The organism is Acidovorax sp. GW823-FHT02H02, assembly GCF_058797075.1.
The window spans coordinates 1-184,859 of record NZ_JBXAJH010000008.1 but is presented as its reverse complement, the minus strand read 5'-3'; the positions used below and the strand labels follow the sequence as shown (position 1 = coordinate 184,859).

At 63.1% G+C, this 184,859-nt stretch carries 159 protein-coding genes, 9 pseudogenes and 1 riboswitch; of the genes and pseudogenes, 66 read left to right on the top strand and 102 right to left on the bottom strand.

The genetic code is table 11. From position 1 onward, the window contains the following. Positions 1-340 precede the first annotated feature (340 nt). Together AC1RDS_RS11035 and AC1RDS_RS11030 are read left to right on the top strand one after the other, a co-directional pair. Positions 341-2,239 (top strand): ATP-binding cassette domain-containing protein, encoded by a 1,899-nt coding sequence (locus AC1RDS_RS11035; RefSeq protein WP_348683538.1) that lies wholly within the window; start codon positions 341-343, stop codon positions 2,237-2,239. Between the two features lie 92 nt (positions 2,240-2,331). Next, positions 2,332-2,739, top strand: a complete 408-nt coding sequence (locus AC1RDS_RS11030) for a hypothetical protein (RefSeq protein WP_092698058.1) — start codon at positions 2,332-2,334, stop codon at positions 2,737-2,739. Between the two features lie 30 nt (positions 2,740-2,769). On the opposite strand, the gene AC1RDS_RS11025 is transcribed toward AC1RDS_RS11030, so the two are convergent. Continuing rightward, a complete protein-coding gene (locus AC1RDS_RS11025; RefSeq protein WP_348683482.1) occupies positions 2,770-4,230 on the bottom strand; it encodes an aminotransferase-like domain-containing protein in 1,461 nt (486 codons plus the stop codon). A 133-nt stretch (positions 4,231-4,363) separates the two neighbouring features. Here AC1RDS_RS11025 and AC1RDS_RS11020 point away from each other — a divergent pair, with 133 nt between their 5' ends. The 7 genes from AC1RDS_RS11020 (at position 4,364) to AC1RDS_RS10990 (ending at position 11,985) form a co-directional block, all read left to right on the top strand. After that, positions 4,364-4,963 carry a LysE family translocator gene (locus AC1RDS_RS11020; RefSeq protein ID WP_287879742.1) on the top strand — a complete coding sequence of 200 codons (600 nt, stop codon included), beginning with the start codon at positions 4,364-4,366 and terminating at the stop codon, positions 4,961-4,963. A 41-nt stretch (positions 4,964-5,004) separates the two neighbouring features. Next, a complete protein-coding gene (locus AC1RDS_RS11015) occupies positions 5,005-5,940 on the top strand; it encodes a DMT family transporter (protein WP_287879751.1) in 936 nt (311 codons plus the stop codon). A 145-nt stretch (positions 5,941-6,085) separates the two neighbouring features. Further along, positions 6,086-7,273, top strand: coding sequence for an aminotransferase-like domain-containing protein (locus AC1RDS_RS11010; protein ID WP_287879739.1), 1,188 nt, complete (start codon positions 6,086-6,088; stop codon positions 7,271-7,273). A 4-nt stretch (positions 7,274-7,277) separates the two neighbouring features. After that, on the top strand, positions 7,278-8,153 hold the full coding sequence (locus AC1RDS_RS11005) for a PhzF family phenazine biosynthesis protein (RefSeq protein WP_287879736.1): 876 nt from the start codon (positions 7,278-7,280) through the stop codon (positions 8,151-8,153). A gap of 294 nt (positions 8,154-8,447) precedes the next feature. Next, positions 8,448-9,536: a cyclase family protein gene (locus AC1RDS_RS11000; protein WP_348683485.1), complete on the top strand. Its 1,089-nt coding sequence runs from the start codon at positions 8,448-8,450 to the stop codon at positions 9,534-9,536. 36 nt (positions 9,537-9,572) lie between these two features. Further along, entirely contained in the window at positions 9,573-10,841 is a 1,269-nt protein-coding gene (locus AC1RDS_RS10995) for an ABC transporter substrate-binding protein (RefSeq protein ID WP_287879732.1), read from the top strand. Positions 10,842-10,854: 13 nt separating this feature from the next. Continuing rightward, complete coding sequence (locus AC1RDS_RS10990) at positions 10,855-11,985, top strand: SDR family oxidoreductase (RefSeq protein WP_348683487.1); 1,131 nt, start codon at positions 10,855-10,857, stop codon at positions 11,983-11,985. A gap of 161 nt (positions 11,986-12,146) precedes the next feature. Here the strand turns inward: AC1RDS_RS10990 and AC1RDS_RS10985 are convergent, their stop codons facing one another. The 10 genes from AC1RDS_RS10985 to AC1RDS_RS10940 form a co-directional block, all read right to left on the bottom strand. Continuing rightward, positions 12,147-12,890, bottom strand: coding sequence for an ATPase (locus tag AC1RDS_RS10985; RefSeq protein WP_092698066.1), 744 nt, complete (start codon positions 12,888-12,890; stop codon positions 12,147-12,149). Then, a complete protein-coding gene (locus AC1RDS_RS10980) occupies positions 12,887-13,135 on the bottom strand; it encodes a hypothetical protein (RefSeq protein WP_092698067.1) in 249 nt (82 codons plus the stop codon). The genes AC1RDS_RS10985 and AC1RDS_RS10980 overlap by 4 nt, the downstream gene beginning before the upstream one ends. A 216-nt stretch (positions 13,136-13,351) precedes the next feature. Next, the gene (locus tag AC1RDS_RS10975; protein WP_092698068.1) at positions 13,352-14,365 is read right to left on the bottom strand and encodes a phosphotransferase family protein; all 1,014 of its coding nucleotides are present in this window, start codon (positions 14,363-14,365) and stop codon (positions 13,352-13,354) included. A 17-nt stretch (positions 14,366-14,382) separates the two neighbouring features. Further along, entirely contained in the window at positions 14,383-15,156 is a 774-nt protein-coding gene (locus tag AC1RDS_RS10970; RefSeq protein ID WP_026435249.1) for an SDR family NAD(P)-dependent oxidoreductase, read from the bottom strand. Beyond that, positions 15,153-16,340 (bottom strand): acyl-CoA dehydrogenase family protein, encoded by a 1,188-nt coding sequence (locus AC1RDS_RS10965; protein ID WP_026435250.1) that lies wholly within the window; start codon positions 16,338-16,340, stop codon positions 15,153-15,155. The genes AC1RDS_RS10970 and AC1RDS_RS10965 overlap by 4 nt, the downstream gene beginning before the upstream one ends. Before the next feature lie 25 nt (positions 16,341-16,365). Next, on the bottom strand, positions 16,366-18,465 hold the full coding sequence (locus tag AC1RDS_RS10960) for an acetate--CoA ligase family protein (RefSeq protein WP_492226995.1): 2,100 nt from the start codon (positions 18,463-18,465) through the stop codon (positions 16,366-16,368). Between the two features lie 143 nt (positions 18,466-18,608). Beyond that, positions 18,609-19,607 (bottom strand): tripartite tricarboxylate transporter substrate binding protein, encoded by a 999-nt coding sequence (locus AC1RDS_RS10955; RefSeq protein ID WP_202900023.1) that lies wholly within the window; start codon positions 19,605-19,607, stop codon positions 18,609-18,611. 64 nt (positions 19,608-19,671) lie between these two features. Further along, positions 19,672-20,064 carry a Zn-ribbon domain-containing OB-fold protein gene (locus AC1RDS_RS10950; protein WP_026435253.1) on the bottom strand — a complete coding sequence of 131 codons (393 nt, stop codon included), beginning with the start codon at positions 20,062-20,064 and terminating at the stop codon, positions 19,672-19,674. A gap of 170 nt (positions 20,065-20,234) precedes the next feature. Further along, positions 20,235-21,389: a thiolase family protein gene (locus AC1RDS_RS10945; protein WP_026435254.1), complete on the bottom strand. Its 1,155-nt coding sequence runs from the start codon at positions 21,387-21,389 to the stop codon at positions 20,235-20,237. Further along, positions 21,389-22,225 (bottom strand): IclR family transcriptional regulator, encoded by an 837-nt coding sequence (locus AC1RDS_RS10940; protein ID WP_026435255.1) that lies wholly within the window; start codon positions 22,223-22,225, stop codon positions 21,389-21,391. The genes AC1RDS_RS10945 and AC1RDS_RS10940 overlap by 1 nt, the downstream gene beginning before the upstream one ends. A gap of 216 nt (positions 22,226-22,441) precedes the next feature. Here AC1RDS_RS10940 and AC1RDS_RS10935 point away from each other — a divergent pair, with 216 nt between their 5' ends. Next, positions 22,442-23,113 (top strand): histidine phosphatase family protein, encoded by a 672-nt coding sequence (locus AC1RDS_RS10935; RefSeq protein ID WP_026435257.1) that lies wholly within the window; start codon positions 22,442-22,444, stop codon positions 23,111-23,113. A gap of 12 nt (positions 23,114-23,125) precedes the next feature. Here AC1RDS_RS10935 and AC1RDS_RS10930 read toward each other — a convergent pair whose 3' ends face one another. Next, complete coding sequence (locus tag AC1RDS_RS10930; RefSeq protein WP_026435258.1) at positions 23,126-23,968, bottom strand: NUDIX hydrolase; 843 nt, start codon at positions 23,966-23,968, stop codon at positions 23,126-23,128. Then, on the bottom strand, positions 23,965-24,948 hold the full coding sequence (locus AC1RDS_RS10925; RefSeq protein WP_026435259.1) for a quinone oxidoreductase family protein: 984 nt from the start codon (positions 24,946-24,948) through the stop codon (positions 23,965-23,967). The genes AC1RDS_RS10930 and AC1RDS_RS10925 overlap by 4 nt, the downstream gene beginning before the upstream one ends. 104 nt (positions 24,949-25,052) lie before the next feature. Here AC1RDS_RS10925 and AC1RDS_RS10920 point away from each other — a divergent pair, with 104 nt between their 5' ends. Further along, positions 25,053-25,952 carry a DMT family transporter gene (locus AC1RDS_RS10920; protein WP_026435260.1) on the top strand — a complete coding sequence of 300 codons (900 nt, stop codon included), beginning with the start codon at positions 25,053-25,055 and terminating at the stop codon, positions 25,950-25,952. A gap of 81 nt (positions 25,953-26,033) precedes the next feature. Here AC1RDS_RS10920 and ocd read toward each other — a convergent pair whose 3' ends face one another. The 10 genes from ocd to AC1RDS_RS10870 form a co-directional block, all read right to left on the bottom strand. After that, positions 26,034-27,116 (bottom strand): ornithine cyclodeaminase, encoded by a 1,083-nt coding sequence (gene ocd / locus AC1RDS_RS10915; protein WP_348683494.1) that lies wholly within the window; start codon positions 27,114-27,116, stop codon positions 26,034-26,036. Between the two features lie 147 nt (positions 27,117-27,263). Further along, positions 27,264-28,076 carry an SDR family oxidoreductase gene (locus AC1RDS_RS10910; RefSeq protein ID WP_348683495.1) on the bottom strand — a complete coding sequence of 271 codons (813 nt, stop codon included), beginning with the start codon at positions 28,074-28,076 and terminating at the stop codon, positions 27,264-27,266. A 105-nt stretch (positions 28,077-28,181) separates the two neighbouring features. Next, positions 28,182-29,096: a DMT family transporter gene (locus tag AC1RDS_RS10905; RefSeq protein ID WP_092698120.1), complete on the bottom strand. Its 915-nt coding sequence runs from the start codon at positions 29,094-29,096 to the stop codon at positions 28,182-28,184. A 35-nt stretch (positions 29,097-29,131) separates the two neighbouring features. Continuing rightward, positions 29,132-30,754 carry a gamma-glutamyltransferase family protein gene (locus AC1RDS_RS10900; protein WP_092698080.1) on the bottom strand — a complete coding sequence of 541 codons (1,623 nt, stop codon included), beginning with the start codon at positions 30,752-30,754 and terminating at the stop codon, positions 29,132-29,134. Positions 30,755-30,807: 53 nt separating this feature from the next. Continuing rightward, the gene (locus AC1RDS_RS10895) at positions 30,808-32,103 is read right to left on the bottom strand and encodes a DUF3422 family protein (RefSeq protein ID WP_492226994.1); all 1,296 of its coding nucleotides are present in this window, start codon (positions 32,101-32,103) and stop codon (positions 30,808-30,810) included. 132 nt (positions 32,104-32,235) lie between these two features. Continuing rightward, a complete protein-coding gene (locus tag AC1RDS_RS10890; RefSeq protein ID WP_026435266.1) occupies positions 32,236-33,747 on the bottom strand; it encodes a tripartite tricarboxylate transporter permease in 1,512 nt (503 codons plus the stop codon). 15 nt (positions 33,748-33,762) lie between these two features. Then, positions 33,763-34,251: a tripartite tricarboxylate transporter TctB family protein gene (locus AC1RDS_RS10885; protein WP_026435267.1), complete on the bottom strand. Its 489-nt coding sequence runs from the start codon at positions 34,249-34,251 to the stop codon at positions 33,763-33,765. A gap of 373 nt (positions 34,252-34,624) precedes the next feature. Next, the gene (locus AC1RDS_RS10880) at positions 34,625-35,389 is read right to left on the bottom strand and encodes a class I SAM-dependent methyltransferase (RefSeq protein ID WP_026435268.1); all 765 of its coding nucleotides are present in this window, start codon (positions 35,387-35,389) and stop codon (positions 34,625-34,627) included. Beyond that, on the bottom strand, positions 35,390-35,956 hold the full coding sequence (locus AC1RDS_RS10875) for a DNA-deoxyinosine glycosylase (protein ID WP_081679595.1): 567 nt from the start codon (positions 35,954-35,956) through the stop codon (positions 35,390-35,392). 94 nt (positions 35,957-36,050) lie between these two features. Then, a complete protein-coding gene (locus AC1RDS_RS10870) occupies positions 36,051-36,881 on the bottom strand; it encodes a TatD family hydrolase (RefSeq protein WP_026435270.1) in 831 nt (276 codons plus the stop codon). A 172-nt stretch (positions 36,882-37,053) separates the two neighbouring features. On the opposite strand from AC1RDS_RS10870, the gene AC1RDS_RS10865 reads away from it, so the two are divergent. From AC1RDS_RS10865 to AC1RDS_RS10850, 4 genes are all read left to right on the top strand, one after another. Then, positions 37,054-37,977: a S1C family serine protease gene (locus AC1RDS_RS10865; protein ID WP_026435271.1), complete on the top strand. Its 924-nt coding sequence runs from the start codon at positions 37,054-37,056 to the stop codon at positions 37,975-37,977. 161 nt (positions 37,978-38,138) lie between these two features. Next, a complete protein-coding gene (locus tag AC1RDS_RS10860) occupies positions 38,139-39,143 on the top strand; it encodes an AAA family ATPase (protein WP_026435272.1) in 1,005 nt (334 codons plus the stop codon). Next, positions 39,124-40,131, top strand: coding sequence for a DUF58 domain-containing protein (locus AC1RDS_RS10855; protein WP_026435273.1), 1,008 nt, complete (start codon positions 39,124-39,126; stop codon positions 40,129-40,131). Before AC1RDS_RS10860 ends, AC1RDS_RS10855 begins: the two co-directional genes overlap by 20 nt. A 24-nt stretch (positions 40,132-40,155) precedes the next feature. Continuing rightward, the gene (locus tag AC1RDS_RS10850) at positions 40,156-41,199 is read left to right on the top strand and encodes a VWA domain-containing protein (protein ID WP_092698084.1); all 1,044 of its coding nucleotides are present in this window, start codon (positions 40,156-40,158) and stop codon (positions 41,197-41,199) included. A 74-nt stretch (positions 41,200-41,273) separates the two neighbouring features. Here AC1RDS_RS10850 and AC1RDS_RS10845 read toward each other — a convergent pair whose 3' ends face one another. Beyond that, positions 41,274-42,131, bottom strand: a complete 858-nt coding sequence (locus AC1RDS_RS10845) for a creatininase family protein (RefSeq protein WP_492226993.1) — start codon at positions 42,129-42,131, stop codon at positions 41,274-41,276. A 119-nt stretch (positions 42,132-42,250) separates the two neighbouring features. On the opposite strand from AC1RDS_RS10845, the gene AC1RDS_RS10840 reads away from it, so the two are divergent. From AC1RDS_RS10840 to priA, 5 genes are all read left to right on the top strand, one after another. Beyond that, the gene (locus AC1RDS_RS10840; protein ID WP_492226992.1) at positions 42,251-45,964 is read left to right on the top strand and encodes a DUF748 domain-containing protein; all 3,714 of its coding nucleotides are present in this window, start codon (positions 42,251-42,253) and stop codon (positions 45,962-45,964) included. 59 nt (positions 45,965-46,023) lie between these two features. Beyond that, the gene (locus AC1RDS_RS10835; RefSeq protein WP_492226991.1) at positions 46,024-48,255 is read left to right on the top strand and encodes a protein-disulfide reductase DsbD family protein; all 2,232 of its coding nucleotides are present in this window, start codon (positions 46,024-46,026) and stop codon (positions 48,253-48,255) included. 273 nt (positions 48,256-48,528) lie between these two features. Next, positions 48,529-50,109, top strand: a complete 1,581-nt coding sequence (locus AC1RDS_RS10830) for an MFS transporter (protein WP_287877208.1) — start codon at positions 48,529-48,531, stop codon at positions 50,107-50,109. Positions 50,110-50,274: 165 nt separating this feature from the next. Then, positions 50,275-51,393: a uroporphyrinogen decarboxylase gene (hemE, locus tag AC1RDS_RS10825; protein ID WP_287877210.1), complete on the top strand. Its 1,119-nt coding sequence runs from the start codon at positions 50,275-50,277 to the stop codon at positions 51,391-51,393. A gap of 676 nt (positions 51,394-52,069) precedes the next feature. Then, positions 52,070-54,181 carry a replication restart helicase PriA gene (gene priA / locus AC1RDS_RS10820; RefSeq protein ID WP_492226990.1) on the top strand — a complete coding sequence of 704 codons (2,112 nt, stop codon included), beginning with the start codon at positions 52,070-52,072 and terminating at the stop codon, positions 54,179-54,181. Here priA and AC1RDS_RS10815 read toward each other — a convergent pair. Continuing rightward, positions 54,178-55,086 (bottom strand): LysR family transcriptional regulator, encoded by a 909-nt coding sequence (locus tag AC1RDS_RS10815; protein WP_092698090.1) that lies wholly within the window; start codon positions 55,084-55,086, stop codon positions 54,178-54,180. The genes priA and AC1RDS_RS10815 overlap by 4 nt on opposite strands. Before the next feature lie 104 nt (positions 55,087-55,190). On the opposite strand from AC1RDS_RS10815, the gene AC1RDS_RS10810 reads away from it, so the two are divergent. Together AC1RDS_RS10810 and AC1RDS_RS10805 are read left to right on the top strand one after the other, a co-directional pair. Further along, positions 55,191-56,189 (top strand): tripartite tricarboxylate transporter substrate binding protein, encoded by a 999-nt coding sequence (locus AC1RDS_RS10810; RefSeq protein ID WP_092698091.1) that lies wholly within the window; start codon positions 55,191-55,193, stop codon positions 56,187-56,189. A 4-nt stretch (positions 56,190-56,193) separates the two neighbouring features. Beyond that, positions 56,194-57,384 (top strand): M20 aminoacylase family protein, encoded by a 1,191-nt coding sequence (locus AC1RDS_RS10805; RefSeq protein WP_092698092.1) that lies wholly within the window; start codon positions 56,194-56,196, stop codon positions 57,382-57,384. 81 nt (positions 57,385-57,465) lie between these two features. Here AC1RDS_RS10805 and AC1RDS_RS10800 read toward each other — a convergent pair whose 3' ends face one another. Next, positions 57,466-58,419: an AEC family transporter gene (locus AC1RDS_RS10800; RefSeq protein WP_092698093.1), complete on the bottom strand. Its 954-nt coding sequence runs from the start codon at positions 58,417-58,419 to the stop codon at positions 57,466-57,468. Between the two features lie 181 nt (positions 58,420-58,600). Here AC1RDS_RS10800 and AC1RDS_RS10795 point away from each other — a divergent pair, with 181 nt between their 5' ends. From AC1RDS_RS10795 to AC1RDS_RS10785, 3 genes are read left to right on the top strand one after another with little or no spacing between them, the layout of a single operon-like run. After that, positions 58,601-60,673 carry an ATP-dependent helicase gene (locus AC1RDS_RS10795; protein WP_287877216.1) on the top strand — a complete coding sequence of 691 codons (2,073 nt, stop codon included), beginning with the start codon at positions 58,601-58,603 and terminating at the stop codon, positions 60,671-60,673. A gap of 44 nt (positions 60,674-60,717) precedes the next feature. Beyond that, on the top strand, positions 60,718-61,170 hold the full coding sequence (locus tag AC1RDS_RS10790) for a hypothetical protein (RefSeq protein WP_492226989.1): 453 nt from the start codon (positions 60,718-60,720) through the stop codon (positions 61,168-61,170). After that, on the top strand, positions 61,167-62,357 hold the full coding sequence (locus AC1RDS_RS10785; protein WP_287877219.1) for a phospholipase A: 1,191 nt from the start codon (positions 61,167-61,169) through the stop codon (positions 62,355-62,357). Before AC1RDS_RS10790 ends, AC1RDS_RS10785 begins: the two co-directional genes overlap by 4 nt. Positions 62,358-62,579: 222 nt before the next feature. Here the strand turns inward: AC1RDS_RS10785 and AC1RDS_RS10780 are convergent, their stop codons facing one another. After that, on the bottom strand, positions 62,580-63,062 hold the full coding sequence (locus AC1RDS_RS10780) for a universal stress protein (RefSeq protein ID WP_287877221.1): 483 nt from the start codon (positions 63,060-63,062) through the stop codon (positions 62,580-62,582). A 103-nt stretch (positions 63,063-63,165) separates the two neighbouring features. Between AC1RDS_RS10780 and tgt the strand changes: the two genes are divergently transcribed. Continuing rightward, positions 63,166-64,338 carry a tRNA guanosine(34) transglycosylase Tgt gene (gene tgt, locus AC1RDS_RS10775; RefSeq protein ID WP_348688385.1) on the top strand — a complete coding sequence of 391 codons (1,173 nt, stop codon included), beginning with the start codon at positions 63,166-63,168 and terminating at the stop codon, positions 64,336-64,338. Between the two features lie 200 nt (positions 64,339-64,538). Here the strand turns inward: tgt and AC1RDS_RS10770 are convergent, their stop codons facing one another. Then, on the bottom strand, positions 64,539-64,922 hold the full coding sequence (locus tag AC1RDS_RS10770) for a DUF3597 domain-containing protein (RefSeq protein ID WP_092698099.1): 384 nt from the start codon (positions 64,920-64,922) through the stop codon (positions 64,539-64,541). Between the two features lie 97 nt (positions 64,923-65,019). Next, positions 65,020-65,200, bottom strand: a pseudogene (locus tag AC1RDS_RS10765) (serine endopeptidase); the annotation flags it as partial. A 212-nt stretch (positions 65,201-65,412) separates the two neighbouring features. On the opposite strand from AC1RDS_RS10765, the gene AC1RDS_RS10760 reads away from it, so the two are divergent. Both AC1RDS_RS10760 and AC1RDS_RS10755 read left to right on the top strand, forming a co-directional pair. Continuing rightward, the gene (locus AC1RDS_RS10760) at positions 65,413-65,841 is read left to right on the top strand and encodes a hypothetical protein (RefSeq protein ID WP_092698100.1); all 429 of its coding nucleotides are present in this window, start codon (positions 65,413-65,415) and stop codon (positions 65,839-65,841) included. Between the two features lie 60 nt (positions 65,842-65,901). Then, entirely contained in the window at positions 65,902-66,408 is a 507-nt protein-coding gene (locus AC1RDS_RS10755; protein WP_492226988.1) for a glycine zipper family protein, read from the top strand. A 4-nt stretch (positions 66,409-66,412) separates the two neighbouring features. Here the strand turns inward: AC1RDS_RS10755 and AC1RDS_RS10750 are convergent, their stop codons facing one another. Next, positions 66,413-68,335, bottom strand: a complete 1,923-nt coding sequence (locus AC1RDS_RS10750; protein WP_492226987.1) for an MFS transporter — start codon at positions 68,333-68,335, stop codon at positions 66,413-66,415. Positions 68,336-68,547: 212 nt separating this feature from the next. On the opposite strand from AC1RDS_RS10750, the gene AC1RDS_RS10745 reads away from it, so the two are divergent. After that, positions 68,548-69,003, top strand: a complete 456-nt coding sequence (locus tag AC1RDS_RS10745) for a YXWGXW repeat-containing protein (RefSeq protein ID WP_092698102.1) — start codon at positions 68,548-68,550, stop codon at positions 69,001-69,003. Between the two features lie 240 nt (positions 69,004-69,243). Here the strand turns inward: AC1RDS_RS10745 and AC1RDS_RS10740 are convergent, their stop codons facing one another. Beyond that, a complete protein-coding gene (locus AC1RDS_RS10740) occupies positions 69,244-70,026 on the bottom strand; it encodes a 2-keto-4-pentenoate hydratase (protein WP_492226986.1) in 783 nt (260 codons plus the stop codon). Between the two features lie 218 nt (positions 70,027-70,244). Continuing rightward, a riboswitch (glycine riboswitch) is annotated at positions 70,245-70,361 on the top strand. Positions 70,362-70,453: 92 nt separating this feature from the next. Between AC1RDS_RS10740 and AC1RDS_RS10735 the strand changes: the two genes are divergently transcribed. Beyond that, entirely contained in the window at positions 70,454-71,791 is a 1,338-nt protein-coding gene (locus AC1RDS_RS10735; protein ID WP_348688412.1) for a D-amino acid dehydrogenase, read from the top strand. Between the two features lie 156 nt (positions 71,792-71,947). Here AC1RDS_RS10735 and AC1RDS_RS10730 read toward each other — a convergent pair whose 3' ends face one another. From AC1RDS_RS10730 to AC1RDS_RS10715, 4 genes are all read right to left on the bottom strand, one after another. Next, on the bottom strand, positions 71,948-72,670 hold the full coding sequence (locus tag AC1RDS_RS10730) for an ABC transporter ATP-binding protein (protein ID WP_026435298.1): 723 nt from the start codon (positions 72,668-72,670) through the stop codon (positions 71,948-71,950). 40 nt (positions 72,671-72,710) lie between these two features. Continuing rightward, positions 72,711-74,651, bottom strand: coding sequence for a branched-chain amino acid ABC transporter ATP-binding protein/permease (locus tag AC1RDS_RS10725; protein WP_492226998.1), 1,941 nt, complete (start codon positions 74,649-74,651; stop codon positions 72,711-72,713). A gap of 88 nt (positions 74,652-74,739) precedes the next feature. After that, the gene (locus tag AC1RDS_RS10720) at positions 74,740-75,615 is read right to left on the bottom strand and encodes a branched-chain amino acid ABC transporter permease (protein WP_026435300.1); all 876 of its coding nucleotides are present in this window, start codon (positions 75,613-75,615) and stop codon (positions 74,740-74,742) included. Positions 75,616-75,718: 103 nt separating this feature from the next. After that, a complete protein-coding gene (locus AC1RDS_RS10715; protein WP_092698104.1) occupies positions 75,719-76,918 on the bottom strand; it encodes an ABC transporter substrate-binding protein in 1,200 nt (399 codons plus the stop codon). Between the two features lie 234 nt (positions 76,919-77,152). On the opposite strand from AC1RDS_RS10715, the pseudogene AC1RDS_RS10710 reads away from it, so the two are divergent. Further along, positions 77,153-77,529 (top strand): annotated as a pseudogene (locus AC1RDS_RS10710) (hypothetical protein); the annotation flags it as partial. Positions 77,530-77,600: 71 nt separating this feature from the next. On the opposite strand, the gene AC1RDS_RS10705 reads toward AC1RDS_RS10710, so the two are convergent. The 6 genes from AC1RDS_RS10705 to AC1RDS_RS10680 form a co-directional block, all read right to left on the bottom strand. Continuing rightward, complete coding sequence (locus tag AC1RDS_RS10705; RefSeq protein ID WP_092698105.1) at positions 77,601-78,905, bottom strand: FIST signal transduction protein; 1,305 nt, start codon at positions 78,903-78,905, stop codon at positions 77,601-77,603. Between the two features lie 53 nt (positions 78,906-78,958). After that, positions 78,959-79,741, bottom strand: a complete 783-nt coding sequence (locus AC1RDS_RS10700; protein ID WP_492226985.1) for a PhaM family polyhydroxyalkanoate granule multifunctional regulatory protein — start codon at positions 79,739-79,741, stop codon at positions 78,959-78,961. 95 nt (positions 79,742-79,836) lie between these two features. Continuing rightward, complete coding sequence (locus AC1RDS_RS10695; RefSeq protein WP_092698107.1) at positions 79,837-80,340, bottom strand: copper chaperone PCu(A)C; 504 nt, start codon at positions 80,338-80,340, stop codon at positions 79,837-79,839. 44 nt (positions 80,341-80,384) lie between these two features. Beyond that, complete coding sequence (locus tag AC1RDS_RS10690) at positions 80,385-80,933, bottom strand: YcnI family copper-binding membrane protein (protein WP_348683512.1); 549 nt, start codon at positions 80,931-80,933, stop codon at positions 80,385-80,387. A 23-nt stretch (positions 80,934-80,956) separates the two neighbouring features. Further along, positions 80,957-83,275, bottom strand: coding sequence for a TonB-dependent receptor (locus AC1RDS_RS10685; RefSeq protein WP_492226984.1), 2,319 nt, complete (start codon positions 83,273-83,275; stop codon positions 80,957-80,959). A 79-nt stretch (positions 83,276-83,354) separates the two neighbouring features. After that, complete coding sequence (locus AC1RDS_RS10680) at positions 83,355-83,723, bottom strand: DUF2946 family protein (protein ID WP_287877242.1); 369 nt, start codon at positions 83,721-83,723, stop codon at positions 83,355-83,357. 122 nt (positions 83,724-83,845) lie between these two features. Between AC1RDS_RS10680 and AC1RDS_RS10675 the strand changes: the two genes are divergently transcribed. The 3 genes from AC1RDS_RS10675 to AC1RDS_RS10665 all read left to right on the top strand — a co-directional run bounded on the left by AC1RDS_RS10675 (position 83,846) and on the right by AC1RDS_RS10665 (position 85,566). After that, a complete protein-coding gene (locus AC1RDS_RS10675; protein ID WP_492226983.1) occupies positions 83,846-84,493 on the top strand; it encodes a glutathione S-transferase in 648 nt (215 codons plus the stop codon). Between the two features lie 69 nt (positions 84,494-84,562). Next, positions 84,563-84,976: a VOC family protein gene (locus AC1RDS_RS10670; protein ID WP_026435308.1), complete on the top strand. Its 414-nt coding sequence runs from the start codon at positions 84,563-84,565 to the stop codon at positions 84,974-84,976. Further along, positions 84,973-85,566 (top strand): MarC family protein, encoded by a 594-nt coding sequence (locus tag AC1RDS_RS10665; RefSeq protein ID WP_026435309.1) that lies wholly within the window; start codon positions 84,973-84,975, stop codon positions 85,564-85,566. The genes AC1RDS_RS10670 and AC1RDS_RS10665 overlap by 4 nt, the downstream gene beginning before the upstream one ends. Positions 85,567-85,650: 84 nt before the next feature. Here the strand turns inward: AC1RDS_RS10665 and AC1RDS_RS10660 are convergent, their stop codons facing one another. Further along, positions 85,651-86,187 carry an Rrf2 family transcriptional regulator gene (locus AC1RDS_RS10660; RefSeq protein ID WP_492226982.1) on the bottom strand — a complete coding sequence of 179 codons (537 nt, stop codon included), beginning with the start codon at positions 86,185-86,187 and terminating at the stop codon, positions 85,651-85,653. A 150-nt stretch (positions 86,188-86,337) separates the two neighbouring features. Here AC1RDS_RS10660 and nhaR point away from each other — a divergent pair, with 150 nt between their 5' ends. Further along, positions 86,338-87,234, top strand: coding sequence for a transcriptional activator NhaR (gene nhaR / locus AC1RDS_RS10655; protein ID WP_026435311.1), 897 nt, complete (start codon positions 86,338-86,340; stop codon positions 87,232-87,234). 102 nt (positions 87,235-87,336) lie between these two features. Here the strand turns inward: nhaR and AC1RDS_RS10650 are convergent, their stop codons facing one another. The 4 genes from AC1RDS_RS10650 to AC1RDS_RS10635 are packed head-to-tail and all read right to left on the bottom strand — an operon-like array spanning position 87,337 to position 91,794. Further along, positions 87,337-87,942, bottom strand: a complete 606-nt coding sequence (locus AC1RDS_RS10650; RefSeq protein WP_092698112.1) for a DUF2894 domain-containing protein — start codon at positions 87,940-87,942, stop codon at positions 87,337-87,339. Continuing rightward, positions 87,939-88,592 (bottom strand): OmpA family protein, encoded by a 654-nt coding sequence (locus AC1RDS_RS10645; RefSeq protein WP_092698113.1) that lies wholly within the window; start codon positions 88,590-88,592, stop codon positions 87,939-87,941. Before AC1RDS_RS10645 ends, AC1RDS_RS10650 begins: the two co-directional genes overlap by 4 nt. Next, positions 88,589-91,018 (bottom strand): DUF802 domain-containing protein, encoded by a 2,430-nt coding sequence (locus AC1RDS_RS10640; RefSeq protein WP_492226981.1) that lies wholly within the window; start codon positions 91,016-91,018, stop codon positions 88,589-88,591. The genes AC1RDS_RS10645 and AC1RDS_RS10640 overlap by 4 nt, the downstream gene beginning before the upstream one ends. Next, positions 91,015-91,794, bottom strand: a complete 780-nt coding sequence (locus AC1RDS_RS10635; RefSeq protein WP_244273664.1) for a DUF3348 family protein — start codon at positions 91,792-91,794, stop codon at positions 91,015-91,017. Before AC1RDS_RS10635 ends, AC1RDS_RS10640 begins: the two co-directional genes overlap by 4 nt. 585 nt (positions 91,795-92,379) lie before the next feature. Between AC1RDS_RS10635 and AC1RDS_RS10630 the strand changes: the two are divergent. Next, positions 92,380-92,577: pseudogene (locus AC1RDS_RS10630) on the top strand (transposase); the annotation flags it as partial. A gap of 298 nt (positions 92,578-92,875) precedes the next feature. On the opposite strand, the gene AC1RDS_RS10625 reads toward AC1RDS_RS10630, so the two are convergent. From AC1RDS_RS10625 to AC1RDS_RS10605, 5 genes are read right to left on the bottom strand one after another with little or no spacing between them, the layout of a single operon-like run. Next, complete coding sequence (locus AC1RDS_RS10625; protein WP_139285346.1) at positions 92,876-93,337, bottom strand: cytochrome b/b6 domain-containing protein; 462 nt, start codon at positions 93,335-93,337, stop codon at positions 92,876-92,878. Positions 93,338-93,374: 37 nt separating this feature from the next. Then, entirely contained in the window at positions 93,375-94,109 is a 735-nt protein-coding gene (locus tag AC1RDS_RS10620) for an FAD:protein FMN transferase (protein ID WP_492226980.1), read from the bottom strand. Further along, entirely contained in the window at positions 94,106-94,660 is a 555-nt protein-coding gene (locus tag AC1RDS_RS10615; RefSeq protein ID WP_244273665.1) for an FMN-binding protein, read from the bottom strand. Before AC1RDS_RS10615 ends, AC1RDS_RS10620 begins: the two co-directional genes overlap by 4 nt. Next, positions 94,660-96,027 (bottom strand): porin, encoded by a 1,368-nt coding sequence (locus AC1RDS_RS10610; RefSeq protein ID WP_139285347.1) that lies wholly within the window; start codon positions 96,025-96,027, stop codon positions 94,660-94,662. The genes AC1RDS_RS10615 and AC1RDS_RS10610 overlap by 1 nt, the downstream gene beginning before the upstream one ends. A 43-nt stretch (positions 96,028-96,070) precedes the next feature. Further along, a complete protein-coding gene (locus AC1RDS_RS10605; RefSeq protein WP_092698116.1) occupies positions 96,071-97,294 on the bottom strand; it encodes a cytochrome-c peroxidase in 1,224 nt (407 codons plus the stop codon). Positions 97,295-97,627: 333 nt separating this feature from the next. On the opposite strand from AC1RDS_RS10605, the gene AC1RDS_RS10600 reads away from it, so the two are divergent. From AC1RDS_RS10600 to AC1RDS_RS10580, 5 genes are all read left to right on the top strand, one after another. Continuing rightward, on the top strand, positions 97,628-98,329 hold the full coding sequence (locus tag AC1RDS_RS10600) for a hypothetical protein (RefSeq protein WP_492226979.1): 702 nt from the start codon (positions 97,628-97,630) through the stop codon (positions 98,327-98,329). Between the two features lie 10 nt (positions 98,330-98,339). After that, on the top strand, positions 98,340-98,720 hold the full coding sequence (locus AC1RDS_RS10595) for a hypothetical protein (protein ID WP_139285348.1): 381 nt from the start codon (positions 98,340-98,342) through the stop codon (positions 98,718-98,720). A 1,090-nt stretch (positions 98,721-99,810) separates the two neighbouring features. Further along, positions 99,811-101,907 carry a hypothetical protein gene (locus tag AC1RDS_RS10590; RefSeq protein WP_492226978.1) on the top strand — a complete coding sequence of 699 codons (2,097 nt, stop codon included), beginning with the start codon at positions 99,811-99,813 and terminating at the stop codon, positions 101,905-101,907. Between the two features lie 2 nt (positions 101,908-101,909). After that, positions 101,910-104,624 (top strand): site-specific integrase, encoded by a 2,715-nt coding sequence (locus tag AC1RDS_RS10585; protein ID WP_492226977.1) that lies wholly within the window; start codon positions 101,910-101,912, stop codon positions 104,622-104,624. Then, positions 104,621-105,433 carry a hypothetical protein gene (locus tag AC1RDS_RS10580; RefSeq protein WP_492226976.1) on the top strand — a complete coding sequence of 271 codons (813 nt, stop codon included), beginning with the start codon at positions 104,621-104,623 and terminating at the stop codon, positions 105,431-105,433. The genes AC1RDS_RS10585 and AC1RDS_RS10580 overlap by 4 nt, the downstream gene beginning before the upstream one ends. Positions 105,434-105,643: 210 nt before the next feature. Here the strand turns inward: AC1RDS_RS10580 and AC1RDS_RS10575 are convergent, their stop codons facing one another. The 15 genes from AC1RDS_RS10575 to AC1RDS_RS10505 all read right to left on the bottom strand — a co-directional run bounded on the left by AC1RDS_RS10575 (position 105,644) and on the right by AC1RDS_RS10505 (position 121,567). Then, the gene (locus tag AC1RDS_RS10575; protein ID WP_492226975.1) at positions 105,644-105,835 is read right to left on the bottom strand and encodes a hypothetical protein; all 192 of its coding nucleotides are present in this window, start codon (positions 105,833-105,835) and stop codon (positions 105,644-105,646) included. A 382-nt stretch (positions 105,836-106,217) separates the two neighbouring features. Continuing rightward, complete coding sequence (locus tag AC1RDS_RS10570; protein ID WP_198847124.1) at positions 106,218-107,828, bottom strand: AMP-binding protein; 1,611 nt, start codon at positions 107,826-107,828, stop codon at positions 106,218-106,220. A gap of 16 nt (positions 107,829-107,844) precedes the next feature. Then, on the bottom strand, positions 107,845-109,083 hold the full coding sequence (locus AC1RDS_RS10565; protein ID WP_492226974.1) for a thiolase family protein: 1,239 nt from the start codon (positions 109,081-109,083) through the stop codon (positions 107,845-107,847). A 74-nt stretch (positions 109,084-109,157) separates the two neighbouring features. Then, entirely contained in the window at positions 109,158-110,210 is a 1,053-nt protein-coding gene (locus AC1RDS_RS10560) for an MBL fold metallo-hydrolase (RefSeq protein WP_492226973.1), read from the bottom strand. A gap of 26 nt (positions 110,211-110,236) precedes the next feature. Next, complete coding sequence (locus AC1RDS_RS10555) at positions 110,237-111,070, bottom strand: SDR family NAD(P)-dependent oxidoreductase (protein WP_348707486.1); 834 nt, start codon at positions 111,068-111,070, stop codon at positions 110,237-110,239. 15 nt (positions 111,071-111,085) lie between these two features. Beyond that, positions 111,086-112,687: an AMP-binding protein gene (locus AC1RDS_RS10550; RefSeq protein ID WP_492226972.1), complete on the bottom strand. Its 1,602-nt coding sequence runs from the start codon at positions 112,685-112,687 to the stop codon at positions 111,086-111,088. A gap of 42 nt (positions 112,688-112,729) precedes the next feature. Beyond that, the gene (locus tag AC1RDS_RS10545; protein WP_492226971.1) at positions 112,730-113,320 is read right to left on the bottom strand and encodes a carboxymuconolactone decarboxylase family protein; all 591 of its coding nucleotides are present in this window, start codon (positions 113,318-113,320) and stop codon (positions 112,730-112,732) included. Positions 113,321-113,358: 38 nt separating this feature from the next. Next, positions 113,359-114,066, bottom strand: coding sequence for an ABC transporter ATP-binding protein (locus AC1RDS_RS10540; protein ID WP_348707492.1), 708 nt, complete (start codon positions 114,064-114,066; stop codon positions 113,359-113,361). Next, positions 114,063-114,815, bottom strand: a complete 753-nt coding sequence (locus AC1RDS_RS10535; RefSeq protein ID WP_348707494.1) for an ABC transporter ATP-binding protein — start codon at positions 114,813-114,815, stop codon at positions 114,063-114,065. The genes AC1RDS_RS10540 and AC1RDS_RS10535 overlap by 4 nt, the downstream gene beginning before the upstream one ends. After that, positions 114,812-115,780: a branched-chain amino acid ABC transporter permease gene (locus tag AC1RDS_RS10530; protein ID WP_492226970.1), complete on the bottom strand. Its 969-nt coding sequence runs from the start codon at positions 115,778-115,780 to the stop codon at positions 114,812-114,814. The genes AC1RDS_RS10535 and AC1RDS_RS10530 overlap by 4 nt, the downstream gene beginning before the upstream one ends. Continuing rightward, a complete protein-coding gene (locus tag AC1RDS_RS10525) occupies positions 115,777-116,634 on the bottom strand; it encodes a branched-chain amino acid ABC transporter permease (protein WP_492226969.1) in 858 nt (285 codons plus the stop codon). The genes AC1RDS_RS10530 and AC1RDS_RS10525 overlap by 4 nt, the downstream gene beginning before the upstream one ends. A gap of 71 nt (positions 116,635-116,705) precedes the next feature. Further along, positions 116,706-117,902, bottom strand: coding sequence for an ABC transporter substrate-binding protein (locus AC1RDS_RS10520; protein ID WP_492226968.1), 1,197 nt, complete (start codon positions 117,900-117,902; stop codon positions 116,706-116,708). Between the two features lie 36 nt (positions 117,903-117,938). After that, complete coding sequence (locus AC1RDS_RS10515; protein ID WP_492226967.1) at positions 117,939-118,748, bottom strand: SDR family NAD(P)-dependent oxidoreductase; 810 nt, start codon at positions 118,746-118,748, stop codon at positions 117,939-117,941. Positions 118,749-118,758: 10 nt separating this feature from the next. Further along, a complete protein-coding gene (locus AC1RDS_RS10510; protein WP_492226966.1) occupies positions 118,759-119,946 on the bottom strand; it encodes a lipid-transfer protein in 1,188 nt (395 codons plus the stop codon). Between the two features lie 55 nt (positions 119,947-120,001). Further along, entirely contained in the window at positions 120,002-121,567 is a 1,566-nt protein-coding gene (locus tag AC1RDS_RS10505; protein ID WP_492226965.1) for an AMP-binding protein, read from the bottom strand. A 216-nt stretch (positions 121,568-121,783) separates the two neighbouring features. On the opposite strand from AC1RDS_RS10505, the gene AC1RDS_RS10500 reads away from it, so the two are divergent. Next, positions 121,784-122,479, top strand: a complete 696-nt coding sequence (locus AC1RDS_RS10500; RefSeq protein WP_492226964.1) for a TetR/AcrR family transcriptional regulator — start codon at positions 121,784-121,786, stop codon at positions 122,477-122,479. A gap of 370 nt (positions 122,480-122,849) precedes the next feature. Here the strand turns inward: AC1RDS_RS10500 and AC1RDS_RS10495 are convergent, their stop codons facing one another. The 11 genes from AC1RDS_RS10495 to AC1RDS_RS10445 form a co-directional block, all read right to left on the bottom strand. After that, the gene (locus tag AC1RDS_RS10495; protein WP_492226963.1) at positions 122,850-125,957 is read right to left on the bottom strand and encodes a type I restriction endonuclease subunit R; all 3,108 of its coding nucleotides are present in this window, start codon (positions 125,955-125,957) and stop codon (positions 122,850-122,852) included. A 93-nt stretch (positions 125,958-126,050) separates the two neighbouring features. Next, complete coding sequence (locus tag AC1RDS_RS10490) at positions 126,051-128,066, bottom strand: RNA/DNA-binding domain-containing protein (RefSeq protein WP_492226962.1); 2,016 nt, start codon at positions 128,064-128,066, stop codon at positions 126,051-126,053. After that, a complete protein-coding gene (locus tag AC1RDS_RS10485; RefSeq protein ID WP_492226961.1) occupies positions 128,066-129,388 on the bottom strand; it encodes a restriction endonuclease subunit S in 1,323 nt (440 codons plus the stop codon). Before AC1RDS_RS10485 ends, AC1RDS_RS10490 begins: the two co-directional genes overlap by 1 nt. Continuing rightward, entirely contained in the window at positions 129,378-130,928 is a 1,551-nt protein-coding gene (locus AC1RDS_RS10480; RefSeq protein WP_492226960.1) for a class I SAM-dependent DNA methyltransferase, read from the bottom strand. Before AC1RDS_RS10480 ends, AC1RDS_RS10485 begins: the two co-directional genes overlap by 11 nt. 170 nt (positions 130,929-131,098) lie before the next feature. Further along, a complete protein-coding gene (locus AC1RDS_RS10475; RefSeq protein ID WP_492226959.1) occupies positions 131,099-133,054 on the bottom strand; it encodes a peptidase M41 in 1,956 nt (651 codons plus the stop codon). A 75-nt stretch (positions 133,055-133,129) separates the two neighbouring features. Further along, positions 133,130-133,384, bottom strand: coding sequence for a hypothetical protein (locus AC1RDS_RS10470; RefSeq protein ID WP_348707529.1), 255 nt, complete (start codon positions 133,382-133,384; stop codon positions 133,130-133,132). Between the two features lie 31 nt (positions 133,385-133,415). Further along, positions 133,416-133,976 (bottom strand): hypothetical protein, encoded by a 561-nt coding sequence (locus AC1RDS_RS10465; protein WP_348707532.1) that lies wholly within the window; start codon positions 133,974-133,976, stop codon positions 133,416-133,418. A gap of 28 nt (positions 133,977-134,004) precedes the next feature. Continuing rightward, positions 134,005-134,391 carry a hypothetical protein gene (locus tag AC1RDS_RS10460; RefSeq protein WP_348707534.1) on the bottom strand — a complete coding sequence of 129 codons (387 nt, stop codon included), beginning with the start codon at positions 134,389-134,391 and terminating at the stop codon, positions 134,005-134,007. Between the two features lie 40 nt (positions 134,392-134,431). Continuing rightward, complete coding sequence (locus AC1RDS_RS10455) at positions 134,432-134,968, bottom strand: hypothetical protein (RefSeq protein ID WP_492226958.1); 537 nt, start codon at positions 134,966-134,968, stop codon at positions 134,432-134,434. Between the two features lie 232 nt (positions 134,969-135,200). Beyond that, positions 135,201-136,703, bottom strand: coding sequence for an Arm DNA-binding domain-containing protein (locus tag AC1RDS_RS10450; RefSeq protein ID WP_492226957.1), 1,503 nt, complete (start codon positions 136,701-136,703; stop codon positions 135,201-135,203). Continuing rightward, a complete protein-coding gene (locus AC1RDS_RS10445) occupies positions 136,696-136,950 on the bottom strand; it encodes a hypothetical protein (protein ID WP_348707540.1) in 255 nt (84 codons plus the stop codon). Before AC1RDS_RS10445 ends, AC1RDS_RS10450 begins: the two co-directional genes overlap by 8 nt. A gap of 153 nt (positions 136,951-137,103) precedes the next feature. Between AC1RDS_RS10445 and AC1RDS_RS10440 the strand changes: the two genes are divergently transcribed. Further along, on the top strand, positions 137,104-137,310 hold the full coding sequence (locus AC1RDS_RS10440) for a helix-turn-helix domain-containing protein (RefSeq protein WP_348707542.1): 207 nt from the start codon (positions 137,104-137,106) through the stop codon (positions 137,308-137,310). Between the two features lie 50 nt (positions 137,311-137,360). Here AC1RDS_RS10440 and AC1RDS_RS10435 read toward each other — a convergent pair whose 3' ends face one another. From AC1RDS_RS10435 to AC1RDS_RS10425, 3 genes are all read right to left on the bottom strand, one after another. Then, positions 137,361-137,798 (bottom strand): HAD domain-containing protein, encoded by a 438-nt coding sequence (locus AC1RDS_RS10435; protein WP_348707544.1) that lies wholly within the window; start codon positions 137,796-137,798, stop codon positions 137,361-137,363. Positions 137,799-138,054: 256 nt separating this feature from the next. Continuing rightward, the gene (locus AC1RDS_RS10430; RefSeq protein WP_492226956.1) at positions 138,055-138,849 is read right to left on the bottom strand and encodes a DNA/RNA non-specific endonuclease; all 795 of its coding nucleotides are present in this window, start codon (positions 138,847-138,849) and stop codon (positions 138,055-138,057) included. A 75-nt stretch (positions 138,850-138,924) separates the two neighbouring features. Continuing rightward, positions 138,925-139,566, bottom strand: coding sequence for an SOS response-associated peptidase (locus AC1RDS_RS10425; protein WP_492226955.1), 642 nt, complete (start codon positions 139,564-139,566; stop codon positions 138,925-138,927). Between the two features lie 237 nt (positions 139,567-139,803). On the opposite strand from AC1RDS_RS10425, the gene AC1RDS_RS10420 reads away from it, so the two are divergent. The 9 genes from AC1RDS_RS10420 (at position 139,804) to AC1RDS_RS10380 (ending at position 147,767) form a co-directional block, all read left to right on the top strand. Then, positions 139,804-140,247 carry a LexA family protein gene (locus AC1RDS_RS10420; RefSeq protein WP_348703640.1) on the top strand — a complete coding sequence of 148 codons (444 nt, stop codon included), beginning with the start codon at positions 139,804-139,806 and terminating at the stop codon, positions 140,245-140,247. Positions 140,248-140,325: 78 nt separating this feature from the next. Then, positions 140,326-141,636 carry a Y-family DNA polymerase gene (locus AC1RDS_RS10415; RefSeq protein ID WP_492226954.1) on the top strand — a complete coding sequence of 437 codons (1,311 nt, stop codon included), beginning with the start codon at positions 140,326-140,328 and terminating at the stop codon, positions 141,634-141,636. Positions 141,637-141,980: 344 nt separating this feature from the next. Then, positions 141,981-142,130, top strand: a complete 150-nt coding sequence (locus AC1RDS_RS10410) for a DUF4113 domain-containing protein (protein WP_492226953.1) — start codon at positions 141,981-141,983, stop codon at positions 142,128-142,130. A gap of 436 nt (positions 142,131-142,566) precedes the next feature. After that, positions 142,567-143,655, top strand: a complete 1,089-nt coding sequence (locus AC1RDS_RS10405) for a hypothetical protein (protein ID WP_492226952.1) — start codon at positions 142,567-142,569, stop codon at positions 143,653-143,655. Positions 143,656-143,700: 45 nt separating this feature from the next. Then, positions 143,701-144,105, top strand: a complete 405-nt coding sequence (locus tag AC1RDS_RS10400; RefSeq protein WP_492226951.1) for a hypothetical protein — start codon at positions 143,701-143,703, stop codon at positions 144,103-144,105. Continuing rightward, on the top strand, positions 144,106-144,513 hold the full coding sequence (locus AC1RDS_RS10395; RefSeq protein WP_492226950.1) for a DUF4113 domain-containing protein: 408 nt from the start codon (positions 144,106-144,108) through the stop codon (positions 144,511-144,513). It begins immediately after the preceding gene. A gap of 116 nt (positions 144,514-144,629) precedes the next feature. After that, entirely contained in the window at positions 144,630-145,676 is a 1,047-nt protein-coding gene (locus tag AC1RDS_RS10390; RefSeq protein ID WP_492226949.1) for a hypothetical protein, read from the top strand. A 425-nt stretch (positions 145,677-146,101) separates the two neighbouring features. Then, complete coding sequence (locus AC1RDS_RS10385) at positions 146,102-146,440, top strand: hypothetical protein (protein ID WP_492226948.1); 339 nt, start codon at positions 146,102-146,104, stop codon at positions 146,438-146,440. Positions 146,441-146,888: 448 nt separating this feature from the next. Beyond that, entirely contained in the window at positions 146,889-147,767 is an 879-nt protein-coding gene (locus AC1RDS_RS10380) for a hypothetical protein (protein ID WP_492226947.1), read from the top strand. Positions 147,768-147,903: 136 nt separating this feature from the next. On the opposite strand, the pseudogene AC1RDS_RS10375 reads toward AC1RDS_RS10380, so the two are convergent. Then, positions 147,904-148,110 (bottom strand): annotated as a pseudogene (locus tag AC1RDS_RS10375) (hypothetical protein); the annotation flags it as partial. A 42-nt stretch (positions 148,111-148,152) separates the two neighbouring features. Here AC1RDS_RS10375 and AC1RDS_RS10370 point away from each other — a divergent pair. Next, a complete protein-coding gene (locus AC1RDS_RS10370) occupies positions 148,153-150,117 on the top strand; it encodes a nuclease-related domain-containing DEAD/DEAH box helicase (RefSeq protein ID WP_492226946.1) in 1,965 nt (654 codons plus the stop codon). Positions 150,118-150,301: 184 nt separating this feature from the next. On the opposite strand, the gene AC1RDS_RS10365 is transcribed toward AC1RDS_RS10370, so the two are convergent. The 4 genes from AC1RDS_RS10365 to AC1RDS_RS10350 are packed head-to-tail and all read right to left on the bottom strand — an operon-like array spanning position 150,302 to position 152,436. After that, the gene (locus tag AC1RDS_RS10365; protein ID WP_492226945.1) at positions 150,302-150,631 is read right to left on the bottom strand and encodes a hypothetical protein; all 330 of its coding nucleotides are present in this window, start codon (positions 150,629-150,631) and stop codon (positions 150,302-150,304) included. After that, entirely contained in the window at positions 150,628-151,401 is a 774-nt protein-coding gene (locus AC1RDS_RS10360) for an ImmA/IrrE family metallo-endopeptidase (RefSeq protein ID WP_492226944.1), read from the bottom strand. The genes AC1RDS_RS10365 and AC1RDS_RS10360 overlap by 4 nt, the downstream gene beginning before the upstream one ends. Then, positions 151,391-151,807 carry a hypothetical protein gene (locus AC1RDS_RS10355; protein ID WP_492226943.1) on the bottom strand — a complete coding sequence of 139 codons (417 nt, stop codon included), beginning with the start codon at positions 151,805-151,807 and terminating at the stop codon, positions 151,391-151,393. The genes AC1RDS_RS10360 and AC1RDS_RS10355 overlap by 11 nt, the downstream gene beginning before the upstream one ends. After that, a complete protein-coding gene (locus AC1RDS_RS10350) occupies positions 151,804-152,436 on the bottom strand; it encodes a hypothetical protein (protein WP_492226942.1) in 633 nt (210 codons plus the stop codon). The genes AC1RDS_RS10355 and AC1RDS_RS10350 overlap by 4 nt, the downstream gene beginning before the upstream one ends. A 136-nt stretch (positions 152,437-152,572) precedes the next feature. Between AC1RDS_RS10350 and AC1RDS_RS10345 the strand changes: the two genes are divergently transcribed. Further along, on the top strand, positions 152,573-152,797 hold the full coding sequence (locus tag AC1RDS_RS10345) for a DUF2188 domain-containing protein (RefSeq protein ID WP_492226997.1): 225 nt from the start codon (positions 152,573-152,575) through the stop codon (positions 152,795-152,797). 201 nt (positions 152,798-152,998) lie between these two features. Next, a complete protein-coding gene (locus AC1RDS_RS10340; RefSeq protein ID WP_492226941.1) occupies positions 152,999-153,481 on the top strand; it encodes a toll/interleukin-1 receptor domain-containing protein in 483 nt (160 codons plus the stop codon). A 662-nt stretch (positions 153,482-154,143) separates the two neighbouring features. On the opposite strand, the gene AC1RDS_RS10335 is transcribed toward AC1RDS_RS10340, so the two are convergent. The 9 genes and pseudogenes from AC1RDS_RS10335 to AC1RDS_RS10295 form a co-directional block, all read right to left on the bottom strand. Further along, the gene (locus AC1RDS_RS10335; protein ID WP_348703592.1) at positions 154,144-154,779 is read right to left on the bottom strand and encodes an HAD family hydrolase; all 636 of its coding nucleotides are present in this window, start codon (positions 154,777-154,779) and stop codon (positions 154,144-154,146) included. A gap of 866 nt (positions 154,780-155,645) precedes the next feature. Then, positions 155,646-156,177 (bottom strand): annotated as a pseudogene (locus AC1RDS_RS10330) (IS3 family transposase); the annotation flags it as partial. Positions 156,178-156,509: 332 nt separating this feature from the next. Continuing rightward, positions 156,510-156,938 carry a type II toxin-antitoxin system VapC family toxin gene (locus tag AC1RDS_RS10325; protein ID WP_492226940.1) on the bottom strand — a complete coding sequence of 143 codons (429 nt, stop codon included), beginning with the start codon at positions 156,936-156,938 and terminating at the stop codon, positions 156,510-156,512. Next, a complete protein-coding gene (locus AC1RDS_RS10320) occupies positions 156,935-157,189 on the bottom strand; it encodes a type II toxin-antitoxin system Phd/YefM family antitoxin (RefSeq protein ID WP_492226939.1) in 255 nt (84 codons plus the stop codon). Before AC1RDS_RS10320 ends, AC1RDS_RS10325 begins: the two co-directional genes overlap by 4 nt. Positions 157,190-158,196: 1,007 nt before the next feature. Further along, positions 158,197-158,490, bottom strand: a complete 294-nt coding sequence (locus tag AC1RDS_RS10315; protein WP_492226938.1) for a type II toxin-antitoxin system RelE/ParE family toxin — start codon at positions 158,488-158,490, stop codon at positions 158,197-158,199. Between the two features lie 3 nt (positions 158,491-158,493). Beyond that, complete coding sequence (locus tag AC1RDS_RS10310; RefSeq protein WP_492226937.1) at positions 158,494-158,712, bottom strand: TA system antitoxin ParD family protein; 219 nt, start codon at positions 158,710-158,712, stop codon at positions 158,494-158,496. Between the two features lie 97 nt (positions 158,713-158,809). After that, complete coding sequence (locus AC1RDS_RS10305) at positions 158,810-159,037, bottom strand: hypothetical protein (RefSeq protein ID WP_492226936.1); 228 nt, start codon at positions 159,035-159,037, stop codon at positions 158,810-158,812. Between the two features lie 299 nt (positions 159,038-159,336). Continuing rightward, positions 159,337-159,735 (bottom strand): type II toxin-antitoxin system VapC family toxin, encoded by a 399-nt coding sequence (locus tag AC1RDS_RS10300; RefSeq protein ID WP_492226935.1) that lies wholly within the window; start codon positions 159,733-159,735, stop codon positions 159,337-159,339. Positions 159,736-159,749: 14 nt separating this feature from the next. Continuing rightward, positions 159,750-160,007: an antitoxin gene (locus tag AC1RDS_RS10295; protein ID WP_492226934.1), complete on the bottom strand. Its 258-nt coding sequence runs from the start codon at positions 160,005-160,007 to the stop codon at positions 159,750-159,752. Positions 160,008-160,334: 327 nt separating this feature from the next. Between AC1RDS_RS10295 and AC1RDS_RS10290 the strand changes: the two genes are divergently transcribed. The 3 genes from AC1RDS_RS10290 (at position 160,335) to AC1RDS_RS10280 (ending at position 162,312) form a co-directional block, all read left to right on the top strand. Continuing rightward, a complete protein-coding gene (locus AC1RDS_RS10290) occupies positions 160,335-160,586 on the top strand; it encodes a hypothetical protein (RefSeq protein ID WP_492226933.1) in 252 nt (83 codons plus the stop codon). Positions 160,587-160,699: 113 nt separating this feature from the next. Then, on the top strand, positions 160,700-160,993 hold the full coding sequence (locus AC1RDS_RS10285) for a helix-turn-helix domain-containing protein (RefSeq protein WP_492226932.1): 294 nt from the start codon (positions 160,700-160,702) through the stop codon (positions 160,991-160,993). Between the two features lie 2 nt (positions 160,994-160,995). Then, positions 160,996-162,312 carry a type II toxin-antitoxin system HipA family toxin gene (locus AC1RDS_RS10280; protein ID WP_492226931.1) on the top strand — a complete coding sequence of 439 codons (1,317 nt, stop codon included), beginning with the start codon at positions 160,996-160,998 and terminating at the stop codon, positions 162,310-162,312. Positions 162,313-162,917: 605 nt separating this feature from the next. Here the strand turns inward: AC1RDS_RS10280 and cadR are convergent. Continuing rightward, positions 162,918-163,337, bottom strand: coding sequence for a Cd(II)/Pb(II)-responsive transcriptional regulator (gene cadR, locus AC1RDS_RS10275; RefSeq protein ID WP_005303894.1), 420 nt, complete (start codon positions 163,335-163,337; stop codon positions 162,918-162,920). A gap of 85 nt (positions 163,338-163,422) precedes the next feature. On the opposite strand from cadR, the gene AC1RDS_RS10270 reads away from it, so the two are divergent. Genes AC1RDS_RS10270 through AC1RDS_RS10260 form a run of 3 tightly spaced genes read left to right on the top strand, consistent with a single transcriptional unit; the run spans position 163,423 to position 168,881 of the window. After that, positions 163,423-165,828, top strand: coding sequence for a heavy metal translocating P-type ATPase (locus AC1RDS_RS10270; RefSeq protein WP_492226930.1), 2,406 nt, complete (start codon positions 163,423-163,425; stop codon positions 165,826-165,828). Then, entirely contained in the window at positions 165,825-166,916 is a 1,092-nt protein-coding gene (lspA, locus tag AC1RDS_RS10265; protein ID WP_096450781.1) for a signal peptidase II, read from the top strand. The genes AC1RDS_RS10270 and lspA overlap by 4 nt, the downstream gene beginning before the upstream one ends. A gap of 48 nt (positions 166,917-166,964) precedes the next feature. Further along, positions 166,965-168,881, top strand: a complete 1,917-nt coding sequence (locus AC1RDS_RS10260; protein WP_085944543.1) for a cytochrome c/FTR1 family iron permease — start codon at positions 166,965-166,967, stop codon at positions 168,879-168,881. A gap of 87 nt (positions 168,882-168,968) precedes the next feature. On the opposite strand, the gene AC1RDS_RS10255 is transcribed toward AC1RDS_RS10260, so the two are convergent. The 4 genes from AC1RDS_RS10255 to AC1RDS_RS10240 are packed head-to-tail and all read right to left on the bottom strand — an operon-like array spanning position 168,969 to position 173,487. Then, entirely contained in the window at positions 168,969-169,583 is a 615-nt protein-coding gene (locus AC1RDS_RS10255) for a recombinase family protein (RefSeq protein WP_005303904.1), read from the bottom strand. 60 nt (positions 169,584-169,643) lie between these two features. Next, positions 169,644-170,861 carry a TniQ family protein gene (locus AC1RDS_RS10250; RefSeq protein ID WP_421527300.1) on the bottom strand — a complete coding sequence of 406 codons (1,218 nt, stop codon included), beginning with the start codon at positions 170,859-170,861 and terminating at the stop codon, positions 169,644-169,646. After that, a complete protein-coding gene (locus AC1RDS_RS10245; RefSeq protein WP_027011230.1) occupies positions 170,858-171,766 on the bottom strand; it encodes a TniB family NTP-binding protein in 909 nt (302 codons plus the stop codon). The genes AC1RDS_RS10250 and AC1RDS_RS10245 overlap by 4 nt, the downstream gene beginning before the upstream one ends. A 2-nt stretch (positions 171,767-171,768) precedes the next feature. Beyond that, positions 171,769-173,487, bottom strand: coding sequence for a TnsB C-terminal domain-containing protein (locus AC1RDS_RS10240; protein ID WP_019576674.1), 1,719 nt, complete (start codon positions 173,485-173,487; stop codon positions 171,769-171,771). 107 nt (positions 173,488-173,594) lie between these two features. Between AC1RDS_RS10240 and AC1RDS_RS10235 the strand changes: the two genes are divergently transcribed. Continuing rightward, a complete protein-coding gene (locus AC1RDS_RS10235) occupies positions 173,595-174,680 on the top strand; it encodes an LPD1 domain-containing protein (RefSeq protein WP_492226929.1) in 1,086 nt (361 codons plus the stop codon). A gap of 564 nt (positions 174,681-175,244) precedes the next feature. Here the strand turns inward: AC1RDS_RS10235 and AC1RDS_RS10230 are convergent. Further along, a pseudogene (locus AC1RDS_RS10230) lies at positions 175,245-175,541 on the bottom strand (integrase core domain-containing protein); the annotation flags it as partial. A gap of 58 nt (positions 175,542-175,599) precedes the next feature. On the opposite strand from AC1RDS_RS10230, the gene AC1RDS_RS10225 reads away from it, so the two are divergent. Beyond that, positions 175,600-176,952 (top strand): IS30 family transposase, encoded by a 1,353-nt coding sequence (locus AC1RDS_RS10225; protein WP_492226996.1) that lies wholly within the window; start codon positions 175,600-175,602, stop codon positions 176,950-176,952. A 31-nt stretch (positions 176,953-176,983) separates the two neighbouring features. Here the strand turns inward: AC1RDS_RS10225 and AC1RDS_RS10220 are convergent. Next, a pseudogene (locus AC1RDS_RS10220) lies at positions 176,984-177,187 on the bottom strand (DDE-type integrase/transposase/recombinase); the annotation flags it as partial. Positions 177,188-177,757: 570 nt separating this feature from the next. On the opposite strand from AC1RDS_RS10220, the gene AC1RDS_RS10215 reads away from it, so the two are divergent. Both AC1RDS_RS10215 and AC1RDS_RS10210 read left to right on the top strand, forming a co-directional pair. Further along, complete coding sequence (locus AC1RDS_RS10215; RefSeq protein WP_492226928.1) at positions 177,758-182,743, top strand: hypothetical protein; 4,986 nt, start codon at positions 177,758-177,760, stop codon at positions 182,741-182,743. An 85-nt stretch (positions 182,744-182,828) separates the two neighbouring features. Next, the gene (locus AC1RDS_RS10210) at positions 182,829-183,647 is read left to right on the top strand and encodes a hypothetical protein (protein WP_492226927.1); all 819 of its coding nucleotides are present in this window, start codon (positions 182,829-182,831) and stop codon (positions 183,645-183,647) included. Between the two features lie 441 nt (positions 183,648-184,088). Here AC1RDS_RS10210 and AC1RDS_RS10205 read toward each other — a convergent pair. Continuing rightward, positions 184,089-184,387: pseudogene (locus AC1RDS_RS10205) on the bottom strand (hypothetical protein); the annotation flags it as partial. Positions 184,388-184,489: 102 nt separating this feature from the next. Between AC1RDS_RS10205 and AC1RDS_RS10200 the strand changes: the two are divergent. Continuing rightward, a pseudogene (locus AC1RDS_RS10200) lies at positions 184,490-184,859 on the top strand (IS21 family transposase); the annotation flags it as partial.

The following is a 184,859-nucleotide window of genomic DNA, read 5'->3' as shown; positions in this document are numbered from 1 at the left end:
GATCAGCAGAGCCTCAAATTCTAGCACGGTTTTTAAAGAACCGTCAAACTTTCGAAAACTTTCTCCCTCCAGATCCCGGCCGCTTGCAGCAACCAGATCCACCGAGCGAAGCCTTGAATTATATACCGGGTTTTTACCCAGTCCAACCCAAAACCATCTTCTTTTTTCCTCCGCATCCAGCACCCTCACGAAGAGGGCTCACGGCAGCGAAGCCGTAGACTATAGCACGGGAAAGCCACGTCCGGGGCAAGACTCCCACGATCTGCGCCATTTTGTCCTGAACCAGAGGAGGCCAATCGCCCCAGGACAGAAATGGATGCCCACGATAATCAGCGCCACTATGGCACTTATCACCCTTCTGGACGCCCAACTCGCATTTGGGCATGTTGCATTGCTGGACCACGCCGGCTTCTCCCTGGAAACCGCGGAGCGCATTGGTTTGATCGGGCGCAACGGAGCTGGCAAGTCGTCCCTGCTCAAGATTCTTGGCGGATTGGCCAAACCGGACGATGGCACTCTGCAGGTACAGCAAGGCGTGCGCATCGCCTACGTTGCACAAGAACCCGCACTGGACCCGGAAGCCACCATTTTTAAAGCGGCATCGGAAGGTTTGCAGCATGTCATTGCGATCCGGGACCAGTATCTTTCCGGAGCAGAAGGTCTCGACCTTGACGCACTGCAATCCGTGATTGAGGCTTACGATGCCTGGAACTGGGAACAGCGGGTTGAGGAGACGCTGCAGCGCCTGCACCTGGACCCGGATGCCAGAGTTGGCACGCTCTCGGGCGGGACCAAGAAGCGCGTCGCCTTGGCCCAGGCACTGGTGGCGCGGCCTGACGTGCTGCTGCTTGACGAGCCCACCAACCACCTTGATCTGGATTCCATCGAGTGGCTCGAAGATCTGTTGCTCGATTTCCCGGGCAGCGTTGTCACCATCACCCACGACCGGGCCTTTCTGGACAGGGTCGCCACGCGGATTGTGGAACTCGACCGGGGTCAGCTGCGCTCCTACCCGGGCAACTTCGCGCAATACCTCGTCCAGAAGGAAGAGCAACTGGCGCAGGAAGCGGTGATCGCCGCCAAGGCAGACAAGTTGCTGGCCCAGGAAGAAATATGGATCCGCAAGGGCGTGGAGGCACGGCGCACACGCAGCCAAAGCCGCATCACACGGCTGGAGCACCTGCGCGCGCGCCGCGAGGCGCGGCGGGATGTGGTGGGGAGCGTGAAGATGGATGTGGCCACCGGTTCGCAAAACGGCTACCAAGGCAAAATCGTGGCCGAGCTGAGCGGGGTCAGCAAGGCATTCGGCGACAAGACCATCGTGCGCAACTTCAGCGCCACCATTCTCCGCGGCGACAAGGTGGGCCTGATTGGCCCGAACGGCGCGGGCAAAACCACCCTGCTCAAGCTGATCCTGGGCGAGCTCCAGCCTGACGCAGGAACGATCCGCCAGGGAGCCAACCTGCAGGTCGCCTATTTCGACCAGATGCGCCATGCCATCAACCTCGATGCCACGCTGGAGGATTTCATCAGCCCAGGCAGCGAATGGATTGAAATCGGCGGGCAGCGCAAGCATGTCAAGAGCTACCTGAGCGATTTCCTGTTTTCACCCGCGCGCGCGCACTCCCCCGTGCGGTCCCTGTCCGGGGGCGAGCGCAACCGGCTTTTGCTGGCGCGCCTGTTCGCCCGCCCCGCCAATGTGCTGGTGCTGGACGAACCCACCAACGATCTGGACATCGACACCCTGGATTTGCTGGAGGAACTGCTGGAGTCCTACGATGGCACCGTGTTTCTGGTCAGCCACGATCGGACTTTCCTCGATAACGTGGTGACCAGCACCATTGCATTCGAAGGCGACGGACGGTGGCGGGAATACGAGGGCGGCGTGCAAGACTGGCTGGTCCAGTCCAAGCGCAGCCGGGCACTGGCCGCCGCTGCGCCTCAGGCACGTTCGGGGGCAACAGATATTTCAGAGAAAAATTCCCCCCAGCGCGCACCAGACAAGCCGGAACAGCTCCCAAAAAAGAAACTGAGCTACAAAGAGCAACGTGAGCTGGACCAGTTGCCTGAACGGATTGCCGAGCTGGAGACCGAGCAGAAAGCCCTGCAACAGGAGCTGTCCGACGGACAGCTCTACAGCCAGGACCCAGTCCGTGCGGCAACCCTGCATGTGCGCGAAGGCGAGATCGAAGAAGAATTGATGACCGCCCTGGAGCGCTGGTCGGCACTTTCTGCCTGACGAACGGCCGATCAACGCAAGGCGCCCTCCGAGCCTTGCTGCAACCGATCAGTTCCGATGGTGGGGGCGGTCAGCGGTTCCGCGCAATCGCGTTGGTTCCAGGACAGGACCTCGTCTGCTGCACCCTGGGCCAGGGCCTCTACAGCACCCACCTGAACCTGCGACCCGCGCGCGAAACCATGGTGACGCGGGCACAGCGCATGACGCATCTGCTCGATGAGGGCATGGAAAACAACCTGCGCCGTGAGATCTACCCGTACGGACTGCTGTCGCCACTGGACGATGCCATGCGAACCCCTGGCGCCATCCAGCGCCGCGTCCCGCTGTCCGAACGCATCGACGATGCCAACGCGCCGGACACCGGCCCCTATGGCCCAGGCCTGCAAGAGGCCCGTGCCATCCGCAAGCTGTGCAAAACCCACCCGACGGACATGGAAGAAGCCAATCGTGCGCTGCCGCGGGTGCTGGCCGACCTCGAAGTGGAACGCACAGCCGCCTGAACCTGCGCGGCCCGTTGCAGCGCAACGTGGCTACCGGCTCTGCGCCACCACCCGCTGGAACACGCGCCAGAAGGCGGCATCCTGCGTGGTGGTGAAGTTGATGCGCATCAGCGTACAGGGCTGCCGGCTGGCATGGAACAAGGCCCCGGGCGCCAGCAGGTAGCCCTCGTCCAGCATGCGCTGGGCCAGCACGTCGGTGTCCACGCCCGTCTCCACCCAGCCGAACAGCCCCGCCGGTTCGGCCGCAAAACCGCACCCGGCCTCCAGCGCCAGCTGCACGCTGCGCGTGCGCGCCTGGGCCAGGCGCAAGCGCATGCGCTCGGCGTGGCGGCGCAACTGGCCCTGGTCGATGCACAGGGCCAGCGCCTTCTCCAGGATGGACGGCGTGGTCAGGGTGGACAGCAGCTTGGTGTCGAGCAGCCGCTCCACCAGATCGGGCGGCGCCGCCAGGTAGCCCACGCGCCAGTTGGGGGCCAGGATCTTGGCGAAGCCGCTCACATAGATGGTGCGCCGCAGGCCGTCGAGCACCGTGAGCCGCGTGGCGTGCGCGGGCGCGATGTGGCTATAGGTGTCGTCCTCCACAATGTGGAAGTTGTGCCGCTGCGCCAGCTGCAGCACCTGGTGGGCACTGCCGGGCGCAAGGCAATAGCCCGTGGGGTTGTGGAACACGCTCACGCTCACGAACAGCTTGGGCGCATGGGCCTCGCAATAGCGCGCCATCACAGAGAGGTCGGGCCCGTCGGCGCGGCGCGGCACGGGCAGGATGCGCATGCCCAGGGCATCGAGCCGCGCAAACTCCACCGACCAGCCGGGCTCCTCCACCATGACCGGGTCGCCCGGGCGCAGCAGGGTGCGGCTGACAATGTCGAGCGCGTGCGTGGCCCCTACCGTGGTGATGATCTGCCCGGCCGGGGCGGGAATGTCCAGCCCGGCCAGCTTGCGCGCCAGCACCTGGCGCAGGCCGGGGTCGCCCATGGGGTCGCCATACTGGAGCGAGCCCTCCTGCAGCGCCCGGCTGGCCGTCACCTTGCGTACCGCCGCCGCCATGAAACCCGCCTCCAGCCATTCGGAAGGAAACACGCCGGAACCCGGCTGCGGATGGGTGGAGGCCTGGTGGAACATGCCCCGGATCAGCGCCGTGGCGTTGATGCGCGAACCCGAGGGCAAAGGCCCGGAGTCCCGGCGTCCATCCGGCATCGCGACTGCTGCATTTTGTATAGCTGAAAGCGCTTTTTTCTCCTGCGCTAGAGCCCCATTCTGTACAAAATCACGCACATAGAAACCGCGCTGGTTGCGAGCCTCCACCAGGCCCTGGGCCTGCAGCTGGTCGTAGGCGGCCACCACGGTGTAGGGGCTCACGCCCTGCTGGCGCGCGCATTCGCGCACCGAGGGCAGGCGCGTGCCTGCGGGCAGCAGCCGCGAGCGGATGCGCTCGGCAAAGCGCTCGGCCAGTTGCTCGGTCAGGGTGTGGTTGCTGGAACGGGTCAACATGCGGGGCCTCGTGCAGAAATGTCAACTGTGCTGACACAATCGCCATTACAGATCATGCCATTGTCGGTCAAACTGTATCGGCACTGTATTGCCATTGCTTCTACAGTAACAGCCAGCCCCCTCTTACAACGCCATGCCACCCGTTGAATTCACTGCCCTGCTGGCACTGGCCACCGCCATGAGCTTCAGCCCCGGCCCCAACACCACGCTGTCCACCGCGCTGGCGGCCAACCGGGGGCTGCCCCATGCCATGCGCTTTGTCTGCGCCGTTCCCGTGGGCTGGAGCGCCCTGCTGCTGCTGTGCGCGGGCGGCCTGGGGGCCGCGGTGGTAGCGGTGCCGGCGCTGCGCTGGGGCATCAAGGCCGTGGGCATTGCCTACCTGGTGTGGCTGGCCTGGAAGCTCAGCCAGAGCGGCCAGCTCGGCGAGGCCGATGCGGCCCGCATGGACGTGGGCTTCTGGCAGGGTGCGGCGCTGCAGTTCGTGAACATCAAGGCATGGCTGCTATCGCTGACCATCGTGGCGGGATGGATCGTCGGGCGCGGCGACAGCCTGCAACGCCTGGCCGTGGTGCTGCCGGTGATGGCGCTGTATGCGCTGTCCAGCAACCTGGTGTATGCCGCCGTGGGCGCACTGCTGCGCCACTGGCTGGCGCACGGCCGGCGCCTGCTGTGGTTCAACCGTGCCATGGCGCTGGTGCTGGTGGTGACGGCGGCCTGGATGGTGCGCGCATGAGCGGGCCCGTGTCCGCATCCGTTGCCAGCCCGGACGTTGCAATGCCGTCCACCGCGCCAGCGCCCCATCCGCACACCACCCCCGAGGCCCGTGGGTTGGCCCTGGGCCTGCTGGGCGTCATGATCTTTGCCCTGACCCTGCCCATGACGCGCCTGGCCGTGGGCACGCCAGAGGCTCCGCTGATGTCGGGCCTGTTCATCGCCATGGGGCGCGCGGCCGTGGCCGGGCTGCTGTCGGGCGCCCTGCTGCTGGCCCTGCGGGCACCCCTGCCGCAGCGCGCCGACCGGGGGCCGCTGGTGCTGACGGCGCTGGGCGTGGTGTTCGGGTTTCCGCTGCTCACCTCCATCGCCATGCGCCATGTCAGTGCCGTGCATGCCAGCGTGATCGTGGGGGTGCTGCCGCTGGCCACCGCCGCCGTGGGTGCACTGCTGCACCGCCAGCGCCCGTCGCCGGCGTTCTGGGCCTGCGCGCTGCTGGGCACCAGCCTGGTCGTGGCTTTTGCCGTGCTGCGTTCGGGCGGCGCCGGGCTTTCGCTGCACCCGGCCGACCTGCTGCTGCTGGGCGCCATGCTGTGCGCGGCCATGGGCTACGGCTTTGGCGCACGGCTGTCGCAGCACATGCGGGCCGAGTTCGTGATCTGCTGGGCGCTGGTGATCTCGCTGCCTGTCACGGTGCCGCTGGCGGCGCTGTCGCTGCCCGCAGCACCCATGCCGGCGCTGGCCTGGGGCGGTTTTGCCTATGTATCGGTGTTTTCGATGTGGCTGGGCTTTTTTGCCTGGTACCGGGGCCTGGCGCTGGGCGGCACGGTGCGCGTGAGCCAGGTGCAACTGGTGCAGCCTTTTCTGGGCATGCTGTTTGCCGTGCCCCTGCTGGGAGAGGGCCTCGATGCCGTGAGCGTGGGCTTTGGCCTGGCCGTGATGGCCACCGTGTTGCTGGGCCGGCGCATGCCGGTGCGGCCACGGCCCGCCTCGGCATGACGATGGCGACACCTCGGGGCATTGCGGCCGCGGGGCGGGTTACAGTGCGGACCCATCGGCCCACCCGCAGGCCGGTACCACGCCGCACAACGGCTTTTTTTATGGATGACAAGCGCCCCTGGCGGGCGCCACTGGAGATGACTGCATGACGAACTGGACCCTGGCCGCACGCGCCGCCAAGATGAACCCTTCCGCGATCCGCGAGATCCTCAAACTCACCGACAAGCCCGGCATCATCAGCCTGGCCGGCGGCCTGCCCTCGCCCAAGACCTTCCCCCTGCAGGAGTTCACCGCGGCCTGCAACACCGTGATGGCGCGCGACGGCGCCGCCGCCCTGCAATACGCCACCAGCGAGGGCTATGCCCCCCTGCGCCAGGCCGTGGCCGACATGCTGCCCTGGGCGGTGGACCCCGATCAGGTGCTCATCACCACCGGATCGCAGCAGGCGCTCGATCTGATCGGCAAGGTGTTCCTCGACAAGAACAGCCGCATGCTGGTGGAAACACCCACCTACCTGGGTGCGCTACAGGCCTTCGCGCCGCAGGAACCCATCGCCGTGAGCGTGGCCAGCGACGACGACGGCATCCTCGTGGAAGACTTTGCCGCCAAGGCCGGCACCGGCACCGACAAGGCCCGCCTGGCCTATGTGCTGCCTAACTTCCAGAACCCCACGGGCCGCACCATGACCGAGGCACGCCGTGCCGCGCTGGTGGCCAAGGCAGCCGAACTGGGCATTCCACTGATCGAGGACAACCCCTACGGCGACCTGTGGTTCGGCGAGGCCCCGCCCGCACCCCTGACCGCGCGCAACCCCGACGGCTGCATCTACATGGGCTCGTTCTCCAAGGTGCTGGCCCCGGGCCTGCGCCTGGGCTTTCTGGTGGCGCCCAAGGCCATCTACCCCAAGCTGCTGCAGGCCAAGCAGGCTGCCGACCTGCACACGCCCGGCTTCAACCAGCGTGTGGTGGCCGAAGTGATCAAGAACGGCTTCCTCGATCGCCATGTGCCCACCATCCGTGCGCTCTACCAGCAGCAGCGCGACACCATGCTGGCCGCACTGGAGCATGAGATGGCCGGCCTCGGCGTGCAATGGACGCGTCCGGCGGGCGGCATGTTCCTGTGGGTTCGCCTGCCCGAGGGCGTGGATGCGCAGGCGCTGCTGCCCACGGCGGTGGAGCGCAATGTGGCCTTTGTGCCCGGCGCACCGTTTTATGCCGAACACCCCGACACGCGCACGCTGCGCCTGTCGTACGTGACGGCCAGCAGCGACGAGATCCGCACCGCCATCGCGGCGCTGGCGGCAGCCATCCGCGCCCACCAGGCGAAGGACTGAAACCATGCGCCAGCGCCCCTTCCGGCAGGTGGATGTGTTCACCGCCCAGCCCTACCTGGGCAACCCGCTGGCCGTGGTGCTGGACGGCGAGGGCCTCACCACCGAGGCCATGCAGCAGTTCACCGACTGGACCCATTTGTCCGAGGCTACCTTCCTCCTGCCCCCTACGCCGGAAGGCCGCGCGGCCGGGGCGGATTACCGCGTGCGCATCTTCAGCCCCGGCCGCGAGCTGCCGTTTGCGGGCCACCCCACGCTGGGCAGCTGCCATGCCTGGCTCGAAGCCGGTGGCCAGCCCCACACGGCGGGCCGGGTGGTGCAGGAATGCGGCGTGGGCCTGGTGGCGCTGCGCCAGGACGGCGACCGCCTGGCCTTTGCCGCGCCGCCACTGATCCGCAGCGGCCCGCTCGACGAAGCCGATGTGGCCCGCATCGCCCAGGGCCTGGGCGTGGCGCGCAGCGACATCCTGCACCATGCCTGGTGCGACAACGGCCCGAACTGGCGCGGCGTGATGCTGCAGTCGGCTGCACAGGTGCTGGCGCTGAAGCCCGATGGCGCCATCCTTGACGGGCTGGATGTGGGCGTGGTCGGCCCGCGCGGCAAGGTCGGGGTGGTGGGCAGCAGCGATGAACACGGCATCGCCTTCGAAGTGCGCGCCTTCTTCCCTGGCAGCAACGGCCTGAGCGAAGACCCCGTCACCGGCAGCCTGAATGCCGCGCTGGCGCAATGGCTCATCGGCGCGGGCCTGGCGCCCACGCACTATGTGGCCAGCCAGGGCACCGCGCTGGGCCGCGCCGGGCGCGTGCATTTGGCACAGGAAGGCAGCGACATCTGGGTGGGCGGCAGCACGGTGACCTGCGTGCGTGGCGAGGTGCTGCTGTAAGGGCACCCTCCACCGCGGTCACTCCCGCGCCCCGCCTCCACCTCCTGAGCCATGCCCGCGCAGACGTTCACGGTGCGCTCAAACAGCATTCCATCGGTTTTGCCTACCGAAACCCGGCCTGCCTGAGATAGCGCTCTCCAACCCCAGTCGGTGCCAATTCCTATGTCAGACGGAAGGGTTTACCCCATCCTTGATTTCATTCTTTGAAATTTTCACTGATGGGTTTGACGTGCGCCGCCCCGCCCAACACCATAGTCTCCACATCCGCGGTCACCAGCGGCAGGAGACAACAGCATGCGATGGAAACAACGCCCGCCCGGTTCGAACTGGGGCGATTTCGGGCCCGATGACCAACTGGGGCGCGCCAACCTGATCGGGCCGGAGCAGGTGCGCAAGGGCGCCCAGGAAGTGCGCGAGGGGCTCAGCTATTGCCTCTCGCTGCCGCTGGACTACCCGGGCGGCAACGCGCTCAATGCACGGCGCCATCCTCCGCGCCTGTCGCCCACGCGCAATGGTGAGCGGCCGTACCTCAACTTCCCGCTGGGCCACGTGGTTGCAGGCGCCACCGATGTGATCAGCGACGACCAGGTGCTGCTGTCGCTGCAGTACTCCACGCAGTGGGACTCGCTGGCCCATGTGGGCTCGCTGTTCGACGCCGAGGGCGATGGCCAGCTGCGCACCACCTACTACAACGGCTACCGGGGCCACGAACATGTGCTGGGACCGGTGGACCATGGCCTGCCGCAACGCGACGCACAAGGCGCACCCGGCCCCTACCGCCCTGTGTGCTGCGCGGGCCGCCCCGCCGACGCCAGCGTGGCCCGTGCCCTGGGCGTGGAGAACCTGGCCAAAAAAGGCATGCAGGGCCGCGCAGTGCTGGTGGACCTGGCCCGGATCTGGGGCACCGACTTCCAGGACATCGGCTACGAGCAGCTCATGCACGCCATGGCGCAGTGCGGCGCCACGGTAGAGCCGGGTGACATGCTGCTGCTGCGCACCGGCTTTGCGGGGCTGGTGCTGTCCATGCAAGGCCAGCCCGACGCCGAGCGCCTGCACCACAGCTGCGCCGCACTCGACGGCGGCGACCAGCAGCTGCTGCAATGGATCACCGACAGCGGCATCGCCGCCCTGGTGGCCGACAACTACGCCGTGGAGCGCCACCCGCCCACACGCGTTCCCCAGGACGGCACACCCTACCCCGTGCTGCCGCTGCATGAGCACTGCCTGTTCAAGCTCGGGCTGCCGCTGGGTGAGCTGTGGTACCTCGACGAGCTCGCCGAAGCACTGCACGCCCGGGGGCGTACCCGCTTTTTGCTCACCGCGCCGCCCCTGCGCCTTCCCGGTGCCGTGGGCTCGCCAGTCACGCCCATCGCCACCCTCTGATTCCACCAACCATCCCTACACACACCAGGAGACAACATGAGCCACTTCACCCCCCTCAACTCCACTCCCCGCAGCGCCTTGCAGCGCGCCTGCCGCGCGGCATGTATCGGCTTGGCCATCGCCGCCGCGACCACGGCCGCCACGGCGCAGGATGTCAGGATTTCCGACGACGTCGTGCGCCTGGGCATCCTCACGGACCTGGGCGGCCCCTTTGCCGACATCACCGGCCCCGGCAGCGCGGCCGCGATCCAGATGGCCATCGACGACTTCGGCGGCCAGGTCTTGGGCAAGAAGATCGAACTGCTGGTGGTGGACCACCAGAACAAGGCCGACATCGCCGCCAGCAAGGCGCGCGAATGGTTCGACACCGGCAAGGTGGACGCCATCATGGACGTGGCCGTCTCCGCCCCGGCGCTGGCCGTGCTGGAAGTGGCCAAGCAAAAGCAGAAGGTCATCATCTTCAACGGCCCCGGCACCGACCGCCTCACCGGCGACCTGTGCATGCCCAGCACCGTGCACTACGTGTACGACACCTACGCATTGGCCAACGTCACGGCCAGCGCCATCACGCAGCGCGGCGGCAAGGACTGGTTTTTCATCACCGCCGACTACGCCTTCGGCCACAGCCTGCAGGACCAGGCCAGCGCCGTGGTCACGGCCCAGGGCGGCAAGGTGCTGGGATCGGCCAGGCACCCCATTGGCGCGACGGACTTCGCATCCTTCCTGATCAGCGCGCAGAACAGCAAGGCCCAGGTCATAGGCCTGGCCAACTCCGGCGGCGACACCGTGAACACCATCAAGGCTGCGCGCGAATTTGGCCTGACCCAGGGCAAGAACAAGCAGACCCTGGCCGGCCTGCTCATGTACATCAACGACATCCACGCCATCGGCCTGCGCACGGCGGGCGGCTTGATGCTCACCGAGGCCTTCTACTGGGACATGAACCCCGAAACACGCGCCTGGTCCAAACGCTATTTCGAGAAGATGAAGAAGATGCCCAACATGAGCCAGGCGGGCGCCTACTCATCCACCATGCACTACCTCAAGGCCGTGCAGGCCGCCAAGACCGACGACACGGCCAAGGTCATGGCGCAAATGAAGGCCACGCCGATCAACGACTTTTTTGCCAAGAACGGCCACATTCGCGAGGACGGCCGCATGGTGCATGACATGTACCTGTTCGAGGTCAAGTCGCAGGCCGAATCCAAGTACCCCTGGGATTACTACAAGCTCGTGGCCACGGTGCCGGGCGACAAAGCCTTCCTGCCGCTGTCGCAGTCCAAGTGCCCGATGCTCAAGAAGTGAGGACCGTGCGGCCATGACGACACCCCTGCAAACTGCACTGATCGTCGGCGCCACGGGCGTGGTGGGCCAGGCCTGCCTGCGCCATTTCGCCAGCCTGCCCGGCTGGCGTGCGATCGGCGTGGCACGCCGCCCTATCCTGCCGCCGCCCGGCGCTGAAGGCCTGCAGCTAGACCTGCAAGACGCAGGCGCCTGCGCGGCCGCACTGGCAGGCCGCGACGACATCACCCATGTGGTGTACGCCGCCGTCTATGAAAAGCCCGGCGGTCTTGTCGGAGGCTGGCAAGACCAGGACCAGATGCGCATCAACCTGCAGATGCTGCGCAATGTGGTCGAACCACTGGACCGCCCCGGTGGCCCGCTGAGCCACGTCACCATCATGCAGGGCGGCAAGGCCTATGGCGTGCACATCCACCCCCAGATAGCGGTGCCCGCACGCGAGCGCTGGCCGCGCGACGCGCACGAAAACTTCTACTGGCTGCAGGAAGATTTCCTGCGCGAGCGCCAGGCCAGGGCTGCCAGCCACACGGGGTGGCACTACACCATCATGCGACCGCGCATCGTGTTCGGCGACGCGATGGGCAGCCACATGAACCCCATTCCGGCCATTGGCGTGTACGCCTGGCTGCGCCATGAACAAGGCCTGCCGCTGGCCTACCCCGGCGGCCCCGCGCGCGTGAACCAGGCCATCGACGCCGACCTGATTGCCCAGGCCTGCGCCTGGGCCGCACAGTCGCCCAACGCGCGCAACGAAACCTTCAACGTGGAGAACGGCGACGTGTTCGTGTGGCAGAACGTCTGGCCCACCGTTGCCGATGCGCTGGGCATGGCGGTGGGGGAGCCCGAGCCGCAGTCGCTCGGTGCCACCCTGGCGGGGCAGCAACGGGCCTGGGAACGCATCGTGGACAAATACCGGCTGGCCGCGCCGCGCGAGCTGGCGGCCTTCATCGGCCAGGGCGCGACCTACGCGGACTTCCAGATGAACCACGGCAAGACAGGTCCTTTGCCGCCGGTGATCATGAGCTCGGTCAAGATTCGCCAGGCCGGATTTGCGGCATGCATCGATACCGAGGACATGTTCCGCAAATGGTTTGGCCAGCTGCAGCAGCGCCGGCTGCTGCCCAGCGCCGCGCAAGCGCGGACATGAAGATAGAGCGCATTACCAGCACCATCGTGGGCCTGCGGCTGCGCCGCGCGCACCGCCTGGCCATGACGACCATGGCCGGCCACACACCTTGGTGGTCGTGCAGATGCACACGTACGAGGGCGTGACCGGGCGGGTTGGCGCTGCCGCGCTCGTCGCTGCGCCTACTCGTCGCTGGCTAACTTGTCCAACAACGCGGTCTTGAACCAATACGGCATCAAGTCTGTTTTCATTTCCAGATCGGCGTCGTCCGTCACCTCTGCCACCCATACACGCTCGCTGCCCGAGTTGTCAAACAGGTAAGCCCGGTCTGCACAAGTGACAGCATCCGCCAGCAAAGCCAAAGACCGGTGGTAGCGTTCAACGATTTTGTCTCGCGGCACATCGTGCTTGCCCATGCGAACCCGGTGAGCCACCCGCGAAATGTTGATCTCGGGGTCCTCGGTCGCAACGTAGTACAGATAGGTTCTGAACCCTTGCTTGCGCGCACGGCAGAAAAAATCCACCTTGGCCCGTGCCGACATCACCGTCTCGAAGGTGAATGACTCCTTGCGGCGCAGCAGGTCATTCCGAATGAAATCCACCAGCACCGAGGCGAAGTACGAATTCACCGCCACGGCATAAAAAATGACACGGTCTTCTTCCAGCCGGATCTTTTGTGCACTGGCGTCCAGCCCCTGCTGGCGCAGGAAGTCAGAACCCGCGAAGAAAGCCAGCAGCTCCGCCTGTGTGGTGTTGACACCGTAGGGTTTCAGCGACGCGAAACCCTGCGCACGGATCTCGGCCTCGATGTCATCGGCGTTGACATAGACGCCCAGCCAGTTGGGTTCCAGCACGTCCTTGAGGGTGCTTTTTCCCGAGCCGTTCGGGCCTGCGAACATGCGCAGCCGGGGCTTTACGGCACTCATCCAGCAGCGGTCACACGGGGCTTGAGCTTGAACTTGGCGCCCATGGCAACCTTCACAGGGCTGTGGATGGTGCGCACCACCTTCTCGGTACCGTCGGCATGCGTCTCGACCAGCTGGCCGTTGACGGCGCGCATGACTTTCCCGCTGGTGGTCAATGCCTGGTAGTGCGCGCGCTGAAAAGCACCCTGAGCCAGTTTAGGGATGCCGGCCTCCAGGACCTTCATGGATTCTTCAGTCATCTTCATGGCGTTACCTCAGTGACTTTCACTCTAGCACCAACGCCGGGCGTTTGCCGGATGGCACACCGCATGCCAGCCGCGTCCTGCCCAGCCGCTGACCCGCTCACATCGCGGCACCACCGCTTCAAGCTCCACCCTTGGGCGTGCACGCACGGTGTTGCCAAACAGGAAAGCCCCAAGTGCCGGTTCAGTCGCTGCGCGCGCCGGCGGCTTGGCTGCTGGTCAACCCGCAGCGCCGTGGCGCTGCGCCCATTCCCAGCCCAGCCGTGCCAGTGGCCCGGCCTTTCGCCCGGTCTCCTCGGCGTCGGCCGAGGCCGCGCTGCCATCGGCCGCGCGCTGCGCAATGCCGTAGAGGATGGCGGTCATGCGAAACAGGTTGTAGGCCATGTAGAACGACCAGTGCCCCTGCGCATCGCGCCCGGTGGCGGCCTGGTAGTCCGCCAGGTACTGCGCCTCGCTCGGAATGCCCAGCGCCGCGAAGTCGAGCCCGCCCATGCCGCGCCACAGCGCGGGCGGCACGTTCCAGGCCATGCAGTGGTAGGCCAGGTCGGCCAGCGGATGGCCCAGCGTGGACAGCTCCCAGTCCAGCACGCCGATCACGCGCGGCTCGGTGGGGTGGAACACCAGATTGTCGATGCGGTAGTCGCCGTGCACCAGGGTGGTTTCGTCGCCCTCGGGCAGGTGCGCGGGCAGCCACGCCATCAGGTCGAGCATCGCCTGGTCCAGCGGCACCGGCAACGCACGGCACTGGCGCGACCAGCGGTCGATCTGGCGCTGCACGTACTGGCCCGTGCGGCCGTAGTCGGCCAGGCCTACGGCCGCAATGTCCACGCTGTGCAGGGCGGCGATGACGCGGCCCATCTCGCGGTAGACGGCGGCGCGTTCGGCCTTGTCCATGCCGGGCAGGGCCGGGTCCATGAAGACGCGGCCCTCCAGGAAATCCATCAGGTAGAACGGCGTACCGACGATGGACTCGTTCTCGCAGTAGGCCAGCATGCGTGGCACGGGCACATCGCTGCCCTGCAGCGCCCGCATGACGCGGTACTCGCGGTCAATGGCATGGGCCGACGGGGCGAGTTGGCCGGCTGGCTTCTTGCGCAGCACGTAGGCGTTGTCACCGGCCGTGATGCGGAATGTGGGGTTCGATTGCCCGCCGGACAGCGGTGACACCTCGATCGCTTCAGCCCCGACCAGACCCTGAGCGCGCAGGTAGTCGGTCAGCGGCCCGAGGGGCATGGATGCGGCGCCGGCGCTCACAGCGAGCTCACCAGATGTGCGCCATCCACCGCAACGGTCGCGCCCGACATCGCAGCACCGGCATCCGATGCCAGCAGCAGCAGCGGCCCATCGAGATCGCCCAGCTCGCCAAAGCGGCGGCTGGGAATGCGGCTGCGCAGCTTGTCGCCGGCTTCGCTGGTAAGGAAGTCGCGGTTGAGGTCGGTCACCACATAGCCCGGCAGCAGCGCATTCACCCGGATGCGGTGGCGCGCCAGCTCCAGCGCCATGGCCTTGGTGGCCTGCACCACGCCGGCCTTCGATATCGCGTAGGGAGCCACCCCGCCGGCCACCCGTTCACCCAGGATGGAAGCCACATTCACAATGCTGCCGCCCTGCCCGGCCGCCACCATGCGGCGCGCGGCCTCGGTGGCCACCAGCCAGCAACCCTTGAGGTTGGTGTCCAGCACCTGGTCGAAATCTTCCGGGGTCTGCTCCAGCAGCGGGCGGGTAACGGTGACACCGGCGTTGTTGATGACCACGTCGGGCGCGCCCCAGCTGGCCAGCGCATCGAAACAGGCACGCACGCTGGCTGGGTCGGTCACGTCGAGTGCCAGCGCCCGCGCCTGGCCGCCTGCCTGCACGATGGCGTCCACCACCGTCTGCAGCTTGTCCGCGCGGCGTGCGGCCACGGCCACGCGTGCGCCCACCGAGGCCAGCAGCTGCGCGAAATGCGTGCCCAGCCCGCTGGATGCACCCGTGACCAACACCACCCTGCCGTCAAGCCGGAAGCGATCGATGGCGCCGCTCATGCCTGCCCCCCGGCTTCGGCCTTTTCTGCTAGGTGCACGAGCTTGCGCGCCATGCTCCAGCGGTGCACTTCGCTCGGGCCGTCGTAGATGCGAAAGGCCCGCATGTCGGTGAAGATGCGCATCACCGGCGAATCGGACGTGACCCCCTGGCCGCCCAGCATCTGCACGCTGCGGTCCACCACGCGCCACTGCGCTTCGGAGCACACCACCTTGGCGCGGCTCGACTCGAAGTTGCATTTTTCGCCCTGGTCCAGCAGCCACGCGGTGTGCCAGATGTGCAGACGGGCCGTGTGCAGGTCCATGTCGTTGTCGGCCAGCATGAAGCCCACGCCTTCGTGCTCGACCAGCGGCTTGCCAAAGGCGTGGCGCTTGCGGGTGTAGGCCAGCGCTGCATCATGAGCGCGGCGTGCCTGGCCGAGCCAGCGCATGCAGTGCGTCAGGCGTGCGGGGGCCAGGCGCACCTGCGCGTAACGAAACCCTTTGCCCATCTCCCCGAGCACGTCGCTGGCGGGTATGCGCAGGTTGTCAAAGCGCAGCACGCCGTGGCCTCCGGTGAAACACGCGTCCATCGCATCCATGCTGCGCTCCAGCGTGATGCCGGGGCGGTCCATGTCGGTGAGGAACATGGTGGCCGAACCGTCTTCCATGCGCGCCATCACGATGGCGTAGTCAGCACCTTCGGCACCCGTGATGAACCATTTGAGGCCGTTGATAACATAGTCGTTGCCATCGCGTACCGCCGTGGTGGCCAGCATGGAGGGGTCAGCACCCGCGCCTGGCGAGGGCTCCGTCATGGCAAAGCAGGAGCGGATGTGGCCGGCCACCTGCGGGCGCAGCCAGCGCTCCTTGTGCGCGGCGGTGGCCACTTCTTCCATGAGGTGGATGTTGCCTTCGTCGGGTGCATGGATATTGAGTGCCGTGGGGCCCAGCCACGAATATCCCGCCTCCTCGAACACCGCAGCCTTGGCCACATGGCTCAGGCCCAGCCCACCCATCTCGCGCGAGGCATGGGGCGTGAGCAGGCCGGCGACGCGGGCGCGGGCTACCAGCTCGCGGCGCAACGCCTCGCTGGGGCCGTGCGACGACTGGCGTTCGTCGTTTTCGAGGGGAATGACCTGCTCGGCGATGAACTGGCGCGTCTTGTCGCGCAATGCGCGGATTTCCGGGGAAAGGGTGAAGTCCATGCGGCAAATTCCTTCACATTTTTTATCAGGGACGAGCGGCGGCCCCGGCGCACTCCACCAGGGCATCCACGACCACGGCGCCGTCACCGACAGCGCCCACCATGACGGGGTTGAGGTCAACCGATGCGATGGTGCCACGTGCGCCGGCAATCACGGTACCGACCGCCACAGCGATGTTCGCCAGCGCCTGCACGTCCAGCGGCGGTTCGCCGCGCACACCATCGAGCAGCGGCGCAATGCGCAGCGTGCGCAGCGTGCGCACCACCTCGTCCTGGCTGAAGGGCGGCAGCAGCACGGCGCAGTCCTTGAGCGCCTCCACGTACTTGCCGCCGTCGCCCACCACCACCACGGGGCCGAAGACGGGGTCGATGCGCGCGCCCACCATGAATTCGTGCTGGCCCTTGCGCGTGGCCGCCACGATCACGCCATCGCGCTGCACGCCCATGGCATCCATCTTGGACCAGAAGCGCTCGAACAGCTCGGCCGCCTGTTCGCGTGTCTGCACGTTGAGGGCCACCAGCCCGTGCTCGGACTTGTGCGGCACCTCGGCCGAGCAGGCCTTGACCACAGCGGGTGCGCCGATGGCGTCGAACGCCGCGCGGGCCTCGTCGGCGGTGCGGCACAGGTGCATAGGCACCGTGGGCACGCCGTGGAGCGCCAGCAGGGCGAGGCTGTCCACCTCGTTCAGAAAACCCTGCGCGCCGGCCGGCACCTGCACCGCGGGCAGCTGGGGCCAGGTTGTGCGGGGCTGGCGCATCAGTGCCGTGTGCCCGGCCACCTGGGCCAGCACGGCGATGGCCTCGCCTTCGTTGGGGAAGGTGGCGATCCCGTGCGCGCGGAAGGGCGCGGCCACGCTTTCTTGCCACGCCGCCACCGCCACGGGCTTGCCTGTGGCGGCCTCGAAGGCGGCAGCGTCGCGGGCAAAGCGGTCCAGGTCGTAGCCCGCACCGGCCACGGGAATGTTCAGGAAGAACAGGTCGGCCGCCGGGTCCTGCGCCACGGCGGGCAGCACGTCGCCGAACAGGCCGCTGTTGGACAGCAGTGCGGCGGTGACGTCGATGGGGTTGCTGGCGGTGGCAAAGCCCGGCAGCTTGGAGGCTACGTCGGCTTGGGTGGCGGTGCTCAGCTCCGCCAGGGGAAGGCCCAGGTCTTCGGCCGCGTCAGCGCCCATCACGCAGCTGGCGCCGGAGTTGCTGATGATGACCAGGCGGCGGCCCTCGGGGCGCCAGCCCTTCAGGTAGGCGTGTGCGGCGCGCGCCTGCTCATGCGGGTCGCGCACGCGCCAGATGCCGTGGTGCTTGAAAAAGGCATCCACCGTGCGGTCCTCGTTGGCCAGCGCGCCCGTGTGGGACGACGCTGCCTTCTGCCCGCTGGCCGATCGCCCCGCCTTCACCGCGACGATGGGAAGGTCGCGCTCACGCGCATAGGCGGCGGTGGCGGCCAGCATCTCGGGGTTGGCAATGCTCTCCAGGTACAGCAGCAGCAGCTTCACGTCGGGGTCATGGGCCACGGCCCAGGCCATCTCGGCGGCGGTCACGTCGGCCTCGTTGCCCGTGGCATGCACATGGCGCACGCCCAGGCCGCGCCCGCGCACCAGGCCGTAGATCATGGAGCTCATGCCGCCGCTCTGGCTCACCACGCCCACCGGGCCGTCCATGGGCGGCATCTCGATGAACATGGTGGAAAAGCCCGCGATGGCGCCCGTGCCGAAGTTGGCCAGGCCCTGCGTGTTGGGGCCATACAGGCGCATGCCGGCAGCGCGGGCCTTGGCCACCATGTGGTCCTGCAGTTCGCGCCCGGCGGGGCCGGTTTCGCCAAAGCCCGAGGCGATCACCGCGGCGGCCTTCACGCCGCGCGCGGCGCACTCCTCCACCGCCGCCACGGTTTTGTCGCCACCCACCACGACCAGGGCGAGATCCGGCACTTCGGGCAGGTCGGCGAGCGTGGCGTAGCTTTTGTGGCCCTGGATCTCCTCGCGCGCGGGGTTGATGGGATAGACCGCGCCCTGGTAGCCGTGGCGCTGCATGTAGTAGATGGGACGCCCGCCGATCTTGTGGATGTTGTCCGAAGCGCCAATGATGGCGACCGAACGCGGGTTGAGGGCGGAGGTAAGAAGATCAGTCATGGCTGTTGTGTGTTTCTCAGTGGTTCATAGCGTGCGACCGTTGCGCCTGGCGCGGCGCACGCCAGGGCCGCCGTGCAAGGGCCGCCCCGCCGCACGGGCGGCGTCCCCCTTGAGGTGGAAGGCGCCGAAGGCGACTCAGGGGGTTAGTCAATCTTTGCGCCGGAGGTCTTCACCACCCTGGCCCATTTGTCCACTTCAGCCTGCAGGAAGGCGCCATACGCCGCCGGCGCGCTCCAGGCCGCGCCAAAACCCTGGGCATCAAAACGCTGACGGATGTCGGGGCTTTCAAGCACGGCCTTGAGTTCGGTACTCAGCCGCGCAATCACCTCCCTGGGGGTACCAGCGGGGGCGAGCAGACCGTTCCAGGCGATGGCCTCGTAGCCCGGCAAGCCGGACTCGGCCACGGTGGGCAGATCCGGCGCCACGGGCGAACGCTGGGCACTCGTCACGGCCAGGGCCTTGAGCTTGCCCCCCTTCACGTGGGGCATGGACGACAGCATGGTGTCGAACATCAGATCGACCTGCCCGCCCATCACGTCGGTGAGCGCGGGCGCGCTGCCCTTGTAGGGGACATGGTTCATTTTGATCCCGGCCATGGCGCTGAACAGCTCGGCCGAGAGGTGGGTGGACTGGCCATTGCCTGAAGAGCCGTAGTTCAGCCCGCCACTTTTGCTCTTGGCCAGCGCGACGAGCTCGGCCACGTTGTTGGCCGGCAGGGCCGGGCTGGCAACAATCACCAGCGGACCGCCGGTGAGCTGCGAGATCGGCGCGAAATCCTTGGTCAGCGAGTAGTTGAGCTTGGCGAACAGCGCGGGATTGATGGCGTGCGCCGTGGTGGCCACCACCAGCGTGTACCCATCCGGTGCGCTGCGGGCCACGGCTTCAGCGCCCAGGTTGGCCCCTGCACCGGGCTTGTTGTCGATGACAAACGGCTGGCCCAGGCGCTCCTGCAGTTTTTGTGCGACGGCGCGCGCCACGATGTCCGTGGGCCCCCCCGGTGGGTAGGGCACGACCAGCTTCACAGGCTTGTTCGGATAGTCCTGCGCAAAGGCCAGTGGCGCCCCCGCCGCACACAGTGCGGCGCAGGCCAGGCCGATCCAGTGGCGACGGGACGTCAGGCGGGAAAGGGGGATGTTCATCATGGCTTGTCTCCTGGGGTGGTGTCGTTTGAATGCCGGTGAATGAAAGGAAATGACACAAAAAACGCTAGGGCGCGGGCGCAAAGCGCACCAGCGTGCGCCCCTCATGCGCGAAGAAGCCCGCCTGTACCTGGTCGCCGATGCGCACGCCGGGGCTCGCGTGGCCCATGAGGCGCGGCCCCTCGGCGAGCTGCACGACGACCAGCGTGTAGGGCGCGAGCACGCGGAAAGCGTCGGATGGCGCGCGCGCCACCACGGTGACGGCGCGCACGGTGGCGCTGCCTTGCGCGTCGCGCCAGTGCAGCGTGCCGCGCTCGCCGCAGTGCTGGCAGGCATAGCGCGCCAGCGTCTGCGCGCCGCCGCAGGCCGTGCACTGCTGGTAGCGCAGCACGCCGTCGCGCAGGCCGTCGGTAAAGGGGGCGGCCAGCGGGATCGTGTCGTTGGAGGCAGTGGTGGTCATCTCAGTTATCCATAGTGCTGCGCGCCACGCATGGCGCATGAAACCGGCGCGCCCCGAGCCAGGGCAGCCGAGCAAGGGCCGCCCCGCAGCGAGGGCTGCGTCCCTCTTCCCACGCGCAGCGTGAGAGAAGGGGGAAGACGCGAAGCGTCTCAGGGGGTTGTCGTTTCACTTCAGTCCTCGCGCGACAAGATCAGGCTGACATGGGACGACATCACGCCGCCGTCTGCATGGATGAATGCACGGCGGGGGGGCTTGAGCTGGCGGTCACCCGCCTGGCCCGTCATCTGGCGCCAGGCCTCGACGGTGTGCGCCATGCCGCCTGCCACTCCGCAGTGGCCAAACGACAGCAGGCCGCCATGGGTATTCAGGGGCAGCGGCCCGGTGGGCGCGAAGTCCCCCGCGCGCGCCCGCTGGGCAGCGCCGGCGCGTGGTGCGAAACCGATCTCTTCGAGCAGCATCACCAGCGTGATCGTGAACGAGTCGTAGATCCCCAGGTAGTCCACGTCGCCCAGGCCCAGCCGGGCTTCCCCAAAGGCCTGCTGCGCCGCCTCGCCCGCACCACACTGCATCACATCCTCCATGGCCGTGAGGTGCTGGTGCCGGTGGGCCTGGCCCGCGCCCGCCATGGCCACAGCGCCCTGCGCGGCAGGGTCGGCCGACACCACAAGCGCCATCGCGCCATCCGAGATCGGGCAGCAGTCCAGCAGCGACAGCGGCGAGGCAATCGGCTTGGAGGCCAGCACCTCCTGCAGCGTGACCGGGGTGCGCAGGTGGGCGTCGGGGTGGCCCACCGCGTTGGCGCGCATGAGCACGGCAAACTCGGCCAGATCGGCCGATGTGACGCCCGTGCGCTGCATGTACTCCGAGGCCATGAGCGCGTAGTACGCGGGAACGGAGGCTCCGTTGGGCACCTCGAAATCGGCGTCACCCACCTGGGCCAGCGTCTGGATGGAGCTGTCGCGCGACTGGCCGCTGAGCCGGTTCTCCCCACCCAGCACAAGCACGTTGCGGCATCGACCCGAACGCACCAGCTCGCGCGCTGCCATCAGCATGGCCGCGCCCGAAGCGCCACCGAGCTGCAAGCCGTGCGCGTAGCGCGGGCGCAGCGCCAGCCGCTCGCACACCAGCGTGGACAGCATCAGGTGCGGTAGCGTGGTGGCATAGCCGCAGAGCACGCCGTCGATCTCATGGCGCGCAAGGCCGGCGCTCTCGATGGCCTGCGCGGCCGCGGCATCCATCAGGTCGAGCGCACTGCGCCCCTCGTGTCGCCCGAACGATGTGCCACCGGCACCGCGCACATACGCCGGACGTAACGCTGCATTCATCAATGTGTCTCCTTGGGGGTGGTTGCGGGTCGTCGGTCGGCGCGCGTGGCCTCGGCCCAGCGCACCTGGCACACCGTGGCCTCGTGCAGCAACGCCTGCGCCAGCGCGGGCTCGCGGGTGAGGATGCGTTCGTTCAGCGCCGCAATGCTCAGCGCCGCCACCGGGCGGCCTTCGGTATCGAGGATGGCGACACCAATGCCGCCCATGCGCTCGACCACCACGTCGAGCAACACGGCGCAGCCCCGTTCGCGCGCCTGCGCTACCCGCTCGCGCAGCAGCGCCGGGGTGATGCGCGGGTAGCGCTCCAGCTGGCCACACAGGGTGTCCAGCGCGGCCTCGCGCTCGTCGTCGGGCAAAGCGGCCAGCAGCGCCAGGCTGCCGGCCCCTACGCCCAGCGGGCGGCGGCTGCCGACATTGAGGTAGTTGGCGCGGATGGGATAGGTGCCCTCTTCCACATCAATGCACAACGACTCCACACCGCTGCGCATCGAGAGCACCACGCTGTCCTGGAACACACCGGCCAGCCGCATCAGGCTGGGCCGTGCCAGCGGGCGCGGGTCGAAACGGCGCAGCGCCGCCGCACCCAGCACCGTCAGCTCAGGCCCCAGCGTGAACTGCTTGCTCTTCGCATCGCGCGCCACAAAGCCTTCGCGCGCCATCACCTCCAGCAGGCGCAGCGCCGTGGCCTTGTCCAGGTCGGCAGCCGCTGCGATGTCGGTCAGGCGCACGCCGCCGCCCTCGGACATGACGCGCAGCACGCGCATGGCGCGCTCTACCGACGAGGTGCTGCCGCGCTCATGGGTGATGACGGCCTTGGGGCGTGCGGGGGAAGGCATGGAGTTTCTTTCGGTGAAACTGTTGATATGGCGTCAATCTATGTCTTCATGCTCATCCCGTCAAAGCACTCAAATAAAGTTTCATTCATCAAAACTTGTGCGGCAGCAATGGGGGCGCCCATTGCCCAAAGCCGGTGCGTGAGGTCGCTCGCGGTTCCATAGCAGCGGTCGCGCCAGTGACAAAGGCGCAGCCCCCCGAAAGCCACAATCTGCGCCATGGGAACCCTTTACCTCGTGCGCCACGGCCAGGCCTCGTTTGGTGCCGACGATTACGACCAGCTCAGCCCACGGGGCCGCGAGCAGGCGGTACGGCTGGGCGAGCACTGGCGCGCGCAGGGCCAGGCGTTTGACGCCATCCTCACCGGTACGCTGCGGCGCCACACGCAAACCCTCGAAGGCATTGCCGAGGGCCTGCAGGTCCGCCCCGAGCCACTGCAGCTGCCCGGCCTGAACGAATACGACAGCCTGGCGCTCATCCGCGCCATCCACCCCCAGCCCTTGCCCAAACCCGACACGCCCGAGTTGTACCGCCAGCATTTCCGCCTGCTGTGCGACGCGCTGGCACAGTGGATGGCCGGCGTCATCAGCCCGCAGGGCATGCCCAGCTGGGACGCGTTTGCGGGCGGCGTGCGCGCCGCGCTCGACCATGTGCGCCACCAGCATGCTGGGCACAACGTGCTGCTGGTCAGCAGTGGCGGCCCCATTGCGGCCGCGGTGGGCGAGGTGCTGGGCACGGCACCCGAGGTGACCATTGCGCTGAACATGCGCATCCGCAACAGCGCCGTGACGGAGTTCAGCGTGTCGCCCAAGCGGCTGATGCTGCAGACCTTCAACACCCTGCCGCACCTGAACGGGCGCGAGCACGCCGACTGGGTGACGCACGCCTGATTCAGATTCGGCTCACCACCCGAAGCAGGCGCCCAGCACCAGCGCGGCCTCCAGCGTGAAATCGCCAGCCGCGATGCGCTCGCGCACCTGCTCGGGGCGCCACAGCTCGAACCGCTCCACCTCGCCATCCTGGTTGCGGGGTGCCAGGCCTTCGGGCACGGTGCAGCGAAACCAGTCGATGCGCTCGACCATGTAGCCCACGCCACCGCCCTCGCGGCTGGGCCGGCTGAAATCGACCTGCCCGCCCCACGTCACACCCTGCCCCACGGCCTGCAATGCGGGCAGCACAAGACCCGCTTCTTCCCAGGTCTCGCGCGCCAGCGCCTGGTCCAGCGTGTCGTCGGCAGAGACCATGCCGCCCATCAGCGTGTCCCACATGCCCGGGTTGTTGGGCTTGGTGCGCGCGCGCTGCTGCACCCACATGCGGCCATCGGGCGCCAGTCCCACCAGGTGCACGGCCCGCGTGGCGATGCCCAGCACGCGCACGGCGCCGCGCTCCACGGTGCCCAGCCGCTCGCCCCGGGCGTTGCACACGGCCAGCTGCTCGTTGCGCCAGGGGCCGCAGCGGCCCTGGGCGTGCAGGGCCTGCGCCAGCAGGTTGAGCGCGGACGTGGCCGCGTCGGGCGCCACGTCCAGGTGCCACACCGGCACCCCCGATTGCTCCTGAATCAGTATCTGATAGCGCTTATCCGACAAGCGCTGCATTTCGATTTCATCCAAGAAACCCGCCGCCACCGAGCCCACGGCCTGCCCCGCCACCCACAGCGGCAGGCGCTCCTGCGCGGGCGGCTGGCGGGCGGCCGTGCGGGCCTCGGCCAGCCAACCGGCGGCAGATGCTGCCGGGGCCCGCGTCACAGCGTGAGGATGGTCGAGCCGGTGGTCTTGCGTGCCTCCAGGTCGCGGTGCGCTTGCTGCACCTCGGCCAGCGGGTAACGCTGGTCGATGTGGATCTTCACCTGGCCGCTGGCCACCACGGCGAACAGGTCGTCGGCCATGGCCTGCGTGCTTTCGCGCGTGGCGATGTGGCTGAACAGCGTCTGGCGTGTGACGTAGAGCGAGCCCTTGGCGCCCAGCGCGCCCGGAGCAAACGGCGCCACGGGGCCCGAGGCGTTGCCGAAGCTGGCCATCAGGCCGAACGGGCGCAGGCAATCGAGGGATTTGTCCCAGGTGTCCTTGCCCACCGAGTCGTACACCACCTTCACGCCCTTGCCACCGGTGATCTCCTTCACGCGCGCGGCAAAGTCTTCGGTGGCGTAGTTGATGGCATGGGCCGCGCCGTTGGCCAGCGCCAGCTGGCACTTGGCATCGGTGCCGGCCGTGGCGATGAGCTGCAGGCCCAGGACCTTGGCCCACTGGCAGGCGATCAGGCCCACGCCGCCGGCGGCGGCATGGAACAGCACATGGTCGCCAGGCTGCAGGCCCTCCACGGGCCGCGTTTTCTTCAGCAGGTACTGGGCCGTGAGGCCCTTGAGCATCATGGCGGCGCCGGTCTCGAAACTGATGGCGTCGGGCAGCTTGCACACGCACTTGGCGGGCATCACGCGCACCTCGCAGTAGCTGCCGGGCGGCTGGCTGGCATAGGCGGCGCGGTCGCCCACCTGGAGGTGCATGACACCCTCACCCACGGCCTCGACCACACCGGCCGCCTCCATGCCGATGGTGGCGGGCATGCTGAGCGGATACAGCCCCGTGCGGTGGTACACGTCGATGAAGTTCAGGCCGATGGCGTGGTGGCGGATGCGGATCTCGCCCGGACCGGGCTCACCCACGGCCACGTCCACCAGGTGAAGTTCTTCGGGGCCACCATGCTGGCGGATCTGGACGGCAAGGCTCATGACAAAACGCTCCTGAATAACGGGTGTGACGGGTGGAACAAACGGTGGCCATCCTGCCATGAATCTGCAAGCCTTGCTGGCAATGCGCCGCTACAGTGCAGCCCATGACTCAAAGACTGACGCCCGGCACGGTGGCGCTGCTGGTGACGGCGCCGCTGCTGTGGGCCGGCAATGCCGTGGTGGGCCGCCTGGTGCATGACCTGGTGCCGCCCATCACCCTCAATTTTCTGCGCTGGGTGCTGGCCCTGGCGCTGCTGCTGCCGCTCACCCACCGCGTGCTGCGCAAGAGCAGCCCGCTGTGGCCGCACTGGCGACGCTTTGCCGTGCTGGGCCTGCTGGGCGTGGGCCTGTACAACGCACTGCAATACCTGGCGCTGCAGACCTCCACGCCCATCAACGTGACGCTGGTGGGCTCCAGCATGCCGGTGTGGATGCTGGCGGTGGGCGCGCTGTTTTTTGGCGCGGCCGTCACCCGCCGACAGCTGGCCGGCGCATCCCTGTCCATGGCGGGCGTGCTCACCGTGCTCAGCCGGGGCGAGTGGGGCCAGCTGCTGGCGCTGCGCCTGGTGCCGGGCGATCTGTTCATGCTGCTGGCCACCATTGCGTGGTCGTTCTACAGCTGGATGCTGGTGCGCACCCGCGAACCCGCCAGCCTGCGCGATGACTGGGCGGCCTTCCTGACCGGGCAGATGGTGTTTGGCCTGGCCTGGTCGGGCGCCTTGGCCAGCGCCGAGTGGGCCACGGGACGCACCCACATCGACTGGGGCTGGCCGCTGGCGGCGGCGCTGCTGTTCATCGCCCTGGGACCGGCCCTGCTGGCCTACCGCAGCTGGGGCATCGGGGTGCAGCGGGCGGGGCCTGCGGTGGCGGGCTTCTTTTCCAACCTGACGCCGCTGTTCGCTGCCCTGCTGTCGGCGGCCTTTCTGGGCGAGGCACCCAGCGCCTACCACGCTGCGGCGTTTGCGCTGATCGTGGGTGGCATCGTGGTCTCGTCGCGGCGCTGAAAACTGGCGCCAGCGCTTGCCAATCAAGCGCCAGAAGCTCTTAAAAAATAGAGCATTCCGGCACTTTCCCGGCATGCGCAATCAGGCCACCGCGCCCGGCCCGGTTACGCGCTGGCTGGCGGTGGCCGCAGGCTGGTGCAGCGCGCCAAACAGGTTCTTGGGGTCGGCCAGCGCGGGGATCAGCGCCATGCGCTCGCCCAGGCCCAGTTCGATGGCGGCATCGCGCATGTAGCGCAGGGCGGAAAAATCCTCCAGGGCAAAGCCGACCGAATCGAACACGGTGACCTGCGCGGCATGGGTGCGCCCGGGTTGGTGGCCGGCCAGCACCTGCCACAGCTCGGTCACGCCAAAGTCGGCCGGCAGTTGCTGGATATCGCCCTCCACGCGCGTTTGCGGGGCGTATTCGACAAACACGCTCGCCTGGCGCAACAGGTCGGCATGCAGCTCGGTCTTGCCAGGACTGTCGCCGCCCACGGCGTTGAGGTGCATGCCAGGCTCCACCATGGCGGGCGTGACGATGGTGGCGCGGGCCTTGTCGGCGGTGAGGGTGGTCACGATGTCGGCGCCGCGCACGGCCTCGGCCACGCTGGTGCAAGCCGTCCACTGCAGGCCCGTGCCGTCGAGGTTAGCCACCAGCTTGGCGGTGGCGGCCGGGTCGGTATCGAACAGACGCAGCGTGGTGATGCCCAGCAGGTGCTGGAACGCCAGGGCCTGGAACTCGCTCTGCGCCCCGTTGCCGACGATGGCCATCACCCGGCTGTCCGGCCGCGCCAGGGCGCGTGCGGCCACGGCCGACATGGCGGCGGTGCGCAGGGCCGTGGTGTAGGTAAGTTCACTGAGCAATTGCGGCACACCCGTGGCCACATCGGCCAGCACGCCAAAGGCCATCACGGTGGGCAGGCCCAGCCGCGTGTTGCGCGGGTGGCCGTTGACGTATTTGAAGGTGTAGGTGGTGGCGTCCGAAATGGGCATGAGCTCGATCACGCCGTCGGGCGAATGGTTGGCCACGCGCGCCGATTTCTCGAACTGCGGCCAGCGCAGGAAATCTTCGTGGATGCAGGCCGCGATCGCGGCAATGCAGTGGCCCACGCCCTTGCGGCCAATCAGCTCGGCCATCGCGGGGGCACTGAGGTACAGGGTGGAGATGGGGGCGGGGGCGTTCATGGCGGAAAAGTCTCCAGGGGTTGGAGACCAGTTTCCCTGAGCCGCTGGGCCATGGGAATGCACAGATTTGCAACAAGATGTTGCGGCATACAACCGAACACCAGCACCCACTGGCCGCGCGGCGCCCCCGGCCCGCCGCTCAATCGTTCAGAACACGCCCGGGTAGGCGCCGCCGTCGGCCAGCAGGTTCTGGCCCGTGATGTAGCCGGCATGCACGCTGCACAAGAATGCGCAGATGGCACCGAACTCTTCGGGCGAACCAAAGCGGCCGGCCGGAATCTGCGCCTGCTGGGCACCCCGCACGTCGTCCAGGCTCTTGCCGGTCTTGGTGGCTGCCGCGCCCAGGGTGGTGGCGAGGCGGTCGGTGTCGAACTTGCCGGGCAGCAGGTTGTTCAGGGTCACGCCCTGCGCGGCCAGCTTGCTGCGCGCGGCGCCGGCCACAAAGCCGGTGAGCCCGCTGCGTGCGCCATTGGACAGGCCCAGGATGTCGATCGGCGCCTTCACCGCGCTGGAAGTGATGTTGACGATGCGGCCGAAGCCCCGCGCGGCCATGCCATCCACCGTGGCCTTGATGAGTTCGATGGGCGTGAGCATGTTGGCGTCCACCGCCTTGATCCAGGCGTCGCGGTCCCAATCGCGGAAATCCCCCGTGGGCGGGCCGCCCGCGTTGGTCACCACGATATCGAAGTCGCGCCCCGGTCCGCCGGGCACCGCCAACACGGCGGCACGCCCCTCGTGGGTGGTGATGTCGGCGGCCACCGCCAGCACAACAGGCTGGGCGCCTGCCGTATCTGCGCCAGCAGTGGTTAATTTGACGGCCGCCCGCTGCAGTGCATCGGCGTTGCGCGCGTTGATGACCACGTTCACCCCTTCGCGCACCAGCGCCTGCGCGCAGCCAAACCCCAGCCCCTTGCTGGCGCCGCACACCAGCGCCCATTTGCCCGCGATACCCAGATCCATAAAAACTCCCGATGTTTGGCCGCAACACGCAGCCGTTTCAAATCATAAAGGGGGCCTGGCAGCCCGGTCGGTGGCCGCCCGCCTTGCCCTGGTGGTCCGGTGCGCCTACCGGCGCGACATGCGCGTGAACACGAAGATGCCCGCCATCACCAGCGCGGTGCCCATGGCCACCCACAGCGTGAAGGGCTCGCCCAGAATCCACACCCCCATGAGGATGGTGGACAGCGGGCCGACCATGCCGGTCTGCGCGGTCATGCCGGCGCCGATGCGCTCGACGGCCATCATCACCATCAGCACCGGCGCCGCCGTGCACAGCGTGGCATTGAGCACCGACAGCCAGACCACCTCGGGCGCCACCGCGGCCGCGCTCAGCGGCCGCAGCAGCACGAACTGCAGCAGGCAGCACAGGCAGGCCACCGTGGTGGCCAGGCCCACCAGCCGCAGCGCGCCGATGCGCTGCACCATCTCGCCGCTGTACACGAGGTAGATGGCGTAGCTCACGGCGCTCAGAAACACCAGCAGCGCGCCCCAGGCCGCATCGGTGCCCTGCAATTGCGCCTCCAGGCCAAACACCAGCACCACGCCGCTGTAGCTGATGGCCATGCCCAGCGCCTGGCCCCAGTGGATGCGGCGGCCATACAGCAGCCAGCCCAGCAGCATCACCAGCGTGGGGTTGAGGTACAGGATGAGCCGCTCCAGGCTGGCGCTGATGTACGCCAGCCCGGCAAAGTCGAGAAAGCTGGCCAGGTAGTAGCCCGTGACACCGAGGCCCGCCACGCCCAGCCAGTCGCGGCGCAACAAAGGCGGCTTGCCCCGGCTGGCCCACCAGGCCATCACGGCGAAGATGGGCAGCGCGAACAGCATGCGGTACATGATGAGCGTGACCGCATCGACCCCGTGGCGGTAGGCCAGCTTGACGATGATGGCCTTGCCGCTGAAAGCGATGGCACCAAACAGTGCCAGCAAGAGGCCGGATGCTACGTTTTTTCTGGCTGCTTGCGCTTTCTGGTGTGGGGCCACAGGCACTTTTTTAATTAGAACTCTCACCCACGCGTTCAGAAACCGGCAGCCAGGCCATCGCGGCGCGCATCGCTGGCCGCCAGATAGCCATGCACCTGGGGGTCGCCCATGCGCCAGATGAACTGGCCGGCGCCAAAGTCCTGGTAGGAATCCTGCAGCACCTCGGTGCGGTGCCCCCGCGCCTGCAGGCCCTGCACCGTGGCAGCCGGCATCGACGCCTCGACGTTGATCGACAAGCCCGCATTGAAGCGCCAGCGCGGCGCGTCGCAGGCCATCTGCGGGTTCTGGCCGTGATCGATCATGCGCACCAGCGTCTGCAGGTGGCCCTGGGGCTGCATGTTGGCGCCCATGACGCCAAAGCTCATCACAGGCTGGCCGTCCCGCGTGAGGAAGGCCGGGATGATGGTGTGGAAGGGGCGCTTGCCCGGTGCCACCAGGTTGGCTCGGTTGGCACCCGCCGGATCGGTGCTGAAACCAAAGCCCCGGTTCTGCAGGCTGATGCCGAAGTTGGGCTCCACGCAGCCCGAGCCAAAGCCCTGGTAGTTGCTCTGGATGAAGCTCACCATCATGCCGCTCTCATCGGCGGCCGTGAGGTAGATGGTGCCGCCCCTGACCGGGTTGCCCGCTCCGAAATCCTGCGCCTGGTTCATGCGGATGAGTCTGGCACGGGAAGCGAGGTAGCTGTCATCGAGCATTTGCGCGGGGGTCACCTCCATCCATGAAGGCTCGGCCACGTAGCGGTACACATCGGCAAACGCCAGCTTGACGGCCTCGATCTGCAGGTGCTGGGCCTCGGGCCCGTCCACCGGCAGGCCGGCCAGGTCGAACTGCTCCAGGATGCCCAGCGCGATCAGCGCCGCGATGCCCTGGCCGCTGGGCGGAATCTCGTGCAGCGTGTAGCCGCGGTAGTTGCGGGCGATGGGCGCCACCCACTCGGGGCGGTGCGCCGCCAGGTCCGCCAGACCGAGGCTGCCGCCCTGGGCCTGCGCAAAGGCGGCCATGGCCTGGGCGATCTCGCCGGTGTAGAAGGCCTCGCCCCGCGTGGCGCCGATGGCGCGCAAGGCACGGGCCGCAGCCGGAAACCGGAACAGTTCACCCACCTGCGGCGCACGGCCCCAGGGCATGAAGCTCTGCGCAAAGCCGGGTTGCGACTGCAGCTCGGGCACGGCGGCGGCCCATTTTTGCTGCACCACCACGGGCACCAGGTAGCCGCGCTCGGCGATCTCGATGGCAGGCGCCATGAGGTCGGCAAAGGGCAGCTTGCCAAAGCGCTCCGACAGCGCCACCCAGGCACTCACGGCGCCGGGTACCGTGACCGAATCGATGCCGCGCCGGGGCGGCGTGGCCGCCCCCGTGCCGTAGCGGCGATGGAAATACTCCGGCGTCCACGCCTGCGGCGCCCGGCCCGAGGCGTTGAGGCCGTGCAGCGCCTGCCCGTCCCACAGGATGCAGAACGCGTCGCTGCCCAGGCCATTGCTGACAGGCTCGCACACCGCCATGGCCGCCGCCGCAGCCACCGCCGCATCGACCGCATTGCCACCCTGCTGCAGCATGCGCAGGCCGGCCTGCGCGGCCAGCGGGTGCGAGGTGGAACAGAGGTTGCGCGCGAACACCGGCAAGCGGGTGCTGGAATAGGGGGAGGTGTAGCTGAAAGGCATGCGGCGATTATCGGCCGCATGCCTGCGGCCCGCAGCAGGCGGGTGCCGGATTGTCAGTGCGCGCGGAACATCCGGTGGTGCATGCGGCGCAGCGACCACCACACGCCCAGCGCCACCAACGGAATGGCCACGGCCGCCGTGGTCTCGGGCGACAGGGGCCAGCCCAGTTTTTGCGCACCCTTGGCCAGGTAGCTCACCAGGCCGACGATGTAGTAGGTGATGGCCGCCACCGACAGGCCTTCCACCGTGGACTGCAGTTTCAGCTGCAGGTCCTGGCGCTGGTTCATGGTGGCCAGCAGGGCCTGGCTGCTTTGCTGCTGCTCGATCTCCACGCGCGTGCGCAGCAGGTTGCTCATGCGCGAGACGCGCTGCGACAGCGCATCCTGGCGCCGCGTGGCCCATTCGCAGGTGCTGCGCGCGGGCGTGAGCCGGCGGTCCATGAACTCGCGGATGGTCTGCATGCCCGCCAGGCGCGATTCGGCGATATCCTGGATGCGGCGGTCCAGCAGTTCAAAATAGGCGCTGCTGGCCGAAAAGCGCGAATGCGTGGCGGCGTACTGGCTCTCGACCTGCCCGGCCAGCCGGGTCAGGCGATCGAGCAGCGCGGGTTCGGCATCGCGGTTGGCAGTGCGGATGGCATCGGCCAGCGCGGCCAGCTCGCGCTCGGCAAAGGCCAGCACCGTGGCGGCCTCGCGCGCGGCGGGCAGGCCCAGCAGGGCGGCCATGCGGTAGGTCTCGATTTCCAGCAGGCGCTGCACCAGGCGGCCCAGGCGGCGCGGCGTCATGCCGCCGGCCAGCAGCACCATGCGCGAAAAACCATCGGCGTGGATGGCAAAGTCGGTGTACAGCTCGCCATGGCCATCGGCCACGGTGGAGGCCACCAGCGTGTCCTCGTGCAACACATGCTTGACCAGCGAGCCCGAGCCAAACTGGTGCGTGGGCAACACCCACAGGTTCAGGCTGCACAGGCACTGCCCCGGCAGGGCGGCCAGCCATTCGTGCGGCACCGCATCGATGGCGCTGGCGGGCTCGCGCTCGCCAAAGGCCTCGGTAGGCGTGGGCACCATGAAGGTCCAGGAAACGAATTCGGTGTGCAGTTCCCAGCGGATGCGGAACGCGCCGAAATCCATGCGCAGGTGCGTGGTCTGCGCGTCGGGCAGCGCCATGTGGTGGTCGCGCAGCAGCGCTGCCACATGCGCGCGGCTGGCTTCGCGGCCGGCGGCGTCGGCCAGCATGACGATGTGGGCAATGGCCAGCGGCGCCGCCAGGGCCTCGGGCGGACGGGCGTGGATCTCGTTGTGCAGCATGACCCGGTGCGGGTGCTGCATGGGGTGATTGGATGGTGGCATGCGGTCCTCGGTGCACCATTGTGTACCGGACCTGCAGGTTTCTCGCGGCACCGCCGCCCCAAAAAACAACGGCACCCGAAGGTGCCGTTGTTCTTGATGCCGGGTCCCGCACAGCGGGCCCCGGGCGCAGTGTCAGTCTTCGACGAAGGCTTCTTCGCGCTTGTTCTTCACCGCAGGCAGCAGCACGATGATGAGCAGCAGGGCAGCAGCCGCCAGCAGACCGGCCGACAGTGGACGCGTGACGAACACGCTCCAGTCACCGCGCGAGAGCAGCAGCGCGCGGCGCAGGTTTTCTTCCATCATCGGGCCCAGGATGAAGCCGAGCAGCAGGGGTGCGGGTTCGGTGCCCAGCTTGTGGAAGATGTAGCCGATCAGGCCGAACGCACCCACCATCCATACGTCAAACGTGTTGTTGTTGGTGGAGTACACACCCACCGCGCAGAACAGCACGATGGACGGGTACAGCCAGCGGTACGGCACGGTGAGCAGCTTGATCCAGATGCCGATCAGCGGCAGGTTCAGGATCACCAGCATGGCGTTGCCGATCCACATCGAGGCGATCAGGCCCCAGAACAGCTCGGGGTTGCTGGTCATCACCTGCGGGCCGGGCTGGATGTTGTGGATGGTCATGGCACCCACCATCAGCGCCATCACGGCGTTGGGCGGAATGCCCAGCGTCAGCAGCGGAATGAAGGAGGTCTGCGAACCGGCATTGTTGGCCGACTCGGGCGATGCCACGCCACGGATGTTGCCCTGGCCGAACGGCACTTCGCCCGGATGCAGCTTGGTCTTCTTCTCGACCGTGTAGGCCGCGAAAGCCGCCAGCAGCGCACCGCCGCCGGGCAGGATGCCGAGGGCAGAACCCAGGGCCGTGCCGCGCAGCACCGCGGGGAACATGCGCTTGAAATCTTCCTTGGTCGGGAACAGGCCCTCGACCTTGGCCGTGAAGACCTCGCGGTCTTCATCAGGGCGCGACAGGTTGGCGATGATTTCGCCGTAGCCAAACACACCCATGGCGATGGTCACGAAACCGATGCCGTCGGTCAGCTCAGGGATATCGAAGCTGAAGCGGGCGACGCCCGAGTTCACGTCGGTACCCACCAGGCCCATCAGCAGGCCCAGCACGATCATGGCCACGGCCTTGAGCAGCGAGCCCGAGGCCAGCACCACGGCGCCGATCAGGCCCAGGGTCATCAGCGAGAAGTATTCGGCAGGGCCGAACTTGAAGGCCACTTCGGTCAGCGGAGGCGCAAAGGCCGCCAGGATCAGCGTGCCCACGCAACCCGCGAAGAACGATCCCAGGCCGGCAGCCGCCAGCGCCGGCCCCGCTCGGCCCTTGCGCGCCATCTGGTAGCCATCGATCACGGTCACCACCGAGGACGACTCACCGGGCAGGTTCACCAGAATGGCAGTGGTGGAGCCGCCGTACTGGGCACCGTAGTAGATACCGGCCAGCATGATCAGCGCAGCCACGGGCGGCAGCGCATAGGTGGCGGGCAACAGCATGGCGATGGTGGCCACCGGGCCGATACCAGGCAGCACGCCGATCAGCGTGCCCAGCAGGCAGCCGACAAAGCAGTAAATCAGGTTCTGGAACGTGAAGGCGACGCCAAAACCCAGCGAGAGGTTGTTAATCAAATCCATGGTCGGTGCTCCTGCTCAACCTGTAATGAAACTCGGCCACACAGGGAACTGCAGCTTGAGCGCCCAGACGAATGCCACATAACTGCCCACCGCCAGCACGGTGGCCAGAATGAACACTGCCTTTGCGTTGAACTCGTTGCCTGCCAGGCTGGCGATGAAGGTCAGCGCATAGATGCCAACGATCAGGCCCATGGCCGGAACACCGATGCTGGGCAGGCCGCCCAGCAGGATGCCGAAGGCGAAGTTGGCGGCCAGGATGAAGAACAGCGGCTTCCAGGCCCATTTGCCGATCTTGTCACCGTCCACGGTTTCCACCACGGTGGCCTTGAAGGTGACGACGGCACCGATGATGGCCAGCAAAATCCCCAGCATCAGGGGAAAATAGCCCGGACCCATGCGGGCGCCATTGCCCACGTTGTAGGTTGTGGCACCCCATGCGAAGGCCACGCCGATGCCCATGAACATGAGGCCGGCAAAAAAGTCTTTTTGACTCTTGATTTTCACGAATGTCTCCTTGGCGGAATCTCAACCTTGCGATTGTGTGGGGAATGTCGGCAGGCTCCGATGTGGATTCCACCTACATCCCGTCACAATGACCGCCCACTGCCCTGCGGCGCCCCAAAAAACCGGGGTTTACCCTGACAAAATCACCCATCACGCCAGTGGCGGCGTCGGCGCAATCGCCTCGGGGTTGGCCGTGACAGAAGGCAGTGGAGATCTTCACCGGGTGGTTGTTTGCGCGGTGGCGAGGCACGACGCGCGCTCTGCGCCTCATACGGTCTCGCATTCAAGCAGATAACCAGGCGGGAAGCCGCAGGCAGTGCTCCAGCACGGCAAGGCGAACCAACTATCGTTTACGTTTGAAGGCAAAACCGTATCAGCCCACCACGGGCTTGAACACGCGCATCCACTTGGCCGAGGGCAGATCCCAGCGCGCCTGGATGGCCTCGGCCCGCGCGGCCAGTTCGGTGCGCTTGGGCCGGCTGGGCGTACGCTGGGCCAGCACCACGGTGTTGCCCTCGCGCGTGGGCTTGAAGGCCCACAGGGCCTCTTCGCCAAAGGCGCTGGCCATGCTTTGCAGGCTGCGCTCGAAGCTGGACGCCCGGCCGAACAGGTTGACGGTCATGCAGCCGTCCTCGGTCAGCAGGGCGCGGCAGTCGGCATAAAAACCGGGGCTGTCGAGCACCGGCGCGGCGGCCTCGTGGTCATACAGATCGACGGCCAAGGCATCCACGGTGCCCTGCCACATCGGGTTGCGGATTTCCTCGGCCGCATCGGCCAGCACCACGCGCAGCTTGGGGCCGTCGGGCGGCAGCTTGAACCACTGGCGGCACACCGCCAGCACCTGGGGGTTGAGCTCGATGGCCGTGGTGCACAGGCGCAGCTTCTTGTGGCAGAACTTGGTGATGGCCCCGGCCCCCAGCCCCAGTTGCATGGCGTGGCGCTTGGTGACGCTGGCAGGCTCGACAAACAGCAGCCAGGCCATCATGCGCTGCACGTATTGCAGTTCAATCTCGAACGGCTCGGCCACGCGCATGGAGCCCTGGATCCAGGGGGTTCCCAGGTGCAGGTGGCGCACCTCGCCGTCGTCGGAGACGCTCACTTCGGGCAGTTCGATATCGGTTGTTTTCTTGCGGGCCATTCACACCAATCCATGCCGGGCCAGCAGTTCGGCCCAGGCGTTCAATTTACGTTCAAAACTCCAGGAGGCGTTGGCCGGACTGGTGGAGGGCAGCCGGTGCACCGGCACCCCCAGCTGCGCCGTGCTGCGCGCGTGCCGGAAGCTCTCCCCGCCATTGTGGGCGATGGCCGCCAGCCGGGGGCAGCGCGCACGCAGGGCGGCAAAGTCATTCACCTGCGCGTTGCGGATGCGGGTGTCGAGGCTACCGACGCGCTCGCAGCTGGCGTACACATCCCACAGCCCGAGGCCCCGCGCCAGCAGCCATTTGCAGCGCTGGTCGTAGTGCTCCCTGTCGGGCAGCCGGTGCTGCGGCCAGAGCGCCTGCAGGATGCGCCAGAAATGGTTTTGCGGGTGCGCATAGTACTGCCCGGCCCGCAGCGAGGCCGCGCCCGGAAAGCTGCCCAGCACCAGCACCACCGTGCCCTCGGACACCACGGGCGCCAGGCCCGTCAGCCGCTCGCCACCGGGCGACGGGCGCGGTTGGGGCAGATCGGTGCTGCGGCCGGGAGCCGCCTTGTTTTCCTTCATGGCCCGATTCTGGCCGCAAACCCGATATGCACCCATGCACTATGGAATCAATCGCCATCAGCGCTTGTGCATATTTCGCTTGCGGCCAAAAAAATCAGATTTTCTGCAGCAAACCTGCCAGGCGTGGCAGCGCCGCACAGGCATTGGCGGAGGTGCTGCGCGCCAGATCCACCAGCGACTGGCCGCGCAGGCCTGCCATCACCCCTGCGATGCGGGGCAGCTCGGCCGGCGCGTTGCGCCCCTGCGGTTGCCCGACGGCCCGCTGCGCGGCCGGGGTGTAGAGCCAGTGCGGCGGGATGTCGGGCGCGTCGGTTTCCAGGACCAGGGCCGATGCGGGCAGCTCGGTCGCCAGCCGGCGCAGCTGCAGCGCGCGGTCATAGGTCAGCGCGCCGCCGAAACCCAGCTTGAACCCCAGCGCGATGAACGCCTGCGCCTGCTGCAGGCTGCCGTTGAAGGCGTGGGCGATACCGCCCGGCACGGCCGTTTCGCGCAGGCCCTTGAGCAGCTGGTCGGCCGAGCGGCGCACATGCAGGATCACCGGCAGATCACAGCGGCGCGCCAGCTGCAGTTGCGCGCGGTAAATCTGCTCCTGGCGCGCGGTGTCCAGGCCTTGGGCAAAAAAATCCAGCCCGATCTCGCCGATGGCCACCAGGCGCGGGTCGTGGCGGTGCTGCTGCAGCGCCTGGTCCAGCAGCGCCAGATCGGCCTCGGCTGCCCGCGCTGTGTAAAGGGGGTGAATACCCAGGGCGTAGCTGTCGCCATGGCGGTGCGCGAGCTGGCGCACGGCATCCCAGTTGGCGCGCTCCACGGCCGGGATCACGCAGTGCGCCACGCCCGCAGCGGCGGCCTGCTGGCGCACGGTGTCGCGGTCGGCGGCAAACTCTGCGGCGTCCAGGTGGCAGTGGGTGTCGATCCAGGAGGGCATGCCGCCATGATGCCCCAACCGGCAACCCGCCCGTCCGCCAGCGGATGCGGAAATGGGCGATCCGTGCTACTGTCAATTCCCTGCGCCGTTGCCCTGGCGCGAATTGCTGTTTCTGGACACCGCGTGCAAGACACCGGCGCCTGAAATGGCCATGGAACCAGAAGGTGACAGGATGCCCCGGCCCGCCCTCTACAGCAGTTCCCGCCCCCCACGGCGTCCGGCAGAACCGGCGGCCGAGGTCGCCAGCACGCCGGCGCCACCGGGGGCACCACCCACCGCGGCGCTCACCGCCACAACCCTCCCCACCGCGGCGCACCGCCGCCTGCGCGCCCTGTGGGCGGCCGTGGTGGTGCTCACCGCGCTGCTGCTGGCCAGCCTGTGGCTGCACCCGGGCGCGGTGCCCCGCCGCATCACGCAGGGCGACATCGACGCCGCCGTGCTGCGCACCCTGGAAAACACCACCCTGCCCTCGCCCGCCGCAGGGGCCGTGGAGGCCGTGGCGCCGTCGGTGGTGCGCGTGGCGGGCTATGCGCGCAGCAAGAACGGCAAGGCCGAGATCGAGCGCGGCGTGGGCACCGGCGTGGTGATCGTGGATTCGGGAATCATCCTCACCAACCTGCATGTGGTGCAGGGGGCCAGCCGCGTCACCGTCACCTTCCACGACGGACTGGAAACCACCGCCAGCGTCACCGGCGTCCAGCCCGAAAACGACCTGGCCGTGCTGCAGGCCCACAAGCTGCCCGACGACCTGGCCGCCGCGCCCCTGCGCTCCACACAGAACCTGCGGGCGGGCGACCAGGTGGTGGCCATCGGGTTTCCGTTCGGCATCGGGCCGTCGGCGTCGGCGGGCGTGGTGTCGGGCCTGGAACGGGAATTCGACTCGCCCGAGGGCAACGGTCCGCTGACCCACCTGATCCAGTTCGACGCCGCCGCCAACCCCGGCAACTCGGGCGGCCCGCTGGTCACCATGGACGGCGAGGTGGTGGGCATCGTCACCGCCATCCTCAACCCCACCAAGGCGCGCACCTTCATTGGCATCGGCTTTGCCGTGCCCATTGAAAACGCAGCCGCCGCCATCGGCATGCCGCCGTTCTGATATGAAGCCCCCTGAGTCGCCTTCGGCGCCTTCCCCCTCCAGGGGGACGACACCCTCGCTGCGGGGCGGCCCTTGCTCGGTGTCCCTCGCCTTGGCCGCGCCAGTTGCCTGGGCGGGTGACGGGTCGCAGCATCGTTGATCACTGACACGGAAGGAAACCCATGGAAGCCGCAACGAACAACGCCTCCACCGCCACCCTGATGGAGCAGGTGCTCTACGAGGTCAAGCGCGTGGTGGTCGGGCAGGACCGCTTCCTGGAACGCGTGATGGTGGCCATGCTCGCTCAGGGCCATCTGCTGGTCGAAGGGGTGCCCGGCCTGGCCAAGACGCTCACGGTGAAGACGCTGGCCCGCACCATCCAGGGCAGCTTCAAGCGCATCCAGTTCACGCCCGACCTGGTGCCCGCCGACCTGGTGGGTACGCGCATGTACAACCAGAAGACGGGCGAATTCAGCACCTCGCTGGGCCCGGTGTTCACCCACCTGCTGCTGGCCGACGAGATCAACCGCGCCCCCGCCAAGGTGCAGAGCGCCCTGCTGGAGGTGATGCAGGAGCGCCAGGTGACCATTGCCGGCGAGACCCACAGGGTGCCCGAGCCCTTTCTGGTGATGGCCACGCAAAACCCCATCGAGACCGAAGGCACCTACGCCCTGCCAGAAGCCCAGGTGGACCGCTTCATGATGAAGGTGCTGCTCGGCTACCCCACCGAGGAGGAAGAGTTCGTGATTGCCCAGCGCGCGCTCGATGCGCCCGTGCAGGTGCTGCCGGTGGCCACCACGGCGCAACTGTCGGCGCTGCAGGCCGAATGCCGCAGCGTGTATGTGGACCCGTCGCTGCTGCAGTATGCGGTGAAGCTGGTGGCGGCCACGCGGGCGCCCGCGCAGCACGGCATCAGCGACATGGCGCATTTCATCGCCTGCGGCGCCAGCCCGCGCGCCACCATCTGCCTGGCCGAGGGTGCCCAGGCCCTGGCCATGCTGCGCGGACGCGCCTACGTGCTGCCCGAAGACATGACCGATCTGGCGGCCGACGTGCTGCGCCACCGGCTGTCGCTGTCGTACGAGGCGCTGTCGGACGGGCTCGACGCCGATGCGCTGATCGCCCGCATCATGGCCAAGATACCGGCGCCCGCAAGGCCTTTGCACCATGAACAAAAAGCCGCCTGAAACCGCCACCGTGCAGGCCCTGCACCCCTTGCCGGGGCAGGCCGACCGGCTGCTGCGCGCGCTGGAATGGAAGGTGATCCGGCGGCTGGACGGCCTGCTGCAGGGCGACTACCGCACCCTGGTGCGCGGCAGCGGCCTGGACCTGGCCGACCTGCGCGAATACCAGCCCCACGACGATGTGCGCCACATCGACTGGAACGTGACGGCGCGCCTGGACGCGCCCCATGTGCGCGTATTCACCGAAGACCGCGAAATGTCGGCCTGGTTTCTGCTGGACCTGAGCCCTTCCATCCACTTTGGCCCGCAGGGCCACGCCAAGCGCGACATCCTCACCGGCTTTGTGGCGGTGCTGGCGCGCCTGCTCACCCGCCACGGCAACCGCGTGGGTGCCCTGCTGTATGGCACCGGCCGCGACGGCGTGCGCGCGGTGGATGCGGTGCTGCCCCCGCGCAGCAGCCGCGCGCAGGTGCTGCAGCTCATGCACCAGCTGCTGCAGCCCGCCACCGGCCAGCCCGCAGGCGGCACCCAGCTGGGCGTGCTGCTGCAGGCCGGCCTGGGCGCCATTCGCCGGCGCTCCACCGTGTTCGTGGTGTCGGACTTCATCAGCGCGCCCGGCTGGGACAAGCCGCTGGCCCAGCTCGCGCAGCGCCACGACGTGGTGGCCGTGCGCCTGTTCGACCCGCTGGAGCTGGAGCTGCCCGACCTCGGCCTGGTGCTCCTGCGCGATGCCGAGACCGGCGAGCAGTTGCAGGTCGACACACACGACCAGGGCTTTCGCCAGCGCTTTGCCCGCCTGGCCGCCGAGCGCGAGGCCACCCTGCGCGCGGGCCTGGCCGCCGCGGGCGCCGACACGCTGGAACTGCGCACCGATGACGACCTGATCGACGCCCTGCTGCGCTTCATGGACCTGCGCCAGCGCCGTGCAGGGCCCCGGCTGCGCGCCTTCCAGCCCACCCCCCGCCCGCCGGCCGTGCATGCCGCTGGCTGACCCCTGACACCGAAAGCTCCCACCATGGTTTTCCTCTGGCCCAACCTGCTCTGGCTGCTGCTGGCAGTGCCGCTGCTGGTGCTGCTGTATGCCTGGCTGCTGCACCGGCGCAAGCAGGCAGCGCTGAACTACCCCAGCCTCGGCCTGGTGCGCGCCGCGCTCGGCCCCGGCCAGCGCCTGCGCCGCCATATCCCGCCCGCGCTCTTGCTGCTGGCGCTGGTGGCCCTGCTGCTGGCGGCGGCGCGGCCGCTGGCCGTCATCAAGCTGCCCTCCGAGCAGCAGACCATCATGCTGGCCATGGATGTGTCGGGCAGCATGCGCGCCACCGACGTGCAGCCCGACCGCATCACCGCCGCGCAGGACGCCGCCAAGGCCTTCATCGCCGAGCTGCCGCGCCATGTGCGCGTGGGCATCGTGGCGTTTGCGGGCAGCGCCCAGCTGGCGCAGCTGCCCACCCAGAGCCATGAAGACCTGGTCAAGGCCATCGACAGCTTTCAGCTGCAGCGCGGCACCGCCACGGGCAACGGCATCATGGTGGCGCTGGCCACGCTGTTCCCCGATGCGGGCATCGACATCGCCGCCCTGGGCGGGGGCCAGGCCATGCGATCGCGCTCGCTCGACGAGGTGACCACGCAGGACCCGGCCAAGACCTTCACGCCCGTGGCGCCCGGCTCCTACAACTCGGCCGCCATCATCATGCTGACCGACGGCCAGCGCACCACGGGCGTGGACCCGCTCGAAGCCGCCCAGTGGGCGGCCGACCGGGGCGTGCGCGTGTACACCGTGGGCGTGGGCACGCTGCAGGGCGAGACCATCGGTTTCGAGGGCTGGTCGATGCGCGTGCGCCTGGATGAAGAAACCCTCAAGGCGGTGGCCTTGCGCACCCAGGCCGAATACTTCCACGCCGCCACGGCGGCCGACCTGAAGAAGGTCTATGAAACCCTGAGTTCGCGCCTCACGGTGGAAAAGCGCGAAACCGAAATCTCGGCCCTGCTGGCGCTGGTGGGTGCCGCACTGGCGGTGCTGGCGGCAGGGCTGTCGCTGTGGTGGTTCGGTCGGGTGATGTAGTCCGTCACCATCCAAAACAGCGCTGCTTGCGCCCACCACATAAGCGCTACAACCCCGAAAAACGCAAGAATTCGTTACCCATCCAGCCCGCCCGGGCCGTCCACCAGGGTGGCCAGCGGCAGGTCGTGCAGCTCCTGCAGCAGACGCACCAGCTGCTGCGCGGCGGCATCCACCACCGCCCGCCCCTTGTCGGCCGTGGCGGCGGCGGCGTTGCCCACGGCACCGGCAGCGTGGTAGTCCTGCATCTGCCAGCCCAGCTTGGCGCTTTTGCCGTTGCCCAGGATGGCATAGCGCTCGGCCCGGTCCTGCGAAGTGGACCGGAAATCGCGCGCGTGCTCCATGTGCACCGTGCCCGGCGCCAGGTGCAGCATCATCGAGGTCTCGATCTCGCCTGCATGGATGCCGAAGCGGTGCTCCTGGGCGCTGAACTGGCCCGCCACGGCATCGGGCAGCGGCAGGCTGAACCAGCTGCTGCTGTACACCAGCAGCTTGCTGCGCGTGCGCAGCTCGCGCGCCACGATGTCCATCACGCTGACCTGGCCGCCATGGCCGTTGAACAGCAGGAGCTTTTTCACCCCGGCGCGCGCCACGCATTCGCCGATCTCGGTCCACAGCGCGATCACCGTGGCGGGCGAGAGCGTGAGCGTGCCCGGAAAACGGATGTGCTCCGGGCTCAGGCCCACCACCTGCGGCGGCAGGAAAAGCACGGGCAGCGCGGCAGGCAGCAGCGGCAGGGCGGCGTCGATCACGCCCTGCAGCAGGGTGGCATCCACCGACAGCGGCAGGTGCGGCCCATGCTGCTCGATGGCCGCCACGGGCAGCACGGCCACGGCCTGGCGGGCCTGGCCGCTGGCGTGCAGCCGGGTGAAGTCGCGGGTGGTGAGGTCGGCCCAGAAGCGCGACGGCAGGGGTGGGGTGGCAGCGGCGGTCATGCCCGCCATGGTAGTGGAGCACCGGCGCGGGCGGATAATCCGGGAGATGCACCAGCCCACGCCACCTGGCACGATGGGACTGGTGCCGCATTTCGCACCATCCAGAGCCTGTACGCCCCATGCCCCAGCCCTTTGCCTCCGCGTCGCTTGCCACATTGCGCCACCACCGCTGGGTGCGCCGGGGCCTGTGGGCCTTGCTGGCGCTGTTGCTGCTGTGGCTGCTGAGCTGGCTGTCGGTGCCGGCGCTGGCCAAGGGCCCGCTGGAGCGCATCGCCAGCGAACAGCTGGGGCGCCCGGTCACCGTGGGGGCCATCGATTTCAAGCCCTGGACGCTCGAAGTCACCCTGCGCGACATCGCCATCGGCGGCGCCCAGGGCGGCCCGCCCCAACTGGAAATTGCGCGCATCTATGCCGATGCCGAAATGCAGTCGCTGCTGCGCCTGGCGCCGGTGGTCGATGCCCTGGAAATCGATGCGCCCCATCTGCGGCTCACGCACCTGGCCGACGGCCACTACGACGTGGACGACATCCTGGCCCGGCTCACCGCCCCCTCCGACCAACCCGCCAGCGGCCCGGCGCGGCTGGCGCTGCACAACCTGGTGCTGACCGGTGGCGCCATCGACTTCGACGACCGCACCGTGGACAAGGTGCACGCCGTGCGCGAGCTGGACCTGAAAGTGCCTTTCATCAGCACCCTGCCCGCGCAGCGCGACATCACGGTGGCGCCCCACCTGTCGTTTGCGGTGGGCGACAGCCGGTTTGACTCGTCGGCCCAGGCCACCCCGTTTGCCCAGACCGGCAAGGGTGACGCCACGCTGAAGTGGGAGGGGCTCGACCTGGCGCCCTACCTGCCCTATCTGCCTGCCAGCCTGCCGGTGCGGTTGCAGGGCGCCCTGCTCGACCTGGATATGAAGCTGGCGTTCGAGCAGAGACCCCGCCTGGCCGTCACGCTGTCGGGCAAGGTGCAGACGCGCAACGTGCAGATCGCCGACCGCGGCAACCAGCCCCTGCTGTCCTACGAACGCCTCACGGTGGACATGGCCGAGGTGCGGCCGCTCGACCAGGTGGTGCGCCTGGCCAGCGTGGAGCTGGCGGCGCCCGTGGTCACGGCCACGCGCAATGCCCAGGGCGCCATCAACCTCGCGCAACTGTCGGCCCCGGCCGCGTCACCAGCGGCCACCCCGCCACCACCTGCCGCACCGGCACCCCAGGCCCCCGCCAGCGGCGCCACCCCGCCCGCCACCGCCCCCGGCTGGACCGTGGCCGTGGCGCAGGCCGCCGTGCGCAAGGGCCAGGTGCGCTGGAGCGACCAGAGCACCCGGCCTGCCGCCGCGCTGCAGGCCACCGAGCTCACACTGGATGTGGCCGATGTGGCCTATCCCTTCCAGGCGCCCCTCACCTTCCAGGGCGCGCTGGGCCTGCAAGGCAGCACCCTGGCATTCAAGGGCCAGGCCACCGACCGGGCGGCCGAGGTGAACCTGTCGGCCCAAGGCCTGGCCCTGCAACTGGCCGCGCCCTACCTGGCCCAGACACTGGAGCCCGCGCTGACCGGCCATGTCAACGGTGAACTGGCCCTGCAGTGGGAGGCCCCGGTCGGCGACGCTGCCAAGGCAGGCGCCACGGGCGTCACCCTCAGCGCCGGCCCCCTGGCGCTGGAACAACTGGCGCTGCAACAGGGCAAGACCGCAATGGCCGGCGTGGGCAAGCTGGCGCTGGATGGCCTGAAGCTCAACCTGGACCAGCGCACCGTGGACGTCGAGCGCCTGGCCATCACCCAGCCCCAGGCCACGGTGGAACGCGCCGCCGACGGCCGCTGGATGTACGAGCGCTGGCTCAAGGCCGCGCCCACCACCGGCACCGCCAAGGCAAAGGCGCCTGCCGCGCCCGCCTGGCGCGTGCGCCTGGGCGAGCTGGCCGTGGACCAGGGCAGCGTGGCCTTTGCCGACCGCGCCCAGCCCCGCCCCGTGGCATTGAACCTGTCGGCGCTGAGCCTGAAGGCCCGCAACCTGGCGCCGGACGGCAGCAAACCCGAGGCCGTCGAACTCTCGGCCCGGGTGGCTGCACGCCGGGGCCAGGCCGGCCAGCTGACCTACCGCGGCACGCTCACCCCCCAGCCGTTTGCCACGCAAGGGCGCCTGGAAGCCAGCCGCCTGCCCCTGTACGCGCTGGACGGCTACCTGGCCGACCAGCTGGCCATCGAACTGCTGCGCGCCGACCTGGGCTTTCGCGGCCAGGTGGCCCTGTCCCAGAGCGCGCGCGGCACCACGCTGCGCGTGAACGGCGACGCCGCCATCGACGACCTGCGCGCCAACAGCACGGCCGCCGCCACGCCCAAGACCGCTGCACAGGTGGGCGAAGAACTGCTGGCCTGGAAGAGCCTGGGCCTGCGCGGCCTGGCCGTGGCCCTGGCACCGAACACCGCTCCGCGGGTGGAGGTGAAGGAAACCAGCCTGGCCGACTTCTTTGCGCGCGTCACCATCAACGAAAACGGCCGCATCAACCTGAGCGACATCGCCAAAAGCCCGGCGGAGGTCAGCCACCAGGCACCGGCCGCAGACACCGCCTCCCCCGCCCCGTCGGCGCCCGCGGACGCCACGGCATCGGCCAGCGCCCCGCTGCCCGCAGTAACAGCCATCCCGCCCGACCCGCTGGCACCGGTGGTGGTGTTCGGCCCGGTGAGCCTGGTCAACGGCAAGGTGCTGTTCTCGGACTACTTCATCCGGCCCAACTACTCGGCCGACCTGACCGAGCTGACCGGCAAGCTCAGCGCGTTCTCGTCCCAGCCCCCGGGCGGCGAGCCCGTGCTGGCCGATCTGGAGCTGCGCGGCCGCGCCGAGGGCTCGGCCGCGCTGGAGATCACCGGCAAGCTCAACCCGCTGGCCAAGCCCCTGGCGCTGGACATCGTGGGCAAGGTGCGCGACCTCGAACTGCCGCCCCTCTCGCCCTATTCGGTGAAATACGCGGGCCATGGCATCGAGCGCGGCAAGCTCAGCATGGACGTGTCGTACAAGGTGCTGCCCGACGGCCAGCTCACGGCCAGCAACAAGCTGGTGCTCAACCAGCTCACGTTTGGCGAGCCCGTGGAAGGGGCCCCCAACAGCCTGCCGGTGCGGCTGGCCGTGGCCCTGCTGGCAGACAGCCATGGCGTGATCGATCTGGACCTGCCCATCAGCGGCTCGCTGAACGACCCGCAGTTCCGCATCGGCCCCGTCATCTTCAAGATCATCGTCAACCTGATCGGCAAGGCCATCACGGCCCCTTTCAGCCTGCTGGCCCGCGCTTTCGGGGGCGGCGATGAACTGAGCACCGTGGCCTTCGCCCCCGGTAGCGCCAGCCTCACGCCCGAGGCCCGGCAGGGCCTGGACAAGGTGGCCAAGGCCCTGGCCGAGCGGCCCGCGCTCAAGCTCACCGTGACGGGCACGGCCAGCCTGGCGCGCGAGCGCGAAGCCATCCAGCGCGAGCGCCTGCAAGACCTGGTGCGCGCCGAAAAGCGCCGCGCCACCCCCGCCGACACCACCCCCGTGCAGGCCGCCGAATACCCGGCGCTGCTCAAGGCGGTGTACCGCCGCGCCGACATGCCCAAGCCCCGCAACCTGGTGGGCATGGCCAAGGACCTGCCCGTGCCCGAGATGGAAGCCCTGCTGCTGGCCCACCTGCCCGCCGCTACCGAAGAGCTGGCGACCGAGTTGGCCACGCACCGCGGCCAGGCCGTCAAGGCCTACCTGGCCGAGCAGAAGCTGCCCGAGGAGCGCCTGTTCCTGGCCGCCCCCAAGGCTGCCACGCCGGACGAAAAATGGACGCCCCAGGCCCAGCTCAGCCTGGCCACCCAATAAACGGGCCGCGCACGGCGCACCGGAACCAACCGCAGCGCCAGCGCTCACACCCTGTAACCATGCCCCATCGCCTGCTCTCCCACTTTCTCTTCGCTCTGCTTTTCATAGCTGCCAGCGCTTCATGGACAGGCGCAAGCGCCCAATTCAACCCAAAACCCGGCGCCCGTGCCGGCAGCGTGGTCACCACGCCCCGCGTGCGTGCCGAACTCGTGGCGCACGCGCCCGAGGGCGTGGGCCCCGGCCAGCCGCTGTGGCTGGGCCTGCAAATCACCCACCAGCCCGAGTGGCACACCTACTGGAAGAACCCCGGCGACTCGGGCCTGCCCACCGAGCTGGCCTGGACGCTGCCCGCCGGCCTCACGGCGGGCGACATCGCCTGGCCCGTGCCCCACACCATCCGCATCGGCACCCTGGCCAACCATGGCTACGAAGGCACGGTGCTGCTGCCCGTGCCGGTGCAGGTGGGCCCGGACTTCAAGGCGCCGCTGGCGGGCAATGGCACGCTCGATGTGCGCCTGCGCGCGACCTGGCTGGTGTGCCGCGTCGAATGCATTCCCGAAGAAGGCGAATTTGCGCTGCAGCTGCCCGTGCGCGGCTCCACCGCGCTGCATGCTGCCGCCTTCGCCCAGAGCCAGGCCGATCAACCGCTGGCGCTGGCCGGAACAAGCCAGGTCCAGGTGCAGGGCGAGCGCCTGCAATTGCGCGTGCACGGACTGCCCGCCGCGGCACGCGGCCAGACGCTGGCTCTGTTCGCGGAAACGCCCGAGGTACTGGTTCCCGCCGCCGTGTCCGGCAAGGACTGGACCCAGGCCTGGGATGGCGATGCCTGGACCGCCGACCTGCCGCTGTCTCCCCAGCGGGGTGACACGCCCGAGCGCCTGCCGCTGGTGCTGGCGCTGGAGCAGCGCCCCGCAGACCGCGCGGCCCCCCATGCCTGGCGCACCGTGGCCGATGTGAACGGCACCTGGGCCGCCGCCGCGCGCGCCAGCGTGTCGCCCGCGCTGGCGGCGGCGCTGGAGGCCAACAAGGCCGCCTCCCCTACACCCGCCCCCACCAGCGCTTCGCTGGGTACGCTGCTGGCGGCACTGGCAGGTGGGCTGCTGGGCGGCCTGCTGCTCAACCTCATGCCCTGCGTGTTTCCGGTGCTGGCCATCAAGGTGCTGGGCTTTGCGCAGCATGGCAGCAACCGGAGGGCGCAACGCCTGGCCGGCGCGGCCTATACCGGCGGTGTGGTGCTGTCGTTCCTGGCGCTGGGCGGCCTGCTCTTGGGCCTGCGCGCGGCGGGCGAGCAGCTGGGCTGGGGCTTTCAGCTGCAATCACCCGCCGTGGTGGCGCTGCTGGCCGCGCTGTTCACGCTGATCGGGCTCAACCTGGCGGGCCTGTTCGAGTTCGGCCAGTTCGTGCCGGGGCGCCTGGCCACGCTGCAGGCCCGCCACCCGGTAGGCGATGCGTTTTTGTCGGGCGTGCTGGCCGTGGCCATTGCCTCGCCGTGCACCGCACCCTTCATGGGCGCTTCACTGGGTTTTGCCGTGGCCATGCCCGGCGCGCAGGCGCTGGCGGTGTTTGCCGCGCTCGGCCTGGGCATGGCCCTGCCCTACCTGGCGGCCAGCCTGGTGCCGGCCGTGGTGGGCTGGCTGCCGCGGCCCGGCCCCTGGATGGCGACCTTCCGCCACGCCATGGCCTTCCCCATGTTTGCCACGGTGGTCTGGCTGGTGTGGGTGCTGGGTCAGCAAAGCGGCATCGACGGCGCCGGCGCGCTGCTGGCGCTGCTGGTGACCGGCAGCGCGCTGGTGTGGTCGCTCACGCTGCGCGGCCGCACCCGGATGGTGATTGCTTCTTGTTTAATAGCTGGTGGCGTATGGCTGGTAAGCGCTATTGGCCAAAACATCACCAAACCGGTGGAAAATTCCGCCCTGGTGGCGGTGGGGGCCCCCGGCGCTGCCAGCACCACCAGCACCTGGCAGGCCTGGTCTGCCGACCGCATGGCCGAACTGATGACCGCAGGCCAACCGGTATTTGTGGACTTCACCGCCGCCTGGTGCGTGACCTGCCAGTACAACAAGCGCACCACCCTCACCGACAGCAGCGTGCTGGCCGACTTCGCCGAGCGCAAGGTGGCCCTGCTGCGCGCCGACTGGACGCGCCGCGACCCCGCCATCACCGCCGCGCTCGACCAGCTCGGGCGCAGCGGCGTGCCGGTGTATGTGCTGTACGCACCCGGCAAGGCGCCGGTGGTGCTGACCGAGATCCTCAGCGTGGCCGAGGTGCGGCAGGCGCTGGCGGCGCTGTAGCGGCCCGGCCGCTGGAGATGGGGCAGCGCGGATCGCGCCTTGATGAATAGCTGCTGGCGCTGATCCATCCAGCGCTTTTGGCCAAAATGGCGGCCAAATGTTCACGGCGGGGCGCAGCACACCTTGCCACGGCGGTGGCCTTCAAGGGACAAGCCCGGCGCACTCCCCCAAAACACCCGGGTGGCGATATCCTCAAGCCCGGCAGGATCGGCACCGCCGGTACGCCACGACGTCCGCCTCCACCCCACCGCCCGTCCACGCTCCCACCGTTTCATGTCCCAGCCCTCAAGTTCCTTGTGGAGCCCCCTGCGCCAGACCGCCTTCCGGGGCCTGTGGATGTGCGGTGGCGTGTTCTTTGTGGGCAACGGCATGCAGACCATGGCGGCGGCCTGGCTCATGGTGGAGCTCACGGGCTCGTCGTTTCTGGCGGCGCTGGTGCAGACGGCCGTGTTCATGCCCATGTTCCTGCTGGCGCTGCCCGCCGGCGTGCTGGCCGACACCACCGACCGCCGGCGCCTGATTGCGGGCGCGCTGCTGGCCCAGACCGGCGCCTGCGCGCTGCTGGCCCTGCTCACACTGGGCGGCTGGAGCGGCCCGGCCTCGGTGCTGCTCCTCGTCTTTGTGTGCGGCTGCTGCACGGCCATGCTCACGCCGGCCTGGAACTCGTCGGTCATCGACCCGGTGCCGCGCGACGAATGGCCGCAGGCCATCACCGCCGTCAGCATTGCCTACAACGCCGCGCGCGCCGTGGGGCCCACGCTGGCAGGACTGCTGTTCGCGCTGCTCGGGGCAGGCTGGGTGTTCGCCGTCACGGTGGCGACCACGCTGGTGATGTGGGAGTCGATTCGCCGCTGGCCGCCCAAGGCGCACCCGCCTTCCAAGCTGCCGGCCGAGCGCCTGTGGAGCGGCACGCTCAGCGGCCTGCGTTTTGCCTGGCATTCGCGCATGATCCTGGCGCAGCTGGTGCGCGTGACGGCCTTCGGCGCGGCGGGCTCGGCCCTGTGGGCGCTGCTGCCGGTGATTGCCCAGCGCCTGGGCACGGGCGCGCAGGGCTTTGGCCTGCTCATGGGCTGCCTGGGCACGGGCGCCGTGCTGGTGGGCCTGGTGCTGGGGCGGCTGCGGACGCGCTTCGGCATGGAGGCCATCGTGGGCACCGGCGGCGGGGTGTTTGCCGCCGCCATGCTGGCTGCCGCGCTCACGCAGGTGGCCTGGTTCATTTACCTGTGGATGCTGCTGGCGGGCGCGGCCTGGATGTCGTCCATGTCCACCTTCAACACCGCCACCCAGGCCAGCGCGCCACAGTGGGTGCGCTCGCGCGCCGTGGCCATGCACATGGTGGCGGCGCTGGGTGCGTTTGCCATGGGCTCGGCCTTCTGGGGCGCTGCGTCCGACCTGATCGGCCTCACGCCCACGCTGTGCCTGGCCGCCGCGCTGATGGTGGCCAGCCTGCTGCTGGCCAAGCCGATGCCGCTGCGCATGGGCGCCCTGCACGAGGTGACGCAGGCCACGCCCTGGGATGAACTGTTCATCGAATCCGAGCCCCTGCCCGAAGCCGGCCCGGTGGCCGTCGAGGTGGGCTACCGCATTGCCCCCGGCACCGACGCGGCCTTCCTGGACGCCATCAGCCGCATGAAGGCCCCGCGCCGCCGCGACGGCGCCACCTTCTGGCGCGTGTACAAGGATTTGGGCGAGCCCTCGCGCTATGTGGAGCGCTTCATCGTCGAGTCCTGGGCCGACTACCTGCACCAGCGCGCCCGCGCCACCATGGCCGACCAGGCGCTGGAGACCGAGGTGCGGGCGTTTCTGGCCCCCGGCGAAACGGCGCGCATGTCGCACTACATCGCTGAAAGATAGCTCCCCCCGAGCCGCCCGCGCGTTACAGCCGGCGCGGCCCAGGCCAGTGCACCCGTGGAACTGGCTTTGCCAGGCCGCCGGGTGCGTCCCCTTCCCGCAGGAGAGGGGGAAGACGCGAAGCGTCTCAGGGGGTGCCTTCCCTTCCGCCCTGCGACAATTGCGGGCATGAGCACCACCTTCGCCCCCCTCACCAACGACACCTTCCTGCGCGCCTGCCGCCGCCAGGCCACCGACTACACCCCCCTGTGGCTGATGCGCCAGGCGGGCCGCTACCTGCCCGAATACAAGGCCACGCGCGCCCAGGCGGGCAGCTTCATGGGGCTGGCGATGAACGTGGACTTCGCCACCGAGGTCACGCTGCAGCCGTTGTCCCGCTTCCCGCTCGACGCCGCCATCCTGTTCAGCGACATCCTCACCGTGCCCGACGCCATGGGTCTGGGCCTGTCGTTCGCCGAGGGCGAGGGCCCGCGCTTCGCCAAGTCGGTGCGCAATGAGGCCGACGTGGCCGAGCTGTCTGTGCCCGACCTGGACAAGCTGCGCTACGTGTTCGACGCCGTCACCAGCATCCGCAAGGCCCTGAATGGGCGGGTTCCGCTGATCGGCTTCTCTGGCAGCCCCTGGACGCTGGCCTGCTACATGGTCGAGGGCAAGGGATCGGACGACTACCGCCTGGTCAAGACGCTGATGTACAGCCGCCCCGACCTGATGCACCGCATCCTGGCCGTGAACGCCGACGCCGTGGCGGCCTACCTCAACGCCCAGATCGATGCGGGTGCCCAGGCCGTGATGATTTTCGACAGCTGGGGCGGCGTGCTGGCCGACGGCGCCTTCCAGCAGTTCAGCCTGGAATACACCCGGCGCGTGCTGGCGCAGCTCCAGCGCACGGGCGTGGACGGGCAGGACGTACCGCGCATCGTCTTCACCAAGGGCGGCGGCATCTGGCTGGACGACATGAAAGACATCGACTGCGAGGTGCTGGGCCTGGACTGGACGGCCAACCTGGGCAAGGCGCGTGCCACCGTCGGTGGCCAGGTGGGTGGCCCCGGCAAGGCGCTGCAGGGCAATATCGACCCCAATGTGCTGTTTGCGCCCCCCGCGCAAATCGTCACCCAGGTGCACGCCGTGCTCGACAGCTTTGGCAAGCCGCACACCGACCGCAGCACCACCGGCCCCACGCACATCTTCAACCTGGGCCACGGCATCAGCCAGTTCACCCCGCCCGAGCATGTGGCGGCGCTGGTCGAGGCGGTGCACAGCCATTCGCGTGCGCAGCGCCAGGGTTGATGGCCCCACCGCTGGCTGTGGCATTCCTGCCATGGTTATGCACACAACGGGTACAGCCACCGGGGCCACTGCATGGGCCCCGCACCTGCGGTCAAGAATCTGTGGAAATTCGGCAAAACGATTCCAAGTGGTTGATTTTGAACGATTGAGTACTTTTGCCCTTTTTGTAAGCAAATCAACCAGAGTGCGTTATTTCAAGGACTTGCGCGCCAAATCCCCGAGATATCAACAAAGTTATCCACAGAAATCATGAATTTCCTGGAAATTCCCCATGAAATCAAGCACTTGCACGCCAAATTGAAGAAAACCTTGAAGAACACCCACCCAGGGCTAGCACAAATCGGGGGCGTTTCCCCCACTTGACGTCCCCGGCCCGTACCACTTATGCACACTTTCCGTGGTGCGGCGCAGCAAAATGGCGGCGGCACGCGCTAGCACAAAATTTGCACCAGAATTTCTTCAGACGATTGATTCATAAGGATTTTTTGCCCATGCCTTTTTTCCGGGCAATCTGTCCCAAGCCAGTATTCATGCGGCTTGGCAGTGCTTCCGGGCAGGATGTCAACAAAGTTATCCACAGAAATCCGGGATGACCTGGCGAACCCCGTCAAATCAAGCACTTAGCCGCCCAATCTCCACACGGCATCCACAAGCCGCTGCAACCCCGCACTTTTCCGTGTCCTCACCCTCCTGCATCGTCCACATCGCCCTGCAGACGCCTGCGCACAGCGGTGTGGGCGATTTGCTGAGCTACGCCAGTGAGCGCCCGCTCGCGCCCGGCACGCTGGTGCGCGTGCCGTTGGGCAGCCGCGAGGTGCTGGGCGTGGTGTGGGATGCCGACGAAGCCACCGGCGAGCTGCCCGATGGCGCCACCCTGCGGCCGATTGCCGGGGTGCTCGACGGCGTGGCGCCGCTGGATTTGCCCTGGCGCCGCCTGGTGGCATTTGCCGCGCGCTACTACCAGCGCGCCCTGGGCGAGGTGGCACTGGCCGCCCTGCCCCCGCAGCTGCGCGACCTGCGGCCCGAGCAGCTGGCGCGCCGCCTGCGCCGCCCCGGCACGGCATCGGAGGTTTCACAAGATGCTATTCAAAACATAGCACTCACCACCGAGCAGGAAATTGCAAGAGGCCGAATTGCCTCGGAAAATGGTCCTTTCCTGCTGTTTGGCAGCACCGGCAGCGGCAAGACCGAGGTCTACCTGCGCTGCGTGCAGGAGATGCTGGAGGCCGACCCGACCGCCCAGGCGCTGGTGATGGTGCCCGAGATCAACCTCACACCGCAGCTCGAAGAACGCTTCGTGGGCCGCTTTGCCCCGCGCTTCGGCCCCGGCGCCGTGGTCTCGCTGCACAGTGGCATGACGAACCCCCAGCGCCTGAAAAGCTGGCTGGCCGCCCACAGCGGCAGCGCGCGCATCGTGCTGGGCACACGCATGGCGGTGTTCGCCAGCCTGCCGGGGTTGCAGCTCATCGTGGTGGATGAAGAACACGACCCCAGCTACAAGCAGCAGGAGGGCGCCCGCTATTCGGCGCGCGACCTGGCCATCTGGCGCGGGCGCGAGCAGGGCGCCAAGGTGCTGCTGGGCTCGGCCACGCCCTCGCTGGAGAGCTGGCATGCCAGCGACCCCGCCGTGGGCCGCTACCTGCGGCTGGAAATGCCCAGCCGCATCGGCGCGGGTGCCCTGGCCCGCGTGCGCCGCGTGGACATGAACCAGCAGCCCCGGCGCACCGTCTTCAGCGCCCCGCTGCTGCAGGCCATCACCGAGCGCGTGGCGCGCGGCGAGCAAAGCATGGTGCTGCTCAACCGCCGCGGCTACGCCCCCGTGCTGCACTGCGTGGACTGCGGCTGGAAGAGCGACTGCCCGCACTGCAGCGCGCACCAGGTGTTCCACAAGACCGACCGCACCCTGCGCTGTCACCACTGTGGCTACACGGTGCGCGTGCCGTTTCACTGCCCCACCTGCGGCAGCCCCGACATCCACCCCATGGGCCGGGGCACCGAGCAGCTCGAAGAACAGCTCGGCGCCCTGCTGCGCAACGTGCAGCGCCCCGACGGCAACCCGGCCCGCATCGCACGCATCGACGCCGACACCACCAAGGCCAAGGGCGCGCTGGAGGCGCAGCTGGCGCAGGTGCATGCGGGCGAGGTGGACGTGCTGGTGGGCACGCAGATGATCGCCAAGGGCCACGACTTTCGCCGCATCACGCTGGTGGCCGCCGTGCAACCCGACGGCGCGCTGTTCAGCAGCGACTTCCGCGCCGCCGAGCGGCTGTTTGCCCTGCTGATGCAGGCGGCAGGCCGCGCCGGGCGCGACGCCGCCTACATGGCCGCCCAGGGCACGCAGTGCGAGATGTGGGTGCAGAGTTTTCACCCCCAGCACCCGGTGTTCGAGGCGCTGCGCACGCACGACTACCCCGCCTTTGCCGCCCGGCAGCTCAAGGAGCGCGAAGAGGCCGCCATGCCACCGTTCTCTTACCAGGCACTGGTGCGGGCCGATGCGCGCACGCAGGAGGTGGCGCAGGGCTTTCTGACGGCTGCCACCGCCGCCGCCCACGCCGCGCAACTACCCGGTTTGCCCGACGGTACGGTCATCCTGTTCCCGCCCGTGCCGCTCACGATCCAGCGAGTGGCCAATGTGGAACGCGCCCAGATGCTGATGGAAAGCCACAGCCGCGCCACCCTGCAGCGTTTTCTGGCCGTGTGGCAGCCGGTGCTGCAGGCCACGCGCAGCCAGCCCGAGCACAAGGGACTGATCCGCTGGCTGGTGGATGTGGACCCGCTGGCGATCTAGAGCGCGTCGTCGTGCAGGTGGGTCTGCAGGATCTGCCGGAAGCTGGCCATGGCGGGCGCTGTGGTGCGGCCCGCCAGCGTGATGACGGCGTAGCGGGCGCCGGCGCGCATGTCCGGATGCATGGGCAGCGCGACCAGCCGGCCCGCATCCAGCCCCGCGCGGGCAGCCGCGCGCACGCCCAGGAACACGGCATCCGACTGCTCCACGGTCGCCAGCAAGGCGGACACGTCGTCGCACTCCAGCCGCACCATCTCCGACGGATGGGCCTGCAGCCCGAACTGGTCCACCATCAGCCGGATCACTTCGTCCGACAGCGGCGTGCAGGCCACGGGGTAAGCCAGCACCTGCGCCAGTGTCACACGCGCAGCACCCGCCAGCGGATGGCCGGAGCGCACGATGAAATCGGCGCGCTGCTCGGCCAGCGCCTCGATCTGCAGGTCGGGCGCGGGCACCACGCGGCGCAGGTCCACCACCAGCGCATCGCACTGCCGGTTGCGCAGCTGCATTACCAGCAGCTCCGCCGGCCCATGGGTGACCGAAACGCGCAGGCCCGGGTGGTCACGCGCGACCGTTGTCAGCAGCGGCACGGTAAGCAGCGCGGCAGGGCCCGAGCCCAGCCCCACGCTGATGCGTCCCAGGTCACCCTGCTGCAGCAGGCGAGCGCTGTCGCGCAAGGCTTCCAGGTCACGCAGGATGGGCCGCGCGCGGGCCACGACCTCCTGCCCCAGCGGGGTGAGGGTGTTGCGCTTGCCCAGGCGGTCCAGCACCGGGCCACCGAGTTCAAGCTCCAGCCCCTGGATGCTGCGGCTGAGCGCCGACTGGGTGATGAACAGGCGCGCCGCCGCGCGGCTGAACGATCCCGTATCGGCAACGGCCAGCAAATGTTCCAGGTGGCGCAGGTTCATGCGATATATGAGTTCAACGAATGGTTTTCAGAAAAATAATACATTGGACGCATAGCGTTGCACTCCCTAGGATGCGCTTACAACCATCGATACGGAGACATACCATGCCCTCTTCCTCCTCCCGCCTGGCGCGCCGGACGGCCGCCCTGGTCGCAGGCCTGCTGCTGAGCGCGGGCGCCCTCGCACAAACCTACCCCGCCAAGCCCGTCACGCTGATGGTGCCCTATCCGGCCGGCGGGGTTTCAGACGTGATCGCCCGCACGGTGAACAACACGCTGGGCAAACAGCTGGGCCAGCCGGTCATCGTGGAAAACCTCGGGGGTGCCAGCGGCTCCATCGCAGCGCAGAAGGTGCTGAGCCAGCCCTCGGACGGCCACATGATCTTTCAGGGCTCGCCCAACGAGCTGATCCTGGCGCCGCTGGCCATCTCGGCCATCAAGTTCAAGAGCGAGGATTTCCGCCTGGTGAACATGATCGCGACCGCGCAGATCGGCTTCCTCACCCGGGGCGACCTGCCGGTGAACAGCATCGACGAGTTCGTGGAATACGCCCGCAAGCAGGCCCAGCAGGGCCGCCCCATCACCTACGCCAGCGTGGGCCCGGGTTCGTTCTACCACCTGCTGGGCGAGCACCTGTCCAAGGTCACCGGCATCCCGATGGTGCATGTGCCGTACAAGGGCGGCGCCCCGGCCGAGCAGGACCTGATTTCCGGCCAGGTGGACATCTTCCTGTCGCCCTTTGCCACCAAGCACGTCGATCTGCGCAAGGCCGGCCGCATCAAGGTGCTGGCGCTGCTGAACTCCGCCCGCCTCGATACCGCCAAGGACATCCCCGCCATCACCGAGAGCAAGGCCCTCAAGGACTTCACCTTCAACATCTGGACCGGCTACTTCGTCAAGCGCGACACGCCCGAGGCCGTGGTCGCCACCCTGCACAAGGCCATCGCCGGTACGCTCACCGAGCCCACCGTGCGCGCCAATCTCGAGGCCGCCAGCCAGACGCCAGCGCCGACGCTTTCCGTCGCAGAGGCCGCCAAGGCCTACACCGACGGCACGGCGCAGTTCCGTGCGATTGCCAAGTCCATCAACCTTCAAGCGCAGTAAACCCATGGACCGTGCGATTCCCGAGGCCTTGCTCGCGCAGGCCGACACCTTTGTGGCGCTGCGGCGCGACCTGCACCGCCACCCCGAGCTGGGATTCCAGGAACTGCGCACCAGCGCCCTGGTGGCCGAAAAGCTCACGCAGTGGGGCTATGCCGTGACGCGCGGCCTGGGCGGCACCGGCGTGGTGGGCCAGCTGCGCCGCGGCGCCGGCACCCGCCGCCTGGGCCTGCGCGCCGACATGGACGCGCTGCCCATCACCGAAGCCACGGGCCTGCCCCATGCCAGTTGCCACGCCGGCCTGATGCATGCCTGCGGCCACGACGGCCACACCGCCATGCTGCTGGCCGCAGCGCACCACCTGGCGCACCACGGGCAGTTCAGCGGCACGCTCAACCTCATCTTCCAGCCCGCCGAGGAAGGCCTGGGCGGCGCCCGCAAGATGATGGACGACGGCCTGTTCCAGCGCTTTCCGTGCGACGCACTCTTTGCCATGCACAACATGCCCGGCCACCCGCCAGGGCACCTGCTGTTTCGCACCGGGGCCTTCATGGCGTCCAGCGAAAACATCACCATCACGCTGCACGGCGTGGGCGGGCACGGCGCCATGCCGCACCACAGCGCCGACCCGGTGGTGGCGGGCTCGGCCATCGTGCTGGGCCTGCAGAGCATTGTGGCGCGCAACGTGCCGCCCCTGCAGATGGCGGTGATCACCGTGGGCGCGTTCCAGGCGGGCGAGGCCAACAACGTGATTCCACAGACGGCCACGCTCAAGCTCAGCGTGCGCTCGCTGGACCGCGGCGTGCGCGAACTGCTCAACCGCCGCATCCGTGAGCTGGTGGAAGCCCAGGCGCAGAGCTATGGCGTGCGGGCCGAGGTGGACTTCCGCGGTGGCTACCCGGTGCTGGTCAACACCCCGGCCGAGACCGAGTTTGCGCGCCAGGTGGGCCGCGAACTGGTGGGCGACGCGCAGGTAACCGAGCAGGCCGAGCCCCTGACCGGCAGCGAGGACTTTGCCTTCATGCTGGAAGACGTGCCCGGCAGCTACCTGCTGATCGGCAACGGCGACGCAGCCACCGGCGGCCATGGCGCCTGCATGGTGCACAACCCGGGCTACGACTTCGAGGACCGCAACATCGCGGTGGGCAGCGCCTACTGGGTGCGGCTGGCCGAACGCTACCTCGTTGATCCGACCTGAACGCTGAACGCACCGACGCGCGCATGCCGTGAATGGCAACGATTTTTGAGGCACCTGGACTTGAATCCGCCCCAATCGCATTCACACCAGCAGCGCAACGGCACCCGAGAAGCTCAGAAACGCCAGCGCCGTGGACACCAGGATGATCCGTGCGATGCGGCCGTTGTGGGCGCCGAAGCGCTCAGCCAGCAGCGAGACATTGCTGGCGCTGGGCAGGGCGGCCAGCAGCACCAGCACGGTGAGCGCAAACGGCGACAGCGGCACGCCCAGCGCGATGGCTGTCCGGCCCACGCCCCACACCAGCAGCGGGTGCAGCAGCAGCTTGGCCAGGGCAATGGGCACATAGTCGCGCAGCGGTACCTGCTCGTGCTGGTTCATCTGCGAGCGCGCCAGCACGGCGCCGATGGTGAACAGCGCCACGGGCGAGGCGGCATCGGCCAGCATGGCCACGGTTTTTTCCACCGGGCCGGGCAAGCTGAACTGCAGGGCCGATGCCAGCGCGCCCAGCGCAATCGACCAGGGCATGGGGTTGGTGGCCATGCCCCTGAAGGCATTCTTCAGCGCCACGCCCACGCCGTGGGTGCCCGCGCCGTCCAGCCGCGACAGCGCAATGCACAGCGAGCTGGTGATGACCATGTCCATCACGAGGGTGACGATGACCGGGCCCGCGCTTTGCGCCCCCAACAGTGCCACCAGCAGGGGCGCACCCATGAAGCCGGTGTTGGGGAAAGCCGCCACCAGGGCGCCAAAGGCGGCGTCATTCCAGCCGATGCGCGCGTTACGGGTGAGTGCCACCGTGCCGCCCACCATGACCAGCGCGCACAGCAGGTACACGCCCGCCACGGCCGGGTCCAGCAGTTGCCCGATAGGGGTGCTGGCCCCGAAGCGGTACAACATGCAGGGCAGCGCGAAATACAGCACGAAGGCGTTGAGCCCCGGGATGGCGGGCTGCGGCAGCACGCCGCTGCGCGCGGCCAGATAGCCACAGAGCACGAGCGCAAAGAAAGGAAAGGTAACAAGCAGAACAGACAGCACGGCGGGGATTCTCGCAGGCGCAGGCTTTGCCGGTACCGCTTCGCCATGTGAAATTTATTGCACCCCACCGCCACCGCGCCGGGCGGGCCATGCCCACCCCAGGCTCTGTATCATTGCGCGCTCTGCGTCGTCCGCCCCCTGCACTTTCCGCGCTTTTCCCCGTCTTCCCCTCGCCCCCTCCATGTCCGCCGGACTCAATCTCGCCCAGCTTCAGGCTGTCCATTACACCGAAGGCCCCTGCCTGGTGCTGGCCGGCGCGGGCTCGGGCAAGACGCGGGTGATCACGCACAAGATCGCCCACATGATCGAGCGCGGCACGGAGCCCCGGCGCATTGCCGCCATCACCTTCACCAACAAGGCCGCTGCCGAAATGCGCGAACGGGCCAAGGGCCTCATCGGCCGCCGGGCCAAGGATGTGCTGGTGTGCACCTTCCACGCCCTGGGCGTGCGCATGGTGCGCGAGGACGGCGCCGTGCTGGGCCTCAAGCCCCAGTTCAGCATCATGGATGCCGACGACGTGGCCGGCATTCTGAAAGACGCCGCCGGCGGCACCACCGACCTGGCCACGGCGCGCCAGTGGCAGTGGACCATCAGCAAGTGGAAGAACATGGGGCTCGATGCCGCGCAGGCCCTGGCCCAGGCGGCCGACGACAACGAGCGCAGCATTGCCGTGGTGATGGCGCGCTACGAAGAGCGCCTGGCGGCCTACCAGAGCGTGGACTTCGACGACCTGATCGGCATGCCGCTCAGGCTGCTGCGCGACTTCCCGGAGGTGCGCGCCAAGTGGCAGGCGGCCCTGGCCCATGTGCTGGTCGATGAGTACCAGGACACCAATGCCACGCAGTACGAGCTGCTCAAGCTGCTGGTGGGCGAACGCGGCCATTTCACGGCCGTGGGCGACGATGACCAATCCATCTACGGCTGGCGCGGCGCCACGCTCGACAACCTCCGGAAACTGCCGCTGGACTACCCCGCGCTCCAGGTCATCAAGCTGGAGCAGAACTACCGCTCCACCAGCGCCATCCTGCGCGCGGCCAACAACGTGATCGGGCCCAACCCCAAGCTGTTTCCCAAGACGCTGTTCAGCGAACTGGGCGAGGGTGAACCCGTGCGCGTGGTCGATGCCGACACCGAGGAGCACGAGGCCGACCGCGCCGTGGCCCGCATCCAGAGCCTGCGCGCCGCTGCCAACCCGCCGCCGGACTGGAAAAGTTTTGCCATCCTGTACCGCGCCAACCACCAGGCCAAGCCGTTCGAGAAGGCGCTGCGCAAGGCCAGCATTCCGTACAAGGTGTCGGGCGGCACGAGCTTTTTCGACCGCGCCGAGATCAAGGACCTGTGCGCCTGGTTTCGCCTGTGGATCAACAACGACGACGACCCGGCATTTCTGCGCGCCATCGGCAGCCCCAAGCGCGGCATCGGCCACACCACGCTGGCGGCCCTGGGAGCGTTTGCCACGCAGCACAAGCAGAGCATGTTCGGTGCACTGTTCAACGGCATGCTGCCGGCGGCCGTGCCCAAGCGTGCGCTCGATGGCCTGCACGAGTTCGGCCGCTACATCAACGACCTGGAGCACCGCGCCCGCCACACGCACGGCGCCGAGAATGCGCGCACCTTCCTGACCGAATGGCTCCAGGAAATCGGCTACGAGCAGCACCTGTACGACGGCGAAGACAGCGAAAAGGTGGCCGCCGCCCGCTGGAGCAACGTGCTGGAGTTCTGCGACTGGATGGCCCAGCGCGCGGGCGGCCAGATCGACGACACGGCAGGCGCCGTGGTGGCCAAGGAGACGAAAAGCCTGCTGGAGGTGTCGCAGACCATTGCGCTGCTGTCCACCATCTCCGAGCGCGAGCAGGAGCAGGACATGGTCACGCTGTCGACCCTGCACGCCAGCAAGGGGCTGGAGTGGCCCCATGTGGTGCTGGTCGGCGTGACCGAGGGCATGCTGCCCTTCAAGCTCGACGACGACGAAGGCCGCCAGCTGAAGGTGGCCGACGACACCCTGCAGCGCCTGCAGGAAGAGCGCCGCCTGATGTATGTGGGCATCACCCGCGCCCAGCGCACGCTGGCCGTGAGCTGGACCAAAAAACGCAAGAAGGGCCGCGAGATGGTGGCCGCGCGGCCCAGCCGCTTCATTTCAGAGATGGGTCTGGATAAAGCCACCACGCGCGAAGACCCGCGCGAAAAGCTCAAGGCCTTGCGCGCCGAATTTGCCGCCAAGGCACAGGCCGCCAGTGCGGCGCCCAGCGCATGACACCACGCACCCCGAACTCCAGGGCATGGCCCGCACTCTGGCTCGTGATTGCCTACATTTTGATAGCAATAAGCGCTTTTCCCACAAGCGCTGCAAGCCAAAATGGTCCACAATCCACCACCGCTTGCCCGGCTGCGGTTGACCTGAATCATCAACACCTGCAAGGCCGCTGGCACGCCACGCTGCAGCCCGCCGCACCCGATGCAGCGCCAGCACCCGCCACCACGGCCGTGCTGCAGCTGGGTCCCCATCCCGAGCTGGCCGAGAGCGTGCGCGGCACCGTGCAGCGCGGCGACGCCAGTGCACTGCTCAGCGGCGATGTGGATGCGGGCGAGCTGGCCTTGGAAGAATCGATCAACGGCACCAACATCAGTGCCACCTGGACCGGCCAGGTGGTCGATGGCAGTTGTGGCCAGGAAATACGCGGAACATGGAACAACGTCCACCCCACCCTCTCTCTTGCTTTCGTGCTGCGCAAGCAGCCGGGCTGGCAATGAGCGCGCGCCACGGCACCGCCCTGGTGCTGGCGCTGCTGGCGCCAGCCGGGGCCGCCATGGCCCAGACCGGATCCGCTGCCACTAGCGCAAACGCCTCCGCGCCCGCCAACGCCGACAACGCCTGGCGCCGCTGCGCGGCCCTGGGCAATGACCAGCAGGCCCGCCTGGCCTGCTTCGACCAGTGGGCCGGCCAGCAGGCCTGGCAGGCGCCCGCGGCATCGGCTGCGGCCAGCACAGAGGGCGCCGCCGACCCTGCGGCGGTGCCGCTGCCGGTGGACACCCGGCTGCCGGCCACGCGCATCATTGACGTGGCCCAGACCGAAGGCTGCCGCGACACGCAGTACAGCGACCTCTCGCGCTTCTGGGAACTGGAGTCGGGCAGCAACTGCGGCACCTTCGGCTTTCGCGGCTACCGGCCGCTGTCGGTGTCGGTGGTGGCAAGCAGCAACGTGAACCGCCAGCCCAGCTCGGACGCCGATGGCCGCACCGCGACAGAGTCCACCCCCTACCATCGCACCGAAAACCGCATCCAGCTGTCGGTGCGCACCAAGATCGCCCAGGGCATGCTCACCCAGGGCCACCCCACGCTCAAGGATTCGCTGTGGTTTGGCTACACGCAGCAGTCGTACTGGCAGCTGTTCAGCCCCGGCATCTCGCGCCCCTTCCGCACCACCGACCATGAGCCGGAGGTGATGTATGTCTACCCCACCGACGCCCGGCTGCCCTTTGGCTGGCGCTGGCGCTACAGCGGCGCCGGACTGGTGCACCAGTCCAACGGCCAGAGCAACCCCTTGTCGCGCAGCTGGAACCGCGTCTACCTCATGACCGGCATGGAGCTGGACAACCGCTGGCACATCCAGGCGCGCATCTGGAAACGCCTGTCCGAAAACAGCCCCGACGACGACAACCCCGGCATCAGCGACTACATCGGCCGGGGCGAGGTGAAGGCATTCTGGAACCTGGACAAGGACAACACCCTGGGCGCCACGCTGCGCCACTCGCTGTCCAGCAGCGGGCGCGGCTCGGCCCGGCTGGAGTGGCTGCAAACCCTGGGCACGGGCCTGGGCGGCAGCAAGAGCAACCTGCGCCTGCACACCCAGCTGTTCAGCGGCTACGGCGACAGCATGATCGACTACAACAGGAAGCGCACGGTATTCAGCCTGGGGCTGAGCCTGGTGGACTTCTAGCGTACATCCCCAGTCGTGGGCCCACAACACGCGCCGGCGCCCGCGTGCGGCGGGCGCCCAAGACAGGGCCAATGGCATCGCGGCGGTATCAGGCCCGCTGCCGGTGGACGGACCCAAGCAATGCCTGCGGGTGAACGGCTACATGCGGCGCATGTTCAAGCGCCTGGCCAGCCGCCACCACCCACCAGGGCCGCCGCGAGCGGCCCTTGCCGCCTCTGCAGCTCAGGTGGCAAGGTCTGCAGCACCCTCTGCGTCGTCTTCCTGCTCCGGCACCTCCGGGTGCTTCACGATGGTCACCGGCACCGGGCTGGCATGGGCCAGTTCCTGCGACACCGAGCCCAGCAGCGCGCTGCTGATGGCGCCCTGGCCGCGCGCACCGATGATGACCATGTCGCAGCCCGAGCTTTCGATGATGTCCACCAGCACATGTGCGGGGTCGCCCACGCCCACGGCAGTTTCGCAGGCCAGGCCGGCCGCCTGCAGCAACGCGCGGGCCGGGGCCATCAGGTGCTCGCCCGCCTCGATGCTGGCGGCGGCGATCAGGTCGGGGTCGCGCGACACCACCAGCTCGTACAGCGACGCGGGCTCTTGCACATTGGCCAGCACCACGCTGGCGCGCAGGCCGTCCTGCACCAGCCGCAGTGCATGGTGCACGGCATCCAGCGACAGGGCCGAGCCATCCACGGCAATCAGAATCTTGAGCATGGCAAGCACTCCTTTTTATTGAACCATCCGGGCCAGTGTAGCGGCGCCCTGGCGGTGCGCGGGGCGCGCAGGGGGAGATGGCCCATCTGGGACAATCGCGCCCATGCTCCAGTTTGACCTTCTCAAAACCGACCCTACCAGCCACGCCCGCCGTGGCCAGCTCACGCTCAACCACGGCGTGGTGCAAACCCCCATCTTCATGCCCGTGGGCACCTATGGCACCGTCAAGGGCGTGATGCCGCAAAGCCTGCACGACATGGGCGCGCAGATCATCCTGGGCAACACCTTCCACCTGTGGATGCGCCCCGGCCAGGAGGTCATGCAAAGCTTTGGCGGCCTGCATGCCTTTGAAAAATGGGACAAACCCATCCTCACCGACTCGGGGGGCTTCCAGGTCTGGAGCCTGGGCGCCATGCGCAGGATCACCGAAGAAGGCGTGCACTTTGCGTCTCCCGTCAACGGCGACAAGCTCTTCATGTCGCCCGAGGTGAGCATGCAGATCCAGACCACGCTCAACAGCGACATCGTGATGCAGCTCGACGAATGCACGCCGTATGAAACCAAGGGGCATCTGACCACCGAGGCCGAGGCGCGCAAGAGCATGGAGATGAGCCTGCGCTGGGCCCAGCGCAGCAAAGACGAATTTGCGCGCCTGAACAACCCCAATGCCCTGTTTGGCATCGTGCAGGGCGGCATGTACGAGAACCTGCGCGCCGAGTCGCTGGAGCGCCTGGTGGAGATGGATTTCCCCGGCTACGCCGTGGGCGGCGTGAGCGTGGGTGAGCCCAAGGACGAGATGCTGCGCATCATGGCGCACACGCCGCATCTGCTGCCCGCCCACAAGCCGCGCTACCTGATGGGCGTGGGCACGCCCGAAGACCTGGTCGAGGGCGTGGCGCAGGGCGTGGACATGTTCGACTGCGTGATGCCCACGCGCAATGCGCGCAACGGCACGCTGTTCACGCGCTTTGGCGACCTGAAAATCCGCAATGCCCGCCACAAGACCGACCACCAGCCGCTAGACACCACCTGCAGCTGCCACGCCTGCGCCGGCAGCGCGGGCGTTCCGTGGAACGAAGGCGGGCGCGCGGGTTTCAGCCGCGCCTACCTGCACCACCTGGACCGCTGCGGCGAAATGCTCGGCCCCATGCTCACCACCATCCACAACCTGCACTACTACCTGAACCTGATGCGCGAGGTGCGCGCGGCGCTGGAGGCCGGGCAGTTTGCGCAGTTCCGGGCTCAGTTCAAGACAGACCGGGCGCGAGGCGTGTGAGGATGCCAAGCACGCGGCTGCAGCGCGCGCTTGGTCAATTGCTGTTTTTCATATAGCTGCAAGCGCTTACCCCACAAGCGCCAGAGCCACTTTTCACCCTGATTTCACCGCAGCACTGTTGCCAATGCTCCCCAAAAAAATCTGCCACACGCTGGTGGCAGGTGCCCGCTGGGGCGCACGGCGATGTGCGCCGGCGCGGATCAGTCGCGCAGATCGGGTGGCAGGGTACCGCCGTTGGCGGCGATGCTGCGCATCACCTGCTTGTGCAGCCAGATGTTCCAGGCGGCCGAGCCGGGTTCGTCGCTGCCGCTGTACAGCAGTTCGCCGGCCAGCTCCTTGCGCGCGGACAGGCTGCTGTCCAGACCCAGCAGCTTGAGCAGATCGACGATGGAGGTGCGCCAGTTCAGCCCGCTGGCGCCCGGCATGGCATCCAGGATGGGGGCCACGTCGCCCAGCGGGATGGACGCCGGCGCGGCAGGTGCAGCAGGCGCGCCAGCAGCGGCCGGGGCTGGCGGCGCAACGACGACCTCGGCGGCGTTGGCCGACGGGAAGATTTTGGAAAAGATGTTGGAAAAGAAACCCATGGCTGTGCTCCCAAGATGGCGTTGAGGATGGTGTAACCGGCGGCACCCGGGGTGAAACCCCGAACACCGCCGGCCTTTGTATCACGCGGATGTGGCAGGCGCAGGTGCTGCAGGCATGGCAAAGGCGCGCAAACGCACTCTTGCGCGTACGGCAATGGCCGCAGTGCGGGCAAAAATCGATCTTGTCGTTTTCAGGTCCCCCGGGCGCTTGCAGCCTGTGCACACGCTTTTGGCCAGGCGTGCCAGGGACCGTCGTAGCCCGGCTCCTTGCGGCGCTCGGCGTTGCGCTTTTCGTAGCCGGCGGCTTCAAGCTTGCCCAGCCGCGCCTGCGCGGCCTCCGTAACCTGTTTTCACCAAGATTCCAATCCACCAATACCCTGCTGGACCATGCTTCGCAGCAGCCCTGGCACCGGGGTACCATGGGGGAGGAACTTTCCCTCTTGAACAGGGCCCCAACCCCTCTCCTTCGGATCAGCGGGATGAAATCATGATGTGGCGAAATTTTCGACCTCTCGCGTGGGCGGGAGTGGCCGCCGTGGCGTTGGGCGCGAGCAGCCTGGCGTGGGCGGATAGGGACGGGCGCGGCCATGGGCACCGGGGTGGGCGGGTCGGTATCGGCCTTTACCTGGGGCCGGGTTACCTGGGGCCGGGCTTCGGTTATCCGATGTACCGCCCTGCCTACCCTTACCCCTACTATTACCCCGAGCCGTACCCTGCGCCAGCGGTGATTGCAGTGCCTGCAGAGCCGCCCGTGTACATCGAGCGCGGCAACGAAGGCACGGGCTACAACGGGGGCGCCGATGGGCAGCAGCCACAGGGCTACTGGTACCGCTGCAACCAGCCCGATGGCTACTACCCCTATGTCACCCAATGCCCGGGCGGCTGGCTGCAGGTGCCGGCGCAACCGCCAGCGAACTGACGGGCGCAAGGCACACCCTGGCGCACGGCCGATATTCCATTTCCACTCGGAGAAAGCATGATGAGAGTCCTTTCCCTCACCGCTGTGCCGCTGCTGGCACTGACCCTGGCCGCCTGCACGGTGATGCCCACCGGCCCCAGCGTGACGGTGCTGCCCGGCAGCACCAAGAGCTTCGAGCAATTCCGGTATGACGACGTCAACTGCCGGCAATACGCACAGATGCAGATCGGCGGCGCCACCGACGCGGCCAACCAGAGCACGGTGGGCAGCGCGGTGGTGGGCACAGCGGTCGGGGCCCTGGCGGGCGCCGCGCTCGGCGGCAACCACGAGGGTGCGGCGGTGGGCGCGGGCATGGGCCTGCTGATGGGCTCGTCGGTCGGTGCCAGCAATGCCCAGTCCAGCGCCCATGGTGGCCAGCGGGGCTACGACAGCGCCTACGTGCAATGCATGTATGCCCGCGGCCACCAGGTTCCGGTGTACGGCCGCATGCTCACCAGCCCGGGCGCCATGGGGCCGGGCTACGGCACGCCCATGCCGCCGCCTCCGCCCGGCTATTGGCGGCGCTAGCCGGTCAGGCCGCCAGCAGGCGTGCCACATGCGCGCGCAGCAGTTCGGGCTGCGCCTGGGCGGGCGCCACGGCGGCGCCCACATTCAGCCCCACCCGGTTGAACAAACCGCGCCGAAACGGCCGCACCATCGCGTCGCCCTGTTCGATGCGGCTGAAATACGAGCCCCACAGGTTGGTCAGCGCCATGGGAATCACCGGCGCCTCGATGCCGTCTTGCCGCGCGCGCTCGATGATCTTCATGATGCCGCCCTTGAACGCCTGCAACTGCCCGTCGCGGGTGATGCCGCCCTCGGGAAAGATGGCCAGCAGGTCGCCTGCACGCAGCACCTGGGCGGCTCGCTCGAAAGCAGCCTCGTACACGCGCGGATCGTCCTTTTGCGGTGCGATCGGAATCGCCTTGGCCAGGCGGAACAGCCAGCCCAGCACCGGCACGCGGAAGATGCGGTGGTCCATCACGAAGCAGATCGGGCGCGGGCTGGCGGCCATGAGCAGCACGGCATCGACAAAGCTCACATGGTTGCAGGCCAGGATGGCGGCGCCGGTGGTGGGCAGATGCTCATCGCCCTGCACCTTGAAGCGATAGACGAAACGCGAGAGCACCCAGGCCACGAAGCGCAGCAGGTATTCGGGCACCAGCAGGAAGATATAGAACGCCACCACGGCGTTGGCGATGGCCGTGAACAGAAAGACCTGCGGCACCGTGAACCCCGCACCCAGCAGCGCGCCCGCGATGACCGCGCTGGCGATCATGAACAGCGCATTGAGGATGTTGTTGGCCGCGATGATGCGCGCGCGGTGCGTGGGCTGGCTGCGCATCTGGATCAGCGCATACATGGGCACGCTGTACAGGCCGGCAAACAGGCTGAGCAGCGCCAGGTCGGCCATCACGCGCCAGTGCGCGGGCTGGACGAGAAAGGCGGCGAGCTGCATGACCTCGGAGGCCGGAAGGCTGCGCGAGGCAAAGTACAGATCGATGGCAAACACACTCATGCCGATGGCCCCGAGCGGCACCAGGCCGATCTCGACATGGCGGCGCGACAGCACCTCGCACAGCAGCGCACCGGTGCCGATGCCAATGGAAAACACCACCAGCAGCAGCGAAGCCACCTGCTCGTTGCCGTGCAGCACCTCCTTGGCAAAGCTGGGGAACTGGCTGAGGAAAACGGCGCCGAAGAACCACATCCAGCTGATGCCCAGCAGCGAGCGGAACACCACGATGTTCTCGTGCGCCAGTTTCAGGTTGCGCCAGGTTTCGGTGAAGGGGTTCCAGTGGATGGCGAGGCCCGGGTCGGTGGCGGGCGCGGAGGGGATGAACTGCGCCACGGCACGCCCCAGCAGCGCCAGCACCACGCAGGCCACGGCCACGGTGGTGTGGCCGATGCCAGGCAAGGCCACCAGCAGGCCGCCGGCCACGTTGCCCAGCAAGATGGCCACGAAGGTGCCCATCTCGACCATGCCATTGCCGCCCGTGAGCTCGCGCTCGCTGAGCACCTGGGGCAGGTAGGCGAACTTGACCGGCCCGAACAGCGTGGAGTGCACGCCCATCAAAAAGGTGCACAGCAACAGCACCGGCACATTGCCCGCCATGAACCCGCCCGACGCCACCAGCATGATGGCGATCTCCAGGCTCTTCACGAAGCGGATCATGCGCGTCTTGTCGTATTTGTCGGCGAGCTGCCCCGACGTGGCCGAGAACAGCAAAAACGGCAGGATGAACAGCGCCCCGATCACCAGCCCCGCCATCGCGGGCGGCAGCCACGACACGCTGAGCTGGTAGGTGACCATCACCGTGAAGGCGAACTTGAACAGGTTGTCGTTGGCCGCACCGGAGAACTGCGTCCAGAAGAACGGCGCAAAGCGGCGCTGGCGCAGCAGGGCGAACTGGTTGGGGTCTGCGTGCGCCGCATCTCTCTTTTCATCCGCCATGCAGACTGCTCCTTTGTGTTGCCGTAGCCTGCAATTTTGCACAGCCTCCATGACACACACCCTGCGCTGGCACAGGCTTGCAAGGTGCGCGCGTGGTGGCACGCGGATACACCACTTCACAACACTTCGCACAGCGCCTATGTGCGCTTGACACAGCGCCCCAATGATCAAGGCTCCCGGTTCCGCACGGAATCATTTCTGAGGAGTACACCATGGCACGCAATGCCCTCGCCGCCGCTTCCATCGCCCTGCTGTCGCTGAGCGCCCTGACGGCGGCGCACGCACAGGTCGGCGCCACCGTCATCATCCAGTCCGGCAGCCCCCAGTACCAGCGCCCCGCGCCGGCCCTGGTGCAATACCAGGCACCGCCGCCTCCGCGCCATGAGGCCGCGCCCCGCCCCCGGCGCGGCATGGCGTGGGTGCCCGGCCACTGGGAATGGCGCGGCCACCGCCATGTATGGATGGCGGGCTACTGGGTGAAGGCACGTCCCGGCTACCACTACCGCGAGCCCCGCTGGGCCGAGCATGACGGCCGCTGGGCCATGCAGCGCGGCGGCTGGGACCGTGACCGGGACGGTGCAGCCAACCGCTACGACCGGTACGACCGCGATGGCGATGGCGTGCCCAACCGCCACGACCGCCAGCCCGACAACCCGCGCCGCAACTGATCTTGCGGCGCAGGCGGCCCCCTGCGGTTTCCCCGGGGGGTCATTCCTTTCCCAAATCATTCGTGTCGAAGAACCCGTTCAAGATCTTTTCGGGGTCGCACAAGCACCTTGCCCAAAGGGTTGGAGTGAAATCGGGCGATGGCACGCCCCGGCTGCTTGCATGGGCACGAGCGAAGCCGCAGACAGTGCTGCAGCACGGCAAGGCGAAGCAACGACGACACGGAGGGTTTGGAAAAGGAATCAGACCAGGTGCAGCTCGGCGTGGCCCAGGCCCGGGAAGTCGGCCACCACCACCGTGCCCGGCGCCACCAGCACGGTGCCGGTGCACGAGCCCGTGGTCACCCACTGGCCCGCACGCAGGCCGCCCAGGCTGCGCGCGCCCTCGTTGGCCAGCCACACCAGCAGCCGCAGCGGGTCGCCCGCCGGGTTGCCCCAGGCGGCGTGCTGCACGGCCACCGTGCCGTTGACGGACAGATGCACCGGCTGCACCAGGGGCTGGACCGCAGCCACGTCGGCCGGCCCCGAACCCACCACCAATGCGCCATGGCAGGCCTGGTCGGCCAGGCGGCTGAACTCGCCCTGCTGGGCCCAGGCGGCAAAGCGCGTGTCGCACACCTCGATGGCGGCGCGCACCGACGCCATGGCCGCCAGCACCTCGGCCGGGCTGTAGGGCGCGGTGCGCTCGGGCAGGTCGGCACCCAGCTCGTACACCAGCTCAGCCTCGACCCCCATCACGGCAAAGCCTGCGGCAGGCAAATGCACGGCCTGCCCGGTTGGCGCTACCGCCACCGAATCGCGGGTGAGCGCCGCGCGCGCGGGCAGCGCCTGGGGCGATGCGGCGCCCACCTTCCAGCCAGCGATCTCGCCGCGCTCGCGCACCACGGCGTCCTGCACGGCATAGGCCTGGGCCGCATTGCACGGGCGCAGCGCAGCGGGCAGATCGAGCGGCCGGGGCATGCGCCCCTGGCGCGCCATGGTGAGCAAGGCCGCGCTGGCAAAGGGATCAAAGGCGGTATCGGGCATGGCAGGCATCCTGGGGATAAAGCTTGGCGGATTATGGCGAGGCACCAGTTTCTGCGCCCGTCCAGCATCAGCAACGATTGCCATCCATTAGCGCGCACAGCCCCCTTTTGCGCCGCAGTGCCGCCTAGAATCGGCCTCGCAGGAGAGTCAGCGGCACCGTCCGCTTCACCGAAGGCGCAAACTCCCATACACGCTCAGGTTCCGTACTGCACCATTCAACAAAGCCGTCTGGAGAGCCGCCACGACCTACACGCGTGGCGCACCGAAGGAGCAAACCACGCGCCATGCCGGCGATTGCGGTGAATCTCTCAGGTACCAAGGACAGGGGGAGCGGCAGCTTGGCAGACGCGCCGGCTGTACGCTATTGAAGCAATAGCTGCTACCGCACGCCTGTCAAGTGCCAGAGCCCAGAAAGGCTTTGAAAATCATGCGCGTGATCGTTTTAGGTGCCGGCCTGCTCGGCGTGACTTCGGCGTATTTCCTGCAACAACTCGGCCACGAGGTCACGGTGATCGACCGCCAGGGCACGCCCGGTGCCGAGACCAGTTTTGCCAACGGCGGCCAGATCTCGGTGAGCCATGCCGAGCCTTGGGCCAACCCCAGCGCGCCGCTCAAGGTGCTGCAGTGGCTGGGCCAGGAAGATGCACCGCTCTTGTTCCGTCTGCGTGCCGACATGCGCCAGTGGCTGTGGGGCCTGCAGTTCTTGCGCAACTGCACCCCGGCGCGCACGCGCCACAACATCGAGCAGATCGTGCGCCTGGGCACCTACAGCCGCAGCGTGCTGCAGCAGCTGCGCGCGGCCACCGGCATCGCGTACGACCAGCGCACACAGGGCATCCTGCACTTCTATACCAACGCCAAGGAGTTCGACGGCGCGCTGGCCCCGGCCGAGCAGATGCGCCAGCTCGGCTGCGAGCGCCAGGTCATCAGCGCCGACGAGGCCGTGCGCATCGAGCCAGCCCTCGCCCACATCCGCCCGCAACTGGCCGGCGCCACCTACACGGCCGAGGACGAGTCGGGCGATGCCAACCAGTTCACCCGCGAACTGGCCCGGCTGTGCGCGGCGGCGGGCGTGCAATTCCGCATGGGCCACCACATCACGGCGCTGCGCGAGGCCGGTGGCCATATCGACCATGTGGAGCTGACCAATGCCGAGGGCCGCTTCGAGCGCGTGCGCGGCGACGCCTTCGTGCTGGCCATGGGCTCGTTCAGCCCGCTGCTGGCGCAGCCGCTGGGCATTCGCCTGCCCATCTACCCAGCCAAGGGCTATTCGGTGACCATGCCGGTCAAGAACGCGTCGATGGCCCACGAGGTGAGCCTGACGGACGACGAATTCAAGCTGGTGTTCTCGCGCTACACCAGCGCGCAGGGAGACCGTTTGCGCATTGCCGGCACGGCAGAATTGAACGGCTATGACCGCAACCTGAACCCGATGCGCTGCGAGGCCATCGTGCGCCGCGTGGAGCAGCTCTTCCCCGGCGCGGGCGACGCCAGCCAGGCCCAGTTCTGGACCGGCCTGCGCCCCGCCACACCCAGCAACGTGCCGCTGATCGGCAAGACCAAAGTGGCCAACCTGTTCCTCAACACCGGCCACGGCACACTGGGCTGGACGCATGCCTGCGGCTCGGGCAAGGCGCTGGCCCATATCGTGAGCGGGCTGGCACCCGAGGTGGACTTTGCTTTCACGGGCACGTCCGACCGCGCGGCACCGGGCCACAAGATGGCCGTGACCGCACCCAGCCAGCGGGCAGCGAACAACGCCTGAAAGGCGGAGGACCTTGGGCGCCTGCGGCACCTGTGCGCAACCGCAGGCACCCATCAAAAAGCCTGCGCTGCCCAGGGGCATACGCAGGCCATGCTATCGGCGTGCCAGCTGGCCGCGGGGAGTTTGGCCCCTGCCAACTGCCAGCCTCACCCAGCGTCAGTGGCCGCCGCCGAGGTAGGCAGCCTTCACGGCCGGGTCATCGCGCAGGCGCTCCGCCGGGCCTTGCACGGAAATGCGTCCGTTTTCCAGCACATAGCCGTAATCGGCTACCGCCAGGGCGGCTGCCGCAAATTGCTCCACCAGCAGCATGGTGACACCCTGCCCCTTGAGGCGCTCAATGATGCGGAAAACTTCCGCCACCAGAATGGGCGCAAGGCCCATGGAGGGCTCGTCGAGCAACACCACTTCCGGATTGAGCATGATGGCGCGGGCCATGGCCAGCATCTGCTGCTCACCGCCGGACAGCGTCCCAGCCAGCTGAGTGCGGCGCTCCTTGAGGCGCGGAAAAAGCTCCAGAGCCCGCTCCAGATCACCGGCCACATCCCCCCGGGGGCGGCTGCCCGTCAGGCGGGGAAAAGCCCCCAGGGTGAGGTTGTCGGTCACCGTCATGGTTGCAAAAACGCGCCGCCCTTCCGGGGAGTGCGCCAGCCCCAGCTTGGCGATGGTGTAGGCCTCCTGGCCGTCAATGCGCTTGCCGTTGAGCGTGATCTGGCCCGCGGTCGGCGCGATCATGCCGCTCACCGCCCGCATGGTGGTGGTTTTGCCAGCGCCGTTGGAGCCGATCAGCGTCACGACCTTGCCCTTGGGCACTTCGATGGAGATGCCGTGAAGCACCTGTACCTTGCCGTAGCCGGCCGAAAGATTCTGGATGGTCAGCATGTGTTGTGCGTCTTGTATCGTCGTTTCGGGGGCATCGGGCTCAGGCGGGCTGGGCCACGACGGTCTCGGCGCCACCGCCCAGGTACGCCTCGATGACCTTGGGATCGGCCTGAACTTCCGCGGGCATGCCTTCGGCAATCTTCTGGCCAAAATCCAGCACCGATACCGTGTCGCAGATGCTCATCACCACATCCATGTGGTGCTCGATCAGGATCACCGTCACACCGTGATCGCGAATCTTCTTGATGATGGAAATCAGTTCCACGATGTCAGGGGCCGTGAGTCCGGCGGCTGGCTCATCGAGCAGCAGCAACTGCGGATCGAGTGCCAGAGCGCGGGCAATCTCCAGCAAGCGCTGTTTGCCATAAGGCAGGTTGCGCGCCTGTTCCGCGGCCAGGTCTTGCAGGCCGACAAAACGCAGCAGACCCATGCCCCGGGTGACGGCGGCATCGTTCTCACGGCGGTAGCGCCCCGTATGCACGGCCACGTCAAACAGGTTGCTTGCAAAGCTGTGGTGCAGACCCACCTGAACGTTTTGCAGCGCGGTCATTTCGCCAAACAGCTGCACGTTCTGGAAGGTTCGCGCAATACCCGACAGAGCAATGTCCGACGAGGTGCGACCCACCACAGAGCGGCCACTAAAGCTGATCGCGCCAGCCGTCGGCACGTAAATGCCGGTGAGCACGTTCATCATGGTGCTCTTGCCCGAACCGTTGGGACCGATGAGGCCGTGGATGGTGCCCCGCTTGATGCTCAGGTCTACATTGTTCAGGGCCTTGAGGCCGCCAAACTGCATGAGCACGCCGCTGGCTTGCAACAGCTCAGTGGATTCACCCGCCGTGGTGGCTGTGGACACCGCATCCGCCTGTGCTGCACCGGTGGGCTGCAAGGGCAGATCGGGAGGTGCCGTGCGCAGGTTGAGCGCATTGCGGACAAAACCCACAATGCCGTCCTGCAGGTAGTACACAACAAACAGCATGATCACACCGAAGATCGACAAGCGCCAGTCGGTCATGGTCTGCAACCAGAACGACAGAGCGGCCAGCGCCATGCTGCCCACCACCGGGATCGCCATTTGCGAGATGGTCGAGCGCTCGCGCCGGACAGCCACCACGGCCGTGATGGCCACCAGAACTGCCAGGCCCACGGACACGTAGCGGAACAGCTCCACATCATCGAGCAGCTTGGGCAGCAGCACGATGATGGCAGCGCCCACCAGCGAGCCGATGCGGCTCTTGCGCCCCCCCATGATCACCGCCAGCAGGAACAGCACGGTGAGTTCGAAGTTGTACGAGTTGGGGGAAATGTACTGCTCCGAATACGCGTACAGGCACCCGGCCAATCCGGCAAAACCGGCGCTGATCACAAAAGCGTACACCTTGTAGCGATAGACCGATACGCCCATGCAATCGGACGCCACGGGGCTGCCGCGCAGCGCCTCGAAGGCCCGGCCCAGGTGGGAGCGCAAAATGCGGTGCGACACGATGAGCGACAGCACCATCATGGTAGCCACCAGCCAGAAGTACTCGCGCTTGGCCAGCTGGAACCCGCCAATCTCGGGCTTGTCCAGCTTGATGCCCAGGGGGCCTTCGGTCAGAAAACTCATCTCGTTGATGAGAATCTGGATGATGGTGCCGAACGCCAACGTCACCATGGCCAGATAAGGGCCAGAGACGCGCAGTGCGGGCAGCGCCAGCAGCGCACCGAAGCCCGCCGTCAGCACGATGGCGGCCGGAATCGTGACCCAGATGGGTGCGGCCAACTTGAACACCAGCACACCCGCCGTGTAGGAACCCAGGCCGAACAGACCGGCATGGCCCAGAGACACCTGCCCGGTGTAGCCCACCACAATGTCAAGACCAAAGAGCACGATCGCGTAGATCATGATGGTCTCGAGCAGATGGATGTAGTAAGGATTGCCGACCACCGTGGGGAAGGCCAGCAGGGCGGCAAAAGCCGCAATGGACAGGACCAGACGCATCACTTTGGTGGTGCTGGACGTGGGCGAGGCAGGGCCCTGCGGGCCGCCGGAACCTGCCAGGGAGGTAATAGAGGATGCAGCCACTTTGTCAGACCTTCTTGATCACGGATTTGCCGAAAATTCCCTGCGGACGCACGGCCAGCACGATCAGCAGCAGCACCAGGCCAGGAACATCCTTGTAGCCGGTGCTGAGATAAAAACCGGTGGTGGTCTCTGCCACACCCAGGATGATGCCGCCCACCACAATGCCCAGGCCGCTGGTCAGGCCACCGATGATGGCGACCGCAAAAGCCTTGAGCCCCAGCACGGCGCCCATCGTGGCCCCCGTCAACGTCAGCGGCGCAATCAGCACGCCCGCAAAACCGGCCGTCAGGGACGACAGCGCATACGAGAAGGTAATCACCAGCCCGGTATTGATGCCCATCAGCTTGGCGGCATCGCGGTCATTGAAGGTGGCCACCACGGCTTTGCCGAAGATGGAGCGGCGGTTGAACAACTCCACCGCCAGCATCATGGCCAGCGCACCGCAGACCACGAGCACTTCCATCGGCAAGATGTTGGCGCCCAGGAACTGGAACGGTGCCTCTGGCAGTGGCGAAGGGAATTTGAGGTCATCACGGCCCCACACGTTTTCTGCCACGTTCTTGAAGATGATGCCCAGCGCGATGGTGGACATGATCCAGCCGAACTCTGACTTGATCTTGATGGCGGGCCGCACGCCGATGCGCTCCACCACGGCGCCCTGAAGTGCACCAAACAGGCACACCAGCGGGATCATGAGCCAGTAGTTGACACCCAAGCCTACGAGTGTCAGACCGACCAGGGCGCCCAGCATGAGCGCGTCGCCCTGACCGAAGTTCAGGGTGTCCGAGGTGGCAAAGGTGAGTTGATAGCCGAAGGCGATAACGGCATAGATCATGCCCAGTGCAATGCCGCTAAAGACGAGTTGGGTAAAAATTTGCATGCGGGAAGCCCTCGCGTACGGATCGGTCGAATGGCGTGAAAAATGTCAGTGGACAAAAAAATACCGCTGCCGTTTCTGGCAGCGGCAGCGGTTGACGAACCGCTTACTTCTTCAGGCGAACTTCAGAAGCCTTTTTCTGGTCTTCGGGGTATGCGTAAACAACGCGTTGGCCCTTGACCTCACCGAACACCGGGATGTTGGCGGTGATGGCGTCGTGGTCGGTCTTGGAGAAAGGTTTCACATAGGTGGTGACAACACCTTCCACCGGTGCCTTCAGGTCTTCCAGTGCGGCCTTGATCTTGGGGCCCTCCGTGCTGCCGGCCTGCTTGATCGCAGCAGCCAGCAGGTAGATGGAGTCATAGCCCTGGGCAGCCGAAACGGGTGAATCGATGCGGCTGTTCTTCGGGTTGAAGGTTTTCAGGTAGCTCACGATGAACGCCTGGCGCTTGGGCGTGGTGGGCTCCTGCACAAAGGTTTGCGGCATGCGTGCACCTTCACCGCCGGGGCCGGCGTTGTCGATGTAGTTGGCCATGGACAGGGTCCAGCTGCCAACCATCGGCACTTTCCAGCCCAGCTTGGTCATGCCGTTGGCGATCTGTGCCAGTTCAGGACCGATGCCGTAAGTCAGGATCACCTCGGCACCGGCCGCCTTGGCCTTGAGCAATTGGGCCGTCATGTCGACGTCCTTGATGTTGAACTTTTCAACGGCCACTGGCGTGACGCCCTTGGCTTTCAGCGCTTTCTCCAGATCTTCACGACCGAGCTGGCCGTAGTTGGTGGAGTCCGCCAGGATCGCCACTTTCTTGAAGCCGCGGCGTGCCACGGCTTCTTCAACAATCATGGGTGCCTGGATGCTGTCGTGTGCGGCATTGCGAAACACGTAGTTCTCAGGCTCTTTCTCGAACTGCTTGGTGATGATGGAGCCGGTGGCCACGTTGTTCATGACCGGGATCTTGGCTTCCTGAAAGAAACGCTGCGAAGCCAGGGCCACACCGGTGTTGATGTAGCCCACCACGGCGACTACGCGCTCTTTGTTGACCAGCTCCTGGGCAATCTGGACGCCACGCTCGTTCTTGGCTTCGTCATCACGCTCGACCAGTTGCAGCGGACGGCCCAGCACGCCGCCGGCCTTGTTGATTTCCTCTGCGGCCAGACGCACGCCATCGCGCATGCTGACGCCCATGGAGGACGAACCGCCCGTGAAAGGGCCATCCACACCGATCTTGATAGGGTCTGCCGCGAAGGCAGCGGTGGACAGTGCAACAGCGCCGGCAAGGGCAGCAATTTTGAAGGCGAATTTCATGGTGTCTCCTGAATGTGTACGGTTCCAATCCGGCATAACCAAACCAGTTTGCGCGGCCACCATGGACGTTAATGAATGCCCCCCTGCTCTCTCGACAGTGAAAACCCTTGAACCCCCGGGCTTTTTCTGACAAATCACTGACCACCCGCATGGCAGACGCCTGCGCCCCCATCGTGCGATTTGCCCGCGCGCTGGCCGAGGGCATGGTCAGCGCAGACGGCCGTTGCCGTGCCGTTGGTGCGCAATGTGTTCCGGCGGGACGGCCGCCAGATTGACTCGTTGATGGTGCCGCGTGGCAACGTGGTGTGCGTGGATGTCGATGCATCGTTTGAAGACAACCTGAATGCATCGAAGCGTCTGACCACGCACGCTTCCCGGTGGTGCGGGGCGGCATGGACAACATGCCTGGGCGTGATCAACGCGTGCCAGCGGCTATCGTGCACGCTGCGGGACAAGGCCCACGGCGGCCTGCCGGAGCAGCAGCTGCAAACACCCCCCTCATGCCAGAAACCATCACAGGCATGGAGCTGCTGGACAACCTCCACCTGTCGGATGTGCCCATGGTGTTTGCCATCGACGAATACAGCGAAGTGCAGGACATCGTCACGCTCCCGGTCACACGCTTGCCTCCCGAGGAAAAGGACAAGGCCGAGGACCGCCCGGCGGCCTGATCGCAACGGCCCTATTCGCTGCCCACAAACACCGTCAGCACACCGGTGTAGCCATACAGGTGGTGGTGCGCAATCTCGCCGCCGGCAAAAAAACCTGTCAACGGCACATCGCCCAGCGCATGCCGCACGATCTGCAATTCGGCGCTGGGCCCGCCAAAGTGCGGCCCACCCCGGCCCGAGCAGCTCACGTAGATGGCACCCCGGATGGACCGGGCCGCAGGGCTGGCCGCCGCCGGTGCCGCGCTGCCAGGCGCCTGGCGCAAACCCTCCTGCGCTTCGCCGGCCAGCGGTGCCGGCTCCGTCTCTTCCGGCGAAAGCTCCTCGCGGATTTCCGCGCAGATGCGCATCAGGTCGGCACGGGCCGCGGCCACGTTGCGCTGGCAAAACGCCAGGTGCATGCCGGGCTCCACCTGATCGGCCAGGGCCACGCCCCGGCGCGCACCATCGAGGCCCACGATGTGGCGCACCCGGGTGTCCGTGCCAAAGTGGCCGGTGTGCTGCGCCCCCTGCGGCTGTTCGCCGGCATCGACCAGCCCCGCCAGGGTTGCCCGCACCTTGCGCAGCGCCGCCTGCGGATCGCCGTCCAGCGACACATCGAGCGTGGACAGCAGCACATCCAGCGCGGGCTCCGCATCGAGCTGCAGCACCACGTTCTCGTGCGCAGCGGTGACGGTGTGCAAGCGCCCCACCGGCTGGCATCCCTGCGTGACCCGCGACAGCAGCGCCACGCCGGACCCGAAGGCCACGCCCGAGAGGCCGCCATCGAATACCCCGCCCGCCGCCCCGTGGCCGGCGATGTTGCCATTGCCGGCCACGGCGAACTGCACACTGGCACCACGGCTGGCGCTGAGCCCGCCAAACAGGTAGCCGGTGGTGGTGCGCGCGGCCATTTCGCCCAGCAGCTCCGCCAGCTCGGCCGTATGGCCATCGGCATGCACCAGCGCGGTATGGGCCTCGAAGCCGCTGGCTGGATTGCGCGGCAGCGGGGCCACGCCCGAGAACACGCGGTACTGGTCGGCCGGGATGTCGAGCAACATCACCGACAGCGCAGGCTCGTCGAAATACTCGGCATTGTTGGCCGCGACCCCCACGCCCACGGTGCCGCTCCAGTCGGTCACTTCGGGCAGCTCCCCACTCAGGTAGTCAAACAGTGCCTGCGCCTCGCTGGCATAGTGGTCGGTGATGTAGAGCAGGCCCAGCGTGGGGGCGTGCGCGTAGTCGGGCAGGGCCATCTGGGCGCGCAACTGCGCCAGCACCAGGGCGGCGGCCATGCGCCACTGGGGATGGGTGGCATGGCCGGTGGGAAATAGTTTCATGGTGTGACCTCACGGGCGGCGGCGGGCGCTGCCTGCAGCACCGCCAGAGCAGCCTATCCGCCCGCCGGCTTGCGCGGTGCGCGGCGGGCCGTGGTTTTCTTGGTGGCGGACTTGGCCGCAGATGGGGCAGGCGCCTTCTTGGCGGCGGGCTTCTTGGCAGCGGTCGGCCTGGCCGCACCGGCGGCAGTGCGCTGGCCGGCCTGCAGGGTCTGCAGCCCCTTGGCGGCAAACTGGCTGGCCATGTCGGTAGCGGTCTTGAGGGCTTCGGTGGCCATGCTGGTGGTGGGGTCCAGCGCCGCCGGCTTGCCGGCGTCTTTCAGGGCGCTGGCAGCGATCTGCTGGAACTGGCTGGTCAGCGCGCCCCACCATTGCATGGGGTCCACCAGGGCCGGCTCGGGTGCCTTGGTGGCCTGCGCATTTTCGGCCGCAGCAGGCTGGACGGGTTCAGCGGGCTGTGGCGCAGCCGCTGCGGGCGCGGGTGCCGGCGCGGGGGCGCTGGTCCGGCTGGCAACGGTATCGGCGGCCTTGGGCTTGAAGGCATTGGCCACCTCGGCCATGCTGACATTCATGCCCTGAAGCGTGGCCAGGGTCATCTTCTGCACTTCCAGCGCCTGGACGGTGGCCGTCAGGGCACGCGAGTTCTGCTCCAGCCAGAACTGCACGGCCTTGAGTTCGGCGATGCGCTTTTCCAGCTCTTCGACACTGAGCGTGGGCGCCACCCAGTTCGACAGGTTGGGCAGTTGGGGAATGCCGCTGGAGGCGCCTTTGGCCAGGCTTTGCAGAAAGTCAAAGCCGGGGACGAATTTGCCGAAACCAAAGTGGGATGTGTCGCTCATGGCCGCTCCGCAAGAGGTGGGTCTGTGGCACGGCCCGGGGCGCCGTGGTGGCACAGCTTACTCCAATGCCTTGGGCAGCGGGAAGCCCCCGGTGCTCAGTGTTTTTGCCCGTGCGCCGTGCCGTGGCCCATTGCGGCAGCCGTTGCACCAGGCGCCTGCGTGGCCACCGGCAACTGCAGCGGCAGCTGGGTTTCAACGCCCTTGGCATCCTGGAACACCAGCGTCACGGGCACGGTGGAACCCTTGGCCAAGGGTGCCTTCAGGTCCAGCAGCATGACGTGGTAGCCACCAGGCTGGAGCTCCACGGTCTTGCCCGCGGGCAGGTCGAGCGCGGGCACGGCGCGCATCTTCATGATGTCGCCTTCCATCTTCATCTCGTGCACCTCGGCCACGCCGGCGACCGGCGTTTCGATGCGCACCAGGCGAGCGCCGTCCTTGGCGGTCAGGCGCATGAAGGCGCCCGTGGCCTTCTGGCCTTGCACGCTGGCGCGTGCCCAGGCGCCGTCCACCACCACGGGCGCGGTGGCCTGGGCATGGACCTGCCCGGCAAGCAGGGCCAGGACGATGAAAGCGGAGCGGGTGATGTGTTGCAGTGTCATGGAGCTCTCCTGGGGTTGAAAAAGAAAAGGGAAAGGGAAAACGGTCAATGCGCGTGACCGCCTGCAGCCGGCATCAGCTCCAGCGCGGGGGCGGGAAATTTCAGATCGCCAGGCTTGTGGCCTGCGGCAGGCACCTCGGCCCAGTCGGTGCGGCCCTGTTCGCAGACCTGTGCCACGGGCCAGTAAAGGGTGCCCGCCTGCGCGGGCATGCGCGCCTGCAGCACGAACTCGTCGTAGTAGGCGTTGGGCAGCGCATCGGCCGGGGTGTTCGCCGTCCAGCGGATGCGGCGCACTTCCTCCGCAATGGTCTTGCCGTGGTCGGTGCGCGGCGGGGTGAGCTTTTCGCGCTCGATGGCGATGGTCCAGCCGGCCTTGGGCATGGGCTTGGCGCCTTCCACGCCGGGCGGCAGGGTCACGACGATCTCGCGCGTGGGCGACTCACCGCAGCCGTGGCCCACGCGGAACGTGGCCTTGTAGCCGCTGCCGGCGTTGGCCACCTGGTATTCCAGCGTGATATGGGCATTTGCAACATTAAAAAGACCTGTGGCGCTTACCAATAAAGCGCAAGTAGCTATTCTTTTGAGAGTTCTCATGGTAATGATGGCGTATGCAGAGGTCAGAGGGCCCACTTCAGCTCGGCCATGTAGCTGCGCTGCGGGTAGGGATGGAAGTTCCAGAACTGGTAGTTGTTGAGGTTGTCGATACCCACGGCGGCGCTCACCTGCTTGGTGATCTGGTAGCGCACGCGCAAGTCGGTGGTGAAGTAGCGGCTGGCGCCCTGGTAGGCAAAGCCGTTGGGGTCGCTGTTGTCGAGCGTGCTGTACTGCTTGCCGCTGTAGCGCGCGCCCAGGGTGTAGGACCACTTGTCGTCCGGCCGATAGGTCGCCACGGCGCTGGCGCGCCACTCAGGGATGCGCGGCTGCCATTGGCCCACGCTGGCGGGGAACTTGTCGTTGCGTGTGATTGTGGAATGGGTCCAGGTCAGGCTGCTGCCCAGCTCCAGCCCGCGCACCAGCACGTTGGCCGCCTGGTACGAGAGTTCCAGCCCCTGGGTACGGATGGCGTCCACGTTCTGGATGTTGGTGAGGTTGGGCGTGACCAGCACATTGGTCTGCGAATACAGCGCGTCCCTGGTGCGCTCGAAGAAGGTCGTGAGGCGCAGCAGCCCATTGCCCATGTCGCGCTCGGCCGTCAGCTCGGTGGTCCAGCTCTTTGCGGGTTTCAGGTGGGGGTCATTGTTGATTAACGTGCCGCTGCCGCTGATGCCGCCCTGGTATAGCTCGGCCACGGTGGGCATGCGCACGGCGCGGCCTGTGGACGCCTTGAGCACCCACAGGTCGCTGGCCTGCCAGGCCACCGCGGCCTTGGGCGAGAGGGAGGTTTCGTTGCGCTCGGGGTGGCTCAGCGTGGTGGTGGCGTTGCCGGTCTGGCCGTTGCGGGCGCTCCAGCGTTCGGCGCGGGCGCCCAGCACGGCCTTCCACTTTGGCGCGATCTTCCAGGTGTCTTGCGCCCACAGGCCCAGCAATTGCGTGTCGCCGTTGAAGGCCTGGCTGCGTGCGCCCGCTTCACCGCTGGTCCAGTGGCTGGTGGCGTTCTCCACCGTCCGCAGCTGGTAGCTGTCGCGCTGCAGCCCAAAGTCCACGATGTGTGCGCCCTGCATGCCGCCAGGCCGCCAGGTGCCCTTGGTGGCCAGCGTGTTCCAGCCCGTGCCCCTGCTGTTGACGATGCGGCCCGCGCCGCCGTTCAGTGCGGCAGGCAGCGCGACGGTGGCGGCGCGCAGGGTGTCGGTCTGGTAGTCGTAGAGGCTGGCGGCCACCTCCCAGTCGAACACGTCCTGGGTGTGGCTCTTGACGACAAGCCCGTGCATGAAATGCGTGAGGTCTTCGTTGGAGACGTTGAAGTCGGTGGGCGCAAGCGTGTACGAGCGGCCGTTGATGTTGACCGTGCCGCTGTAGACCGCATTGCCATTGGCGTCGCGCAGGTAGCTGCTGGGCCGCCCTTCGGATGCGTTGTGCCACCAGCCGAAGGTGTAAGCGGCCCGCACGGTGGGCGAGACGTCGTAGGCAATCTTGGCCTTGATATGGTCTTGCTGCGTGTGGTACTGCGTAGCCGTGCCCAGCAGGTACCACGGCTGGTTGCTGCGGTTGTTGCCCAGCACCGCGCCAGTGACAGGCGTGCCCGCGCTGCCCACGGTGCCTGCGGACACGAGCCGCGTGGGGAAGGTGAGCGGCTGGCCTTCGCTGTCGGTCTTATTGAAGTTGAGGAACCAGGACCAGTCGCCATTCTTGTTGCCGACGGATGCGCTCACCTGCTTGCCCCCGTAGGTGCCGCTGGTGTTGTAGAGGTCAAACGGCTGGTGCTGGGTGCTGACCTGCCCGTGCGCCTCGAACTGTGTCGGCATGCGCGTGACGTAGTCCACCACCGCGCCCACCGAGTTGCCCGCATAGGCGGCGGAGAAGGGACCGTAGAGCACGTCCACGCGCTCGATCTCCTCGGGCGTGACCAGCATCCAGCGTGGCGCGTTGGTGGGGCCGTTGCCCAGGTAGTTGCTCAGCAAGATGCCGTCGGCAAACACCATGGACCGCGCCGGGTTGCCCGTGCCCGAGGCGCGCGTGGAAAGCACGGCGTGGTTGTAGTCGCCGATGTAGCGCTTGCGCACCAGCAGGCTGGGCAGGTACTTGAGGGCGTCCTCGCTGTCGGTGGCGTTGATCGAATGCGCGATCTGCTCGCGCGTCACGCCCTCGATGGTGGTGGGGATCTGCGTGGGCAGCGAGGTGGGCTGGCCGCCACTGATGGTGACCACGCCCAGCTCCTTGACCGGCCCATTGGCATGATCGGCAGTCTGGGCGAATGCGGGCACGGCCCCGGTGAACGAGAAGGTAAGGACGAGGGGAAAGGCACTGGACACGGCCAGCGCCATGCGGCTCTTGCGCATGGAAACTCCTGAAAATCAAGCCAAATAGGCTGCAAGCGCATGTGTTTCATGCGCAAGCAGCTATCACATCAAGGCAATCTCAGGAGAACGATGGGGGCCCGCGCGGCGGCAGCGGCGCGGCAGTGCGCGCAGCGATGTGCGCGGCAGGAATGGAGCGCAGGGCATGCGCCAGAGGGTGCACCACCGGCAGCGGGGCCTGCGACGCGGGAGGCGGAGCGCCCACATGCGCGCACAGCGGGCAGTCCAGCGTGTGGCCGGACAACTCCTTGGCGCCGTCGTCGGTCTTGACCAGCACCTTGATCGCGCCCGAGCCCGAGCAGATCAGCTCCATGGCCTGCGGGTTGACCAGGGGCGACGCCGCCGCCACGCCGATGGACATGACAAACCACGCCAGCACCATGCGGGCGAACCAGCGAGCGCGGCGAAGGGTTTGCAGGGGGGCGGTCATGAAGGCGCTGATTGTAGGTGGGCAAGCCGCCAAGTCCTTGACCGGGGTCATCTGGGCGACGGGCTTTGCCCTGCCCGCCTTCTACGATGTGTTTTTTTACCCATCCCCAAGGAGACATCCCCATGCTGACACTCTGCGGCTTTTCAGCCAGCAACTACTACAACAAGGTCAAGCTCGCCCTGCTGGAAAAAGGCCTGCCCTTTACCGAAGAACAGGCCTGGGTGGGTGAAACCGACCGCAGCGCCACGCCCCTGGGCAAGGTGCCTTACCTGCGCACGCCCCAGGGAACCCTGTGCGAATCTGCAGTGATGGCCGATTACATCGAGGCCGCCCATCCCCAACCGGCCTTGCTGCCCGCCGATCCGTTTGCCGCCGCCAAGGTGCGCGAGCTGATCACTTTTCTGGAACTGCACCTGGAGCTGGTGGCGCGCAACCTGTATCCCCAGGCCTTCTTTGGTGGCACGGTGAGTGAATCGACCCGCGAGAAGGTGGGCGCCCAGCTGGAAAAGAACATTGCCGCCTTCGGCCGGCTGGCGAAGTTCAGCCCCTGCATGGCGGGCGACAGCTTCACCCTGGCCGACTGCGCCGCCATCGTGCACCTGCCGCTCATCAGCTCGGCCACCAAGATCATCTACGGCCGCGACTACCTGGCCGACCTGCCCGTGCGCGAATACCTGGCCCGCATGGCCGAACGCCCCCATGTGCAGCGCGTGAACGCCGACCGCAAGGCCAGCACCACCGAGATGCTTGCGCGCCCACCCAAGCGCTGAGCCGGCCGGCTGCCGAGACGCCATTGGCAGTGCGGCGTGAAGGGAGTCCACGCTGCTATCCTTTATGGGATGCGCAGCCTCTTTCACCTCGCCTTTCACGTCACCGACCTTGATGCAGCCCGCCGTTTCTATGGCGGTGTGCTGGGTTGCCAGGAAGGCCGAAGCACCGATACCTGGGTGGACTTCGACTTCTTTGGCCACCAGATCTCGCTGCACCTGGGCCCCCCCTTTGCCAGCGCCCGCACCGGCCATGTGGGTGACCATCTGGTGCCCATGCCGCACTTCGGCGCCATTCTGGAATTGCCCGACTGGCATGCGCTGGCCGCACGCCTGAAGGCCGCGCAAACGGACTTTGTGCTCGCGCCGCAGGTGCGCTTTGCCGGCCAGCCCGGCGAGCAGTGGACGATGTTCTTTCATGATCCCAGCGGCAACCCGATAGAGATCAAGGGCTTTCGCTCGCTGGACTCGGTGTACGCATCGTGAGCTACACCTTTGCTTCGGCCACCATCTTGCTGCTGCTGATCACCGATCCGCTGGGCAACATCCCCATCTTTGCCAACGCCCTGCGCGGCGTGGCGCCCGAGCGCCGGGCCCGGGTGATCCTGCGCGAGGTGCTGATCGCCTTCGCACTGCTGCTGGTGTTTTTGTTCTTCGGCGCGCAGTTTCTGCGGGTGATGAACCTGAGCGACCTGTCGCTGCAGATCGCCGGTGCGGTCGTGTTGTTTCTGATCGCACTGCGCATGATCTTTCCGCCAGATTCCGGGCCTCAGACAGAACTGCCCGGCGAGCCGCTGATCGTGCCGCTGGCTATTCCCGCACTTGCGGGCCCCTCGGCCATGGCCACCGTCATGCTGCTGGTGGCCCAGGCGCCCGAACGGCGGATGGAGTGGGTGGCCGCCCTGTGCGTGACCATGGCCGTGTGCGCCGTTGTGCTGCTGATGGCCGAACGCATCCAGCGCCTGGTGGGCGAGCGCGTGGTGATGGCTTTTGAGTGCCTGATGGGGTTGATCCTGGTGGCCATCTCGGTGGAGATGCTGATCCGCGGCATCCAGCAGCCCGCGCCACAGTTGTAGGCAGCGCTGCCCGGCGGGGGCGGCAGGACACCGGCACGCCCCGAGTCAGCGGCATGAACATGGCGACCGGGTCGCCGCACCCACCTACTTGCCTGCCAGCGCAGTGGCAGCGCCCAGGGCAAAGACCGAATTGGGCACTCCGGCACGGGCCATCAGCGGCGCCGGACGGCGGGCAAGTTTGGCGCGCGCCACCACGGGCGATTCGACCTGCACGCCACGCGCCTGCTGCTCGGCCACCAAATCACGCAACGTGACGGACTGAAGGTATTCCAGCACCCGTGCGTTGAAGGCCGTCCAGAGCGTCCCGGTCATGCTCACCATCTGGGACGACGCCTGCGTCGCCGCCGTCTCCCCCCCTGGCTGGTGGTTCTCCACCGCCACCACGATGTCGGCCACCGACACCTGCTCGGGCTTGCGGGCCAGGGCATAGCCGCCTCCGGGCCCACGCGTGCTGTCAACCAGACCAGCCCGCTTGAGGGCGCTGAAAAGCTGTTCGAGATACGACAGCGAGATGCCCTGGCGCGCGCTGATCGTGGACAGCGCCACCGGGCCTGTGTTCTGGCGCATGGCCAGGTCGGTCATCGCTGACACGGCAAGCTGTCCTCTGGTGGTAATTCGCATCGTCACTCCTTGTGAACATTGATACCTCCGAGCCCCGGAAAACCCTTTTCCAGCTCGGCCCATCGGACCAATGTAGTGAATTCAACACTTCGCGTATATTCGTTTTATTGATAAAAACATTGCGTTTTTATCGAACCATTGCACATCCCGATGAACTTCAAGCATCTCAAGTATTTCTGGACGGTGGCCAAGGCCGGCGGCGTGGTGCGCGCCGGTGAGCAGTTGCACACCACGCCCCAGACGCTGTCAGGCCAGATCAAGCAACTGGAGCAATGGCTGGGCCATGACCTCTTTCGCAAGCGCGGCAGGGGGCTGGAGCTGACCAGCGAGGGGCGCATTGCGCTGGGGTACGCCGAACAGATCTTTGCCCTGGGGGACGCACTCGAAAAATCCGTGCGTCTCTCGCGCGGCCAGGCAAGACCGCTGGAATTTCGCGTGGGCATCGCCGATTCGGTCGCCAAGCCGGTGGCCTACCATCTGCTGGAACCGGCACTGGGCCTGGCGGATCGCGTGCACATGATCTGCCACGAGGGCAAGTTCCCGGAGCTGCTGGCGCAACTCACGCTGCACCGCCTGGATCTGGTGATTGCCGACGAACCGGTGTCCAGAAAAGTGGGGGTGAAGGCCTTCAACCATGCGCTCGGGACCAGCGCCATGAGTTTCTTCTGCGCCCCTTCACTCGCCCAGCAGCTCCAGGGCCCCTTTCCCCAATGCCTTCACGGCGCGCCCATGCTGATTCAGGGCCCCATGTCCTCCGTGCGCCAGCAACTCGATCACTGGTTCAACAAATACCAGCTGCAACCGCACATCGTGGGAGAGTTCGATGACAGCGCGCTCATGAATGCTTTTGGCCGGGAAGGTCGCGGCGTTTTCACCTCGCCCAGCGTACTGGAGGACGAAACCGTGGCGCAGTTTGGCGTGCAGGTGGTGGGCAAGACCTCCGAGCTGGTGGAGGAATTCTTCGCCATCTCCGTAGAACGCCGCATCACCCACCCCTGCGTTTCCGCCATCACACGGGCCGCCAGGGCAGAGCTCTTTGCCCAGTGAGGCGCTGCCCGGGTTGGCGCTATTGCACGGATCGGCTGTGCAGGCGATGCGTTGCCCAGAACGATGGGCATCGCAACACGTGAACCCCGTCCACCGGAAAGCTCATTGCCTGGGCTGGCTCTTGCGCCCCGGTTTGGCTGCCAAGCGTGAGGGTTTCGCACTTGCCTGCTCCAGCCACAACAGGGAATCAACGTGCGACAGAAAGCGCCGCAGGTAGTCCGGCGACAAGGATTGCATCAAGCAAAGTGCGCGCAGCATGAGCTTGTGCGAGTTGAGCGGACCGGCGTTGTCGGGTCCGTGCTCCAGCGCCTGCGCTACCCGTCGTTCCGCAGAAATCTTGGACCATACTTCGCTGAACTGGCGCACGCTCTGCATGTCCGAAACCCCTGCGCCGACACCCGTGCGCGCGATGCCGCCATCGTTCCGGACGCGGGCGTTCAGGTCGCGGTTCAGTTGCACCAGGCCAGAGCCCTCTGCGGGCATGGCGGGCTGCTCCATGCGCTGCCGCGCTCCTGGCGCCGAACGGACGCACGCGGCATAGTCGATCACCGCCGCACGCAGGCGGCCTTGCAGTACTTGCTGCACGGCTGCAGGCTGGTCTGGAATGCGTCGGGCCATCACCTCCAGGAAGTGAAAGCGTGCCGGGTCATGGCGATCGGCGCCGTGGGCCCGCAGGGACTGCAGCGTGGGCTCGCCCGGCTCACTCATCGGACAGGCTTTGCATTCGAGGCCTTGGGCACCGGCGCCATTTCCACGCGGCGATTTTGCGCGCGCCCCTTTTCGTCGGTGTTGTCCGCCACCGGCTGCTCGGCGCCAAAGGCCGCTGCAAATACCTGGGAGGAGGGCATGCCTTCGTCGATGAGTGCCCGCGCCACCGTCAGGGCGCGCTGGGCCGACAGCTCCAGGTTGTCGGCAAAGCGCTGGTGGGCACCTCGCAGCAGCGTGGTGTTGTCGGTGAAGCCACTCACCATGAGCATTTCGTCGCGTTCGCGCAGGTACACCTGCAGGGGCGGCACCAGGCTGGTGAGGAGCTGGCGGCCTTCTGGGCGCAGCTCGTCAGAGCCTGTGGCAAACAGCACGCTGCCGCTGATGCCGATGCGGCCGTTGTTCACGGTCACCCGGCCGCTGGCCAGGGGAATGGCGAGCGCCTTCTCCAGTGCCATGCGGCGCTGCTCCTCCATCTGGCGCTTCGCCACCTCCTGCTGGAGGCTGGCCACCAGATCGATCTGCACCACGAGCACGCCCACCAGGATCAGCACAAAAGCGCCCAGCAATCCCGCCATGAGATCGCCAAACACGGCCCACGCCGGGGCCGTCTGTTCGGCGGCATCGTCCAGGCTGTCGTCCAGGTCCGTCACGCGGCCACCCCTTGCGACGGGACCCTGCCGGCATTGCCATGCAGCCGGCGCAGGTCTTCCACGATGCCCTGCTGCGCGCTGATGCTCAGGTCGATCACCTCGCGGGCCTGGGCGACGTAATAGGCCAGCTGTTCATCACTGCGGCTCATCGACTGGCCGATCGCGCCTTCGATGCCCTGCAGGCTTTCCATGAGTTTCTCGTTGCTGGCGCTGAACAGGCCCACACCGTGGCTGAAGGACTCACCCAGGCTGGCCAGCTCCACGGCGCTGGCGGCCACATGCGCTGCCACTTCGTCCACCTTGCCGGCCTGCGCGCCGAGCGACTGGGCGAACTGCTGGCCCGCCTGCTCCAGCACCCGGGCGGCCGAGCCCACCAGCGCATCAATGGCGGCGCGCTGCTGCACGGCCGCTTCGTTCACCGACTGCAAAAGTGTGCCCACCTGCTCCATCATGGCAGCGCGTTCTTCCAGAGCGAGGTTGTCGCGCTCGCTCAGGCGCGTCATTTCCTGGCGCAGCTGGGTGATGACCTCGGCCGCAGCCTGCGGCACGTCCGAAGCGGTCTGCAGCAGGCGCGTGAGCGGGGCCTCCAGGGCCGACCCGAGTGTGGCCAGGTGCTGTGCCACGGCAGCCTGCAGGGTGTCGAGCCGCTCCACGGCCGCCTGGCCGCGCTGGGCCTCGGCATCGCGCAGGGCCACCAGCTCGGTGCGCCACACGCCGGTCAGTTCGTCCATGCGCTGGCCCTGGGCCTGCACCCACTGGGCCTCGGCCTCCATGCGGGTGCGCAGCAACACGTCCGACTGGTCCAACAACGTGGCCGCGCCACCCAGTGTGCGTGCCACCTGCTCGGCCATGCGTTCGGTGATCTGCGTGGCGGTTGTCTCCAGGGCCTGGCACACCCCCAGCTGCTGCGCCACCGTCTGTGCGCCCGCACGCTGCCATTCGGCGCTGAGCGTGCTGGCCATGGCTTGCATGGAACGGCTCCAGTTTTCCTGGCGCAGTTGGTCGGCCGTCACCTGGGCGGCGTGCGATTGCGCGACCGTGTCCTGCAGCGTTGTCAGCAAGCTGTCGGAACGCTGGTCAAACGCCTGGGCGGCCGTCTGCAGGCTGTGGTCGATCTGCTGGACCGCCCCTTCCAGGGCCTCGCCGACGCGCTGCTGCTGCTCCAGCATCTGCGTGCCTGTGCGTTGCCACTCGGCGCCGAGCCTGCTGGCCATGCCTTCCATGGAGCGATTCCAACTTTCCAGACGCTGCTGATCGGCCACGGCCTGGGCTGCGTGCGCTTGCGCGGTTGACGCCTGCAGAGAGTCCACCAGTGCGCTGGACCGCTGGTCAAACGCCTGCGTGACCGACTGCAGGGCACCGTCGAGCTGCGCCACCAGGGTGCCCTGGGTCTGTGTGTGGCTGTGCAGTGCCGAAGTCCATGTGTCGGCCACCTGGTGGGCCGTACCCTCCCATTGGGCCGAGAGCGCCTGCAGCTGTGCATCGGTGGTTGCGCGCAACCGTTCGTGCGAACGCTGGGCCTCCTGGGCCAGCGTGGCCATTGCCTGCTCGACCACGGGACGAATCGTCTCTCCCGCCTGACGGGCGCTGGCGCCCAGGCTCTCCTGCAAGGATGTCCCGACGGTGCTGGCCAGCTGGGTGTAGGCCGAGGCCGCTTCGCGGTGAAACCCCTGCTGCTGTGCCAGCAGCTGCTCGCCCAATTGGCCGTGACGGCGCTCCAGGCCTTCCATGACGCCCTGCAGGTGTTCGGCGATCAGCGGCAGTGCCTGGGCCTGCGCCTGCAGGGCCAGGAGCATTTCTTCACGCCGGTGGGCGGACGAGAAGGGCCTGAACAGGGTGGGGACATGGGCATCCAGCAGGCGCACCGCTTCCAGCCGCTCGCGGCGGCTCATGGCCGACAACAGGCCCAGCATGGCTGAAGCGGCCACACCGGCGACCGAGGTGCCGAACGACAGACCGAGGCCCTTGATGGGTGCCGCCAGCGCGGCGCGAATGGACTCCAGGTTGGACGAGGTTTCCAACGCTGCCACGGCGCCATTGAAGGTGACCACCATGCCCAGAAAAGTGCCGAGCATGCCCAGCATGACCAGCAGACCGACCAGGTAGGGCGTGAGGGCCGGTCCGGGCAGCGCCACCCGCTCGCCCTCGATGCGCTGGCGCACGGGGTTGCGCAGTGAGGGGGCGAGGCGACCCAGCCACCCGCTCAGGTCGGACAGCGGCTCTGCGGTACTGCCTGCCAGCGCCACCCGCAGAGACGCTGTCGCGGCGCGGAACTGCATCAGCTCATAGGCGCCCAGCACGTAAACCCCGCCAATCACGACCGTCATGGCCAATGCCAGCGGGCTGTAGCCCACAAAACCCCAGCCCACCCAACCCACGACCGCAAGGCCCACTGCGAAGATGGCTGCCATCACACTCTTGTTCATTCCTGTTGTCCTGTTACCTCGTTGCAGGCTGCCTCCAGCAGCCCCGTGATAGGCTGAAGGCGTACCTGCATCTCTGCGAGCAGCAAGTCCTGCAAGTCCTGCTCAAAAGCCCGCAGCCAACCATCCTCCGGGTGGCTGTCCACGGGCTCACCTGCCTGTCCGCTGCTTTGCAACCCCTGCTGGTGCCTGTGCCGTAGATTTGCCAGGCGCCGCTCCAGATGGCCTGGCAGCGATGCCCATAGCCGCTGCTCGCGGGCATCCAGCATCTGCTCCATCACGGCATCCAGCGCTGCCAGTTGCTGCAGCGCGAGCGAGCCCTCGCGCAAACACTCTCGCATCTGCCCACGCAGGATCGCGAATTTTGTTCCCATCTGTTTTTGCAGGCCGACATACCGCTGGATCTGCGCTGCGGGCTCTGTCAAGGGCTGCGCTTCGGCATGGCCGACAGGCACTTGGTCCACCCGGCCGCGAAGGGGCCTCACAGGAGAATGCGGCTTGGTGATGAGCCCAAAGACTTCAGCTTTCACAGCTTGAATGACGGCGTCCATTGCTGGCGCATCCACCGACCGTCTCCGCTGCACCATCCCTGGCGAAACAACCTCCATGGCATTCAGCGCCCTGCTGACCTTGATGGCATCCACGGCACTCAGCCAGCTGCTCAGCTGCTCCGCCAGATCCCGCGGTTGCTGCACCCGCACGAAGTCTTCCTGCGCCCATTCCTCCAGGAGTGCAATCAACCCTGAACGGCTGAGGCGGTCACGCAGATACATCCGCATGGAAACGATTCACTGTGTCAACTCCTGCTCGGAAAGCTCTTGGAAACCAGGGAGCCGCGCCCCAACCGCGGAAGCCCGTGTTTGCGCAAGATACCCTGCTCCAAACAGCGCCCAATCGGTGCGGCGACGCGCCGGCCCAGCGTTTTCCGCAGTGCACATCACCAAGCGCTGATACCAGCCATGCGATCCATGTACGCATGCGTTCAATGCACGCGCCTTCCGATTGAATATTTCGTCATGAGACAACGTAAGCACAAACAAAAACGCCCACTGGTTAGTGGGCGTTTACTGTCAGCGGAAACCGCTTGCTTATTGGTTGCGCGAGAACTTTGGGTTATGAGGCGAAAAACCAGACATGGTTTCAATCGACTCCAACCACCCAAACCAGACTTTATTCTGTCACTTCCACTCTTAAATGGTGCTTTTTGTCGCATGACATCCAATGCCTGCACACCAAATAAACCCGACCCAAAGGTCATTATACGCACGGCCGCCGTAAGCCAGCACACTGAGCATGCGACCATTGGGTAACATCACTGGCCTGCAACGAACCACGGCTTGCGACTCCTTCAAGGTGGATGCCTTGGCCTCGTGGACGAGGTAGCGCGCGGCAAGAACCGCAGCAAGTCCAAGATTCGAGCCCGTGTCGAGCATGTCTTTGGCGTGGTCAAGCGGCCGTGGGGCTTTGGCAAGGTGCGCTATGTGGGGCTGCAAAAGAACGCGACGCGAGCGTTTACTGCCCTGGCACTGGCCAACGTCTTCCTGGGCCGGCAAAGGCTGCTGGTACCCGCCTTGGAGGAATTTGATAAGGCAAAAATTGCACGCATGAAATCGAAGCGTTCTAGGAGGTATGCAAGCCGCTGTTCGTCGGATGTCTGGTCATGGCCAGAGCGGCCGCTGGGGCCGCTACCTGCAAATGACGCAGTTCAGCCTGAAGCGGCCCAAACCACCACCCCTCTGGTGGCAGTCGGGCCGAAGGCACAACTCCTTCGCCACCCACCGACCTGTGGCGTCCACCACATGCGAAAGCCAGGTTTGCATGGTGTTCTCACCGCAGGCGCCGTAGCGGCGGAAGATACCTTTAACGCCCACAAGCCGACTGATCATGGCGCCAGCCATGCAGCGGCAGCAACAAAGCCAGCACGAGGCCTAGCACCGCATGGGCCCAGCCCATCAATTCATGCAAGTTCTCAGGCACAAAGTAGTACAGCAGGTAGCCACTGAGCACGGCGGCTGTGCCCAGGGCGCAGAGCACGATGCCGGTGCGGCGCTGGCCCGCCCTGTGCTGGCGCAATCGCGGGCTGCGCGTTGTCATGCGCCAGCCCTGCGGCACATGGGCGGCGGCCAGCACGCCGGCCATGAACAGGCCAGCAAACGCGGCCGCGCCATGCAGGCGCATCCACCACGGCTCCAGCGGATGCGGCAGGTTGCCGGCCCCCGCGCCCCAGAGGTAGTGCCAGGCCAGCCAGAGCAAGCCACTGAGCGTCAGCGCGGCCACGGTGACGTACAGGGCGCGGTACTGCCAGCTTTTGAGGTGATTCATAGGGGTACCGGTCTTTCACTTTCAGCGTGAGGCCAGGTCAATGCAGCCATGCACGGGCACGATGCTCCTGTAGCAGCGGGTGCTGTGCATCGCCGCTGGCCGCTACGACCTTGGTCAATGCGTCGGCCCACAGACAGCTCGGCGCGGCCACGCTCACATGGGCATCCACCCCGCGACCGCCTGCGGCCCAAACCTGGCTGCGACAGTGGACGCCGAAGCGGCTCGTCGAGAATGCCGCATCGCCCAGTTGCATGAACGGGTGCACGCCACCGCTGTCTTCGTCACGCAACAGAACCGGGAGCAGCACGGCTCCGAAGGCCCGCAGGTCGCCCCCGGCATTGACCCAGCCCGTCGTGCAACCCAGGCGCTGCAGCGTCTGCACGGCACTGTCCACGGCGTAGCCTTTGGCGATGCCCCCCAGGTCGAATGCCGCTGCGGCAGCCTGCTTATGCAGGCTGCGCCCTTCGCAGCGCCAGCCGTCAGGCGCGCGACCCAGAGTGATGTCGAACAGGCCGCCGCTGGCCTGCTGCAGTGCCCAGGCGGACTGCAGCACCACTGCAGTCTCGGATTCAACCTCCATGCTTGCCCCCGAAGGCAGCGCCGCGAAGCGCGCGACGTCGCTATCCAGCTCGAAGCGCGACATGCAGGCCTGCACGCGCCGCACGGCTGCAAAAGCTGCCTGCAACGCATCCTCGGCGGCGGCTTCCTGCGGCACGCCGATCTCCACCAGCGTACCCAGCAAGGGCCGGGCGCGGCGCAACCAGACGCTCATGACAGCCTGCCGCTGCGGCGCAGCAGATCGAGCCAGACCACATTGCGCCGCACGCCCTCGGTCACATGGGTGCAGCTCAGCGTGGCGCCGCTGATGTTGGCAATGTCCTCGCCCACTTGCAGCGGCGACGCGGCCGTCTTGCCGACAAACTGCCTGCGCCAAGCCGGTAGCCGGATCTCGTGCCCATGGCTTTCGCGGTACGACAGCACCTCGACCTGGCGCACGCGCCCATCGGCCTCCACGCCCACGGCGTAGGTGATGCGCTCGAACTTGCCGATTACCTCGTCCACCACCACGAAGCCCAGCACGGCGCCGCCCTGGCGCGCCAGGCGCACCTGCAGCCGCGGCGCAGCAGGCTTGACGCCGGCTGCCGCAAGCTGCTGCGCCAGCGCCGCATCGACCGGCAGATCGCGCGGCTCGAAGGCGTCGGCTTGCGGGAACATGAGCTTTTGCGCCTGCTCGGCGGTCATGTAGTCCACGGCCAGCGCGCCCGCGGGTGCGAGCGCGATCAGCGCGGCCGAGGGGTACAGGGCCATGCGCATTGCGGGCATCAGAAGCTCCAGCCCAGACCCAGGTTCACGCGGTTGGCCTGGGTGTTAACGCGAAAGCGCTGGTAGTCCGCCTTGAGCACGACCGAGCGCGTGACCCAGAAGTTGGCACCCACGGTGGCAACCTGCTCGGTCCGTGCCACGTCGGGCGTCAGGCCCGGCCCGAGATCGGCAAAGGCACGCGCGGTGTTGAAGCGCTCCAGGCGCGCGAAGGGGCTGAACGTGTAGTCACCCTGCTGCCAGAGTTTGTAGGCGCCTTGCACATACCAGCCGTCGAAGGACTTGGGAATCAGCGTCGGGTTGCCGACCAGCGCCAGGTTCAGGCTGTCGGTGTTGGAAATGCTGCCGCGCGCATAGAGTGCCGACAGGTCCCAGCGCCCGGGTGTCCAGCGCGCGTGCACATCGGCCAACGTGACGCGCGCATTGGCGAAGCCCGCCTGGCCATGGGTGGCATTGCCGCTGAACAGCGATGCGCCCACGAGCAGGCCCGGCACGCCGCGCCAGTTGGCCGCGCCGAACCACGCAAGGTTGCGGGCCTTGGCCTTGGCGGCTTCCTGATGGGTGGAGCCCAGGGGCGACTCGGCGCCTTCGCCCGAGGCGGCATCCCACTTGGTCAGGTCGAAGCTGGTGCTGATGCCGCCTTGCAGCGTCAGGCCATTGTCGAAATTGGCGATGACCTGCGCACCCGCTTCACGCCAGGTGGTGGGAATGATGGCCGTCTCGACGAAATTGCGCTCCACGCCGTAGAAGGCCGTGGGTTCGTGTGTCTCGTTCAGCAACCCCACCGGCATGAGGAACAGGCCGCCGCGCGCGGCCAGCGTGGGTGTGAGCTGGTGCTCGATGTAGGCCTGCTCCATCGCCACCTCGCCCGGGTCGCTGGCTGACGTGACGGCATGCTCCACCTCGAGCTCGCCCACGATCTTGGTGCGGTCATTGATGCGGTGCTGCAGCCCGAGCACGAAGCGGCGCAGGTCGAGCTGCGTCTTGTCGGTGGACTTCGTGGGCCGGTTGTAATTGATCTCGCCATAGCCCGTGAGCACGGTGGCCGGCCCCTGGGGCGCCAGCGCCGCCACGGGAGTGGCGCCAGCCGCTGCCGCAGCGGCCGGTGCGCTGCCGGCAGGCCCATTCCAGCCCCCCGGCGCCACGGCGGTGGCTTGCGGCGGCTGCGCCTTCAGCTGCGCGAGCTGCGCCTTGACCTCGGCCAGCTCGGCCGCGAGCTGTTCGAGTTTTTGCGCCAGTTCTGCCTGCGAAGCAGCCTGGGAGGGTGTCTGTGATTGCTGCGCGAGGACCGGTGTGGCTGCCAGGGCCAGTGTCAGGCCCAGTGCGTGGACGGCGAGCGCGCTGCCGCTGCGTTTGAAAGTCGGTTTCATGGGAAGTCGGGTGAAGTGAGAGAAAGAAGGAAAAGGCCCACCGTCAGGGCTGGTAGCCATCGGAGAGCGTCTTGAGGAAGGCGATGACATCGTCGATCTCGTCATCGCTCAGCGCGGGCGCGGCGCCGGGTTTGCGGTTGTAGGGCACCTCGGTCACGTTCACGTTGCCGCGATAGCGCTCCGGCAGATCGTTGAATTTCTGCACGCTGCCGTCCGCGTTGAGCGGGTACCACTTTTCAGGATGCGTATCGCGCTGCACATAGAAGGCCAGCACTTCCTTGAGCGTTTTGAAGCGGCCGTTGTGGAAATACGCGTGGCGCAGCGCCACATTGCGCAGCGTCGGCACCTTGAACAGGCCGCACAGGTCGGCGCGCGCGGCCAGGTCGCCGCCCTCGCGCGCACACAAACCCAGATCGTAGAAACCAGCGTCGTTGTTCTGCGCGAGTTCCGGGTTGCGCGGCACACCCAGGCTGTCGTAGGTGAAATCGGTGAACAGCGGCAGGCTGCCGTCCGCGCCACGCCCCGAGGGGTGGCAGGCAATGCAGTTGCCCTTGGCGGGGTTATTGAAGAGAGCCAGCCCGCGCAGCTCCTGTGTGCCGAGGGCGGTCTTGCCCAGAAGGAACGCGTCGTACTTGCTTGAATAGGGGTGGAAGTCCGGGTCCTCGAGCTGGTACTGCTGCAGCGCCAGGGTCATGCGCTGGAAAGCGCCATCCACGTCACCCAGGATGGCATCGCCAAACACCTGCCGGAACTCGCCCGCGTACGAAGCCGCCGCCAGCCGCCCCACCACTTCGGCCTTGCTGGCGTTGGCCATCTCGACTGGGTTCAGAAAGGGCTTGCCCGCCTGATCCTGCAACGAACTCGCCCGGCCGTCCCAGAAAAAGCCACCCGTGGGCGTGCCATCGGCGGCGAAGAACAACGCCTTGTTGGAAGCCAGGTAGCGGATCGTCGGGGATTGTCGGCCGCCCTGCTTGTCCAACCCTGGACCGCCAAACTGGGCGGCCAGGCCGTTGGGCTGGGCATGGCCGGAGGCTGTGTCGTGGCAACTGGCGCACGACTGTCGGCCCGAGGCGGACAGCGAAGAGTCCTGGAAAATCTTCTGCCCGACCGTAGCCACCGCCGACAGCGAGCCGCTTGCCGTGTTGCCCCCGCCCTGCGAGGAAGACGCCCCGCCGCCGCATGCCGTCAATGCAGCCGCAAGAGGCAGCGCCCACAGCACCGCCGAGCACGTACGCCGGTGCCCACCTCCCAATGGGATTGCAAACATATAAAAATACGAGTTGTAATGATATTGATTCTTGATTGTATTAAATTCCCAGTCTCATTGACAGGCCGAGATCATGTGGTTGGGGTCGGCGACAACACCCATGCCCAAACGCGAGCATTGAAGGCCCTGCACGAAGTGCCGGCGACATGACCGATCCAGACACTTCGAGGCGTCATAGCAGCCTCATGCCAGTGGTGTGCACCAAGCTCGGAACGGCCCAATGGGTACACAGCGCACCGGCTAATTTGCGACGAATTGCATCCGGTGTCAGCACGCCACGAGAGGTGGCCGTTGAGTTCGTACCCGCCCGCTTGGGCGTTTTTGGAAAGCACGATGCCTCTTCATTCTTGCCCTCCACAGCGCCCAGTGCGCCGCTCTCCGTTGGCAGCTGTGCTCTCGCCTGCGGCGCTGGCCCTGGCATCCCTGCTGTCCCTGCCCCTGGTCTGCAACGCCGCGCCGTTCGTCCTGTCTGGCAACGGCCGCTTCAAGCCACCGACGGCGGAGCAGCTGGCCGCCTTGCCAGCCAACCTGCCATTCACCCGCGCCGACCTCACCTCGGGCACTTGGTCGTTCCAGGCACGCTACGATGACAGCGTGCCCGACACCGATCCAGATGCCTACAGAGGCCGCTATGCGGGCTCGGTGCAGGCCTTTCGCCTGGTGGTCGGCAGCACAGCCATCGATCTGCCGGTGAGCCAGAGCGAGATCGTCGTCAGCGATGGCGGCCAGGGCTTCACCCAGCGTGAATCCATCCGCCTGGAGGTCAAGGCCCCGGTCGCCGCCGGACTGCTGCGCATGACCTGGGTTCAACTCAACCAGCAGCCAGCGGGCACCGACCTGCGGGGCAGCGCCGGCATCCTGCGTAGCGATGCGATGCCGGCAGCCACCGCCATGGCCCAATTGGCTGTTGCCAACCCGGCTGACCGCTTCCTGGAACTGCGCATCGATCAGCCCGGCGCCACCAACGCAGCGCCGCTGCTCTATCTGAGCACCTCGCAGCCCACCGTCACCGCCAGCCCGATCACCGCGCCCTGAGGAGCACCAGATGCAGCACTCCTACACTCCTTTGACCCGCCGTTGGCTGGCGCGCGGCGCGGTAGCCCTGTTGATCGCGGCCGGACTGGCCGGCTGCGGCGGTGGTGGCGAAGTCTATGTTTCGGGCGGACCGCCTCCGGTGGACCCGCTGAATCTGGCCCTGACCCGAGTGGGTCCGCAATCGATCCAGGTGGACTGGAGCGACCACCCCGGGGTGGCCAGCTTCGATGTGCTCCGCGACGGCTACGCGCTGGCCACCGTGAATACCACCACCCTGATCGACAGCTCGGTCTATGTCAACCAGACCTACTGCTACCAGGTGAAGGGCTACGATCCACGGGGCTACCTGATCGCTGCCACCGATACCGGATGCGTCACGGTGGTGCAGTGAACATGTTCTGAGCCACCACAGGGTGTGTCCGAATTTTTGTGTAAACGGGTCGGACTTCAATTGATGGAGATGCGATCTGCGAATTGAATGGTAAATCGGGTCAGCGCAGCCTTCCAATCCCTGCCAATCCCCCGAAAGGGATACCCAGCCATAACTGGGCCAACACCCAATGGCCGCGGAAAGACTCTGCGGAATTTTCTGGGCCAAACTTGGGCCAGCGTTGGGCCAAAACAAAAACGCCCACTGGTTAGTGGGCGTTTACTGTCAGCGGAAACCGCTTGCTTATTGGTTGCGCGAGAAGGATTTGAACCTCCGACCTGGGTTATGAGTCGAAATAAACCATTGCATACCTGCATTGGTCTTGGATGTGCTAATTGGGCTTTAAACAGTTAAAAATCATACGAATCAATGACTTATCCCGTGACAGCGTCTATCACTTGAACCCGATCGAGCCCATGCCTGTCACAGCAGCGCCCCCAAAAAGCCCCCACCCCCTGCGAACAGTTTCTGACCATTGGGTTTGAATGGAGTTGGCGTGCGCCCTGGGCAATAGCGGTCCGGAATTCAAAAATTCGGCTGCGTCAACGATCTTCGCGCTCTGAAGTCGCCCGAGCAAATTTCGCGCTGTGCTGCGATACGCGTTACCAATTGCACATCAGCAGAAAAGTGTCGTAAGATATTTCACGTGTGACTTGTCAATATGCAAGTCGTAGGTAGCCAAGGAGACATTCTTGCTGCTTATTTCCTAGGCTAGGAAGCGCACCGAGCTGACGGACGATTCAGCCGTTTAATTTCACCGGCGCTCCAACGCCGGTTCAAGAAAGCCCTCGCCAGGGCAACCGCGTCACTGCGGTTTATTAATTTGGCACGTCACCCGTGCCATTTTCAAGACTCGCTGGCCTCACCGCCATCGCGGGTAAACCTGTGATCCAGGTTTCTAAACGCCCCTCGCGGCGACGCGCTGCACGCCCTCGGCGCAATTCCCCTCTGACGCGGTTCTGGTCCCGCTGCGCTTTGCATTGACCAATTCCTGACTGCCCGGGCGTGGGGTGGGTCGTTTTCGTCCGCAATTTTTTGAGGAGAAGGCCCCATGACGACTTTCATTTTTTCCGACCTAGAACCGGTGGCGCGACTACGCTCCGCCATCCCCGAAACCTGCCAACCAATGCTCGATCAGTTGTTTGGCATGGTGCCCCTGCCCCCCGATCAGCCTTCATGCGCGACGGCAACCGCTACCTTGGCCAAGTGCTTGGTGGACTATGCAGAGACCATTGCCAACTCACGTCCATTTTTTTTGGAATGGGCAGGAGCCGCGCAATGCATCCACGACAGCGTGTCAACCCATACGCATCAAATTCAGGGCATGGTGCCATCCGCACCGCTGACCGGGCGGCTCGCTGAATTCCCGGCACTTGCCTTGTTGCTCACTCTCAGGGACGAGCACCTGCCACTTCGGGTTGCGCTTGGCGCCGAAGTTGCCCGGTGCCTGCTGGAGCAGACCGAGCTCAAACAGGACTACTGCGTTGCGCTACGTCGGGACACCGTCAGGTATGGTCGCCCTCAGCCCGGCGAAGTTCGCACGCCGGAGGATTTAGCCGAACTGGGTTTTGGGCGCGGCTGGTTGGTGCGTTTTCATAAAACTGATGCGCAAGTGCGCCGCCGCGTGGAACTGGACGAGTTCGGCCCGCGCCGTCCGCCGCATGCTCATCCTCACCATATACTGGATTTGCTCGCCAGGTTGCGCTGGCGTCTTGATTACCCGAACCCCAAACACCGCCAAGCGGCTATTGACGACAGTCACCTCCCTCTCGCGCATTACCGACGTGCTGCGACGATGCTGCGCACACGGGTCGAAGCAAAAGATGGTGCCGCAGTCATACAGTCACTGGAGCTGCTTGTGAACTTGCCGCCGTTGCTAGTGCTAAGCCTGCCATTGGTGACGGGGTACCGACCATTCAACATCCTCGGCATCTGCGTCCGGACGGGGTGCCTGCTACTCAATCTGCGTACCCTGTTTCCACACCGGGCCCAGCCGCCAATGGCGACTGCACACCTTTTTAAAGTCAGCGGCGATATCGTGGTTCTGCCTCTACCCGTCTTTCTGGCAGAGGAGATACAGCGGCGCAGCCAAATCTATCCGCAAGCGGTGCTACTCGGGGACTTGGTGGACTGGGTGCGGGTAGATCCACGAAACTCGCTGATTCCACACGAGTCCTGCAAGCTCCACGCCTCCCTGGCCCGTGCTAGCAAGTCCACCGGCGCCATCTCACTGGCCCTAGGCAACGACCGGCTTGTGTCCGCCTGCTTAACCACAGACTTTTCCCTGATCGGTTCGGCACGTATGTACTACGCCCGTCTGACGGGCCGGGAGATTCACACAGGCTGCACGAGGCTCTATGGAGGCATGGGCTGGGGTATGCCAACCATGGAGGCTGAACAACTGCCACCTCTCGGCTCGCGCGCCTCCCTGCATCTCGATGGAGTCAAGCATTTGTTTTCCGCACTGGCTGAGGCTGTCACAGCTTCTCTGCCAGGACGAAACGCACATGCGCTCCGCCTACTTGAACACCATATTCATTTCACCCGTTACTCAGCTGCGCTGATCAGCTTTTGCGCTGGACTACGCGAAGTTCAGTGTTATCGCCTGCTGGCAGAGGAGTTGTTATATGGGCAGGATCAAATCGTGGTGCACGACAAGCAGGGTGGGGATGTACTCATGGCTCAGCCTGCCCTGCTCAACGCGCAGGTCAGGGAGCAGATTTGCCTCTATGCTGCACACGCCAGGGCTCTGGTGCAACGTCTGCAACGGCTTAATGACCGTCACGGGCTCCTGCTCGCACAAAGACTGCGTATTGCCGTAGAGGGCACGGGTCCGCTTTTTCTGACACTCAGCCCCAGCGGGGCGGTCCATGCAGCAGGCGCACATTTCACCTGGCGGGAGATGCCGGAGTCCATCAGGGTGCCACCCAATGTCGGCCGACACTTCTGGCAAAACGTGCTGCGTGAGCGCGGGCTGAGCTCACGGGACATTGATAGCTTCATGCGCCATCGAGTTGTGGGCCTGGAAAGGAACACCAACTCCCAGGTCTGCGTCCCTCATCAAGCGCTCGGTCGCATCGAGGCAACCCAACTGGTCGTCATGCGGGAAGTCGGCATCCAAGCCCTGGCTGGGTTGCGAAGGGAGTAATGATGAATCAAGCAAAACCGCGCCGATCTTCATTCAAGCGTGCGCTTTTCATCCCGGACCTCAGCCGGCGCATGCACTTCCTGCAACCTCAAAATCTCGGCAACATCAGCCATCAGTTCGGGGACTTTCAGTCCTGGGTGATCTCCTCGAGCGTGCGAGAGCTAGAACCGGCAGGCCTGACACTGGCATGCCTGATTGCATTTGATGGCATCGCCAGCGACACCGAACTGCAAGCCGCATACGCTGCCTGCCAGCAAGCCCGCAGATTCGAGACTGCAGTGCGGTTGGACTGGAAAATTGGCTCCCGTCATGACGCCCGCCACCTGAGCGTCTGGACCACTCTGGCACTGGCTCGGGTACAGGAGTGGCAACCGTATGGGTTGGCCCGCGAACATCTCATGGGCGTGTTGAGCGCCCGCGCCCTCAAAAGCGGTGTTGTCTCACCCCTAGAAACAATCTGGGAACAGCTCCTCACAACTGCCATGGGTTGGTTGCAGAATCACCTGCCGCCAGTTCTGTACGGCCATGTGAGCGGTGCAGATCCCTTAAGCGCCACGCCGCGCAGCGCGCTGGCTCGGGCGCAAACAAGGCGGGCGCTGTTGCCCGAAGAAGTCGATCCGGAGCCACAGGGCACGACCTCTTACCCGGTGTACGAACGCGCCTTTGAAGCCGCCCTTCTTGGGCGTCCTGCCTCGGTTCGCAGCGGCGCCACTTTCATCCGTCAACTTCTTGCGGCACTGCGTCCGCCGACCAAAGGATCAAATGTCAGCAAGCGTGAAGAGATCCTGCGTCGGCTGCATTCACTGGCCGCCAGCCTAGACGATGCAGACGAAGCATGTGCCGTCCTTCATGCGTTTGCCCTGGACCTCGTCGAGCGTGGTACCAAGCGCAAGAAAAATCTGGCGTCCACCACACCGTCGGACTACCTGAACGCTTTGGCCGATGATTTTCATGTGGCTCTCAATGAAGTTCGGTTGTATGGCATCAACGAAACAACTTACGCTGAAATTTTCCGCAAGTTAGTGAACGGCAGCGCAACCATGGGTCCCGCCCGCATCGCAGCGCTGAAGGCACTTCACCAATTCCTGCGTGCCTGGTGGCAAGTGCCGCCACTTCCGACCGGCCTACTCCAAGTCGAGGTCGAAGCCAACGTCCGTGCCAACTTGGTCTGGCCGCACGAAAAGGAGCGGCTGCGGGAATGGCTAGCTGGCGATGCACAAGCAGACCGCTTTGTGGCCCAGCTGGGTGCCGCCCTGGAAATTGTCGGCAATGCGCCCGTGCGCATTGGTGAACTCTTGGTGCTGCGCATTGGCAATGTTCTTGACGAAGGGGATCATCTGGTGGTGGAAATCGCACGCGAGCTGCGTGACGGCCGAGAGAAGTCACGTGAGGGCCGGCGCCGAGTGACGGTCCGCGACATCACTGCGATGGCGATCGTAAGGACTTGGCTCGCGCGACGTGCGGCAGAACTTGCCACCCATGAAGACTATCTGTTTGGGCAACCAGATCGGCCAACGGAGTTGGCGCACTCTGGCAGGATGTATTTCTGGCTGAATCAGCTGCTTAAAACAGTCACCGGGGACGAGAGCATCAGCCTGCATGCCTTTCGCCACAGCTATGCCAGCCAACGCCTGGCCGCAATACTGCTGCAGGAGAACGACGATGAAGTCAATCCACTAGATCGATTGGCCAACGAAGTCGGCCACATCGGTGGGCATGTAACTGCCGTGCACTACTGCCATATCTACGAGCCTGGTCTCAGGCATTCCATCGACGTAGCACTCGAACGTCTGCCACTGGACTATGTCGGAACGTCGGCCTGGACGGGGGTGGCGCCCGAGACGCTGCGCCAACGCGCAAGCCGCGCCACCAGGCGCGGCGGCTTTACTGCGGAAATTCTTCGAACATCACTGACCGACGTAGCCCTGCGCATTCCTCTTTCTGACATCAGCGATTCAATCGCAATGACAGTGCCGGCCAATCCGCTGCCGCCGCCGCAGTCGCATGCGCTTACATATGCCCAGGTCGTGGGAGTACTTCGCGAAATCGCAGCTGGTCTCTCGACGCAACAAGTTGGCCTGCGCCATGCGGTGCCCCATCAGCAGGTTGTCCGGATTGTTGAAGCCGTCGGAGATTTTGCAGAACGCCACGGCAAGAGGACGCCCTCAATGCTGGATGCCCTCAGCCATGGCATGCAAGCGCTGCTTGAATCATCAGGACGCTTGCTGGGAATGCGCCCGGACTTCGCCCGGCTCTCGCAGCGGCGCTGGCTTCAACTGACGGATGTGATGGGAAAGATTGAATTCTTGCGGTTGCAACGAGCGACCAGCTACTGGGAGCGTGCCGTTGACGACCAACATCTGGCCGTGCGCCCTGGATCGGAGTGGGAAAGTTTCATGGGGTTACTCGCAGACTCGGGCATCAACCGCAGTCTCATGTCCCTGCACTGGTCATCGACCGACCAGCGGCAGAGTGAGATCAGCGACGCTCTTGCACGTGCACAAGAGACCGTGCGATTTCAGCTGGGCGCTTCGTTCGCTCAGGTGCGCCATACCCATCGCCATGGCCGCCCTCCCATCTGGCTGGTCATAAGTTCCGATGGGGCCCTACGCAATAGAAATGGCAGTGCGAACTCAATCATCGGGCTGCACTGCGCGTTCCTGGCCGCGTGGGCGTGGCTACGTGTTGCTGACCTCGAAGGGAGCAAGTATCAATGACTCAATTCATGGCAATGAAAGTAATGGAGTTGGAGATTCCTGGATTGCCTGACCTTTTTGATGAAATGCAGCTGCGACAGCGAGCTCAAGCGGTGATCTCAGACCTTGAGAGGCTGGTTGAGGTAGACCGCTTTCTGCTGTACACCACCCTGACCTATCGCTACTGCCTGCGCAACAAAAAATCGGGGGAGCCTCTGATCGTGTTGGTGCTTGAACTTGCACCGCGACCCCAGCAACTGCTGGACTTCGTACCGGAAGAAAACTCTCTCGGCACACGGGAAAAGAACATGCTCGCAGACCGGCAGCGCCTGCGGCACGCATGGCAGGAATTGCCAGTTCACAACACGCAGGCTGTCATTGCCCTCGCGCAGCGCATGCAAGCGGGATTTCTGGATTTATCGGATGGAGCTTTCGCCCCCAAGACAAAAAAACAACTGAATGCGCTGGTCAGTGCACGCCACCGCCACTGGAATGGCCATCTTTCCGAAGATGATCCTTGGCAGATGGAGCTTCCGACGCTGCCTCGATACGAGTGGCGTCGTGAATTGTTTCACGTGCGCGCCAAGCTTTTTCGGGAACGCAGAGGGTTCACTTTAAAACTTCTGAACCGAACAAGCTTGCCTTCCCAATTGCGGGCTGCTCGCACTCTGCGAATGCCGGGCCGGCCGCCGAAGCTTGAAGATGCCAGCGCCTTGGACAGAGCGGAGTACACGGGCACGCCTGTCGATCTGGTGATTCGCGTCGGATCCATTCTCGGAAGCGAACTCATATGCGTGGCAGATTTTGTACGCTTGGCAGATGCGAAGTGATCCTGCGGATGAAACACCCATGACGCCTGTCATCTGATGCCCATAGACCCCCTCCAACCCCCAACCGCATTCACCGGGAAACTACCAGTCGCTTACTCGAAGATCTGCTTGCGAACAACGCGCACGCCCGCCATGGGGCCCTGGCGCACGCGCTCAAAGTAAGACTGGCACCGGGTTGCGCGCAGGCTGCCACCACCTGAGCGCGGCCTATTAATAATCGCTATCTGAAGTTATTTGACGTAGCTCGTCACGGCGCTTTAGCAACAACCTGATTGAATCGTCGGTTTCTTTGTTGGCCTTATCAATCATTCGCCCCGCGGGGATTGCAATGAGAATGAAGAGCAAGACAAAGAGCCCGTAGATCAATACAGGCGTTGAAGGCATAACCAGTGCTACTTCCATAGTAGAGCAGTGTATCGATTTGTGCGGTGAATCGCACCTGGGCTTGTCAAGGATTACCCAGCAGCACCCTCTGCACCTAACCGCTATCAGTCTGTCACCTGATGTGCACGCCGTCGCTCCAATTTAAGACCAAGCACTGCAAGGTTGATAGCTATGGCGGTCAGAATCAGCCCCAATAGAACTGGATCATCGAGAACTTGGCGGGTTGTAGACATGTCCTTTTTATAGTTCCTTGCGGCGACAAGATCAACCCCGAACAGACAACGGTTACGGCGGCGCGGGTTTCCGCCTGAGCAATCCACCCATACAAAGCCGAGGATTGCACTGTTGACCCAATACGGAAAGGATCTCCGCCACCTTGCAGCGGTGGAGCTCCCGAGTCTTAAACCCGCACCATACGCCGGTGCACGCTCTGCGGCTCGCGCTCGAACGCCTCCATCAGGAAGCGGTCCTGCGGCTTTTCGGATGCCGTCTTGGGAATTTGGGCCAACACTTGGATGAAACCCGGCAACATGCCGGCCTCCAGGTGCTCCCGGCACACGTCGAAGAGTTGCTGCGCGTTGAAAGTCGCCGCATCCTTGGGGACAACGGCGGCGACGACTTCCTTTTCTCCTGGTGCGAGCTGCGCGCTGGCTATGCCGTAGACGTACACGTCATCGACCATGCCCGATTCAGCGATCGCCTTCTCGATGTATGCGGTGGCAATAAATTCGCCGTTGCGACGGATGCCGCTGCCCTGGCGATAGTCGAAATACAGCCAGCCATCTTGGTCCGCATGCACCACATCGCCCATGCGCAGCCAGCCTCCGGCGCACTTGCTTTGCGACGCCTGGGGGTTGCCGAAATATTCAACAACGAAAGGCGCACCGTTGGCATGGCGCATGAGCAGTTCGCCCTGCTGGCCGGGCGGGACATCGTTGCCGGCCTCATCCACGATGCGATATTGCAGCGAGGGCGGAGGTTTGCCAATACTGCCCAAAGGCCCCTGGCCAAAGTGATTGAAGGTCATCCCGCCTTCGGCCGCGCCATAGAACTCCACGATCTGCACACCAAAGCGCTGGGAAAACTCACCCCAGATGGCAGCCGGCATGCCGGAGGAGACAACGAAGCGCACCGGGTTGTCGGCATCGTTGGGTTTGCGGGGTTCGGTATAAACCGCTGTGGTCATGCCGCCGAGCAAGGTGAACGTGGTCGCGCCGTACTGGCGCGTGATGTCCCACAGGCGCGATTTGGTAAAGCGCCGCGAAAGGACACAGCGCAGGCGACAGGCCAGTGCCGACCCGAGCGTGACGAGTTGCGCGTTGGCGTGCGTGAGCGACAGGCCCGAGTACAGCACGTCGTCCGTGCTGTACCCGAAAAGGCTTGGGCCGAGCCGCACGGTTTGGCAATACCGCCGGTGCGTCATCACGATGCCCTTGGGGTCGCCTGTGGTGCCGGAGGTAAAGATCAGCTCCAGTGCGCTGTCGGGGTCGATGGTCAGGAGGGGCAGGTCGGGCACATCGGCCGGAGCCCGTGCCGCCAAGTTCTCAACGCCCTGCCAGTCGGACAGGGGCCGGTCGCCCTCGTCGGTGGCAAAGGCCATCGCCCAGCGCAGGCCGGGCAGTCGTTCGCGCAGCGGTTGCAGGCGGGGCAGGACGTAGTCTGCGGCGATGGCTGCGCTGCACTGGCTGTTGGACAGCATGAAGTGCAGCTTGTCGCCTTTGGTGCGTGGATCGATGGGCACCACGGCTGCGCCCACGATGCCAGCGGCCACCATGGCCTCGACGAACTCGGCGTGGTTGGCCATGAGCAGGGCCACGCGTTCGCCCGGGGCAATGCCCAGGTCGAGCATGGCCTGCGCCATGCGCTGTCCGTTGTCCCAAAGCTGGCGGTAAGTGCGCACCTCGTCGGGGCGCACCCCGGCGCCTTCGATGGTGAGCACTTTGAAGTCTGGAAACTCTGCGGCTCGGTTGGCGACCATGCCGGGGAAGATGTTGTCGGGGTAATGGCTCATACCTTTCACCTCCTTTTCAGCGGCCCAGCAGCGTGAGGCAGGCCACGGCTTCCTCGACGCCCGCCAGCCCGCCGCCGTTTTCTGCCAGCGCGATGCGCACGCCCGGTGCCTGGCGCGGCCCGGCCTCGCCGCGCAGTTGCGTCACCAGCTCAAACACCTGGCCCAGCCCGGTAGCACCAATCGGGTGGCCTTTGCTTTCGAGCCCTCCTGAGGGGTTGATGGGGATGCGTCCACCCAGGCGCGTCTCGCCGCGTTCGGCCGCCGGGCCGCCGTGTCCCATGGGAACTAGGCCCAGCAGTTCGGACTGCAAGACTTCGCCAATGGCCGTGGCGTCGTGCACCTCGGCCACCCCCACGTCTTGGGGCGACACGCCGGATTGTTCGTAGAGCCGGTGGGCGGCCTTGCGCACCAGGTGGTTTTCGAGGTCGTTCGACGCGCGCTCGCTGCCGGTCTGCAGCACGCAGGCCAGCACGCGCACGGCACGGCGGGCATCGCCTTGCAGGCACTTGAGGCCCGATTCATTGCAAACGATGGCCGCTGCCGCGCCGTCACTCACTGGTGAACACATGGGCAGCGTGAGCGGGTAGCTGATCGGCGGGGCGGCCAGCACCTGCTCTACGCTAATGGCTTCACGGTATTGCGCCAGCGGGTTGTGCGCGGAGTGCCCATGGTTCTTGGCGGCCACCGCCGCGAACTGCTGCTGCGTGGTGCCGAATTCACGCATGTGCATGCAGCCCATTGCGGCGTAGACGTCCATGAACAGGCTGTAGGGGCGGGGCGACTGGCTTCCCGGAGGCGGTGCGATGCCGTGGCCCATGGCCAGCAGGCGCTCTTTACCGGCTTCGGTGTCATGCACGTCCCAGGCACCGTCGAAGGCGGCGAACATGCGGGCCTTGTCGTCAATGCACATCTTCTCGGCGCCCACTGCGAGCACGATATCGGCGGCGCCACTGCGCACATGTTGCACGGCCATGTGCAGCGCCGTGCTGGCGCTGGCGCAGGCGTTTTCCACGTTAACCACCGGAATGCCCTGTACGCCCATAGCGCGCAAAGCCAATTGCCCGCGTACCATGTGCTGGCCGTCCATGTGGCCCTGCGTGGCATTGGAGAAATAGGCGGCTTGCAGGAGCGAGGCGTCGCAGCCTGCGTCCTGCAGCGCGGCGGTGACGGCCTGGCGCGTGAGGTCTTTAACGCTCCATTGGCGATGACGGCCAAACGGCGTCATACCGACGCCTGCGATATAGATCGATTCCATGGGTTGCTCCTAAACCAAAAAATGGATGGCCGTGCCACTGTCCCTACCGTCGCCGGGGCCGGGCGAGCCAAGGGTCACGACGCTTGTGCGTACCAGGCGACGCCGTCGGCATCCACGGTGCACTGCACCGCGCGTTCAGCGATGAGATAGTTCATGCACGCCACCGCCTCGCCCGTGGCGAGGCCCAGTTGCGGGCCATCCTGCTCGCCTATAGGGCGGCGGAACAGCGCCGGGAATACGTCCACGATCCGCTGGGGCCCGCCGCGCAGTTGCTGGCACAGCCGCTCCAAGGCCTCGGTCGTACCCGCTCGCAGCGAAAGCAGGCGCTCGTGCAGCCCGTAAAACGGCTCGTTGTGCGACGGAAGTACCAGTACGTCGTCGGGAATCTGGCGCTGCAGCTTGTCGAGCGACGAAAACCATTCCTTGAGCGGATTGGCCAGGGGCTCATTGGCGAATACGGACACATTGGACGAGATGCGTGGCAGCACCTGGTCGCCAGAGATCAGCAGCTTCAAATCGGGGCAGTAAAGGCAGACATGCTCAGGCGAATGGCCACCGGTGGCGATCACCTGCCAGGCGTGGTGACCCCACTGGAGTACCTCGCCATCCTGCAGCCGCCGGAAGCTGTCGGGCAGTGCGTGGATCTGCTTGCCGAAACTCCCGAAGCGGCTGCGGTAGTTCTCAATGGCTGCCGGCGACCAGCCCGCGCGCCGGCAGAACAAGACGCCATCGGGCGGTGCCTCGCGGCTGGTGTCGGCATGCATGACACGGCAGGTGAGGTATTCGAGGCGGCTCATGGACAACGGCACGCCGGCGCGGCGTGTGAACCAGCCCGCCAGGCCGATATGGTCTGGATGCATGTGGGTGGCATACACGCCTTCCAGCGGGCGTGCCAGCGCGCCTTGGTCCATCAGGGCAAGCCATGCGGCCACCGTGTTGGGGTCGTTCAGTCCGGTGTCTACCAGCACCCAGCCTTCGTCCGTATCGATGGCCCACACGTTGATGTGGTCAAGGCGAAAAGGCATGGACAGCCGGATCCAGCGCACTCCCGGGGCGATCTGCATCGCCTGGCCTGGAGTAGGGGCTTCAAACGGGTAGCGCAGAGCTGCGCCTTCGGGCTTTGACATGGGAGCAATGGCTGCCGGTTGAAAGATCAAATGCCTGTAAGACCGCCCGTGCACAGCACGGTTTGGCCACTGACGTAATCGGACTCGGGAATGCAAAACAGATAGGCTGCACCGGCCGCCTCCTCCGGCGTACCGGCACGGCCCATGGGGATGCTGCGCTCCATCATCGCCATCAAGTCGTGGTTGACGCCCACCTTGATTTCGCGTCCCTCGACTTCAATGGTGGCGTCCGCGTCGGCGGTGGCCTCGGTCATGCGGGTCCGGATGAGGCCATAGGCGACGCAGTTGACCGTGGTGTTCAGGCGCCCCCATTCCTTGGCCAATGTCATGGTCAGACCCATGATGCCGGCCTTGGCGCTGGAATAGTTGGCCTGGCCGGCATTGCCAAAAACGCCGGAAACCGAGGAGATATTGACCACCTTGCGCACCACGCGGCGGCCCGCTGCTGCATCGGCCTGGGACAACGTGCGTATCACCGGCTGGGCTGCCCGCAGTAGGCGAAACGGTGCGGTGAGGTGCACGTCGATCATCGCATGCCATTGCTCGTCGCTCATCTTCTGGATGACATTGTCCCAAGTGTAGCCAGCGTTGTTGATGAGGATGTCGAGTCCGCCAAACGCGTCGGTGGCGGCGCTGATGATGCGATCGGCAAACTCCGGGTCGGTGACGCTGCCGGTGCAAGCGAGCGCCTCGCCACCCAGCGCGCGGATTTCCTCGCGCACGGCTTGAGCGGGCCCATCGTCGAGGTCATTGACGACGACTCTGGCGCCTTCGCTGGCGAGCTTGATGGCCATTGCCCGGCCGATTCCGCGCCCCGAGCCCGTGACGACTGCGACCTTGCCGCGCAACTTGTTGGACATCGTCTGCTCTCCCCGTCAGTCGGTCGTCGTCGACTCGGAATCGTAGGCGCCTGCGCTGCCTTGCTGGCGCAGGACTGCCCGCTGGATCTTGCCGGTCGCGGTCTTGGGCAGCTCGTTCATCTGGCGCAGGTAGCGCGGCTTGGCGAAGCGCGGCAACTGGGCACTGGCCTGGCGCACGATCTGCGCCATGTCCAGGGTCGCACTTGCGCTGGGCACCAACGCCAGCATGACCTCGTCTTCACCACCCGGGCCTTGCGCGGGCACGGCGTAGGCAGCCACCTCGTGGATGCCAGGCAGTTGGCCCACCACGGCCTCGACTTCGGTGGCCGAGATGTTTTCTCCCCGGCGGCGGATGCAGTCCTTGATGCGGTCGACAAACGTGATCAGACCCTGTTCGTCGCGTATCCCCGCATCACCGGTGTGGAACCAGAGGTTTCGCCAGGCCTCGACACTTTTTTGGGGCACGTTGAGGTAGCCCGCCATGAAGCCGAACGGCACCTTGGGGCGCACCAGGATTTCGCCCGTCTGACCCGTGGGCACCGGCACGTCCGTGTCGGGGTCGGCGATGCAGACCTCGAAACAATCCTCGTGGACCCAGCCTGCCGCGTTGGGTGCGGCATGGCCCAGGCGGCCCCAGATCGGAATGCCAATCTCGGTCATGCCGAAACCCGACAAGACATCCTTGACGCCAAAGCGCTCCCGAAAAACCACTTCGTGCTGCACAGGGTTGGGAGCACTCATGCAGGCTCGCAGGCGGTGGCTGCGGTCTTGCACCGTGGGCGCCTGGTTGATGACGAACATCGCGGTGGTGCCCAGGTGGTTGGTCAGGGTGGCGCCAGTTTTAGTGATGTCCGCCAACCAGGTGCTGGCACTGAAACGCTGCTTCAAATACGCGGGAATGCGGGCCAGCACCGTCGCGCCCAATTGCATGAAGAGCCCATTGGCGTGGAACAACGGCAGGCAGATGTAGTACTTGTCCTGCGGCGTGATCTCCACGCTGCGCATTGCACCTAAGCCGAAAAGTGCGCAGTGGCAGTGCGGCATGAGCACGCCCTTGCTGGGCCCGGTGGTGCCTGACGTGTACATGATGCAGAAGATGTCTTGAGGCGTTGGCGCAAGGCCTTCCCACCGTGTGCTGGACCGGTGGTCGGCCCAGTCCAGACAGCGCCACTGGCTAGGCATCGCGCTAGGGCGTTCGCCCAAAACGATCAGTGTTCTCAGGTGTGGCAGCTCGTCAGCCAGGCTGACGATGTGCTCGACCAGCGATGCGTCCACCACCATGGTGGCCAGTTGGCAATCGTTCAACTGGTGGCGCAGGAACGTGGCGCGCAGTTCCGTGTTGAGCATCACCGCAGTTCCGCGCAGCAGGCCAATGCCAAACACGGTGGTGGCGGTTGCGCAACCGTTCGTCATGAAGACCCCCACGCGCTCCTCGGGCTGAACCCCAAGCTGGTGCAAATAGCCCGCGAATCGTTGGCTGTCCGCGTAGGCTTGGCCGGCCGTGAGCTTGAAGCCTTGACTGTCCTCAAGCCAGGGCTGGTCAGGATAGTTGCATGCCCACTCGCGCAATGCATCGGTCAACGTGCATGCGTGGGGCTCGTCAATACGGCTATACATTGTCTTTTTCCTTCGCACCAATGGCGCATGAGAGCGCCAAGCTCAGATTTCCAGTTCCGACAGCCAAGGCACATGGGCCATCGCTTCCGCTGGCTCAGCCTCAAGCTCCGAAGCCATCAGGCCGTTCCAGCGGTTGAACCAACCGACCATTGCGACGCAGGAGACGATCTCCACGATTTCCTCGTCGGAAAAGATCTGCTTGGCCTGTTCAATGGCTTGGGCCGGTTTGCGAACCGGCAAGCTGCCTCCGGCGGTGGCAATGGCCAAAGCTCTTCTCTCCTGTTCGGTAAACCGGGTGTCATCGCGGTAGGTCGGCAGCGCAGCGAGCTTGTCCCACGAGACGCCCACATGATGGGCAGCGTGGACCAGGTGCGTCGTTGTGTAACGGCAGTGCGCACGGCGCGCGGTCTCTGCTGCCACCAGGAAGCGCAGCGATTGCGGCAGTAGGCCCTCACCCCGCACCGTCAGCGCAAACAACTTGAGCAACTGCGACACCACACCGGGCTTGCGGGCCATGGTCAAGAGGGCGTTGGGGCGGTAGCCAATGAAGTCCACCAGCTCCTCGATCACGGGGTCCTTGGACCGTGGATCGTCCGCGCTCAACGGGGCTATGCGTGCAGTGGTTCGATTCATCGTGGTGTTCGTATCGGATGGGCGTTGGATAGGGGCAGTCATGTAGCCGCTCCCGTGGTAATGAGTCCTTCAACGTGGGCGCGCTGCGCATCAAGCTCCTGGGCCGTGCCAGACCACACGACCTGGCCATGGTCCAGAACGTATTGCCGATGCGCCAACTTCATGGGTACTTTGAGGTTTTGCTCCACCAGCACAATGCCGGTGCCTTGGCTGTGCACCTCGCTGAAGACGCGGACCAGGTGGTCCACGATCACGGGCGCCAGACCCTCCGTCGGTTCGTCCAGCAAAAGCATGCGCGGGTTGCTCAGCAGCGCCCGTCCGATGGAGAGCATTTGCTGCTCCCCGCCAGAGAGATGGTCTCCGCCAAAGTTCAGTCGCTCTGCCAAGCGCGGGAAGATCGCCAGCACGCGGTCAATGGTCCAATGCCCCGGTTGATGGGCCAAGGTCCCAATCTTCAGGTTCTCCAACACCGTGAGATTGGGGAAGATACGGCGCGTGTCAGGAACCAGAGCGACACCGAGCTTGGCGATGGCTTCCACGTCAAGGGCCGAGATGTCTTGCTCACCGAGCAGGCGCCGACCGCCCACCAATGGCATCAAGCCCATCAGCGCCTTGAGCAGGGTGGTCTTGCCAGCACCGTTGCGGCCGACAATGGCGACGATTTCGTGGGCATCAATGCGCACGGAAATCTCCTCCAACGCCAGAGCCTGCCCATACTTGACGCTTGCTTTGTCGAGTTCGATCACTGGGCGTCCTCTCCAAGGTAAATTGAACGTACCGACTCGTCCTTGCGGATCGATTCCGGCGAACCGCAAGCAATGACAGAGCCGTTGTTCATCACCACGATTTCGTGGGATAGAGACATCACCGCATCCATGTTGTGTTCAATCAGGAGCACCGTGCGCCCCTGCGCGACTTTGTGGATGAGTTCCAGCGCAGCCTGGATTTCGTGGTGGCCGATGCCGGCCAACGGCTCGTCCAACAGCAAAATCTTGGGGTCGGGCAGCAGCGTGACGCCAAGTTCTAGCGAGCGCTGCAAGCCGTAGGGCAACGTGCCAGCAATTTCGTCACGGTGCGCGGTGAGTCCGGTCAGTTCGAGGATGGCGTCCAGCTGCTCGCGGAACTTTCTGTCAAAGCTGCTGCTGATCCAGAAAGGCTGAAAACCTGGGCGCCGAGACTGTGCAGCGATAAACAGGTTCTCTTCCACCGTCATCTCGCCGAAGATCTTGATGATCTGGAAGCTCCGGCCTATGCCCATGCGGGCACGCACGTAAGCTGGGCACTGACTAATCTCCTGGCCCTGGCAAAAGACTTTGCCGTCGTGGCGCATCTGGCGTCCCGCCAGAACGTTCAGCAAAGTTGTTTTGCCCGCACCATTGGGGCCAATCAGGCCGTAAATGCGTCCTTCATGAAAGTCATGGCTCACATTATTGACGGCCCTCAGCGCTCCGTAGCTCACGGTCACGCCGTCGCATTTGAGTGCTACCTGGCTCATTGGACACCTCCTCGGCGATTTTTCTGGTAGGTCGCAAAGGCTTTCTCCAATTCACCGACGATGCCGCGTGGGAAGAAGATGGTGACGAGGATGAACACCACGCCCAAGACGCCGTACCAATATTCGGTCCAACTGCTCAGCCATTCCTTGAGGAACTCGAACACGATCACACCGACCGTGGCACCCCAAAGCGTTCCAGAGCCTCCCAGCAGCGTCATGATGATGACGTCGCCAGACGTCGTCCAATGCAGCATCTGCGGGTTCATGTACATCAGCAACGATGCCAGAAGAGCGCCGGCCAAGCCGCTCAAGGCGCCAGAAATCACAAAGGTGATCTGTTTGTAGCGGTTGATGTTGAAGCCCAGTTGGTCAGCGCGGGTTTCGTTGTCCCGAATGGCCGCGATAACGCGCCCAAAAGGCGAACTGCGCAGCGAGATCACCACCAGCATCACCAGGGCATACACGCCAAGGACAAACCAGTAGTAGGCGACGGGATCGTAAAAGTCGATGCCCATGAAGCTGGGGCGTTCGACGCCAGAGATGCCATCCGAGCCACCCGTGAAGCCGCGAAGCTTGCTGTCCGCCAGAATGAAAATCAACTGGGACAGTGCCAAAGTCACCAACGCGAAGAAGATGCCCGACACCCGCAGAGCGAAAAAGCTGAACAACAGTGCGAATGCGGCACCGACAGCAATCGCCATGACAGCTCCGCCGTAGAAAGGAAGACCGTACTTTTGCGTCGCCAGGGCCACGGCGTAGCCGCCAACCCCAAGGAAGGTGGCATGGCCGAAAGACACCATTCCCAAGGAGCCGAATACGAAGTCGAATCCGACGGCGAATATCGCCCAGATGGCAGCCAACGTCAGCAACTGGATGGTTGCCTCCCCGGGGTTGAGAAGCGGCACGATGATGCTCGCTGCCGCCAACAGCAAGCCAAAGTAGATATCAAACTTGGTGAACTTCATGCCGTCCTCGTCGCACGGTGGAACAGGCCTTGTGGGCGTGTCAAAAGGGTGCCTATCAGCAGCACGAATGTCATGATGTCCACCCAGCCGGGCATGTACACGTAACCCAGAGCGCGGACCATGCCGATCAGCATGGAGGCAGCAATCGCCCCACGGATGTTTCCAAGCCCACCCAGGATCACGACGATGAAGCAGTCAATGATGGTGTTCGTGGCCATTCCCAGCTCAATCGGGAACAAAGGCGCCGCAATCGCACCAGCAAGGCCGGACAGTCCGCAGCCAATGGCAAATACCGCCATGCGCACAGTACCCACCGGCAGTCCTAAGATGCGCACCATTTCCGCATCGCTGCTGGCAGCACGCACGAGCATGCCGAATGTGCTTTTCTCGAGCAGAAGGTAGAGCCCGATGGAAATGAACGCGCCGAACCCGATGACGAAAAGTCGGTAGATGGGGATCGTGCTACCCAGCATGTCGACAGTGCCGCTCCAAAGTTGGGGAATTGGCACCTCCTGGTAGCCCGGGCCCCAGAAGAAGCGCACGGCATCGCCCAAAACCAGGATCAGGCCAAACGTCAGAATCAACTGATAGAAATGCGGTCGGTCATACAGTGGGCGCAGGGTCAACTTTTCCACCACTGCCCCCACAACCGCGGTTACGAGGGTGGCTACCAGTGCGCCCATGAGAAAGGAGCCTGTTCGCCTACCTGTCTCAAAAGAGACGTAGGCACCTAGCATGTAAATGGCGCCGTGGGCGAAGTTAATCACGCCCAACATGCCAAAGATGAGCGTGAGGCCCGCTGCCAAAAGAAACAGCAGCATGCCTAAGCTCAAGCCAATCACAATAGTTGACATATCGAATTACCGGGTACGAACCACCGTTGCTGACACGGAGGTGCCTTGCGGACCTCCGTGCCGTACGGTCCTTAGTTCTTGCAGGGAGCGAAAAGCTTGTCCTCGGAGAAGACCTTGGTGACCTTCATGGTCAGAGCCGGTGCAGGTGGGGTGCCGTTAACCACTTCACTCCAGAAGCCGGGTTGTGCTGCTTGGTGGTCGCAGGCACGCATGGTCTTCTTGCCCTCAACGGAGTTTTCACGAACGCTGGTAGCGAACGCATCAACCCACTTCTCCTTGTCCCAGGAGCCGGTTTTTTCCACTGTGTCGAGCCACCATGCCATGCCGTCGTAAGCCTCGCCTGCCGTCATGCTGGGGAACATGCCGAACTTCTTACGATAGGCCTCCACGAACTTCTGGTTCGCAGCGTTTTCAACGGTGTAGTGGTAACGCTGGCCAGAGTTGACACCGACCGCAGCGGGCCCAACGGCTGCGACCATCGTGTCGTCAGCTGCTACGGGGCCGAACAGCACCTTTGTCTTGCCGAGATTGACTTGGCCGGCTTGCTTGAGGAAGGTGACCACGTCGGAGCCCGTCATCATCAACAACACGCCGTCGGCATTCGACTTGGCAATCTTGTCGATGATGGACGAGTAATCGCGGTTGCCAAATGGGGGGAAGTCCTCCCCCACGGCCTGAATGCCATTGGCGTCAAGCTGGGACTTGATCCAGGTGTAGCCGTCGCGGGTGGCCTGGTAGTCAGCGGTCACTGCATAGATGCGCTTGAGCTTTTTCTCCTGCATGTACACCAGCGCCATGCGGTTTTCCATATCCAGGTTGTTGGACGTACGGAAGGTGTAGCGCGACCCACCGGGCACGGTAATCTTGTCGTCCGCCGAAATGGTGACGAGGTGAGGGATCTTGCGTTGCTTGGTCACGTTCATGATCGCCAGCGTCGATGCGGAGCTCAGTGCGCCAAAGATCATGTGCGAGCCATCAGAGATCAGCTTGGTAGCCTTCTGCACTGCCGGCTGTGGTTTAGTCTCATCGTCTTCCCAGGTGATTTCGATGGGCACGCCCAGCACCTTGCCACCGCGCTCCTCCACGGCGATCTGCACCCCACGGCGCATGTCTTCGCCCAGCAAGCCGTATGGGCCCGACAGCGACAGCACGGCGCCGACCTTGAACTTCTCCGGCGTGGCTTGTGCATACGCTGTGGCGGTCAGTCCGATCGTGGCTGCCGCAGCAACCACCACGCTCTTTATGACCCATTTCGAAAAATTACCCATGCTCTGTCTCCTTTGGTTAATTTCAGATGCTTCTAATCAGCCGATGCGTGCGGAAATTCCGCCATCGACCAAGATTTCGGCGGAAGTGACGTATTTGGATTCGTCACTCGCCAGCCATAGGGCCGTGTAAGCCACGTCCCATGCCTCTCCCATGTGCCCCATGGGGCACTGCTTATTGCGTTTTTCCATCGTGTCGTCCACGGACGCTTCTTGGTAGCCTTTTTGCAGGTCCAGAGACGGTTGTCGAACCATCGGTGTGTTCATCAAACCTGGCATCAGCACGTTAGAGCGGATACCGTGCTTGGCATACTGCAAAGCAACACTGCGCGAGAAGCCAAGCACAGCCGCCTTTGATGCGCTGTAGGAAACGTACGCCACGCCGCTGTCCCGCAGGCCAGCCACCGAGCCGATATTGACGATGCTTCCCTTGCCCTTCCTGAGCATTGAGGGAATGACGTGTTTGCACGTCAGAAACATGGACGTCAGGTTCACGTCGAACACCAGGCGCCAGTCTTCCAGGCTCTGCTCGACGACTCCACCCAGGCGGCCAATGCCAACGTTGTTCACCAGCACGTCGATGTCGCCATAGGTAGCAATGCAGTCCTGGATCAATGTCTCTACCGCAACAGGATCGGTCACATCGCAATGGGCGACACTGATGGTTCCGCCCTCGCTTTGAACGATGGATTCAGTCTCCCGGGCCGCTTCCAGATTGATGTCGCAGCCATAAATTTTCGCGCCCTCACGAGCGAACAGCACCGCCATCGCCTTGCCATTGCCCCAGCCGGGTCCTGACGATCCGCACCCCGTCACCAAGACGACCTTGCCTTCCAGTCTTTTCGTCATATCCGGTTCCTCAATTGGCTGGGCCGTAGAGGGTTACCACTGTGGCGCCACCCAAACCGGCGTTGTGCTGCAAGGCGAACCGCGCCCCCTCAACCTGCCGATCCTCAGCACTGCCACGCACCTGGTGGACCAGCTCAAAGCACTGCGCTAGGCCGGTAGCGCCTAAGGGGTGACCCTTCGAAAGCAATCCACCGGAGGGATTGACGACCACGGCGCCGCCGTAGGTGTTGTTGTTGGATTGCACGAAGGCCTCACCTTCGCCGATGCCGCAGAAGCCCAGGCCCTCGTAGCTGAGCAGCTCGTTTTGGGCAAAGCAGTCGTGCAGTTCACACACATTGATGTCCTGTGGCCCCACGCCTGCAGCTTCGTACACCTGGCGAGCGGCTTCCTGCGTCATACCGAAGCCGGCAATTGAAATGGCGGACTTGTCGGTAAACGCGCCGGAACGGTCCGTCACTAACGACTGTGCCAACACCTGCACACCTGGAGTCAAGCCCATCTTTTGCGCGAAGCGCTTGCTCACGAAGACAGCCGCAGCAGCACCGCAGGTCGGGGGGCAGGCCATCAGACGGTGCATTACCCCATCGACCAACGGCGCACTGGCCAGCACTTCTTCGGCGGTGACTTCCTTGCGGAACAGCGCCAGAGGATTGCGTGCGGCGTGGCGGCTCGCCTTAGCGCGGATTCGGGCAAAAGTCTCCAGTGATGTTCCGTACTTCTGCATGTGCTCGCGGCCAGCTCCAGCGAAATAGCGGATGGCCATCGGGAGCTCAGGATGGCCGAAGACCTCATCCATGACACCGTTGAAGCGATCGAGCGGGTCGGGCCGGTCGTCCCAGTGCGCCTTCAGGGCACCTGAGGGCATCTGCTCGAAGCCCACAGCCAGGGCGCAGTCGGCCGAGCCGCTGGCGACGGCCTTGCGCGCGAGGTACAGGGCGGTGGAACCGGATGAGCAATTGTTGTTGACGTTGATCACCGGTACGCCGGTCATGCCAACTTCATAAACAGCGCGCTGGCCGCTGGCCGAGTCACCATAGACATAGCCTGCATAGACATCCTGAATATCGGAGTACACCAAGCCGGCGTCCTGCAGCGCCTGGCGGATCGCCAGCGCGGCCATTTCCGGGTATGGCATGTTGTCACCAGGTTTCTTGAAAGGGGTCATGCCGACACCGGCGACGAGAACGGTTTCTTGCATTGCGATAGCTCCAGGTTGAATTGCCAAACGTGCGTTGATTCGAAGCGTCCTTCGTTCAGGAAACCATCCGCTCCTGCGCGCTCCAGTACTTCTTGCGTACTTCCTTCTTCAGGACCTTGCCCACTGCGCTGCGCGGAAGTTGCGCGACGACATCGACCTCCTTGGGCGCCTTCACGCTTCCCAGGCGGTCCTTGACGAACTGGATGAGCGCCTGCGGATCCACAGATTGGTCTGGGCGCAGCTCGATGACGGCTCTGACGGCCTCACCCCATTTGTCATCGGGCACCCCGATGACGGCGCAGTCCTTCACTGCAGGGTGTGCCATAACGGCAGCTTCAACCTCGGACGAGAAGACGTTGAAGCCGCCGGTGACGATCATGTCTTTCTTGCGGTCAACGATGAACAGGAAGCCCTGCTCGTCGAAATAGCCCACGTCACCGGTGCAATGCCAGCCATGACGCTGCACTTCGGCGGTGCCCTCGGGGTTTTTGTAGTACCCCGTAGTTACGATGTCGCCTTGCGCGACGATTTCGCCCACAGCCCCCGGCTTGGCGAGCACCTGACCGTCGTCGTCCATGATGGCCACTCGCGTGAAGGGAAAGCGGCGCCCTGCGCTCAGCAGGCGCTGGCGGGGGGCCACCTGTCCGTCAATGAAATGATCCTCGACGCGCAACACGGAGATGGCGCCCGGCACTTCCGCCTGGCCATAGATCTGCAGCATGACGGGGCCGAAAACCTCAATGGCCTCGGCCAGCTTGTCTGGTGACATGGGTGCGGCGCCGTACATGAAGTAGCGCAGCGCAGAAAAGTCGAAATCGCGAACGTTGGGCTGGGCCAGCAACGTATAGATGACCGTAGGAGGAAGGAACATCATGTTGACCCGCTCCTGCTCAATCACCTTGAGCAGGTTCTGCGGATCAATCCCATCCATCAGGATGACGCGGCCGCCTCGCGCCATAAAAGGCAGCGACACCAGTCCTGCGGTATGGGTGATGGGCGCCGCTGCCAGCACGGTCATGTGGTCGGTGATAAACATCGCCGACATGTGGTTGGCCATGGTCGCCGTCAGGTTGCGGTGGCTGAGCATGACCCCCTTTGAACGCCCCGTGGTGCCACCGGTACCCATGATCATGGCCAGTCCCTGTGGTTGCAGCGGCGCTGCAAACATCTCGGACGACTGGCCCTGGATCAGCTGGGCAACCGACAGGTCCTGCTCATCAGTCTCGTCTAAGGCGATGTAATGGCGAATGCGGGGGACCTTGCCGCGGATCTCGGCGACTTGGCCGGCATATCGGGCCTGGTAGAACAAGACGTCGCAGTCCATGTCCTGCAGGAACTCGATGTTGCTCTCCACACTGTTGCGCGCATTGACGGGGAGCCAAACGCCTCCAGCGCGTACAACCCCGAGCAACGCCACGAATGCGGCTCCGGAGTTGCCGCTGAGCACCGCGCCGTGAAAGCCCGGCGCGAACTCCAAGGAATCCAACCCTCGGGCGATCTGGCAGGTGAGCGCACCCGCCTGAGCATAGGTCATGGGCGTGGTGTCGCGCCCGTGGTCAAAAAAGCAGGGGGCGTCCGGGTGGCTGGCGACGCCAGCATCGAAATAGTCGAGAAGATTCATTGCGTTGCTTCTTTGTTCAGGTCAATTTCAGTGGTCTCGCCGTCGCTGACAATTCGCACGCCTTCAGCACCAACGGGCAAACAGAAATCGTGTGCTGTGCGGTACGTTGAGCAAGCTGTTCATTTGGTACCAATTGATGTAAATTGGTACCATTGGACATCTAGATAGGTACTGGGTCAATTGTTTTGGTACCGCTTTTTATTGGGAGAAACCCGCATGAAAAAAAAGCTCACAGACGAGGAGTTCTTCGATGCGTTGACCCATTTGCTCTTAACGGAGGGCATCAAAGGTCTGACCGTGGGTGAAATTGCCGCGCGTATGCATTGCTCGCGGCGGCGCCTCTATGACATTGCGCAGACAAAGGAAGAGATCTTTTGCGCTGTCGTGCAACGCTTTTTTGACAGCCTCCTGGAACAGGGGGAGGCATTGATCCACAGTGAAAAAGATTTGACGACGGCTCTCGCTGTCTACCTCAGCGTCGGCGTCCATGCGGCCAGCCGTATTGGTGTGCAGTTCTTGAAGGATGTCGAAGACTCTGCGGTTGCCCGAGGCATCTTCGACCACTACCAGCATGCCCGTACCATGCGAATGTCCCAACTCATCGACGAAGGAGTGCGGCAGGGTGTTTTCACCCCTTGCCATGGATTGGTCATGTCTGAGGTGATGCTGGGAGCGGCACTGAGGTTGCGCCGCCCGGCATTCCTTGCCCAGGCCAACCTAACCATCGAGGATGCCTTCCAGGAGTTTTACCGGATATTGCTGGGTGGATTGCTGACCGATTCAGCTGCATCTCACACAGCCAAGAGTGGCAAGCGGGCTGTGCGGACTGGCGCGCGGCGAGTCGCCGAAAAGAAGGATACGGACTACGATGAAGTCGGCACCATGCTGATGGCGGCCTGGAATCGCGAATAAGTGGAAGAAGGCGGCGCGGTTGGCGGGGGCGTAACCTCGGATGGTCTTGTGAAGGCTGCCAAGATCATGTCCACGGCACATGGGCACAACTTGTCGGATGTGTTTGCGTCTCTTGAACTGCCCACTCAGGCTGCTATTAGTCTGAATTTCTGGCGGCGTCAGGAGAACAGCTGGCGCCGCTTCTTGCCGAGTGCTCGGACTACTTCATTCAAGCCCGCTATGCCTATGAACAGATCGGTGGCAGCTACAGCTTGAGCGGTATCCGCACGCTCGCAAAGGGCTTGCTTGATGCCGTAAAAGCCTTCGGTACCAAGAATCCCTGAGCGAAGCGCTCATCAATATTGGCGCGTCGGTTCGCCCCGGAGTCAGGCTAACCGCCGCCCCAGCTCTCCCCAAACACCTGCGCCTGCCGCAGCACCAAGTCCACCGCCTCTTCCTGCAAGTCTGGCGGGTACTTGTACTTGCGCAAGACCCGCTTGACCATCAGTCGCAGCTTGGCCCTGACGCTCTCACGTTCTGACCAATCCACCGTCAGGTTCTGGCGCAGGTTCTCGGTCAGCTCATGGGCAATCTTCTTGAGGGTTTCGTCGGTCAGTTCCCGCACGGCTGATTCGTTAGTGGCCAGGGCGTCGTAAAACCGCACCTCGTCTTCGGTCAGGCCCAGCAGTTCCCCCCTGCTAGCGGCCTCGCGGAACTTCTTGGCCATCTCGACCAGTTCTTCCATCACCTCGGCGGTTTCGATGGAACGGTTCTGGTAGCGCTTGATCACGTTGCCCAGCAGGTCGGAGAACTTCTTTTCCTGCACCACGTTGCTGCCGAAGCGGCTCTTGATTTCGCCTTCGAGCAGGCGTTCGAGCAATTCGACTGCCAGGTTCTTCTCGGGCAGGTTCTTCACCTGGGCCAGGAATTCATCGTCCAGCAGGCCGATGTTGGGTTTGTCCAAACCCACGGCGTCGAAGATGTCCACCACCTGGTCGGACACGACGGCGTTGCTGATGATCTGCCGGATGGCTTCGTCCCGCTGTTCGTCGGTGCGCTTCTTGGCGGTGATGTCGCGCTTGGTCAGGATGACCTTGACGGCCTGCATGAAGGCGACTTCCTCCCGCACTGCCTTTGCTTCGTCCAGTGTGCAGCACAGCGAGAAGGCTTGGGTCAGTGCCAGCGTGGTGTCGGCAAATCGGCGTTTGCCATCCTTGCCGCCTTCTTCCCGCAGGCCCAGGATGTGGTTGGCGGCTCGGGCCAGGGTTTGGTGGCCACCGGTCAGGAAGTCGCTGTAATCGCAGCCATGCAGCATGGATTGCAGGACATCGAGCTTTTCCATGAGGACGCTGTATGCCTCGCGGGCATCCACGGCGGGAGTGCCACGGCCTTTGCTGGCGGTGTACTCCTTCATGGCGGCTTTGAGTTCGTTGCCAATGCCGATGTAGTCCACCACCAGGCCGCCTTGCTTGCCCTTGAAGACCCGGTTCACACGAGCAATCGCCTGCATGAGGTTGTGGCCCTTCATAGGCTTGTCCACGTACAGGGTGTGTACGCAGGGTGCATCAAAGCCGGTGAGCCACATATCGCGCACGATGACTAGGCGAAGCGGGTCGGCGGGGTCTTTGAAGCGCTTTTCCAGTCGCTTCTTGACCTTGCCGTCGTAGATGTGGGGGCGCAGCAGGGCTTTGTCGCTGGCGGAGCCGGTCATCACGATCTTGATAGCGCCTTTTTCTGGATCGGGGTCGTGCCAGGCAGGGCGCAGCTTGATGATCTCGTTGTACAGGTGCACGCAAATCTCGCGGCTCATGGCCACCACCATGGCCTTGCCCGATTGGGCGGTGCTGCGCTCTTCAAAGTGGGCGACCAGGTCAGCGGCCACGCTGGCCACACGGGGTTCTGCGCCGACGATCTTTTCCAGTGCGGCCCAGCGGCTTTTGAGCTTGGCTTGCTGGCTTTCTTCCTCGTCTTCGGCCAGTTCGTCCACTTCATCGTCAATGCTGGGCAGGTCTTCGTCTTTGAGGCGCAGCTTGGCCAAGCGTGACTCGTAGTAGATGGCCACGGTGGCGCCATCTTCCTTGGCCTGCTGCATGTCGTAGACGTGGATGTACTCACCAAACACTGCCCGGGTGTCGTGGTCGGTGCTGCTGACCGGGGTGCCGGTAAAGCCTACGAACGTGGCGTTGGGCAAGGCATCGCGCAGGTGCTGGGCATAGCCTGCCTGGTACTTCTCTTCGCCGGGCTTGCCTTTGAGGGTGGCCTTGAAGCCGTACTGGGTGCGGTGGGCTTCGTCCGCGATTACCACGATGTTGCTGCGCTCGGACAGCACCGGGAAAGTGTCTTCATCCTCCCCTGGCATGAACTTCTGGATGGTGGCGAAGATGATGCCGCCCGAAGGGCGATTGCCCAGTTTGGCGCGCAGGTCCGGACGGGTCAGCGCTTGGGTCGGCTGCTCGCGCAACAGGTCTTGGGCCAGGCTGAACACGCCAAAGAGTTGTCCATCCAAGTCGTTGCGGTCGGTGATGACCACGATGGTGGGGTTCTCCATCGCGGCTTCTTGCATCACACGGGCGGCAAAGCAGGTCATGGTGATGCTCTTGCCGCTGCCCTGGGTGTGCCACACCACACCGCCTTTGCGGGAAGCGCCGGGTCGGGAAGCAGTCACTACTTCTTCAATGGCCGCGCGCACCGCGTGGAACTGGTGGTAGCCCGCGATCTTCTTGACCAGTTGCCCGTCGTCCTCGAACAGAACGAAGTAACGGATGTAGTCCAACAGGTACTGAGGTGCCAGCACACCACGCACCAGGGTTTGCAGTTCTTGAAACTGCCCCAGTGGGTCGAGGTTCACCCCATCAATCGTGCGCCATGCCATGAAGCGCTCGGCGTTGGCAGAGAGCGACCCCATCAAGGCATCGGTGCCGTCCGAGATCACCAGCACCTCGTTGTACTGGAACACGTCTGGGATCTGCTCTTTGTACGTCTCGATCTGGTCGAAGGCCTTCCAGATGTTGGCGTTTTCGTCGGCAGGGTTTTTGAGTTCCAGCAGCACCAGCGGCAGGCCGTTGACGAACAGGATGATGTCGGGGCGGCGGGTTTTGTGGGGGCCTTTGATGGTGAACTGGTTGACGGCCCACCATTCGTTTTTCTCGGAGTGTGCCCAGTCAATCAGGCGCACAAAGTCGCCGCGTGTCTCGCCGTCCTTTTGATACTGGACGGGGATACCGCCCACCAGCAGCTTGTGGAAGGCGCGGTTGGCCGATAGCGGGGACGGGATGCCAAGATCCGTGACTTGCTTGATGGCATCTTCACGGGCAGCGGCTGGTACCCCGGGGTTCAGGCGGTTGATGGCCTCGCGCAGCCGAAAGGGCAGCAGCACCTGCCGGTAGTCCGCGCGCTCTGGCGTGGTGCCGTCAAAGGCAATGTCAGGCCCGTAGCGGTGGGTGTAGCCCACGTCTTGCAGCCAGGCCAGCGTTTCGCGTTCCAGTTGGTCTTCGGTCACGGCTCCCTCTCGCTTTTTTGTCCTGTGGCTACAGCTTCATCAGCTCGATGTAGCGCAGGTACCTGTTGCAGGCCCCCGCAGAAAGCCCCCCGATCATTCTTCGGCTTTCCGATAGGACTGCAACTCATGGGTTGGCGTACCAGGAAATGCGCGCCGAATGCGATGCTCCCTGACCAATGCGTCCAAATAGCCTTTGCGCAAACCGTCTGGATCCCGGTTTAAAAGCTCAGCCAATGCACTGAGCCGCACATACCGTCCTTCGCATACCGACAAGATTACCTCCACCATGGCTGGACGCTCCAACCGTGCCTTACCCCGGGGTAGGGCGGCTCGCCGCAACAGGTCGTCCTTCAATGTATCTGAAAGGGCGCTGAGATCATCCAAGACGGGCGCATCCAGCAAGGGCGACAGTAGACAACCGTGCTCATCCCTGGTTGCAGTGTGGGTGTTGACGCCCTCCGTAGTGCGAGGCGTGGCCTGCTCCGGCCGCACGGGCTGATCACTACCGGAGGTATCCTCCTTAGTACCGGAGCTTGCAGTGCTACTACCGGAGCTAGTGCCATTACTACCGAAGCTGAACGCTGCGGGAAATACCTGCTCCGGGGTAACGGGAGCCGCGCCCGGCAAGTAATAAACCTTGCCACGAGACTGGCCTTGGGAGAGCAACATCCCATCACGCTCCAACCGTGCCAGCGCCAAGCTGATGTCATGAGGATGCTGAGGGGAAATCTCGGTCATGCGCGCATGGTTGACCACACCTTCGATCACGGCCGTGGACAGAATCATTCTGTCGAGCGCCCCCACCTGATCGAACGATGCACCAAACCGCGCCCGCAGTGCGTCCAGCACCGCAGGTGGCAGCAAATCCAGCATGTGCAATTCCAGCAAGGTTTGCTCTGGCATGTCCTTTTCCCTCAGCAGCGGCTGACGCCAGTGGCAGCTTTGCCAGCCGCTGTAAATTTTGGGCATGCCCGAGCCCCCACGTTCACCCAGGCCAATGAGCAAGAACATTTGATGCAGGATGCGATTGCGGCAATCGCTCTCGCCACCCCGAATCACCTGCTCCACAGGCAGCCGAAGCAAACCAGGGTTGCGAAAGCCGAACATGTCTGGCCGCTTGACCACCAACACCGACACCCGGCCCGTGTAGTCCGTATGCACCAGGGTGTTGACCAACGCTTCACGCAAGGCAACGTGTACCGGCGTGTCGTCTTGCCTTTGGCCGTCTTTGAGCGAAAACGGCACTTTCAGGTCGGCCACCAATTTTCGGTACACCCGGCGATAAAACTCGAAGAGATTGCCCGTCCACGTGCCGTCCGGCACCAGCCGGTCCACCCAGCGCAGTTCAGTCTTGGCCTCGGGCCGTTCCTGGTAGTCCACAAAATAGTGCGGCACCGCCTCCTGGATAGCCGACCAGCGGCCAAACATCAGTAGACCTGCCAAGGTCAACCCTTCCGCCCCCGTGGCTCGGTCACGGCGCCACCCGCGCAGGCTCTGCATCAAGGCAAAGTCATCCTGCTCCAGGTACGGGTGGCCGGGCTTCTCGTCCTTGAGCATCTGGCGGTAGATGCGCAGGCTCTCCATGTCCACGTCCTCCATGCCGAAGTGCTCCAAGATGCGGGCATCGCGCTCATCCTCCACCTGCTCGGCCAGCATGCGCTTGACGGTTTCCTCATCGCAAGGTCGGTCGCCATCGTTGAGCCGCTTGTAGGTGTGGTCCAAAGGCTGGTTGTTAAGGAAAACCGGCCGCTGCTTGCGCGTGGCCTGTGGGATGCGGACCAGCACTACCGTTTTTCCATCCAACACCAGTTCTAGCACATCTGCATCCGTCAGCAAATTGACGCTGACCTTGCCAGGATTGTTCAAGTTGTTGAACAGGTCCGCCCGCACCTTGGCAGGGTTGGGGATGCCCGCGATGGAAAACACCCCGTCCTTCTCGCGCACACCCAGCAGCACCACGCCGCCGTGGACATTGGCCATGGCCGAATAGGTGGGCCAGAAATCCTTGGGCACCTCGCCCTGGCCGTTCTGGCCCTGGGCCAGCTTGCATTCCAGCTCCACCGTTTCGCGCAGCAGGGCCAGATCTTCCAATGAGGAGATGGGAAGCATCACACGGACTCCTCAATCAGGGACTGGGCTTCGGGCAGGCGCAGCTGGCCGGAGATCAGGCGGGGGAGCAAGGCGTCGCGGAGGGTAGCGAGGGTTTGGGCTTGCTGTTCATTCGATTTCAGCATCTCGAAGACCACGCCGATTTTTTCCTGAAATGCCGTTGCGACCTCTCGACTGGGAACAAGGATGGGAATTTGGCGAACCGTTTTTGAGTTCACTGCATCTGCAATAGATGATGTACTACTCAATCTTGAGAAATCAAACTGCCTCAGATGCAGGTAGATGAACTCGGTTGAAAGCTGTGAAGCTGGATCAAGCCGGAAGTGAGCGATGGCCTCATTGGTGGTCATCTCACCATCAGTAATCGCAACCCGCCCGATCGTCATCTTAAAACTCATCAAGACGGTGTTGTCTGGCACTCGGCGTACGTTGAACTTGTCAACAGCTTCCGCTGTCAGGAATTCGTTAGTTGTGCTCGCATAGGTACCGCAGATCCCCATGTCTCGAATCGACACCCATCTCACATCATTCGAATCTTCGCTGAACCAACGCTGCTCTTTGCGGGGAGGCGTCTTGCCAATTCCAACTTTGGAAACGTCTTCCATTGTTGCGCTGCGCCACCCCCTCGGCACCTCCCCCAACTCCGACGTTTCAAACCCATCGGGAAACAGCGCTGCGATGGCCTCGTCCATGCCGTCGGGCGTGCGGCCTTCCATCTTGGCGCGCACGGGGTCGAAATCGACAAACCAGGACTTGAACAGGGCCTGGGCGATGGCTTCGAGGGTGGCGTTGGTTTCGCGCAGGAGGGTGATGCGATCGTCGAGGGCGCCAAGCGTAGTCGCAATTTCTCGTTGCGATTCGAGAGATGGCGTTGGAACGCGCAGAGCTTCAAGGACGGGAATCCGCAAATTGCTGACCGTCGAGCCAGTGCCTTCGTTCCAGCCGATCTGATGTTGCAGATAGGGTGATTGCAGCGCGTACAGCAAGAATCGGCTATCTACCTTGACTGGGTTCGGTCGCAGCAGCACTTGGCGTTGACCAAGGCAGCATTTCAGGCCTGCAGGAATTTGGCAGACATCCCCCATGGGTGCTTCCCGGGTAATAACGATGTCACCTTGTTGAGGTGCAGCACGCCTGATGCGCCCCAAGTAATGGGCCTCGTCGGTGTAGCTCGGGCTGCTCAGGTCAAGCCGTCCTTCTTTGATGTTCTGGTTCCGCAAAACAATAACGCCGCTGTCCGTCCACTTCGGGGTCGCGTGGGGGCAATCGACCACCAAAAGGCACAACGATTCGAGGGTGTGTTCGCTAACCTCAGAACTCATACCCCAGCCCCCCCAGCTTCGCCCGAATCACCGCATCCAGCTCCGCACCCTTGGCCATCTGCTCGCCCAGCTTCTCAGTGAGCTTTTGCATCTTGTCTGCAAAGGCCTCGTCGTCGTCTTCCACCTCTTCCGCGCCCACGTAGCGGCCAGGGGTGAGCACATGGCCGTGCTGGGCGATTTCGGCCAGGGGCACGCTGCGGCAAAAGCCTTTCACATCCTCATAACTGCCTGTGCCCGGCTCGCCTCGCCAGGCGGCCACCACGGCTTCGATGCGTGCAATGGTTTCGTCGGTCAGCTCGGCCTGTACGCGGCTGATCATGCGGCCTTGCTTGCGGGCGTCGATAAACAGCACTTCGCCCTTGCGCGTTTTCTGCTTGGCCAGGAACCACAGGCAGGCGGGGATCTGGGTGTTGAAGAACAACTGGCCGGGCAGGGCCACCATGACTTCGACCACGTCGGCATCGACCATGGCGGCGCGGATCACGCCTTCGTTGTTCTGGCTGGAACTCATGCTGCCGTTGGCCAGCACGATGCCTGCGCGGCCCGTGGGCTTCAAGTGGTGCAGCATGTGCTGCAACCAGGCGTAGTTGGCGTTGCCGTGGGGCGGGTCGCCATATTCCCAGCGTGGGTCACCTTCCAGGCTACCGTGCCACCAGTCGCTGATGTTGAAGGGCGGATTGGCCAGGATGTAGTCGGCCCGCAGATCGGGGTGCTGGTTGCGTGTGAAGGTGTCGGCAGGCTCGCGGCCCAGGTTGTAGTCAATGCCGCGAATGGCCAGGTTCATGGCGGCCAGGCGCCAGGTGGTGGGGTTGGCCTCTTGGCCGTAGATGCTTACATCGCCCAGCTTGCCGCCGTGGGCTTCGATGAACTTCTCCGACTGCACAAACATGCCGCCTGATCCGCAGCACGGGTCGTACACCTTGCCTTCGTGCGGGGCCAGGATGGCCACCAGGGTTTTGACGATGCTGGCGGGCGTGTAGAACTGGCCGCCCCGCTTGCCCTCGGCACTGGCGAACATGCCCAGAAAGTATTCGTACACCTGGCCCAGCACGTCGCGGGCAATGGCTGCATCTTCGCCAAAGCCGATGGTGGATACCAAGTCCACCAGCTCGCCCAGCTTGCCATCGGGCAACTGCGCACGGGCATAGCGCTTGTCGAGAATGCCTTTGAGCTTGGGGTTCTCGGCCTCGATCAGCGTCAGGGCGTCGTCAATGCGTTTGCCAATGTCGGGCTGCTTGGCGGCATTGCGCAGGGCTTCCCACCGCGCGCCTTCGGGCACCCAGAAGACGTTGACTTCTTTGTAATAGTCGCGGTCTTCCAGCTCGGCTTCGATGTCCGCAGGATCAGCATCGCCGTAGTAATACTCGTCCTCGGGGTTGGTCAGGCGTGCTGTCAGCTCGGCACGGCGGGCGGCAAAGGTGTCGGAGATGTATTTGACGAAGATGAGGCCGAGCACCAGGTGCTTGTATTCGGCGGCGTCCATATTGGCGCGCAGCTTGTCGGCGGTGGCCCAGAGGGTTTTTTTGATGTCGTCGAGCATGGAGGCTGAGAGAATTTGGCCGCACAACCCGGCTCAAAAGAGCGGGTTGGACGCATAGAAATCACTCGTCCCATCTTACCGTCACGATCACAGATGGATACAGGTCCCTGCGCTCGGTCAACTGTCTTGAGGGCGCAGTGCTTCAAATTGGATGAATCGCCCCGGATTCCCTAGACACTCGTGAGCCGTTGGGAATGGCGTCGTTCGAACTCTCTCAACTTTGCATCAAATGGCTCCAGCGCATCCTTGGGCACCTTCGACTCCGACAGGCCCAGCCAATCCCGGATCTGCTGCGGCTCCAGCTGACCCTTGTTGATGAGCTCGTTGACCATCCGAAGATAGATAGCCCGGTTTTCAGCGAGCAGAGTCTGCGCACGTTCGTACTGGGTCTGCAGACCTGCTTCAATTTCTGAATTGGTACCGGCCACATCCGTGTTGATATCCTCCCCGGCCTCCGTGCTGACATCCACATGGCTGATGCGCTTACCAAACGCGGCATGCCGGATAAAGGCCGCCATTTGCTGCGTCGCCAGCTTGAGATCGTTCTCACTGCCCGAGCTCAGCGACTCCATGCCATACACCATCTCTTCGGCAGCGCGACCTGAGAGCGCAACACACACCGCGTCGAGCAGATTGCCGCGGGTTTTGACTTTGAGCGCATTGAAGCTGTTGTAGCCCCCGGAGAAGGTCGCCATGTTGATGCGAATTTCCAGCGGAGCCTGCCGGAAGAGCAAGGCGTATATCAGACCATGCCCCGCTTCGTGCACCGCCAGAACTGCCCGCATGTCTGGGTCGGGTCGCTGACGAAGCTTGCTGATCTCAAACGCTACGGGTACGGTATGTATCCGGTGGCCCCATCGCGCGATCAGTAGTCCGGCATCTGGGTCGACATCGATGGTCAGCTCCTCACCTGGCCCGGCGCCCTGCTCCAGCGCCCACAGCGTGAAATCCACCAGCGGCGCACTCATCAAACCATGCACGGAAGAAAACACCGGACGGGTGCCCTGGGTGGGAAACACCGAATTGGCATAAATCTGCTCCCTGACCGCATCGGTCACTTCAAAGCGCAGTCCACTGGATGCCTCGATTTCCTTCAAGTATCCGTGCACCGCTACCTCGATGAGCTTTTGGTAGGTCGAGCGGTTCAGACTGGGATAGACGACGTGGTTGTTGCCAAGACAGGCAATTTGCTCGGGCTTGAAGCGCTCACTCAACGCCCGCTTCACATCAATGAGCGAAAGCTTGCGGGTCATGGCATGGAACACATCAGCATCCGTGTCGCAGTCCTCCACGCGACTGGCGGCATCTGCATACATCTCATCCAGATTGCCACAGACAAATATCAGCAGTTTCGAGTAATCCGTCTCCCACGCATGGGGGTCCTGCGTGAAGGCAACCAAGCGACTGTGGAGATCCTGCGGAGACCAGGTCATGATTTCCATGATGGACTCCTTGAGCTTCAACGTCGCTTTAAATTCCTGGGCCTGATACGGCGGCAGAGCGAACTTCGAAAGATCATTGCGGGGCGTTCGCGCGAACAGCCCAACGACCACATCCTCCTCGTCAGCATCCGACTTCACGCCAACCCGCTTGTGTTCGTCACGATATGCAGCCTCGGCCAACCTGCGCTCAATATCCCCAAGGAAGCTGATGTTGGGAGGCAATTTCCCGTCGGAGAGCAAGCCCCACACATCCATGTAGTGCTCGACCTTGCGCTCGCGCCCATCGCGGTCAATGGTCCTGAACCGCTGGAACTCATCAAGTACGAGGATTCCGGGAGTGCCCTCGGCGATCGCCGAGTCTGACAACATGGAGCCGATCGACACCCCTCCTCCATTGGAATAGCCGTCCATCTGAACTTCGATCAGGCGGTCATAGAAGCCGAGCTTTTTGGACAGGCTGCGAATGAGTTGGGTCTTGCCCGTACCGGTGAGCCCCCACAGGTTCACGATGACTGGCCGGTTGATGATGTCGGGCAGGACGTACCACGCCCGTATTGTGTCGATCACGCGATCGATGATGTCATCAATCCCAAAGAGCTCGGTCTTGAGTTCTGCGGCGATGTGTCGTAGCTGAGCGCTGCGTTCGTTGATATGCGACCGCAATTGAATGTTCTTTGTTTTCATGGTGATGGTGGAAATTTGTGTTTGGGTTCTGCAGCGGTCACATCTCGCGTGACCGCCATGGAATGGAGATCGCTATCAACGCCAGAAGCGAATCCGTTTCAGGAAGGCGACCAGATCGGCTTTAGCCGTCTTGGCCACTTCGTGCAGGAGCGCGATGCGCTCCTCGGGCCTGACCTTCAAGAGCAGACGCAGGAGTAACGTGAGGAGTAGCGCCACCGCAGCACCCGCTACAAAGAGCCAGGCGTCCATGGGATCCCAATCCCTGCGGAAGATGAGATACGCGTTGATGGCGCTCAACGCCAGGAGCGTCAGGTGAATGATCCAGTGCATCGTTGACTCCTTTCGTGGCCATGCCAGTGAGTCAGTTCATCCATAGCGTCTCGCGATACACCGCCCGCTGCATATCGACCGCCCGCCGGACATCCAGCCCCTTGTAGGAACCAAACCCCAAGATCCAGGCGAGATAACGTCCGACCTGGGGGTCGGCTTCACACAGTGCCTGCAGGGGCTTGCTCAGCACATCTGCTCTGACATGGCTAATCCGCTGGTACATGTCAGGCGTCGATACGTAGTGACGTCCAAACATGAGCTCGCGCAGGCAGAGGTAGTAGCCACAGGGGTTGACCAACAGCGCCACGGCAACGGGCTCCCAGCTGGATTTGAGGACCAAGGTTCTGCAACGGCGGGCACGCCCCATGGCCGCTAAACACTGCGACAGTGCAGTCGGATCTCCTTCATCCAGTTCTCGGGGCGCAGAACGCAAAGGCAGGAGATATGCGGCGACCAGTTCATCCAATGCAAAAACCGTTGTGACGAATGGCACCAGCGCCTGGTTAGAAAGCAGCGGTAGTTGCCCGAGCAACTGGGCACGTTGCTCAGCCTGGACCTGCAGAGCACGCTGACTCTGGGGGGCTCCGAACATGTCCTGAGTTCCTTGTCGGGCTCGGTGATTACGCACGGGAGGCTCCTTTCTTGGAGGCTGCCCTGCGGGTGGTCGCACGGCTGCTGGTTTCTCCCGTCCGCCCGCGGGGCTCGAGGATGAAGTCCTCTTGAGTCAACCGCTGACCGATCTCTGCCGGGTCTATGTCGCCGGTGATCTGGGCTACGCACAGGGGCATCGCGACGAAGTGAACCGCTCCGGGCAGTCGCTCAATGAGTTCCAGCACTTGGGCATGCAGTTCACGGTGGATCTCCCCCCAGCGCGCTGCGGGGACCGCTTTGCGAAAGCTTGCTGGCAACGCCAGGATGCACAGGCCCTTGTGCTCCTGCACGAGGTGGGTAGGGGTGGAGCCAGCGGAAGAGGCGTTCTTGGATATTGGATTGGATGTGGGTTTCATGGATGTTGGGGTCTAGTTGTTCAGCGTGTGGGGCGCATAGTCAGAGGTTTGCCATGAAGCCGATGGCGGCGGTGATGCGCGCGACTTGCTGGCGGTCGAGCTCTTCGTCTCCACTGACGTCGAGCACTGCGCCCAACGTGCTGCCGCATTCGGCATCACGTGATCGCAAGCGGCGCAAGGGGGCGTCGAGGATCACAAGGCGCCGCGCGACAATTTCTTCGCGTTCCTCGCTATTCAGGCTGAGCGCAGGGTCTCGGTCGGGATGGTCATGCAGGTAGCCCGCCAGTCCACACGGAGCGACCAAAGCGGCTGCGACTGCCACATCCCGCTCCCATGCGTGCAGGGCCGGATACCGTCGGGCGCGTTTGGACATCTGAAGGCTCCAGTCGAGCAGGGAATGTTCTGCAGATTGGCAACACTCGGGCGCCCAGGCGACCCTCGCCGGTATGGAGTACGCCGCAAGAAGTGCCTTGTTGAACACATCGGCGATAAAGCGGCGCAGACTCTTGTTGGCGCAGGCTGGCAGGTGATCGAGCAGGTTTGCGACTCCATGAATTTGCTCAACTCTGGAGGTCAACGACCTATTCTGTGGAGCCGCTGGTGCCGGTGGCACGTAACAGCTCTCGGAATATGGGGCTCGGGGATATCGGCGCACAGTGATGGGGTTCATGGTTTCCTGGCGATGAAAGACTGAAGGTGAATGAGGTGGGCGATGACACAGCGAGGGGACTGCGTCGGACAAAGCTCCGCCCAGACCGCTGCTTGGTGCCAGCGGGGTTCGGAGGTGTCGACGGTGGCTTAGTGCGGCCTCAGGCGTGCAGCGGGTTCAGCCGTCTGACGTGAGTACGCATCGCGCCCGGGGGCGGGGGTTGCGGGTCTTCGCCCGCATGGCGTTCGGGCAGGGTGATGTCCTGCGATGTGCGTGACCAGTTTGTTCGGGCCCGTTCTAAGGCTCCCACCGCAACGCCTCGGGGTTTAGGCACGGGCATGGTCGCCCGCTTGCTGCCCCCTGCTTCGGCGAATAGGTTGCTATCGCCCACTTGCTGCAGGTGAGCGCCGTCCATGCGCAAGACCTTGCCGGTGGCAAGCCGACTGGCCAGTAGACGCTCCATGGCCGAACCGTCCTGGCGCGTGAGGTTGGGCACGTATCGGCTGTAAACCCTGAACAGCATTTCGGTAGAGGTGTGGCCGAGCTGGCGTGCGATCCATTCAGGAGCCTCACCGGAAGCCAGCCACAAGGTGGCCGCGGTGTGGCGCATCTGGTAGGGCCTACGTTCAGTCATGCCCAGATGGCGCAACAATGGATACCAGACGCGGTCCGTGAAGTTCTTGTTGTCCAGCGGTGCGCCCATGAGGTTGCAGAACACGTAGTCCGACAACTTGCCTGTGACTTCGTACTGTTTGGCCAGTGCGTCAAACACCGGCTGGCTCATCTGGATGTCCCGCTGGCTACCGTCGGTCTTGGTGTACTCATCCTCTCCAAGAACGAAGGTCTCCCGGACCCGAATCAGGCGGCGCTCGAAATCCACGTAGCGCCATTTGAGGCCATGGACTTCGCCGGTGCGCATGCCGGTGAAGAAGCGCACGGTGAAATAGTTGCGATAGTCCGCACGGACGGTCGCCAGAATGCTCTCTACATCCTGCAGGCTGAACGGATCCACATCGACTTTGCGCACCCGCAGTCGTTTGATGTTGGTCGTGGGCGTCGTAAACTCGAATCGGTCGGCGGCTTCGTCAATGATCTGGCAAAGCGTGCCAATGATCTCGTTGATCCGTTTGGGTGAGAGTCCTTCCTTGTCTCCGCGACCTTTTACTTTGGCGAGTGTGGCGCGGTAGGCAAGGATGTCGGATTTGGTGATGCTGCTGACCACCTTTTGCCCGAAGTGAGGGATCAGGCGACCGTCTAGGGTGGAGCGCAGGGATCGGATATGGCTGCGTCGCCATTCGATCTCGTGCTCTTTGAACCACTGCGTGGCGAAGGTGGAGAAGGTTGGCGTTTGGCTTCCAGTATCGTCTCCGATCACGATCGGATCAGCCGTATGAACATCGCAACCTACAGGCGCTACTGCGATCTGGTCGGTTTGGACTGCTACCCTTTCCAGGCGGGCTAGCGCCTTGCTGTTGGGGAAGTAGTTCGCGTAGACGAACGTGCCTGCCGCGATTTCTGCCTCGATCTTGTCCAGAACCTTTTCTAGCTTCCTGCGGTTTGCTGGCGTGTCGCTGAGTAGCGTCTGTTCGCGGCATCGATCCCCATGGAATCGAAAGTCAAAAAACAGCAATCCGTTATCCACTCTGCTTCGAATGCTAGGCATGCAGCACCCCACCATTGGCCATCGGGATAGCGCTTATCCCTATCGGCCGGTCTCGTGATTCGGACATCATGTCGCGCTGGACACTCTCCCATATGTACAAAATCTTCCTTCCCCCAAAGGGGCGAAAATAGTGGACTCCTTCTATCAGCACACTGTCCTTAAGCCGCTCGCGGATCGTGCGCACGTCGTACTTGATACGCGTCGACAGCTCGTCGGTTGTCAGATAAGTTAGCTCCTCAGTGTTCATTTCTTTGCTCCTGGTGTTATCGCTTGCTAAACTAGGAGACCAGAAAGACTTTCAAATGCTCTTTTTGATCTCCTGGAGAGCATTGTGCACCTCTTTTTAATCCTCCACAAGCTTTTTTAACCTCCTAGAGATTAAAAACATCTTTTAAAGACCATGATCCGCTGCCACTTAGGCCGTTTGTTGGGCGAGAGAAAGCTAAAAATCAGCGATGTCGCCCGCGATACAGGCATCAATCGCGGAACGCTGACGCGGCTGTATCAAGAGACAGTCGAAAGAATCGAAATAGATGCAATCAACCGTTTGTGTGGCTATCTTGGAGTTACGGTAGCCGATCTCCTTGAATACCAGCCTGATGAGTAAGCGCTAACAGGCCTCTGCCTGACCGCCACTATGTGCTTCCCGGCAGCCGCTCAGCATCCTGAGGGATGCGTGTTGGTGTGGTCCAGCCACGCCGTGACCTGGCTTTTGACGTGCTGGCAGCTGATGCCGGTAGCAGGGTCACAGGCCACCACCTGAAGAGGGAATCCCGCTGGAAACTCGCTGGGCTCATCGTCAATCACAAGGCCGCGTTCAATCTCAGGGTGGGCACTCCGGTACGCCGTGATGGCCTGCAGCTTTTCTCCGGGTCCCACGATATCGATCTCATGGGCACTCAGCGCGCTCAAGAACTCGCGGATCTCTTCATGTGGGTATGTGAGGTGCCAACTGGAGTGCACCACGATGCGAATCGCCGGGTGCGAGCTGAGAATGGCTGCCAGATCAGAGAGCCATTCGAAGGGAAGACAGGACCCTGCAGGCCCGCCGGCTGGGTGCAATACGCCATCGAAGTCGATGAAGATAGCCCTCATTATTTCTTCTCTCTGTTGCCTGTTCGCGGGCTTCCGCGCGGGTCCGGAGTTCATCGTACTAACGGCTCGGTTGATGCGAGCAGGCTCAAGCGCTGTTTAACGCGTGCCCCCTGCAGGAGTGCCCTGCAAATCAAACTGGTTCGAGAGCTGATCAGTTGACGGTCCCGTCATGTTGCACCTTCGATCGACATTGTGTTGGCGGTCCGACCAGGGACGCCCCATTGTGGGCGGTATTCACCAGAGGTGCAAAACACCCTCAATTCGGTTGTGAGCCCGCAAGTCTCGGCAAGAACTCCACCCCCGTACGCTTTACCAGCTCCTCGTAGGTGATGGGCCTGCCGACCCGCTCCTCCTCCCGGTTCTCCTGCCAATGCGCCCAGGCCCGGTTGTCATGCTGGTCGTACACCAGCTTGAACAGGTAGGCTGGAACCCTGACCCCGTTGTTACCGATGTGGGGACTCTCCGGGGTGAACACCGGCCCGGTGATCACGAACACATCGCCCTTGGCCCGCCGGATATACCGGCGAGTGTCCTGCTCGATCTTGGCCCAGGCACCACCGTTGTGCTGGATATCCTGCGGCACCATGTTGGCTAGGCTGAAGCTCTGGGCCATGGCTGTCGGCGTCGGCATGTCTCCTGCCGGGGCCATGTGGCCACGGGAGTAACCCGATCGCTTGTAGTCCTCCAGTTCGGCACGCTCGCCTCGGGGAAGGCGCGCGTCAGCAAAGAACTTGGTCGCTCTCTTCTCGTCAGCGTCCTCGATGGATTGGCGATTCAGGCGTTGCGCCACATAGACCGGCGTCCTGGTCTCCCCGCTGTGCAAGATTGCAAAGGCTTCGTAGCAAAGCTCGCGCAGCTTGGGACGTGCCGGTATGGCGGGTGGTTTGCCATCCACGAAGAACTGGGGACATTGGGCAAATCGGGTCGGATGTCCTGATGCACTGTCCAGGGCTTCAAAGACGGGGAGCCGGGCATGGGCTGCGCTGGTTACGGTCAGTGCCAGGATTGCAGTCAGGCGCAACATGCGCGCCCATAACGCGGTCTGTTTCATTTCAATCGGTTGGTTTATGCTGGATCAATGCATGGGGGCGAAGTGCCCCATGCTTTTGGAAAGATTGCTCGGGCTCTATCCCGCCCGCAGGCCCTCGGCTGGGAAGGGTCGCAGGAATTCCATGCTACGGGTCGCGGGTGCTTGAAGCCAGTCTTCAAACTGTTCCGGTTCCAGAATCACCACCATGCGTTTTTCATCGGTGGGCTTGTGGAACAGGTTCATCAAGGGATGTCGGTCTGCGTTGATGGTCAGCATGGTGAAGCTGTGTACCGTCTCACCCCCCGGAGATTTCCATTGGTCCCACAGCCCGGCGATCCCCATGGGTTGGTCATCCGCACGGCTGATGCGGGTCGCAATGGCTTTGCCCGAACGCCAGTCCGGTTCATAGATGGCCATGGCCGGGATGATGCAGTGGCGGGCTTGACGCCATGCATCCCGGAAGCTGGGCTTGGTGGCCACTGTCTCGGACCGGGCATTGAACGTGTGGCGACCCAGCTTGAGATCGTCAGCCCAGTGTGGCACCAGTCCGAACTGTCCTATCAGGGCTTCATGGGCTGGGACGGCTTCATCGCCCACATCAGCATGCGGGTGCCTGCGGATGAAGCTGCCCTGGTAGCAGGGCCACATGTCCTCCTTGCCTGGGGCGGCAGGAGGCTCAGCCTTGAAGATCTCCCGATAGGTCTCGGGTCGTTGGATGCCCTGGTAGTGGCTGCACATGCCCTGTCCTGTCGTTGTGTGGTGTGTCGTTGTCCCCAATGCACGGGGTCAATGCTGTGGATAGTTCCTGGGATAACCCGCCCATCCTGCGCCAGTACTGGCCTGCAGCGCAGCGCTTAAAAGATGGGCAAACCATTCCAGTCGGACATGGCCCGAGAACTGCAGCAGGGAATATACTGGATATAACAACAGTATTTGTGTCTGCAGCTTGTTCGCCTGTCCTGGCTCCCCTTCCCCATGCACCCGGTTCTCCATTCTTCCTGCTCCACTCCTGTGCCCTATGCCCCTGGACTGACGGCACTGGAGATTGACACGAGCGTGCGTGCGGGGTTTCCGTCGCCTGCAGAGGATTTTCAGGCAGAGCGGATTGATGTTCTGAAGCACATCATCGTGCATCCCCAGGCCACCTACACCTTACGCGTGCGGGGGGACTCGATGCGCGACGAGGGCATCTTCGACGGCGACGTGATCCTGGTGGACCGCGCTATCAAGCCGCGCCATGGTCATATCGTGGTGGCAGTGGTCGATGGGGCCTTCACCTGCAAGAAGCTGTGGCTGCGTGTCGGCAAGCTCAAGCTGCTGTCAGCCAACCCGGAATTCCCGGACATCATTCCCCAGGAGGGCCAGACCATCGAGGTCTGGGGTGTCGTCCTCGCCAGCGTCAAGCGGTTCCAGAACTGAATCCGATGGTGCCCGGTTCTATGACACGTCTCGACAATCAACCCGAGCAGGCGCTCTAAGCACGGCTGGAGGCCCCCTGTGTACGCGCTGGTGGATGGCAATAATTTCTACGTCAGCTGTGAACGGGTGTTCCGGCCGGACCTGCAGCATCGCCCGGTGATCGTTCTGAGTAACAACGATGGCTGCGCCATTGCCCGATCGAACGAGGCCAAGGAACTGGGGGTGCGCATGGGCCATCCCTGGCATGAGATCCGGCACCTGGAACACCAGGCGGGCCTGGTGGCCCTCTCGGCCAACTTTGCGCTGTATGGCGATATGTCTGACCGCATGGCCAGCCTGGTGGCTGCGCTGGGTCACCGCCATGAGGTGTATTCGATTGACGAGAGCTTTGTGGACCTCAGTGGCATCCGGGGCGACATGACCGAACGAGCCCATGCCATCCGTGCCCGGGTGTTGCAGTGGGTGGGCATACCCTGCGGCGTCGGTATCGCCCATACCAAGACCCTCGCCAAGCTGGCCAACCATGTGGCCAAGACGGCTGAACGCAAACCCGGCTCCTACCCCTCGAAATTGGCCCAGGTGTGCAACCTCGCGCAATTGCCCCGTGAAGATCTGGATGCGGTGCTGGATTCGACTGATGTGGGAGAGGTTTGGGGCGTGGGGCGCAAGATCGCGGCCCAGCTCAAGGTTGCAGGCATTGAGACTGTGCTGGACCTGGCTCGGCTCGATCCGGCCACCGTGCGCAGGCGTTGGTCCGTGGTGCTGGAACGCACGGTGCGAGAGCTGCAAGGCATGCCGTGCATAGGACTGGACGATCAACCGCCACCTAAGAAGGAAATCGCCTGCACCCGGTCGTTCGGGCAGCCAGTCAGTGGGCTTGCGGACCTGGAACAGGCCGTGAGCACGTTTGCCAGCATGGCGGCGCAGAAGCTACGCAGGCAGTCCAGCCACACCGCCTATGTGCTGGTGTTCATTCACACCAGCCCATATCGCAAAGGACCGCAGTACGCCAGATCCATCACCGTACCGCTGCTGCGGGCCACCAGCGATACGGTGCCCGTAGTCAATGCCGCATTGGCCGGGCTTCGCCGCATCTACCGACCGGGCTACGCATTCATCAAGGCAGGCGTCATGCTGCTGGATTTGCACAGCGCAAAGCTGCGGCAAGGGGAGCTTGATCTGGAGCCACAGGAAGCCCAAGACTGCACCCGTGAGCGTTTGATGGGGGTGCTCGATGAGCTCAATCAGCGCTACGGGCGGGGGACGCTGAAGCTGGCCAGCGCAGGGGTCGAGGCGCTGGGAGAGCGTGCAAGCTGGGCCATGCGGCAGGAGCGCAGGTCACCGGCTTACACGACTTGTTGGGATGATATGTTGGTGGTGGGGGAATGAGCCGACGTTTTTGCGGAGAGTCTCTATTGCCACTTGTGTGAGGCTGAAGTCCGACGATGGGCGGGCGCTGTTTTGGGGCGTTGAAGGTTTTCCTATATGGTCAGCTATGCAGCGGTTGCAGTCATCCGTTGTTCGCCCTCGAACGCACGCTACTGGTCAGATTGCTGTCATCTACTAAAGGCAAAACTCTGCGAGCTGCTAGCAGTGCATACAGATCTACCCTGTAAGTTCGACCGCCTATCACGCTTGCGCCTCATGTCTAGGGTGTCGACGATGAAAGCCGACACAGTAAGCTTGTCTTGTGTTTTTCAGTTTTTATATGCGCATCGCCGTCTTCATGAACCTTGGCATCGTGCAATTCGCTGGGGGATCTCCAGTTGCACATCGGCAGCACTGGCGCAAGCAACAAAGCCCGAACATGGGGAATGAAGCAGCTGCGGCGCACACCGCAATACACCACACGGTGGGAGGATGTTCCTATCGCGCGCGCATGAAGGTCGGATAGTTTCGCGTCCGCGAAATTCTGAGCCCTCCCCCACTGGCAATAAATATTGATCCCGTTTTCAAGTGGCCCCCGTAGATGGCAACAATCAGGGGCAGCAACGATACGAAGTGCAGCAACGCCAGCGCAACATCGCAGCCCTCAAACGTCAGGCTGTCGCCTTGGGTTTTTAACCCAGTGGAGGCGCTCGCATGAACTTCTGCCTTCTGGTTTGTTTCTTGTGAGACGTATGCTCAGATGTTCGCTATTTGGTGCAAGCCAGTGACAATGGCCCCATCATCACCGTCGGCAAACGCCATGCCAAGAAGCATATTTGGCGCCATTGACAAGTTTCTTCCAAAAGTTTGGCCGCTCCATACCCAGACGCAGCGCAGTGCGGCGCAGACCGTCCAAGGATTCGCAGCGTTTTTAAAGATTCAAATTGGAGATTGAAATTGCCTTTTACGCCATTTCATATGGGAGTTGCGCTCATTGCGAAGCCGGGTTTCAACCGACACTTCAGCGTGATGACGTTCGGTGTGGCTCAGATCGCGATGGACATTGAACCTGGTGTCCGCATGCTGACCGGCGGCGACGTTCTGCACGGCCCAACGCACACTATTCTTGGCGCATTGGCCATTGCATGCCTTGTGATGCTTGTGGGGCGAGGCATTTGCAGCTACCTGCTGAGGAATTGGAACCGGGAGGTCACTCACTACGGGCTGCACCGGCTGGTTCAGCCAGAAACTGTATCAAAAACCGCCTTGATGAGCGGTGCATTGATCGGCACCTTGAGCCATGTGGCCCTCGACAGCCTGATCCACCTTGACATTCAACCATTGCTTCCATTCTCAAGGGCGAATCCTTTGCTAGGCCTGGTCACGCACGACGCGGTGTATGAGCTTTGTGCAATAGCAGCCGTCTTGGGGACAGTGGCGTGGCTTGCATTGAGGTGGGCAAGTCAAACCACTCAATCTGCAAGCATGTCCGCTGCATCGATGATTGGAACTCAGCACCGATTGTGGGCTGTGTGGGTTCGGAAATTGCGCTGGACCTGGTTCTGGATCTTGTTGTTATCGGTCGCGCCAGCCTTGACGTATGGAACAGGGCTATTTTCAATGGGTGTTCTGATGGTCGCTGTCGTCATTGGCGTTCCATTGCTTGTGATCCACAAGATTTTTTCCAAAGACTCGGTAAAGAATGGCGTCAGGAGATTGGCGGTCATGGTGCTGGTGCCGATAGCCTCACTGATCCATGTGTATAAAGTTGACGAGCAGGTTCCGGCAAATGCCGCCCCAATCACAAAGGCCATCGAGTCCTTCCGTCTTGAAACCGGGCACTATCCAGACTCACTGGAACTACTCACGCCAAAGCACCCATCGCGATTGCCAGACCTGACGCCCTCTCTCATTCAGCCGCGGGTTATCTACCGCGTAACGGATGGCAAACCCTACCTCGCAATACCGTCAGCAGCGGGTGATGCATTTTCCAGATACGAGTACGACTTCGAGACCAAGATTTGGGAGCATCAGTCATGAACCGGCGCAGCTTTGCTGCAAGCACTTTTCAATAGCCGGATTCAAATGGACTCGTTCACCGAACTGCAGCGCCCTTGGAAGCTAGCGACACTTGCCATCGGCATTGGGCTGCTGGTCGTTGGATCCTTTTACTACGATGCACCCGACTGGGACATACCGGTCAGTTTCATCATGGCGACTATGGCGTACCTGACAGCATCATGGTCGATGCACGTCATGGTTGAGCGACGGTGGCGGCAATGGCCGGCAATGCTGTTCTGGACGTGGTTTACCGTTGATGGGTGCTACTGGTTGTACTGGCGTTTCATGAACCCAGCGGCACTTGCGTTGATGCGCGAGGCCAATGCACCAGCGTCACTTTCACTTTACTGGATGTGCGGGTTGATTTGGTACTACCGTGGCCCACTGCGCGCAATGTGGTTGGACCTGAAAAGGGCTGCAATCAAGTAGATGGATCGCCAAAACCCATTCAGACCCGGACCGCGAATGCACCGCTCCGTTGTCGTTCCGTTGCGGCGCCCTACTTCCGACACGGCTCTCCTTGTGCAAGCAGCAAGCATGGGGATTCGGCAAGTCTTTCAGCCAGGCTACCAACTCTCCAAAGCTGGCGTCATGCTGCTCGATCTTGTGCCCGGCAGCGTGCTGCAGGGGGAACTGGACCTTGAGGAAGTTGCTGGCCGTGACCGGTCAAAACTGATGACCTCGGTAGACGCGCTGAACGGCCGGTATGGCAAAGGAACCGTGCACATCGGCAGCACTGGCGCAAGCAACAAAGCCCGAACATGGGGAATGAAGCAGCTGCGGCGCACACCGCAATACACCACACGGTGGGAGGATGTTCCTATCGCGCGCGCATGAGGGTCGGGGCAGTTTCGCGTCCGCGAAATTCTGCGCTAAACACACAACTCGTTCACTATGACGTTGCATTCAAAATACACACGAATAAATATTCTACCAACACACATCTGAAGCAAATGAAAGCCACGAGAAGACCATTTCACCACTTATACAACGTTGAAGAAAAAACGTCAGTAGCGCAACTTTCTGACGATTTCGGAGATTTTCCACCCATACCGCTGCAATGCCAAATTGTTAATGGTCATTTTTCGATAATTAGAATGCAAGGCCTCGGGATCATAGCAAATGACATTCTTACTTATTCAAAATTATATCGCGATCCAGATATAGAAAATAAATTATCAACTGAGTTTTCGAAGACACTTGACCCTGACACCTTATCAACTCTACGCATTTATAAAAATTACGTTGCAAAGAAATCAAAGCTCACACGAGCCATTCTTAACGGAAGTGCTTTCTGCATAATTACTGCACTAAGTATTAAGGGACTAATCGTCTCTTTTTTTTCAAAGAATAAAAGATTAGGATATTTTGCAAAAATATCCTCAGATGATTCGAGCATCCACATCATCTCACCAAAAGACGAAAAAGCAGTCGAAGAGTCAGTGTTATCACACGAACACATCCACTTGCTACAAGGGAAAGATGGAGAATTACATTCAAGAACCATAAAATACCCTGAAATGATACTCAGGGATGACATGTCAGCCGATCATCTTAAATCCTACATTTATTTGTTTGAAAAAAAAGAAGTGGAAGCCCGCCTGCATGAGTGTGTGCTTTCTTTCTATCGCGAACACACAAATCTTCCTATAACAGCCTCAGACTTTATATCAATGCTTCTAAGCAGCAAGCAGCTCGGATGGCTAATTCATGGAAGCTTGGATGAACAGAAATTTCCTTACGAGTTTAAATATTCTCCATATACTGAAAGAGATCCGAAACTCGTACGACAACTAGAAATCGCCCTATTGGGTATAAAAAATAATGAAATTCTATGCAGATTTACAACTGAAGTTCTTGCAGTGATGTACGGCAATCTACTTAGATATTATGGCGACGAGAAAAAGAGTACTGAATACTTAAAGGATATAAAAAGACCGAATCTATATGACAAACTTTACGGAATCGAGACCCCCACATTTGCAGAAAATGCACCCTGAATCAAAAACAAAAACCAATACAATAGATCTGCTGCCTTGGTAATGCTGCCAGGTCGACTGATTTGGACGCTTATCGAGGCTGCGCCGACAACCGCTGTGCACACCAATTGCGCGCGGGCCGGGCTACTGCGCAAAACAGTTTATTAGGGTACTCCGTCGCCGACGAAGGCTCGTATTCCGCTTCCCGTCCCCGTGTTAGCATCCGCTGGATGGTCAACTTGCTATACGAAATAAACGCGTGCAAGCTCAGTGATAAACTGTTAGGCCGCTGAATTTTGAACACCGCCGTCACAGCGCCCGAATGTTCTTGTCAGCCCGTCTCGCGATAGAAAGATAGGGAAAATACGGCGATGTTGCTTTGGTTTCCCGCTGTTCCGTGTGCAATTTGTGACTGAACTGCTTTCGTCAAATAAAAGGATCCACAAATGATCAAGCGCGTCGCCACAATATTGCTGGCATTCATCGCAACGTCACTATTAGCGCAGACCAGCTACCAGCAGGTTGGTAATACAACCTTTTCCAGCGATGGCACGTCGTACCAGCGCATTGGCAACACCACTTTGGGCTCAGACGGAAGCAGTTACCAAAACATCGGCAACAGCACGCACACCAACGATGGTCAGTCGTACCAGCACATCGGCAACAGTACGTTTGGTTCTGATGGCAGCTCTGCGCAAAGGATTGGCAACACTACCTTCATTCAAGATGGTCAAGGGAAAAATCGCACTTGTCAGCAAATCGGCAGTAGCACCTTCTGCGACTGACATCTCGATGGCTTCATGCCAGGTGGTGGAACTCTCCAGCGGAACGATTCAGCGCGAACCTGCGCGATTCGGCTGGCAAAGCCATTACCAGCGCCGCCAGAGTTGCATTTGCACCCGGCTTTGCAGTCACAACTGGCAGACGCTCTGATTGTGGCGTTGGGAGATGCAGACTTTGGTGGCCACAACGCTAGGGGGTGCCACCAGATCATTGCCGAAACCCACAGCGAGCACCTCCTGCTCCGTTTGTTGAGGAGGATTCGACAAGCCGCTGACCCAGATCGTTCTCTTGACCCTCACTCTCTTGGTCGCGAAAGTGTGGTTGTTTTGTACGTGGACCCAAATCCTGACGGAATGTCCACAGTGAAGCATCTCCGAATTTCCCGTGAAGGCGAGTTCATTGACCGTTGGCCGCATGGTTTTTTCGAGGAGCGTTGGACGGAGCTCTTCGATGAATGATCGTTACGGAGTTGATCCCTGTGCAGCGTCCACGGCTCTTGAACTGGCGTTTCTCCTGCGGCAGTTCGGTCCTGAGCACGGACGCTTCATTGTCAACTTCCCGTCCGACTGGCACGCGCATGTCGGAGTGCAGTATCCGGGCGCAGGAGATATCGAGCGTGCGCGTCTGACGGAGTTGCTGCGCAGAGCCAAACGATCTCTCCTGCCCACGAACACGCGCTACTCGTCAGCTCTTCCGTGGGTAAAGAATGCAGAGCACCTGAAGGAAGTACAAGGACTTATTGGCCCCATCGGATCAAAACCACCTTGTCGAGCAGTGGCAGATGTGCTCAGCGATCCCGATGCCCTCCCCGACTGCAGTGGGGGGCACATACCAAGGACTCCGGTTGCCTACGCCGATGTCGCTAGACCGTTGTTTCAGATATCTACGAAGGTAGTCTTGATTGACCCGTACTTTCAACTCCGCTATCGAGACAAATACTCTCAACAAACGCGTTCGGCTGATCGCTACGTGCGATCCTTAAAAGCGTTGATCAGGGCCGCGCAAGCAGAGAAGGTTGAAATCTTCAAGCTCATGGTGACAGCTGGTCAGGCAATGATCGACGTTGACGATGGAAAGGTGTTCGAGGCAGATCTTGCTGCGATCCTGAGTGATGTGGGCGGTTCTGACATTGTGATCGAGTACGGTCTGTTGGATAAAGAACATTCACTGGACAGGCACCCGCGCTACTTGCTCGGAAATGAATGTGGTCTTAAATTTGACTGGGGTTTAGACGTCAGAAACGACAACTCAACCAACCATGTGGAGTGGATGGGACGTGCTGTCCTGACGCCTCTTTTAGATCGCTTCATGCAAGCCGTGACTTTATGAGTTCTTACCAGTCCTTCCCAATCAATCGGCCGTCGCGATTGAGCGTGCGCGGTTCATCTGTTCAGCTCGCCATCTCGATGGGCGAGCACTCGATGAAGTGAATGATGGCAACGTTCCACCCAAACCTGGAAAACATTTACAGACTAACTGTGCCGCCCACGGAACCATCGAGGGCATCGTCCACTTCGATGCCGCGATACCTCACTGTTGACCTAAGCTTGGAGTGCCCCAGGAATAGTTGCAGGGCGCGTGGGTTCTTGGTATGCCGGTAGATCAGTGCCGCTTTGGTTCTGCGCACTGAATGCGTCCCGTACTCGGCGCGGTCGAGACCCGGTTCATCGATCAAGAACGGCAAGTTTTGTAATTACAATCATAAAAATAATAAATGGCCGTCCTTATCCCCACCTTGGAAGCAGCAAAATCTGCCAAACAAAAGCCGACTGAGGGCGAGGTATTTCTTCTGGAGTTTTTGGAGTCGCATTTTGACGACCAAGTTGAGGTGTACTTCCAACCCTGTTTTAATGGGGATAGACCAGATATCGTCCTCATGTCACCCGTCATGGGTTTAATAATTATCGAGGTCAAAGACTGGAATTTAGATCTCTACAGTATTGACAAAAATAACAAGTGGGCCGTTAGCCTCCCCTCTGGCTCGCAGCAAGTTAAATCTCCGTTCCAACAGGCTTACCGCTACAAAAAGAACTTCTTTGAAATCCATGTCAATGGTCTGCTTGAAAAGAGTCTGAAGAGTGAGAAGTTCTTCAAGCTGATCAAGACCTATGTGTATTTTCACAATGGCAGCAAGAGAGCACTTGACCGCTTATATCAGCCACACTTAGACCGCCTTCACGAGCAAGCACTTGAAAATGAAAAGCAGCTCAAGGGTAATCCCGATTATTTTGCATCTTATGAAAAATCTCGTGAGTGGATTGAACGTGGCAAGTTCAGGTTTGAACGCGATCTAGCTCTGTCACTTCACAGAGATAAACTCAAGAAACTCACCTTCCCCATCTTCGCTAAAGACACCCTCTTTGATGAGTCTGTCTACAACGAATTTAAGCGGCTACTCAACCCACCTTATCACTATGCCCATGAGGGCAAGCTGCCCAGCTACTCAGAAAAACAAGCTAAGCTGATCCAAAGTAAAGCCGGAGCAAGAAACAAGGTCTGTGGTCTTGCAGGTTCAGGCAAGACTGTGGTGCTCGCTGGACGGGCCGTCAATGCTCATAAGAGGCATGAAGGTAGGGTTCTAGTGCTGACCTTTAACATTACCTTGGGCAGCTACATTCACGACAAGATCAGTGCCGTCCGTGAGGACTTCCCTTGGTCTGCCTTTGACATCAGTAACTACCACCGGTTCATCACCATTGCATTGAACAATGCAGGAATTGATGTCGTCATTCCCGAACATCTGCAATATGACGGTAAAGATGCTGCCACTGCGCGACGTATTGCCACAGAACGCGACCTCTACTTGGAAGCGACCTACTACAGCAACCAACACGTCTTTGAAGGCAAAGAAATCAAGACGATCTACGACACCATCCTGATTGACGAGATTCAAGACTACAAGCCAGAGTGGATCAAGTTAATTCGTTCAAACTTCCTCACTGAAAATGGAGAAATGCTCCTTTTTGGTGACGAGAAACAGAACATTTACAAGCGGGCTTTGGATGGAGAGCGGCGCTCTAAAGTCGTTGAAGGTTTTGGCACCTGGATAAAATTGACTAAGAGCTATCGCTACACCTTGCAATCTCCAGTTATTCCATTGGTGGATTCATTTCAAAGGTCATTTCTGTTTCACGAATATGAGCTGGACTCGGACGAGTCTTTTCAAATGAGTCTCACTAGCATTGGAGTTCAGGCATACACCACATTTGATCGTCGAAATATGGATGAGCTGGCGGCACATATCATTAAGATTGCCAAAGAACATAGCATTCACCCCAATGACATTTCCATCATCTCTTCTCAAGAAATTGTCTTGCGAGATCTCGATCATGTTCTTAGAACCTCTGAATTGCACAAAGAAAAAACCCTGTGCGCCTTTCCTTCACTGGAAGTATCAGAACACCCAAAATACTCAAAAAAATATCAGGAGATCAGTGCTTCCAAGAAGAATGGTTTTAATCTCAATAGTGGACTAATGAAACTCAGCTCCACACACAGCTTCAAGGGCTTTGAATCCCCTCTAATTTTTTTACTTGTCAATAATAATGACAGTCCAGAAATGGTCTTCACGGGCCTGACTCGTGCAAAGGAAAATATCGTAGTTTTCGTGGAGAATGAAAGCCGCTACTTTGATTTCTTTGCTAGGCACTTGATTAAGCTTGAAATCCTAGCTGCATAAAATATTTACCCTTATAAGGGTAGCTCTCAAAAATCCCAGTGTGCCTGCCTGAATCGCCCAGTTTTTTCTCGATTTACTCATCAGGCGACCGCGCGTCTTGGTGTCAAACAGGCTGCCATCCGGTGCCACCCGGTTGCCCAATCTCAGGGGTGGACGTTCACTGTCGGCGTTGGAATTGTGATGCTCATGCGGATTTCCCGAAGAGCTCCATCCAGTGCTTCCGTTTTTGAGAACGCACAGAGTCTTCCTCGCCTCTTTCCTTGAGTTGGGCATGCCAGAGCTTGCACACTTCCTCCCGGTGTGCAGGGTGAACAAAGATGCCATACAACAGGGGCCATGCTGAGTTGATGGTTTGCAGTGCTTCGGACAAACTGTCACACCAAGGCACAGACTTTTCAGTCTCAACAGGTGGGGGGTCATCCTCCAGAAAGTCAAACAGCCCTTCCTCGCCTGTAGAGGCAAGTCGGTACTGACGATCTGGTACGTGGAAAGTCTTTTCCTCCGATGCGATCATGGTTTCGTCGGTATCAACGTGATCATGGTTAAGACGGTGTCGTCAGGGAGTTTGACCGACTGCGTCTCCACGGTACGCCGATAAGCCTCGGGTCCCTGCAGCCAGTGATCGGCCGCTTCCTTGACTGGCCTGGATAGCCCGCTGGCTTTTCCGAACGCCATCGCGAACGCTGCAGTGTCGTGGTGCAACTCCTGCCTGACGTAGAAATCCTGCGGAAACGCAAGGTTCTTCTGGTTCCAGACCCGCCTAGTCTGGCTGTGGCACGCGACGCAGGTTTGGGTTTGAGCGCGCCTGGCGACTTTGATTGCCGACGCTGTCAAACTGGCTTCAAAGTCATTCCCCAGCGCCTTCGCCGTGTCTAGGTTGGTGCGCTTGCCGTCAAGCCAGGGATCAACTAAGTAGCTCGGCAAGATCAACTGGCTTGCATATACGTTCGCGTAAGCCTCGATGTTTTTCGCTTCGGCATTCTGAGGACCGATGTCCTCGTTCGCACACCGAAACGAGCCCTGACCTTTGTCACAAATCCAGTGTGCCAATTCGTGGGCTAACGAAAAGCGCTGGCGACCGGGGTACGTGCCAAGGCCAACGCTAATCACTGCCTTGTCGCCGGCAGCGACGAGGCGCGCCGCACACCCGCATAAACGCCGATAGACAACTTCCGCTCCCCTGTAGTTTGCGATGGCTTCTAAGTCGATGTGGGAAGGCTCGCGGACGCCGTGCTGCCAGAGCAGCTTTTCAGGCAGGCTTAGGGTCGAATACTCAACGGCCATGGTCTTCCGGCTTGACTACTCCCATCCTCACCAGATCGTCGTAGACCGTGGCCAAGTCTTCGTCGGTTTGCTTCTTGCCGTCTCGAAATGCCATGGCGATCTTGGGCTCGCGCTGGAACGCCTCGGTGACGATTTCCTTGAGTCGTTCCATTGCTGGGCGAATCCGGTCGATAGGATGGGTTGCAGCCGCCGCCTTGCTAGCTGCCTTGGCCGAAGCAAGCCTTGCCCGCATGCCGGCCGCGACCACATCTTGAAGCTTGGCATGCGTTTGCTTAGCAACTGAGCTCAAGTCTTGTCCAGCTTCTCGGTACTCGTTCCGGATCTCGTCGTCGCTGGTGTTCGCGAGGTCTTCCAGCGCCCTGGCGCGGATGAAGCTGATTTCCTGGCTTTGTCTGGACTGCTTCATGATTTCCTCCTGCCTGGCATCAAGGTATTGAGGCCTCTGCGAAACCGTCTTCGGGCTGTGTCGTATTGCGTTTGGTTCATGCCCGAGGCGGCACGGATCTCGGCTGGTTTCAGGTCATCCTTGTCACCCATGATGAGGTACTGGATCTCTTCGTCGTTTGCGAAATGGGCCTCTATGAGGGCGGCGTCGGCGGCAGCGCGGCTTAGCCGCTCGGTTGTTTCCTCGATGTCCAGCGCCTGTTGAACGACATCGGCGAAGGAGAAGCCTGCTTGCGCTAGAGCCAGCTCGGCACTGCCCTCGTCGCCCGCCATCGCCTCAAGGTGGGCGGTCCGGGTCTGGACAACGGAAACGCTTGATCCGTCAGCGATTGATTGCATGGTTCTGATGATGTAGGCAACGAAGTGCACGTCCCTGGGCCAGTGGCGGCCACCCTTGACGCCGACGCCCTCCAGAGTCCGCTGGACTGCTTCTCCCAGAAGTTCGAGCGGGTCTGTGTATTCGGTACCGAACAGGGCGTACTGAGCCGCGCGGTGGATGCGCCCGAGTTCTGCCTCGGACAGGCTTTCGATTGCCTCGCAGACTTCCTCGGCCGTCGCGTCGGCGCTATCTGGTAGTCGTTTAACTGTCACGGAGCCCCCTTGTTCCCGTTATAAGTATGTGCGGTGATTCGTGCCGCTGCGGACATCAGGGGTATTTTGTCCGCGTTTTTGCTTGTCACCGCACATACAAATGAGCAGCACTTCAGCTGTGACAAGGATGATTGAAATGACGAAACGCAATCAACATGTGGTTCCGCGCGAAGATGGATGGGCTGTCCAGGGCGCAGGCGGCAAACGCGCCACGGAGCTCTTCGACCGGAAGACAGATGCCGTCGACCGGGCGCGTGCCATTTCGCAGAACCAGGGCACCGAGCTGCTGATTCACGGACGCAACGGGCAGATCCAGTCCAAGGACAGCCACGGCAACGACAAATTTCCGCCCAAGGGTTGAACCATGGCCAGATGTACCGCCCCCGTCGAAGGTCATCGTTCCTCAAGCGCTGCAGCCGCATGCCCTTCATGCCGTGGCCGCTACGGCCGCTACGGCGGTTACAGCAGCTATGGGTCGTATTCGCCGTCCTACTTCTCGTCGGGCAGCAGCGGCGGACAAAGCAGTGGTGCCAGGCCGAGTTGGTCACGCGCCGGTTCGTCCGTGTCATACACGGTCTCGGATGTTCGAGCGCTCACGCCCGTGCGGCGCAGCATCGAAAGTCGAGCCGCGCTGCCTGACCTGCGAGACATTTTCCTCTGCCACGCTTGGGACGACCGGCAAGGTGCGGCCAAGGAACTGCACGATCAGCTTGAGTCGCGCGGCGTCTCAGTTTGGTTCAGCGAGAAGGACGTGGCCCTTGGCACGTCGTTGCTTCGCGAGATCGACAAAGGGCTGGCGAAATCCCGCGTCGGGATTGTGCTGGTGACCCCTTCGCTGCTGAGTCGCGTGCGAGGCGAAGGCATCGCAGAGAAGGAGCTGTCCGCGCTTCTCGCGCGCGATCTGCTCGTTCCCATTGTGCACGATACGACGTATGAAGCCCTACGTGACGTCAGCCCTCTGCTTGGCTCGCGTAGTGGCCTGAGCACGACGGAGGGGTCGTTGGCAGCTGTCGCCGCCAAGTTGGCCGAGTTGGTCGCCGTCTAGGTCATGCTGTCGACATACTCGGGGGGCGCTCTTGAGCGTTGGCCGCGTGCAGTCTCTGCTGAGAACGACCGGTGTCGGTCAAAACGATCCTCCGCCCTTGGGTGGTCGACCGGCAGCTCCCAGCCTAAAGCGGAAGCAGCGCGATTTAGGCTCCCGATACGGGGACTCTCCTACGGGAATACCCTCCAGAGCCGACTGCGCCACCTTAGTCGTGTCCTGGAGCGCGGCGAGTAACGCCGACCCAACTGGTCGAATATGCCAGCCATGCTGGACGCACTGGTACCCAGATCGGTCTGACCGGGCTGCATGTTTCCGGGCTTGCGTACACGGTGTTCATGGGATCAGAGACTGGGGGCAGTGCCCTCAGGGGGCATCGTTACGATAGCGGTTCATCCTCAGAACACGCCCATGCTTCTGTCACTGCATATCGACCAACAAGCGCCGAATCACTACACCGCCCGGGTACTCGACAACCAAACCTAGGTGGATGAGCTCTTTACCGAGGACATCCAGTCAGCCATCACCCTGGCTGGCCAGGAGGTACGGCGCGATGGGGTTCACATCTGGTACCGGGTGGTGCACCTTCAGCGGCGGTTTTAGGACAACTGACGGTGCTGCCTATGCGTCGGCTTGGCTCGTGAGATCCGGAAGAGGCTGAAGCACTATGAAATGCTGCTGATTCCAGAGTTGCCCGGCCCGCTTCGCAGCATCCAATCCGCGAATGCCGCAAGACTCGAATGTTGGGAATGAACAATCTTCAGATCAGGCCCAACATTGGGGGATCGAGTTGACCCACGGCATATCAAAGCGAGGTGAGTGCTAGGTTTGATGCCCTTGAAGTACGGCAAATAGTCGTCCACGAAAGCCGCAGCACCCAACTGCTCTATAGCAGCAGCTTTGGGACTGCGATCCCCTGTGGAGCGTCCTGTTGCAATCACCCGTTCGATGGGGAATCCAGCATCCCGCAGATTCTGTAAACGTGCGTTCTGGAACTGCGGGCGCAGCGCTGTGACACACACGAGGTTGAATCCAGCATCGTGCAATCGGTGGCAGGCTTGCACTGCATGCTCAACGGCAGGAATCGTGGACCAGAACTGCTCATCCATGCAATCCTTGAAAATTGAGAGCCTCTCACCATCCAGCGCCTCGACTTCCCAGCGGTCCAAGGGCCAATATGCATTCTTGTCCAACTCCTTCGGGAAATACCCAAAAGCACGTTCCCAGAGGTGCGCATAGGCCAGACTGTAGTCCAGCAGGACGCCGTCTGCGTCCAGTGCGATGAGAGGACGCGTCTTCATCTGGTTTGTGCCTCACGCAGTTTGGAGAGGTGACGGATGTTCATGGGGAAGATATTACGGGAGCGCGTCGAGAAGTTCCAGCGCTGCCAGGCTACGTAGACGACGTAGCAGGCCTTCATTCTCCTACGGCCGTTTGCTGATCGGCCATCGCAAGCCCATCTGCTGCTGACCTGTCTGTTTCGCTGAGTGACTGCGCCGCCAAAACAGCTTGATCGAGCAGCAGCTAGCTCGGTCGTACACAAAGTCCGGAAACTCTTTTGAATCGCCCCAAGGCGATTCACTTTGAGGCGCAGCGGACGTCAGATTTACAGAATTAGCTGACAGCAACCAACCTTGAAGAGTCAGTCACTAAAGTAAAACGTGCCAAATCTACCCAATGGTCGCAATAGTGATCGGCTGAATCCGCGTGGGCACAACGCGGGCACAGAGTGGGCACAACTTGGGCACAAACAAAAACGCCCACTGAAAAGTGGGCGTTTACTGTTAGCGAGAACCGCTATTTTGTTGGTTGCGCGAGAAGGATTTGAACCTCCGACCTTTGGGTTATGAGGCGACAAACCAGACACGGTTTCAATCGACTCCAACTGCCAAAACCAGACCTTGTTCGGTCACTTCCACTCCAAACTGGAGCTTTTTGTCGCATGACATCCAATGCCGGCATGCCAAATAAAACCGACCCAGATGTCATTGTACATGCGACTGCCAGGTGCCGGTACACTGAACGTGCGACCATTGGGTAACCTCACTGGCCTGCAACTAACTGCTGCTTTAGGCGCCAACTTCGAATTGAGCCACTTTCGTCAGGTATGCCGACCGGCTGGTTGGCCTGATCCGACTCAAGGTCATGTGACCGCCGGAGAATCTATCGACCCGATGACTTCCCGGTATCCTGTCACGGCGACCCTATTCATCATCGATCCTAAAGCGGCATTTCTGATGCTGGACAAGACGAGCAGCTCAGACGTCTTATCGGCGTGACTGGCATACAGCGCTTGCTCCAAGGCATCCAGAACGAGTTTCGTGTGCATGGAATTATTGACCCGCCAGCCCACAATGCGCCGGGCGTTCACGTAGATCAAGAAAGCCACGTACAACCAGCCTAGCCAGGTTGAAACGCAGGTGAAGACCAATACCCAGAACTGGTTGGGTCGTTCGGCTTTGAAGACCCGATTGACCTTGTCCAGCGGGCGTGGCAGCTTGGCGTCCCTGATGGTGGTGCACACCACCTTGCCACGGCTCACGCCCTGCAGGCCCAGGCGTCATCAAGCGCTCGATCGTGCAGCGGGCAACGCGAACCCCATCGCAGTTCATCTACTTCCAGACCTTGTCAGCACGGTAGACACGCATGTTGCCTTGCCAGACGCGCTCTATGTGTGGTGCCAAGACACCGTCACGCTTACCCGCTGTACGAGGCATCCTGTGGCGAACGTGGTGCCCAGCACAGTCCGCTCGAGTCAAGGCCTGACTCCCGGTCAAAGGTACCGGCATAGAGACGTTGGGCAATGTTTTGAAACACGCGATAGGTCTCGCGCTCGGCGGGGTTGCTCTATAAGTATTCAATAAACATCCGAACCGAGCGGGTCACCTTCGTCATCCAGGTCAGGCTGCGGTCGTGGCTGCGATACAGGCAGTAGTCGAGCAAAGACTATCCAGCCCTTGGGGGAGCTGATTGCCATCAGTGCCCCCGGAGCGTTACCACAGCCATGTCGTGTAACGCTCATGGGCAGCGGTCATTGCATCGCCTCCCACGGGTTGAGAATGACCGCGCCCGTTGGCTGAAAATCAGCAACGTTGCGAGTAACCACCGTCATGCCATGCACAAGGGCCGTTGCCGCAATGAGTGCATCGCGCTCGCCGCGCTTGTCGGGGACATGCAACCGGGCGCAGCGTTGCGCCACGGCGGTATCAATTGGCAGCGTGCGGCCGGAGAACTCAGGCAATACGTGCTGCCCAAGCCATGAACGCAACATGGCCCCCTGGGTGGCGTCCTTGCGCTCAATCGACAGAACGCCAAGCTCCAGCTCCATGATGGTGATGGCTGACACAAAGAGGTCGGCGGCATCGACTGTTTCCGTCCATGCCGTCACGTTCGCATCGGCCTTGCCAATCCGTACTTTGCGCAACTCGGACACCACGTTGGTATCAAGAACAAACATCATGAGAAATCAACCGGCCGGGGTTCGATGGTCACACGCGGCGGCACAAACTCGATGTCGGCGATGCCCGGCATTGCCAGTGCATCGGCAATGTTGCGCCGCTGCTTGGTTAGCCGCTGATATTCCTCAAAGCTCATCAGCACATGGGCCGGGTGGCCTCGATCTGTAATGAACACTGGCCCGTTGTTTGCGGCCCGTTTTGCCGCGCTCGTCCCGTGATTGAACTCGCGGCTTGATAGGGTGGTGATGGTCATTGCAGCACCTCCGATATGTGAACAATGTAGCCATGTTACTACACCATAAGAATGGGGGCAATCGGTGGTTTCCTAGCCCGGTGCCGCCCTGGCCTTGGGCAGGATGGCCGCTGACTCTGCCCAAATGCCCGTGATCTTTTCACTGGCGGCGCGCACACGCAAATACGAGACTGCTGCAGCCACATCCGTTGCCACATAGGCTCCTAGATCCAGATCCGCTACCCGCACGCATGTCCAGTGGAATGTTGGCCAGCCAGGCCGCGTTGATTCGAATCATCGCAGCAGCGCAGCCGTCCAACTGGCGAAGTCCGCCGTTAGGCTTGCTGGCTACGTAACGCGCAGGAGCGCACCCTTGCGCAGTTCGACTTCAATGCACTGACGCGCGTGTTCGACGTATGCCGCGGGTAATGGCAACTGTACAAATTTCACCGGGGCCGCCTTTGATATCAACGCGGCCTGGCTGGCCAACATTCCACTGGACGGCGTGCAGGTGCGCTCACCTTTTTGGGCGGATTGCAAAGCCAGCTGGAGCACCGGAACTCTTCACAAGAGATGCAACACTTGAAGCAAGTCGGCCACCGAACACAACTCCAACGTCCTACCGTTACGGTCGTTAGTTCGCATCCCTGCATGCACCACATCATCAAAAGCAAGCTCTGTATGCCCTGAATCAAAGATCCGTCACAAGATACGCCATTGTTGGGGGTCGGCTCCTGCGAAAAATGGAGGCCATCTGTCACAAGAAACGCCATCTTTGGTGCACAGAAGCCGAGCCAGGCCATCGGCATGCGCCGAAAAGTGTGTTGTTCCACCTGAAGAACATTGAAGCCGTGTATTCACAAGATACGCTATCGCCCGACAATGGCGGGTCGCATCTTTGCGACGAAAACCTTGGCAGGCAGATAAGCGTCGTTGCGACAACACCTGGCGGCTCCCACAATTTCATCGTCCGCAATTTGCGTAGCGCCAAGGGCGCCCATCAGCTCCACTGCTGATAGCGATCTCCTTTACTTAGAGCGCTTCAATTGAGAGTAAAAGTTTTCGTGCGGCCCAACCGACATCAAAACAAATTCGACGGGCTTATTTTTGTCGGGTTGCAACTTATAAGCAAGCAATGTCTCCTGGTTGTTGAGCTTGAACTTATGTACAAACACGCCCACCAGATCACCTCGCTTTTCTTCGCCAATAAGGGGATTCTTTGCAACCTCCAGCACCGCTGCATCGAGCACTGTCTTGTCCTTTGCATGCAGTTTTTTGGCAAGCCGGTCGAAGGAGGAAGTCGATAGAGCCCTCAACACCATGGCTTATCCGAACTGGTAGGCCGAGACATGACCAGCTTTCGCCTCTTCAAGGGACAGCATCGTGTCCTGAATCATCCGCAAGGGGAGATCGGGGTTGTCCAAAACCGCCTTGCCGATTCGCGCCCAGTATTCGATCTGCTTTGGAACTGAGCGATGCTCAGCCGCAGCAACAGTCTTTGCGTCCTCAACAAGATCATCAGAAAGTTTCATTGCGACAGCCATAGCGACACTCCTTTAAGTTAGTTGCATTGTACTACCATAAACAACCTTTTACAACCAGCCTAGCAAGTTGTTCTCACGGTAGTGTTGTTTTCCTCGGTCAGTTGAGCAGCGCTAGGGCCGCTTTTGTCGGTGCAGTTTCGGGCAGGCCCAGCAGTTCAGTCTGGGTAGCATGGCGGCAAGTCTCGCCGTCAAACGTCCAATAGAACGACTTCACTGCACCAGCAGCGCTGCGCACCTTGTAGGTAAGGTCATAGCTGTCAAGTGCTTGGCGAGTGCACTCCAGGATCTGCGAACCATCGCCGAGTTTGGCCTTCTCCAGCGCCATGGCGTCAGCCTCTTGGCACGCGGCAGTGGATGTGAGTGCGTGCCCCATGTTCATTCCTAGACCTTTGAGCCAAGATACTCGGTCACTGCGGACTGCATGCCTGAGCGACCGCCAAATGCAACGAAATGCCGTGGGCCATCATCATCGCAATGGAAGATACACGCCCAGGGCTGAAAATTCGCGCGTGCTGCAGCGGGCACGCCCGTTGTTGGCATGTACGGCACAACGGCCATGGCCACATGCCCTCCTGCATGGTTTGCTCTCTGCGCTCGGTGGTGGCTGAATGACATGGCTGTTTCCTACTTTGTCCAATTCTCGACTTGCAGGCCCTTCACGCGCCCAAAGTCCTTCACATTGTTCGTGACGATGACGGCTCCCATGACGCGCGCATGTGCTGCAATCATGAGATCAGCAGCGCCGGGCTGCGCGCCCCGTTTCTTCAGGTCTGCGCGAATCTCGGCGTAGTGTTTCGCCGCATCCTGAGGCCAGTCCAGCACAGCCAAGTGCAAGGCCAAACTGTCAAGAACCGCCTGGTTCTGTTTGCGCTTGGCGGCAGCAGAGGCCTGCACACCATAGGCCAGCTCTGCAAACGTCACTGCCGACATCACCTGTTGCTGCAGAGGCACCGACTGCACCTTAGTCGCCAGCGTCTGGGACTCGCCTCGCATGAGGAAGATGCAGGTATCCGTGTCAAGCATGAACAATTGCGCTGTCAAAACGTGCGCTCCTGAATTGGCATGCGTTCGCTTTCTTCCATGAAATCGGCCGAGGCAGTCATGCCCAACGCAAAGAAGGCTGACCAGTCAGTCGGGCGCGGCGTTAAAACGACGCTTTCCCCTTCTCTTCGAATGAAGACCTCGCGCACAGACTCTGGGAACCGATATTCGAGCGGCATCGTGACCGTCTGCGAGCGGTTGTTCCACCCGACGCGGGCTGTCGGTCGGTGGATCGATGTGTGATGTTGTGCCATATATCGCAGTATATGGCAATAGATGCCACATGGCAAGCCATATATCAAATGGCGTCACCAAACATCGCCTACAGCGAGTCGATCCCTTTGACTGCAGCGTGCTCACCAACCGTCAGCAGTCGCAGCAGGTCGGGGTTCGTTGGGTGGCTTACCTTGGGCTCGGTCGAGCGGTTTTTCGAGTACCCCTTACCGATGGTTCCAACTTGCCCTGACTCGACATTCACGATTTGCATCTTGAATCCCTTGCCCGAGGCACTGCGTGAGTGGAATCGCCGTCCTTGCGGTGAAGATGCCAAGCAATCTCAACACATCCTGTGGAAATGTCCCATGAAGATCGACAACATTCAGGCCGGCAAGATCAAGTTGAGTCCCGCTGAGCACGGCTACATGGTCGGCCTGCTGGATGATGATCCACACGGACGCCCGCAACAAGCCGGCGAAGTGGTGACCTACGAGCGCACCGAGGGACGCGCCGTGTCGGGCCTGGAAAAGAAGGGGCTTCTTCGACGTGTGGGTGATGGAAAGGCTGAGGTGTTGCCTTTGGGCGGCGCACGCCTTCAATGCTTGGTCTGCATTTGACAAACCACATCTATTTATCGTTTTGCTAAAGATTGATACTTAAATGTTGCTTGTAACATTCTTGGAAAGTGCTATAAATGTGTCGTTTATGGTTAAAACAACATTTTAATATCATGCGCACTCTGCAGGAATTCGCTTCGACCCTCAAGGACGCTAAGAAGGTGCGCCGCCTGAGCGACATAGAGCTTGCTGCCAGAACCGGGCTCTCACCGCAAGGCGTGAGGCTTGCGCTTGGCGGAAAGAGCGCACCAAGGCTGACCACCGCCATGGCCCTAGCCCAAGAGCTGGGCCTGGAACTCGTCTTGGTCCCGCGCGAGGCCGCGCAATCTCTCGCCCAGCCCCAGCCAGATGCCCGCACGGTGCTTTCCGATGTGGAGTTGTTGCTGCAATCGACGGCGGGGCACTGACGATGCGGTATCGCGCCCTGGACGTTTTTATCGGACCCGGCCGGCGCCGCGTTGGCGTGCTGTTTCAGTACGGAGCCGGCCGCAACACCATCACCCGGCTTGTGCCCGAGCGCACCTACTGGATGGACGACACGGCACCCATCCTCTCGCGCAATGCCTGGGTGAGTGACCGTGACAGACGCGCCGTGTTCCTGTCCGAATACGCCATGCAACCCTTCTTCAATGGCGATGGCGAGGCCCTGCCCAACTTCTTTCAGAACATGCTGCCAGAAGGCCCATTGCGCCGGCACCTTGAGGAAATCGGCGGGCTGGACAAGGGAGATCACATGGGCCTGCTGAGCCTATGCGGCACAGACCTTCCGGGGGCTGTCTATGTCTCCCCGGCAAGCACCGACCGCGACAGCATGGCCAGAATCGTCACGCAGAACAACGATGCGCTGGAGATGTCCGTGTCCCCGATGCCAATGCCCGAAGCAACGTCACTGTCAGGGGTGCAGCCCAAGCTGTCCCTGGTGCGCGATGGTGGCCGGTACGTGGCCAGGACCAAAAACTCGAAGGGTGTGCACATCATTGCTAAGCTGCCAACGGTCGAATACCCGCTGCTGCCACAGGTGGAGGAACTTTCGATGCGGTTGGCCGCAGCTGCAGGGGTGAACGTGTGCGAGGTGGAACTTGCGCCGCTAGAGCAGATTCACGCGGATCAGCCCTACACCCTTGGCGATGGCCGGCACTTCCTGGCCGTGAGGCGCTTTGACCGCGAAAAGACCAAGCACGTGCACTGCGAGGATTTCGCGCAGATCCTGGGCGTACCACCCGACCAAAAGTACACGCACCCCTATGCGGCTTACTCGCTCATGCTGGCAACGCTGATCAGCGAACCCAAGCTGGGCCAGGATGCGGCATTTGAAATGCTGCGGCGGATCACCGTCAACGATTTGCTGGGAAACTTTGACGGCCACTTGAAGAATTTCGGACTTCTGTACGGGGACGGGCGAACGCCCGAGTTGTCTCCGGCATATGACGTGGTGGCCTACTCTGCCTACATGCACGGGCGTGGCCACGCGCTCAGGTTCACGCCAGGGGGCAGCAAGCACGCACGCATCACTCCCTCAGTGGTGCGAGAGATCTGCAACGCATTGCCCGGTCTGTCTGAGTTGAAGGCGAGCGCGATCATCAAGGAGACCGTGCGTCTGGCGTACGACAGCTGGCCCGACATGATCAGCGAATCTCGGCTGCTGCCGGAACAGAAAATCAGGCTCATGTCGCACTTCACTGCTACGCCGGCTATCGCTTCGCTGATTAAACGCGCAGCCCGATAACTCCCGAGCAAAGATGCAAGACGCAGGCGCATTCATACCTGATGCGGCGAAGCACAGGGCACATTCCAGGCAATTGCATGAGGCAGGGCCAAACGTCCTCGCGCAGCTGTGGCCGGAACCCGACTGGCTGGATCTGTCTCGCTCGGCCAGGTATGCCCACAGACCTTGGCAGCTTTTGCGGTCACCTACTGGGGGCTGGGCACGGAACCCATAGCGCGTTCCTGCTTTGGGATTGAGGCGCGCAAGTGGCCCGAAATGTATGAACGCGCAGTGGGCTTTGTGCGCAAAGTGTTTGATGAGGCGACAAACGATAGCCTGGACGCGATGCGCGCCAAGGCTTTCGCGCTGGCCGGCGTTTCTCCCAAGTCCAGCCAGTCCGAGAGGATGGTGCTGTGCGCAGCTGGCAGGTTCGGAGGCAAGAGCCTTTATGCGCCCTTCACCCCCACCCCTAAATTCGGGTGGCTGTTGGGCTCTATGTGTCATTTTCAGAAGACGACTGCACGGAATATCAGAAGTCAGCCGCACGACCTTCTCCGATGCCAATTAGGCAGGCCGCTCACGAATCCAAAATCGCAGGCCAATGTCGGCGTGCGAAACAACTCATGCTATGCGTTGCATCCCGGATGATTGCAATCTGATAAACCTTGCAAGATGCCACATGCCTCTATTCGTCGAGCGCCCGAGCATTTTTCACGCAGCGAGAGCAAGTGCCGCTTCAATTGCAACAGCGCTTCGACGCGATCTTCGGTCTGACGAATATGGGCATCCAGTAGTGTATTGACGTCGCCGCAGTCCTGAGCAGGGTTATCTCGTAGGCCCAGCAGTATCCTGATTTCGCTCAGCGTCATGTCAAGCGAACGGCAATGACGAATGAACTGCAAACGCTCGATGTGCACATCGCTGTACAACCGAAAGTTGCCACCGCTTCGCGCTGGCTTTGGCAGCAGCCCTTCCTTTTCGTAGTAGCGGATGGTCACGACCTCGCACCCAGAGCGCTTGGCTAGATCGCCAATTCTGATTTCCATGCCTCAATCTCCATTTATCACTTGACTCTATAGTAACTATAGAGTTTTTAATGGAGGTTGTACAGAAGATTTGAAGGAGTTATCCATGAGTGAATGCGCTTCAAAGGCGTGTGGCTGCTCGGCTGGGCCGATCATGCAACCCACGACACAAGCCCCGCCGACAACCGGATCGGCTCAAGCGGTGTACCGCATCGAGAACATGGATTGCCCCACGGAAGAGGCGCTGATCCGAGGCAAGCTGGTTGGGCTGGCGGGTGTGGTTGGTCTTGAGTTCAACCTGATGCAGCGTACCTTGACCGTGCAGCACGAATTGCCTTCGCTGTCTCCCGTTGAACAGGCACTGAAGGCCATCGGCATGCAAGCTGTGCGCATGGATGAGGCGTCGGCTGGGCAGACAACCAAGCTGTCCATTGCCAAGATGGATTGTCCGACAGAGGAAGCATTGATCCGCAACAAGCTCGGCACCGTGGCCGGGGTTACCGGTCTCGATTTCAACCTGATGCAGCGCACGTTGTCGGTACGCCATGCTGACGGGGTTCTGCCGGATGTGCTTGTGGCACTACAAGCGCTCGGATTCGAGGCGCAGGTCGAGGACAAGGCCATGGCCGCGTCGCCATCGGCGTCCCCTGTGACAACGCAGACCAACTGGTGGCCACTCGGTATTTCCCTCATCGCCGCATCAGCGGCCGAAGCGGTCTACTGGTTCCACAACGGCAATCATTGGTCGGTCGTCATTCTGGCGCTTGTAGCGGTCTTGACGGGAGGCCTGTCCACCTACAAGAAGGGCTGGATCGCGCTCAAGAACCGTAACCTCAACATGAACGCCCTGATGTCGATTGCTGTCACAGGTGCCATGTTCATCGGCCACTGGCCCGAAGCTGCGATGGTGATGGTGCTCTTCGCGCTGGCCGAGGTGATCGAGGCCAAGTCATTGGATCGCGCCCGCAACGCCATCCGTGGACTGCTCGACCTGACCCCGGAGCAGGCCACGGTGCAACAGCCTGACGGCACCTGGCGAGAGGCAAGCGCCAAGCAAATCGCCATTGGCAGCCGAGTCCGGGTCAGACCGGGTGAGCGCATCGCGCTCGATGGCGAGGTGCTAGACGGACGCTCCACGGTCAACCAAGCCCCGATCACGGGCGAAAGCCTCCCGGTCGAGAAGTCCCCCGGCGATCCGGTGTTTGCGGGCACGATCAACGAATCCGGTTCCTTCGAGTACCGCGTTTCCTCCTTGGCCAGCAACTCCACTTTGGCCCGCATCATTCACGCGGTAGAGGCTGCACAAGGTAGCCGTGCGCCGACCCAGCGTTTTGTCGATCAGTTCGCCCGTTGGTACACGCCTCTCGTGTTCGCCCTAGCCATCGCCGTCGCACTGCTGCCCCCGCTTTTCATGGGCGCGGCATGGATGGACTGGATTTACCGTGCACTGGTTCTGCTGGTGGTTGCCTGCCCATGCGCCTTGGTGATCTCCACGCCGGTCAGCATCGTCAGCGGCTTGGCCGCCGCTGCCCGCCACGGCATTCTCGTTAAGGGCGGTGTCTATCTGGAAGAAGGCCGCAAGCTGCGCTGGCTGGCTCTGGACAAGACCGGCACAATCACGCACGGCAAGCCTGCTCAGACCGATTTTGTCGCATGGGGTCATGCACTCGCCTCGGATAGCCGCAGCATCGCTGCCAGTCTGGCGGACCGCTCAGACCATCCGGTATCCAAAGCGGTGGCGCAGGCTGCGCAGCGGGATGGGGTTGCCTTGCTCGACGTGGCCGAGTTCAGCGCGCTGCCCGGTCGGGGTGTGCAAGGCCAAATCGACGGGGAGACCTACCATCTGGGCAACCACCGGATGCTGGAAGAGCTGGGGCAGTGCACACCAGAGCTGGAGCAGCGCATCGCAGCGCTGGAAACCGCAGGCAAGACCGTCGTGATGCTGGTGGGCGCAAAAGGGGTACATGGCTTATTCGCCGTTGCGGACACCATCAAGGACAGCAGCAAGAGAGCCATCGCCGAGCTGCATGCTCTGGGCATCAACACCGTGATGTTGACCGGCGATAACCCCCACACGGCACAGGCCATCGCCGCACAAGCCGGCATTGACCGCGCGCAAGGCAACCAACTGCCCGACGACAAACTGCGCGAAGTGGAGCAATTGTCCAGAAACGGCAAGGTTGGCATGGTCGGTGATGGCATCAACGACGCACCGGCCTTGGCGCGTGCGGACATTGGCTTTGCAATGGGAGCGGCGGGCACAGATACCGCTATTGAAACCGCCGACGTGGCCCTGATGGACGATGACCTGCGCAAGATTCCGACCTTCGTGCGCCTGTCGCGTGCGACAGCACAGGTGCTGATGCAAAACATTGTGCTGGCCCTTGGCATCAAGGCGGTATTTTTGGTGCTCACCTTCACGGGTCACGCGACCATGTGGATGGCTGTGTTCGCCGATATGGGTGCCAGCTTGCTTGTTGTCGGCAACGGCTTGAGGTTGTTGCGCCGATGAGCTGGAAACTCTTTCTCTATGACTGGGGTGGCCTGAACATCGCGTTGTTTCAAGCCATCAACACAGGCACGCCCGCCACGCTGAAACCACTGGCATGGTTCTTTGGCCTCGTGGGAAGTTACTGGACAGCGCCGCTGATGCTGTTGGGTCTGTGGTGGTGGTCGAAATCGGCTACAAACCCGGCGCGTGGTACGGCCGTTCGGCATCGCCTTATTGGTTTTAGCGCGGCCTTCTTGCTGGCGTTATTGGTCGCCACCGCCTTGAAGCTATGGTTCGACTTTCCACGCCCGCCTGCCGTCCTTGGCGACCTGGCGCGCGTCATCGGGGACAAAGAGCTTCACTACAGCCTGCCCAGCGGGCATGCCACCTATGCCGCGATGGTGGTCGGCGCGCTCTGGCCTTTGATGGGCCGCCGTGGTCGTCTCAGTTTAATGCTGTACGCCACATTGGTCGGCTGGTCGCGCATCGCGGCCGGAATGCACTTTCCGGCCGATGTGTTGGCGGGGTGGACGCTGGGATGGAGCTGCACGGCACTCGCCGGGTGGTTGCTGCCGTTGGCCGCCCCTGTGTGGCAATCGGCCCGCCGCACATCGGCTTGGGTCTGGTTCACCGTGGCCGCCAGTGCTGTCATGACCGATCAGCTCACGAAGTTCGCCATCATCCGCACGTTTGCCTACGGTGAGCAAGTCGAAATCACCCCGTTTTTCAACCTCGTTCATGTCCTGAATCCGGGTGCGGCATTCAGCTTTTTGGCGAACGCTGGTGGCTGGCAACGTTACTTTTTCATCACGCTGGGTCTGGCTGTTTCTGCTTGGCTGGGGCGCATGCTGTGCCAGCAACGGCCACGTCTCGAAGCGATGGGCTACAGCCTGATCCTTGGTGGTGCGCTCGGCAATGTCGCGGATCGTGTGCTGCGTGGATCGGTTGTCGATTTCCTCGACTTCCATTGGCAGCTTGTGCACTGGCCCGCCTTCAACCTCGCAGATGTGGCGATCACATCGGGTGCTGCTTTGCTCATCATGCAGATGCTAACCCAAGGCAAGGCGGTGGACACCGGTGCAAATGGGAATTATAATCATTCACAATGATATAATCCGAGAGTTTCCATGACTTGCCGAGCAACCTATCGCTGGCTGATGACTTTGCTGTTGGCGACTTGCGCGTTGATTGGCGGGCCAAGCTACGCAGCCGACACCACCGAACTCAAAGCCAAACAGATTTGGCAGCTTCTGGACTACGTCGCCGTCGATTACGGCGGCGCGGTCGCCAACGGTGCTGTCCTGAAAGCGTCGGAGTACGCTGAAATGCAGGAATTTTCAGCGACAGCCGAACGTCAACTGGGAGAATTACCTGACCAGACCGACAAGGGTCGCTTGTTGCAACAAGCGACCGCTTTGCGTGCTGCGGTAGCTGCCAAAGCCGATCCGGCCAGCGTAGCAAAACTGGCGCACGCGCTGTCCAGTGCGGTGCAAAAGGCGTACCCGTTTCCAGTCGCACCGACTGCCATGCCGGTCTTAGCGAAGGGAGGGCAGTTGTTTCAGGCCCAGTGTGCGGCCTGTCACGGTCAGCAAGGGCGCGGTGATGGCCCCCTAGCGGCATCCCTCAACCCCAAGCCGACCGCGCTGGCCGATCACATGCGGGCGCGCGAGCGCAGCTTATTCGCGCTACACCAAATTATCAGCAACGGTGTCCAGGGCACCGCTATGCAGGGCTTTGGCGCGTTGTCGGATGAAGACCGATGGGCATTGGCGTTCTTTGTTGGCACGCTACCTTATACGCAAAGCGACAAGGACGAAGGAGCCAAGCTCTGGCAAGCCAACGCGCAGGTTCGCCAGACGCTCGCCAGTCTGGATGTGCTGACGCAAACATCTGAGCATGTCTTGGCGGACAGGCTGGATGAGCCTTCCGCCAGAGCCCTGACGGCCTATTTGCGCGCCAATCCGAGCGCGCTGAATATCAGCAGTCCGAAGGGCACCGCGATTGCCAAAGCCAAACTCAGTGAGAGCGTGACGGCATTGCTGGCTGACGACCGTGCAGGTGCGACCAAGCTAGCCTTGTCTGCTTACCTCGATGGCTTCGAGCCGGTCGAACCGGCGTTGGCCACTCGCAATCGGCCGCTGTTCGAGAAGATCGAAGCCGCGATGGTGTCCTACCGGGCATTGATAGCCAATGGTTCGCCTGCCGATGTGCAGACAGCGGAGCTGCATTTGCGCGGCTTGCTGGATGAAGCGGACAAGGTGCTTGCCCCCTCCGACGACGATGCCGTGGCGGCCTTCATCGGTGCGTTAACCATCTTGCTACGTGAAGGATTGGAAGCCCTGCTGGTGGTCGTTGCCATGCTGGCGTTTCTCAAGAAAGCCGAACGGAAAGACGTATTGATCTACGTGCATGCAGGCTGGGCATCCGCGCTGGCCGCAGGCGGCATTACATGGGCAGTGGCAACTTACTTGGTCGGCGTCAGTGGGGCAAGCCGGGAGCTAACGGAAGGCTTTTCGTCACTCTTTGCCGCCGTGGTCTTGCTGGGTGTGGGCATGTGGATGCACCAGAAGAGCGTTGCCGGTCGTTGGCAGGTCTACCTCAAGGAAAAGCTGTCTTCGGCGCTCAACAAGCGCACGGCATGGTTCTTGTTTTCGCTGGCCTTCGTCGCCGTCTACCGTGAGGTGTTCGAGACGGTGCTGTTCTACGCAGCGCTCTGGACAGAAGGAAATGGCTGGCCCCTGCTGGCGGGCTTGGGCACTGGCATGGGAATCCTGGCCCTGCTGGCAGTCGTGCTGCTGCGCACCAGTGCGCGCCTGCCGATTGGCCAGTTCTTCGCTGCCAGCTCACTGCTGGTGGCCATACTTGCCGTGGTCTTGGCAGGCAAGGGCATCGCAGGTCTGCAAGAAGCAGGGTTATTGCATACCAGCCCAATATCGATCCCACGCATTGATCTGCTGGGCATCTATCCGTCGTGGCAAACACTCTCAGCGCAATTCGCTGTGTTATTCATCATTGTGGTGGTTTTTACGATCAATTCGCGGTCATCGCGTCAAATGGCAGTACAAAAAAGCTGATTTGACGGCGTGAATAGGTGAATTGATGCCGCGATGAGCGCCGTCATCCTCGAATCCGTGCTGACCATGTAGAGGCCAGTTTTTCTTTTACATCTTGGACAGCAGTCGTATTCCATCTGCGCGCAATTCCCCCTTGGGAGAAATATGCCGGTACAAGGTCTGTCGCGTGATGCCGAGCTCTTGGCACAGGTCGCCGACCTTAGTTTCAGTCTGCCCCATTGCCGCCATCGCCAGGCGCAGCTTGGCGGCGGTCATCTTGAAAGGCCGACCACCTTTCCTACCGCGCGCCCGCGCCGAGGCCAAGCCCGCTACTGTGCGCTCTGCGATCAGCTCGCGCTCGAATTCGGCCAGTGCGGCGAAGATGCCGAAGACCAGTTTGCCAGCAGCGGTCGTCGTGTCGATGGCCGCACCGTGGCCGCTCAGCACCTTGAGACCGACGCCACGCCCAGTCAGATCGTGCACGGTGTTGATCAGGTGCCGAAGGTCGCGCCCGAGCCGGTCGAGCTTCCATACGACCAAGGTATCCCCTGAACGCAACGCCTTCAAACAGCTCGCCAAGCCGGGACGATCCTCGCGCTTGCCGGATGCCTGGTCTTCGTAAAGATGCGCCGGGTCGACATCGGCGGCGATCAGCGCGTCGCGCTGCAAGTCAGTGGCCTGGGAGCCATCCGCCTTCGATACCCGCATGTAGCCGATTAGCATGTCATACCTGTCACATATACGTTCGATTATGTGACAGTATGCGCCGGAAAGTTCTAACCGTCAAAAGTTGTCACTTAACCCGTCACTCTGTCTAAGACATGCAAAGGGCCCATTAGGCTCGTAATGTGACAAAAATTCCGGGGGGATGCCTTCCTTTGCAAAGGTGGTGCGCAACTGTTCCAGGGAAGCGGGATCGCGCCGACCATAGGAAGCCAACGCGAACAGCGAGCGTGCCGTCTCGGGGTCGTGCCGCGCTTCAATGATCGCCTCACTGATAGCTTGGACCGCCCGTTGCCAGTGATTGACGGGTTCGGGCTTCGGCGCTTTCGCCGGCAGACCACTGGTGAACCCGGTTTGGGGCTCGGACCAGAACAGCTTTGCATGCTCGCCTGGCGGGCTGATATCCCTCACCTCGATCAAGCTGATTGCCGTTGCCGCTGCCTCCAGCATCTGCAACCGTATTGCCGGGTTCAGGGTTTCATACGGTCGCCACAGACTTTGCCCAGCACGCAGCGGATGCCCGCAGCCTTGCCAGACTTGGCGAAGATACCCCGCGTAGGTTCCGCACGCCGAAAGCGGGGTGTTCAGCTCATCGAGCAGCGTGCGTAGCAGTCGAAACCACAAACCAGCGTGGATGCGTCGGCGCGGCAGTTCCACATGGCCGGTCGTCAGTGCCTGCCAGGTACGCCGGTCCATCACTGCAATCGCGTCGCTGGCGGTGCGCGACGCAGTGTCGGCGTTCTCCCAGCCGAGAAACCGCCCAGGCACGCCCGAATAGGATTCCAGCCAGCAGCCATGCAGCGGGCAGCTCAGCATCAGGGGCAGCTTCCATGCAAGCAGTACGGCGTGGTTTGCCGGGTCGTTCAGACAGAGCGGACAGGCGCGATGTATCGGCTGGCTGGGCAGCCAGGCACGCCAGCTCGTGATGGATCGCGTCCTACGGCGGAGTTTCGGCAGCAGCACCGAGAGCTGGAACGCATAGGTTTCCAATGCGTCTGGAATCTGATCATCAAGGCTGTCCAGTAGCCAAGGCACCCAGCCGGCGAAACTCATGCAACGCAGCCGGTCCGGCTCGATGCCGCTCCGCTGGGAGAGCATCGCCAACAGCGCCAGTGGTGGCGCGGTATCCAGGTCATCAACCTGAGCGTGACCAAGATCGTGCTCCAGCAGCTCGGACACCTCCATGTGATAGCAAAGGGCCACGCGGTTGAGCCACGAAGACAAGGCTTCGCCTTCTCTGGGGGCCGGATGCAGTGGCCAGCGTGGCGCTGGCTTCACATCAGTTCCCGCTCGAATTGTCGCCGCCGCTCGCTGGGGCCGGTGTAGTCGGCCATGCTGAGCGTGCGGTGGTTGATCGCTTCCTCTCCGCTCTCCACGGCGACGATGGCCGCCGCCATCAGCAAGTGCGCCAGTTCGCCTATGGTGCCCTCGCTGCGTGTGAGCAGGTAGCGGGCCATGTCCAGCGTGGCAATCGACGAGGGTCGCCGCAGTGGAAGCGAAGCGGCGAAACTGGCCAGCAGTGAGCAGCAATCGTGATTGGCCTCCCATACCGGCAGCATCATCGGCTCGAAGCGATTTTCCAACTGGTCATCGGAGCGGATGGCCAGGTAGGCGTCGCGCGTGCCGACCCCGACCAGTGGGATGCGCAGTTCATTGCCGAGGAAGCGCAGGAGATTGAGGAATTCCCGGCGATTGACGCTGTTACCGGCCAAGACGTTGTGCAACTCGTCGATCACCAGCATGCGCACGCCGACCTTGCGCAGCAGTGCCAGCGCCAGTTGTTCCATTTCTGGCAGCCGTGGGCGCGGTCGCAATGGCGCACCCATCGCCGCGAGCAGCGCGACGTAGAAGCGGATTACCGACGGTTCGGATGGCATCTGCACGACCAGTACCGGAATGTGCTCCTGGTCGGCGTCGGCTCTGGCCGGATGCGTGCGCCGGAACTTCTCGACGATCATCGACTTGCCGTTGTTGGTCGGGCCTACCAGCAGCAGGTTGGGCATGCGTTGCTTGTTTGGCCACGCATACAGGGTTTCCAGCCGGTTCAGCGCCTCGACTGCTCGCGGATAGCCGATCCAGCGGTCGGCGCGAAGGCGATGGATGCGTTCGTCCGCCGGGAGACGGGCCAAGCCCTGGGCCGCCGGCAGCAGGTGGGACAAGTCGATGATGGGATATTCTTCCACGGCTACCACTCCTCAATCTGGTCGAACGGTTTGGCCGGCAACTGGTTGTCTGCCTGCTGCCCATCCATGTCAGCGCCCGGTGGTGGCGTGGTTTTGACAGGCGGTGCCGTTGCCTTGAGATGCTGGCGTCGATCCGCGTCGCGCCGCGCCTTGCGCGTAGCCTTCTGCGCGGTGGTAACGATTTCGCGCATCTGGCCGATCATGCGGAACAACGCCGACTCATCCACCTGTTCGCGCCCTTGCTGCCGCAATTTCGCCAGCGCCTGTCGTTGTTCCCAGAGGGTGACAGCCGGGTGCGACAAGGTACGGTAGGGAATTTCCAGGTAGTGCTGCCCCTCTGGTTCCAGCACCCATATGCGGCTGATGTCGCGCGGGTCGCGCCGGATCAGGAACGCAGGCAAGCGGTCCCGCCGAGCTATCCACGGCTTGAGCGCATCGGCGTAGTAGTGGATGTGGTCGATGACGAAGCCGGTGCGGGTCAGCGTGCGGCGGATGATGGGCAGAAAATCGACCAGAAAAGCCGTAGCGCGAGTGATGACGGTTGGCACGCCGGTCCGCGTGATAGCTTCGGCCCAGCGCGCGGCCGGCGGTTGGAGCAGGCCGTTGTGCACAGAGCCGTGATAGGTGCCGACCGCCAATGTGAGCCAGCGCTCCAGCTCGCGCAGTGTCAGGGCGGCCATCTTCTCGGAGGCGTATTCCCCGCGCTGGTCAGGATTGGAGAAGGTCGTCCCCGGCAATTCGTCGTGGATCATCTGCATCGCCGTGCCGATGATCCGTTCCACGATACCGCCGTAGTGCGGCTGCCCGAGCGGGCGATAGTCCAACCGGATGCCATGCTGCTCGCAGCCACGGCGCAGCGCCTCGCTCTTGAACTCAGCCGCGTTGTCCAAGTAGAGCAGTCTGGGCTTGCCGCTCATCGGCCAATCCATCTCTACGTTCAACCCTTCCAACCAAGGGCGCTTGTCGCAGGCGGCATGCACCAAGCACAAGCCGACCGAGACGGCGGACGGGGCTTCCAGCGTAACGACCATGCCAACCACGCAGCGGGTGAATACGTCGATGGCGAGGGTCAGGTACGGACGGCCAATCGGTTGCCGGTCGCGCTCGTCCACCACGATCAGGTCGATGACTGTGTGGTCGATCTGCACCTGCTCCAGCGGCGCGGAGACGGGTGGCGGAACACCACCAACACCTTGCAGGTCGCGGGCGGCATCTTGTCCTTCCCGGCGGTGAGTGACCTCGCGCGGATCGAGGCCGGCGATCCGCAGTGCCACCGTGTTGCGCGCCGGCACCCGCAGCTTTTGCAGCTTGCACGCCCGCACAACTTCGCGGTGGAACGCCGCCAAGCTACGCTTCTGCTTGGTCAGGAAGCGCTTTTGCAGTAACTCGCGGATGATTCGTTCGACCGACTCCGGCAAGCGGCCTTTACCTTTGCCACCGCTCGACTGCCCAAGAGCCAAGTCAGTGACCAGCCCCGAACCTAGCCGGGCACGGCGGATCAGGACGTAGACCTGCCGCCGGGACAGCCCCAATGCCTGGGCTGCCGCGTCGGCCGCTTCATGCCCAACCGTCTCCGACTGCGCCAACGGCCCAATGATCTCCGCACGACGACGCGCACGCTCCCATGCCTGTTCTGGCAGGGTGGCCACGCCGTGCTCGGTAATCGGTGCGGTATCGGTCGCCATGCTCACCTCGCTTTGGTGCACACGAGTATTGAGCATAGACGAGTTTTGTGCAGAGGAATCCTGATATCGGGTTATCAGGAGCCGTATGCACAACAGGCTTCAAACCGCGCTGAATGGTGCAGTCGTCTTCTGAAAATGACACTATGGCCGACCTCGGCTGGCCCCAGGACGACTCCTGCCTGAAGGCCAGTATTGGCGTCATCTCCATTAAGCCCGCAACACCTGATGAGATCGTGTGGCGGGTCATCACCACCACACCGAAACCAGCCTACTTGTTGGAGCACGGCACCCGCAACCGAGTCGATGCCATCCAGGCTGCGCGAGAGGCCATCCAGCACAAGCTGCAGGAGCAGTCTCAGCAGAGCGAGCGGCGCAGAGTCGTGACGCGCCGTGCCGGGGGCGAAACGATGGAGCGCAAGGGCGAGGATTACCTGGCCGGGCGGGATGTTTCCACTGACGAGCTGATGGCTACTTTCAGTCTGCGCGGCATCCAGTTCGGTGAGTCACTTTCCAACAAGGAACGCCAAAGGTGGGTCAACGAGGCGTTTTGCGCGCTGCATGACCTGGCCAAAGTCATCGGCTTCAAGCCCCGGTGGCTGGGACTGGGCCGGGGTGACGAGCGCTTGGCGCTGGCCATTGGCGCGCGTGGGCACGGAGCCTTTGCCGCGCACTATGAGCCCCAGTTGCGCGTGATTAACCTCACCCGTGACAGTGGCGCCGACTCGCTCGCGCATGAGTGGGCCCACGGCCTGGATCACTACATGGCTCAGGTCACCTTTTCAGCTGATCAGCAATTTAAGAGCCCGACCACCCTGATCACGGATGTCATGGTCGATGTCGCGGCAAAGACCCATCGCCCTGCCCTGCAACGGCAGCTCAGCCTGCTCATGCAGGAATTCGGGCGCAGTCAGGACAATGCGTTTTATCAGGCAGCTTTGCGCATCGAAGCCCTGAAGGGAGCACGCAAGAGCTACTGGCAAACGCCCAGCGCGTTATGGGCGCGTAGCTTCGATGCCTATGTGCAGGACGCCCTTTCTGCCAAAGGCGAGTCCAGCCCCTGGTTGGTCCATGGCACGCGCACACGCGATCAGCATGATCCGCTCGTGTCGGCCTACCCTGACGGGGAGCAAAGGCAGCGACTGCAACAGCTACGTAACGCGCAGGAGCGCGCCCTTGCGCGGTTCGACTTCAATGCACTGACGCGCGTGTTCGACGTATGCCGCGGGTAATGGCAACTGTACAAATTTCACCGGGGCCGCCTTTGATATCAACGCGGCCTGGCTGGTCAACATTCCACTGGACGGCGTGCAGGTGCGCTCACCTTTTTGGGCGGATTGCAAAGCCAGCTGGAGCACCGGAACTCTTCACAAGAGATGCAACACTTGAAGCAAGTCGGCCACCGAACACAACTCCAACGTCCTACCGTTACGGTCGTTAGTTCGCATCCCTGCATGCACCACATCATCAAAAGCAAGCTCTGTATGCCCTGAATCAAAGATCCGTCACAAGATACGCCATTGTTGGGGGTCGGCTCCTGCGAAAAATGGAGGCCATCTGTCACAAGAAACGCCATCTTTGGTGCACAGAAGCCGAGCCAGGCCATCGGCATGCGCCGAAAAGTGTGTTGTTCCACCTGAAGAACATTGAAGCCGTGTATTCACAAGATACGCTATCCTTGACTTGAAATTTCCTTATAAATCAAATACTTAACAGCGTACGCGGTGAGAGTGAGAGGTGGCCCCGGTAGTTTGAACACCAAACCGGTTTCGATAAGTGCAGTCCGATCGGGGTGACTACGCTGCCTGCGTGACGGCAGGCAAAGATTCAAAATACACCGTCTCGGGCGTACTGGCCGCATGCGTCGAATGCGGCCGATTTCGATTGTAGAAGTCCAGGTACTTCCCCAGGCTCTGGCGGGCATGGGTCACGCTCTGGTAGGCTTTGAGATAAACCTCCTCGTATTTGACCGATTGCCACAGACGCTCGACAAACACGTTATCCCGCCAACAGCCCTTGCCGTCCATCGAGATGGCAAACCCGTGGGGCTTGAGCATCTGCGTGAACGCCTGGCTGGTGAACTGGGCGGATTCAACCGGTCGTCGCAACACCTTCAACCAGGAGGTGTTTATGGGGCGACCCGCGGGATGGATGAAGCAATTGACGGGAAGAGATGCGATGCGCTCTCCGGGGGCTCCCTCACATCGGCGTGAAGTAGAGCGTCAGTTCTGGGTACAGATTGCCACCGGAATCACCAGTGAGAGGGCCGCCGAGGTTGTTGGCGTATCGCAGGCTGTGGGCTCGCGCTGGTTCCGGCATCGTGGAGGCATGCCATTGTTCATGTCGAAACCTGTTTCAGGAAAGTATCTGTCGTTCGCGGAGCGAGAAGAGATTGGACTTCTTCGAGCCCAAGATGTCGGTGTGCGGGAGATAGCTCGTCGTATTGGTCGAAGTCCCCCAACCGTCTCCAGGGAGTTGGCACGCAATGCTGCAACTCGCGGCGGCAAGCTTGAGTATCGGGCGTCGGTCGCTCAATGGAAGTCCGAGCTCGTGGCCAAAAGGCCCAAGCCGGCCAAACTGGTGACGAACCCGCGTCTGCACAAGTATGTCCAAGATCGCTTGGAGGGAATGATCTACGATGAACGTGGGCGCGTGGTCGCCGGACCTCGACAAGCACCGTTCATTGGCCGAAACAAGCCACATCGCGGTGACCGCAAATGGGTCAATGGCTGGTCGCCGGAGCAGATTGCCAACCGCCTTAAGGTTGACTTCCCTGATGATTCATCTATGCGCATTTCCCATGAAGCCATCTACCAGGCTCTCTACATCCAAGGTCGGGGCGCCCTCAAGCGAGAGCTGGTGAGCTATCTGCGCACAGGGCGCGCTTTGCGCACGCCACGGGCTAGGTCCCAGGCCAAAGCATGGGCACATGTCAGTGAAGATGTGATGATCTCAAGCCGCCCTGCTGAGGCAGAGGATCGAGCGGTGCCGGGTCACTGGGAGGGGGACTTGATCATCGGTCTGGACAGGTCGGCTATTGGGACGCTGGTAGAACGGTCAAGCCGTTTCACCATGCTCGTGCACCTGCCGCGCGAGACGGGTTATGGACTGACGCCTCGAACGAAGAATGGTCCTGCGCTGGCAGGTTACGGAGCCATCACCATGGCCAACGCTCTCAAGACGACCGTGACGAAGCTCCCTACCCAGCTATGGCAGTCATTGACTTGGGATCGCGGCAAGGAGCTGTCAGATCATGCTCGGTTCACCATCGAGTCCGGTGTGAAGGTCTTCTTTGCAGACCCTCATAGTCCATGGCAGCGCGGCACAAACGAGAACACGAACGGACTGTTACGCCAATACTTCCCCAAGGGTACCGATCTGTCTCGGTGGAATAAGCAAGAGCTTCAAGCCGTGGCACTGACCCTGAACAACAGACCGCGCAAGACATTGGGCTGGAAGACCCCCGCAGAGGCATTGAATGAGCACCTAAAATCTGTCGCTTAACCCGGTGTTGCGACGACCGGTTGAATCCGCCCTGGCTGCCTTGATCGGTATTGAAGATCTCGGGGCAGCCCCAGCGGGCAATGGCCTCTTGCACCGCCTCGATACAAAAATCCACGTCCATGGAGATCGACAGGCGCCAGGCCAGCACCTTGCGGCTGTACCAGTCCAGCACCACGGTCAAATACACCCAGCCCCTGGCCATCGGAACATAGATGATGTCCATGGCCCATAGCCGCGCCACAGCGTGTCTAACAGGTGATGATGCGGGTCCAGTCGCAGCACGGCTGCAGCCAAGAAGCAGATCGAGATCTTCCTTGGCGCTCCTAGCCCCATCGAATACCAGGAGAGCCTTGGACTTGCGGCATAAAACCAGTCCAAGTATTTATCCGCACCCTCATATGCCGAATTTTCGCAATCAATCTCCAAGTACGGAATGACGCGGAGCCTTGCAATCAACCTCAGCCCTCACCTAGAATCAGTTCCACGGGTTTCCTCCACGAAGCCCGCCTGAAGTTAATCTTCACCCTGATATCCGCATAGATCGACGATATTGCTCTTGAACGCTCAGGCGTCAGCGGCTCTGTAGTCAAGGCTAATACGCCAAAATTTTTGAAATCGTCCTCCGATTTCAAGCGAAGTCACCTTCGCATCACCTGAGACCCGCATGGGTCTCCCGCTTTGCCGTGGGTCTGACGACTTCTGGGCTCAGCGGCAAAGGCTATCGCGCCTGAATCAAATCAGCTGTCAGCTGATAGCTCCCTCTTTCCTTTTTTACTTGATGCGCGCTTGCGCGCTCGGACGATCTATGCACGCCACAATTTTGTCACCTCTCTGGCCGCACATTCGTGCAGCCCTTCATATTCCCGATCCGCTGGACGGGGCTGCCGCATTGCTGCAGTCAGCGATTGAGCACGTCACGTGTGCTGAAAATCGCTGGCCGGAAAGCGCACTTACTGGATGGAAACGGGTGCTGCAAGCATCGCAGCGCGAGCTGATGGCGACAGTCGAGGTTGACGACCGGGTCGCCTCGCGGGTCATGGGCATACCGACGTCTGCAGTCGCACGGATGGTCCACATCCAAGCCCGTCGCGTTGACGTGCAGGAGACCATGTGTTCAGCCGTCTTGGGCCGGGCCATTGTCCTTGCCTGCATAAAAAAATCTGGGCTTAGCCAGAGTTTGCTCGATGGCGCCTATTTGTTGCACAGAGGCCGCAGTAATTGGCTTGCTCTGGCCAAATCAGATATCACGGATCTTGAGGTTGTCCATCAAATCCGAAACGGAAAAAGCGGTGTGGTCCATGGATTTCTTGGAGAAGTCCAACAGGTTCTGGAGACGTCCATCCAAGCCCATGAAGAGGTGCAGAAAACACTGACCGCACCTCAGAATTACGCGACGCCAACCATAACCGAGCAACCCGCGCTTGACGAAACGGCCCCCCCCGTTCTTGCACTCGAGAGTAGTGATGTTGATCCCTTGGCGGAAACAACGGAACAGCAAGAGGATGTCACTGCACCTGATATCCAGGCGCGCCTGCGGTCAGCGGACTACTCCAATGTGCCAACCAAGTTTGGAATCGCTGGCAATGATCATCTGTCGCCGGATGATCTCAGGCTCGTCACGTCGAAACTTCATGAGTTCCTGATCGGTGCCGATCCGAGAAATTCGGCTCTGGCGTGCTGGTATCTGGTCAGTTTGTCTGTCGGATTCCAAGACCGACAGGTTCTTGGATTACCCATCGGCTTCAAGGCCGGCCACTCGATTTGGCTGGAGCTAGACCATGGCGCTTGGGGCTGGGATCGACGTGCGTACCGGTTTGAAGAACAGCGTGCAGATGCACCGCCAGAAGTCGACATTGTTCACTGTCCCATGCCCAGGACGGTGATAACTCGACTGTTGGAAATGCGTGAAAAGAATCCGCACGCAGCATCACTGCTGGACCTCATGGAAACCGAGATCCCAGATCTGGAATCACCCGAGCGTCTCAAGAATGCAAGGGCATTTTTGCGTACCTGTGGCGAAAGTGCACATCAGGCCACTCACGGCCGGTTCTCCCGATCGTTGGGTGTAGCTGCCTTGCACATCACCGGCAGTGACATGTTCACAGCTTTATGGACGGGTCATTTTGTTCTCACGGGAGCCGCAGCCCTCTTCTATTACCACCCTACCACGACCGACATCTGGAAGCGCGCAGACGCGGTTCTGAAGTGGCTGGGTCTGGAGGGCGCTTGCGCCAGCATGGAGAAAAATCGGCGCATCGGCATTGACTTTTATCCAACCAGTGAATCCATCAAAGCCGGCTGGGAACTTTTGTGCAATGACGTGACTGCAAAACTACCGCTGCTCGAACATAGATCAGAGGCCACGGCACGCCTCGCCGCAGCTGATCTGATGGTGCTTTGCTGCACCGGTTTGGTGGTCATGACTGCGCATCGCGGCAGTCGGCTCGAAGAGTTGACGCTGGGTGCATGCCTCACCTGCGAGCAGGTCATGCTGGTTCTGGACAAAGTGGTCGAAAGCCGCAGTCCTGCGCGCCTACTCCCCATCTCGCGGGAGGTTCGACAGTTCCTCGACATTGCTCTCTTGTGTCGACGGTACCTGATCCGGTCTTCTACCAAGGCCTCATGGAATGACCCTATGTTTTTCATCTCCGCTGCCGACGGCACGGTCTACCCAGTGACCTCTGAGCAGATCACCCGGTGTCTGCGCTCGCACTTTGGAAGCCATGTGCCGGCCAACTTATTTAGACATCTATGGATCACTGAACTGGAAGAAAACGACACGGACCGGTGGCTCATTCGCGCTCTATCCGGTCACTGGCGTGACGTGACGCGCACTGCGGGGCCCTACCTCGACATACCAGTTATTGAGACCTGTCAACGGCTCAATGAGCAAATGGAAAAAATCAAAAACGATGTCTGGCAATTGGCAGATAAGCGATTTCCCGTTGCACGCGTTGCACCACCTACGTTCAAACCCGCACGCGACATGCATGCGGTCGCGACCTGGGCGACAGAATCCCGTGTTCCTGACCCACGCATCATTCTCTCGCCCCTCGACGTGGTCGTTCTTACTCAATACCAAGCTGTCGAGCGGGTGCGAAGTTCATTCGCCCAGGGCCTTGGAGGTCTGAGTTCTCCCGCGGCAGCGTTTATCAGCATTTGCATGCTTGATCTGGTCCACAACACGGATATCGCGCTGAAAGTAGCCAAGGGGTTGCATCCACTGCAGCGCCACGGCTTGTTGCAGGGGATCGCATTCGCTCGAGAATATTCCACGATCCCGACCTGGCTGCCAATTTCCACGGTCAGTTCGGCCCTTCTCACAGCAACGTCCCAGAAGAGTGGTTCTGGCTCCGTTGAAGCCGAAGTCTCTGAGTACCTGCGACGTGTCGATGGCGATTTCTGGCATCGAGATCCCGATGAGCTGCTGGTTCAAGTCGCCCAATGCGTTTTATCTTTTGTACGCCTGCGGTATCCCCCCTCGCTCGCGGCAATGGCACATCCAACAACGCCCGCACCAAGCCTGTCCCCGCGCTCCTTGCAGCGCCTTGCCAATCCAGATTGCGTGAACCTACCTCAGCAACTTGAGGCAAGGAAGTACCGACAACCCAAATCACGCAAAGCAACACCAATCTTGGACGACGTTTTGCGTGTACTCAACTACTTCGCAGACACGACCATCAAACTTGGTGAATTACAAAAACGAGCAAAGCAATGCATTAAAGAAGTCGAGTCGATTAGAAGCATTCAATTATCAGACACCTACTTATCCGGTTTCATTTTGGACTGGGTCATCGACGAATTACGGCGCTCTGCAGTCTTGGAAAAAGACTGTCTTCGCATGAGTTCTCTGTCCACTTACCTTGGCATTTTACGAAGTGGCTATACCAGACTTCTTGTGGCCCAAGATAACGCAGCAAGATTCCTACTGGAGTCTGATCCAGCTGATTGGGACAGTCCTCAATGGCTGTCTTGGATCGACATTTGTGCTGCATCTGTCGCTCACAAGAACGATAGGCAAAACACCGAGGGCATCGACCAAACGACGCTCGATCGCGCTCGAGAGCCACTATTGCGCTTGGTGCGGAATCTCATCAAACGCGACCACCCCATCAGTCGTTCTGTATTCAAGAAACTACTCGCCGACCAGGAACTGCAAAGAACGGGAAGTTCGTCATCGGTTTTCATTCAAGACGAGGACATTGACCAGGCTCAAGAACTCGCCAAGATCTGGCTCGCGGATTCCCCTCTCGATCTTTGGATGTTCAAGGCACGCCTACTCATCCAGTCAAGCGTTCCCACGAGAAGTTCCGAAGTCTCCAGCCTGCCCTTTGACTGCGTCAGTAGCAATGGCACGCTGCTGATCAATCGCATCGGCTACAGCGTGCACAAAACAGATAACGCGATTCGCACCATTCAATTAAATAAGGCAACATACGACAGCCTGACCGAAATTCGCGAGGGCATCAGGGCGCATCAGCCGCCTGCCGCGCCATTACTGCTTCGCGGGCGGGGCGAGCAGTCGGATGGACGTCGTGATCAAGGCCTTGTCGATGACCTAAGCGCCGCGCTCAAGCAGGTGACCAGAGACCCCAAGGCCCGCCCGCACAGCTTACGCGCACGGGCGGTCCAGGAAATCACCTGGCCCGGCTGGGAGAGCCATGTCAAGCAACTCTTACGTGCTGGCCTGCGCGTACAACAAACAAAAAGATGGATCACCTCACTGCATACGGAATGGTGTAGGGCCACCTATGCAGCCTCACAAGCGGGGCATGGCGACCTGCGGGCAGGTTTGGGAAACTACTTCTCCAGCTGGTCACTCATCTACTTTGTACATGCCCAGGCATTACTCAGCGAGGTGGACTTGGGGGCTGAATTCCTCGCCCTGGTTGGCTTAAAGAGAAACAGCTTCATCGCCGCGCGCAGGCGCGCTGATGGCGAACTTGAATTTTGGGATTGGCTGCAGAATTCCCTACGGCGGCGCAACCAAATAGCGGATCCTTGCGGCCCTCAGAAATCATCCATCGTCCCAGAAGATCCGGCTCACCCCTCACCCCCATATCGAGTCTGTTCATACGATGAACCCGACCCACAATACGACTCCGATTCACAGGATATCAACCTTAGCTACCCTGCCCTAATTCAGTCTTCAGGCGCGGGCAATGCTCCTCCAGCCTCTAGCCAGATCAATTTCACAACTGCGGTAATTTTGGGCATAAAGGAGGGACTCGCACAAGACTTGACCGGCGTCTCACCGTCATTTTCGCGCCATGTAGCTGCAAATCTCGACTCTGACTTTTGCCAGCAAATCACCGCACGCGCACGCACTGCGGCTGGCATGCGGGCAATCGCCGCACATAAACGCGAATTCGAACATGCCCTTCGATCCAAAACAGGTGATGTGAATGACCTCCTCAGGTTTCTAGAAGCACTTGCACCCCACTCGAAAACGGCCTTGTTTGCCTCCATCAAAGGCACACGCAATATGTGCATCGAAATAGAGTGGGCTGAAATATGGAAGGACTGTGCTTCGCATTTACCGAGCCACCTCAGCCTTGTCGTTCAACGTGGAAATCGGCACCCCCGCCCGGCAGAACGCATGGTCTTTGCGTCGGCTGGTGCAGCACTCGTACTTCAGACACGGCGAGACATCGGAGCACGGCCTGTTGTGTCCATTCGCTTGCGGAACACCCCAGCCAACCGCGTCGTTCAGTCACGTCTGTCGAGCTACCTCAAGGCGGCCCTTTACGCCAATCACTTTTTGACTTTCGAAAGGACTTCCCATGTCTGAAACCTGTCCTTCGTATGGCCCTCTCGCAATCCTCGCCTCGGCCCAGATCAAACCATCCTTCAATCCACTGACAGGAGAATCCGTCATGAACCAACCTTTGGATTTCAATATGAATTCCACCTACATTTCGCTCAATCACTTGACTTCGCAGTTGAAGCAAGTCGGCGAGACGCTTGAGAACGCCGTACAGGGTGACCGCAGTGCCCATCGGCTCGTCGTGAGACAAGAAGATATCGGGTTTCTGAATGTTTTTATGATTCGTGCGCAGTCCAAGCAGCGCACCATCCACGAGGATGACGACAACCCAGAGACGCATGCGGAACCAGATCGACGGGAGACGGAAGCAATGTTCAACCGCATGGCACCTGTTGCAAAGTCTTTGATGGCCAACACTGCCAATGCAGAAGACATCCTCACCGCGATCTTGAGCATGCCCGACAGAAAGCACGCGGCGGGACTACTCCACGACATGACAACCAAGGAATCCTCGATCGTTTTGGATGGGCGCGAGCTTCGAGTGGATGGGCAAAGACTGGAACAAGTGGTTGTGAGCAGCACAGCACCTTACGCTGTGCGCCTGCGCATCATTGAAGTCGAAGCCTCAAAACATCACACCCCCTGCATCATCCAGGACATTGAGGTTGCACCCAACCAGCCGCTGGCTGGACACCTCAAGGGTTTGAAAATTACCTTGTTTACGCCCAATGAGTGGAAGACTGTTGCCTTCGCCTGTCATCGGGAAGGTGTCGACTTGAAAGTCCGCGCAGTGCTTCAAGTCACGCTCAAGGGCCGAGAGCTACAAGTGGCTTGCAGCCCCATGGCTGTGCAAGATGAGGGAACCCTAGCACAAGCACTGGAAGCAATGGTCGCATCCGTCAAGCAAAAATTATTGCTGAAGAATTAAGACTTGCTACATAATTTTCGAAAGACATATCACAAGGTTGGCACTGATCCCAAATCGCGGCAGCGATCACTGCTGCGCCAATCTCAGTAAGCCCGGCATATGACACCGAATGTTTTTCCATTCCGGTTGACTTTCAATCAGAGGGTGATTCGCGCAATCGTCTATGCAGTGGCTCGATTCGTTGTCAGCACCAAGGTTCAGGTCGCAAGCCATCTTTCAAGCATTTCGCCGCATAACCCCTTGCGCTAACGCAAAACAAGCGTCCAATGGACCCATGATCGAAACTTCGAGCCAGCTTCTGAACTACTTAAGCCTCGCAGTCCTCGTGGGCCTTGCGGTGTTGTGCTTCCTACACTACAGGCTCGATCGGCGTCTTGAAAAAAACGCGAAAAACTCTGAAAACGGCGAGTAACGATAAGCCCGACGTCTACCTGGGTGTGTTCAAAAGTGAAGTACAGCACCTTTGATTTCAGTGAATGAGATTGGAGTGCTGTTTACGAGCAGTTCTCCGTAGACCGCCAGTGTTGATCGTACCCCCAGCCCCTTCTGGGGCGGTTGTTGATTTCATCTGCAATGGCATCGTGCTGCTTCTGGCTGTAGATGCTCAGATGCGTCCCCTTGGGCAAGTATTGGCGCACTAGACCATTCATGTTCTCATCGGAGCCTCTATGCCAAGCGCTGTGCAGACCACAGGCGAACACGGCAATGCCGGTCTGCTCGCTGAGCTTTTTGTTCATGGCTGCCAAGATCATGTCCACGGCACATGGGCACAACTTGTCGGATGTGTTTGCGTCTCTTGAACTGCCCACTCAGGCTGCTATTGAGTCTGAATTTCTGGCGGCGTCAGCCTACGCCTGTATCCCGAACGCATTGATGTGGTGGCCGAGAACTCCCGCATCGCCAGCCATGCGCGCAGCTTCGAGCGCAGCCAGACCTTCTACGACTGGCGCCACTACGTCAGCCTGATCGAGCGCAAGCCCGGCGCGCTGCGCAACGGCGCGCCCTTTGAGACGTTGCCCGATCCCCTGAAGAAGCTGCAGTCCATCCTGCTGCGCCACGAGGGCGGCGACCGGGTGATGGCCCAGGTGCTGGCGGCCGTGCCGGTGCACGGTCTGGAGCCGGTGCTGGTGGCCGCCGAACTGGCGCTCGAGAGCGGCAAGCCCAGCGGCGAGCATGTGCTCAACGTGCTCGCGCGTCTGAAGGCTGGCAGCC

Bases quoted from the DNA above. Each gene is read 5' to 3' on its own strand.
- AC1RDS_RS11035 (WP_348683538.1), top strand. From the start codon at position 341: ATGGCACTTATCACCCTTCTGGACGCCCAACTCGCATTTGGGCATGTT.
- AC1RDS_RS11025 (WP_348683482.1), bottom strand. From the start codon at position 4,230: ATGTTGACCCGTTCCAGCAACCACACCCTGACCGAGCAACTGGCCGAG.
- AC1RDS_RS11020 (WP_287879742.1), top strand. From the start codon at position 4,364: ATGCCACCCGTTGAATTCACTGCCCTGCTGGCACTGGCCACCGCCATG.
- AC1RDS_RS11015 (WP_287879751.1), top strand. From the start codon at position 5,005: ATGCCGTCCACCGCGCCAGCGCCCCATCCGCACACCACCCCCGAGGCC.
- AC1RDS_RS11010 (WP_287879739.1), top strand. From the start codon at position 6,086: ATGACGAACTGGACCCTGGCCGCACGCGCCGCCAAGATGAACCCTTCC.
- AC1RDS_RS11005 (WP_287879736.1), top strand. From the start codon at position 7,278: ATGCGCCAGCGCCCCTTCCGGCAGGTGGATGTGTTCACCGCCCAGCCC.
- AC1RDS_RS11000 (WP_348683485.1), top strand. From the start codon at position 8,448: ATGCGATGGAAACAACGCCCGCCCGGTTCGAACTGGGGCGATTTCGGG.
- AC1RDS_RS10995 (WP_287879732.1), top strand. From the start codon at position 9,573: ATGAGCCACTTCACCCCCCTCAACTCCACTCCCCGCAGCGCCTTGCAG.
- AC1RDS_RS10990 (WP_348683487.1), top strand. From the start codon at position 10,855: ATGACGACACCCCTGCAAACTGCACTGATCGTCGGCGCCACGGGCGTG.
- AC1RDS_RS10985 (WP_092698066.1), bottom strand. From the start codon at position 12,890: ATGAGTGCCGTAAAGCCCCGGCTGCGCATGTTCGCAGGCCCGAACGGC.
- AC1RDS_RS10980 (WP_092698067.1), bottom strand. From the start codon at position 13,135: ATGAAGATGACTGAAGAATCCATGAAGGTCCTGGAGGCCGGCATCCCT.
- AC1RDS_RS10975 (WP_092698068.1), bottom strand. From the start codon at position 14,365: ATGCCCCTCGGGCCGCTGACCGACTACCTGCGCGCTCAGGGTCTGGTC.
- AC1RDS_RS10970 (WP_026435249.1), bottom strand. From the start codon at position 15,156: ATGAGCGGCGCCATCGATCGCTTCCGGCTTGACGGCAGGGTGGTGTTG.
- AC1RDS_RS10965 (WP_026435250.1), bottom strand. From the start codon at position 16,340: ATGGACTTCACCCTTTCCCCGGAAATCCGCGCATTGCGCGACAAGACG.
- AC1RDS_RS10960 (WP_492226995.1), bottom strand. From the start codon at position 18,465: ATGACTGATCTTCTTACCTCCGCCCTCAACCCGCGTTCGGTCGCCATC.
- AC1RDS_RS10955 (WP_202900023.1), bottom strand. From the start codon at position 19,607: ATGATGAACATCCCCCTTTCCCGCCTGACGTCCCGTCGCCACTGGATC.
- AC1RDS_RS10950 (WP_026435253.1), bottom strand. From the start codon at position 20,064: ATGACCACCACTGCCTCCAACGACACGATCCCGCTGGCCGCCCCCTTT.
- AC1RDS_RS10945 (WP_026435254.1), bottom strand. From the start codon at position 21,389: ATGAATGCAGCGTTACGTCCGGCGTATGTGCGCGGTGCCGGTGGCACA.
- AC1RDS_RS10940 (WP_026435255.1), bottom strand. From the start codon at position 22,225: ATGCCTTCCCCCGCACGCCCCAAGGCCGTCATCACCCATGAGCGCGGC.
- AC1RDS_RS10935 (WP_026435257.1), top strand. From the start codon at position 22,442: ATGGGAACCCTTTACCTCGTGCGCCACGGCCAGGCCTCGTTTGGTGCC.
- AC1RDS_RS10925 (WP_026435259.1), bottom strand. From the start codon at position 24,948: ATGAGCCTTGCCGTCCAGATCCGCCAGCATGGTGGCCCCGAAGAACTT.
- AC1RDS_RS10920 (WP_026435260.1), top strand. From the start codon at position 25,053: ATGACTCAAAGACTGACGCCCGGCACGGTGGCGCTGCTGGTGACGGCG.
- ocd (WP_348683494.1), bottom strand. From the start codon at position 27,116: ATGAACGCCCCCGCCCCCATCTCCACCCTGTACCTCAGTGCCCCCGCG.
- AC1RDS_RS10910 (WP_348683495.1), bottom strand. From the start codon at position 28,076: ATGGATCTGGGTATCGCGGGCAAATGGGCGCTGGTGTGCGGCGCCAGC.
- AC1RDS_RS10900 (WP_092698080.1), bottom strand. From the start codon at position 30,754: ATGCCTTTCAGCTACACCTCCCCCTATTCCAGCACCCGCTTGCCGGTG.
- AC1RDS_RS10895 (WP_492226994.1), bottom strand. From the start codon at position 32,103: ATGCCACCATCCAATCACCCCATGCAGCACCCGCACCGGGTCATGCTG.
- AC1RDS_RS10890 (WP_026435266.1), bottom strand. From the start codon at position 33,747: ATGGATTTGATTAACAACCTCTCGCTGGGTTTTGGCGTCGCCTTCACG.
- AC1RDS_RS10880 (WP_026435268.1), bottom strand. From the start codon at position 35,389: ATGGCCCGCAAGAAAACAACCGATATCGAACTGCCCGAAGTGAGCGTC.
- AC1RDS_RS10875 (WP_081679595.1), bottom strand. From the start codon at position 35,956: ATGAAGGAAAACAAGGCGGCTCCCGGCCGCAGCACCGATCTGCCCCAA.
- AC1RDS_RS10870 (WP_026435270.1), bottom strand. From the start codon at position 36,881: ATGCCCTCCTGGATCGACACCCACTGCCACCTGGACGCCGCAGAGTTT.
- AC1RDS_RS10865 (WP_026435271.1), top strand. From the start codon at position 37,054: ATGCCCCGGCCCGCCCTCTACAGCAGTTCCCGCCCCCCACGGCGTCCG.
- AC1RDS_RS10860 (WP_026435272.1), top strand. From the start codon at position 38,139: ATGGAAGCCGCAACGAACAACGCCTCCACCGCCACCCTGATGGAGCAG.
- AC1RDS_RS10855 (WP_026435273.1), top strand. From the start codon at position 39,124: ATGAACAAAAAGCCGCCTGAAACCGCCACCGTGCAGGCCCTGCACCCC.
- AC1RDS_RS10850 (WP_092698084.1), top strand. From the start codon at position 40,156: ATGGTTTTCCTCTGGCCCAACCTGCTCTGGCTGCTGCTGGCAGTGCCG.
- AC1RDS_RS10845 (WP_492226993.1), bottom strand. From the start codon at position 42,131: ATGACCGCCGCTGCCACCCCACCCCTGCCGTCGCGCTTCTGGGCCGAC.
- AC1RDS_RS10840 (WP_492226992.1), top strand. From the start codon at position 42,251: ATGCCCCAGCCCTTTGCCTCCGCGTCGCTTGCCACATTGCGCCACCAC.
- AC1RDS_RS10835 (WP_492226991.1), top strand. From the start codon at position 46,024: ATGCCCCATCGCCTGCTCTCCCACTTTCTCTTCGCTCTGCTTTTCATA.
- AC1RDS_RS10830 (WP_287877208.1), top strand. From the start codon at position 48,529: ATGTCCCAGCCCTCAAGTTCCTTGTGGAGCCCCCTGCGCCAGACCGCC.
- hemE (WP_287877210.1), top strand. From the start codon at position 50,275: ATGAGCACCACCTTCGCCCCCCTCACCAACGACACCTTCCTGCGCGCC.
- AC1RDS_RS10815 (WP_092698090.1), bottom strand. From the start codon at position 55,086: ATGAACCTGCGCCACCTGGAACATTTGCTGGCCGTTGCCGATACGGGA.
- AC1RDS_RS10810 (WP_092698091.1), top strand. From the start codon at position 55,191: ATGCCCTCTTCCTCCTCCCGCCTGGCGCGCCGGACGGCCGCCCTGGTC.
- AC1RDS_RS10805 (WP_092698092.1), top strand. From the start codon at position 56,194: ATGGACCGTGCGATTCCCGAGGCCTTGCTCGCGCAGGCCGACACCTTT.
- AC1RDS_RS10795 (WP_287877216.1), top strand. From the start codon at position 58,601: ATGTCCGCCGGACTCAATCTCGCCCAGCTTCAGGCTGTCCATTACACC.
- AC1RDS_RS10785 (WP_287877219.1), top strand. From the start codon at position 61,167: ATGAGCGCGCGCCACGGCACCGCCCTGGTGCTGGCGCTGCTGGCGCCA.
- AC1RDS_RS10780 (WP_287877221.1), bottom strand. From the start codon at position 63,062: ATGCTCAAGATTCTGATTGCCGTGGATGGCTCGGCCCTGTCGCTGGAT.
- tgt (WP_348688385.1), top strand. From the start codon at position 63,166: ATGCTCCAGTTTGACCTTCTCAAAACCGACCCTACCAGCCACGCCCGC.
- AC1RDS_RS10770 (WP_092698099.1), bottom strand. From the start codon at position 64,922: ATGGGTTTCTTTTCCAACATCTTTTCCAAAATCTTCCCGTCGGCCAAC.
- AC1RDS_RS10760 (WP_092698100.1), top strand. From the start codon at position 65,413: ATGTGGCGAAATTTTCGACCTCTCGCGTGGGCGGGAGTGGCCGCCGTG.
- AC1RDS_RS10755 (WP_492226988.1), top strand. From the start codon at position 65,902: ATGAGAGTCCTTTCCCTCACCGCTGTGCCGCTGCTGGCACTGACCCTG.
- AC1RDS_RS10750 (WP_492226987.1), bottom strand. From the start codon at position 68,335: ATGGCGGATGAAAAGAGAGATGCGGCGCACGCAGACCCCAACCAGTTC.
- AC1RDS_RS10745 (WP_092698102.1), top strand. From the start codon at position 68,548: ATGGCACGCAATGCCCTCGCCGCCGCTTCCATCGCCCTGCTGTCGCTG.
- AC1RDS_RS10740 (WP_492226986.1), bottom strand. From the start codon at position 70,026: ATGCCCGATACCGCCTTTGATCCCTTTGCCAGCGCGGCCTTGCTCACC.
- AC1RDS_RS10735 (WP_348688412.1), top strand. From the start codon at position 70,454: ATGCGCGTGATCGTTTTAGGTGCCGGCCTGCTCGGCGTGACTTCGGCG.
- AC1RDS_RS10730 (WP_026435298.1), bottom strand. From the start codon at position 72,670: ATGCTGACCATCCAGAATCTTTCGGCCGGCTACGGCAAGGTACAGGTG.
- AC1RDS_RS10725 (WP_492226998.1), bottom strand. From the start codon at position 74,651: ATGCGTCTGGTCCTGTCCATTGCGGCTTTTGCCGCCCTGCTGGCCTTC.
- AC1RDS_RS10720 (WP_026435300.1), bottom strand. From the start codon at position 75,615: ATGCAAATTTTTACCCAACTCGTCTTTAGCGGCATTGCACTGGGCATG.
- AC1RDS_RS10715 (WP_092698104.1), bottom strand. From the start codon at position 76,918: ATGAAATTCGCCTTCAAAATTGCTGCCCTTGCCGGCGCTGTTGCACTG.
- AC1RDS_RS10705 (WP_092698105.1), bottom strand. From the start codon at position 78,905: ATGAAACTATTTCCCACCGGCCATGCCACCCATCCCCAGTGGCGCATG.
- AC1RDS_RS10700 (WP_492226985.1), bottom strand. From the start codon at position 79,741: ATGAGCGACACATCCCACTTTGGTTTCGGCAAATTCGTCCCCGGCTTT.
- AC1RDS_RS10695 (WP_092698107.1), bottom strand. From the start codon at position 80,340: ATGACACTGCAACACATCACCCGCTCCGCTTTCATCGTCCTGGCCCTG.
- AC1RDS_RS10690 (WP_348683512.1), bottom strand. From the start codon at position 80,933: ATGAGAACTCTCAAAAGAATAGCTACTTGCGCTTTATTGGTAAGCGCC.
- AC1RDS_RS10685 (WP_492226984.1), bottom strand. From the start codon at position 83,275: ATGCGCAAGAGCCGCATGGCGCTGGCCGTGTCCAGTGCCTTTCCCCTC.
- AC1RDS_RS10680 (WP_287877242.1), bottom strand. From the start codon at position 83,723: ATGACCGCCCCCCTGCAAACCCTTCGCCGCGCTCGCTGGTTCGCCCGC.
- AC1RDS_RS10675 (WP_492226983.1), top strand. From the start codon at position 83,846: ATGCTGACACTCTGCGGCTTTTCAGCCAGCAACTACTACAACAAGGTC.
- AC1RDS_RS10670 (WP_026435308.1), top strand. From the start codon at position 84,563: ATGCGCAGCCTCTTTCACCTCGCCTTTCACGTCACCGACCTTGATGCA.
- AC1RDS_RS10660 (WP_492226982.1), bottom strand. From the start codon at position 86,187: ATGCGAATTACCACCAGAGGACAGCTTGCCGTGTCAGCGATGACCGAC.
- nhaR (WP_026435311.1), top strand. From the start codon at position 86,338: ATGAACTTCAAGCATCTCAAGTATTTCTGGACGGTGGCCAAGGCCGGC.
- AC1RDS_RS10650 (WP_092698112.1), bottom strand. From the start codon at position 87,942: ATGAGTGAGCCGGGCGAGCCCACGCTGCAGTCCCTGCGGGCCCACGGC.
- AC1RDS_RS10640 (WP_492226981.1), bottom strand. From the start codon at position 91,018: ATGAACAAGAGTGTGATGGCAGCCATCTTCGCAGTGGGCCTTGCGGTC.
- AC1RDS_RS10635 (WP_244273664.1), bottom strand. From the start codon at position 91,794: ATGCGGATGTATCTGCGTGACCGCCTCAGCCGTTCAGGGTTGATTGCA.
- AC1RDS_RS10625 (WP_139285346.1), bottom strand. From the start codon at position 93,337: ATGAATCACCTCAAAAGCTGGCAGTACCGCGCCCTGTACGTCACCGTG.
- AC1RDS_RS10620 (WP_492226980.1), bottom strand. From the start codon at position 94,109: ATGAGCGTCTGGTTGCGCCGCGCCCGGCCCTTGCTGGGTACGCTGGTG.
- AC1RDS_RS10615 (WP_244273665.1), bottom strand. From the start codon at position 94,660: ATGCCCGCAATGCGCATGGCCCTGTACCCCTCGGCCGCGCTGATCGCG.
- AC1RDS_RS10610 (WP_139285347.1), bottom strand. From the start codon at position 96,027: ATGAAACCGACTTTCAAACGCAGCGGCAGCGCGCTCGCCGTCCACGCA.
- AC1RDS_RS10605 (WP_092698116.1), bottom strand. From the start codon at position 97,294: ATGTTTGCAATCCCATTGGGAGGTGGGCACCGGCGTACGTGCTCGGCG.
- AC1RDS_RS10600 (WP_492226979.1), top strand. From the start codon at position 97,628: ATGCCTCTTCATTCTTGCCCTCCACAGCGCCCAGTGCGCCGCTCTCCG.
- AC1RDS_RS10595 (WP_139285348.1), top strand. From the start codon at position 98,340: ATGCAGCACTCCTACACTCCTTTGACCCGCCGTTGGCTGGCGCGCGGC.
- AC1RDS_RS10590 (WP_492226978.1), top strand. From the start codon at position 99,811: ATGACGACTTTCATTTTTTCCGACCTAGAACCGGTGGCGCGACTACGC.
- AC1RDS_RS10585 (WP_492226977.1), top strand. From the start codon at position 101,910: ATGAATCAAGCAAAACCGCGCCGATCTTCATTCAAGCGTGCGCTTTTC.
- AC1RDS_RS10580 (WP_492226976.1), top strand. From the start codon at position 104,621: ATGACTCAATTCATGGCAATGAAAGTAATGGAGTTGGAGATTCCTGGA.
- AC1RDS_RS10575 (WP_492226975.1), bottom strand. From the start codon at position 105,835: ATGGAAGTAGCACTGGTTATGCCTTCAACGCCTGTATTGATCTACGGG.
- AC1RDS_RS10570 (WP_198847124.1), bottom strand. From the start codon at position 107,828: ATGAGCCATTACCCCGACAACATCTTCCCCGGCATGGTCGCCAACCGA.
- AC1RDS_RS10565 (WP_492226974.1), bottom strand. From the start codon at position 109,083: ATGGAATCGATCTATATCGCAGGCGTCGGTATGACGCCGTTTGGCCGT.
- AC1RDS_RS10560 (WP_492226973.1), bottom strand. From the start codon at position 110,210: ATGTCAAAGCCCGAAGGCGCAGCTCTGCGCTACCCGTTTGAAGCCCCT.
- AC1RDS_RS10555 (WP_348707486.1), bottom strand. From the start codon at position 111,070: ATGTCCAACAAGTTGCGCGGCAAGGTCGCAGTCGTCACGGGCTCGGGG.
- AC1RDS_RS10550 (WP_492226972.1), bottom strand. From the start codon at position 112,687: ATGTATAGCCGTATTGACGAGCCCCACGCATGCACGTTGACCGATGCA.
- AC1RDS_RS10545 (WP_492226971.1), bottom strand. From the start codon at position 113,320: ATGAATCGAACCACTGCACGCATAGCCCCGTTGAGCGCGGACGATCCA.
- AC1RDS_RS10535 (WP_348707494.1), bottom strand. From the start codon at position 114,815: ATGAGCCAGGTAGCACTCAAATGCGACGGCGTGACCGTGAGCTACGGA.
- AC1RDS_RS10530 (WP_492226970.1), bottom strand. From the start codon at position 115,780: ATGAAGTTCACCAAGTTTGATATCTACTTTGGCTTGCTGTTGGCGGCA.
- AC1RDS_RS10525 (WP_492226969.1), bottom strand. From the start codon at position 116,634: ATGTCAACTATTGTGATTGGCTTGAGCTTAGGCATGCTGCTGTTTCTT.
- AC1RDS_RS10520 (WP_492226968.1), bottom strand. From the start codon at position 117,902: ATGGGTAATTTTTCGAAATGGGTCATAAAGAGCGTGGTGGTTGCTGCG.
- AC1RDS_RS10515 (WP_492226967.1), bottom strand. From the start codon at position 118,748: ATGACGAAAAGACTGGAAGGCAAGGTCGTCTTGGTGACGGGGTGCGGA.
- AC1RDS_RS10510 (WP_492226966.1), bottom strand. From the start codon at position 119,946: ATGCAAGAAACCGTTCTCGTCGCCGGTGTCGGCATGACCCCTTTCAAG.
- AC1RDS_RS10505 (WP_492226965.1), bottom strand. From the start codon at position 121,567: ATGAATCTTCTCGACTATTTCGATGCTGGCGTCGCCAGCCACCCGGAC.
- AC1RDS_RS10500 (WP_492226964.1), top strand. From the start codon at position 121,784: ATGAAAAAAAAGCTCACAGACGAGGAGTTCTTCGATGCGTTGACCCAT.
- AC1RDS_RS10490 (WP_492226962.1), bottom strand. From the start codon at position 128,066: ATGCTTCCCATCTCCTCATTGGAAGATCTGGCCCTGCTGCGCGAAACG.
- AC1RDS_RS10485 (WP_492226961.1), bottom strand. From the start codon at position 129,388: ATGAGTTCTGAGGTTAGCGAACACACCCTCGAATCGTTGTGCCTTTTG.
- AC1RDS_RS10480 (WP_492226960.1), bottom strand. From the start codon at position 130,928: ATGCTCGACGACATCAAAAAAACCCTCTGGGCCACCGCCGACAAGCTG.
- AC1RDS_RS10475 (WP_492226959.1), bottom strand. From the start codon at position 133,054: ATGAAAACAAAGAACATTCAATTGCGGTCGCATATCAACGAACGCAGC.
- AC1RDS_RS10470 (WP_348707529.1), bottom strand. From the start codon at position 133,384: ATGCACTGGATCATTCACCTGACGCTCCTGGCGTTGAGCGCCATCAAC.
- AC1RDS_RS10465 (WP_348707532.1), bottom strand. From the start codon at position 133,976: ATGTTCGGAGCCCCCCAGAGTCAGCGTGCTCTGCAGGTCCAGGCTGAG.
- AC1RDS_RS10460 (WP_348707534.1), bottom strand. From the start codon at position 134,391: ATGAAACCCACATCCAATCCAATATCCAAGAACGCCTCTTCCGCTGGC.
- AC1RDS_RS10450 (WP_492226957.1), bottom strand. From the start codon at position 136,703: ATGCCTAGCATTCGAAGCAGAGTGGATAACGGATTGCTGTTTTTTGAC.
- AC1RDS_RS10445 (WP_348707540.1), bottom strand. From the start codon at position 136,950: ATGAACACTGAGGAGCTAACTTATCTGACAACCGACGAGCTGTCGACG.
- AC1RDS_RS10440 (WP_348707542.1), top strand. From the start codon at position 137,104: ATGATCCGCTGCCACTTAGGCCGTTTGTTGGGCGAGAGAAAGCTAAAA.
- AC1RDS_RS10435 (WP_348707544.1), bottom strand. From the start codon at position 137,798: ATGAGGGCTATCTTCATCGACTTCGATGGCGTATTGCACCCAGCCGGC.
- AC1RDS_RS10430 (WP_492226956.1), bottom strand. From the start codon at position 138,849: ATGAAACAGACCGCGTTATGGGCGCGCATGTTGCGCCTGACTGCAATC.
- AC1RDS_RS10425 (WP_492226955.1), bottom strand. From the start codon at position 139,566: ATGTGCAGCCACTACCAGGGCATCCAACGACCCGAGACCTATCGGGAG.
- AC1RDS_RS10420 (WP_348703640.1), top strand. From the start codon at position 139,804: ATGCACCCGGTTCTCCATTCTTCCTGCTCCACTCCTGTGCCCTATGCC.
- AC1RDS_RS10400 (WP_492226951.1), top strand. From the start codon at position 143,701: ATGGACTCGTTCACCGAACTGCAGCGCCCTTGGAAGCTAGCGACACTT.
- AC1RDS_RS10395 (WP_492226950.1), top strand. From the start codon at position 144,106: ATGGATCGCCAAAACCCATTCAGACCCGGACCGCGAATGCACCGCTCC.
- AC1RDS_RS10390 (WP_492226949.1), top strand. From the start codon at position 144,630: ATGAAAGCCACGAGAAGACCATTTCACCACTTATACAACGTTGAAGAA.
- AC1RDS_RS10385 (WP_492226948.1), top strand. From the start codon at position 146,102: ATGATCAAGCGCGTCGCCACAATATTGCTGGCATTCATCGCAACGTCA.
- AC1RDS_RS10380 (WP_492226947.1), top strand. From the start codon at position 146,889: ATGAATGATCGTTACGGAGTTGATCCCTGTGCAGCGTCCACGGCTCTT.
- AC1RDS_RS10370 (WP_492226946.1), top strand. From the start codon at position 148,153: ATGGCCGTCCTTATCCCCACCTTGGAAGCAGCAAAATCTGCCAAACAA.
- AC1RDS_RS10365 (WP_492226945.1), bottom strand. From the start codon at position 150,631: ATGATCGCATCGGAGGAAAAGACTTTCCACGTACCAGATCGTCAGTAC.
- AC1RDS_RS10360 (WP_492226944.1), bottom strand. From the start codon at position 151,401: ATGGCCGTTGAGTATTCGACCCTAAGCCTGCCTGAAAAGCTGCTCTGG.
- AC1RDS_RS10355 (WP_492226943.1), bottom strand. From the start codon at position 151,807: ATGAAGCAGTCCAGACAAAGCCAGGAAATCAGCTTCATCCGCGCCAGG.
- AC1RDS_RS10345 (WP_492226997.1), top strand. From the start codon at position 152,573: ATGACGAAACGCAATCAACATGTGGTTCCGCGCGAAGATGGATGGGCT.
- AC1RDS_RS10335 (WP_348703592.1), bottom strand. From the start codon at position 154,779: ATGAAGACGCGTCCTCTCATCGCACTGGACGCAGACGGCGTCCTGCTG.
- AC1RDS_RS10325 (WP_492226940.1), bottom strand. From the start codon at position 156,938: ATGATGTTTGTTCTTGATACCAACGTGGTGTCCGAGTTGCGCAAAGTA.
- AC1RDS_RS10320 (WP_492226939.1), bottom strand. From the start codon at position 157,189: ATGACCATCACCACCCTATCAAGCCGCGAGTTCAATCACGGGACGAGC.
- AC1RDS_RS10315 (WP_492226938.1), bottom strand. From the start codon at position 158,490: ATGGTGTTGAGGGCTCTATCGACTTCCTCCTTCGACCGGCTTGCCAAA.
- AC1RDS_RS10310 (WP_492226937.1), bottom strand. From the start codon at position 158,712: ATGGCTGTCGCAATGAAACTTTCTGATGATCTTGTTGAGGACGCAAAG.
- AC1RDS_RS10305 (WP_492226936.1), bottom strand. From the start codon at position 159,037: ATGGCGCTGGAGAAGGCCAAACTCGGCGATGGTTCGCAGATCCTGGAG.
- AC1RDS_RS10300 (WP_492226935.1), bottom strand. From the start codon at position 159,735: ATGCTTGACACGGATACCTGCATCTTCCTCATGCGAGGCGAGTCCCAG.
- AC1RDS_RS10295 (WP_492226934.1), bottom strand. From the start codon at position 160,007: ATGGCACAACATCACACATCGATCCACCGACCGACAGCCCGCGTCGGG.
- AC1RDS_RS10290 (WP_492226933.1), top strand. From the start codon at position 160,335: ATGAAGATCGACAACATTCAGGCCGGCAAGATCAAGTTGAGTCCCGCT.
- AC1RDS_RS10285 (WP_492226932.1), top strand. From the start codon at position 160,700: ATGCGCACTCTGCAGGAATTCGCTTCGACCCTCAAGGACGCTAAGAAG.
- AC1RDS_RS10280 (WP_492226931.1), top strand. From the start codon at position 160,996: ATGCGGTATCGCGCCCTGGACGTTTTTATCGGACCCGGCCGGCGCCGC.
- cadR (WP_005303894.1), bottom strand. From the start codon at position 163,337: ATGGAAATCAGAATTGGCGATCTAGCCAAGCGCTCTGGGTGCGAGGTC.
- AC1RDS_RS10270 (WP_492226930.1), top strand. From the start codon at position 163,423: ATGAGTGAATGCGCTTCAAAGGCGTGTGGCTGCTCGGCTGGGCCGATC.
- lspA (WP_096450781.1), top strand. From the start codon at position 165,825: ATGAGCTGGAAACTCTTTCTCTATGACTGGGGTGGCCTGAACATCGCG.
- AC1RDS_RS10260 (WP_085944543.1), top strand. From the start codon at position 166,965: ATGACTTTGCTGTTGGCGACTTGCGCGTTGATTGGCGGGCCAAGCTAC.
- AC1RDS_RS10255 (WP_005303904.1), bottom strand. From the start codon at position 169,583: ATGCTAATCGGCTACATGCGGGTATCGAAGGCGGATGGCTCCCAGGCC.
- AC1RDS_RS10240 (WP_019576674.1), bottom strand. From the start codon at position 173,487: ATGCTCAATACTCGTGTGCACCAAAGCGAGGTGAGCATGGCGACCGAT.
- AC1RDS_RS10235 (WP_492226929.1), top strand. From the start codon at position 173,595: ATGGCCGACCTCGGCTGGCCCCAGGACGACTCCTGCCTGAAGGCCAGT.
- AC1RDS_RS10225 (WP_492226996.1), top strand. From the start codon at position 175,600: ATGAAGCAATTGACGGGAAGAGATGCGATGCGCTCTCCGGGGGCTCCC.
- AC1RDS_RS10215 (WP_492226928.1), top strand. From the start codon at position 177,758: ATGCACGCCACAATTTTGTCACCTCTCTGGCCGCACATTCGTGCAGCC.
- AC1RDS_RS10210 (WP_492226927.1), top strand. From the start codon at position 182,829: ATGAACCAACCTTTGGATTTCAATATGAATTCCACCTACATTTCGCTC.